This is a genomic window from Niallia sp. XMNu-256 (assembly GCF_036670015.1).
GTDB lineage: Bacteria > Bacillota > Bacilli > Bacillales > Cytobacillaceae > Bacillus_BD.
Window position 1 is genome coordinate 3,095,248 of record NZ_CP137636.1, and the last position, 230,686, is coordinate 3,325,933.

The 230,686-nt window shown below is 37.7% G+C and carries 214 protein-coding genes, 1 tRNA gene, 1 other RNA gene, 1 pseudogene, 1 riboswitch and 5 other annotated features (2 of these 223 running past the window's edge); of the genes and pseudogenes, 27 read left to right on the forward strand and 190 right to left on the reverse strand.

What is annotated here, in order from left to right:
- The 5 genes from R4Z10_RS15795 to R4Z10_RS15815 form a co-directional block, all read right to left on the reverse strand.
- Positions 1-1,241: the 5' portion of a rhomboid family intramembrane serine protease gene (locus R4Z10_RS15795; protein ID WP_338470249.1), read on the reverse strand. 319 nt of this gene lie to the left of the window's left edge; the window shows 1,241 of its 1,560 coding nt (coding positions 1-1,241); the start codon lies at positions 1,239-1,241; the stop codon falls past the left edge of the window.
- A gap of 117 nt (positions 1,242-1,358) precedes the next feature.
- Positions 1,359-1,553, reverse strand: coding sequence for a hypothetical protein (locus R4Z10_RS15800; RefSeq protein WP_338470250.1), 195 nt, complete (start codon positions 1,551-1,553; stop codon positions 1,359-1,361).
- A 59-nt stretch (positions 1,554-1,612) separates the two neighbouring features.
- On the reverse strand, positions 1,613-2,392 hold the full coding sequence (locus R4Z10_RS15805) for a DUF92 domain-containing protein (protein WP_338470251.1): 780 nt from the start codon (positions 2,390-2,392) through the stop codon (positions 1,613-1,615).
- A gap of 69 nt (positions 2,393-2,461) precedes the next feature.
- A complete protein-coding gene (rpmG, locus tag R4Z10_RS15810; RefSeq protein WP_338470252.1) occupies positions 2,462-2,611 on the reverse strand; it encodes a 50S ribosomal protein L33 in 150 nt (49 codons plus the stop codon).
- 240 nt (positions 2,612-2,851) lie between these two features.
- The gene (locus tag R4Z10_RS15815; protein WP_338470253.1) at positions 2,852-3,460 is read right to left on the reverse strand and encodes a hypothetical protein; all 609 of its coding nucleotides are present in this window, start codon (positions 3,458-3,460) and stop codon (positions 2,852-2,854) included.
- 502 nt (positions 3,461-3,962) lie between these two features.
- On the opposite strand from R4Z10_RS15815, the gene R4Z10_RS15820 reads away from it, so the two are divergent.
- A complete protein-coding gene (locus R4Z10_RS15820; protein ID WP_338470254.1) occupies positions 3,963-4,232 on the forward strand; it encodes a hypothetical protein in 270 nt (89 codons plus the stop codon).
- Between the two features lie 29 nt (positions 4,233-4,261).
- Here R4Z10_RS15820 and phoU read toward each other — a convergent pair whose 3' ends face one another.
- The 7 genes from phoU to R4Z10_RS15855 all read right to left on the reverse strand — a co-directional run bounded on the left by phoU (position 4,262) and on the right by R4Z10_RS15855 (position 12,893).
- Positions 4,262-4,921: a phosphate signaling complex protein PhoU gene (gene phoU / locus R4Z10_RS15825; protein WP_338470255.1), complete on the reverse strand. Its 660-nt coding sequence runs from the start codon at positions 4,919-4,921 to the stop codon at positions 4,262-4,264.
- A gap of 152 nt (positions 4,922-5,073) precedes the next feature.
- The gene (pstB, locus tag R4Z10_RS15830) at positions 5,074-5,898 is read right to left on the reverse strand and encodes a phosphate ABC transporter ATP-binding protein PstB (RefSeq protein ID WP_338470256.1); all 825 of its coding nucleotides are present in this window, start codon (positions 5,896-5,898) and stop codon (positions 5,074-5,076) included.
- 128 nt (positions 5,899-6,026) lie between these two features.
- Entirely contained in the window at positions 6,027-6,911 is an 885-nt protein-coding gene (gene pstA / locus R4Z10_RS15835) for a phosphate ABC transporter permease PstA (RefSeq protein ID WP_338470257.1), read from the reverse strand.
- A gap of 1 nt (position 6,912) precedes the next feature.
- Positions 6,913-7,887 carry a phosphate ABC transporter permease subunit PstC gene (gene pstC / locus R4Z10_RS15840; RefSeq protein ID WP_338473260.1) on the reverse strand — a complete coding sequence of 325 codons (975 nt, stop codon included), beginning with the start codon at positions 7,885-7,887 and terminating at the stop codon, positions 6,913-6,915.
- A gap of 134 nt (positions 7,888-8,021) precedes the next feature.
- On the reverse strand, positions 8,022-9,017 hold the full coding sequence (locus R4Z10_RS15845) for a PstS family phosphate ABC transporter substrate-binding protein (RefSeq protein ID WP_338470258.1): 996 nt from the start codon (positions 9,015-9,017) through the stop codon (positions 8,022-8,024).
- A gap of 364 nt (positions 9,018-9,381) precedes the next feature.
- On the reverse strand, positions 9,382-11,553 hold the full coding sequence (locus R4Z10_RS15850) for a penicillin-binding protein 2 (RefSeq protein WP_338470259.1): 2,172 nt from the start codon (positions 11,551-11,553) through the stop codon (positions 9,382-9,384).
- 107 nt (positions 11,554-11,660) lie between these two features.
- Complete coding sequence (locus R4Z10_RS15855) at positions 11,661-12,893, reverse strand: MFS transporter (protein WP_338470260.1); 1,233 nt, start codon at positions 12,891-12,893, stop codon at positions 11,661-11,663.
- A 396-nt stretch (positions 12,894-13,289) separates the two neighbouring features.
- Here R4Z10_RS15855 and R4Z10_RS15860 point away from each other — a divergent pair, with 396 nt between their 5' ends.
- The 4 genes from R4Z10_RS15860 (at position 13,290) to ispG (ending at position 16,754) form a co-directional block, all read left to right on the forward strand.
- Positions 13,290-13,994 (forward strand): Crp/Fnr family transcriptional regulator, encoded by a 705-nt coding sequence (locus R4Z10_RS15860; RefSeq protein ID WP_338470261.1) that lies wholly within the window; start codon positions 13,290-13,292, stop codon positions 13,992-13,994.
- A 148-nt stretch (positions 13,995-14,142) separates the two neighbouring features.
- Entirely contained in the window at positions 14,143-14,916 is a 774-nt protein-coding gene (locus tag R4Z10_RS15865) for a DUF1189 domain-containing protein (RefSeq protein ID WP_338470262.1), read from the forward strand.
- Positions 14,917-15,045: 129 nt separating this feature from the next.
- Positions 15,046-15,372 carry a hypothetical protein gene (locus R4Z10_RS15870; protein WP_338470263.1) on the forward strand — a complete coding sequence of 109 codons (327 nt, stop codon included), beginning with the start codon at positions 15,046-15,048 and terminating at the stop codon, positions 15,370-15,372.
- Between the two features lie 275 nt (positions 15,373-15,647).
- Positions 15,648-16,754 (forward strand): flavodoxin-dependent (E)-4-hydroxy-3-methylbut-2-enyl-diphosphate synthase, encoded by a 1,107-nt coding sequence (gene ispG, locus R4Z10_RS15875; protein ID WP_338470264.1) that lies wholly within the window; start codon positions 15,648-15,650, stop codon positions 16,752-16,754.
- Positions 16,755-16,807: 53 nt separating this feature from the next.
- Here the strand turns inward: ispG and R4Z10_RS15880 are convergent, their stop codons facing one another.
- From R4Z10_RS15880 to R4Z10_RS15895, 4 genes are all read right to left on the reverse strand, one after another.
- A complete protein-coding gene (locus R4Z10_RS15880; RefSeq protein WP_338470265.1) occupies positions 16,808-17,428 on the reverse strand; it encodes a DUF308 domain-containing protein in 621 nt (206 codons plus the stop codon).
- 132 nt (positions 17,429-17,560) lie between these two features.
- Complete coding sequence (locus R4Z10_RS15885) at positions 17,561-17,998, reverse strand: Fur family transcriptional regulator (RefSeq protein ID WP_338470266.1); 438 nt, start codon at positions 17,996-17,998, stop codon at positions 17,561-17,563.
- A 10-nt stretch (positions 17,999-18,008) separates the two neighbouring features.
- Positions 18,009-18,851 (reverse strand): metal ABC transporter permease, encoded by an 843-nt coding sequence (locus R4Z10_RS15890; RefSeq protein ID WP_338470267.1) that lies wholly within the window; start codon positions 18,849-18,851, stop codon positions 18,009-18,011.
- Entirely contained in the window at positions 18,848-19,639 is a 792-nt protein-coding gene (locus R4Z10_RS15895; protein ID WP_338470268.1) for a metal ABC transporter ATP-binding protein, read from the reverse strand. The genes R4Z10_RS15890 and R4Z10_RS15895 overlap by 4 nt, the downstream gene beginning before the upstream one ends.
- A 168-nt stretch (positions 19,640-19,807) precedes the next feature.
- Here R4Z10_RS15895 and R4Z10_RS15900 point away from each other — a divergent pair, with 168 nt between their 5' ends.
- Positions 19,808-20,062 (forward strand): DUF2624 domain-containing protein, encoded by a 255-nt coding sequence (locus tag R4Z10_RS15900; protein WP_338470269.1) that lies wholly within the window; start codon positions 19,808-19,810, stop codon positions 20,060-20,062.
- A 137-nt stretch (positions 20,063-20,199) separates the two neighbouring features.
- On the opposite strand, the gene R4Z10_RS15905 is transcribed toward R4Z10_RS15900, so the two are convergent.
- Complete coding sequence (locus tag R4Z10_RS15905; RefSeq protein ID WP_338470270.1) at positions 20,200-21,096, reverse strand: deoxyribonuclease IV; 897 nt, start codon at positions 21,094-21,096, stop codon at positions 20,200-20,202.
- Between the two features lie 21 nt (positions 21,097-21,117).
- Positions 21,118-22,425, reverse strand: a complete 1,308-nt coding sequence (locus R4Z10_RS15910) for a DEAD/DEAH box helicase (protein ID WP_338470271.1) — start codon at positions 22,423-22,425, stop codon at positions 21,118-21,120.
- 320 nt (positions 22,426-22,745) lie between these two features.
- Here R4Z10_RS15910 and vrrA point away from each other — a divergent pair, with 320 nt between their 5' ends.
- Both vrrA and R4Z10_RS15920 read left to right on the forward strand, forming a co-directional pair.
- On the forward strand, positions 22,746-23,327 hold the full coding sequence (gene vrrA / locus R4Z10_RS15915) for a VrrA/YqfQ family protein (protein WP_338470272.1): 582 nt from the start codon (positions 22,746-22,748) through the stop codon (positions 23,325-23,327).
- A 143-nt stretch (positions 23,328-23,470) separates the two neighbouring features.
- Entirely contained in the window at positions 23,471-24,412 is a 942-nt protein-coding gene (locus R4Z10_RS15920) for a 4-hydroxy-3-methylbut-2-enyl diphosphate reductase (RefSeq protein ID WP_338470273.1), read from the forward strand.
- A 229-nt stretch (positions 24,413-24,641) separates the two neighbouring features.
- On the opposite strand, the gene R4Z10_RS15925 is transcribed toward R4Z10_RS15920, so the two are convergent.
- The 39 genes and pseudogenes from R4Z10_RS15925 to gpr form a co-directional block, all read right to left on the reverse strand.
- Entirely contained in the window at positions 24,642-25,757 is a 1,116-nt protein-coding gene (locus R4Z10_RS15925) for a Nif3-like dinuclear metal center hexameric protein (protein WP_338470274.1), read from the reverse strand.
- Positions 25,754-26,464 (reverse strand): tRNA (adenine(22)-N(1))-methyltransferase TrmK, encoded by a 711-nt coding sequence (locus R4Z10_RS15930; protein ID WP_338470275.1) that lies wholly within the window; start codon positions 26,462-26,464, stop codon positions 25,754-25,756. Before R4Z10_RS15930 ends, R4Z10_RS15925 begins: the two co-directional genes overlap by 4 nt.
- 198 nt (positions 26,465-26,662) lie before the next feature.
- A complete protein-coding gene (gene cccA, locus R4Z10_RS15935; protein WP_338470276.1) occupies positions 26,663-27,025 on the reverse strand; it encodes a cytochrome c550 in 363 nt (120 codons plus the stop codon).
- A 168-nt stretch (positions 27,026-27,193) separates the two neighbouring features.
- Positions 27,194-28,330 (reverse strand): acyl-CoA dehydrogenase family protein, encoded by a 1,137-nt coding sequence (locus R4Z10_RS15940; RefSeq protein ID WP_338470277.1) that lies wholly within the window; start codon positions 28,328-28,330, stop codon positions 27,194-27,196.
- 46 nt (positions 28,331-28,376) lie between these two features.
- Positions 28,377-28,910, reverse strand: coding sequence for a hypothetical protein (locus R4Z10_RS15945; protein WP_338470278.1), 534 nt, complete (start codon positions 28,908-28,910; stop codon positions 28,377-28,379).
- Positions 28,911-28,999: 89 nt separating this feature from the next.
- Positions 29,000-30,124, reverse strand: coding sequence for an RNA polymerase sigma factor RpoD (rpoD, locus tag R4Z10_RS15950; RefSeq protein WP_338470279.1), 1,125 nt, complete (start codon positions 30,122-30,124; stop codon positions 29,000-29,002).
- A 32-nt stretch (positions 30,125-30,156) separates the two neighbouring features.
- Complete coding sequence (gene dnaG, locus R4Z10_RS15955) at positions 30,157-31,965, reverse strand: DNA primase (RefSeq protein ID WP_338470280.1); 1,809 nt, start codon at positions 31,963-31,965, stop codon at positions 30,157-30,159.
- Positions 31,966-32,383: 418 nt separating this feature from the next.
- On the reverse strand, positions 32,384-33,205 hold the full coding sequence (locus R4Z10_RS15960; protein ID WP_338470281.1) for a pyruvate, water dikinase regulatory protein: 822 nt from the start codon (positions 33,203-33,205) through the stop codon (positions 32,384-32,386).
- Positions 33,206-33,241: 36 nt separating this feature from the next.
- Positions 33,242-33,880 carry a helix-turn-helix transcriptional regulator gene (locus R4Z10_RS15965; RefSeq protein ID WP_338470282.1) on the reverse strand — a complete coding sequence of 213 codons (639 nt, stop codon included), beginning with the start codon at positions 33,878-33,880 and terminating at the stop codon, positions 33,242-33,244.
- A 436-nt stretch (positions 33,881-34,316) separates the two neighbouring features.
- Positions 34,317-36,389 (reverse strand): glycine--tRNA ligase subunit beta, encoded by a 2,073-nt coding sequence (glyS, locus tag R4Z10_RS15970; RefSeq protein ID WP_338470283.1) that lies wholly within the window; start codon positions 36,387-36,389, stop codon positions 34,317-34,319.
- Positions 36,389-37,273: a glycine--tRNA ligase subunit alpha gene (gene glyQ / locus R4Z10_RS15975; protein ID WP_338470284.1), complete on the reverse strand. Its 885-nt coding sequence runs from the start codon at positions 37,271-37,273 to the stop codon at positions 36,389-36,391. Before glyQ ends, glyS begins: the two co-directional genes overlap by 1 nt.
- A 63-nt stretch (positions 37,274-37,336) precedes the next feature.
- Positions 37,337-37,514: a binding site (T-box leader), on the reverse strand.
- A gap of 55 nt (positions 37,515-37,569) precedes the next feature.
- Entirely contained in the window at positions 37,570-38,313 is a 744-nt protein-coding gene (gene recO, locus R4Z10_RS15980; protein ID WP_338470285.1) for a DNA repair protein RecO, read from the reverse strand.
- 29 nt (positions 38,314-38,342) lie between these two features.
- Positions 38,343-38,486 (reverse strand): YqzL family protein, encoded by a 144-nt coding sequence (locus R4Z10_RS15985; RefSeq protein ID WP_338470286.1) that lies wholly within the window; start codon positions 38,484-38,486, stop codon positions 38,343-38,345.
- A 508-nt stretch (positions 38,487-38,994) separates the two neighbouring features.
- The gene (gene era / locus R4Z10_RS15990) at positions 38,995-39,921 is read right to left on the reverse strand and encodes a GTPase Era (RefSeq protein WP_338470287.1); all 927 of its coding nucleotides are present in this window, start codon (positions 39,919-39,921) and stop codon (positions 38,995-38,997) included.
- Positions 39,914-40,312: a cytidine deaminase gene (locus R4Z10_RS15995; RefSeq protein ID WP_338470288.1), complete on the reverse strand. Its 399-nt coding sequence runs from the start codon at positions 40,310-40,312 to the stop codon at positions 39,914-39,916. Before R4Z10_RS15995 ends, era begins: the two co-directional genes overlap by 8 nt.
- A gap of 395 nt (positions 40,313-40,707) precedes the next feature.
- Complete coding sequence (locus tag R4Z10_RS16000) at positions 40,708-41,085, reverse strand: diacylglycerol kinase family protein (RefSeq protein ID WP_338470289.1); 378 nt, start codon at positions 41,083-41,085, stop codon at positions 40,708-40,710.
- The gene (ybeY, locus tag R4Z10_RS16005; RefSeq protein ID WP_338470290.1) at positions 41,063-41,533 is read right to left on the reverse strand and encodes an rRNA maturation RNase YbeY; all 471 of its coding nucleotides are present in this window, start codon (positions 41,531-41,533) and stop codon (positions 41,063-41,065) included. Before ybeY ends, R4Z10_RS16000 begins: the two co-directional genes overlap by 23 nt.
- A complete protein-coding gene (locus tag R4Z10_RS16010) occupies positions 41,530-43,650 on the reverse strand; it encodes an HD family phosphohydrolase (protein WP_338470291.1) in 2,121 nt (706 codons plus the stop codon). Before R4Z10_RS16010 ends, ybeY begins: the two co-directional genes overlap by 4 nt.
- Positions 43,651-44,034: 384 nt before the next feature.
- The gene (locus R4Z10_RS16015; RefSeq protein WP_338470292.1) at positions 44,035-44,994 is read right to left on the reverse strand and encodes a PhoH family protein; all 960 of its coding nucleotides are present in this window, start codon (positions 44,992-44,994) and stop codon (positions 44,035-44,037) included.
- Positions 44,991-46,184, reverse strand: coding sequence for a sporulation protein YqfD (yqfD, locus tag R4Z10_RS16020; protein WP_338470293.1), 1,194 nt, complete (start codon positions 46,182-46,184; stop codon positions 44,991-44,993). The genes R4Z10_RS16015 and yqfD overlap by 4 nt, the downstream gene beginning before the upstream one ends.
- A gap of 115 nt (positions 46,185-46,299) precedes the next feature.
- A complete protein-coding gene (gene yqfC / locus R4Z10_RS16025; protein WP_338470294.1) occupies positions 46,300-46,584 on the reverse strand; it encodes a sporulation protein YqfC in 285 nt (94 codons plus the stop codon).
- A 58-nt stretch (positions 46,585-46,642) separates the two neighbouring features.
- Positions 46,643-47,110: a hypothetical protein gene (locus tag R4Z10_RS16030; protein WP_338470295.1), complete on the reverse strand. Its 468-nt coding sequence runs from the start codon at positions 47,108-47,110 to the stop codon at positions 46,643-46,645.
- A gap of 35 nt (positions 47,111-47,145) precedes the next feature.
- Positions 47,146-48,147 (reverse strand): flotillin-like protein FloA, encoded by a 1,002-nt coding sequence (floA, locus tag R4Z10_RS16035; protein ID WP_338470296.1) that lies wholly within the window; start codon positions 48,145-48,147, stop codon positions 47,146-47,148.
- Between the two features lie 14 nt (positions 48,148-48,161).
- Positions 48,162-48,803: pseudogene (locus R4Z10_RS16040) on the reverse strand (NfeD family protein); the annotation flags it as partial.
- Between the two features lie 330 nt (positions 48,804-49,133).
- A complete protein-coding gene (locus R4Z10_RS16045; RefSeq protein ID WP_338470297.1) occupies positions 49,134-49,577 on the reverse strand; it encodes a GatB/YqeY domain-containing protein in 444 nt (147 codons plus the stop codon).
- A gap of 15 nt (positions 49,578-49,592) precedes the next feature.
- Positions 49,593-49,769: a 30S ribosomal protein S21 gene (gene rpsU, locus R4Z10_RS16050; RefSeq protein ID WP_338470298.1), complete on the reverse strand. Its 177-nt coding sequence runs from the start codon at positions 49,767-49,769 to the stop codon at positions 49,593-49,595.
- Positions 49,770-49,924: 155 nt separating this feature from the next.
- Positions 49,925-50,578 carry a deoxyribose-phosphate aldolase gene (gene deoC, locus R4Z10_RS16055; RefSeq protein WP_338470299.1) on the reverse strand — a complete coding sequence of 218 codons (654 nt, stop codon included), beginning with the start codon at positions 50,576-50,578 and terminating at the stop codon, positions 49,925-49,927.
- A 93-nt stretch (positions 50,579-50,671) separates the two neighbouring features.
- Positions 50,672-52,009, reverse strand: a complete 1,338-nt coding sequence (gene mtaB / locus R4Z10_RS16060; protein ID WP_338470300.1) for a tRNA (N(6)-L-threonylcarbamoyladenosine(37)-C(2))-methylthiotransferase MtaB — start codon at positions 52,007-52,009, stop codon at positions 50,672-50,674.
- A gap of 5 nt (positions 52,010-52,014) precedes the next feature.
- Positions 52,015-52,764, reverse strand: coding sequence for a 16S rRNA (uracil(1498)-N(3))-methyltransferase (locus tag R4Z10_RS16065; protein WP_338470301.1), 750 nt, complete (start codon positions 52,762-52,764; stop codon positions 52,015-52,017).
- 63 nt (positions 52,765-52,827) lie between these two features.
- Positions 52,828-53,766, reverse strand: coding sequence for a 50S ribosomal protein L11 methyltransferase (gene prmA, locus R4Z10_RS16070; RefSeq protein ID WP_338470302.1), 939 nt, complete (start codon positions 53,764-53,766; stop codon positions 52,828-52,830).
- A 70-nt stretch (positions 53,767-53,836) separates the two neighbouring features.
- Complete coding sequence (gene dnaJ / locus R4Z10_RS16075; protein ID WP_338470303.1) at positions 53,837-54,964, reverse strand: molecular chaperone DnaJ; 1,128 nt, start codon at positions 54,962-54,964, stop codon at positions 53,837-53,839.
- A gap of 188 nt (positions 54,965-55,152) precedes the next feature.
- Positions 55,153-56,979, reverse strand: a complete 1,827-nt coding sequence (gene dnaK / locus R4Z10_RS16080; protein WP_338470304.1) for a molecular chaperone DnaK — start codon at positions 56,977-56,979, stop codon at positions 55,153-55,155.
- A gap of 27 nt (positions 56,980-57,006) precedes the next feature.
- Positions 57,007-57,585 carry a nucleotide exchange factor GrpE gene (grpE, locus tag R4Z10_RS16085; protein ID WP_338470305.1) on the reverse strand — a complete coding sequence of 193 codons (579 nt, stop codon included), beginning with the start codon at positions 57,583-57,585 and terminating at the stop codon, positions 57,007-57,009.
- Positions 57,586-57,762: 177 nt separating this feature from the next.
- Positions 57,763-58,794, reverse strand: coding sequence for a heat-inducible transcriptional repressor HrcA (gene hrcA, locus R4Z10_RS16090; protein WP_338470306.1), 1,032 nt, complete (start codon positions 58,792-58,794; stop codon positions 57,763-57,765).
- A 123-nt stretch (positions 58,795-58,917) separates the two neighbouring features.
- On the reverse strand, positions 58,918-60,054 hold the full coding sequence (hemW, locus tag R4Z10_RS16095) for a radical SAM family heme chaperone HemW (RefSeq protein ID WP_338470307.1): 1,137 nt from the start codon (positions 60,052-60,054) through the stop codon (positions 58,918-58,920).
- An 81-nt stretch (positions 60,055-60,135) separates the two neighbouring features.
- The gene (gene lepA, locus R4Z10_RS16100; protein WP_338470308.1) at positions 60,136-61,974 is read right to left on the reverse strand and encodes a translation elongation factor 4; all 1,839 of its coding nucleotides are present in this window, start codon (positions 61,972-61,974) and stop codon (positions 60,136-60,138) included.
- Between the two features lie 271 nt (positions 61,975-62,245).
- Complete coding sequence (locus R4Z10_RS16105) at positions 62,246-62,587, reverse strand: YqxA family protein (RefSeq protein WP_338473261.1); 342 nt, start codon at positions 62,585-62,587, stop codon at positions 62,246-62,248.
- A 17-nt stretch (positions 62,588-62,604) separates the two neighbouring features.
- Positions 62,605-63,810, reverse strand: coding sequence for a stage II sporulation protein P (locus tag R4Z10_RS16110; protein WP_338470309.1), 1,206 nt, complete (start codon positions 63,808-63,810; stop codon positions 62,605-62,607).
- A 139-nt stretch (positions 63,811-63,949) separates the two neighbouring features.
- A complete protein-coding gene (gene gpr / locus R4Z10_RS16115; protein WP_338470310.1) occupies positions 63,950-65,077 on the reverse strand; it encodes a GPR endopeptidase in 1,128 nt (375 codons plus the stop codon).
- Between the two features lie 247 nt (positions 65,078-65,324).
- Here gpr and rpsT point away from each other — a divergent pair, with 247 nt between their 5' ends.
- Positions 65,325-65,591 carry a 30S ribosomal protein S20 gene (gene rpsT, locus R4Z10_RS16120; protein ID WP_338470311.1) on the forward strand — a complete coding sequence of 89 codons (267 nt, stop codon included), beginning with the start codon at positions 65,325-65,327 and terminating at the stop codon, positions 65,589-65,591.
- Between the two features lie 36 nt (positions 65,592-65,627).
- Here the strand turns inward: rpsT and holA are convergent, their stop codons facing one another.
- On the reverse strand, positions 65,628-66,644 hold the full coding sequence (holA, locus tag R4Z10_RS16125; RefSeq protein WP_338470312.1) for a DNA polymerase III subunit delta: 1,017 nt from the start codon (positions 66,642-66,644) through the stop codon (positions 65,628-65,630).
- Between the two features lie 319 nt (positions 66,645-66,963).
- On the opposite strand from holA, the gene R4Z10_RS16130 reads away from it, so the two are divergent.
- A complete protein-coding gene (locus R4Z10_RS16130; RefSeq protein WP_338470313.1) occupies positions 66,964-67,098 on the forward strand; it encodes a YqzM family protein in 135 nt (44 codons plus the stop codon).
- Between the two features lie 59 nt (positions 67,099-67,157).
- Here R4Z10_RS16130 and R4Z10_RS16135 read toward each other — a convergent pair whose 3' ends face one another.
- The 3 genes from R4Z10_RS16135 to R4Z10_RS16145 form a co-directional block, all read right to left on the reverse strand.
- Positions 67,158-69,488, reverse strand: coding sequence for a DNA internalization-related competence protein ComEC/Rec2 (locus tag R4Z10_RS16135; protein ID WP_338470314.1), 2,331 nt, complete (start codon positions 69,486-69,488; stop codon positions 67,158-67,160).
- A gap of 58 nt (positions 69,489-69,546) precedes the next feature.
- Positions 69,547-69,957, reverse strand: a complete 411-nt coding sequence (locus R4Z10_RS16140) for a cytidine/deoxycytidylate deaminase family protein (protein ID WP_338470315.1) — start codon at positions 69,955-69,957, stop codon at positions 69,547-69,549.
- Between the two features lie 85 nt (positions 69,958-70,042).
- The gene (locus R4Z10_RS16145; RefSeq protein WP_338470316.1) at positions 70,043-70,660 is read right to left on the reverse strand and encodes a helix-hairpin-helix domain-containing protein; all 618 of its coding nucleotides are present in this window, start codon (positions 70,658-70,660) and stop codon (positions 70,043-70,045) included.
- A 114-nt stretch (positions 70,661-70,774) separates the two neighbouring features.
- Between R4Z10_RS16145 and comER the strand changes: the two genes are divergently transcribed.
- On the forward strand, positions 70,775-71,596 hold the full coding sequence (comER, locus tag R4Z10_RS16150) for a late competence protein ComER (RefSeq protein WP_338470317.1): 822 nt from the start codon (positions 70,775-70,777) through the stop codon (positions 71,594-71,596).
- Between the two features lie 101 nt (positions 71,597-71,697).
- Here comER and R4Z10_RS16155 read toward each other — a convergent pair whose 3' ends face one another.
- Genes R4Z10_RS16155 through R4Z10_RS16190 form a run of 8 tightly spaced genes read right to left on the reverse strand, consistent with a single transcriptional unit; the run spans position 71,698 to position 76,785 of the window.
- Positions 71,698-72,447: a class I SAM-dependent methyltransferase gene (locus R4Z10_RS16155; RefSeq protein ID WP_338470318.1), complete on the reverse strand. Its 750-nt coding sequence runs from the start codon at positions 72,445-72,447 to the stop codon at positions 71,698-71,700.
- The gene (rsfS, locus tag R4Z10_RS16160) at positions 72,444-72,800 is read right to left on the reverse strand and encodes a ribosome silencing factor (protein ID WP_338470319.1); all 357 of its coding nucleotides are present in this window, start codon (positions 72,798-72,800) and stop codon (positions 72,444-72,446) included. The genes R4Z10_RS16155 and rsfS overlap by 4 nt, the downstream gene beginning before the upstream one ends.
- Positions 72,800-73,366 carry a bis(5'-nucleosyl)-tetraphosphatase (symmetrical) YqeK gene (gene yqeK, locus R4Z10_RS16165; RefSeq protein WP_338470320.1) on the reverse strand — a complete coding sequence of 189 codons (567 nt, stop codon included), beginning with the start codon at positions 73,364-73,366 and terminating at the stop codon, positions 72,800-72,802. The genes rsfS and yqeK overlap by 1 nt, the downstream gene beginning before the upstream one ends.
- Entirely contained in the window at positions 73,356-73,922 is a 567-nt protein-coding gene (locus R4Z10_RS16170) for a nicotinate-nucleotide adenylyltransferase (RefSeq protein WP_338473262.1), read from the reverse strand. Before R4Z10_RS16170 ends, yqeK begins: the two co-directional genes overlap by 11 nt.
- 57 nt (positions 73,923-73,979) lie before the next feature.
- Complete coding sequence (yhbY, locus tag R4Z10_RS16175) at positions 73,980-74,270, reverse strand: ribosome assembly RNA-binding protein YhbY (protein ID WP_338470321.1); 291 nt, start codon at positions 74,268-74,270, stop codon at positions 73,980-73,982.
- The gene (gene aroE / locus R4Z10_RS16180; RefSeq protein WP_338470322.1) at positions 74,264-75,103 is read right to left on the reverse strand and encodes a shikimate dehydrogenase; all 840 of its coding nucleotides are present in this window, start codon (positions 75,101-75,103) and stop codon (positions 74,264-74,266) included. Before aroE ends, yhbY begins: the two co-directional genes overlap by 7 nt.
- A 57-nt stretch (positions 75,104-75,160) precedes the next feature.
- Positions 75,161-76,264, reverse strand: a complete 1,104-nt coding sequence (yqeH, locus tag R4Z10_RS16185; protein ID WP_338470323.1) for a ribosome biogenesis GTPase YqeH — start codon at positions 76,262-76,264, stop codon at positions 75,161-75,163.
- A 5-nt stretch (positions 76,265-76,269) separates the two neighbouring features.
- On the reverse strand, positions 76,270-76,785 hold the full coding sequence (locus R4Z10_RS16190; RefSeq protein WP_338470324.1) for a YqeG family HAD IIIA-type phosphatase: 516 nt from the start codon (positions 76,783-76,785) through the stop codon (positions 76,270-76,272).
- A gap of 714 nt (positions 76,786-77,499) precedes the next feature.
- On the opposite strand from R4Z10_RS16190, the gene R4Z10_RS16195 reads away from it, so the two are divergent.
- Positions 77,500-77,640 (forward strand): sporulation histidine kinase inhibitor Sda, encoded by a 141-nt coding sequence (locus tag R4Z10_RS16195; RefSeq protein ID WP_338470325.1) that lies wholly within the window; start codon positions 77,500-77,502, stop codon positions 77,638-77,640.
- Between the two features lie 34 nt (positions 77,641-77,674).
- Here the strand turns inward: R4Z10_RS16195 and R4Z10_RS16200 are convergent, their stop codons facing one another.
- Positions 77,675-78,478, reverse strand: a complete 804-nt coding sequence (locus tag R4Z10_RS16200) for a phosphatidylserine decarboxylase (protein WP_338470326.1) — start codon at positions 78,476-78,478, stop codon at positions 77,675-77,677.
- A gap of 121 nt (positions 78,479-78,599) precedes the next feature.
- Between R4Z10_RS16200 and pssA the strand changes: the two genes are divergently transcribed.
- The 3 genes from pssA to R4Z10_RS16215 all read left to right on the forward strand — a co-directional run bounded on the left by pssA (position 78,600) and on the right by R4Z10_RS16215 (position 81,411).
- Positions 78,600-79,139 carry a CDP-diacylglycerol--serine O-phosphatidyltransferase gene (gene pssA / locus R4Z10_RS16205; RefSeq protein ID WP_338470327.1) on the forward strand — a complete coding sequence of 180 codons (540 nt, stop codon included), beginning with the start codon at positions 78,600-78,602 and terminating at the stop codon, positions 79,137-79,139.
- Between the two features lie 144 nt (positions 79,140-79,283).
- Entirely contained in the window at positions 79,284-80,003 is a 720-nt protein-coding gene (gene sigK, locus R4Z10_RS16210; protein ID WP_338470328.1) for an RNA polymerase sporulation sigma factor SigK, read from the forward strand.
- A 148-nt stretch (positions 80,004-80,151) separates the two neighbouring features.
- On the forward strand, positions 80,152-81,411 hold the full coding sequence (locus R4Z10_RS16215; protein WP_338470329.1) for an adenosylhomocysteinase: 1,260 nt from the start codon (positions 80,152-80,154) through the stop codon (positions 81,409-81,411).
- A gap of 55 nt (positions 81,412-81,466) precedes the next feature.
- Here the strand turns inward: R4Z10_RS16215 and R4Z10_RS16220 are convergent, their stop codons facing one another.
- The 5 genes from R4Z10_RS16220 to R4Z10_RS16240 all read right to left on the reverse strand — a co-directional run bounded on the left by R4Z10_RS16220 (position 81,467) and on the right by R4Z10_RS16240 (position 86,324).
- Complete coding sequence (locus tag R4Z10_RS16220) at positions 81,467-82,174, reverse strand: 5'-methylthioadenosine/adenosylhomocysteine nucleosidase (protein ID WP_338470330.1); 708 nt, start codon at positions 82,172-82,174, stop codon at positions 81,467-81,469.
- A 15-nt stretch (positions 82,175-82,189) separates the two neighbouring features.
- Entirely contained in the window at positions 82,190-83,494 is a 1,305-nt protein-coding gene (locus R4Z10_RS16225) for an amidohydrolase (protein WP_338470331.1), read from the reverse strand.
- A gap of 108 nt (positions 83,495-83,602) precedes the next feature.
- Positions 83,603-84,745, reverse strand: coding sequence for a bifunctional cystathionine gamma-lyase/homocysteine desulfhydrase (locus tag R4Z10_RS16230; protein WP_338470332.1), 1,143 nt, complete (start codon positions 84,743-84,745; stop codon positions 83,603-83,605).
- A 2-nt stretch (positions 84,746-84,747) separates the two neighbouring features.
- Positions 84,748-85,671 carry a cysteine synthase family protein gene (locus tag R4Z10_RS16235; RefSeq protein WP_338470333.1) on the reverse strand — a complete coding sequence of 308 codons (924 nt, stop codon included), beginning with the start codon at positions 85,669-85,671 and terminating at the stop codon, positions 84,748-84,750.
- A 14-nt stretch (positions 85,672-85,685) separates the two neighbouring features.
- Positions 85,686-86,324, reverse strand: a complete 639-nt coding sequence (locus tag R4Z10_RS16240) for a class I SAM-dependent methyltransferase (protein ID WP_338470334.1) — start codon at positions 86,322-86,324, stop codon at positions 85,686-85,688.
- A 424-nt stretch (positions 86,325-86,748) separates the two neighbouring features.
- Between R4Z10_RS16240 and ald the strand changes: the two genes are divergently transcribed.
- Entirely contained in the window at positions 86,749-87,885 is a 1,137-nt protein-coding gene (ald, locus tag R4Z10_RS16245) for an alanine dehydrogenase (RefSeq protein ID WP_338470335.1), read from the forward strand.
- Positions 87,886-87,927: 42 nt separating this feature from the next.
- On the opposite strand, the gene R4Z10_RS16250 is transcribed toward ald, so the two are convergent.
- From R4Z10_RS16250 to R4Z10_RS16315, 14 genes are all read right to left on the reverse strand, one after another.
- Complete coding sequence (locus R4Z10_RS16250) at positions 87,928-88,593, reverse strand: YrrS family protein (RefSeq protein ID WP_338470336.1); 666 nt, start codon at positions 88,591-88,593, stop codon at positions 87,928-87,930.
- Between the two features lie 111 nt (positions 88,594-88,704).
- Positions 88,705-90,474, reverse strand: coding sequence for a penicillin-binding protein 2 (locus tag R4Z10_RS16255; RefSeq protein ID WP_338470337.1), 1,770 nt, complete (start codon positions 90,472-90,474; stop codon positions 88,705-88,707).
- Positions 90,475-90,533: 59 nt separating this feature from the next.
- The gene (gene greA, locus R4Z10_RS16260; RefSeq protein ID WP_338470338.1) at positions 90,534-91,010 is read right to left on the reverse strand and encodes a transcription elongation factor GreA; all 477 of its coding nucleotides are present in this window, start codon (positions 91,008-91,010) and stop codon (positions 90,534-90,536) included.
- Positions 91,011-91,219: 209 nt separating this feature from the next.
- Positions 91,220-92,488: a U32 family peptidase gene (locus R4Z10_RS16265; RefSeq protein ID WP_338470339.1), complete on the reverse strand. Its 1,269-nt coding sequence runs from the start codon at positions 92,486-92,488 to the stop codon at positions 91,220-91,222.
- A 96-nt stretch (positions 92,489-92,584) separates the two neighbouring features.
- Complete coding sequence (locus tag R4Z10_RS16270; protein ID WP_338470340.1) at positions 92,585-93,514, reverse strand: peptidase U32 family protein; 930 nt, start codon at positions 93,512-93,514, stop codon at positions 92,585-92,587.
- Between the two features lie 5 nt (positions 93,515-93,519).
- Positions 93,520-94,155, reverse strand: a complete 636-nt coding sequence (locus tag R4Z10_RS16275; protein ID WP_338470341.1) for an O-methyltransferase — start codon at positions 94,153-94,155, stop codon at positions 93,520-93,522.
- Positions 94,156-94,361: 206 nt separating this feature from the next.
- Complete coding sequence (gene mltG, locus R4Z10_RS16280; protein ID WP_338470342.1) at positions 94,362-95,495, reverse strand: endolytic transglycosylase MltG; 1,134 nt, start codon at positions 95,493-95,495, stop codon at positions 94,362-94,364.
- A gap of 131 nt (positions 95,496-95,626) precedes the next feature.
- On the reverse strand, positions 95,627-95,914 hold the full coding sequence (locus R4Z10_RS16285) for a DUF1292 domain-containing protein (protein ID WP_338470343.1): 288 nt from the start codon (positions 95,912-95,914) through the stop codon (positions 95,627-95,629).
- 7 nt (positions 95,915-95,921) lie between these two features.
- Complete coding sequence (gene ruvX, locus R4Z10_RS16290; RefSeq protein WP_338470344.1) at positions 95,922-96,341, reverse strand: Holliday junction resolvase RuvX; 420 nt, start codon at positions 96,339-96,341, stop codon at positions 95,922-95,924.
- A gap of 68 nt (positions 96,342-96,409) precedes the next feature.
- Positions 96,410-96,673: an IreB family regulatory phosphoprotein gene (locus tag R4Z10_RS16295; RefSeq protein ID WP_338470345.1), complete on the reverse strand. Its 264-nt coding sequence runs from the start codon at positions 96,671-96,673 to the stop codon at positions 96,410-96,412.
- A 103-nt stretch (positions 96,674-96,776) separates the two neighbouring features.
- Entirely contained in the window at positions 96,777-99,410 is a 2,634-nt protein-coding gene (gene alaS / locus R4Z10_RS16300) for an alanine--tRNA ligase (RefSeq protein WP_338470346.1), read from the reverse strand.
- Between the two features lie 378 nt (positions 99,411-99,788).
- Positions 99,789-100,871: an AI-2E family transporter gene (locus R4Z10_RS16305; RefSeq protein ID WP_338470347.1), complete on the reverse strand. Its 1,083-nt coding sequence runs from the start codon at positions 100,869-100,871 to the stop codon at positions 99,789-99,791.
- Between the two features lie 114 nt (positions 100,872-100,985).
- Entirely contained in the window at positions 100,986-101,177 is a 192-nt protein-coding gene (locus R4Z10_RS16310; protein ID WP_338470348.1) for a hypothetical protein, read from the reverse strand.
- A gap of 16 nt (positions 101,178-101,193) precedes the next feature.
- Complete coding sequence (locus R4Z10_RS16315) at positions 101,194-101,670, reverse strand: PRC-barrel domain-containing protein (RefSeq protein ID WP_338470349.1); 477 nt, start codon at positions 101,668-101,670, stop codon at positions 101,194-101,196.
- A gap of 300 nt (positions 101,671-101,970) precedes the next feature.
- Here R4Z10_RS16315 and R4Z10_RS16320 point away from each other — a divergent pair, with 300 nt between their 5' ends.
- A complete protein-coding gene (locus R4Z10_RS16320) occupies positions 101,971-102,618 on the forward strand; it encodes a tetratricopeptide repeat protein (protein WP_338470350.1) in 648 nt (215 codons plus the stop codon).
- A 42-nt stretch (positions 102,619-102,660) separates the two neighbouring features.
- The gene (locus R4Z10_RS16325; protein WP_338470351.1) at positions 102,661-105,075 is read left to right on the forward strand and encodes an ATP-dependent RecD-like DNA helicase; all 2,415 of its coding nucleotides are present in this window, start codon (positions 102,661-102,663) and stop codon (positions 105,073-105,075) included.
- Between the two features lie 154 nt (positions 105,076-105,229).
- Here R4Z10_RS16325 and mnmA read toward each other — a convergent pair whose 3' ends face one another.
- The 10 genes from mnmA to R4Z10_RS16375 form a co-directional block, all read right to left on the reverse strand.
- A complete protein-coding gene (mnmA, locus tag R4Z10_RS16330) occupies positions 105,230-106,345 on the reverse strand; it encodes a tRNA 2-thiouridine(34) synthase MnmA (RefSeq protein WP_338470352.1) in 1,116 nt (371 codons plus the stop codon).
- A 16-nt stretch (positions 106,346-106,361) separates the two neighbouring features.
- A complete protein-coding gene (locus R4Z10_RS16335; RefSeq protein WP_338470353.1) occupies positions 106,362-107,507 on the reverse strand; it encodes a cysteine desulfurase family protein in 1,146 nt (381 codons plus the stop codon).
- A gap of 45 nt (positions 107,508-107,552) precedes the next feature.
- Positions 107,553-107,972, reverse strand: coding sequence for an Rrf2 family transcriptional regulator (locus R4Z10_RS16340; protein ID WP_338470354.1), 420 nt, complete (start codon positions 107,970-107,972; stop codon positions 107,553-107,555).
- Position 107,973: 1 nt separating this feature from the next.
- Positions 107,974-108,654, reverse strand: coding sequence for a YitT family protein (locus R4Z10_RS16345; protein ID WP_338470355.1), 681 nt, complete (start codon positions 108,652-108,654; stop codon positions 107,974-107,976).
- 116 nt (positions 108,655-108,770) lie between these two features.
- Positions 108,771-110,054 (reverse strand): replication-associated recombination protein A, encoded by a 1,284-nt coding sequence (locus R4Z10_RS16350; RefSeq protein WP_338470356.1) that lies wholly within the window; start codon positions 110,052-110,054, stop codon positions 108,771-108,773.
- A gap of 106 nt (positions 110,055-110,160) precedes the next feature.
- Positions 110,161-110,937: a tRNA threonylcarbamoyladenosine dehydratase gene (locus R4Z10_RS16355; RefSeq protein WP_338470357.1), complete on the reverse strand. Its 777-nt coding sequence runs from the start codon at positions 110,935-110,937 to the stop codon at positions 110,161-110,163.
- 196 nt (positions 110,938-111,133) lie between these two features.
- Positions 111,134-111,317, reverse strand: a non-coding RNA gene (gene ssrS, locus R4Z10_RS16360) — 6S RNA.
- Between the two features lie 52 nt (positions 111,318-111,369).
- On the reverse strand, positions 111,370-113,139 hold the full coding sequence (gene aspS / locus R4Z10_RS16365; protein WP_338470358.1) for an aspartate--tRNA ligase: 1,770 nt from the start codon (positions 113,137-113,139) through the stop codon (positions 111,370-111,372).
- 11 nt (positions 113,140-113,150) lie between these two features.
- The gene (gene hisS, locus R4Z10_RS16370) at positions 113,151-114,422 is read right to left on the reverse strand and encodes a histidine--tRNA ligase (RefSeq protein WP_338470359.1); all 1,272 of its coding nucleotides are present in this window, start codon (positions 114,420-114,422) and stop codon (positions 113,151-113,153) included.
- Between the two features lie 290 nt (positions 114,423-114,712).
- Positions 114,713-114,951: a binding site (T-box leader), on the reverse strand.
- 87 nt (positions 114,952-115,038) lie between these two features.
- Positions 115,039-115,215 carry a hypothetical protein gene (locus R4Z10_RS16375; RefSeq protein ID WP_338470360.1) on the reverse strand — a complete coding sequence of 59 codons (177 nt, stop codon included), beginning with the start codon at positions 115,213-115,215 and terminating at the stop codon, positions 115,039-115,041.
- A gap of 226 nt (positions 115,216-115,441) precedes the next feature.
- Here R4Z10_RS16375 and R4Z10_RS16380 point away from each other — a divergent pair, with 226 nt between their 5' ends.
- Positions 115,442-116,608, forward strand: coding sequence for an N-acetylmuramoyl-L-alanine amidase (locus R4Z10_RS16380; RefSeq protein WP_338470361.1), 1,167 nt, complete (start codon positions 115,442-115,444; stop codon positions 116,606-116,608).
- A gap of 65 nt (positions 116,609-116,673) precedes the next feature.
- Here the strand turns inward: R4Z10_RS16380 and dtd are convergent, their stop codons facing one another.
- From dtd to R4Z10_RS16410, 6 genes are all read right to left on the reverse strand, one after another.
- Positions 116,674-117,114, reverse strand: a complete 441-nt coding sequence (gene dtd / locus R4Z10_RS16385; RefSeq protein WP_338470362.1) for a D-aminoacyl-tRNA deacylase — start codon at positions 117,112-117,114, stop codon at positions 116,674-116,676.
- A gap of 13 nt (positions 117,115-117,127) precedes the next feature.
- On the reverse strand, positions 117,128-119,320 hold the full coding sequence (locus R4Z10_RS16390) for a bifunctional (p)ppGpp synthetase/guanosine-3',5'-bis(diphosphate) 3'-pyrophosphohydrolase (RefSeq protein WP_338470363.1): 2,193 nt from the start codon (positions 119,318-119,320) through the stop codon (positions 117,128-117,130).
- A 590-nt stretch (positions 119,321-119,910) separates the two neighbouring features.
- Positions 119,911-120,423 (reverse strand): adenine phosphoribosyltransferase, encoded by a 513-nt coding sequence (locus R4Z10_RS16395; protein WP_338470364.1) that lies wholly within the window; start codon positions 120,421-120,423, stop codon positions 119,911-119,913.
- Positions 120,414-122,783 carry a single-stranded-DNA-specific exonuclease RecJ gene (gene recJ / locus R4Z10_RS16400; RefSeq protein ID WP_338470365.1) on the reverse strand — a complete coding sequence of 790 codons (2,370 nt, stop codon included), beginning with the start codon at positions 122,781-122,783 and terminating at the stop codon, positions 120,414-120,416. Before recJ ends, R4Z10_RS16395 begins: the two co-directional genes overlap by 10 nt.
- Before the next feature lie 510 nt (positions 122,784-123,293).
- A complete protein-coding gene (secDF, locus tag R4Z10_RS16405) occupies positions 123,294-125,558 on the reverse strand; it encodes a protein translocase subunit SecDF (RefSeq protein ID WP_338470366.1) in 2,265 nt (754 codons plus the stop codon).
- A gap of 284 nt (positions 125,559-125,842) precedes the next feature.
- The gene (locus R4Z10_RS16410) at positions 125,843-126,139 is read right to left on the reverse strand and encodes a post-transcriptional regulator (protein WP_338470367.1); all 297 of its coding nucleotides are present in this window, start codon (positions 126,137-126,139) and stop codon (positions 125,843-125,845) included.
- 152 nt (positions 126,140-126,291) lie between these two features.
- Between R4Z10_RS16410 and spoVB the strand changes: the two genes are divergently transcribed.
- Positions 126,292-127,881 carry a stage V sporulation protein B gene (spoVB, locus tag R4Z10_RS16415; protein WP_338470368.1) on the forward strand — a complete coding sequence of 530 codons (1,590 nt, stop codon included), beginning with the start codon at positions 126,292-126,294 and terminating at the stop codon, positions 127,879-127,881.
- A gap of 26 nt (positions 127,882-127,907) precedes the next feature.
- On the opposite strand, the gene R4Z10_RS16420 is transcribed toward spoVB, so the two are convergent.
- Positions 127,908-128,549, reverse strand: a complete 642-nt coding sequence (locus R4Z10_RS16420) for a DUF421 domain-containing protein (protein ID WP_338470369.1) — start codon at positions 128,547-128,549, stop codon at positions 127,908-127,910.
- Positions 128,550-128,688: 139 nt separating this feature from the next.
- Here R4Z10_RS16420 and R4Z10_RS16425 point away from each other — a divergent pair, with 139 nt between their 5' ends.
- Entirely contained in the window at positions 128,689-129,078 is a 390-nt protein-coding gene (locus R4Z10_RS16425) for a TIGR04086 family membrane protein (protein ID WP_338473263.1), read from the forward strand.
- A gap of 38 nt (positions 129,079-129,116) precedes the next feature.
- Here R4Z10_RS16425 and yajC read toward each other — a convergent pair whose 3' ends face one another.
- From yajC to nadB, 13 genes are all read right to left on the reverse strand, one after another.
- Positions 129,117-129,386, reverse strand: a complete 270-nt coding sequence (gene yajC / locus R4Z10_RS16430; RefSeq protein ID WP_338470370.1) for a preprotein translocase subunit YajC — start codon at positions 129,384-129,386, stop codon at positions 129,117-129,119.
- An 11-nt stretch (positions 129,387-129,397) separates the two neighbouring features.
- On the reverse strand, positions 129,398-130,537 hold the full coding sequence (gene tgt, locus R4Z10_RS16435; RefSeq protein WP_338470371.1) for a tRNA guanosine(34) transglycosylase Tgt: 1,140 nt from the start codon (positions 130,535-130,537) through the stop codon (positions 129,398-129,400).
- Positions 130,538-130,695: 158 nt separating this feature from the next.
- Positions 130,696-131,724 (reverse strand): tRNA preQ1(34) S-adenosylmethionine ribosyltransferase-isomerase QueA, encoded by a 1,029-nt coding sequence (queA, locus tag R4Z10_RS16440; RefSeq protein ID WP_338470372.1) that lies wholly within the window; start codon positions 131,722-131,724, stop codon positions 130,696-130,698.
- A gap of 24 nt (positions 131,725-131,748) precedes the next feature.
- On the reverse strand, positions 131,749-131,955 hold the full coding sequence (locus R4Z10_RS16445) for a DUF2905 domain-containing protein (RefSeq protein WP_338470373.1): 207 nt from the start codon (positions 131,953-131,955) through the stop codon (positions 131,749-131,751).
- Positions 131,952-132,953 (reverse strand): Holliday junction branch migration DNA helicase RuvB, encoded by a 1,002-nt coding sequence (gene ruvB / locus R4Z10_RS16450; RefSeq protein WP_338470374.1) that lies wholly within the window; start codon positions 132,951-132,953, stop codon positions 131,952-131,954. The genes R4Z10_RS16445 and ruvB overlap by 4 nt, the downstream gene beginning before the upstream one ends.
- Before the next feature lie 23 nt (positions 132,954-132,976).
- Positions 132,977-133,588: a Holliday junction branch migration protein RuvA gene (ruvA, locus tag R4Z10_RS16455; RefSeq protein WP_338470375.1), complete on the reverse strand. Its 612-nt coding sequence runs from the start codon at positions 133,586-133,588 to the stop codon at positions 132,977-132,979.
- 132 nt (positions 133,589-133,720) lie between these two features.
- Positions 133,721-134,266 carry a BofC C-terminal domain-containing protein gene (locus tag R4Z10_RS16460; protein WP_338470376.1) on the reverse strand — a complete coding sequence of 182 codons (546 nt, stop codon included), beginning with the start codon at positions 134,264-134,266 and terminating at the stop codon, positions 133,721-133,723.
- Between the two features lie 200 nt (positions 134,267-134,466).
- Positions 134,467-135,165, reverse strand: coding sequence for a YhcN/YlaJ family sporulation lipoprotein (locus R4Z10_RS16465; RefSeq protein ID WP_338470377.1), 699 nt, complete (start codon positions 135,163-135,165; stop codon positions 134,467-134,469).
- A 107-nt stretch (positions 135,166-135,272) separates the two neighbouring features.
- Positions 135,273-136,250 carry a phosphotransferase gene (locus R4Z10_RS16470; RefSeq protein WP_338470378.1) on the reverse strand — a complete coding sequence of 326 codons (978 nt, stop codon included), beginning with the start codon at positions 136,248-136,250 and terminating at the stop codon, positions 135,273-135,275.
- Complete coding sequence (gene safA / locus R4Z10_RS16475) at positions 136,234-138,213, reverse strand: SafA/ExsA family spore coat assembly protein (RefSeq protein ID WP_338470379.1); 1,980 nt, start codon at positions 138,211-138,213, stop codon at positions 136,234-136,236. Before safA ends, R4Z10_RS16470 begins: the two co-directional genes overlap by 17 nt.
- A gap of 197 nt (positions 138,214-138,410) precedes the next feature.
- Entirely contained in the window at positions 138,411-139,505 is a 1,095-nt protein-coding gene (gene nadA / locus R4Z10_RS16480; protein ID WP_338470380.1) for a quinolinate synthase NadA, read from the reverse strand.
- 34 nt (positions 139,506-139,539) lie between these two features.
- Positions 139,540-140,376 (reverse strand): carboxylating nicotinate-nucleotide diphosphorylase, encoded by an 837-nt coding sequence (nadC, locus tag R4Z10_RS16485; RefSeq protein WP_338470381.1) that lies wholly within the window; start codon positions 140,374-140,376, stop codon positions 139,540-139,542.
- Positions 140,345-141,907, reverse strand: a complete 1,563-nt coding sequence (gene nadB, locus R4Z10_RS16490; RefSeq protein WP_338470382.1) for an L-aspartate oxidase — start codon at positions 141,905-141,907, stop codon at positions 140,345-140,347. The genes nadC and nadB overlap by 32 nt, the downstream gene beginning before the upstream one ends.
- A gap of 388 nt (positions 141,908-142,295) precedes the next feature.
- Between nadB and R4Z10_RS16495 the strand changes: the two genes are divergently transcribed.
- Both R4Z10_RS16495 and R4Z10_RS16500 read left to right on the forward strand, forming a co-directional pair.
- On the forward strand, positions 142,296-143,429 hold the full coding sequence (locus R4Z10_RS16495) for an IscS subfamily cysteine desulfurase (RefSeq protein ID WP_338470383.1): 1,134 nt from the start codon (positions 142,296-142,298) through the stop codon (positions 143,427-143,429).
- A gap of 32 nt (positions 143,430-143,461) precedes the next feature.
- Positions 143,462-143,998, forward strand: coding sequence for a transcription repressor NadR (locus R4Z10_RS16500; RefSeq protein WP_338470384.1), 537 nt, complete (start codon positions 143,462-143,464; stop codon positions 143,996-143,998).
- Positions 143,999-144,303: 305 nt separating this feature from the next.
- On the opposite strand, the gene pheA is transcribed toward R4Z10_RS16500, so the two are convergent.
- The 32 genes from pheA to R4Z10_RS16660 all read right to left on the reverse strand — a co-directional run bounded on the left by pheA (position 144,304) and on the right by R4Z10_RS16660 (position 176,512).
- Positions 144,304-145,158: a prephenate dehydratase gene (gene pheA, locus R4Z10_RS16505; RefSeq protein WP_338470385.1), complete on the reverse strand. Its 855-nt coding sequence runs from the start codon at positions 145,156-145,158 to the stop codon at positions 144,304-144,306.
- A 237-nt stretch (positions 145,159-145,395) separates the two neighbouring features.
- Complete coding sequence (locus R4Z10_RS16510; protein ID WP_338470386.1) at positions 145,396-145,851, reverse strand: ACT domain-containing protein; 456 nt, start codon at positions 145,849-145,851, stop codon at positions 145,396-145,398.
- A gap of 71 nt (positions 145,852-145,922) precedes the next feature.
- Entirely contained in the window at positions 145,923-147,212 is a 1,290-nt protein-coding gene (obgE, locus tag R4Z10_RS16515) for a GTPase ObgE (RefSeq protein ID WP_338470387.1), read from the reverse strand.
- Between the two features lie 55 nt (positions 147,213-147,267).
- Entirely contained in the window at positions 147,268-147,810 is a 543-nt protein-coding gene (locus tag R4Z10_RS16520; RefSeq protein ID WP_338470388.1) for a Spo0B C-terminal domain-containing protein, read from the reverse strand.
- Between the two features lie 175 nt (positions 147,811-147,985).
- Entirely contained in the window at positions 147,986-148,279 is a 294-nt protein-coding gene (gene rpmA / locus R4Z10_RS16525) for a 50S ribosomal protein L27 (protein ID WP_338470389.1), read from the reverse strand.
- Between the two features lie 11 nt (positions 148,280-148,290).
- A complete protein-coding gene (locus R4Z10_RS16530) occupies positions 148,291-148,623 on the reverse strand; it encodes a ribosomal-processing cysteine protease Prp (RefSeq protein WP_338470390.1) in 333 nt (110 codons plus the stop codon).
- Positions 148,624-148,633: 10 nt separating this feature from the next.
- Positions 148,634-148,942 carry a 50S ribosomal protein L21 gene (gene rplU / locus R4Z10_RS16535; RefSeq protein ID WP_338470391.1) on the reverse strand — a complete coding sequence of 103 codons (309 nt, stop codon included), beginning with the start codon at positions 148,940-148,942 and terminating at the stop codon, positions 148,634-148,636.
- Positions 148,943-148,956: 14 nt separating this feature from the next.
- Positions 148,957-149,037: a sequence feature (ribosomal protein L21 leader region), on the reverse strand.
- 61 nt (positions 149,038-149,098) lie between these two features.
- Positions 149,099-150,535, reverse strand: coding sequence for an Rne/Rng family ribonuclease (locus R4Z10_RS16540; protein ID WP_338470392.1), 1,437 nt, complete (start codon positions 150,533-150,535; stop codon positions 149,099-149,101).
- Positions 150,536-150,617: 82 nt separating this feature from the next.
- Positions 150,618-151,424, reverse strand: a complete 807-nt coding sequence (locus R4Z10_RS16545; RefSeq protein ID WP_338470393.1) for a M50 family metallopeptidase — start codon at positions 151,422-151,424, stop codon at positions 150,618-150,620.
- A gap of 52 nt (positions 151,425-151,476) precedes the next feature.
- On the reverse strand, positions 151,477-152,310 hold the full coding sequence (locus R4Z10_RS16550) for a M23 family metallopeptidase (protein WP_338473264.1): 834 nt from the start codon (positions 152,308-152,310) through the stop codon (positions 151,477-151,479).
- A gap of 217 nt (positions 152,311-152,527) precedes the next feature.
- Positions 152,528-153,331 carry a septum site-determining protein MinD gene (gene minD / locus R4Z10_RS16555; RefSeq protein ID WP_338470394.1) on the reverse strand — a complete coding sequence of 268 codons (804 nt, stop codon included), beginning with the start codon at positions 153,329-153,331 and terminating at the stop codon, positions 152,528-152,530.
- A 1-nt stretch (position 153,332) separates the two neighbouring features.
- Entirely contained in the window at positions 153,333-154,013 is a 681-nt protein-coding gene (gene minC, locus R4Z10_RS16560) for a septum site-determining protein MinC (RefSeq protein ID WP_338470395.1), read from the reverse strand.
- 421 nt (positions 154,014-154,434) lie between these two features.
- Positions 154,435-154,947, reverse strand: coding sequence for a rod shape-determining protein MreD (gene mreD / locus R4Z10_RS16565; protein WP_338470396.1), 513 nt, complete (start codon positions 154,945-154,947; stop codon positions 154,435-154,437).
- Positions 154,947-155,828 (reverse strand): rod shape-determining protein MreC, encoded by an 882-nt coding sequence (gene mreC / locus R4Z10_RS16570; RefSeq protein WP_338470397.1) that lies wholly within the window; start codon positions 155,826-155,828, stop codon positions 154,947-154,949. Before mreC ends, mreD begins: the two co-directional genes overlap by 1 nt.
- A 22-nt stretch (positions 155,829-155,850) precedes the next feature.
- Positions 155,851-156,873, reverse strand: coding sequence for a rod shape-determining protein (locus tag R4Z10_RS16575; RefSeq protein WP_338470398.1), 1,023 nt, complete (start codon positions 156,871-156,873; stop codon positions 155,851-155,853).
- A 272-nt stretch (positions 156,874-157,145) separates the two neighbouring features.
- Positions 157,146-157,835, reverse strand: a complete 690-nt coding sequence (gene radC, locus R4Z10_RS16580) for a DNA repair protein RadC (protein ID WP_338470399.1) — start codon at positions 157,833-157,835, stop codon at positions 157,146-157,148.
- Positions 157,836-157,881: 46 nt separating this feature from the next.
- Positions 157,882-158,448: a Maf family protein gene (locus R4Z10_RS16585; protein WP_338470400.1), complete on the reverse strand. Its 567-nt coding sequence runs from the start codon at positions 158,446-158,448 to the stop codon at positions 157,882-157,884.
- A gap of 191 nt (positions 158,449-158,639) precedes the next feature.
- Positions 158,640-159,728 carry a hypothetical protein gene (locus tag R4Z10_RS16590; protein WP_338470401.1) on the reverse strand — a complete coding sequence of 363 codons (1,089 nt, stop codon included), beginning with the start codon at positions 159,726-159,728 and terminating at the stop codon, positions 158,640-158,642.
- A 156-nt stretch (positions 159,729-159,884) separates the two neighbouring features.
- A complete protein-coding gene (locus R4Z10_RS16595) occupies positions 159,885-161,096 on the reverse strand; it encodes a type II secretion system F family protein (protein ID WP_338470402.1) in 1,212 nt (403 codons plus the stop codon).
- A 29-nt stretch (positions 161,097-161,125) separates the two neighbouring features.
- A complete protein-coding gene (locus R4Z10_RS16600) occupies positions 161,126-162,202 on the reverse strand; it encodes a type IV pilus twitching motility protein PilT (RefSeq protein WP_338470403.1) in 1,077 nt (358 codons plus the stop codon).
- 50 nt (positions 162,203-162,252) lie between these two features.
- Entirely contained in the window at positions 162,253-163,917 is a 1,665-nt protein-coding gene (locus R4Z10_RS16605; RefSeq protein WP_338470404.1) for an ATPase, T2SS/T4P/T4SS family, read from the reverse strand.
- A 43-nt stretch (positions 163,918-163,960) separates the two neighbouring features.
- The gene (locus R4Z10_RS16610; protein ID WP_338470405.1) at positions 163,961-165,694 is read right to left on the reverse strand and encodes a hypothetical protein; all 1,734 of its coding nucleotides are present in this window, start codon (positions 165,692-165,694) and stop codon (positions 163,961-163,963) included.
- Entirely contained in the window at positions 165,691-166,251 is a 561-nt protein-coding gene (locus R4Z10_RS16615; RefSeq protein WP_338470406.1) for a hypothetical protein, read from the reverse strand. Before R4Z10_RS16615 ends, R4Z10_RS16610 begins: the two co-directional genes overlap by 4 nt.
- Positions 166,252-166,451: 200 nt before the next feature.
- Positions 166,452-167,597, reverse strand: coding sequence for a hypothetical protein (locus R4Z10_RS16620; RefSeq protein WP_338470407.1), 1,146 nt, complete (start codon positions 167,595-167,597; stop codon positions 166,452-166,454).
- 27 nt (positions 167,598-167,624) lie between these two features.
- Positions 167,625-168,710 carry a hypothetical protein gene (locus R4Z10_RS16625; protein ID WP_338470408.1) on the reverse strand — a complete coding sequence of 362 codons (1,086 nt, stop codon included), beginning with the start codon at positions 168,708-168,710 and terminating at the stop codon, positions 167,625-167,627.
- A 30-nt stretch (positions 168,711-168,740) separates the two neighbouring features.
- Positions 168,741-169,220, reverse strand: a complete 480-nt coding sequence (locus R4Z10_RS16630) for a type II secretion system protein (RefSeq protein ID WP_338470409.1) — start codon at positions 169,218-169,220, stop codon at positions 168,741-168,743.
- Positions 169,217-169,657 (reverse strand): type II secretion system protein, encoded by a 441-nt coding sequence (locus R4Z10_RS16635; protein ID WP_338470410.1) that lies wholly within the window; start codon positions 169,655-169,657, stop codon positions 169,217-169,219. Before R4Z10_RS16635 ends, R4Z10_RS16630 begins: the two co-directional genes overlap by 4 nt.
- Positions 169,658-169,669: 12 nt before the next feature.
- Positions 169,670-170,419, reverse strand: a complete 750-nt coding sequence (locus R4Z10_RS16640; protein WP_338470411.1) for a prepilin peptidase — start codon at positions 170,417-170,419, stop codon at positions 169,670-169,672.
- 90 nt (positions 170,420-170,509) lie between these two features.
- Positions 170,510-170,920, reverse strand: a complete 411-nt coding sequence (locus R4Z10_RS16645) for a prepilin-type N-terminal cleavage/methylation domain-containing protein (RefSeq protein ID WP_338470412.1) — start codon at positions 170,918-170,920, stop codon at positions 170,510-170,512.
- Positions 170,921-171,020: 100 nt separating this feature from the next.
- A riboswitch (cyclic di-GMP riboswitch) is annotated at positions 171,021-171,104 on the reverse strand.
- 405 nt (positions 171,105-171,509) lie between these two features.
- Positions 171,510-172,202: a thioredoxin domain-containing protein gene (locus tag R4Z10_RS16650; protein WP_338470413.1), complete on the reverse strand. Its 693-nt coding sequence runs from the start codon at positions 172,200-172,202 to the stop codon at positions 171,510-171,512.
- 288 nt (positions 172,203-172,490) lie between these two features.
- Entirely contained in the window at positions 172,491-173,798 is a 1,308-nt protein-coding gene (locus R4Z10_RS16655; RefSeq protein ID WP_338470414.1) for a folylpolyglutamate synthase/dihydrofolate synthase family protein, read from the reverse strand.
- A 68-nt stretch (positions 173,799-173,866) separates the two neighbouring features.
- Positions 173,867-176,512 (reverse strand): valine--tRNA ligase, encoded by a 2,646-nt coding sequence (locus tag R4Z10_RS16660; RefSeq protein ID WP_338470415.1) that lies wholly within the window; start codon positions 176,510-176,512, stop codon positions 173,867-173,869.
- 48 nt (positions 176,513-176,560) lie between these two features.
- Positions 176,561-176,815 (reverse strand) — a binding site (T-box leader).
- A gap of 183 nt (positions 176,816-176,998) precedes the next feature.
- Here R4Z10_RS16660 and R4Z10_RS16665 point away from each other — a divergent pair.
- On the forward strand, positions 176,999-177,187 hold the full coding sequence (locus tag R4Z10_RS16665; RefSeq protein ID WP_338470416.1) for a hypothetical protein: 189 nt from the start codon (positions 176,999-177,001) through the stop codon (positions 177,185-177,187).
- Between the two features lie 57 nt (positions 177,188-177,244).
- On the opposite strand, the gene ysxE is transcribed toward R4Z10_RS16665, so the two are convergent.
- The 8 genes from ysxE to hemA all read right to left on the reverse strand — a co-directional run bounded on the left by ysxE (position 177,245) and on the right by hemA (position 186,373).
- A complete protein-coding gene (ysxE, locus tag R4Z10_RS16670) occupies positions 177,245-178,294 on the reverse strand; it encodes a spore coat protein YsxE (protein WP_338470417.1) in 1,050 nt (349 codons plus the stop codon).
- Positions 178,295-178,321: 27 nt separating this feature from the next.
- Entirely contained in the window at positions 178,322-179,701 is a 1,380-nt protein-coding gene (locus R4Z10_RS16675; protein ID WP_338470418.1) for a LysM peptidoglycan-binding domain-containing protein, read from the reverse strand.
- Positions 179,702-180,045: 344 nt separating this feature from the next.
- Positions 180,046-181,335, reverse strand: a complete 1,290-nt coding sequence (hemL, locus tag R4Z10_RS16680; RefSeq protein WP_338470419.1) for a glutamate-1-semialdehyde 2,1-aminomutase — start codon at positions 181,333-181,335, stop codon at positions 180,046-180,048.
- Positions 181,336-181,372: 37 nt separating this feature from the next.
- Positions 181,373-182,350, reverse strand: coding sequence for a porphobilinogen synthase (hemB, locus tag R4Z10_RS16685; RefSeq protein ID WP_338470420.1), 978 nt, complete (start codon positions 182,348-182,350; stop codon positions 181,373-181,375).
- 60 nt (positions 182,351-182,410) lie between these two features.
- Positions 182,411-183,196: a uroporphyrinogen-III synthase gene (locus R4Z10_RS16690; protein WP_338470421.1), complete on the reverse strand. Its 786-nt coding sequence runs from the start codon at positions 183,194-183,196 to the stop codon at positions 182,411-182,413.
- The gene (gene hemC, locus R4Z10_RS16695) at positions 183,193-184,128 is read right to left on the reverse strand and encodes a hydroxymethylbilane synthase (RefSeq protein WP_338470422.1); all 936 of its coding nucleotides are present in this window, start codon (positions 184,126-184,128) and stop codon (positions 183,193-183,195) included. Before hemC ends, R4Z10_RS16690 begins: the two co-directional genes overlap by 4 nt.
- A gap of 53 nt (positions 184,129-184,181) precedes the next feature.
- Positions 184,182-185,012 carry a cytochrome c biogenesis protein gene (locus R4Z10_RS16700; protein ID WP_338470423.1) on the reverse strand — a complete coding sequence of 277 codons (831 nt, stop codon included), beginning with the start codon at positions 185,010-185,012 and terminating at the stop codon, positions 184,182-184,184.
- Between the two features lie 14 nt (positions 185,013-185,026).
- Positions 185,027-186,373, reverse strand: a complete 1,347-nt coding sequence (gene hemA / locus R4Z10_RS16705) for a glutamyl-tRNA reductase (RefSeq protein WP_338470424.1) — start codon at positions 186,371-186,373, stop codon at positions 185,027-185,029.
- Between the two features lie 457 nt (positions 186,374-186,830).
- On the opposite strand from hemA, the gene R4Z10_RS16710 reads away from it, so the two are divergent.
- Positions 186,831-187,316, forward strand: coding sequence for a DUF5668 domain-containing protein (locus R4Z10_RS16710; protein ID WP_338470425.1), 486 nt, complete (start codon positions 186,831-186,833; stop codon positions 187,314-187,316).
- 95 nt (positions 187,317-187,411) lie between these two features.
- Here R4Z10_RS16710 and yihA read toward each other — a convergent pair whose 3' ends face one another.
- From yihA to R4Z10_RS16805, 19 genes are all read right to left on the reverse strand, one after another.
- A complete protein-coding gene (gene yihA / locus R4Z10_RS16715) occupies positions 187,412-188,026 on the reverse strand; it encodes a ribosome biogenesis GTP-binding protein YihA/YsxC (RefSeq protein ID WP_338470426.1) in 615 nt (204 codons plus the stop codon).
- On the reverse strand, positions 188,026-190,350 hold the full coding sequence (gene lon / locus R4Z10_RS16720) for an endopeptidase La (protein ID WP_338470427.1): 2,325 nt from the start codon (positions 190,348-190,350) through the stop codon (positions 188,026-188,028). The genes yihA and lon overlap by 1 nt, the downstream gene beginning before the upstream one ends.
- Positions 190,351-190,808: 458 nt before the next feature.
- Positions 190,809-192,476 carry an ATP-dependent protease LonB gene (gene lonB / locus R4Z10_RS16725; RefSeq protein ID WP_338470428.1) on the reverse strand — a complete coding sequence of 556 codons (1,668 nt, stop codon included), beginning with the start codon at positions 192,474-192,476 and terminating at the stop codon, positions 190,809-190,811.
- Positions 192,477-192,626: 150 nt separating this feature from the next.
- Positions 192,627-193,892, reverse strand: a complete 1,266-nt coding sequence (clpX, locus tag R4Z10_RS16730; RefSeq protein ID WP_338470429.1) for an ATP-dependent protease ATP-binding subunit ClpX — start codon at positions 193,890-193,892, stop codon at positions 192,627-192,629.
- A 389-nt stretch (positions 193,893-194,281) separates the two neighbouring features.
- On the reverse strand, positions 194,282-195,577 hold the full coding sequence (tig, locus tag R4Z10_RS16735; RefSeq protein WP_338470430.1) for a trigger factor: 1,296 nt from the start codon (positions 195,575-195,577) through the stop codon (positions 194,282-194,284).
- Between the two features lie 329 nt (positions 195,578-195,906).
- Positions 195,907-196,917: a tetratricopeptide repeat protein gene (locus R4Z10_RS16740; protein WP_338470431.1), complete on the reverse strand. Its 1,011-nt coding sequence runs from the start codon at positions 196,915-196,917 to the stop codon at positions 195,907-195,909.
- Between the two features lie 119 nt (positions 196,918-197,036).
- On the reverse strand, positions 197,037-197,630 hold the full coding sequence (gene leuD, locus R4Z10_RS16745; RefSeq protein ID WP_338470432.1) for a 3-isopropylmalate dehydratase small subunit: 594 nt from the start codon (positions 197,628-197,630) through the stop codon (positions 197,037-197,039).
- A gap of 13 nt (positions 197,631-197,643) precedes the next feature.
- Entirely contained in the window at positions 197,644-199,044 is a 1,401-nt protein-coding gene (gene leuC, locus R4Z10_RS16750) for a 3-isopropylmalate dehydratase large subunit (protein WP_338470433.1), read from the reverse strand.
- A 334-nt stretch (positions 199,045-199,378) separates the two neighbouring features.
- Positions 199,379-200,452 carry a 3-isopropylmalate dehydrogenase gene (gene leuB / locus R4Z10_RS16755; protein ID WP_338473265.1) on the reverse strand — a complete coding sequence of 358 codons (1,074 nt, stop codon included), beginning with the start codon at positions 200,450-200,452 and terminating at the stop codon, positions 199,379-199,381.
- Between the two features lie 161 nt (positions 200,453-200,613).
- On the reverse strand, positions 200,614-202,146 hold the full coding sequence (locus tag R4Z10_RS16760; RefSeq protein ID WP_338470434.1) for a 2-isopropylmalate synthase: 1,533 nt from the start codon (positions 202,144-202,146) through the stop codon (positions 200,614-200,616).
- Positions 202,133-203,155 carry a ketol-acid reductoisomerase gene (gene ilvC / locus R4Z10_RS16765; protein ID WP_338470435.1) on the reverse strand — a complete coding sequence of 341 codons (1,023 nt, stop codon included), beginning with the start codon at positions 203,153-203,155 and terminating at the stop codon, positions 202,133-202,135. The genes R4Z10_RS16760 and ilvC overlap by 14 nt, the downstream gene beginning before the upstream one ends.
- A 125-nt stretch (positions 203,156-203,280) precedes the next feature.
- Positions 203,281-203,793, reverse strand: a complete 513-nt coding sequence (gene ilvN, locus R4Z10_RS16770; protein ID WP_338473266.1) for an acetolactate synthase small subunit — start codon at positions 203,791-203,793, stop codon at positions 203,281-203,283.
- On the reverse strand, positions 203,789-205,522 hold the full coding sequence (gene ilvB / locus R4Z10_RS16775; RefSeq protein WP_338470436.1) for an acetolactate synthase large subunit: 1,734 nt from the start codon (positions 205,520-205,522) through the stop codon (positions 203,789-203,791). Before ilvB ends, ilvN begins: the two co-directional genes overlap by 5 nt.
- Positions 205,523-205,766: 244 nt before the next feature.
- Positions 205,767-206,023: a binding site (T-box leader), on the reverse strand.
- Positions 206,024-206,360: 337 nt separating this feature from the next.
- A tRNA-Arg gene (locus R4Z10_RS16780) sits at positions 206,361-206,437 on the reverse strand.
- A gap of 101 nt (positions 206,438-206,538) precedes the next feature.
- Complete coding sequence (locus R4Z10_RS16785) at positions 206,539-207,054, reverse strand: metallophosphoesterase (protein ID WP_338470437.1); 516 nt, start codon at positions 207,052-207,054, stop codon at positions 206,539-206,541.
- A gap of 197 nt (positions 207,055-207,251) precedes the next feature.
- On the reverse strand, positions 207,252-207,854 hold the full coding sequence (locus R4Z10_RS16790) for an XTP/dITP diphosphatase (protein ID WP_338470438.1): 603 nt from the start codon (positions 207,852-207,854) through the stop codon (positions 207,252-207,254).
- A 164-nt stretch (positions 207,855-208,018) separates the two neighbouring features.
- Positions 208,019-209,098: a GerMN domain-containing protein gene (locus R4Z10_RS16795; RefSeq protein ID WP_338470439.1), complete on the reverse strand. Its 1,080-nt coding sequence runs from the start codon at positions 209,096-209,098 to the stop codon at positions 208,019-208,021.
- Between the two features lie 122 nt (positions 209,099-209,220).
- Complete coding sequence (gene racE, locus R4Z10_RS16800) at positions 209,221-210,024, reverse strand: glutamate racemase (RefSeq protein WP_338470440.1); 804 nt, start codon at positions 210,022-210,024, stop codon at positions 209,221-209,223.
- Positions 210,025-210,184: 160 nt separating this feature from the next.
- The gene (locus tag R4Z10_RS16805) at positions 210,185-210,409 is read right to left on the reverse strand and encodes a response regulator transcription factor (protein ID WP_338470441.1); all 225 of its coding nucleotides are present in this window, start codon (positions 210,407-210,409) and stop codon (positions 210,185-210,187) included.
- A gap of 403 nt (positions 210,410-210,812) precedes the next feature.
- Here R4Z10_RS16805 and recQ point away from each other — a divergent pair, with 403 nt between their 5' ends.
- A complete protein-coding gene (gene recQ, locus R4Z10_RS16810; protein ID WP_338470442.1) occupies positions 210,813-212,945 on the forward strand; it encodes a DNA helicase RecQ in 2,133 nt (710 codons plus the stop codon).
- A 232-nt stretch (positions 212,946-213,177) separates the two neighbouring features.
- Here recQ and sdhB read toward each other — a convergent pair whose 3' ends face one another.
- The 3 genes from sdhB to R4Z10_RS16825 form a co-directional block, all read right to left on the reverse strand.
- Positions 213,178-213,936, reverse strand: a complete 759-nt coding sequence (gene sdhB / locus R4Z10_RS16815; protein ID WP_338470443.1) for a succinate dehydrogenase iron-sulfur subunit — start codon at positions 213,934-213,936, stop codon at positions 213,178-213,180.
- A 76-nt stretch (positions 213,937-214,012) separates the two neighbouring features.
- Complete coding sequence (sdhA, locus tag R4Z10_RS16820) at positions 214,013-215,770, reverse strand: succinate dehydrogenase flavoprotein subunit (RefSeq protein ID WP_338470444.1); 1,758 nt, start codon at positions 215,768-215,770, stop codon at positions 214,013-214,015.
- A gap of 71 nt (positions 215,771-215,841) precedes the next feature.
- A complete protein-coding gene (locus tag R4Z10_RS16825) occupies positions 215,842-216,450 on the reverse strand; it encodes a succinate dehydrogenase cytochrome b558 subunit (protein ID WP_338470445.1) in 609 nt (202 codons plus the stop codon).
- Positions 216,451-216,792: 342 nt separating this feature from the next.
- On the opposite strand from R4Z10_RS16825, the gene R4Z10_RS16830 reads away from it, so the two are divergent.
- Positions 216,793-217,239 carry a YslB family protein gene (locus tag R4Z10_RS16830; RefSeq protein ID WP_338470446.1) on the forward strand — a complete coding sequence of 149 codons (447 nt, stop codon included), beginning with the start codon at positions 216,793-216,795 and terminating at the stop codon, positions 217,237-217,239.
- A 166-nt stretch (positions 217,240-217,405) separates the two neighbouring features.
- Here the strand turns inward: R4Z10_RS16830 and uvrC are convergent, their stop codons facing one another.
- The 9 genes from uvrC to pheS all read right to left on the reverse strand — a co-directional run.
- Positions 217,406-219,178 (reverse strand): excinuclease ABC subunit UvrC, encoded by a 1,773-nt coding sequence (uvrC, locus tag R4Z10_RS16835; RefSeq protein ID WP_338470447.1) that lies wholly within the window; start codon positions 219,176-219,178, stop codon positions 217,406-217,408.
- 226 nt (positions 219,179-219,404) lie between these two features.
- On the reverse strand, positions 219,405-219,719 hold the full coding sequence (gene trxA / locus R4Z10_RS16840) for a thioredoxin (protein WP_338470448.1): 315 nt from the start codon (positions 219,717-219,719) through the stop codon (positions 219,405-219,407).
- Between the two features lie 134 nt (positions 219,720-219,853).
- Positions 219,854-221,551, reverse strand: coding sequence for an AMP-binding protein (locus tag R4Z10_RS16845; protein WP_338470449.1), 1,698 nt, complete (start codon positions 221,549-221,551; stop codon positions 219,854-219,856).
- Positions 221,552-222,350: 799 nt separating this feature from the next.
- Positions 222,351-224,708, reverse strand: a complete 2,358-nt coding sequence (locus R4Z10_RS16850; protein WP_338470450.1) for an endonuclease MutS2 — start codon at positions 224,706-224,708, stop codon at positions 222,351-222,353.
- Between the two features lie 23 nt (positions 224,709-224,731).
- Entirely contained in the window at positions 224,732-226,456 is a 1,725-nt protein-coding gene (gene polX, locus R4Z10_RS16855) for a DNA polymerase/3'-5' exonuclease PolX (protein ID WP_338470451.1), read from the reverse strand.
- Positions 226,457-226,543: 87 nt separating this feature from the next.
- The gene (locus R4Z10_RS16860) at positions 226,544-227,074 is read right to left on the reverse strand and encodes a CvpA family protein (protein WP_338470452.1); all 531 of its coding nucleotides are present in this window, start codon (positions 227,072-227,074) and stop codon (positions 226,544-226,546) included.
- Between the two features lie 13 nt (positions 227,075-227,087).
- Positions 227,088-227,339: a cell division protein ZapA gene (zapA, locus tag R4Z10_RS16865; protein WP_338470453.1), complete on the reverse strand. Its 252-nt coding sequence runs from the start codon at positions 227,337-227,339 to the stop codon at positions 227,088-227,090.
- 304 nt (positions 227,340-227,643) lie between these two features.
- Complete coding sequence (gene pheT / locus R4Z10_RS16870) at positions 227,644-230,058, reverse strand: phenylalanine--tRNA ligase subunit beta (RefSeq protein WP_338470454.1); 2,415 nt, start codon at positions 230,056-230,058, stop codon at positions 227,644-227,646.
- Between the two features lie 41 nt (positions 230,059-230,099).
- A protein-coding gene (gene pheS / locus R4Z10_RS16875; RefSeq protein WP_338470455.1) for a phenylalanine--tRNA ligase subunit alpha crosses the window boundary here: on the reverse strand, positions 230,100-230,686 show its 3' portion. Its footprint extends 451 nt past the window's final position; only the last 587 of its 1,038 coding nucleotides appear in the window; its start codon lies off the right edge, out of view; its stop codon occupies positions 230,100-230,102.

The following is a 230,686-nucleotide window of genomic DNA, read 5'->3' on the forward strand; positions in this document are numbered from 1 at the left end:
GCATCAAACTGTTCCTTTTCAATATAGGATTGTGCCAAAACAAGGGCTGAGTGCTCATCAACAAATTTCCCAGGAGTAGCAAAGCTAAATTGAATAGCGCCCGTTACTAGGAAACCACTTAAGACCACTGCTGAAATTTGATATAAAAATTTTTTAGTGTTAGGGAAATGAACAATGGCCGATGCAAGAAAACCACCGATCAAACCACCAATATGGCCAGCATTATCAATTCCTGGTATTGAAAAGCCAAATATTAAGTTTACTGCAATTAGAATGATAATATTAAACCCCATCGTTCTTTTAAAAAGTTTTGGATAAATGAGACCAAAATATAATAAGGCCCCGAAACAGCCAAAAATAGCTCCACTGGCACCTGCTGAAATACTAGAACTAAACAAAAGACTAGCTAACGCTCCAGTAAATCCTGCAAACAAATAAATAAATAGGAAGCGAAGATTACCATAAATTTTTTCAACCATAATTCCAAGATAATATAGAGCCATCGTATTCATTAATAAATGCAATAAACCGATATGAATGACAATCGGGGTGAAGAGCCTCCACCATTCTCCATCATGAAGAATAAGCCAATTTACCTTTGCCCCGAACTGGATTAACACAGATGTATTCGTGCTGCCTCCAGCAAATTCCATTAATAAAAAAATGAGAACCTGAATCCCTATGAAAAGATAAGTAAATATAGGCTTTCCATTATTTAATAAAGCCTTTTCTGATTTTATTTTTTCCTCCACAGCTAATAAAAAGGCTTTTTTTTCTATTTCAATTTCACCTTGTTCATAGTCCTCTTGTAAATTAAAGTCAAAAGAGGAGGAAAAAAGCTCTTCTAGTTGTTGGGCACCGCTTTGTCTGTCACAAATAATAGTTGTGACCTTTGTCTTTCCACCTTTTGGGTGAACCAGAGGTTTCTCCAGACGGAATTCATAGTCATCTACAGGTGGATACGGTGTAACGTATATATTTAGTACATGTGCATGGCGTCTTCTTAATTGTTTTCGAACACTTTCACCATTTATCAATGTTAATTGAATATCACGTTGCATCCAATTACTCCAATCTAGATCATGTAAATGAATGCGAACGAATGATGAATCATTCTTCTCGGTATTTTCAAGCCATATTTCCTTTTGGCTTTTTGATAGTTGTAAAAACCGATATCCGTGTTCACGAATCAGTAAATGGGCCAGCCTCCAATAAAGATACTCTTCTCGAAAACTCAACATCTTTCCCACTTTCTATATAGCTTTTCATTTTTAGTTTTACTATAGGCAATTTTACCTCATTCGTAAAGAAATTGCCCTTAACATACAAAAAAGACCCAGTGATGGGCCTTTATCATGTTAAATGGGTTTTGGACCTTGTGGAAAGACAGATCCGATGACCTTATTTTTAACTCCCGGAATACTCATAAATGCTCTTACTGCAAATCTTCTCGCCATTGGATTTCCAAGAATTACATTTAGAACCCGAAAACGCCTTTTAAATAAAAAATAACCTCCAAAACCCATTAATAGGATTGATAGTATTCTTGACATTAATCATCCCTCCTATTAATAGTTTGATGAAATTCCAGAAAATTATCCTAAAAAGCTATCTACATTTTTATAATCCATAAACCAATCAAGAGCGAAAGAAAGCCCGCAAAAAAATTGACGAAATCATTATTAATAAATGAATATCCTTTAATAAGCCTAGTTTGATGTCCACAATGAAAAGTCTTCTCTGTTTTTAATCCACAGTTTGCACATAAATAACCAGCTTGTACATAAGCACCTAATAAGGTATCAATTACATTCCCTAAAAAGCCAAAAATGGTGATGAATATCATTTCAGAAAGGTTTAGTTCAAATAAAATATAGCCTGTCAAGGCAATAATAAAAGATCCTACAATTGATGCGAATGTACCTAGCGGGCTTACAGCACCTGATGTCCCTCTTTCAGCCTTTTTGAACGTTCTTATGTTGTAGGGTCTTCGTTTGCTCATAGACCCTATTTCAGATGCCCATGTATCTGAATTGCTGCAGGCAATTAAAATACAAAAACCAATGATCCAAATAGGATCAGCCGTTATATAATATAACGCACTCGTAAATGCTGCAACTCCACCATTTGCCAAGACTTGCTGCCAATCCCGCGTAGAGCCTTTCACAAGCATTTCCTCTGCCTGTTGTTTGTTTGTATTTTTAATTTTAGACCATAGACTTGAACTAATAAAAAACAACACAAGCAGAAACAAACCTTTTAAGCCAAAACCTAAATTTACAAATAAACCTGTAAAAAAGGCGGCAATCATGCCGGAAGTCGTTAATAACCTTGAGCGATTTGCCGCCATAACCGCAATCAATAAAAAAGCATATACAAACAATTGAGTCATGAAGTTAATGCCTCCCTCACCCTCAGATGTATAAAAATATAAAAAAAACAGCAGGAATATCCCTGCTGCTTATTTTGTTTCACGGTGTGCAGTTGTGCGGTTTTCTCTTGGGCAATATTTTTTAAGCTCAAGACGATCTGGATTATTTCGCTTATTCTTTTTAGAAATATAGTTACGGTCTCCACACTCTGTGCAAGCTAACGTAATATTAACACGCATGTTTATTTCCCTCCAAACTGTTTAATCAAATTCGCTCCGTCGAATTTGTGCCCGGAATTTTTATCATCCGAGGCATCCGCCAGAGGCTGATTTAACTTAATTTCAGCCATGTTTAATAAACCTACTATGTTAGTAAGGATATATATTATTCTCACCACAAACGGAAGTGAGACAACTGTTGAATTAAGTTAAAGTTCGTTCATACGACTTTTCTATAATATCACTTTTTTTTTCGAAATGCTAGTATGTTTTTAATAAGCGATTATTTAATTCGGTTATTTCTATTTTATTATTTCCCGAGATGGACCAAGTGCTACACTTCTGTATATCTCTAGCCCCTATTTTCAGATCAAAAACCTTAATACTTGCCGCTGAACCTTTGTACATCGGTCGATAGTTAAGTATGCCTTTTTCCTGACAATCCCAAAAGGAATTACTTGAAATATTTGACCTTGATTGGATCGTATAATGATTAAAACCGTTTCCGTTATGCATGCCATTAACGAGATAGATCAGACCTCCAGACACATGATAAATGACCTTATCAACAGGAGAGATAAACGAGATGTGTTCTTTCTTTTGATTAGGATGGTGATACATCATTAATAATTTGACATGTCTCTCTTTTTTTCCATGATTCGTAACAATCATATCAAAATAGTTAACCTTTGAAATAGTTGACCTCTGATTCATTTTAACAGAAATGCCATCTGATATAAGAAACATTTCATTTGTCTTCTTTAACCAATGCGTTTTCCCATTAATCCAAATACCTGGAGTAAAATTTAAATGATGAATGAACTTCCTCTTTTGCTGAAATGGAACAATATTCTCAATTATCTTTGTCATCTTATACACCTATTTGTAATTTATTTTCCTTATTTAATTTATGTTTCAGCCGTGTTCTTATTGGGAATCTTTAAAAATCTCAGTCTACGAAAACAAAACAACCTAAATATATATTTTAATCTGTAATATAATGGTAGCATGTATTGTTCTACCCTACAACGAACAGATTTTGTCGTATTCTGCTAAACCTATATAACTAAAAGAATCAAACAGCTATTTAAATTTTTTGTCCTACGAGTAAGAATTATTTTCGACAAAATTCAACCCAATCAACTCTTGTTTATTCGACATTAGACATCCATGATTGACATTCCATACAGTTTTACTAAAGTTAATGGTAAGATATATTTTATTAGAAGTTTAAATCGTTGTAGTTTAAATGAGGTGGTAGTATGGAGGTTCTTTTATTAATTTTATTTTTGTTTGCGATTGCCCTGTTTCTTCTTTCCTTTTTCATTAAAGACCCCATAAAGAGTTAAGAGAAGAGTTTGATCAGTTTTCCATGCAACAATTACAAGAAATATATCAAATGAAAAAGAAACTTAAAGTTTTAGAAGAAGAGTTGTTAGTAACGGAAATGGATGAACCTACATCCGTCACATCCTTCTCTCGTAAAGAAAATAAGGATGTACATGACATTATCAAAAACCAAGTTTGGTCGTTATCCAAGCAGGGAATTCCTGTTGAACAAATTGCCAAACAGTCTTCACTAAGCGTAACCGATGTTGAATCCATTCTTATGGAATTTGCATTTAAAGGCAAGCACGATTAATAGGAGCAGCGTGATGCTGCCCCTAACTTTTACTCGTTTAAATCATATTGCTTTCCTTTGACCAAGTAAAAAACATGTTCGGCAATATTCGTAATATGATCAGCAGCTCTTTCCAAATATCGGTTAATAAATAACATTTGTATAATTTGGTCGTAATTATCAGCATGTTGATTATTTAAATGGAATAAATCCTTGATCACTTCTCCATATAAAGCATCAACTTCGTTATCCAAATCAGCCACTTTTTTAGCAATTCCAAGGTCTTCTTCTTGATAAGCAATTAAAGCATCCTTAAGCATGTTCGAAGTGATCTCATACATTTTTTTCAATCTTTTAATTTCTTTAATATGAGGTTCTTGTCCGATTCTAATCGTAGATTTCGCAATGTTTACGGCAAAATCAGCAATCCTCTCAACATCCGTTGCAATTTTAATAGAAACAATAATACGTCGAAGGTCAATTGCAACAGGTTGTTGTTTAGCAATTAATAAAATCGCAAAGTCATTGATTTCTTCATAGAGAATATTTATTTTTGTGTCATCTTCCATTATTTTTATCGCCATTTCAACATCATGCGTATCTAACGCCTTCATTGCTGATTCTAATGCTTTAGCTGTCATCTGAACTAGATGAACAAGCCTACCTTCTAAGTTATTTAAATCATCTTCAAATTTACCACGTACAGGCACCCTTTGTTCCTCCTTCATCAAACCATTCACTTTCCTTCCTATTATTTTATGTAATAAACCATTTAATTATATAATTTATTTGCTGATAATCGAATACTAATTTTAACAATAAATACAGACGTTATGGATTTAGCGTCTGTATTTATTATCTATTAACCAAATCGTCCAGTTATATAATCTTCTGTACGTTTATCTGCCGGTGTAGAGAAGATTTTATTTGTATCATCAAATTCAACAACTTCACCATTTAAGAAGAAAGCTGTTTTATCGGAAATACGTGCTGCTTGCTGCATATTGTGGGTTACGATAATAATACTAAATTCTTTCTTTAATTCTTGCACTAATTCCTCAACCTTTAAAGTTGAAATAGGGTCAAGTGCTGAAGTTGGTTCATCCATTAAAATCACATCTGGTTCAACCGCTAGGCAACGTGCAATACATAGTCTTTGTTGTTGGCCACCAGATAAACCATATGCATTTTCTTTCAAACGATCCTTTACCTCATCCCAAAGCGCAGCTCCTCTTAAACTCTTTTCAACAATTTCATCAAGTATCTTTTTATTACGAATTCCATGTATTTTAGGGCCGTACACCACATTTTCATAAATGGATTTTGGAAACGGATTCGGCTTTTGAAATACCATTCCAACATTTGTCCTTAATTCCTCTACTTTATATGATTTATCTAATATATTTTTACCTTTATAGAGAATGTGGCCAGATGTACGTACAGTTGGGATTAATTCAATCATTCGATTTAATGTTTTAATATAAGTAGACTTTCCACATCCAGATGGACCAATAATGGCATTTACTTGGTTCTCTTGGAATTCTAAATTGATGTTTTTTAATGCTTGGTCTTCACCATACCATAAATTCAGTTCTTTTGTATTAAAAACAATGTTTTTTTCATTCAAAGTATTCCCCCTTGTATTGATTCCATTCTGATTCCCGTCCACTTTTGTCAAAGCTACCATTATAAATACCCCTCCATATTAAACATATTGTTTATGAGTTCTTAGAAAGATTTCACGCTTCATCCATTTTTTATCAAACATCTTGAGCAACCCGGTCTATATCTCAATATGAAATTTTTACTAAAAAGTTAAAATCTCTTTTGGAATTTATTTCTAATCAAAATCGCAATAGAATTCATTATGAATAATAACAACAATAATACAACAATCGTCGCAGAAGCTAAGCTAGCATATTCAGCAACAAGCGCAGAGTCGATCGTCCAATAATAAATTTGTAGTGGCAACACCGTAAATTTATCAAAAATGCCTTCTGGGATTGGCATTAATAATGCAGGTATTCCCAATACCGTAAGTGGAGCCGTCTCACCGATCGCACGGGATAAAGCTAATATAACCCCTGTTAAAATTCCTGGAAGAGCTGTCGGTAAAACGACATTTCTAATCGTCTGCCATTTTGTTGCACCCATTCCATAGGAGGCTTCTCTTAAAAAGCCAGGAACCGCCCGAATGGCTTCTTGTGCCGCAACAACGACAACTGGCAAAATCAAAAGAGACATGGTTAGTCCACCAGTTAATACGATGTTACCAAGATCCATTGTTCGAAGGAAAATGGTCATTCCTAACAATCCGAAAACAATAGAGGGAACACTAGCTAGATTCGAAATATTCATTTGGATAAATGCTTGTAATTTCCCTTTTTTTGCATATTCTTCTAAATAAATGGCTGTACCTACCCCTAATATTAGAGTTAGAGGAGCAACAACAATCATTAACCAAAAGGTACCCGATATTGCACCAAGTATTCCTGCTTTTTCCGGAAACGTTGATAACTTACTAGTCAAAAACTGCCAATCAAGCCATCCAAGGCTTCCAGATATGACACGATAAAATAAAATGACTAAGACAACTAAACCGACTAAAGTTGACAAGAAGAAAATGGACTTGGCTAGATTATTTTTTACTAATCGAGATCCCATTTTTTTCTCAACTTGAACTGGATCAACATATTTCATTTTAATATTCCTCCCTGAATTTACGGGATATATATTGTGCAACTAAATTCATTAATAGTGTAAATACAAATAAAGTCATCGCAACAGCATATAAGCTGAAGTATAAAGTAGAACCAGCAGGTGCGTCTCCTCCTGTTACCTCAACAATATAAGCGGTCATCGTCTGCATGGATTGAGTAATATCAAATGTGAAGTTCTTATTACTTCCGCTCGCTATTGTAACAATCATCGTCTCCCCAATGGCACGAGAAATACCTAATACAAAGGAAGCAATAATCCCTGAAATTGCAGCAGGAATAACGACTTTAAATGTAACTTCTAATTTTGTTGAACCTAAACCTAAGGCTCCCTCTCTCATTGAGTTCGGTACCGCACTCATTGCATCTTCAGAAAGAGAAGCAACCATAGGTATGATCATAATTCCCATGACGATCCCTGGACTAAGAATATTCGTTGGTTCTAAACCTGGCATAATTGAACGTAATAAAGGAGTAACAAATGTAAGGGCAAAGAAACCATATACAATCGTTGGGATACCTGCCAGTAATTCCAATATCGGTTTTATAATCTTTCTTACCTTATCAGAAGCATACTCACTTAAATAGATCGCAGTCATTAAACCAATTGGAATTGCTACTAACATTGCAATTATTGTACTTAATAACGTTCCGGTCATAAGTGGTAATAGTCCAAACTGAGCATTATTCCCTAACGGTTTTAACACAGTTCCTGTAAAAAACTCTACAAAAGGAACACGTTTAAAAAACTCAATCGTTTCTGCCAATAACGTAACAACAATCCCTACAGTTGTTAATATTGAGATGAGGGCAATGATAAGAAGTAATATAGGCATAATCTTTTCGATTAACACCGTTGTAGAAAAGCTTTGTTTATTTTTCCTAATTAACTCTCTAACGTTTGTACCATTTTCAATTCTTTTACTTGTTGTACTTTCCAATTTGAAATCCCCTTTCATCCTTAGCATTTGTATGTGATCTAAGGTGAAATAAATTCATCTATTCATCCAAGAAAAGCTTTTTTAAAAAACATGCAAGAAGATGAGAAGCAGTCCCCCTCATCTTCTACGTAATTATCAACATTTGTTAATAATTATTTTAAAGCGTTTAATGCATCAACAGCAGCCTGTACTTCTTCATCTGGTAGTGGCGCAAATCCTGTTTCCCCTGCAACCTCTTGTGCATTTTCCATTGTATAGATTGCATAATCTAATACTTGTGGTTGTTCTTTAGCAATATTTGTATTTAAATAAGTATATACTGGACGAGTAAACTCTGAATAAGCATGTTCTTCACTTTCACCAATTGTTTCTGTGCTTGGTTCAACAAAGGTACCATCACCAAAATCAACTTTAACCGCTTTTACCTTGTCTTTATTACTGTCATAGTATCCATAACCAAAGAATGCAATAGCGTTTTTATCTTTAGAAACTAAATCAACTAAAGTAGAGTATTCTTGTTGAAGATTTACATCATCTCTTAAATCTTGTTCTTCAAGGACATTTTCAAAAAAGAATTCATATGTTCCGTGGTTTTCGTTAGGTCCCATTGCTTTAATTTCTTCTTCAGGAAAGCTTGGATCCACATCAGACCATAATTTCTTTTCGCCGCTCGCTAAGAAAATTTCTTTAATTTGTTCTGCAGTTAATTCTTCCGCCCAATCATTTTCAGGGTGTACAACAAAAGTTAAACCGTCTAAAGCTACTTTTAATTCTTGAACTTCAATCCCTAACTCTTCAGCTTGTGTTAATTCTTCTTCTTTGATTTGACGGGAAGCGTTGTTTAATGCTTTACCATCTTCATCTAAAAACTTTTTAAATCCAGCAGATGTTCCAGAACGACCAACTTCAACTGATACATCTTCATTTTCATTCATATAATTTTCAGCCATTAAAGACATGAACGGGAAAACTGTACCAGAACCATCAATTTCAACACTTCCTTCTAATTCAGCCGTTTCTCCTGAAGCATTATCATTTCCTTCAGCACCTTCTCCTGAAGTGTTTTCATTACCTCCACCACATGCAGCAATTACCATCATGACAGCTGCTAAGAGTAACAATAGGCTAAGTTTTTTTAAACTCTTCATTCGCTTAATCCCCCATTAGTTTTTTATTTGTCCCACAAGTACAAGAATATAGCTATTCTATTAATCTCGTTTTAATCCGTTGTAAATAGTTTGTAAACCCAAGTGAATACTGTGTAAATTTGTCGATAGTTGATCATAAATAGGGTAAATAAAGTCCTGATTTCTCACTGACGTAAAGCTTTAAGTGATTGGATGCTGTTCACACAGACATAGCCTAAAACGGATTTAGTCTGTGTTCACTTTCGGAGCTTTACAGGCAGTTGATTCCCCACCTATTTTCTTTTATTGTACTCAGAATTAGGCAATCAGCTTAAGCACAAAAAATCCTGCCACATTTATCTGTGGCAGGACTTTACCTATCATTTTATTCTTCTGGTGTAGATTCTTCAATATTTGTTTCGGCCTCTGTCGTTGAGTTCGGTTCTTCTACCGGTGTGTTTGAAACGCGTTGCTTTTTTAACTCAAAGTACGTGTCAAATACCCTTTCAGCAATCGTTAAATTAGAGCCAGGGTTTCTTCCACCTTGGTATGCCCATGGTACCATTACTGCAATCGCGATTTCAGGATTATCTGATGGGGCATAACCAACAAAGCTAATCGACGTAACTTCACTCATTCGGTATTGCTTTAAGGGTCCATCATAGAAAGCCTCAGCTGTACCGGTCTTCCCAGCTGGTGAATAATCTTTGTTACGGAAGGTACTATAAGCCGTTCCTCCGCTTTCTTGTGTAACTTTTTCAAATCCTAATTGTACACGCTCAATCCAGCCTGGTTCTAAATCTAATCGATTTAAAACTTTAGGTTGAATTTCTTGTACAATCGGGCCAAGCGTGTTATCAAGTTGGGGCTCACGAATTTCTTTAACCATATGAGGCTCCATACGGTAGCCTCCATTTGCAATGGTAGATACATATTGAGCAAGCTGCATAGTTGAATACGTATCGTATTGTCCCACCGAATAGAACATTAGTTCTCCTGGCTGGGTTGCATTCCCTTTATACCCATTTTGTTCGTTCGGTAAGTCGATTCCTGTACGTACCCCTAACCCAAATTGGGAGAAATGTTGTCTCATCGTATCAAAGGCATCAAAGTTTATCTTCAGGGAAGCACCTGGAACGTAACGACCATCAGCAATTCTAATGGCTGTATGGGCCATATAAATATTAGAAGAAAATTTTAAAGCTGTTACATCATTAACAGATCCTAAGTTTTTCCATGATCTGAATTGCTGACCTCCAATTCGGATTGGTGTATCATAAATAACCGTTCCTGGAGAGATGGCACCTGTCTGAAATCCGGTTAAGATCGTTGCTCCTTTTACAACTGACCCTACGGTATAAGTAGTTGTAAAGGTTCCGAGTGCATCATCCACCATTTTTGTTTGACCCGTTTTATCGTCCCTTACAATTTTTTTACCGGCTAAAGATTTTATCTGACCTGTATTTGGATCCATTAATACCACATACGCTCGATCAAGTAGTTTCGTATTTCCTTGTGCTTTGGCAGCTCGTAGTTCTTCTTCAATAATGGTTTCTACTGCCCGTTGTAAATCCATATCAATCGATAAAACGAGATCTCTTCCTCTTTGCCCTTCTGAAATAATTTCTGAACTAACAATTTTCCCAGATTGGTCAGTAATGTTTTTCTTTTTGGCCTTTTGCCCTTGCAATACATCTTCATATTGCTTTTCTAAATAACTTGTTCCCACACGGTCATTTCGACTATATCCACGTGATAAGTAATAATCAATTTGTTCGGCAGGGAGACCTTTGTCAGAACTTGTTACACCACCCAAAACCGATTTTAGCGTATCTTCATATGCATAAGATCTAATCCAATCTGTAGTTGTATCAACCCCTGGAAGGAGTTGCAGATTTTCACTAACAATCGCAAATTCCTCTGCAGTGACATCTTTATTTTTAACAATTTGTGGAGTGAACTTATAACCGCTCGTGAATTCTCGATAGATCGCTAAAACCTCTAAGTCGTGATCTGATAATTTATTTAAATCTTCTTCTGTAATTCGGTCTAAAGTAAGCTTGTAGACTTGGGAGTTATACTCCTCTTCCTCTTCATATTTCTCTTTTAACTCTTTCAATTCTTTTTCTGATATCTTTTTCTCTGCCTTTTCCTTGTTTTTCAGGATCCAAAAATCCTTCTTATCTCTAAGCGTTACTTTGTCTGTTTTTTTATGAATTAATTTAGCAAGTCTCCCAGCAACTTCTAGCATTTCCTTTTGACTCGCACCATTATTTGTATAAGTAATTGCTTTTTCAGGAACGTTGTCAACAACAATATTGCCATTTGTATCATACATCTTCCCTCGAGGGACAGGATTATTAACTGTAACATCTTCAGTTCGTTCGATTTCACGTTTATAGTCTTCTCCATAAACAATTTGAACGACACCGAGACGAAGGATTAAAACCGAAAACAATAAAAAAACGACAAAAAAGAGCATATTTAAACGAAACGGGATATGTTTCTTCTTCTTTTTCTTCTTGTTCAAATAATCTTCACTTCCTTTACTACCCATTCCTTCTAATATTAAAAGAAATTTTTCAAGAATACCACTAAAATATATATTAAAGCACTTTTTCCATACCTGTATCTAAGTATTTTATCAACAGAAAAGAGAGGCTTTTAGACCTCTCTTGGTTTAACATTGAATTTTACACGTCTGATAAAATAATAGATAAACGTATGCCCTGCTCCAAGTACTAAAAATAAAATCGGAAGACTTCGTTCAATATCCATTGTGCTTACCATTACGATAAATAATAAGATAGATACTACTCTTCCAGCATTTAAATATACTTCTCTAACCACGATATATTCGATCCTCATTTCAGCAGCTTTCCACCCGGTCCCGATTACATCAAACGTAATAGACGAATAAGGAACAAGCAATAATGGATAGGCAATGGCAATAGTAACCGCATAAATGATTAGCCTCGTATATGTAACATCAAATGCAATTAGGAAAAGCGCCGCATATAACAAAACCCCACCTATTAATATCGACTTTAAGCGCTGATCCTTTTTGATTACGCGCGATACAGCAAAATAACTTATAAACGAGACACCTGAATTGACTAATCCATATTTTCCAAGAGCCATCTCAGTTCCAGTTGAGAGGAAAACTAAGACGGATATCATAAAGGCAAAAATCCCTTCTCTTAACCCTTGGCAGACATGAGCATTGGTGACCATTTTCCAATTATAGTTATTTTTCCGCTCTGCTAGAATTCGTTTAAATGCATATTTTCCATGTGCAGGTCGTCTTTTTATAAAAAAACTAAGAACAACCGCTAAGGCAAATAGTGTTAAAGAAATTCCGAAAACAATCGAATAACCAGTTGATTTCGATAGTCTTGAAATGATATACCCCGCTGCGATAGGACCAACCATTCCACCAGCAGATGCAAGAATTCCTAAAAATCCATTAAAAAAATCTCTTGTTTCTGGCTCTGTTATTTCAAATGTTAGCAGGTTGAAAGCTAACCAGTAAAAACCATAACCTACCCCTAAAACTGCTCCTAGTAGCAATAAAAATTTAGCTGCATCTGAACCAAATGCCAAAACACTCAAATAAAACATTGCCAAGAAGATGACACCGATTCTTAAAACGATGACCCTGTCTACTTTTTTTGCCATTCTTCCAGCAAAAATAAAAGTTAGTGGTTGAGCGATTACAGATGCTAAATTATAGAGTCCAATATCGATAAAGTCCCCCGTTTGTTTCCATAAATAAATATTCACGAACGTATTCGACAGGGCGACGCTAAGGGAATAGAGTCCCCCAATCAAAAGCAATAAAACTAGATCTTTCGTTAAATCAATTTCACCGAACAAGTGTTTTTTGAATTTACTCATTTAAAAACTCCCCTTTGTCTATAAGGGGTAGTTTTAACAAATTAAATACCATTATTCAATGAATCCTAAAGTTGCTCAATTTAGTCAAATTCCCCGTCGAATTTGCGTCCGGAGTCTCAGGCTTTTTCAGTTAGTGCTAGAACTCTAACCAAAATCAAAGATTAGCCCACCTATCTTCTTTTATTCTACTTAAAATCTTAAGTGGGGTTTTACCCCCGTTAAGCCTGATAAATTGTCACGATTGTAGAAAAAGAGTGTGATGGTAATGATATAAGTCATATAATGTTCCTTATTTGTCATAATTTCGTGCTAGACGATATTGCCTAGAAGTTTATTTTTTGATTAAATCATTTTAGGGAGACGATTTATTTTTGTTACATTAAAGGGGTGTAGAAAGTGCAAAACACAATGGAATTGAATATTTCCCTTTACAGTTTGTTAATCCAATATTTTTTTGATAAAGAACCTATACAAAAAATACCTATTGGTTCCTATTTATTTCAAGAAAAAGAAGAAGTTGAAAATATTTATTTATTATTAAACGGGACAGTTTCTATTGGTAGAGTTCATGTGAAAGGCAAGGAATTTACTTTAAAAATTTTAAGCGGAGAAGAAGTCATTATCGAATATGAACTATTTAAGCAACACCCTACTTATCACTTTTTTGCTAAAACACTTTCAAACTGTGATGTCTTAGTCATTAAAAGAACTCAATTTGAGGAATATGTCTTAAACGAGCCAAGTATCCTCGCAGCTTTATCCAATTATTTGTGCACGAGATATATTAAATCTCAAATTAAATGTCAAGATTTAATTATGAATGGAAAAAAAGGTGGACTATATTCGATCCTGATTCGATTATGTAATAGCTACGGAATCGTTACAGAAAATGGAATACTTATCGATTTGCCTATTACCCATCAGGAATTAGCGAATTTAACATTTGGCACAAGAGAGGTCATTCAAAGAATGCTAAAAGAGCTTAGAGAAAAAGACGTCATTTTCTATGACCACCAACGATTTACAGTAAAAAATCTAGCCTATTTAAAACGTGAAGTAGACTGCCAAAACTGCAGTAAACAAATTTGTGGATTAAACTAAATTTTTACGGTGATCAGGACTATTTTAATTAGAACTGACCACCTTTTTTATTTCATAAAATTGTACAATTAATTTCTAAAACGGTACAATGATGTATTATTACAACTAGATTTTTTCGATAAAGATCAATCTTCAAAGGATGTGTCAAATGAATATTTTTAAACAGCTAATTGTCAGTTTATACTCCCCCAAACAAATATCAACCTTTCGTAAGCAAGGGATTGGCAAAACAATCTTGTATGTATTTTTACTTATGTTCGTATCTCTATTACCTACATTCTATTTATTTAGTACAACGATTATAAATGAGATTGAAAACCTTCAAGATACGCTAAACAATGACTTACCGCCATTTACAATTGAAAATGGCGAACTCATATCCGAGGAATTGACCCCGATAACTATTAATAAAAACGATTTAACGATTTTATTTGATAGTACTGGGACAGTCACAAGTGAAGACGCTGGCAATACAACAAACTCGATTTATATCTTGAAAAATGAAATCATTTATACGTTTGCTGGTCAATCACAATCAATGCCTTATTCGACTTTTACTGGTATGACAATCACAAAAGATGACTTAATTGACTTAACTTCAACATTGGACAACATACTGCCCATTTTTATCCCAATCTTATGTTTAGTGATCTACTTATTTTCAACTGCCAGCAAATTAATCGGTATCTCTTTTTTAGCCCTAATCGGCCTCATGTTAAAAAACATGCTGGGAAAAGACTTGAAATATGGACAGTTATGGCGACTTTCAGCCTACAGCGTCACATTACCAACAATCTTCTTTATGATTATGGAAGCATTAAAAACCATTGTTCCAAGCGGTTTTCTCATCTATTGGTTTGTCGCAATCATTATGCTTGTCCTAGTCATGAAGGAAATTCAATCATCAACCTCTGAAAATTAATTATAAAGTGAAGATGTCTAGACCCACTAAGTGGATGCTAGACATCTTTTTTTGAACCCTCCTTACACCTGTTCTAGTTTCACTTGGACAAGCATAAGAATAAGTGATACTGGAAACAGGGGGATAACTATGAGGCGCCTAGTTGCATTTTTAGTCATAATAATGGTTCTTTATGTCATTTATTTCGATTTAAGTCATGGTACACTTCCTGCTGTTACAACAGAGCAAAAAACTGAGGTGAAGAATGATCGTGCTCAGTCATTGCCCTATTTTGAAAAGACCGTTCAAAATGGTGACACTGTCCTCTCTATCATCGAGAATCAATTAGAAGATTCAATACCTGTTCCAATTACCGAAGTCGTTTCCGATTTTAAAAAACTAAATGATAATCTGCCACCACAAGAAATCCAATCTGGCAAGAAGTATAAATTTCCTGACTATCACGGGGAAGACTAACATGGAAACATCTTTCTGGAAACAATCTTTTATAAGATCAAATTCGCCCGTAGAATTTGTAACCAGTAATTTTTTTCAGGGCTCAAAACACCACATCCTATAGCTTCGCCTGACTAGGATGTCTTGTCCGTCGTCGAGTTGACCGATAAACTACCCTTTTTATAGATATGGGGGACATCTGCTGAATAAAGTTATGCCTTGTCAATTTCCTAATATCATTGCTACAATAATATAGATACACATAGATATGATTTTTTAAAAGGAGCGAATCACCATTGAGTGAGATTATACATCGTACAAAAACAAGACCAGTGAAGGTTGGTAATTTAACAATTGGCGGAAGCAATGAACTTTTCATTCAAAGTATGACAATGACAAAAACACATGATGTTGAAGCAACCGTCAACGAAATCAACAGACTTGAAGAAGCAGGTTGTCAAATTGTTCGTGTTGCGTGCCCGGACGAGAGAGCAGCAAATGCGATTGCTGAAATTAAAAAAAGAATTAACATTCCACTTGTCGTAGATATTCATTTTGATTATAAATTAGCGTTAAAAGCTATTGAGGGCGGAGCAGATAAAATCCGAATTAACCCAGGTAATATTGGGAGACGTGAAAAAGTGGAAGCTGTAGTGAAAGCAGCTAAAGAACGAGGAATTCCAATTCGTATCGGTGTTAATGCAGGCTCCCTCGAAAAGCGGATTCTTGAGAAATATGGCTACCCTACTGCAGATGGTATGGTTGAAAGTGCCCTGCATCACATTAAAATTTTAGAGGACTTGGATTTTCACGATATCATTGTATCGATGAAGGCTTCTGATGTAAATTTAGCGATTGAAGCATACGAGAAAGCTGCACAAGCATTTGATTATCCACTTCACCTTGGAATTACTGAATCCGGAACACTGTTTTCTGGGACCATTAAAAGCGCGGCTGGTTTAGGTGCGATCTTAAGTAAAGGAATTGGAAATACCCTACGTATTTCACTTAGCGCTGATCCGGTTGAAGAAGTCAAAGTGGCCCGGGAGCTACTAAAATCATTTGGTCTTGCCTCGAATGCAGCAACTCTTATTTCTTGTCCAACTTGCGGTCGAATTGAAATTGATTTAATTAGCATTGCCAACGAAGTTGAAGAGTATATTTCAACAATTAAAGCACCTATTAAAGTGTCTGTTCTCGGCTGTGCTGTCAATGGCCCTGGTGAAGCAAAAGAAGCGGATATTGGAATTGCAGGCGCCAGAGGAGAAGGATTACTTTTCCGTAAAGGAAAGGTTGTTAGAAAAGTACCTGAGGAAACAATGGTTGAAGAATTGAAAAAGGAAATTGACATACTTGCCCAAGAATATTACGCAAAACAAGAAGAAGAAAAACAAAAAGCATAAAAAAAAAACGAAGGCAACATCGCCTTCGTTTTTTTATTTTATCTAGCCTACCATTAAAAAAATGGGAGGACAAATATCCCCAGCAGTAAGGAAATGGCACCAATCGTAATCGCCCAGCTTCCGGTTTTCGAACCTCTGCCACGAGCAATAAATCCTAAAACAATCCCCGTTATTCCAAACAGAACCGGAAAGACAAACAAGGATAAGATTGATAGGGCCAGTGCAGCCAGACCCATTCCAGTGCTTCCTTCTTTTGCTTCACCTTGATTACGTGTACCGCTACCTTGTTTCGCTCCTGTTAACGGCGGTGCTATTTCTGCCGCAGTTTCCTCCTGAAAGCCTTCTGTCCCATTAAAGCCTTCATTAGAAAACTGCCTTACATTCCTTTGTTCTAGGCTGGCATAAAGTTGTTCTCGGCTTGTATCTTTCTGATTTTGACTTACATTATTTTGAGTTTGATCATTTGTATAACTTTGCCCTGTATAACCATGTGTATGATCATTTGTATATCGCTGCTCTTTATAACTTTGAGTTTGACTTGTATTATCTTGAGCTTGGCTTGTATAACTTTGAATTTGACTTGTATTATTTTGAGCTTGGCTTGTATTATCTTGAGCTTGGCTTGTATTGCCTTGACTTTGATCAGTACGCTGTCGTTCGTCTAGATCTGCCACATGAATTCCCCCGCTCTCATAAGCTGATTCGTTCAATCATAATTGAACTGCCTTCGGATGTACGTGATGCCCAACCCGATAGGCCTTTCTATTTTGTGCGGAAGGTATCGCTTTTACAATAGCAAATTTTATCTATCGAGGAATATTTTTCAAATCCTTAACTGAGCACTCAGGACAGTTCCCATATATTTCAAATTTATGACCTGAAATATCAAACCCCTTTAAACTTTCTGTGAGATCGTCCATTGGACAGGTTTCGATTTCCTTTGTTTTTCCACATTGGAGGCAAATAAAGTGATGGTGATGCTGATCATGAGAACAAGTCAGACGAAAATGTTTTTCTCCTGATAGCTCTGTCATCTCGACAATTCCAAGGTCAGCGAATAAAGATAAATTTCGATAAATCGTATCAAAGCTTAACCCAGGATACTGATCTTTAAGAAGATCTAAAACCTCTTTTGCTGTTAAATATTTATTGTAATCAGCAAATAACTGGAGCATTTCTTCTCTTTTCCCTGTATGCTTATAGCCCTTCTCCTTTAGTAAGGTCATGGCTTCATTGACATTCATTGTATACACCTCAAACCTTTCTTTTTAACAACCATTTTTTGACTAAAATGGATATGATCAATTGAATAATCGAAATGATAACAATCGTACCACCTGGAGCTAAGTCCAAATAATATGAAATAATCAAACCGCCAAGAACCGAAGTTTCTCCAAAAATAATTGAATAGAGAATCGTCTGTTTAAATCCATTTGCAAGTCTAATTGCAGCTGCCACAGGTAAGGTCATTAGTGAAGAAACGAGTAAAACCCCTACAATTCTCATCGAGGAGGCAATCACAAGGGCAACCATAATAATAAATAGCAAATGAAGTCCTTTTACTGGAAGCCCAGAAGCCTTTGCATGTTCTTCATCAAACGAAATAATAAACAGTTCTTTATAGAGTAGAATAACAAGGGCGATTACAAAAAGACTAATGATTAAAATCGTCCATAAATCTTGCCTGCTTACAGCTGACACACTCCCAAATAAATAGCTAAAAAGATCCGTATTGAAGCCATCGGCTAATGAAATAAACAATACACTTAACCCGACTCCACCTGACATAATAATCGGAATCGCTAGTTCTTCATAATGCTTATAAACCGTTCTCAACTTTTCAATGAATAGAGCACCTGCAACCGAAAAAAACATTCCCATATAGATCGGATTTAACTTCACACCGGGTAGATATTTTTTTTCAAATAATAAGCTCGCCGCAATTCCAGCAAGTGTTACATGGCTAAGAGCATCTGCAATTAATGATAATCTCCTTACGACTACAAAGACACCAATTAGCGGGGCGATGATGCCAATAATGATCCCTGTAAAAAAAGCATTTTGTAAAAATTCATATTGAAGGAGTCCTGAAATCATGACTGATGTCCTCCGTGATGGTGTAAACTTTGTTCATGTGAAAAAATAGCTGGTTCAAGGTTGTAAAAGGAAGGCATTCCGCCTGAGCTTAATTCAGCAAACTCCTTTGCGTTGCCTCGAAACCAAATCTTTTTATTTAAATAAACAATTTCTGTAACTTTGTCTGCCATTGTACCAATATCGTGGGTAACCAATACTAATGTAATGCCAAGATCCTTGTTTAAATGCTCTAAAATATGATAAAAAGCCTCTACATTAACAGCATCTACCCCAACGGTTGGCTCATCTAAAATTAATAATTTCGGATCACTAACAAGCGCTCTTGCGATGAAAGCTCTTTGTTGCTGCCCTCCTGATAGCTCCCCAATATTCCGTTTGCTAAAAGGGGCTAAACCGACAGACTCTATAGCCTCAGCCACTTTTTTGTGCTGGTCTTTAGTCATTCGACGGAATAAACCGATCCTCTTTGTTAATCCACTTTGTACCACTTCAAAAACGGTAGCAGGGAAACCTGTATTGAAGGAATTTGCTTTTTGTGAGACAAACCCAACCTTTTGCCAATCTTTAAAACGGGATTGTTCTTCGCCAAAAAGAATGATTTCCCCTTGTTGAGTTTTTAGTAAACCAAGAATTAATTTTAATAACGTAGATTTTCCAGAGCCATTCGGACCCACAATTCCGAGAAATGCCCCTTCTTCAATGGAAAAATGAATATTTTCTAGCACAGCTTCTTTTTCATATCTATAAGTTAATTCTTTTATTTGGATAATGGACCCCATTTTGTTCATTTATTCACCTAATTTCCGAAATCATTACGATTTAGTATTTTACAGGAATTTAGCTCAAAAGTAAATAAAAAGGATAAAAACCTTGGAGATTCTTCCAATTGTGATTCTAGATGAATTTCATCACTTATTCGAGGGGACCTTCATACTCTATCGTGGAGGAGTGATAACATGAGTATATTTCAACATATTATCAATCATAAAATCAATAGTATTACAGCAGATGAATTACTAAAATATGCCAGTCAGTTTCAGATATCCATATCCAAAAAAGAAGCTTCACAAATCGCTAATTTTGTTAAAGGAAAAAAGGTAAATATTTTTAATGAACGTGAACGAACACACTTAATCGGGCAACTCGCAAAGATTACAAATGAGAAAACAGCTAATGAGGTTAATAAATTATTATCCTCCTTTACCAAATAGGTTAAGTCCTCTCAAAAATAAAGGAGTCTTGCATCACTACGCTAGATGCTAGACTCCTTTTATGGAAATAATGACTAACCTACTTTCACTGTGCTGGCTATTCTGAGGCGTGTTCAGGCAAGCCAATCCAATGAATATTAGGCTTGATTCATAATCTCTTCAAGAAGGCTTTCATTAAATTGTTGATTCCTCAACATATCAATCTCATGCTTGTATGGGGGTTTTTTATTGTTTTTGTCCTCCCCAACATATGGAGTTTCAAGTATCTTTGGTATTTCCATTAATTGAGGGTGATGAACAATATAATTTAAGGCCTTAAAGCCAATATGACCATAACCAATATTTTCGTGGCGATCCTTACTAGCCCCACGTATATTTTTACTATCATTGATATGAAGTACTTTGATTCGATCTACCCCAATGATCCGATCAAATTCTTCTAAAACCCCATCAAAATCCTCTACGATATTATAACCAGCATCATGTGTATGACAAGTATCAAAGCAAACACTAAGCTTCTCGTTATGTGTGACTCCGTCAATAATCATCGCTAATTCTTCGAAAGATCTTCCACATTCAGAACCTTTACCAGCCATCGTTTCAAGCGCAATTTGTACTTGGTCTTCTGCTGTTAACACTTCATTTAATCCTTCGATGATCTTCTTAATACCTACTTCGGCCCCTTCTTTTACATGAGAGCCTGGATGCAGAACAATTTGCCCCGCACCAATCGCTTCTGTCCGGTCAATTTCTGTTCGTAAAAAATCGACTCCAAGTTGGAAAGTTGCTGGGTTTGCAGCATTTCCAATATTAATAATATATGGAGCGTGGACGATAATATCACGAATTCCATTTTCCTCCATATGCTTTCTACCCGCTTCAATGTTCAAATCTTCTATTTTCTTTCTTCTAGTATTTTGCGGAGCACCTGTGTAGATCATAAAAGTATTAGAACCGTAAGAAACTGCTTCCTCACTGGCAGCTAATAGCATTTTTTTCCCGCTCATCGATACGTGAGAACCAATTTTCAACATTTTCTACTCTCCCTTTAAGTCTTACTTTTTCTTATTCATCCTTTTTTGTCTACGTTTCAAGGATTCTGTCTCTTGCTGTAATTTCTTTTTATAACCTGGTTTAACCTTTTTAGGCTTTTTAACCATCGTTTTAACCTTTAAGTCTATTTCATTCACTTGCTTTTGACGCTTATTTCGTTTATTTCGTTCACCTAAGTCGACCCATTCATTTCCCCTAAGATCAACATGATTAAACTGTATTCCCAGCTTTTCAAGCTTGTTTAGCGCATCTTCATCCTTGTCCTCATAAATAGTCAAGGCTATGCCCGAAAATCCAGCACGTGCCGTTCTTCCGACTCGATGGATATAAAAATCGAGGTCTGTCGGCAATTCATAATTAATAACATGACTTACCCCTTGAATATCAATCCCACGAGCAGCTAAATCCGTTGCAACGATGTATTGATATTCTAAGTCAAGGATTTGCCTCATCATTTTTTTTCTTTCTCTTGGCGATAAATCCCCATGGATTCTTCCAATCTTTAACCCCTTTTGAATTAAGGCGTCCGCCACTTCATCAGCCATTTTCTTTGTATTGGTAAAAACAATCGCAAGATATGGGTTATAGGTCGATAGCGCCTGATAAACTAGTTCATGTTTGTCTCTGTGCCTTGAAGGCAATAAATAATGCTCAATATTAGCAGCTGCCTTTTGCTCCGGTGCTACGCTGATGTATTTAGGATTTTCCATATATTTTTTTAAAAATGGTTTAAGCTTTTCAGGAATGGTCGCTGAAAAAACTAACATTTGTAAATCGGTTGCCATCCTCGAAGCAATTTGATCGACGTCTTCAAGAAAGCCCATTTCAAGCATTAAATCAGCCTCATCAATCACGAGAAACGAAGCTGTATAAACGGATAAAGCTTGTTCTTTAATAAGATCATTTATCCGGCCAGGTGTTCCAACAACAACTTGAGGCTGATGTTTTAATTTTTCAATTGTCCGTTGCTTATCTGTCCCACCAATAAACAAACGAACCGTAATTTCCTCATCTGCGTTTTTAGTAATCTTCAATATTTCATGATAAATCTGGGTCGCAAGTTCCCTAGTTGGCGCTGTTATTACTGCTTGTACAGCTTCTTTAGATGGATCAACCCTTTGTAAGATCGGCAATACATAAGCATGTGTTTTGCCAGTTCCTGTTTGTGATTGCCCAATTACACTATCCCCTTTTAATACAGTTGGGATTAATCTTTCTTGTATTTCTGTCGGCTCAAAAAAGCCTAGTTCCTTTACCGATTTTATAATAAATGGTTTTAAGTTAAAACGTTCAAATTTTGTTTCACTCATGAATTTAACTCCTTAAATGACTTTACTGTTATTGTTAGTATAGCCAAAGTATCCTTTCCAAAGCCCAAAGGTCATTATCATATTATAAAGAATTTCAACCACATTCACCAGCTTTAGCACTTAAATTATCAACTTTAACCCGCAATCGGCTCCGCGTTTAGGGATGAAGACGAAAAAATTTCCGATTCAAATGGAAGTTTCACTTTATAGTATTTTATCTAGTGGCTCAATATAGACACTCACACAAACAAAAAAAACAATCAATGCATATGATGAAATGAAGCTAATTGTGAAAAGTTAGATCCTGAGGAGGGAAAAAAATGTACCCTAGATATCATCAACGACCGATGCAATATCAAGTACCACCACAATCCTTTCATCCATACCAGCGGATGTCACCAACTATGGGCGGAATGATGCGCCCCCGACAACTCCAACAAAGAAGTGGTGGCTTACTATCCAGACTATTTGGCGGATTGAATCAATCCGGAGCGAGACAAGGCATAAGAGGACTTGGTGGATTTGGCCAACAATTTGCCGGTGGAGGTGGATTTGGCCAGCAAGCTGCCGGCGGAGGCGGACTATTAAGATCATTAACGAATCCAAATACCATTAATAACTTTTTAACAAACACACAAAAGGTGTTAAATACAGCCAATCAGGTTGGTCCATTGGTCCATCAATACGGACCGGTGGTCAAAAACCTACCAATGATGTGGAAGCTGTACCGCGGCCTAAAAGATGCGCCTGAATTTAACGGAGAACAAGATGAGTCAAGTTCATCAAAAGAGGAAGAACAAACTAACATAACTTTTTCCGAATCCAGCGATTCAGTGTCTACAGAGTCAAAAACAACCTCAAGATATCAAGCATCACCATCAAAACCAAAGTTATATATTTAAAGAATGTTGATAAGCATTCTTTTTTTATTTATGTGAAAATTAAACTTCCCTCTCTTTGCTACTTAAAATTGATTTTTGCTTATAAAGTGATTGTTTACTATAATGGTATAGTAGGAAAAGTAGAAACTTGGGAGGGTTTGAAGATGAAAGTAATCAAGATCTCTCCGCGCGGGTATTGCTATGGTGTTGTTGATGCAATGGTTATCGCCCGTAATGCGGCTTTAGATAAAACATTACCACGTCCAATTTATATATTAGGGATGATCGTTCATAATAAACACATTACTGATGCTTTTGAAGAAGAGGGTATTATTACTTTGGATGGGCAAAATCGTAAAGAAATCATTGAAAAAGTGGATAAAGGAACCGTTATTTTTACAGCACATGGTGTTTCACCTGAGGTAAGGAAGATTGCTGAAGAAAGAGGACTTATCTCCATTGATGCTACATGCCCAGATGTAACAAAAACCCATGACATCATTCGCAATAAGGAAAAAGAGGGCTACAAGATTATTTATATTGGTAAAAAAAATCACCCAGAACCTGAAGGAGCAGTCGGTGTTGCTCCACATGCCGTACACCTTGTGTCAAATGAACAAGAGGTAGAGGATTTGCAATTAAAAGCTGATAAAATCTTGGTAACCAATCAAACAACAATGAGCCAATGGGATGTTGCCAATATTATGGATCGAATTAAAGAGAAATATCCTCATGCTGAGTTTGAAAGAGAGATATGTATGGCAACACAAGTTCGTCAAGAAGCGGTTGCTGAACAAGCAGGTGAAGCCGACGTATTAATTGTGGTAGGAGATCCTAGAAGTAATAATTCTAACCGTCTTGCACAAGTATCCGAGGAGATTGCCGGTACGAAGGCTTATCGTATTGGGGATGTAACTGAACTTGATTTAGAATGGATTAAAGATGCGAAGACAGTAGCAGTAACAGCTGGTGCTTCCACACCTACACCGATTACAAAAGAAGTTATCTCTTTCCTTGAACAATATGATCCACTTGATGAAACGACATGGAAAACAGAAAACAAGGTTCCACTGAATAAAATATTGCCTAAAGTAAAGGCAAAATAAGAGCACCCTTTTCAAGGGTGCTTTTTTTTCTGTTAGAAGCGGGAGAGTTATGCTGAATGAAAATCAAATTCGTCCTGCCAAATTTGCGGCCGGATTTTTATCCCGCTTAGTACGAGACATCCGCCGGAGGCTTAACTTCATCCAGCCGGGGGTTAACCACCCCCCTTAACTAGAGAGCTTTCTGCATTAATCCCTTAAATTTAGAAGCGGTTAGCACTGCTGTATGAAGTTAAACAAATTTGAATGGCTCTGTATTTTGTTCTGATGGGAAAACTTCAACTTCATAACCTTCTTCAGAACAAATCTTGGTAAGTGAAGAGGCAAGTCCTTTTTTCATTATTTTTTCAACATTATGGCCTGGGTCGATCACATTCAATCCCATCATCATAGCATCATGAGCCACATGATAGTACAAATCACCTGTTACATATACATCCGCCCCTTTAAATTTGGCAGATGAGATGTATTTATTACCGTCTCCACCTAAGACTGCTACCTTTTTCACCTTTGAATTTAAATCTCCAACCACTCGAACAGTCGGTACATCAAGGGCGTCCTTCACTTTATTGGCAAATTCAGCCAATGTCATTTCTTTCACTCTTCCAATACGGCCTAACCCAAGTGTCTCCCCTTTATTATCAAGATGATAAATATCATGAGCTACTTCTTCATATGGATGCGCCTTTAACATAGCCTGAAGGACACTTTTCTCAAGATATTCAGGAAAAATGGTTTCGATTCGTTCTTCTTCTACCTGCTCCAATTGGCCGCTTTCGCCAATATACGGTTGGCTATCTTCATTCGGTAAAAATTGTCCTGTTCCTGTTACTGAAAAGAGACAATGGCTATAGTTGCCAATCGCTCCTGCGCCTGCATCGCCAATCGCCTCTTTCACACTCTCACTATCTTCAACCGGCACATAAACGACTAGTTTCTTTAGCTTTACCTCATGAGTAGGCACTAGAACCTCGGTATCAGTTAGTTCAAGAGCACTTGCTAATAAATCATTTACCCCGCCTTTGGCAACATCTAAGTTTGTATGGGCAGCATATACAGCTATACCATGTTTAATCAATTTTTCAATGATTCTCCCAGGAAGGCTGTCCGTTGTAATGTTTTTTAACGGGCGATAGATTAAAGGATGATGAGCAATGATGAGATCTACATTCTTTTGGATCGCTTCATCAACCACTTCTTCTAGAACGTCTAGAGCAATCATAACTTTATGTACTGGTTTATTTAAACGGCCGATTTGTAGCCCAATTTTATCGCCTTCCATCGCCAAGTATTTAGGAGCAAATCTTTCAAACACACCGATAAGTTCATGTCCATTTATTGTTTTCATTTACTTAAAATCTCCTCTACTAGTTGTATTTTTTTCAAGAGTTCATGCTTCTTTTTTTCATTTTCAGCAGAGGTTGAAGCCTGCTTTAATTGTGTTAAAATTTTATTCCATGTCGCTAATTCCATTGACCATTTCTTTTGAAAAGCAGAATTTTTTTCTTGCAGTAAATACGGTCCTAACAATAAACCTTTCTCAAGGTTATCCCCATAGGCTACTCTCTCATTTCCTTGTTCTGCAACAAGAATCTCATAGATTTTTCCATCTTCTTCTAATATTTCTTCCGCAATTAAACCCCATCCGTTGTCTAATAACCATTCACGTATAGAAATGGCACTAATATTCGGTTGCAGGATCAGTCTCTTTACTCCTGCTAGTTTCGATTTCCCTTGTTCCAATATACTTGCGATAAGGGAACCACCCATTCCCGCAATTGTAATTGCATCTACTTCACCTGGTTGAATAACTGCCAAGCCGTCTCCTTTTCTTACGGAGATTTTCTTAGTCAACCCTAATTCTTCGACATGACTTTTCGCAGAACGATACGGTCCCTCTACCACTTCTCCCGCTATCGCAAACGGGATTCCCCCCTTTTGTACCATATAACAGGGCAGGTATGCATGATCGGAGCCGATATCCGCAAGCCTAGCTCCTTCTGGAATATATTTGGTAACTGTCTCTAATCGTTTTGATAACTTATCACTATTCATTCTTTCACCACATAATCTATGTATTATTATTCTATATAAGTATAAGAAAAGTCCCTTGCATATGCAAAGGACTTACAAATCAAATTAATGGCGTCTCAATTTTTTTTATCAGGCCTTCAACCGCCACATCCGCTTTTTCAGCCTGATTGTCAATGACTGACGTCCTGTCCATCATCGATCTCTACTATAATCTTCCCTTTATAACCCTGATAACCATTCTGCCATTTCACCAGCTTGTTCAGGAGGAACTAACCCCCCAGGCATGGCATTTCGGCCATTTACAACAACATCTTCGATTTCTTCTGGTGACAATCTTTCACCAACACCAGTTAAACCTGGGGCACTTCCACTACCCTGATATTGATCCCCATGGCAGCCGATACAAGAACTTTGATAGATTTCCTCAGGGCTTGCGGCTACTTGTTCTGTTTGCTCTCCATCGCCCTCTGACTGTGCAGCTAGCTCTCTAGAATCACCTATCCCCTTGAAAGAAAGAAGCAACATCGTTAAGACTCCTAAAACCATAATAATTCCAAATGGTAATAATGGTCCTTTTTTCAAGCAAAAACCCCTCCCTTATTTTAGTAGAAACTTTTTAATTAGTTAGTATATTTAAACAATTTCTATTGTACTTCAAAAAAGGGAGAAGTTAAAGTATTATCGCATAACTTTGTCACTTTTAGTCCACAAAAAATACATAAATAGAACTTAATAAAAGAGGTTGACTCTTTATAGAATATTTCTAGCAATCACAAGTCTTTGAATCTCAGAAGTACCTTCACCAATTTCAGTTAATTTAGCATCACGCATAAAACGTTCAACATGATAGTCTTTCATATATCCATATCCACCATGAATTTGAACGGCTTGATTTGTAATCTCCGTACAAATTTCTGAGGCAAATAATTTTGCCATTGATGCTTCTTTGGTAAATGATCTGCCTTGGTCTTTCAACCATGCAGCTTTATAGACCATGTTTCGAGCTAATTCAATTTTCATCGCCATATCAGCTAACTTAAACTGTATTGCTTGAAATTGTGAGATCGTATGTCCAAACTGTTTTCTTGTTTTTGCGTATTTAAGGGCACTATCATAAGCAGCCTGGGCAATTCCAACAGCCATTGCACCAATTCCGATTCTACCCCCAGCCAGAGTCACTAAAAACTGCTTAAATCCAGCACCACGAGCCCCTAATAATTGCCCCACAGGTACTTTAACATCTTGGAGGATTAATTCAGTTGTATTGGAGGCATGTAGGCCCATTTTTTCATATTGATCAATAACCTGAAAACCCTTTGTATTTGTTGGTACAATAATGGCACTAATTTCTTTTTTATCTCCGCTTTTAGATGTGATGGCAGTGATTGGAATAAACTTAGCATAGCTAGCATTTGTAATAAAACATTTACTGCCATTAATGATAAAATATCCATCCTTTTCGATAGCTGTTGTTTCCGTGCCACCGGCATCTGAACCGGCATTAGGTTCCGTTAAGCCAAATGATCCGATCGTCTCTCCAGTACAAATTGGCACAAGATATTGTTTCTTCTGCTCTTCAGAACCAAATAAATAAATCGGTGCGCCACCAAGTGAAATGTGAGCGGAATAAGTAATCCCTGTTGAACCGCAGGCACGACTAAGCTCTTCCGTGACAATAGCAAAACCAATGGTATCAGCCCCTGCCCCGCCATATTCTTCTGGAAATGGCAAACCCATCATGCCTAATTGAGATAACTTTTGAAAGACATCAATTGGAAAGCGCTTTTGACGATCCCTTTCTAAGGCACTTGGAGCTACTTCTTCTTCGGCAAACTCTTTAATCGTTCTTTTAATCATTTGCTGCTCATCAGTAAGATCAAAGTTCATTAACCTCACCCCTCTATAAAAAAATAAAGCGTATTCAATTTTATGTTTATAATGAGAGGGTAATGCTTTGAAACACGGAAATCATCAATAATATTAAGCCGGCAATCCCAGATATAGTAAAATATAATTGCTTATATTTCAAACCAGTTATTAGCCAAAGCAAACCATTTGTTCCAATCACACTATATAGAACAATGAAACTAGATGTATGAGTTAAGGTTAATTGTAAAGATACAAACAATATAAGGAGCGCTGTCAAAATAAGTGGAATTTGATATAGAAGGTCCTTTTTAGCTAATATAAAAGTTACATAAATACCAATAATAACGGAAAATAGACTAAAGACGATTTGCAAAATGAGAGATAATTCAGTAAAATAAAATAAAAATACCCCAATTGGAATTAGCAAGAATAAAGAACCGTTAAACTTCTGAGGTTTTACTTTTTCCATTTGTTGGTATAAACCCTCTCCTTTCGTATATAAAGCAAGGAGAAAGTCACAATAATGTTCTGGAAGGAGCCGACTCTTTTTCCAATAAAAGATTTCATTAATAATCAGTTGTTTCCGATTTTCTTGCATATATTCACGACCTTACACTCATATGTAAACAATCACAAAAGAAAAAATAGTTCACTTCTATTAAGAAGCAAACTATTTCTTACAAGCGTTTATTCTAAAAAGTCTTTTAGTCTTTTGCTTCGACTTGGGTGTCTTAATTTTCTTAAGGCTTTTGCCTCAATTTGACGGATACGTTCACGAGTTACTCCAAAGACTTTACCTACTTCTTCTAGAGTGCGTGTTCTCCCATCGTCAAGTCCAAAGCGAAGTCGTAATACATTTTCTTCTCTGTCAGTAAGTGTATCTAGAACATCTTCTAGTTGTTCTTTTAATAACTCATATGCTGCATGTTCTGATGGGGATGTCGCTTCATGGTCTTCGATAAAGTCTCCGAGATGCGAATCATCCTCTTCACCGATTGGTGTTTCTAAAGAAACAGGTTCTTGAGCTATTTTTAAAATTTCTCTAACCTTCTCAGGCGATAAATCCATATCTTCACCGATTTCTTCTGGTGTTGGTTCACGACCTAAGTCTTGTAGCAGCTGTCTTTGAACACGAACAAGTTTATTAATCGTTTCAACCATATGAACAGGAATTCGAATGGTTCTCGCTTGGTCCGCAATTGCTCGAGTAATTGCTTGACGAATCCACCAAGTCGCATACGTACTAAATTTGAATCCTTTACGATAATCAAATTTCTCTACAGCCTTAATTAAGCCCATATTTCCTTCTTGGATGAGGTCTAAGAATAGCATTCCACGGCCTACATAACGTTTAGCAATACTAACAACTAATCTCAGGTTTGCTTCTGCTAACCGTCTTTTTGCTTCTTCATCTCCTTGCTCAATTCTTAAGGCAAGGTTTACTTCATCTTCTGCTGACAGAAGATTGACACGGCCGATTTCTTTTAAGTACATCCGAACAGGGTCGTTAATTTTAACACCAGGGGGAACACTTAAATCATTTAAGTCAAATTCTTCCTCATTTTTTTCCATATCTTTTGCAGGCGGATCATCTTCCTCTGATTCACCTACTAATTCTACTCCATGATCACCTAAATACTCATAGAACTCATCCATTTGGTGAGAGTCAAGCTCAAACGTTGCTAATTTTTCAGCAATATCATCATAAGCAAGGACGCCTGTCTTTTTTCCTAATAATGTTAACTGCTCTTTAACCTGTTCTAGGGTTAGTTCTGATTCAACCTCTTTTGAACGAGCCGATTTTTCAGCCATTTGTCCCCCTCCTTCAAAAAATCAAGAAACCATTACATTGTTTTACGAATTTGTTGAATTTCCTGCCAAAGGATTTTAGCCTTTTCAAAATCCTTTTGGCGGCCTGCTTCTTTTAGCTCAGCCTCTTTTTCCTTTATTTCTAATTCTTTTTTATATTTCAACACCTGGTTTATATAGTCCATTAATTCTTGGTGGGATATATCATCATTTATTTGCGTCATGTCTATTTCAACAATAATCCGCCGTAACCTTTCATCCTCAACATAATTAAGAAAACTATTCAAATCAGGTGCATCATTCATTTCATAAAATCCATATAAGTAAGTTATAATAGCTTGATGTTCATCAATATTAAATGTATTTCCTTGAAGTAATTCCTGTACTTTATAGGCTACATCCGGACTTTGTAGCATATGTGCAATTAGCGATCTCTCAGCATTTTGGTATGCTGGTTTGACCTTTTCTACATACTTTGGCACCATAACCAGCTTTGGTGACGGTTCAACAGTCTCTTTCCGACTTTTCGTAACCTGTTTTGAATGCTGTCTTTCCTGCTGCTTTAACGCTTCAAGGGAGAGACTAAACTCATCTGCCAGTTGTCTTAAGTAGAGATCCTTTTCTACAGCACTTTCTAGAAAACTAATTTCTTTTAGTACTTCTTCGATATAAAGTAACCGATCTCCTTCAACCTGTAAGTTTTTCCCCTTGCGGAAGTATCGCATTTTAAAGCCCATGAAGGTTAGACTTGAGCCAATACAATCGTTTCTGAATCGTTCTTCACCGTAAGTCTTGACATAATCATCAGGGTCCATTCCCTGTGGCATGATCGCCACTTTGACTTGACATTTGGCTTTTTGAAGCATGTTGCCAGCACGATATGCCGCCTCAATTCCCGCTGAGTCAGAATCATAACAAATGGTTACGGACTGAACATTTTTCTTTAATATAGATACATGCTCTTCGGTTAGAGATGTACCCATTGTGGCAACACCGTTGTCGATATCTGACCGATCAGCCGCAATGACGTCTGCAAACCCTTCAAATAATACAGCATGTTGCTGTTTCCTTATTGTCGGTCTAGCCAACTGATAATTATATAGAACTTTACTTTTATTAAAAATGGCTGTTTCAGGACTATTTAAATATTTGGGTTGCTCTGATCCTAATGTCCTTCCTGAAAAAGCAATCGTGTCATGATTTTCGTTAATAATCGGAAAAATGATTCGATCGCGAAACCGATCAAAATAACCACCATCTTGCTCGCGCTTAATAATGAGTCCTGCTTGTTCCAATAGCTCTGGTTGGAACTTTTTACTCATTAAAAATTTATAATCAAAGTCCCATGAATCTAAAGCATATCCAATTTGGAATTTCTCAATGGACTGTGTTGAAAAGCCCCTCTCAAGCAGGTATTCTAAAGCTTTCTGACCCTCTTTTGTGTTTACAAGCAAATGATGATAAAATTTACTCAATAGATTATGAGCATCGATCATCTGCTTTATATGATGAGGAACAGACTTTGCCTTACCCATATTAGGTATGTGATTACCAATTTCAACATTTGCTTTATCTGCAAGTTTAACTGTCGCTTCGAGAAAAGTTAGACCCTCAATATCCATAAGAAATGAGAATGCATTGCCACCTGCTCCACACCCAAAGCAATGATACACTTGTTTATCTGGAGAAACTGAAAATGACGGAGTGTTTTCATGGTGGAATGGACAGAGACCTGAATAATTGCGTCCTTGCTTCTTAAGCTGTACATATTCACTTATGATATCCACAATATCTGTTGCTTGCCGGATCTTATCTATTGTTTCTTCGGCAATTCGCTCTGACAAAGTGAACACCTCCATTTACTTTATGAGGTATTCGTCAAAAAAACTTAAAATCCTGCATTAATAGACAATTTTTTTATCAAACTCCTTATTCCTATTCAATTAGCTTTCATTAGATTGCCTAATGATCTAATAATTCTACATCACTCCACAAATTCCCTCTTTCAAAAATGACTTTTCTGCTGAATTTCTGTCGAATTTCTTTTTTACCCTTGACATCTCACAATAAATAGTTTATTCCTTGTAATGGAACTCTAAACCTAATATGAATAAATTTTTATCACAATTTTTTATTATAGTATAAAAAGCATGATTATGCACCTATTTTATCACTTAGTTTACACCAACCCTTTAAAATCCAAACGTACAATCGCATATCATTTGGCAATAAAAAAAGAAATAGCACATTTATTGCTATGTGCTATTTCTTGGAACTATTCTTTTGAACCATGTTGTAAATAATATTTGCTGTTTCCTCAACCGCTTTATTTGTTACATCAATGACCGGACACCCAATACGTTGTATCACCTTTTCAAAATAGATCAGTTCTTCTCTAATTCGTTCTAATTTAGCGTAATTTGCCTGGTCACTTAAACCTAATGAGCGTAAACGTTCCGTTCTAATTCCAATTAACATTTCAGGACTAATTTTTAACCCGATACATTTTGCTGGGTCTATAGTAAAGAGTTCTTCCGGTGGATCTACTTCCGGTACAATTGGTACATTTGCAACTTTGACTCTCCGATGAGCCAAATATTGAGAAAGTGGTGTTTTTGACGTTCTTGAAACACCGATTAGAACTAGATCTGCTTTAAGCACCCCACGCGGATCACGCCCATCGTCATATTTGACAGCAAATTCAATTGCCTCTACTTTTTTAAAGTAATCTTCATCTAATTTATGCATAAGACCTGGTTCATGCAATGGTTGTTTCCCTGATAGAGTTTGAATGTTACTAATTAACGGACCGATTACATCATATGCAATGATTCCAGCATTAAGTGCTGCTTCTTTTAAATACTCGCGAATTTCCGGCCTTACGAGTGTATATACGATCATGCCTTGATCTTGTTTCGTTAAATAAATGACTTCGTCAACATTTGACAAGTCCTCAACAAACGGAAACCGCTTAATTATAAATGGATTTAATTTATTAAATTGGCTTATAGCCGCTTTTGTGACGAGTTCTGCCGTTTCTCCTAACGAGTCAGACACAACATAGATGATCGGCATTTTGCTCATCTATTAAACATCCCCTTTACACAACGCCCTATACCATTATTTATCCTCTGCTAAGTTAACGAATGCCCTCGTAATATTCGTCTTCGTTAATCGACCGATAACCTCATAGCCGCCATTATTTGACTCTTTAACGACTGGAACGGAATCAATCTGCTTTTCAATTAAGTTCTTGGCAACATCAATTAACAGATCATCACGGAAACAAACAGTAATATTTGGCATTCTTGTCATAATGATATTAACCGGTAATGAAGTCAATTCTTGATTCCCAATACTGGCTCTTAATAAATCTTTTCTAGATAAGACTCCCACAAGCAAGGACTCACTATCAACTACAAATAACGTTCCTACATCCTCCAAAAACATCGTAACAATAGCATCGTATACAGAGACATTTTCATTAACCACTACTGGAATAGACTGGTAATCCTTCACATATAACTTCTGTAAATTATCTGTTAATAGTTGAACACCCGTCTTTCCTGTATAAAAATAACCTACTCTCGGCCTAGCATCAAGAAACCCCGCCATTGTTAATATAGCTAAATCCGGTCTAAGTGTAGCCCTTGTTAAATGCAGTCGATCCGCAATATGTTCACCTGTGATGGGACCATTTTCTTTTACGATTTCTAATATTTGTTCTTGCCGCTTATTTAGTTCTATTGTTAACACCACCTATCATGCCCATATCAAATTCGCCCGCCAAATTTGCACCCGGATTTTCATCACGCTTTAAAGCTCAACATGCTTAGCATGATTAGGACGTTCTATCCCTAGTCATGATCGCTTGATAAAATCCGAGGCATCCACCGCAGGTTTAACTTCATTTTGCTGGGTTTAAGCCCCACTAATCAGTAAACCCTCTGGCATTTATCCTTCACTTAAGAAGTGGAGGATTTTTGTACCGGTCACAATCTTTCGGTACTAAAAGCATTTGCTTAATGAAGTTAAATACTAATAATGTTATACTATTACATAAATTATTATATACTATTTTCCGAAAATGAAAAGATTAACTCTCATAATTCATGATGAGAAAACCTTTTAGGCATCCTTTAAGATTGGTGGTCTCCTAAAAAAAACGGTTTTGTTGGAAGTAATTAGTATACCCTTATTTGAAAATGATGTCATTTACATTGGCAAATCTTTTAATTAAAGTAGCTAATTGTGCCATAAAATTAAGACGGTTTTGTTTAATTTCAGGATCATTAGCCATAACCATCGTATGGTCGAAGTATCCATTGATTTCTTCCTTCATGGATAGAAGCAAATCAAAATAAGCCTCTTCTGTTACATGTTGATCTAATTGTTGATTGACCGATAAATATTTATCATATAACAGCTGTTCATATTGATTTTCAAATAAAGATACTTTAATTTCCCCTATTGTTTCTGCTTTATTAGCTATATTTAAAACCCTGCTCAATGCTTCAATATTTTCTTTGAAATCAGCTTCATTTTTCTTAACTTCCAATACTTCTGCACGATTAAATAATGAATGGATATCTCCTATATCATTTCCTAATACTGCATCAATTAAATCGTAGCGAACCTCACGCTCTTGTAATAAATGTTTAATCCGTAATTTAAAGAAGGCTACAAGTTCATCCGTCACATTTTCAATGCTTTGTTTTACTATCCCATCAGCTTGCAATAATGATAATGAATCATGGATCAAATCTTCAAAGTTCACTTCCCAGTCTTTGTGAAGCAGAATTTGTACAATTCCTGTTGCTTGGCGCCTTAAAGCATATGGATCTTGGGACCCACTAGGAATCATATTGATTGAAAAAAACGATGAAATGGTATCTAATTTATCCGCAATGGCTAAAATCGCACCTACATCTGAACTAGGCCTCTTGTCCTCAGCATTACGTGGCATGTAGTGTTCATTGATTGCAACTGCTACTGCTTCACTTTCCCCTTTTTGCCGTGCATATTTTTCCCCCATAACTCCTTGTAATTCAGGGAATTCGTTCACCATATTTGTGACTAAATCAAATTTACAAATTTGTGCTGCTCGATCTGTTGCTTTTTTATCCTCTGTTGAGAAAGCCAATTTATCAGAGAGGAGATTTGTTAATCGACGTACTCGATTCACTTTTTGAGCCAATGTCCCAATTTCCTCATGATAGACAATACTATTTAACTTCTCTAAATATTGATCGATTTCTGTTCTTTTGTCTTCGCGATAAAAGAAGTCCGCGTCTGAAAGTCTCGCTCTTAAAACCTTTTCATTGCCCTTAGCAACATTTGCTAAATAATCCGAACCGCCATTTCTAATGGTTACAAATTGTGGAAGAATTTTTCCATCCGCTGATTTAACTGGGAAATAGCGTTGATGCTCCTTCATCGAAGTAATCAATACCTCTGCTGGCAGTTCTAAGTACTCCTCTTCAAACCCACCGTACAGGGCAGTTGGGTATTCAACTAAATTATTAACCTCTTCTAACAAATCTTCATCAACTGGAATGACCCAGCTTTTAGCTTCTTCTAATTGTTTTAATTGATTTAAGATCATGTTTTTCCGTTTTACAGGATCCACAATTACGTACTGTGCAGACATTTGTTCTTCATAGTCTGACGGGTTTGTGATTTCTACTTTACCGCCAAGAAAACGATGTCCTAAACTCCAATTTGACGTACTAACATCTACAATTGAAAAAGGAATGATCTCTTCACCATACAGAGCCACAAGCCATTTAATAGGACGTATATATTTTAAATCATAATCAGCCCAACGCATGTTTTTCGGAAAATGAATACTTGTAATAATTTCCCTTAGTTCTGGAAGCAACTCAATGGTTTTCTTGCCTTGAATAAACCTTTTGACATGGACATATTCGACTCCACCAATTTCTTTAAAATAAATATCGTCCACTGTCACCCCTTGACCACGGGTAAAACCAATTGCGGCTTTTGTCCATTCTCCATTTGCATCTAGTGCTATTTTTCTCGCAGGCCCTTTTGCCTCTTCATGTACATCCTCTTGTGTCTCAGTCACATCCTGTATAAGTACCGCTAGGCGTCTTGGTGTTGAATAAGCCTGAACATCACGAAATTTAATTTTCTTATGTTTAAACCACTCTCTAACCTTATCAGCAAGTTGATTCATGGAATCTGTAACATATCTGGCTGGCAGCTCTTCTAAACCAATTTCTAGTAAAATATCTTTTGTCGCCATTAGTTATTTTCCTCCTTTGCTTTTAAAATTGGAAATCCTAGTTTTTCCCGTTCATCATAGAATGTTTTGGCAATTTTCCGTGCCAAATTACGGCAACGTGCTAAGTATCCTGTTCTTTCTGTTACAGAAATTGCTCCTCTTGCATCAAGCAAATTAAAGGTATGTGAGCATTTCAAGACATAATCGTAGGCTGGGTGTACAAGCCCTTCCTCCATTTGACGATGAGCCTCTTTTTCATACGTATTAAATAATCCAAACAACATATCTACATCAGACGTTTCAAACGTATATTTCGAGTGCTCATATTCCGGTTGAAGGAATATATCACGAACCGTAAAGCCGTCTGTCCACTCTAGATCAAATACATTTTCTTTATCTTGAATATAAGATGCCAACCTCTCAATTCCATATGTAATTTCCACAGAAACTGGCTTACATTCAAGTCCCCCAACTTGTTGGAAATACGTAAATTGAGTAATTTCCATTCCATCTAGCCATACTTCCCACCCTAAACCAGCACAGCCTAATGATGGATTTTCCCAGTTATCCTCAACAAAGCGGATATCATGCTTTAACGGATCAATTCCTAAGGCTTTAAGTGAATCAAGATAAAGGTCTTGAATATTATCAGGAGACGGCTTCATAATAACTTGAAATTGATGATGCTGGTACAGACGGTTTGGATTTTCTCCGTAACGACCATCTGCTGGTCGGCGCGATGGTTCAACATACGCTACATTCCATGGCTCTGGTCCAATGGCTCTAAGGAATGTATACGGACTCATCGTTCCTGCTCCTTTTTCTGTATCATATGCCTGCATTAAAATACACCCTTGTTCAGACCAATGCTGTTGCAACGTTAAAATCATATTTTGAATATTCATTGGACACTCCTCTAATCATTGTTTTTTTCAAAATAAAAAACTCTCATCTCTATGCTTTAACAGCATAGGGACGAGAGTTTACCCGCGGTTCCACCCTATTTGCTTAAAACAATGAGTTTTAAGCCACTTTACAAAAAGTGCTCCAGAATGCCCTTCCTTAACCCCCTATATCCGGCTTCCACCACCCCAGACTCGCTTTAAATAGTGTAAGTTAAGTACTCCTCTCTTTCATAGCACTAACTATTGATTATTTACTTAAAATGAATATAGCGAAAACCATTTCGATTGTCAACTTTTTACAGAATTTTACTTATTTGATCAAGAAATTTTTTTGACTTTAAAAACAAACCCGAATACTCGTCATAATAATGATCAATGACTGTTTTTAATTCTGTTTTGGTTTCTTCTTTTACCGAAATACTACCGAGGCGTTTCATATCAAGATAATAAAAAACCCGTAAAAGCTTAACGGTTGCTGGAGATATCTTTAAGTGGTAGGGATCAATATGTATACAGCGATGACAGAGAATTCCACCTTCTCGAATAGAAAACCCAAAGGTTCCTTCCCTACTGCCACATGAAGCGCACTGATCAAGTGTGGGATGCAAGCCAAGTACGCTTAGCATTTTAATCTCATAGATGTTTTTAATTATATCGGGATCATAACCCTCATTTAAATAGGTTAATGATTGCAGTAGCAGTTCAAATAAAAAAGGATTGCTTTTATTTTCTTCAAGACCTTTGTCTGTTAATTCTACTATAAAACTAGCATAGGCGGTTAAGAAAATATCCTCTTTAATTGAACGTAAAGAGGATATTATTTCACCTTGTTGCAAGCTTCCCATGCCTCTCGTTTTTTGTATTAAAAAAAGACCGTATGTGAAGGGCTGGGTGATGGCAGCTAACCGACTTTTCGGTTTTTTAGCACCATTTGCCATCACTCCATATTTACCCCATTCACGAGTAAATAAAGTTACTATTTTATTTGTTTCACCATAATCTGTTGATCGAAGAATAATTCCCTCGCACTTTTGAAGCATTCCTACACCATCCCTAAATTAGAGACAGACTACATAATAGGAAAATCGACTTCGTCTAGCTCATCGTCCTTTCCCTCGGGTGTTCCTGAGTTCTCCTTTTCTAACTCCTTAAAAAGAAGATATGTGTCAACATTACCTGTCTGAGAAAAAACCTTCCAAGTAAAATCTAACATTGAAAACCCACCTCTCTTTTGTTGGGACTAGCTATTGGATTTTTCCTTAAGTTTATAGTTGCCTGTCAATCAAAAAATCATGTGGTGAAATTTTTGCTAAATTAAATATGCCTGTTAAATTTGCTTAGGTTTTTCATCACACTTCACAGAACTACATCTAAAAATCTAGCCAGACTAGGACGTCCTGTCCGTCGCCTTAGCGGCTCGATAAATAACTTATAAAAATCGTGGTTTTACCGGAGTTAACTACATTCAGCAGGGGGCAAATCCATAAAGGATGATAAAGCCGCTTGACAATATCTAAACTTTTGAACTGAAAGGCTTATACTGAATGTAATAAATACGTATGCATATTAACCACGTTTTGTTAATACTTTAAAAGGGTCTGTATTTAGATTCGCCCACCGAATTTGAGCCAAAAACTTAACGTTATAGGGCATAATAGTTTAAATAAAGCTACTGATATAGTACATTGCTTCCTAATTTAGAGTAATACTGCTTAACAAGATTAATATTCGTCCTCACGGAAGCCATAATCACGAAGTTGCGTAGCTTTATTCCGCCAGTCTTTTTGTACCTTTACCCATAGCTCTAAAAATACTTTTGATCCTAATAAGTTTTCAATGTCGAGGCGTGCCCTTTTTCCAATTTCCTTTAACATTTTCCCTTGTTTACCAATGATAATTCCCTTTTGAGAATCGCGCTCTACAATGATTGTTGCCATCACATGTATGATGTCCTTTTGATCATCTTCTCTCCTCATTTGCTCAATGACTACTGCTAAAGAATGAGGAATTTCTTCTCTAGTCAAATGTAAAGCCTTTTCACGTATCAACTCAGAAACGATGAATCTTTCAGGGTGATCCGTTACTTGGTCTGCTGGATAATATTGTGGCCCTTCCGGAAGGTATTTCTTAATTTGTTGTAATAATCTTTCCACGTTATTACCTTGTAAAGCAGAAATAGGAATAATTTCACTAAAATGATATTTCTCTTGATAAGAATCAATGATCGTCAATAAACGGTCTGGATGCACTTTATCAATTTTATTAATAATTAAAAAGATTGGTGTTTTAATGGATTGAAAACTCTCGATAATAAACTCTTCTCCACGTCCATATCCTTCTTCAGCATTGACCATAAATAAAATTAAATCAACTTCTTTTAATGTGTTCTGTGCCACATTCATCATGAAATCGCCTAATTTATTCTTCGGCTTATGAATACCCGGTGTATCTATAAAAATAAATTGTGTATCATTTGTAGTTAGAACCCCTTGAACTTTATTCCTTGTTGTTTGGGGTTTATCACTCATAATCGCGATTTTCTGTCCGATCACACGATTAAGAAATGTGGACTTTCCTACGTTTGGTCTGCCAATAATAGAGATAAATCCTGATTTATATGCTGAATTTTGTGTTTGTTCGTTATTCATTTAAATCCTCCGCTGAAAATGCTCCTGGTAGTAATTCCTCTACTGTTACTTGATCTAAATTGCCATTAAGATTTGTCATGATGACTTTCATATCTTTCGGACAAAGCTCGCTGATTACTTGTCTGCAGGCACCACAAGGTGGTACAGGGCGTTTCGAATCTGCCACAACGACCAACATTGAGTAATCTCTTTCTCCTTCTGAATAAGCCTTAAATAGCGCTGTTCGTTCAGCACAATTACACATGCTGTAGGCAGCGTTTTCAATATTACACCCATGATAAACTTTTCCACTTTTAGTTAAAAGTGCTGCACCTACTGGGTATTTCGAGTAAGGAACATAGGCGTTATCCCTAGCTTTAATCGCTTCTTCGATCATTTCTTCAATGCTCACTTTGATCAACCTTTCTAAAAAGACCCTCTTGCTGACTTTTATCAGGCTTAACAGGCGGTGAGACCTCAACTAGAAATTCTTAGTGTAATTAAGAAAGAAAGGTGAAGAATCAACTGCCCGTAAAGTTCCGAAATTATGAACACAGACTAAATATGCCTACGGCAACGTCTGCGTGACCAGCAAGCTTGCTGGTCTTAACTAACCATCAGAGGGGATGGAAAAATAACCCACTGATAGAAGTTTCACTTTATTTTACCCTATTCTTATAAAAATTTCATCGCCTTAGAGGAATTTTTCTATAAAAATATTCAATTTTCTAAAAACATTAAGTTCTGAATATAAAAAAATAAGGTTCTGCTATAAAATTGTCACCATCTATATAACAGAACGCTTATTTAGTGATATATTTTTGGCAAAAAAATGATGCAGCCTATAATAACAGACATACAAGCAAAAACTAACACAGCGCCTGCTGCAACATCTTTCGCCTGCTTTGCCAATGGATGATATTGTGGTGAGATATAATCGACCATTCGTTCAATCGCCGTATTCAGTAATTCTAACGAAAACATTCCACCGATTGCCAAAATGACAAACATCCACTCATAACGATTAATGTCAAACAAGAACCCGAAAATGATAACGGTTAGGGCGATAACACTGTGAATTTTCAAATTGCGTTCATGGATAATCCCGTGTAGTATCCCTTCAATTGCATATATAAATGAATAGTGAATTCCTCTGCGTTTTTTACCGTTTAAGCCCGAACTCATCGAGTATGTCCTTTTGCCTTGCAAACATGATTTTCTCATCTTCTTCAATCTCATGATCATACCCTAGTAAATGTAAAAAGCCATGGACGGCTAAAAAGCCAAGTTCCCGTAAAAAACTATGACCGTATTCATCAGCTTGGGATCTCGCTTTTGCGATTGAAATAATGATGTCTCCCAATACTCTTGGCATATCGACCCCTGTTAAAGGAATTTCCCCTTCGCCCAGTTCTTCCATGGCAAATGAAATCACATCTGTTGGCATATCTTTATGACGATATTCCTTATTGATTTCCTGGATTCGCTCATTGCTAACAAAGGTTACCGATAATTCACTTTCATTTTCGATTTTTTCCTTTTCCGCAGCAAATTGCAGGATGTTTTCAATCGTGTTCATTTCCTCTTGGGAAAGTTCATTTGTTTCATCATTTAAATCAATTATCATACTCACGCATGCTTTACCTCCTGTTTGGACATTTCTGGATACTCAATTCTCGAATGGAAAATCCCTTTCAACGTTTCACATAATGTTTCAGCGACTTTTTCTAACTCTTTTAATGTGAGGTCACACTCATTAAACTGATCATCTTGTAAACGATCAGATATGATTTTCCGAACAAGATTTTCAATTTGCTCATGTGTTGGTTTTGACATCGATCTCACAGCCGCCTCAACACTATCTGCAATTCCGACAATCGCGGCTTCTTTTGTTTGTGCTTTTGGTCCAGGATAGCGATATTCTTCCTCAGTCGTTTCTGCATCATTTTGTTTCGCTTTAAAATAGAAATATTTTAATAAGGTTGTCCCGTGATGCTGCTGAGCAATATCAATAACCTCCTTAGGCATTTTATATTCTTTCAGCATATTTGCGCCATCGGTTGCATGAGAAATGATAATTTCTTTACTCGTCTCGGGAGGCAATTGATCATGAGGATTTTCCTTATTCATTTGATTCTCAATAAAAAAGCTTGGTCTTTTTGTCTTGCCAACATCGTGATAATAACAACCAACTCTCGCTAAAAGCCCATTTGCTCCAATCGCTTCACAAGCACTTTCCGCTAAATTTGCTACCATCACACTATGGTGATAAGTTCCGGGTGCTTCAATCAATATTTTTTTTAATAACGGGTGGTTTGGATTTGATAACTCAATTAACTTCATTGTTGATAAGATCCCAAAGCCCGCCTCAAAAAATGGCACTAATCCAATCGTAAGTATTGATGATAAGAGACCCGATATTAAAGCAATAGCTCCCACAGCGACATATTCCTGCATACTATACTGACCATTTCTCAAAAGAACAATTGATAAAATAAGCAGCACATTAACGAAGGCTACATATAAACCAACCTTTAAAATATTGGATCGATGATTATGATTACTTAGAAACATAATTCCTGCAATCCCGCTACATAATATATAGACACCAATAGTCATATGAAAGGTGCCTGTAACCCCTTCATTGAACATAATACTTCCACAGATCCCTGTAATGACTGCAGTGAATATTGCAAGCCTCTCATCAATCAAAACCTTTATTAACATTGGGGCCAAGGCCGCTGGAAAAATGAACGCAATATTCGCATAGTCAAATACATAAAAGAAACTAACAATTTTCATGATTAAAATTGAAAGCGAAAAAATAATACTAAAAATAATTAGATAATGATGCTTAGTTTCTGGTTTCTTATCTAATTTATAAAAATAATTGTATAAAGCGGCCAGAAAAATAATAATCAATAATGTTGAACCTATAAACGGCTGATAAGATCGTTCATTTTTTAACAGTCCAACTAGCTCTAACTGCCGATAAATATCACGGCTAATGAGTTGATTTTCCTCAACAATAATTTGACCTTGTAGAATCATTACAGGTTCAACACTCTCAACCGCTTGTTTGCGCATTTCTTCTGTTGCATTAGGATCATAAAATTCATTTTGAATCACGGCATATCGACCTAACTCAATTGCCGCATTTTTAAGTGAAGTTCCCAAACTAGAGTATTTCATTGCTTCTTCTAATTGTTTCTTTGCATTTTCAACTTCATTAGCAGAAATCCGATTGCTCATTACACTATTTATCGCAGTTACAGAAAGATCCCTTGCAATTTCAAGTTGGTCAGAGGGTACTGAAACTAAACTTAGAAAAACGGAGTCAGAAATATCTTTTGTTACATCTTCTGTTAATTGTTCTTTAAGTTTATTAACCTGCTCTGATTCAGTAATCACTGTTCCCGAATCATCTATTTTTTTGACATCAATAGCCGAGTCAAAAATAGACGTAATTAAATCAATTCGATTTTGTGTTAAGGCTTTATTAACAACATAAACATCCTCAACTTTATTTTCAGCCTCTTTTTTCTTTGCTTCTGTACTCTCCTTATCCTCAATCGTGATTGGCGAGCGTATTGTTTGTTCAGAAACTGTAAATAAACGAATATCTAACGTCTTAGGCTTTACATTGCTGTACATCGATATAAATAAAAGTAAGCCTAGCACGATAAACAAGAGAACTCGAAAAACAGTTATATTTAATAAGCTTTTTATTTTTGCTAAATGCAAATGCATTCTAACCCAATCCTTTCCTAATTACAAAACACAATATTCCATTTTACATTTTAACCAATAAATTCAATTCATAAGCTTGGAATTATGTTTTGTAATGGAAATAGCCGTTCGTTTGTGAACGGCATTTGCCCTGTATATAGTAAGGCATTAGTGAAGCAGGTACTTACACAAAGTGAAACTTCCATTCCATCAGGGGGGCTTTCGTCCCCACAGATGGAATGCCGGAAGCCAGCAGTCTGCTGGTTACGCAAACGTTGCCGAAAGGGTATTTTAGTCTTTGTTTAATTTTCGGAGCTTTACTGGCAATTGATCCCCCAACTACTTCTTTTATTATACTTAACAATCTATAGGTGAGGGGCTTACTGCCTGTTAAGACTGATAAAACTATTCTTTCGCCTCATAGGCTGCAATAATTTTTGCCACTAATGGGTGACGTACAACATCGCTTTGCTCCAAATAAATGAATTTAATCCCTGAAACATCTGATAAAACTTCCTCAGCAATCATTAAACCAGAAGTAACCCCTTTTGGTAGGTCAATTTGGGTTTTATCCCCAGTGATTACCATTTTCGAACTAAAACCAAGACGTGTTAGAAACATTTTCATTTGTGCCATTGTTGTGTTCTGTGCTTCATCTAGAATTACATAAGCTTCATCTAACGTTCTCCCCCTCATATATGCAAGAGGAGCAATTTCAATCACTCCACGTTCAATCAAACGTTGAGTTTGTTCTGTTCCTAATACATCGTGCAGAGCATCGTAAAGAGGTCGCAAATAAGGATCAACCTTCTCTTTCAAATCACCAGGTAAAAATCCCAAACTTTCCCCTGCCTCTACGGCAGGTCGCGTCAAAATAATTCTTTTGACTCCACCGCTTTTTAAAGCATTAACTGCCATTACAACTGCTAAATACGTTTTACCTGTTCCCGCGGGGCCAATCCCAAAAACAAGATCACTCTTCTTCATAGCAGAAATATAATAGCGTTGGCCAATCGTTTTGACGCGAATTGACTTTCCTTTTGCATTTTTCGAAATTTCTTCTTCAAATAAATCTTTAAAATAATCAAGTGTTCCTTTTTTTGACATTTGGATGGCATAAATGACATCTCTTTGACTAATATTGATCCCTTTTCTAATCACATATAATAAGGCATCGAGAATATTAGCTACTAATTCAACATGCTCAGGGCTCCCAGATACATAGACCGTCTCACCTCTTGTGATGATCGATACACCTAGTTCCTGTTCTATTGCCTTCAGATTAGAATCAGCATTACCAATTAAGGCGATGGCCTCATTCGAATTATTTAGCTGAAGATTCATGGTTTTTAACTCTTCTGTCATTCCGACTCTCCTTGGATTATTGGTTGACCAGAGGCTATATTTTCTATAACTTGGAAATGTATTGATACTGTTACTTTATCATTGTCTGATGTCTGGTGCAAAACTTTTTCACCAATAATTTTAGCCTCTTCTGGTAATTTATTTTTTATATCGATTTTAGCCATTTTTTTGGCTATTTCTATTGCTTCTTTCTGTTCATAGATTCTCGTTTCTGTTTCTTCTTCACGATGGGTTTCGCTTACAAGTGAAACCGGAAGTGTCCAATTGATAAAGTTAATCTTTTTCTCATTGCTTTCCGTTTCATATTCCTTAAACTCAATTTTCCCAAATCCCCATACTGGTATTTTGAGGTTACCGATTTTCAAAGTATGCTTTCTTACCTCTTCTCCATTATACACTTGGAAGGTACTCTTAATCGGCAATACTACCTTTGTTTTATACCATGTTTCTCCTAAAACTTCTCCTTTTGCAGGTACTTGTACATTTTGACCTTCTTTTCCGATTAACCCTGAAACGAGTAATTGGCCTGGTTCCACTCGATCATGGATATCAACTACTGCTTGACCTTCTTCAACAAACATATCCACAATTACTGCTTTTTTCTTGGCGACAAGATGCTGGGGACTTAAATATTTTGGCTTTTCTGGTTCATTTTTCTCTACCACTTGGAGATGATAGGTTGTCCCCTGTAATTCCACACCAACCCAAGTGATTTCCTCTATATTATTTGTTAATTGACGTTGAATTGATTCCACATTCTCCACAAAAAATTGCAATTTGCCAACTTTAACACCCATCTTATCCAATTCTTTATTAATTTTATACTCAGTAGCCGGCTCCGCTCCCTTTATTTGGATTCCCCAAATCATATTAGAAAGAATGGTTATAATAATTAGAAAAACAATGGCGCCCACTAAAAATCCGCTATTTAGAAGCAATCGTTTAAATAGAAACGGCAGTCCCTCTCGTTTCAAAAATTCAATACGGAGACCACTTCCCCTAGAGATAATTCTTAATTTGGCAATATCATTTAATCTCATTTTAAATTGAATGGATTCTATCCCGTTTCTCCTTACACTCCAAATATATAGTCCATTCCTTAATAACGTATTGATAAACCGTTCAATTCCTTTTCCCGTAACTTTGACTGTTATGATTCCGATAAAAAAAGTAATCCAGCGATTTTTCATTCCACCCTGCCTCTCTACCGAATTCGTAAAAGAGACTTTCACCTCCGTTTGTATACTTGTCCAGTTGGATAATAGCCGCTTAATAAAATTCTGGCGGCTATGCATTCCAATTTCTTTATTCTTCTAGATAAATCACTTGATCTATTTTTCCTTCTAAAATAATCTCTTCAGGCAATATCGCTTTAATCACAAAGGCCTTTCCTTTTACAAGCAACTGACCTTGCTTGAGAAGCAATCTGAGTTCTTTATCTGAAAAAGTTAAGAGACCTCTGTGATTTTCAATATAAATATGTAAGTGCCCAATCATAGTAATTCGGGGTAGATCCATCATGACATCCTGAGGAAGTTCCATGTTTTTTGTAATTAAGTTACGGAGGTATTGTCCCCACTTTTTCGCCATAAAAAAAGAACCCCCTTTCATCTCATGTATATGAGATAAATGAAGATTCTAGCACTTTTTATTTGGCTCGTGATCTATTGTGACTATAAGGTTTCTTTGCTCGTGGCGGTCCAAGGATTTCTGCCCAAATGACGGCTTCTGCTAATTTAGACTCATCCACTTTAAATTCTTTAAGTTGTTGTTGCTGAATGGTTTGTGGTGCATGTTGTTTATCTGGTTTTTCAGATAAAGATGGCAGTTCTTCTTCTAGAACAACCTTTACCTCGGCGATCTTTTTTTCCGATTGTTTTTCTGAAAATTGCCTTTCTGGCTTTATTTCTTCTTGAAAGGTGCGGCTCGTTTCTTTGAAAATTTCTCTCATTTCCTGGAATACATCACCGCTTTTTTGGGTTGGCTTATGTCTGTCTGCTTCTACACGTTTTGCAGGAGACTCCTGTTTTTCCGATTTGTCCCTATTTTTAAATAGGGAGGAAATCACACCAATTAAAATAATTACGATTAGCGGATTTTCAAAGAGAATCTCCATAAAAGAAACCCTCCTTTCCTAAATATAGGACCGGTTTAGCCTTTTTTGTTTTTATTTTCTTTCGGTCCTGTCATTTTGCCAATTGAATCTCTCATATCTGTATCGGCGTTAATGTTTTGGATATTCATATAATCCATGACTCCTAAATTCCCATCTTTTAGCGCTTCAGCCATTGCAAGTGGAACTTCTGCTTCTGCTTCAACAACTTTCGCTCTCATTTCTTCTACTCGAGCCTTCATTTCCTGTTCCTTCGCAACCGCCATCGCACGACGTTCTTCAGCTTTCGCTTGGGCGATGTTCTTATCGGCATCAGCTTGTTCCATCTGTAAATGAGCACCAATATTTTTACCAATATCCACGTCAGCAATATCAATCGATAGGATTTCAAATGCTGTTCCAGAATCTAACCCTTTAGCCAGAACCGTTTGTGAAATCATATCAGGGTTTTCTAGCACTTTCGTATGATGTTCTGATGAACCAATCGTTGAAATTACCCCTTCACCAACACGGGCAATAATGGTTTCTTCACCAGCACCACCAACAAGTCGATCAATGTTGGCACGCACAGTAATTCTCGCTTTCGCCTTTACTTCTATCCCATTCATCGCCATCCCTGCAATAAATGGAGTTTCAATCACTTTTGGATTAACACTCATCTGCACAGCTTCTAATACATCACGGCCAGCTAAATCAATCGCTGCACAACGTTCAAACATCAATTCAATATTCGCACGGTGCGCTGCAATTAAAGCATTCACCACACGGTCGACATTCCCGCCTGCTAAATAATGACTTTCTAATTGATTTGTCGTTACATTTAATCCTGCTTTATGAGCTTTAATTAGCGGATTAATGACCCGGCTTGGAATCACTCGTCTAAGTCTCATCCCAATTAATGTGAAAATACTTACTTTTACACCTGCAGCTAATGCAGAGATCCACAGCATGACAGGGACAAAGGTAAATAAAATTCCCAGTAACACAATAGCAACTACTACTGCTATTATGACAAATATTGTACCACCTGTTAAATCCATATTGTCTTCCTCCTTTATTCGTTATCTATTTCCTTCCACTCTCTAACCACAATTCTAGAACCTTCTACTTTAATAATCTTAACAGGTGTGTCCTTAACGATAAACCCACCTTCTGTTACAACATCGATCCGCTCATCACCAATTGTGACAGTCCCAGAAGGACGTAAATCAGTCATGGCATAAGCTTTCTTCCCAATTAATTCAGTTCTGTTTTGATTCGACACATATCCACTTTCTGTATTTGTTGAATCAGTTAATATAAACTTTTTGAAAAATTTCATTTTCTTATCAAACACCTTTATCATAACCATACAGGCTAAAATTGAAATAGTAAAAGCGATTAACAATGAAATACCAATATGAACAAAATCTACAGCAGACATAAAAAAGCTCGCTAACACTGCAGCAAAACCAAACAGGCCTAGAATTCCCCCTGGTAAGACCAATTCTAATAAAATAAGTACAATTCCTCCCGCAAATAAGAGAAACGTCCCAATTCCAGCTAGCCCTGCAACTATATGGCCATAAAAATACAAAAGAAATGCAATAATACCAACAATTCCAGCCAGTCCAAATCTTGGTGTAAATAGCTCAATCACCAATCCTAAAAAACCAATCGTTAAAAGAATGGGAATTACGAGCGGGTGAACGAGAAATGCAATAAAGGAATCAAAAAAGCTAGACCCTGCTTCTCCTTGAGCCTCCACAATTGAAGCACTAACATCGGTGGGTAACCAAATAAAAATAAGGGCAGGGGTCAGGATCAATCTCTGGGTGGGGATGGCTGAAGTTAATTTTCTGCACACGGGGGCAACCTCCCTTCTCACAAGTGTAATACAATTACGTTTGAAAGGAAAATTAGTTTCAAAAATTTAGTGACAAAAGAAGAATTGTTTTCAATCGCCCCGCTGAACGAAGTTAATTCATTTAAAAAGGCCGCAGACATAAACTGCGGCCCTTTAAATGAAGTTATTATCAAATGTTATTTATGAAAGGTGTTGTTGTACAAGTTTATTAACAAGTGACCCATCCGCTTTGCCTTTCACTTTAGGCATTAGAACAGACATCACTTTACCCATTTCAGTCTTAGTTGAAGCACCGACCTCAGCTATAGCTTGTTTTACTATTTCTGAAAGTTCTTCTTCTGATAACTGTTCAGGCATATATAACTCTACGTACTGTAATTCAGTACGTATTTTTTCAACAAGGTCATCACGACCTGCTTTTTCAAATTCATGGAGGGAATCCTTACGTTGTTTTACTTCACGTGAAAGCACCGTTAATTCTTCTTCTAGCGATAAGTCATGGCCAGCCCTAATGGATTCATTCTGGATAGCAGCTTTGATCATTCGGATGACACCGAGCTTATCTTTTTCTTTGGTTTTCATCGCTTGTTTCATATCAGAATTTAATCGTTCGAGAAGACTCACTACTTACACCCTCTCTTAGAACTTGCGTTTTCTTGCAGCCTCAGATTTCTTCTTACGTTTTACGCTAGGCTTTTCATAAAATTCGCGCTTTCTAGCTTCTTGAATAGTACCTGCTTTAGAAACAGTACGTTTGAAACGTCGAAGAGCATCTTCAAGCGATTCGTTTTTACGAACGACAGTTTTATTAGACATTCTCTCTTTCCCTCCCTCCAAGCACAACACCTTACAATCGACACGAGAAAATCCCATGTACTTTGTAAATTATAATATAACAAAGAAACAAGGTCAACTCAAATTTCACTGGACTTATGTTTGTTTTGCGTAAGAGATTTTAATTCAAGTTCACTTTAAGCTTCAGATATGATTTTAACTCCTGCGCTAGCTCCAATTCTAGTTGCACCCGCTTGTATCATTGTATTCATATCCTCAAGTGTTCTAATGCCCCCTGATGCTTTCACCCCAACATGAGGACCTACCGTTTTCCGCATTAGTTGAATATCTTCTCTAATAGCACCACCTGTTGAAAAGCCAGTCGACGTTTTAACGTAATGAGCCCCTGCTTTTACAGCAATCTCACAAGCAATGACTTTTTCCTCATCGGTTAATAAACACGTTTCAATGATGACTTTTACAATTGCTTTTCCTTTGGCAGCTTCTACGACAGCAGTAATATCTTTTTCAACTAAGTCAAGATCGCGGTCTTTTAACGCTCCGAGTGGAATAACCATATCCACTTCTGTTGCCCCATTCTGAATCGCTTCTTTTGTTTCAAATGCTTTTACTTCAGTAGTCGTAGCTCCTAATGGAAAACCAATGACCGTACACACTTTTACAGATGTTCCTTCTAACAATTGACTTGCAAAACTCACCCATACTGGATTAATACAAACAGAGGCAAAGCCATATCCTTTTGCTTCTTCACAAAGCTTACGAATTTGTTCCTTCGTGGCATCAGCTTTCAAGATCGTATGATCAATATATTTTGCGATAGGTTGTGACATTGTTTGACTCCCTTTCACTTGAATACGTTTATATTTAATGTTAGCATCCTGCTAAATAAAAATAAAGGAACTGCAAATACAGTTCCTAATCATTTAGACCGCTTCATCTGCTAGTTTTTCCTCTTCTAGTACTCGAACAAATTTACCTTCATTAAAAGGATAGCCAGCTTTTTCAATTTTCACTTTTACTAATTCTCCAACCATCTCTTCTGTACCAGGAAACACCACTTTTAAATAATTATCGGTGTAGCCAACATATAAACCATCTTCTTGTTTTTCTTCAGGAATCACTTCTAATACTTGGCCCTCAAATTTAGACGCATATTCTTTTGCAAGTTGGTCAGATAACGAAATTAACCGATGAACTCGCTCATTTTTAATCCCTTCATCAACTTGGTCTTCCATTCGTGCAGCAGGTGTCCCTGTTCGCTTAGAATAAGGGAATACATGGAGTTCAGAGAATCTATGATCTTTAACAAAGTTGTACGTTTCCATAAACTCTTCTTCCGTTTCACCTGGAAAACCCACAATCACGTCAGAAGTAACCGCGAGATCAGGCATAATTTCGCGTAACCTCATTAATCTTTCGGCAAAAGAATCCATTGTATATTTTCTTCTCATTCTCTTTAACACAGAATCTGAACCTGATTGAAGTGGAATATGCAAATGCCGAACAATTACTTTCGATTGTTTGATCACTTCAATGACTTCATCCGTAATTTGGCTTGCCTCGATTGATGAGATTCGCAGGCGTTTTAACCCTTTTACATTAGCCTCTAAGTCACTAAGAAGGTTTGCAAGGTTATATTCTTTAAAATCGGCACCATATCCACCTGTATGAATTCCTGTTAATACAATCTCTTTATAGCCAGCGTCAACTAGCTGTTGAGCTTGTCGGATAACTTCTTGTGGATCACGTGAACGCATCAATCCTCTAGCCCACGGAATAATACAAAATGTACAGAAGTTATTACATCCTTCTTGGATCTTTAACGAAGCCCTCGTCCGGTCCGTAAATGCAGGAACATCAAGCTCTTCATAGACGCGACTTTTCATAATATTACCAACCGCATTAATCGGCTGACGTTCTTTGCGATATTGGTCAATATACTCTAGCATTTTGACACGGTCTTGTGTACCGATGACAATATCAACTCCAGGAATATCCATAATTTCAGCAGGCGATGTTTGAGCATAGCAACCTGTAACACAAATAACAGCATCCGGATTTTTTCGAATCGCCCGGCGAATCACTTGACGACTCTTTTTGTCCCCTGTATTTGTCACCGTACATGTATTAATAACATAAACATCTGATGCTGCATCAAATTCTACTCTTTCATAGCCCTCTTGCTTAAATAATTGCCAAATGGCCTCTGTTTCATAATGGTTGACTTTACAACCTAATGTATGGAATGCAACTTTTTGCATGTATTTCACCTCAATAATTCTAATTGGTAGGATACGGCAGATAATAAGTATAAAGGTGCCGTTTCTGTCCTCAAAATCCTCGGTCCGAGGCTACAGCTAATAAACCCATGTTCTTGAAGCTTTTCGACTTCACCAGTCGTTAATCCACCTTCAGGCCCAAAAACAACTAATAAAGAATTCCCTATTGTTAAAGACTGTAGACATTCCACTAAATTCCTTTTTTCGCCTTGTTTTGATTCCTCTTCATAAGCGATTATTTTCACATCGTAGTGTTCACTCGCCATAATTAAAGTAGATAGGCTTTGCGGAGCTTCAACTGAAGGAACAACACTCCGATGGGATTGTTCCGCCGCTTCTTTAGCAATTTTTTGCCATCTGCCTATTTTTTTATCTGCTTTTTTCTCATCCCATTTTACGATAGAACGAGCTGCAATAAAAGGGATAAATTTTGTGGCACCTAACTCTGTCCCTTTTTGAATAATGAGATCTAACTTATCCCCTTTAGGCAAGCCGCTCACAATCGTGACCTCAATTGGAAGTTCTGCAGACTCCTCCAACCATTGTACTACTCTTACAGTCAATTGCTCATTGGAAATGTTTGTAATTTTACACAGTGCTGATTGACGGTCTTCAGTTACAAGGATGATTTCATCGTTTTCTTGCATTCGCATAACCTTAACGATATGGCGAAAATCATCACCAGTTATTTGAAATGCATTTTGGGCAGATGAATATGGGACAAAATAGCGCTGCATGAAAAATACCTCCTACCATGTGTAAAAAGGGCTGTGTCTTACACATAACCCTTGGCCGTACAATTATTGTTTTCTTGCTATAAAGGAAACCCAGTCTTCGATTTGTAAAGTGTCTACAATATCGAATCCTGCAGCCTCAAGCGACTCCTTAACCTCATCCTTTTTCTGCTGGATAATCCCCGCTGTAATAAAATATCCGTCTTGCTTTAAACATTTAGCAGCATCGTCCGTAAAACGTACAATTACTTCTGCCAAAATATTAGCCACAATCACGTCTACACTTTCCTCTATTCCCTCTAATAAATTGTTTTGGAAAATATTTACGACTGAATGTACTTTATTTAGCTTAATATTGCTTTTTGCAGATTGAACAGCTACTTCATCTAAATCTAATGCAGTAACCTTTTTTGCACCCAGCATGGCAGCCGCAATACTCAATACTCCCGAACCTGTTCCGACATCTATAACCATATCATCTTTTTTGACAATCCGTTCTAATGCTTGGATACTCATAACGGTTGTAGGATGTGTTCCCGTACCAAATGCCATACCAGGATCCAATTCAATGATTAACTCATCACGGCCTTTTGGTGTGTATTCCTCCCATGTAGGAACAACCGTGAAACGCTCTGAAATTTTTACAGGATGATAATATTTTTTCCAAGCAGTTGCCCATTCTTCCTCATTTACTTCTGATAAAGTTACACTGTTTATACCAATATCAATATTAAACAGTATCAGATTGTTAATTGCCTCTTTAATCGCATCAACCGTTTCACTTAAAAAACTAGTAACCGGTAAATAAGCCTTAACAATTACACCTTCATCAGGATAATCTTTCGGATTGAGTTGGTAGATTTCGCCGAATTGATCTTCCCTTTCTTTCACAAGTTCAAAAGGGTCCTCGATTACAACCCCACTTGCTCCAGCCTCATGTAAAATATTCGAAATCGGTTCTACTGCTTCATTTGTTGTATGAATACTTATTTCGGACCACTTCAACTCAATAACAACTCCTGTTTAATCAAATTCGTTCCTCGGATTCATCTCACTATAGATAAACCTGGGAGATTTAATCACCTTTAAAAGCCCTTTTCATTTTATCAAAGAACCCTTCTTCTTCTTTTGGCATTGGACCACTGACATCAGCAAATTCTTGAAGCAATTGCTTTTGTCGGTCAGTAAGTTTCGTAGGGGTAATAAGTTTCACAATAATATGCTGATCACCAATTCCACGACCTCTTACATTCGGAATTCCTTTTCCTCTTAATCGGAATTTGGTTCCGGTTTGTGTGCCTGCAGGAATTTTTAACTTGACTTTTCCGTGTAAGGTTGGAACTTCTATCTCATCGCCAAGTGCAGCTTGAACAAAGGTTAAAGGCATCTCACAGTAGACATCATCGCCATCCCGTTCAAAATATTCATGTGGGCGGATATGGAATACAACATATAGATCTCCAGCCGGACCACCGTTTATACCTGGTTCTCCTTGACCTGCCACACGTAGTTGTTGGCCATCATCAATGCCTGCAGGGATTTTGACCGCAATTTTTCGACGTTTTTTCACTCGGCCTGTGCCACCGCAAGTGGAGCATTTATGTTTAATTTCTTGTCCCGTACCATTACAGTAATTACATACACGTCTGTTAACAATTCTGCCAAACGGTGTATTTTGTTCGATGTTTAGTTGGCCAGATCCATGACAATGTGAACAGGTTTCTGCTTTCGTTCCCTTCTTCGCACCTGTTCCCTCACAAGTTTCACAGTTTTCTTCCCGTGGAATGTCAATTTCAGTTTCTTTTCCAGACACGGCATCTTCAAAATTCAGTGTCATCGTATATTGTAGATCGGCACCTTGTCTTGGTGCGTTTGGATCACGACGTCTTGTGCCACCGCCGCCAAAGAATGTACTGAAAATATCTTCGAAACCACCGAAACCACCAAAATCTCCATCTCCACCAAATCCACCAAATCCTTGATTTGGATCGGTATGGCCGAATTGGTCATAATGAGCCCGTTTTTGCTCGTCACTTAACACATCGTAAGCTTCTGTGAGTTCTTTAAATTTTTCATCCGCTCCTGGTTCTTTATTTATATCTGGATGGTATTTCTTAGAAAGCTTACGGTATGCCTTTTTAATTTCATCCTTTGATGCACTTTTACTAACGCCAAGTACCTCATAGTAATCCCTTTTATCCATGATGATTACCACTCCCCGAATCTTTTCACATAAATTTTATTCTAGCATCTTCTGATAGCTACTTGCAATCTTTTCTGTGATTTGTATTTAGTATTTATAAGTTAAAAAATAAAAGTCAAAGTCAAGGTTTACCTGACTTTGACTTTTCTATTTTCAAAAGAAAAAGTTCATATTCTTATTGTCTGGTATTATTTATCGTCTTTAACTTCCTCAAATTCGGCGTCAACTACATTATCGTCACCGTCTTTACTTTCTCCAGCACCTTCAGCACCTTGTGCTTGTTTAGCTGCCTCTTCGTAAAGTTTAACAGATAAGTTTTGCACGATTTCTTGAAGAGCATCTTTTTTGGCACGAATTTCTTCTAAATCATTTTTCTCGATCGCTGCTTTTAATGCCTCTTTTGCTTCTGTTGCTTTTGTAACTTCGGCTTCATCCACTTTTCCTTCTAAATCTTTCAATGTTTTATCAACAGTGAAGACTAGTTGGTCAGCTTCATTGCGAAGCTCTGCTTCTTCTTTACGCTTTTTATCTTCTTCAGCATTCATTTCTGCTTCTTTTACCATTCTTTCAATCTCTTCATCTGAAAGTCCTGTAGAAGATTTGATTGTAATGGCTTGTTCTTTGTTTGTACCAAGATCTTTTGCACGAACATTCACAATACCGTTCTTATCGATATCAAATGTCACTTCAATTTGCGGAATTCCTCTTGGTGCTGGTGGGATATCCGTTAATTGGAAACGACCAAGTGTTTTATTGTCTGCAGCCATTTGACGTTCGCCTTGTAAAACGTGAATGTCAACTGCTGTTTGATTGTCTGCAGCAGTAGAAAACACTTGTGATTTTGAAGTCGGGATCGTTGTATTACGGTCAATTAGTTTTGTAGATACGCCACCCATTGTTTCAATTCCAAGTGATAGTGGTGTTACGTCAAGTAGTACGACGTCTTTAACATCTCCAGAAATAACTCCACCTTGTACAGCAGCCCCCATCGCCACAACTTCATCTGGGTTTACCCCTTTGTGTGGTTCTTTACCTGTTGCCTTTTTGATTGCTTCTTGAACAGCTGGGATACGGGTTGATCCACCAACAAGAATTACTTTATCAAGTTCAGATGGAGATAGTCCAGCATCACTTAATGCTTGACGAGTTGGTCCCATTGTACGTTCAACAAGGTGTGCAGAAAGCTCTTCGAATTTTGCACGAGTTAATGTTACTTCTAAGTGTAATGGACCTGCTTCGCCAGCAGTAATGAATGGTAAAGAAATTTGTGTGCTAGTTACCCCTGATAAGTCTTTTTTCGCCTTTTCAGCCGCATCTTTTAAGCGCTGTACAGCCATTTTATCTTTTGAAAGGTCGATTCCATTTTCTTTACGGAATTCATCTACTAAATAATCAATGATTACTTGGTCAAAGTCGTCTCCACCAAGTTTATTATCTCCTGCCGTAGCTTTTACTTCAAATACGCCGTCACCAAGCTCAAGAATGGAAACGTCAAATGTACCGCCACCAAGGTCATATACTAGGATTGTTTGATCTTCATCTGTTTTATCGAGACCATATGCAAGTGCAGCAGCTGTTGGTTCGTTAATAATACGTTCCACTTCTAGACCAGCAATTTTACCAGCATCTTTTGTTGCTTGACGCTCTGCATCATTGAAGTAAGCTGGAACAGTGACAACAGCCTTTGTAACTTCCTCACCAAGATAAGCCTCAGCTGTAGCTTTTAAATTTTGTAGAATAATAGCTGAAATTTCTTGTGGGCTATACTCTTTTCCTTCAGCTTCTACTTTGTAGCTAGTTCCCATATGACGTTTAACTGACATGATTGTATTTGGGTTTGTAACAGCTTGACGTTTTGCAACTTCACCCACTTGACGTTCGCCATTTTTAAACGAAACAACTGAAGGTGTTGTACGGTTACCTTCTGGGTTAGGAATTACTTTAGGTTCCCCGCCTTCTAAAACAGATACACATGAGTTAGTCGTACCTAAGTCAATACCAATAATTTTACTCATATTCTTCCCTCCAAGATCATTATGTAATTACTGATTTACTTTTACCATTGATGGACGGATCACTCGGTCCTTCAAAATATAGCCTTTTTGTAGTTCTTCTACGACAACATTCGAATCAAAGTTTTCATCTTGAACTTGCATAACAGCTTGGTGCATATGGGGATCAAACTCTTTTCCAACCGCATCAATTTGCTCGGCACCTTCTGCTTTCAAAGCTTCTAAAACACTGCGGTAAACCATATCCATCCCTTGTAACAGTGATTTTGCTTGTTCGTTGTCTGCGTCTAATTTCAATGCTCTTTCAAAATTATCAATTGCTGGTAATAAACTAGTGATCAAGCTTTGAGCCTTATATTTTTCAGTCGCTTCCAAATCTAATCTTGCACGACGACGGGCATTTTCGAAGTCGGCTTGTAAACGAAGAATTCTATTTTCAGTCTCTTCAAGCTTTCCCTTTAACTCTTCATTTTCTTTCTTTAAAAGCTCGAGTTCACTTTCCTCTTGACTTTTGACTTCTTCATTCACGATTTCTTCAGCAGCTTCTAGATTTACTGTTTCTGTTTCTACAGTTGTTCCTTCTTGGTTCAGCTCTTTTTCAGCCACCATCGTCACCTCCTTAAAAATTTCTACCATGTGATCATGTTATTGGAAACATCTTATTTTTTATTGTCCCTGTAATGTTTAATAGCTAACGTTGGATTTACACGAATGTTTAACACATTAGATTGTACACATATTGAAAGGGGTGGAAAGGCAATCCCACCCTTAACAATATTTCCACGTCTATTTTATTCCATACAGTCTTGTTAAAACCGTTGATAAATCTTTTGCCATAAACTGCATAAGACTAATTACACGAGAGTATTCCATGCGAGTTGGCCCTAGAACTGCAATGGATCCAAGTTGTTCCTCTCCAATAGAGTACGTCGCTGTAATAAAGCTACAATCCTCCATTGCAGAAATAATATTTTCCCGTCCGATTTTCACATGGATTCCAGTTGGATTTTGACGAATAATATTATAAAAGTCATCCTCTTGCTCAATCAAATCAAGTAACTCTCGGATTTTACTAATATTATGAAACTCTGGCTGACTTAGCATATTCGTTTTTCCACCGAAAAATAATTTCTCGCTATGTGACACTTTTAATGTATCAGCAATTGAATTGAGCAGGAGATCATAGTTTTCGATATGCTCTTTTAAAAGCACAACTACTTCTTTATACAATTTATCGTTCAATTGTTCAAGTGGAACCCCTGTCAAACGCTCATTTAGAATATTAACAAGCTTTTCAATTTCATTTGCATTTACGGACTGTGGTAAATGAACGACTTTATTTTCGACATGTCCTGTATCAGTGACGATAATCGCAACAGCCGTTTCATTATTAAGTGGAATGATTTGAATTCGATTCATCTTGTTTTCCTTCACATCTGGACCAAGTACAATCGTAGTATAATTCGTAAGTTCCGATAAGATTTTAGCAGACCTTTGTACGATCTTTTCCATTTCATAAATTCGCTCTGCAAAAATGGACTTAATCGTGTAGATATCTTTCTTTCCCAATTTCTGTGGGGAAATCAAATGATCAACGTAATATCGATATCCCTTCTCAGAAGGAATTCTACCAGATGATGTATGTGTTTTTTCAATAAATCCAAGTTCTTCTAAATCCGCCATTTCATTACGGATTGTTGCTGAACTTAATGCTATCTCATCCTTTTTGGCCAAACTTCTTGAGCCAACGGGTTGGGCGAATTGAATAAAATCATCAACGATCACCTGTAAAATTAGTAACTGACGATCCGTTAACATGTTCATCACCTCTGTTAGCACTCAATGAACCCGAGTGCTAATTCTAATATTAAAATATCAAATATGAGGGGGAGATGTCAATAATAATTACTACTAAAACAGTTACATATGTGTTTAATGAAGTTAATCCAATAAAAATGCTTCAAATGCTTCATTTCCTAAAAATCGACCATGACGGGTTAAGAATATATGGTCGTTTTCAATTATGATTAAACCTTGTTTCTTTAGTAACTCGATTTTACTTTGAAAAATATCTAGCGGACTTTTACCGAACTTTTCAATAAAGCGCGAAATGCTTACCCCCTTCACTTTACGTAAACCAAGAAACATTTCTTCTTCCCACTTTTCTTTCTCGTATAATCGATGAGCATCCATTATCGGTCGATTCCCATTATCAAGTGGTTGCATATACTTTTTTATCGGTCCATAATTTGAACTTCGAACTCCATTTACATAACCATGGGAACCTGCGCCAAACCCATAGTAATCTTCATTATTCCAATACGTTAAATTATGTATACTTTCATAACCCGTTTTGGCAAAGTTACTAATTTCATATTGATGGTAGCCGTGCTTCTCCATTTCATTCATTAACAAATCATACATTTTTGCTTCAACATCTTCAGTTGGGATTGGCAATTTTCCTTTGTTCATCAGTTGATAAAAAACCGTTTTAGGTTCAATAATAAGAGAGTACGCAGAAAAATGGGTAATCTCCAAAGCAAATGCTTCATCAAGGGTTTGTTTAAATTGCCGAATCGTTTGGTCTGGCAGACTATACATCAAATCAATATTGATATTTTCAAAACCTACTTTTTTCGCCAATTCTATGGAGCGATAAACATCTTCTGGTTTATGGGTTCTACCTATTTTATGAAGTAGTTCTGGATCAAATGATTGAACACCAAAACTTAGTCGATTAACCCCGCCCTCAAATAATCTTTTTAATTTTTCTTCCGATAAATCGCCTGGATTTGCTTCAAAGGTATATTCGATCCCTTGAGAAAAAGGTAAATATTCCTTAATTAACGCACATAGTCTTTCTAACTGCCTCTCATTTAAAGACGTTGGGGTTCCACCACCAACAAAGATTGAATTTAGTGTATGAGCTGGGGTTTGAGCTAATGCCAATTTCATTTCAGTTCCTAGTGCCTCAATATACTCATCAACAGGCTGATTTTTCAAAAACACTTTATTAAAGTCACAATAATGACAGATATGTTCACAAAAAGGAATGTGAATATATGCGGCTTGGATCATTTTTAACGCCTCTTTCTAATACGAAAAAGAGGTGTATACGCCTCTTTCTGAATAGCGATACTAACCTCTTTTACAAATCAATTATTTTTTTGATTGATTGTTGTCGTCCATTTTTAATACCGCCATAAAAGCTTCTTGTGGAATTTCAACAGAACCAACCTGTTTCATCCGTTTTTTACCTTCTTTTTGTTTTTCTAATAGCTTCCGCTTCCGAGAAATATCCCCACCATAACATTTTGCTAATACATTTTTTCTGATGGCTTTTATTGTTGACCGAGCAACAATTTTTTGTCCAATTGCAGCCTGGACAGGAACTTCAAATTGCTGTCTGGGAATTAATTCTTTAAGCTTTTCAACAATCACTTTTCCACGATCATATGAAAAGTCTTTATGAACAATAAAGCTCAATGCGTCGACTTTCTCAGCATTTAAAAGAATATCCATTTTTACAAGCTTTGATGGTTTATAACCGATTAACTCGTAATCGAAGGATGCATATCCCTTTGTACTGGATTTTAATTGATCAAAGAAATCATAGACGATTTCTGATAGCGGCATTTCATATATAATGCTAACACGTGTTTCATCTAAGTATTCCATATTGATGAAATTACCACGTTTATGTTGGCAGAGTTCCATAATAGCACCAACGTAGTCATTCGGGGCCATCATCGTAGCCTTTACATATGGTTCCTCAATCGTTTCAATTTTTTGTGGTTCAGGCATATCGGCTGGATTATCAACTTTTAAAGATGTCCCATCCGTCATCTGCACCTCATAAATAACACTTGGTGCAGTCGTGATTAAATCAATATTAAATTCCCGTTCAATTCGCTCTTGAATAATCTCCATATGAAGAAGTCCTAAGAATCCACATCTAAATCCAAAGCCTAGGGCCTGTGAAGTTTCTGGTTCATATTGAAGCGATGAATCATTCAGCTCAAGTTTTTCTAATGCTTCTCTTAGGTCATTGTATTTAGCGGTATCAATTGGGTAAAGTCCACAAAACACCATTGGATTTAATTTACGATAACCAGGCAGCGGTTCGGTAGCCCCATTTTTTGCATTCGTAATCGTATCCCCAACACGCGTATCTCCAACATGTTTAATGGAGGCTGATAAAAATCCAACATCTCCCACTGTTAGTTCATCGACTGGCATTGGTTTAGGGCTAGTAACTCCTACTTCTGTTACCTCAAACTCTTTTCCAGTTGCCATCATCCTTATTCGATCTCCGGCTTTTACCGTACCATCCACTACCCGGATAGATGCAACAACCCCACGATAAGCATCATAATAAGAATCGAAAATTAAAGCTTTTAAAGGAGCATCCGGGTCGCCCGACGGTGCAGGGACCTTCTTAACAATCTCCTCTAAAATATCTTCAATGCCAATCCCGGCTTTTGCAGATGCAAGTACTGCCTCAGAGGCATCAAGACCAATTATGTCCTCAATTTCTTGTTTCACCCGTTCTGGCTCTGCACTTGGCAAATCAATTTTATTAATAACTGGAAGAATTTCTAAATCGTTATCTAATGCCAGATACACATTAGCCAACGTTTGAGCTTCAATCCCTTGTGCCGCATCGACTACTAAGATCGCTCCTTCACATGCTGCTAGGCTTCGTGAAACCTCATACGTAAAGTCGACGTGTCCAGGAGTATCAATTAAGTGGAAAGTATAAACCTCGCCATCCTTTGCTTGATACTTTAACTGGACGGCATTCAATTTAATTGTAATCCCTCTTTCACGCTCTAAATCCATAGAATCAAGTAATTGATCCTTCATTTCCCGTTTTGTTAATGTATTCGTTGTTTCTAAAATTCGATCAGCTAATGTTGATTTCCCATGATCAATATGTGCGATGATGGAAAAATTGCGAATCTTTTCTTGTCTATTTAATCTGTCTTCTCTATTCATAAGTTTGTCCACTCCTACTAGTCATCCACATATACACTATTTTTTGATTATAACAGTAGGATTGTATAAAGCGCAAGCGCCTGGTTCAGCCCCGAAAAGCACAAGTCGAGCCGACAAGAAGGTTGTTCTTCAACCTTCTAGCCGACTTGGCTTATCACTAGAGCCTGATTTTTCTAAGCCCTAAGAAAAACCTTATGACTCAATAGGCTCGGCGCTAAAGCCGGAGTAAGGAAAGCGCTAAAGCTTACGAAAAATCACTTGATTTCAATCATTATTTTGCCAAGAGATCGGCAATCAGTTGAATCATGCTGTCAGTAATGGTTGAAATCAAAGACGCTAAACTTTTCCCAATGGACGAGAAAAAATTATAGGCCTTCATTTCTTCCAATTTCGCTTTTTTCTTTTCGATATCATGACTAGAAATTTCGTTTCCTAGGATCGACGCCTCCATCTCTCCTGCTTCTTTTTGTTGAATTTTAAAGGCGCCTTGAAATTGTTCATGTCCATACCCCTTCATTCTTACAATTCCTTCATTCGCCTGCTGCATTCCAAATAAAACAGATACGAACATAAGGCATGCAAGGAGGAATGATTTTAACATAAACATTTTCATCACTAGTCACTCTCTTTCTAACTTTCATTTGCTGGATTCACATGCGGTTGATCCACACTTTCAGCTTGCCAGTAATAATTGCTAATTACTTCTGCTAATACTTCTGCCGAGTTGTACAATTCTTCGAACGTATTATCGACTCCACCGAATTCTACGAGAATGGCATTTTCAGAAAGGTCTTGGTTAAACTTTCCATTTGTACCTGCACCCTTCTTGGTAAAAACTCCGCGGCTTAGGCCCTTATAGGAGGAATCAAGCTGGCTTTGCAGTTCATTTGCAAAAGCAAGGTTTTTCTCATAATTAGCATGTTCCCCACCAATAACAAAAGCAAGCTTTGCATAAGGCTTCCCGTTCATTTCAATGGTCGTATCCTTTTTTCTTCTAGAATCACGATGAATATCGATTAAATAGGTTAAATCACGATTTTGCGTAACGGCCGCTTCAACAACCGTTCTAGATTCTTGATAGGATCTTGCAAATGTTAAACCTTTTTCTTTTAATCTGGCCTCAATATCGGTTTTATCGACAACGGTACCAATCCCGCGTACTTCTAATTCTTCCTTAAGCTTGTCCCCAATATGGGTTACATTCACTTTGGAATGATAGGCATGGTTTGGATTTGTCACCCCTTTTAAGTAAGGAAGAAATGATTCTCGATTATGAGAGAAATAAACATAAACAACTTCCTTTTCTCCCGTTGTATTCGGTGGTGTACCATTATTGCCACCTTCACCACTGCCTTGAATATCATCCATGTTTTGCAGAGCAGCTTCCTTTTCAGCTTGTAAAATTTCGAGTGGTGGAGCTGACTCGATCGGCATATTCGTATAATCAGTTCCTTCACCTGCAACAATTATTTCTGTATCAAATAATGAAAATGCAGGCAGTTCCCTACCTAGTAAACTACGTGGATCATCCAAATTAATATTCGTCGATAATTTAAATAAATACTGTGTTATGGCGGGTTCTTGTGTTGATTGTGGCAATCCAGCTAAAAAATAATGATTTTCACTTCCGATCAAATTATAGAGCATATCACCTGTAATATTGGTTGCCGCTGATTTAACTGATTCGGATGCTGGTCGATATTTAGGATCTAACGTGGTTAAAACCCCACTTATCGAAAAAATTAAAATTAAAAAGCAAACAAAGGTGATTATCCCCTTTAATAAGTGAGTTCCTTTAATAGTGACCATTAAATTGTTCGATTTAACAGATTTCATCTCTCCACCTCTCTAGAGCATAAGTCTACTAATTTATATGACTCTGCTAGAGAAGATAGAACCTGTCTTTTAATCCTATTCAGAACTCTATTATTTTCTGCGAATAATTGATTAACCTATTCTTATTGTTATAGCCGTCCTATCGAGTATAAAATCCGGCATTACCTTGATTGACATTGCTGTGAAGGCTGGCATTTAACCCATTTGCGATTAAATTGGCCATATCTTCAATAAACACATCTACTTCCTTTGGTGTAACCATTAAGTTATGACCTAACGGAGATAATACTTCATAAATTAACTTCCGTTTTTCCTCCTCTGACAATGTGCCAACCATTCCTAAAAAGGTTTGTCGTTGTTGTTCTTCAGGCAAATCTTCATCCGTTAGTTTTTTTCTCTTTCCAAAAGTCATTCCAGCTGGAGCAAGCGCACGAGATGGACGATTTCCTTCCCGTATTTCCTTCCCAAAATGCTTTAAAATAAAATCAATCGTATCACTAGTAATGGAAACGGCATCAACGACAGTTGGAACACCAATCGCAATGACAGGTACACCTAATGTTTCTTTACTTAACTCCTTACGTTTGTTTCCAACTCCAGAACCTGGATGAATCCCTGTATCAGATATTTGGATCGTCGCATTGACTCTCTCAATAGAACGGGATGCAAGCGCATCAATCGCAATGACAAAGTCTGGCTTTGTCTTTTCAACAACCCCGAAAATTATATCGCTCGTTTCAATTCCCGTCAGCCCCATTACACCCGGGGACAACGCACTCACGGGACGGAATCCTTCTTCAACATTTTCTGGCTGTAGCTGGAATAAATGTCTTGTTACAAGTAGATTTTCACACACTTGTGGTCCTAAGGCATCTGGAGTAACATTCCAATTTCCTAGTCCTACGACTAAACAGGAGGCATCTTCTTTTATCCCATTTTGTTTCAAGAAATGAGCGAACTCAGCTGCGAATACATCTCCTACCTTTTGCTGTAGTTCTGTATCACTTTGTCTGATTCCAAGCACTTCAATCGTTAAGTATTTTCCTTGTTTTTTTCCTATTACATTTTCTCCCTCTTTTGTCACTTCGACAAAAGATATTTTCACGTCATCAACTTCTCTTTCCTTTATAATGACCCCTTCAATTTGTGAAACATCTTCTTGTTCACCGACATGTTGACTCCCTTTTTCATGAATGACCATTTCACGAGCTTCAATTGCTAAGTCCGTTCGGACCGAATATCGACTTAAATCAATTTCCTCTGCCATTGTAGTCCTCCCAAATTATAGAAAAATTATTTTATTATCTATCTTCTCCGTAATAGAGATAAATCATTCAAAGGAAAATAAAGCTATTATTTAGGGAAAAGTTAATAAGTTTCTATTTTAAATTTTTGTGGAGTATTGCAATATTCACTTCCGTTTGATAAAATATCATTTGTTCTTACAAATGGTAATGGATGTGTAATCGAGTTCATATAATCTCGGTGCTTTTTATATTAGGAGGTGAACGTTAATGCCAAATATTAAATCTGCGATTAAACGTGTGCAAACAAATGAAAAGAAAAATGCTCACAACAATACGATTAAGTCTGATATGCGTACTGCTGTGAAAAAAGTTGAAGCAGCCGTTGTTCTAAACGACGCTCAAGCAGCAGCTAGCACATTTACTGAAGCTGTTCGTAAATTAGATAAAGCTGCAGCAAAAGGTCTTATTCATAAAAATGCTGTTGCTAGAAAAAAATCTCGTTTAGCGAAAAAATTAAACTCTTTAAATGCGTAATACGGAAAAGAGACTGTCAGTTGACAGTCTCTTTTGTTATTGTTGTAACTTTAATAGAATTAATTCAATTAATAATTCTTTGTTCATTGCCCCGGTTTTCATCTTATAATCAGCTTCTGCTAATTGCTTAATTAAACCAATGAGTTCATCTTCACTAAACTTTCGTGCTTGACCTGCAGCTAGTTTTACACGAAAGGGATGAACTTTAAGATGACTTGCAATTTGATTTTGCCCATATCCTCGCTTACCTAATTCCTTCACTTGGTAAATGAGACGGATTTGATTTGTAATAACGGCGAGGATTTTAATTGGCTCTTCATTTAATTTTAATAGGTCATAATAGATTCTTAATGCTTCTTCAATTTTTCGTCCGACAATTTTATCCACTAACGTGAAAATATTCTGTTCTAAAGACCTTGCTACTAGACTTTCAACAGTTTTGACATCAATGATATGTCCTCTGCCAACATATAAGGCCATTTTGTCAATTTCACTAGTTAACATGAAAAGGTTTGTACCCGCTAAAACAAGTAAAAGATCCATTGCTTTCGGATCAAAGGTTACCCCATTAAAATCGGCTCTGGCAACCATCCATTTTTTCAAATCCGCTTCTGTTAGTTTTTTTGCCTCAAATACAGCCGCCTTTTTCTTCAACTCTTTCGTCATTTTTTTCCGTTCATCCAATTTTTCATAAGGAGCCATAAACACAATAATAGAGTACGGTGCAGGTTCTTTTAAGTAAGTCTCTAATCTTGCCAGATTATGCTCCACCTTATCTTTTGTTTTTTCTGCTGTTAAAAAATGTGGATTATGTAAAAAAAGTAACTTTTTTTCTCCCATAAACGGCAATGTCTCTGCATCTTCTAAGGCCATTTCAATTGGAGTTTCTGCTAAATCAAAACTTGATAAATTGAACTCAATGTCCTCTTCATTTAAAATCGCATCTGTTAATAATTGTTTCGTTTCATTTATAAGAAAGGTCTCTGTTCCATATAATAAATAGACGGGACTAAGCTCTTTTCTTTTAATTTTCTTCCATAAGTCAAAAATCATACTTCCTCGCTCCGTTCGGTGCAACGATTCTTTTTGTTTCTCTTCTATCGTAAAGAAGAGAACGGAAATTTACAAGTATGATTTCTAAGAATGACCAAAAGGAACTGGCATCAGATGTAGATACCAATTCCTAATCTATGTGAACGCCACTCATTTAAGACCTAGGTAACAAAAATGGTGACGGGATTGCTGTAATACTATTTTGACCCGATCAAACCGGACTATGTCTGACAAGAGTTGACAAGCATATTTTCTGAATAGTGGATTTTTTCTTAATGATAATTTATACTATTAACATGATAGTAAGGGGGTATGTTCAGTGAATGAATTTGAACAAGATGTTCAATGCAAACGAAATGATGCAATTGACGCTGGGGTGGGGTTTATTGTTTCATTTGGGTTTTTCGCAACCTTATTTATTATTGCGACAGTCGTACAAGTGATTGGTTCATAATTGTTTTGGATAGAGGCTGATTTAGAGCCTCTTTTTTCTCTCTTATTTTGTTATATATCCTATGGACGATGAACCCAAAAGGTGCCTGTCTCTTTTTTAAATCGATAAGTTATAGCTCCAGAAATATCTGTTCTTACTATTTTTATATTTCGACTTTTTAATCTTTTAAGTACTTCCCCATTGGGATGATTAAAACGATTATCCTTCCCAACAGATATAATCGCTATTTTCGGCGACACCTTGTTTAACAATAGTTCTGTTGTCGATGTTTTACTGCCGTGATGTCCGATTTTCAACACATCGGTATTAATATCTTTATATTGTTCCATTAATTTTTTCTCTCCATCTTCTTCCAAATCACCTGTAAGTAACCAACGCAACCCACCCATTTCGCTATATAACACTATAGAAGTATTATTTATATTTTCAGTAGTCTCATGTTTAATTGGGGATAACACTGTAAAAACATAATTCCCACTATTCCATTGATCCCCTTGTTGGACAAACCGCACAGGTATTCCTTTTTGATGAGCTTGCTGCACTAATTTTGTTTCTAATTCGTTTTTCTTCAAGGTTAGGGGAAGAACTAACTCTTTAACTTTTAGCTCATTTAGTACTGCCTGGGCTCCCCCTGCATGATCAAAATCACCATGCGTAATAATCACCTTGTCAATGACAGCCGCACCCTTACTTTTTAAAAATGGAACAACTGTGTCTCTTCCAACTTCATAGGGGCGCTGCCTTTGTTGCCATTGTTCTTGATTAAATAGCATCGCTCCGCCTGTATCAATTAGATATGTCCCTTTTCCATAAGGAAGGCGAATAAAAATACTATCTCCTTGACCGACGTCAAGAAATGTAATTTCTCCTTCACTGCTATAGGTGGTAATTAACATTTGACTTAGAACCAAACATATGGGTATCAATAAGAGACCCATTTTATAGTAAAATTGCTTACGAAATTTTTCCCATACAACGAAATAACTAAAGAAACCCACAACATACAGGAAGAGAGAAAAATGATTAGGCTTTCCTACTAACAATTGATTAAAAGGGAAACGGGAAATAAATTCGGTTACTTTATTTGTCCAATCAATAATTTCTGTTAAAACAAAGATAAATGGATCTACCCATCCTTTAAACAGCAAGTGTAGAAGAAAGCAGGCCAGCACAAGTGGCAGAATAACAACATTAAATAATGGAATATAAAGCAGATTAACAACTAATGAAATGATTGAAAACTCGTAAAAGAAATGGAGAAGAATGGGGGCAGAAGAGATCATGGATATAAAGGAAGTAACGAAGAGAGCGGTTGTCGTAGTTTGATTTTCTCCCAAAAGATATGGAAGTGAAACCAATAAGGCAAAGGTGACCAAAAACGATAACTGAAAACCAACATTATAAATAACATAAGGACTAGCAAATGAATAAACTAAAAAGGTAACACAGAGCCCATCTAATGGGCTTATCTGATAGGAAGGGCCCCATCTCTTTGCAATTAATAAAATCATTGTCATGATGACAGACCGATTCACCGATGGCGAAGCCCCCGTAAGAACTCCATATACAGGTAATAAGGCTAACAAAAGAATAACAGTGTTTTCTCTCGTGATTCCTATCCGAAGAAGAAGCTGATAAAAAATAGCGACAACAATTGCAATATGAAGACCTGAAATTGCTAACAAATGAACAATACCTAATTCACGATAATGATCCATCGTTTCTGGTGAAATAAAATCATCACTACCAAACAATAGAGCAGCAGCAAGCGGAACCGCTTTTTCTGGAAAGTGGGTTTCTAAATAATGAAATCCTTTATATCGAATCATTTTAATTGAGGTCATGAGCGTTGGAGCTTCTTGGCATGCGTTAATTTGAAGGGTTTTCGGCTTTAGTATCCAATGAATTCGATTTTGAAGTAAATATTCGCGGTAATTAAAGGAGTTTGGATTTGAGGATTCTGAGGGCTTCTCTAATATTCCTTCCACTTGGCAAACTAGACCAGGGGAAAGGTTGCTTTTTAGAAGTTGTTTTTCTCTCTCAGATTGAATTTTATATCTTATCATCAACCTTTCTGATCGTGTTTGATCGTTTGCAGCAACAGTTAGGACGTCACCGTCGATATTCTCTATTTCATTAAATGATAATATAAACCGCTCTTCCTTACCAGATAGATGAGTTTGATTTTCTTGAACCACGATCCCTGCCCTTATAAAAAAAATACTAAAAATCAAAAAGGATAGAAGAATATACTTTCCTTCCACTCTTTTTTGTTTTAGTAAAAAAATAAACGAACAACCTAAAAGTCCGAGGATCAGGAATAAGTTTTCCATTACAGCTAAGATCCCTAGCAAGGCAGCTAATGTCAAAAATACAACTTTTGTTCTCATATTTATCCCCTCAAACTTTCAAGTTAAAAATTTAAGGCTGACTTAACGTCAACCTCTTCTATTTTGCTAGATGAACCACTTCAATGTCCTTTAAAAAATAGTCATTCCATTTATTCCGATAGGGCTCACGAAAAACAACTTTTGCGATCCCGGACTGAGCTAATGTTTTCGCACAATTTTCACAAGGCTCATGAGTAACAAAAGCAGTAGCCCCTTTTAATAAGCTTCGATCTGCATGTAGAACAGCGTTTAATTCTGCATGTAATGTTCGAATACATCTTCCTTCATCATTAATTAAACATCCTACATCTTCACAATGATCATGACCATGGATGGAGCCATTATACCCTGTTGAAATAATATGCTTGTCCTTTACAATGACACAACCGACATGTAATCTTGGACATGTCGAACGGGTTCCAACCTCATTAGCTATATCTAGAAAATAATGATCCCAACTTTTTCTCATCTTTAATATTCCTTTCAATTTTCTATAAAATAAATGTTATATTCTTAGCTTATTAAAAAATCATTCAATGTCAATATTCAATTCATCAAATCGAGATCTCATCTTTCAATTTTTCAAATGTTTTTTCACCAATCCCGCTAATCTTCTTAAGATCCTCAATGGCTTTAAATGGTCCATTTTGCTCCCGAAATTCGATGATCGCATCCGCTTTAGACGGTCCAATTCCAGTGAGTGTCTGTAATTCACTTTGAGACGCTTTATTAATATTAATTTTCCCATCACCTTTTTCTACTCCTATTCCTCTCCCATTGGTTACATCAATTATTTCTTCTCCCACAACAGGAAAGTATAAAACCATTTCATCCTCTAATTTCATCGCTAAATTAATGCTATTTTGATCAGCATGTTCAAGTAGTCCACCAGCCCTTTCAATTACATCCTTCACTCGATCGCCTGGTTGGCACTCATAAACTCCTGGGGAATGGACGGCCCCTTTAACATCAACTACAATTTTTTCCTCTACAGCTAATGGACTTTGATCGGTTTCATTTTCCTCTAAAGATTCTTGTTCCATCCAATCATTATTCAACATTGAACTTGTTTTATTGTGATCGACTCCCACTATGTAATAGACAACAATCGCACCAATTACCAGGAAACCAATAAACATGACTAACTTGTTTTGTTGGACAATCTTTTTCATAAATAATCTACCCTTTCTGTAGTATGACATCTTTAGGTTTTGTGTTTTTGGCATAATACCCCTTCATGATTCATAGCATGTAGGAGAGTCGGTCTGTAAGAGGAGGAATGGATAATGGAAATTGGGATTATTGGTACAGGAAACATGGGGAGGATATTAATAGAAGCACTGCTGGATGGAAAGGCCGTTTCCTCTTCCTCCATGATCATAACAAATAGAACTCTAATTAAAGCAATTGCCATTCAAGAAAATTACCCAGATCTATGCATTACTCAGCATATAGAGGAGATTGGAAAACGAGCAGATTTAATCTTTATTTGTGTAAAACCCCATGACGTGTATGATGTCACAAGAAGGCTTAAACCGTTTCTCACAAAAGATAAATGTGTGATTTCGATCACAAGTCCAATTAGCGTTAATCAACTGGAGTCGGTTCTCCCGTGCTCTGTTGCCAGAGTTATACCGAGTATTACAAACCGGGCTCTTACTGGGGTTAGTTTATTAACATATGGAAAGAACTGTGAGGAACAATGGAAAAGCAGGATAAAAGAGGTAATGGGGCATATTTCCAGACCACTCGAAATCAAAGATGAGATTACCAGAGTTGCATCTGATATTGTTAGCTGCGGGCCTGCCTTTTATAGCTATTTAACACAACGATTTATCCAAGCGGCTGTTCATGAGACACAAATTGATCAAGAGACAGCGACAATATTGGCAAGTGAAATGTTAATCGGCCTTGGGGAGTTACTTCGAAATGGGTTTTATACATTACCAACTTTACAGGAAAAGGTTTGCGTGAAGGGCGGTATAACAGGCGAAGGAATTAAAGTATTAGAAAATGAAATAGGAGATATGTTTGAACAATTATTTCAGGCTACACACTTAAAGTTCGAAGACGACTTGGCTATTGTAAGAGGACAATACATTAAGTAAATAGTTCTAGTTCTATTCGTTAAACCCTCTTTTTTTAAAAAAAATACAAAAAAATATTTCCCCCTGTAAGCGCAGTTCCTTTTACAGGGGGGCTTTATCGATTACGAAACTTTTCGTGCGGTAAATAAAATTCTTTCAGATTCGCTTTCAGGCTTAGTGTTATTAAAATCTGCTGTAATTGCAAGAACTTCAAAACCAGTGTTCTCTAACCATTGGGTATAACGCTCAACAGGAAATGTTCGTTGAAAATGAAGTTCGTCATAACGTTCGTATTGATTGGTAGAGTTGTCTCGTTGAAAGAAAGTTAACTCATGTTCAACACTATCGGAATGTTCCCCTGCAAAACATTGCCAGATATAGCTAATCTCTTCCCCATTATAAGCATAGGTTTGATTGATAAACAATTCGTTCATCTTATAAAGAGAGTGAACATCAAATAGGAATAATCCCCCTGGAATTAAATGTTGATGAACTCTTTCAAACGTCCGGATCACTTCTTCTTCACTTTGTAAGTAATTAAGCGAATCACAGAAAGTACCGATCAAATCAAATTCACCTATGGCTTCTATTTCTGACATATCCTGTTGAATTAAAAACAATGAAGATCCCGTTTTCTCGGCCTTTTCCCCTGCTACGGTTAACATTTCTGCGGAAAGATCCACACCTGTAACTGAAAAGCCAGCGCGAGCTAAACGAAGCGAAACCTCACCAGTACCGCATGCCAAATCAAGAAACCTATTTCCAGTTACACGGTATAACTCTTTTTGGTTTTTTACAAATTCAACCCACTTCTCATACGGAACATCTTGCATTAATTCATCATAAATCTGCGCGAAATTACCATACGTCATTCGTTTAACACACTTTGAATGTCTTCAAATGGGGCATCTCCCCATAAACGTTCTAAATTGTAGTAGCCTCTTTCATCCTTATGGAATATATGAACCACGATATCCCCAAGGTCCACAAGCACCCATTTTGCCTCATCAAATCCTTCAATTCGTTTTACCGTAACAGTTAATTCATCTGCTTTTTCTTTTATTTCACGAGAAATAGCTTGAACTTGTTTGTCAGAGTTTCCGTGACAAATTACAAAATAGTCCGCTACTAATGAGATCCCTTTCATATTTAAAACTACGATATCTTCTGCTCTTTTATCATCCGCAGCTTTCACGGTCACTTCTAATACATTACGTATATCCATTAATCTGCCTCCTTTTTAACTAGTGCGTTATAAGTATGAAATGTAAGAGGAAAAATTTGTTGATTCTTCTTCATTAAGAATCCAATTGAGTTTTTGATGGATTGGATCAATGCCGCATCCAAATTGGTGTTTGCCATTTCACGAACTTCCTCAACCCCCGGAAAATGCCTTCCAGGTTCTATATAATCAGCTAAATAGATGATTTTTTCTAAAAGAGTCATGTTAGGCCTGCCTGAAGTATGATAGCGTATGGCATTTAATACATCACTATCCATAATTCCTACTTCTCTTTCCACCAAAAATGCACCAACGGGAGCATGCCATAATTCAGTATTATAATGAAGTAAATCAAGGTCCATGCCCTGCTCTAAAATAATTTTTCTCATTTCCTCTTTATTACGAAATTTTGCGTAATCATGAAAAATTGCTGCTAACTCTGTCTTTTTTTCATCTGCTCCATACCTCTTTGCTAATGTAACAGCTGTTTCCATTACTCCAAGGGTATGTGTGTAACGATGCTCAGTTATTTGATTCTTTACAATAGATAATGCTTCATCACGTTTCATATAACCGCTTCTCCTCTATATACCCCAACACTGAATCAGGAACAAAGTAACGAATGGTTTTTCCTTCCCTTACTCTATTTCTAATCATTAAAGAAGAAATTTCAATGTTAGGAACATCCACGAAAAGGATTGGATAATTTGTTTCACTTTGATAGTGTGGACGATTTACCCCGACAAAGGTAACCAGCTCGACCAATTCATCAATTTTATACCAGTTTGGTAAATACTCAATCATATCCGCACCAATGATAAAATAAAACTGATGTTCATATTTTTCTTTAAGTAACTTGATGGTATCATACGTATAGGATTTTCCAGGTCTCTCCAACTCAATAGCTTGGGCTTCAAAGTGAGGGTGATCCGAAATCGCCTTATGCACCATTTCTAGCCGATGAGTCCCGGTTACCCCGCTATTATTTTCTTTATGTGGGGGCTCCTGATTAGGCATAAACCAAATTTTATCCAGACCTAATGCATGTTGTACTTCATTCGCAATCACAAGATGCCCTATATGTGGAGGGTTAAAGGTTCCCCCTAGAATGCCAATCTTTTTCAGCGGAATTGCACCTACTTTTTAAAATTATGTTTTCTCAAATAATTGACTTATGGATGATTATGGTAAAATCAATTGTTTATTTTCTTTGGATTCTTTATATAAAACAATTATATTTCCAATGATTTGAACAAGCTCAGCTTTAGTACCACCTGCTAGAGCTTTTGCTACATCATCTTTTTCGTCCTCACAATTTTGTAAGATACTAACTTTCAGCAGCTCGCGGGCTTCTAATGCTTCGCTTACTTGCTTAATCATATTTTCATTCACTCCACCTTTACCAACTTGAAAGATTGGGTTAAGATGATGAGCTTTTGAACGTAAAAACCGTTTTTGTTTTCCTGTTAACATGACTTTCCTCCCAATTGCTTAAGACAAACTGATTGCATTCGATCCATGTCAGGAAAAATCCCTGTCCACTTTTCAAATTGAAGTGCTCCTTGATAAGTAAACATTGGTATTCCATTTTGGATACGAGCGCCTTTTTGTTTTGCTTCACGCAATATTTTAGTTTCTAATGGACTGTAAATTATATCACTAACTAAAGAAGTTGATTTTAATTTCTCTACAGAAAGCGGTGATGCTTCAATATCTGGATGCATGCCAATTGAAGTGGTTTGCACGATTACATCATATTTAGCTAATTGTTCCTCCGCTTCTTTAAAACTGAGTACTTCAGAATTTTTTGGAAATGGACAGTTATTAACTAAATATTCTGCCTTTTCGACTGTCCTATTAGCAATATCAACTTTTTTCACACCTGCTTGTGCCAATGTATAATAGATGGCTCTTGCTGCACCACCTGCACCGATTAATAGCATATTCTTATCCATGAATGAAGGAACTTCCTTTTTAAGCCCTTCTAAATAACCACTTCCATCCGTATTATACCCAATTAAACGGCCATGATCATTCACGACAGTATTAACGGCACCTATTGCTTCTGCCAAAGGATCAATTTCATCTAATAATGGCATAATCATTTGTTTATGCGGAACCGTGACACTTAATCCAGCTAAATTAATCGCTCTAAAACCTTTTACTGCATCTTGCAAGTTTTCAGGTTTAACATGAAAAGCAACATATGTAGCGTCAACTGAATACAATTGAAATAAATCATTATGCATAATCGGTGACATTGAATGTGCAACCGGATCCCCGATTACCCCATATAACTTTTTCACTAGCTTCTCCCCTTCCTTTGGAAGTTAACAAATAAGTATCTCGTCTTTTATTTATCTCTAGATTAACGACTTTCTCAACAAAACATGAACACCTTTTGGAACATAGGCTGCAATAACCGCACCTGGTTCATTGACTGTGATCCAACCTAGTCCTGAAAAGACAATATCGGTTTTTGCTTCTTTAATTGTAAAGGTTTGTCTCACCAACTCTGGGAAAGATTCTACGTCTTCCTTTCTTGGTGGTGTTAACAATTCCCCTACATGATTCCGGTATAATTCATCTGCTTTATCTAATTTTGTCCGATGAATCGTTAGTTCATTTGAAAAATAACAAGAAAATGAACGCCTTCCACCTTTTATGTAATCGAATCTTGCTAATCCTCCAAAATACAAGGTCTGCTCTTCATTTAGTTGATAGACTTTTTGTTTGATTTCTTTTTTTGGTGTAATTACCTTTAGATCTCGTTTGTCCACAAAATGGGCCATTTGATGATGATTGATGATTCCAGGCGTATCCACTAATGCCTTCCCATCTGACAATGGAATTTCAATCGTATCTAAGGTTGTTCCAGGAAAATGAGAAGTTGTAATTACGTCCCCTTCCCCTGTTACTTCTTTTAGGATTCGATTAACAAATGTTGATTTTCCCACATTTGTACAACCAACAATAAAGACATCTTTTCCATTTCGATATTTCTCGATCGCCTCTGTTACTTCTTTCATAAAATACCCTTTTGCTGCACTTACTAAAAATACATCAATTGGCTTTAAACCAAGCTGTTTGGCCTCATGCTTCATCCAATTAATGACCTTATTCGGTTTTACCGACTTTGGTAAAAGGTCAACTTTATTTCCAATTAAAATTACATTATTTTTACCAACAAAACGGTGTAACCCAGGTAGCCAGCTGCCATTAAAATCAAAGATATCGACAACCTTAACAATTAACGCATCGTTTTTACCAATTCCATTTAGAATTCGTAAAAAATCATCGTCCGTTAAACTAACATCTTGGACTTCATTATAATGCTTCAGCCGAAAGCAGCGCTGACAAATAATTTCCTCTTTTTCTAATGCTGACATAGGTGCATAACCAATGTCACTTGCGTTTTCTGTTTGAATTTGGACTCCACATCCAAAACAAGAATACTGTTCACTCAAATGAATTAATCCTCCCATTGTAACAAGCCTTTTTTTCTAAACCAATTCATGATACGTCTTTCGACAAACCGATTAAATTTCGTAGCCATCCCATCATTTTGAGCGACAGGTAAGACAAGTATCGTATGAAAACCACTGCGATTCCCACCTAATATATCGGTTAACAGTTGATCACCAATGACAACTATCTCTTCTTTTTTCAAATTCATTCTCGAAGCCGCTTGGATAAATGCATGTGACATCGGCTTTCTCGCTCTAAAAATAAATGGCATCTCTAATGGATCTGAAAATGCCTTAACCCGTGCCTCATTATTATTTGAAACAATCGTCACTTGTATTTGATTTTGTTTCATTTTTTCAAACCATTCCATGACCAATGGTGTAGCTTCTGGTCGATCCCATTCAACTAACGTATTATCAAGGTCGGTAATAATTCCTTTAATGCCTTTTTCTTTTAATTCACTTGGATTGATATCCAAAATACTTTTTACATGTTGACTTGGTAAAAATTGTTTTAACAAACTTTGCACCCCATTAAAATCAAATTCGTGCCCTCGAATTTGTGCCCGGTTTTTTATCGAGCTTCAGAACGCCACATCCTGTGGCTTCGCCTGACTAGGACGTCCTGTCCGTCGTCGAGCTTGCTCGATAAAATACCTTTAAAAAAACCGAGGCATCCGCCGGAGGCCTAACTTATTCAGTAAGGATATAAACCTTATTGAAACAGAAAACTGTTTGCATACACCCCTAAACCTCCATAGTGAAGTCTTTTACTGAATAAAGTTAACCTCTTTTTCTAACTCTATATCTTGACAAATTTAGATCTTTTTCACCTTTACCATCATACCCAATTTTTGCTATTAGTTCAAAAAAATTTACGTCCTCGTCATTCACGATAAACCTATATTCATAAGGTTATTAAATCGTTTAATTACTCCATTTTAGAACCAAACTACTTAAAAATCGTTCGACATCTTTCAGCAAACTTTTTCTGTGGATAACTTTATACACAAAATAAACAGCTGATTTATTCATCCTAGTCTATTTATAAACAATTTAGTCACAAGTTATCCACGGGTATTTGTGGATAAGAGAACGATTGTTCTTAGAAAACAAATCTGATACAGTAAAAGTACAAGCTAATGAAGCATAACTTTTACTATACGCAGGAAAGATATAAATAGAACATTTTTATAGAATTAAAGTAGTACATTTTAATGGAGGTGAATTCTGGCATGTATAAACTATCCGATGAGCTACTAATCCAATCCTATCATAAAGCAATCCAATTAAATTTAAGCCCCGATTTCATCCGTTTAATTGAAGCAGAAATTCACCGTCGATCCTTGTCCCATAAAATTACAGTAACTTCTTAAAACATCCCCATATAAATGGGGTTTTTTTCTTTATTTATTTTACATTCTTATATTCGTTGTAGTTTAAATAACCAATACATTCACCAACTTTAATTTCGCTTGGAACAACTATGGATTCTTCCCTAATAAAGGCTCCCGCTTGAAATAGTAAAACAACGGAGGACCCGAATGAAAAATAGGCCATTTCACTTCCCTTTGTTAGTTTCTCTTCTGTCGTTAATTTCTCAATTGAATTAATAAACATCGCTCCAACTTTGACAATGGCAACCGTTCCATTTAAAGTCTCCACCTCTGTGATCATACGATAATTTTTTGCCAACGGCTTTTTTCCATATTTTAATCCCATTGAATTGACAGGATATGATTTTGCTCCCAAAGTCCATTGCTTGTTGATTCTACCTGTTACAGGGCTATGTATTCGATGATAATGACTTGGGCTTAAATAAAAAATCATATAAGTGCCATCAACATAATCTTGAACGTTATCCATCCCACCGAGCATTTCCGCAATTGAATACACTTTCCCTTTAACGGTAATACAATGTTCGGCATCAATTTTACCGCACTCTTGAAGAACCGCATCAACAGGACTGATAACAGCAAAAGGATTTGGGTCAATGATTCGGGCCCCTTTTTTCAACTTTCTAGTAAAAAAATCATGAATGCTCTCGTAATCTTGTATTGACTTTTCCATTTCATGCAGATTAATTTGATAGATTCTAGAATAAATAGGAATGAAGTACTTGCTCAGCGTTGACTTTGAAAACCTCGCCAACGTTAGTGCAACCCTTTCCCGATTTAACAAGTCTATAAAAAATCTATAAATATTTCCTAACAATGTTTTCCCCCCAAAAAAAGACCCCATTTGTCACTTTACTATTAGGCATAAAAACTTTAAAATTATATATTATTATATAGTATACTTTAGGAGTTATTCCCTTTCCATAAGGAGTGAGGAGATGTTTTTATCAGGCGTAATTGATCAGACGATCAAAAAATTTAAAGCACAAATTGCAAATGTATTGACTCTCGGTAATTTGACTTTAGGCGGCTTTGCCATCATTAGTAGTATAAAAGGGGATCTAAATTTAAGCTTGCTATTAATTTTTATTGCTGCGCTTTTGGATCGGTTTGACGGAATGACAGCTCGAAAATTAAATAGTGAATCAGAACTTGGTGAACAATTAGATTCCATGAGTGATATTATATCATTCGGTGTTGCACCTGCGCTTCTATTATATCAAGGAATCTTATCTGAGTTCGGTGCCCCTGGCTCATTCTTTACAATTTTTTATATTGCCTGTGGTGCTTTTAGGCTTGCACGATTTAATGTTTCAAATACGAAAGGCTACTTCACAGGTCTTCCCATTACTGCAGCAGGGTGTATTATGACCCTCAGCTTTTTAGCCATTTCATTTTTACCTCCACAATTTTTCCTTTTTCTCAATATTATTCTTTCATTCCTCATGATCAGCACGTTCCGGATGAAAAAAGTTTAATATTCGTATGATTACAAAGTCAAGCCTTCTTAATCTCGAATGGCTTGATTTTTTATTTTTCAATGGGACAGACAAAAAACTCTCCTTGCACACATAGATATTAGTTAAACATGTTTTAAATCTTTTGGCAGCGGAGGTGGCGTCATGTCTGGAATTATTACTGCACTTGGCTTTTTGATTAAAGAGATTGTCTTTCTTGTTTCTTATGTTAAAAACAACGCCTTTCCCCAACCGCTTTCTGCCTCTGACGAACGAAAATATTTACAACTGATGGCAGAAGGGGACTCACATGCACGGAATATGCTAATTGAACATAATTTACGGCTTGTCGCACATATTGTTAAAAAGTTTGAAAACACGGGTGAAGATTCGGAAGATCTCATTTCAATTGGAACCATTGGATTAATTAAGGCCATAGAAAGCTATTCCGATGGAAAAGGGACAAAACTGGCAACCTATGCGGCAAGATGTATTGAAAATGAAATCCTCATGCACTTAAGAGCATTGAAGAAAACAAAGAAAGATGTTTCTTTGCACGATCCAATTGGTCAAGATAAGGAAGGAAATGAAATCTCCCTCATCGATGTACTAAAATCGGAATCAGAAGATGTCATCGATACCATCCAACTCAATATGGAGCTTGAAAAAGTAAAAAAATATATCGATGTTCTAGATGAACGGGAAAAAGAAGTCATCATAGGCAGATTTGGACTTGATTTACAAAAGGAAAAAACACAGCGTGAAATTGCTAAAGAACTTGGCATTTCTCGTAGCTATGTATCTAGAATTGAAAAAAGAGCCTTAATGAAAATGTTCCATGAATTTTATCGGGATGAAAAAGAAAAACGACAAAGCTTAGATTGATAGAAATTTCACCAACCTACAGAATTTAAAACTGTGGGTTGTTTTTTCAATTAACATTAGACAAGATGTAAAAGATAACTTACAATACACATGATTATCAAAAATGAACAAAACCTATATTTATGAGATCAAACCGATTACCAGGAGGATGAGTATGGAAAATAAAAGTATTGTGAAAGATTTATCACTTGCGCCTGACGGCCATTTGAAAATTGATTGGGTTAAAAATCATATGCCTGTCTTGAATAGTGTTGAAAACTATTTTAAAGATACTCAACCATTTAAAGGACTTAACGTGACAATTTCTCTTCATTTAGAAGCCAAAACTGCTTATTTAGCTAAAGTCGTTCAATCAGGGGGAGCTAACGTAACTATTTGTGGCAGTAATCCACTTTCAACCCAAGATGATGTCGCAGCAGCACTAGTTGAAGACGGAGTAACGGTATATGCAAAATATAATCCTAGCCAAGAAGAATACAAAGATTTCCTTATTAAATCGTTAGAGACTAAGCCAGATTTAATTATTGATGATGGCGGTGATTTAGTTACTGCACTACATTCAGAAAGACCCGATTTACGAGTGAATGTTCGTGGTGGATGTGAAGAAACGACAACAGGCGTGATCCGCAACCGAGCTCTTGAAAAAACAGGTAACTTGGCCTTTTCAATGGTAGCCGTAAATGATGCACAATGTAAATATTTATTTGATAACCGTTATGGTACAGGTCAATCGGTTTTTGATGGAATTATGCGTACCACGAATTTAATTATGGCAGGAAAAACAGTTGTTGTTGTAGGTTACGGTTGGTGCGGTAAAGGCGTCGCCATGAGAGCCAAAGGTCTTGGCGCCAAAGTCGTCGTGACAGAAGTAGACAATATTAAAGCGATTGAAGCCCATATGGATGGTTTCACTGTGCTGCCTATGATTGAAGCAGCTAAAGTTGGGGATGTATTCATTACTGTGACAGGTAACTATAAGGTCATTAATAAAGATCATTTGCAAAACATGAAAGATGGGGCCCTCCTTGCAAACGCTGGACATTTCGATGTTGAAATAAGTAAAAGAGGTTTAGATGAAATATCTGTGTCTAAACGTACAGTACGGGCTAATATTGAAGAATACAAAACAAATGATGGCAGAAGATTATACTTACTAGGTGAAGGCAGACTTGTAAACTTGACTGCTGCAGACGGCCACCCTGCTGAAATTATGGATATGACCTTTGCCTTGCAAGCTCTTTCTCTTCAATACATTAACGAACATTATAAAGAGCTGAAACCACAAGTTTTAAATGTTCCACATGCAGTTGACGAAAGAGTTGCCGAGTTAAAGCTGCAAAGCGAAGGGATTGTCATTGATACATTAACAGAAGAACAAACTAAATATTTAAGCAGCTGGGAAGTCTAATTTCTGGTAATAAAAACAGCTCCTACTTGAATAAGTTGGAGCTGTTTTTTTGAGGTTATTGGAAAGACTGCCAGCTTTTCAACATGCCGTCAACGATTTTATAAGAATGAAAGGCAGCTTTTTCGGTGAATTCCAAGAAATTTACCTTTGCAGAACCGTCTGCTTCATCTGACATCGAACGAATAATAACAAATGGCACCTTATTCATGTCGCAAACTTGTGCAACAGCTGCCCCTTCCATTTCAGCACAAGAGCCAGATAAATTTTGATAAAGCTCGTTTACTTTTTCACGACTTGCGATAAACTGGTCCCCTGAGAGAATTCTTCCTGATCTAACTTTTTGTTCCGAGATCACCTCACCGCTAACGGTTAGAGCAAGGTTTTGTAAATGCGGATCAGCCTGAAAAATGTGGTGTTCACTATAAGGTATTTTCCCGACCTCAAATCCCAAAGCTGTCGCATCCATGTCATGGTGCATAGCTTCAGAAGAAACGACGATATCCCCAATATGGAGATCTGGCGCTAAAGCCCCCGCCACTCCTGTAAAAATAACATGCGAAACGGAAAATTGATCAATCAATATTTGTGTACAAACACTTGCATTGACTTTTCCAACCCCACATTTACATATAACGACTGAAAAACCATTTAAAGTTCCAGTATAAAACGTAATACCTGCTTTCTCTTCTTGGGAAACAAGCTTCATACTATTACGATAATGCAAGATTTCTGCATCCATTGCGCCAATTATACCTATATTCATTATTACCTCCGACCTTTATTCATTAAGTAGTGATTTCATTATTCGGTTGACTTCATAGTAAACTCTTTCTTCATCTACTGTTAATAATTGTTTATTTTTCATAATCGGCTTTCCTTGTACATACATATCCTTTACGTCTCTGCCAGATCCTGAATAAACAAGATGGGAAATCGGATTGTGAGTATGGGGTTGATAGAAAGGTGAATTTCGATCAATTATAATGAAATCTGCCTCTTTTCCAACTTCTAGGCTGCCGATTTTATCATCCAACCAGAGAGCTTCAGCACCATATTTAGTCGCCATTAAAAGCGCAGTCTCAGCATTAATTAAGGTAGCATCCAATTCTACCCCTTTATGCAGAATCGCCACTTGCTTTAATTCTTCAAATAAGTCCAAGTTATTGTTGGAAGCAGAACTATCTGTACCTAAAGACACAGTTACCCCCTTCTCCAGCATTTTACGAATGGGTGCGATTCCTGAGGCTAATTTAAGATTACTAATAATATTATGAGATACTTTCACGTCATATTTCGCTAGAATGTCAATTTCCTCGTCATTCACATGGACAGCATGAGCAACCAAAGTTGGTTGATTAAAAACCCCAATCTCTTCCAAGTGTTTGACAGGTCGGTTTCCGTATTGTTCTACATTTTGTTCTACCTCTTGAATCGTTTCAGACATATGTATATGGATCGGAACGTTAAGATCTACTGATTTATCAACAATTTTTGAAATAAATTCAGGATCACAAGTATACGGAGCGTGGGGTGACATCATCGTTGTAATTCTCCCATTTCCTTGTCCATTCCACTCCTTCGCAAAATTAGTGGCTTCCTCAAGTTTCATCTTTTTTTCTTCTTCTGAACCTAATGCAACGATCCCTCTGCAAAGTTTCCCACGAATTCCAGATGTGTCTACCACTTTTGCGACTTCGTCCATATGATCATACATATCGACGAAAGTAGTGGTTCCTGTTCGAATCATTTCAACAATTGATAAATAGGAACCCCATTTCGCGACTTCAGGATTAAATTTAGCTTCAATCGGCCAAATTTTCTCTTCCAACCACATCTTTAATGGTAAATCATCCCCATATCCACGTAATAAAGACATTTGCACATGACCATGAGTATTAATCAGACCTGGTAATAATAGATCGCCATTTAAATCGATTGTCTCTTGATAGTCATCTTTATCATTTGGTGTTTCTCCGACATAGGTAATGAGGCCATTCTCAATCGCAATCGCCCCATTTTTCACTATTTCATGTTGTTCATTACAAGTAATAATTGTTCCATTATAAAGCAACGTACGTGTCATTTTAAAGTCTCCTTATTGTACTAATGTTAAATAGCTTACTATATTTTTGTAGCCAATGGAAGTATAGAAAGAGAGGCTTAAATTTGTAAACGGCCTCTCTTTCTATGCTTATTCATCCTTTTTCAAGGAAAAATCCAAATCTTCAATTAAATCATCTGCATCTTCTAGCCCGATGGAAATGCGAATAAGGGAATCCGAAATTCCTAGTTCTTTACGTCTTTCTGGAGGAATTGAGGCATGAGTCATTTTGGCTGGAACCGAAATTAAGCTTTCTACAGCACCTAGACTTTCAGCAAGGGTAAAGTAGTTTAACTTTTTTAAGAACTCGTCTACGTTTATTTCATCACTAAGTTCAAATGAAACCATTGATCCGTAACCTCTCATTTGCTTCTGGACCCATTGGTATTGAGGATGAGAATCCAATCCTGGATAATAAACTTTCTTAACCTTCTCATGGTTATCCAAAAATGTAACAATTGTTCTTGCATTTTGTTCATGCTCTTCCATTCGAACCCCAAGGGTTTTAATCCCCCGGATTAATAACCAAGAATCATGCGGACCAAGAATACTACCAGTTGAGTTCTGGATAAAATGTAATTCCTGTGCTAATCCTTCACTTGCTGCAACAACAAGACCTGCTACTACATCGCTGTGACCACCCAGATATTTCGTACCACTGTGGAGAACTACATCAACACCTAACTCCAAAGGATTTTGCCAATAAGGAGTTGCAAAGGTATTATCGACAATGGTCATTAGTTGAAATCTCTGTGCAAGGTCAACAATTGATTTGATATCCGTTACTTTTAATAGTGGGTTCGTTGGAGTTTCTAGAAAAATAGCTTTCGTTTGAGTGCGGATTTCGTTCTTGATGACTTCAATATTACTCGTGTCAATAAAGCTTGATTGAATTCCAAAACGGTTGAGAACTTTATTAACCACTCGGAAGGTTCCCCCGTAAACATCATCAGTAAAAATAATGTGATCACCTGATTTGAACAACATTAGAACAGCTGTTATTGCGGCCATCCCTGAACTAAATGCAAATCCCGCTTTGCCGCTTTCTAATTCTGCGATTAAAGTTTCTAGCGCTTGACGAGTAGGGTTCCCTGTTCGAGAATATTCAAAGCCATTATGAACACCGACCGATTCTTGCTTAAAGGTGCTGGACTGATAGATTGGGATTGAAACAGCACCTGTTAAGGGATCTGTCCTAACACCACCATGGATGAGCTTCGTCTTTCTTTTCAACGTTACATCCCCCCATCATAAATTTTCTTACTTAAATATCGTTCACTTCCATCTGGGAAGACCACTACAATATTACTTCCCGCCTTAGCCTTTTTGGCCTCTTCAATAGATGCAGCAAAAGCGGCTCCAGAAGAACTTCCGACTAGTAGGCCTTCCTTTTCTGCCAATTCTTTCACATATCGAAACGCTATTTCATCTGTAATCGTGTATATTTCGTTAAAAAAACGACGATCCATGTATTCAGGTAAAAATTCCATGCCAATTCCTTCTGTTTTATGAGGTCCAGGTTCTCCCCCATTTAATATCGATCCTTGTGGCTCTACAATAACCGTTTTAATGGAAGGACATTTTTCTTTCAAAAACATTGCACTTCCCATGAAAGTCCCCCCTGTACCTGCGCCTGCAACAAATACATCGATTTTTCCATTAAGGGCATCCCAAACCTCAGGCCCTAATGTTTTATAATAGGTTGCAGGATTTGCAGGGTTAGAAAATTGACTGGGGATATAGGAACCTCGTATTTCTTTTTGTAGCTCTTTTGCCTTTTGGATGGCCCCAACCATGCCTGCACTTGTTGGTGTTAACACAATTTGCGCTCCTAGTGCTTTCATGATTGCTTGCTTCTCAACGCTAAATTTTTCAGGAACAACCAATATGACTTTAATCCCTCGATTTAAGGCCGCTAATGCCAACCCGATCCCCGTATTTCCAGCTGTCGGTTCAATCATTGTGCCGCCTTCTTTTATTGCTCCATTTATAATAGCGTCATTCATTAATTCCAATCCAAGCCGATCTTTTACACTACCACCTGGATTCATATACTCTAACTTTGCAAAGATACATACATCCTCCGGAAGTTGAAATCCATTGATCTTCACAAGAGGGGTGTTTCCAATCAACTCATGAATATGCCGATATACCTTCAAGGGTCTCCTCCCCTTTATCTTTTCGTTGCCTCCATAATCCACACAAAATCATTAAACCTTGTAAACGTCACATCAAGTTGGTTTTTTTCCATAATGGAAGATAATACTGGTATTGTTGTATAATATTCAGTTTGCAAGTCCTGTGCTAAATGGTGGTATTTATTATTTAATGCCTTCGTAATGGCCTCTTGATGCTTTTCCCTTGTTTCAAAAATCGTATCTGCAAAGATTATTTTTCCACCGACTGGTAGGATTTTGCTATATAAGGCAATTGCATCTGCTTTCTCTATATCTGTTAGATGGTGAAAAGCATAAGAGCTGGCAAAGGTTTGGATTGGGATGTTTTGCGGAAAGTCGAAGAAATCCCCCTCTATAAAATCTACCTTCTTTCCAAGCTTTCCTTTAGCAATTTTTCTCATCTCACTTGATGGTTCGACACCGATCACAAATAATTGTTTTGCTAATAACTTTTTCGTTAGATTTCCGGTACCTGGACCAAATTCAATCACGTTTCCAAAACAAAGATTAGCTACCTCTTCTAAAATTTCATCATAACGGAAAAATGCCTCTTGATATTCAAGATCAAACCCTGCTACTGTTCGATCGTAAGTTACAGCCCATTGATTAAACAAATCAACAAAATCTTTTCCCATTAACGTCCCATCCTTTATTATTCTTATCTATATAGTATGATTTGACTTGTGTTTCGTTCCTTTAGTAGCTCTTTAAATTACAATGGATGTAACCCATTTTACGTGCAGCGGGTGAAATGCGTAGAGATGTGGAGGAACACCAGTGGCGAAGGCGACTCTTTGGCACATAACCGACTCGAGGCGCGAAAGCGTGGCTAAATAATAACAAGTTACGTGACAAACTAATGTTTGATTTAATAAAAAAAGATAATAATAAACGATAACGTCTGATCTTGATCTTGTTAATGTGACATTTACTATAATATTGTGAAAATAGACAAAAATCTGTACGTCTTTTTTATAGGCTAAACAATGAAAAAATAAATGTGTTCATTTATTATTAAGTTAGGTAAAAACAACAAGGAATTTAAGGGAGGAATTCACAATGATAATTGGGGTACCTAAAGAAATTAAAAACAATGAAAACCGTGTTGCTTTAACTCCTGCTGGGGTTGTTTCATATGTGCACGCTGGACATAAAGTCATTGTTGAAACTGGGGCCGGAACAGGAAGTGCTTTTTCAGATGAAGAATATATTAGTGCTGGTGCAGAAATAATTGCTGATGCTGGGGATGTTTGGTCTCAAGCAGATATGATTATGAAAGTGAAAGAACCCCTTGAAAGCGAATATAAATACTTCCGTGAAGGACTAATCCTTTTCACATACCTACACTTAGCAGCCGAACCGGCTTTAACGAAAGCATTGGTTGAAAAGGGAGTAATTGCTGTTGCATATGAAACGGTTCAATTAGGACGTGCTTTGCCATTACTTGCTCCAATGAGTGAAGTTGCTGGACGAATGGCTACTCAAGTTGGGGCCCAATACTTACAAAAAACGTATGGTGGAAAAGGAATCTTACTTGCTGGTGTACCAGGTGTTGAACGGGGAAAAGTAACAATCGTTGGTGGTGGGAATGTTGGTACAAATGCTGCTAAAATGGCAATCGGCCTGGGCGCAGATGTAACCATCCTTGATATTAGTGCAGACCGTCTTCGCCAATTAGACGATATCTTCGGAAATTCAATCAAAACATTAATGTCTAACCCTTACAATCTTGCCAAATGTGTGGCTGAATCTGATTTAGTAATCGGTGCGGTATTAATTCCTGGTGCAAAAGCACCTAAATTAGTGACTGAAGAAATGGTTAAATCAATGAAACCAGGTTCAGTGATTGTTGACCCAGCCATTGACCAAGGTGGATCAGTAGCAACTACATATCCAACAACACATGACAATCCAACCTTTGTACTCCACGATGTTGTTCATTATGCTGTTACGAATATGCCCGGCGCAGTCGCAAGAACTTCCACAATGGCTTTGACAAACGTGACTGTTCCTTACGGTATAGAAATTGCGAACAAAGGCATTGTAAAAGCAATCGCTGAGAACCCTGCATTAAAACTTGGTGTTAACACTGTAAACGGTGAAGTAACGTATGAAACAGTAGCCAGAGATCTAGGCTATGAATATGTACCAGTTGAGCAAGCATTGGATAAAGAGTTATCTCAACTTATAAGTTGAATGAAAAACCCTTCAAATCGATTGAAGGGTTTTTTATTTTTTTTAGTTAGGCAGCTCCTCAACAAGTGCAGGTTTCCAACCGCCCCCATCTACCCATTCTAGATAGACCTGATATTTTTTATTGCTCTCTTTTATGATTATAGTTGCTTTAGATTTTTTGGGTCCATTATTTTGAAGCATTTTAAGGATATCTCCTTTGCTTTGATTAAAACCTGTTGCATCAGAGACGGCTTTAAGCTGCTCATTCCAATCCACACTGCCTATATTATAATCTTGGGCAGGCTCGACTTGTTTTGTACCAACTGGTTTCCAATTAGGATCCTTTATCGATTTTTCGTCATTTTCATTACTGTTGACTTGATCTTCTTCTATTTCCTCTGTTTCATCTACACTTTCTTGTTCGCCTTGTTCGGCTTCTTCACTTGCATTTTGGTCCTCTGTGTTATCTTTATCTACTGTGTCTTCATCCACATCAACTTCTTCTAATTGTTCCTCAGCCTCAAGTTCTTCGTTTGTATTTGCCACTGTTTGCTCAGTAGGATTGCCCGCTTCTGTCTTGGCATCTTTCCCAAAAATATTGAACGATACAATGACAATTAGTAATAGTACTATTAAAATCATCGAATTTAATATTAAATTAGTTTTTCTTCTTTTGGCTCTTTGTTCTGAACGTGATGCTTCTGTCATATTTTCCTTATTATTTTTCAAAGCAAATTCTCCTCTCTAGCAAAGAAAGTTTACTATTATTTTTCTATATCGTTTATTTCAAGCGATTAAAACTATAACATATCATGATACTTGATGGAAGGTCCAAAGGTTTCAATTGATATTTCTTAATTCATAATCATAGATGGATTGAACAAGATCCTTATAAACAGGGCTTATTGCCCCTTCATTTCCTTTAACATCCAAACTGACAACAACTAAAGCATATTTAGGATTTTGATAGGGGAAATAGCCAGCAAACCATTTGTTATATAATTGTTGATCATTAATAAACTTTCCCGTTTCCCCTGTTCCAGATTTACCAGCAATTTCATAAGGTAAATCTCTGTAGCCTTTCCCAGTCCCTTCTTCATGGGTGATAACCTCGCGCAAGACCTTTTGCAGCTTTGTTGCAGTATAAGGTGAAATTGTCTCCCCTTCAAGCTTTTTCTCTTTAAACGTTACTAATGAAGAACCATTTTTATACTCAATAGCCGATGCAAACCTTACCATCTCTTTTGTTCCGCTTCTAGCAATCGTGGCCATCATATTAGCAACAGAAAGGGGCGTTGCACGAACTTCATGCTGACCAATGCCAGTTAAAGCGATAAAATTTCGATCCTTTTTAGCCTCTTCTGTTAAAAATACTCTTCCCTTATCCTCTTCACCGATCTGTTTAAATTTATCATAATGATAAATATCCCCTTGCCAGCCTGAAGTTCCTGTGAAAGCAAGCTTTCCTGCAAACTCTTCAAGCATATTAGGATCCATTGCCTGTAATTCTTTAGCTAAAGTTGCAAATGTATTATTGCAACTTTTAGCAAAACTATCTGCAAAGTTTAAGTTACCATAATCAAAAGCCTCATCCCGTTCTCCATTAATTTTAACACTACAATTAAACAGTCGATTAGGATCATCTAATTGATTTTCGATTACTGCAGCAGCTACGACTGTTTTGAAGACAGATCCGGTAATTTGTTCTGTTACCATCAAATTATCAACATGCCCATTATGCTCATGAAAGGGATTTTTTTGGTTTATTTGAGGCCGGGAAACCATCGATAATACAGAATTAGTTTTGATATCCAACAGGACTAGTCCACCCTTTTTAACACCATGTTTATCAAGAATATTCTCAGCGATTTCTTGAAGCTCTAAATCAATCGTTGTTCGGATATTTATGGGATAAAATGGATTTGCTGGTTCTACATATTTAACGTTCGTACCGAATAATGGTCCACCACTCGCATCGACATGAAAAACTAGCTTTGCTTCTCCCTCAGGTAATATAAATTCGTCAAAACTCCTTTCTAGTCCTGTTAATCCGATCGATGTTTTTAAAGAAATTTCCTTATCAGGATAACGAGACTTTAAGACCTTTGCATTCTGACCAGTAATCCCAATTAAATGTTGAGCTGGATGTGTCGTCATTTCAAATTTTTTCTGAACTGCAAAAACACCAGGAATTTGTAATTGGTTTATTTCTTCCATTTGCTTTTTTGTAAGTGACAAGGGTTTTGGTTCCCCATAGGCAAATGGCTTTTGGGCTGACTCAACCGCATTTCTTAAGGAGGAAACAGGAACATTTATAATGTTTGCAATTCTATCGACATCCCAATCAGTATTTTTTAAAAATGGAAATAATATGAGGACTGGAATATTCTGGTGGGTTAAAGAATTTCCATTCCGATCAAGGAATCCACCTCTTCCGCTGTCAATCACAATTTCCTGTGCCCTTTGAGCCACACTTTCCTCTAGTAAATTAATTTTGTGTTTGGAAAAATGCTCGGCTTCAAAAAGTTGGATTTGCATCAATCTTCCAATTAACAGCAATAAACAACAGACAAATACACTTGTTATGAAAATAGCCCTTTTTCTCCACATAAATGATAACACCTCGTCAAAAGTGTTGACGAGGTGTTCGATTTATAAACGATTATCCCTTATTTAATTTCGATAATCTTAACATTCATCTCTCCGCCTGGAGTTTGAACGGTAACTTCATCTCCAACTTTTCGTCCCAGCATACTTCTAGCAATTGGTGAATCATTAGAAATTTTTCCTTCAAATGGATCTGCTTCCGCACTTCCAACAATTGTATATGTTTCCTCGTCTCCGTCTGGGAGTTCAACAAAAGTGACAGAACTACCTAATGAAACAGCATCTTTGCTTAGTTCATCTTCACTAATAATCTTTGCATTACGAATCATATTTTCAAGGGTTGTAATGCGTCCTTCCACAAATGCTTGTTCATCTTTTGCTGCATCATACTCAGAATTCTCAGATAAATCTCCAAAACTACGTGCAATTTTAATTCTTTCAACGACTTCTTTACGTTTAACCGTTTTCAAATTCTCCAATTCCTGTTCAAGCTTTTCTTTACCAGCTTGCGTCATTGGAAATACCTTTTCTTGAGCCAAAACATTCACTCCTTCTAGTGTTCACAACCCCCATAAGATTGTGTGTTGTTATCAAATATATACATGCGCGTTCCTAATAGAACGCGCATGGATTATAATCGTTACCCCGACTAAACGGGTTATAAGAATCTCCAATATATGGGAGATTCTTTGTATTTATGCTATTGTTGCATAAAATTGTTGTTTATGCAATAAAGAATTTATTGTTATTATAGTTCTTTTCGCATCATGTTGTTTGAATAAAGTGGTTTGTCTACCTTAAATTGGACAACCTGTAACGGATGACGAGCTGCGTCTAGTTCATTCCCATCCTCGTCCCATATCTTATCAATGACAATTTTGAAGTTTTCAATTTCCGGTCCAAAGAATTCAACTTCTTGACCTGGTTTAAAATGATTTCTTTGCTGTAAAGTAACCATTTCTGTTTCAGGATTGTAATCAAGAACAAGACCCGCAAAGTCGTAGCTAGTCTTCTTGCTATGATTACCAAACATCTGTTCTTTATAACCAGGAACCCCTTCAAAGAAAGCAGGTGCCGTATCACGATTTGCACACTTGTCTAATTCATCCAACCATTCCTGATGAATGACAAAATGATCTGGATCCGCACAGTAAGCATCAATGACTTTGCGATAAACACTTATAACGGTTGCAATATAATGGATGGATTTCATTCGACCTTCAACTTTAAGACTATCGATTCCTAATTCAATCATCTTTGGAATGGATTGAATCAAGTTCAAATCTTTCGGACTCATCGCAAAGGGTGCATCCTCTTCGGCAAATAAAGCATTTTCTTCGTTGTCATTTAATTGATATAAGTCATAATCCCAGCGGCAAGATTGGCAGCAACCGCCACGATTTGAATCTCGGGCTGTCATATGGTTACTTAATGTACAACGGCCAGAATAAGCAATACACATTGCACCATGAACAAAGGTCTCAATTTCAATGTCAACCTTTTCCTTCATTTCTCGAATTTCTTCAGCACTTGTTTCCCGTGCAAGCACCACTCGTTCACAACCTTCTTCTTTCCAAAATTGGACAGTTTGCCAGTTGGTTATTGACTGTTGTGTACTGATATGAACCTCAATTTCAGGTGCAACTCTTCTACATGTTTCAATAATTAGTGGATCAGCCACAATGATTCCATGTACACCCGCTTCTTTTAGTCCAAGCATATATTCTTCTAATCCATCTATATTCTCATTATGAGCAAAAATATTCGTTGTTACATAAACCTTTGCCCCATATTTACTTGCAAATTCAACGCCTTCTTTCATTTCCTTGAAAGTAAAATTATCAGCATTTGAACGCAATCCATACTCTTGTCCACCAATAAAAACAGCGTCAGCTCCGTAATGAACCGCTATTTTTAGCTTTTCAAGATTTCCAGCTGGTGCAAGTAATTCAGGCTTCTTCACAATTACGCGTTTCCCATTCACGATTTTTGAAATCGGTTCTTTTACGATAGCCATTCTTTATCTCCTTTCACTTTCCTAAGTTCGTTTTCGTTCGTTGTATAACAAGCCATATCCCTGTCATGTATAAATATGGCTGTTTGTTTGATCTGTTTAATAAACCGTTTCTTTAAAGAAGAAACCTGTGTCAAGAGGTCGAGAAGCTGGTTGAATTTCCTGTATACGTTCGAGTAGCTCTCCTTTAATATCTTCATATGCATCAGGGTCTTCACAGCAGATATCAATCGCTTTTCGATACAATTTCGTTACCTCAAGGATGTATTCGAAAGAATGCAGAACTCCATCTATTTTGAAAGAGTCAATTCCTACCTCAATAAGTTCCTGTAATTCATCAATCACGCACATATCATTCGGACTCATAATATGGGTTCCATTTTCATCTTCAAAAAGTGGGTATTTCGTTCCCCGCTCTTTATCGTGTAAAAACAGCCCGTTTCTATTACTTTCCTTTTCGATTTCCATGTCTTTTCCCTGATATCGAAAATAGTTACCTAGTAAAGAGCGTTTTGATTGGAACATATTTAACATGCCATGAACTTGCACTTCAATTTCGATTTCGGCATTCTCTTTTATCTCTAGAATGGCATCTAAATTAATTTCTTTGGCTAGTACCGCCCGTTTTGCCCCTTTTCTTCCCCAATAGTTGCACGTATACCAGTTTGTCCCCGTTGTTTCCGTACTCCAGTGCAGTTTCATGTCTGGGGCTGCCTCTCTAGCTGCAAGCAATACAGCTGGATCACCAAAGGTGACGCCATCAACATGAATGGATGTCAAAAACTGTAGATATCCTGGCAACTCAGGAAGTTTGTCATTATGGAATAAGGCATTCATCGCCACGTATACTTTTTTCCCATGTTCGTGAGCGATTTCAACCGCTTTTTTAATATCATCACGGGGAAATTCCCCTGCTAAACGTAAACCAAATTTTTGTTCTCCCACTAAAAAAGCATCTGCTCCCGCTTCAATTAATGGAAGAATGTCATGAATAGAAACTGGAGTTACAAGTAATTCCGGCTTATTCATCATCTTCACCCCTTTTTACTGATTGCAATTCCGTCTCCAACGGGTAAAATAACAGTATCATAATCAGGGTGACTCATGAGCCACTCATTATACTGTTTAATTTTCTTCACAAGTTGGGCTGTTCTTTTATGTTCAATTTTTTCTTCTGCAACAAGCCCTTTAAATAGCACATTATCGGTGATAACTATTCCTTTATCATCCAAATAACGGCTGTACATTTCAAAAAATCGCTTATACTGGCCTTTTGCTGCATCTATAAAGATAACATCAAAAGGTCCATAAGAAGACACGGTATTCTCTATTTCAAGTGCATCTCCTATTAATAAAAAGACTCGTTCTCCCATTTGAGATTCTTCTATATTCTGTTGTGCTAAGAGAGCTCTCTCTTCGTCTCTTTCAATCGTAATAATTTGAGTGGTTGGCAAAGCATCGGCCATTCTTAGTGCTGAGTAGCCAATTGCTGCCCCTATTTCCAGAATCCTTCTCGGCTCCTTAATGCGAAGGATCTGTAATAATGCCTCAATACCAACTGATTCCATAATCGGAACCCCATGGTCCAAAGCATACTTTTCCATTTTGCTAAAAAAATCAGACCGCTCACGTATTAAACCTTCAATATAATGATGAACAGAATCTTTCATCCTACCCACATCCCTTTTTACAACAAGAAAAAATAGCGTTTCACAGAAGGCGAAAACGGTAATTAGAGAAATCTATTTGCCGTAAAATGCCTTGTACACTGTGTTTACGCTACTTAACATGATTGGATCACAAAATAACTTTTTCTATAATAACATAAACCAAGAAGAATTACCAAATTTACAAAGGCCAATTCCCTTAGTTGGTATTAATTCCCAGTAATATATTTAGCTTTTTTCGCTGCATGCTCATCAAGTGTGACAGAGAAATAGACTTGACCATCAGGAGCAGCTAAGAAATATAGATAGTTGGTTTCTGCAGGAGAAAGTGCGGCTTCAATTGAAGATACCCCCGCATTTGCAATAGGTCCAGGTGTTAATCCTGAATTCTTATACGTATTATATGGATGATCTACTTCTAAATCTTTATAGTAAACTCTCTCTTGGTGTGCTCCTTTTGCATAGAGGACAGTTGGATCTGTCTGTAAGGGCATCCCTAGATCTAGTCGATTATAAAAAACACCCGAAATTTGGTCACGGTCAACTTGTTTCGTCGCTTCTTCTTCAATTAATGAGGCCATTGTCAGTAATTCATGAACGGTCATGTTCTTTTCTTTAATTTGAGTTTGATAATTCTCGATAACTGATTGGGTTTTATCAAGCATAACCGCGACAATCTCTTCGATCGATGGGTTTTCTACATAGAACGAATAGGTTGCCGGAAATAAATATCCCTCCAATGGATATCTGACCTTAGCATCATAAACCTCTTTTGTTATTAGATCAGGATATTGGTTCATTAGTGAATCAATAAATTCATGATCATTTAACATTTTCATGACTTCTTCAGAGGAGTAATTCGTATTGTCCGCAATAATGCCGGCAATTTCTTTGAGGTGAGTTCCCTCAGGAATTGCAATTTTAACAACCGCATCTTGAATCACTTTTCCGGTTTTTAGACTATTAATAATTTGTTCTAATGTCATAGAAGGCTTTAAAACATAATCTCCTGCCATAAAACCAGATTCATTTTTAAATTTAACATAATATTTAAACACACGGGCATCTTTAATGATCCCGCTTTCCTCTAAGATGTTTGAAATATTTGTTACTCCGGAACCGATCGGAATACTAACAGCAATTTCTTCTTTGCTATTCGAATCAACCGGCTTTAAGGCAGAACTAATATAAAAATAGCCTCCAACAACGACTACGGCTACAATAATAAAGATAGCAAGTGAGATCATTGCAACAACTTTGCGAACTACTTTTGCCTCATTTTGACGTTCGATTAATTTCTCTTTAAAGATTGCCTTTTTGTCATTCTTCTCTTCAGAGTTCATCCTTTCCCTCCATTCTACAGGATTCTACATATTTCTCGAATCATTATACTATAATTCCTTCAAAGCGTAAAAAAATATCAAGCCTAATAAGATCGGCTTGATATTTTCATAACTATTATAGTATTCCTTACTTATTCTTCCTCATCTTCAGCAAGGAAAGTGTTAAGCATTTCTTCGATTAAATCCCATTCTTTATCCGTTTCGATTGGCATTAACTCGCCATCTTCGCCATCAGCATTTGGAATAAAGGCAGAAGCATGAATCTCAATTTCTTCTTCATCTTCTTCATCTGAACTAATCGGATAATATAATACATAGGACTTGCCAAACTCTTCTGAGTCAAATGTGAATAGCACTTCACATAATTGTTCGTTACCTTCTTCGTCGACTACAGTTATATTTTTTTCATCTTGCATCATTTCCACCTCATTTGTTTTGACTATCTAAATATCCTTGCAGGATCATAGATGCCGCCATTTTATCAATAACCTTTTTTCGCTTTTTCCGACTCATATCTGCTTCAATGAGGAGCCTTTCTGCTGCAACAGTTGTTAATCTTTCATCCCACAAAACAACCGGAATACCGAATCTTGTATTCAACTCATCTGCATAAAACTGACTGGCTTCCCCACGCGGCCCAATCGTTCCATTCATATTTTTAGGCAATCCGACAACAATTTTACTAACGTCATGGTCTTTAATCAGATTCTCCATTTCCTCGAATCCGTATTCACCTTGTTCTTCATTTATTGCAATGGTCTTTAAGCCCTGTGCAGTCCAGCCGAGTTCATCACTTAGAGAAACTCCCACGGTCTTTGATCCAACATCCAAGCCCATAATTCGCATAATAATCCCTCATCCTTATCAATAAAGAAGGCACTTTTAGCAAACCAAAAGTGCCTTGCAAAGCATGTCTACAATTTGTACTCTTTTAAATAGGACTTCATCAATTCCTCCATAATTTCATCACGCTCTAGCTTTCGAATTAAATTGCGTGCATCTTTATGTCTAGGAATATAAGCTGGATCGCCGGATAATAGGTACCCAACAATTTGATTGATGGGATTGTACCCTTTTTCCTGAAGCGCCTCATAAACTTGGAGTAGTACTTCCTTTACATTATGTTCAACAGGTTCCTCAGAGAAATTGAACCTCATTGTTTGATCAAATGAGCTCACAATGTACACCTCACTTTTTTGAGGAAAAGATAGTCCGATTGAAAAGAAAGAAAACCTTTTCAACATTTCTTCAATATTTATTCTACACTAATTTTTAACAATATCAAACAGATTTAACCCATTCTTGTACGTATTCTAGTGCAGCATCTAATTTAGAAGGATCCTTTCCCCCTGCCTGTGCCATATCAGGACGGCCGCCACCGCCACCGCCACAACGGGTGGAGACTTCTTTAATTAACTTTCCAGCATGGTATCCTTTGTCAATTAAATCCTTTGTCACACCAGCAATTAAATTTACTTTTCCATCAACCGCACTGCCAAGTACAATTATGCCTGAACCCATTTTTTGTTTTAAGTCATCAGCCATATTACGAAGATTATTCATATCGACGTTTTGGACCTTTGCTGCCAATACAGGGACTCCATCGACTTCTTGTACTTTTGAAATTAGACTTCCCGCTTCAATATTACCCAATTTTGCCGCTAATGATTCATTTTCACGATGTAAATGTCTGATTTCATTTTGCAAACTATCAATTCTTGCCGGAACATCTTTCACACTTGATTTTAATTTTGCTGCGGCTTCTTTTAAAACACCAATTTGCTGGTTCATTAAGCTATATGCAGCTTCTCCTGTAACTGCTTCAATACGGCGTGTGCCAGCCCCAATCCCGCTTTCGGAAACAATTTTAAATAATCCAATTACTGAGCTATTCGGCACATGGCAGCCTCCACATAGTTCAAGGCTGTAGTCACCAATCTTTACGACGCGGACAATATCGCCATATTTTTCACCAAACAGTGCCATTGCACCCATTGCTTTTGCTTCATTGATTCCTTTATAATCAATCTCAACATTTAAGCTTTTCCAAATCTGCCCGTTTACAATTTCTTCAATTCTCTCTAATTCTTCAGGTTGAATCTGTCCAAAGTGAGAGAAGTCAAAACGTAAACGATCAGGTTCTACTAATGAACCGGCTTGGTTAACATGGTACCCAAGCACATCTTTTAAAGCCTGATGAAGAAGATGTGTTGCGGTATGATTTTTAATGACTTTTGCACGGTTTTCTTCATGAACAGTTGCGGTTACTGATTGATTAACTGTTAATTCCCCTTCAGCAACAAGAGCGCGGTGAAGACTCTGTCCGTTCGGTGCCTTTTGAACGTCTAAAACATCAACTTTTAACCCTGGGGCTGTTAATGTCCCTTTATCAGCTATTTGACCCCCACTTTCAGCGTAAAATGGGGTAGCATCAAGGATAAATTGAATTTCATCCCCCTGGGTCGCCTTTTCAACTAGCTCGCCATCCTTTAAGAGAACCACAACATTTCCTTGAACTTGGAGCTGATCATAACCAACAAACTTGCTCTCGTTATGGATATCTCTTAATACGCCACCTTGTACTTGCATCGAATCAACTTCTTGTCTTGCTGTTCGTGCCCGCTCACGCTGTTTCTCCATTTCAACCTCAAAACCGTCATGATCAATCGTCATGCCTTCTTCTTCTGCGTATTCTTCAGTAAGTTCAACTGGGAATCCGTACGTATCATATAATTTAAAAACATCTTCACCAGAAATTTGGCTGTTACCTTTTTCCTTTTCTTTCTTCATCACATCAAATAATATTGTTAAGCCTTCATGTAACGTTTCATGGAAACGCTCTTCTTCATTTTTTATCACTTTTTCAATGAAATCTTCTTTTTCCTTAACGGTTGGGTAAAAGTCAACCATAATTTCCCCAACAACCGGAACGAGTTCATACATGAATGGACGATTGATGTTGATGTTTTTGGCATAACGAACCGCTCTTCTAAGTAAGCGTCTTAAGACATAGCCACGGCCCTCATTCGAAGGGAGTGCTCCATCGCCAACTGCAAACGCAACCGTTCTTACATGGTCAGCAATTACTTTAAAGGCAACATCATCTTCATCATTCTTACCATATTCTGTATTCGCGATTTTTTCTGTTGCTTTAATAATTGGCATAAACAAGTCAGTATCAAAGTTGGTATTTACATTTTGGACAAGTGAGGTAATACGCTCAAGTCCCATTCCGGTATCAATGTTTTTATTCGGCAGCGGCGTATAGGTTCCATCAGGATTATGATTGAATTCAGAGAATACCAGATTCCATACTTCTAAATAGCGTTCGTTTTCTCCGCCAGGATATAGTTCTGGATCAGATAAGTCATTTCCAAACTCTGGCCCACGATCATAGAAGATCTCGGAGTTTGGACCACTTGGACCTTCTCCAATATCCCAAAAGTTCCCTTCAAGGCGGATGATTCTTTCCTCAGGAACGCCTACTTTGTTTTTCCAAACCTTATAAGCATCTTCATCTTCTGGGTGAATCGTAACAGACAGTTTTTCAGGATTAAATCCAATCCATTTTTCGTCTGTTAAAAATTCCCATGCCCAAATAATCGCATCTTCTTTAAAGTAGTCACCAATTGAAAAGCTCCCTAACATCTCAAAGAATGTATGATGTCTTGCCGTTTTTCCAACGTTTTCAATATCATTTGTACGAATCGATTTCTGAGCATTTGTGATCCGAGGATTTTGTGGAACGACACGACCGTCAAAATATTTTTTTAGTGTTGCTACTCCACTGTTAATCCATAATAACGATGGGTCATCATGAGGAACAAGGGATGCACTTGGTTCAACAGCATGCCCTTTTTCTTGGAAAAAGTCTAAGAACATTTGTCGGATTTGTGAACCCGTTAAATTTTTCATATTATAACCTCCAATATAGAATTTTTTGCACAAAAAAAGCCCTTCCTCCCTGGACAGGGACGAGGGACTCTACTCGCGGTACCACCCTGATTATGAATATCTAATATATCCATCTCTCAAATGCCTTAACGCGGCTCACGGCAGTGATTAGCTGCACTCAGGATTAGCTTTCAGTTATCCTTCATCTAGAGCTTCTTTCAGCTAGGGAAGCTCCTCTCTTACACGTAAATTAACGCTTAGATGGACTATAACTTACTTTTTCCTTCATCATGTTAACAATGATTTATTGTATGTATTCAATACAGATTATAGCGATTTTTACGGAAACTTGTCAATATTTACTGGCAAAGCAGCCATTAAAAGCCAACATTTACCCCTTTATGAATCAGGTGTTAATACCTCATGCTTTTTCTCCAAATATTTTCTTAAATGGACAAGACTTACTTTTATTATAGCTACAACGGGTACCGACAAGATCATTCCAAGGATTCCACCAATTTCTTCACCAGCAAATAAAGCAAACATGATCATTAATGGATGCATATGCAGACTTTTCCCGACAATAAGCGGCGATAGGATATTTCCTTCCAAAAACTGTAAAACCAAAACGATGACAACAACAATCATAATCATTTTTACAGAAATGGTCGCTGCAATTAATAAAGCAGGTATAGCTCCAATGAAAGGGCCAAAATACGGAATGATGTTCGTAATTCCAATGATTGCTCCTAATAAAAGTGGGTATTTCATATCAAAAATCCAAAACAGAAAGCTTGTTAAAGTGCCAATTAATCCACAAACTAAAATTTGACCTCTAATATAGCCGCCTAAAGATTTGTCAATATCACGAAGAAGAACGACCCCTTCACGTCTCCATTTCCTAGGTGTTAAATACCAGACTGCCTTTTTAATTGTGACATAGTCTTTTAACATATAAAATGAAATAAATGGAATAAGGGCAATTGTGAAGACATTGCCTAACATTTCTAAAATGGAATTAATGATATTTGTGATCCTTAATGCGATCCCTTGTTCAATTGAGGAAATCCCATCATATACTCTTTTCTGGATTCCATCAGGCCATGTAGAGGTTTTCTCCTGAATGGATTGGGTAAATTCCAAATACTGTTTAGAAAAAATCGGGATGCTTTCCGCCAAATCTTTCAATTGCCGAATGATTTCTGGCAAACCTTTATAAAAGGCATAGCCAATCCCACCAAAAAATAAAAAATAAATAAAAAAAATAGCTAGCCCGCGATGTAAACCAGCTTCATGAATTCTTTCAATAATCGGATGTAATAAATAAGTAATAAATCCTGCGATGAAAAATGGTAAAAGGATCGTAATTACTGTATCAACTAACGGGTGCCAAAAGGGTTTTAACTTAATGAAAACAAATATAACAATCATTAAAAGGAGTAGAAATCCAAGTCGATAATACCATTTTATACGGATGTTCATTTTGAACCTCCTTGTATGATATAAATATGAAAAAATGGGATAACCTTAAAAGGTTACCCCGAAATCTACGTTGTCATTCATTTAAACCCTTTTAAGCGTTGTTATATTATTTACTTACGATAATAATCGACGTTCATCTTCTCCAAATAGATCATCTAAGGAACTTAATGTCCCATCTTCTTCTACTTGATGGGTATGAATGACCCCTTGGGAAACCGATAGTTCAATGAAACAATTCCAACAATAGTATTGGTTGATTCCAATTTTACCAATGTCTTTACTTTGGCAATTCGGACAACTAAACATGGGGAACACCTCACAGTTATTTTACATTCACTATGATGGCGTCCTTCCCAATCGTTGGTGGTTTGTCCGTTTTTACAACACGTTTTCCTTCCATGATGTCTGAAAAGAAGCCATCTGAGCATTTATACCCTACAATGGTTCCCACTTTTTCCAAAAAATATACATCTTCAAGTAATCCTAATTGCTCGCCTTCTTTTGTCATCATGGCTTTTCCGAGTAAAGGAGGATGCCCACCCTCAAATGGATAGCTGTCCCATTTTTCATGCAATGGCTTTAATTGTTCACGAGTATTTATCATAACCCCATCAGGTCCAAATGAGGATACATTTTGAACATAGATGATATGTGTTTTTTTCAGCACTGCGCCTTTTTTTACCAACAAACCCTCTACTTTACCATTTTTACTAATTGCTAAATCACAGATTTCACCTATTTTTGATCCTGTGTTTAGCTCAAAAATAGGCATCCCTTTTAATAATGAAAATGTTCGCAAAGAATCCCCACCTTCCCGAACACTTTTAGTATCTCCGGAAAATGAGGAATAACCGAACAAGAAAACATTTACAAAAAAAAGAATGTAATGCTTTTACCCTTTTTTAGCTGGTGGACTCAGAGTTGGAACAAATCCAATGTTTTCATGCCCCTTTCCCCTTTCATTGGAATTAACAATCTTTCATTGAAGAGGCAATAAAGGCAATTCTACTTTCTTGTGAAAAATATGCTATACTTTTTCCATAACTAGCTTATAGTATCATGGATTTTTATTAGAATAATTTCAATTGGAGTTGAACAAATGGATAAGAATTTACAAGGAATTCAATATATGCAAGAAGGTAAATGGGAGGAAGCGGCTAAAGTATTTACAGAAATGATTGAAGCGACACCAAAAGATCCGATTGGTTATATTAATTTTGGTAACCTTTTGGCTGCGATGGGAGATTCCGATCGGGCCCTGCAATTTTTCCAAAAAGCCATCGAGTTAGATGAAAATACGGCTTCAGCTTATTACAGCATGGGCAATGTTTATTATGAACAGGAACAGTTCCAACAAGCAACAAACATGTTTGAAAAGGCGATGAAAAAAGGGTTAGAGTCAAGTGATAACTATTTTATGCTAGGCATGTCTTTTATCGCTTTGGAACAACCAAGACTCGCTCTCCCTTACTTGCAAAGATGTACAGAGTTAAATGATCAAGATGGAGAAGCTTTCTTTCAATATGGCCTTTGCTTAGCAAATGAACAATACATAGATGAAGCGATTTTGCAATTTAACAAAACGGTAGAGTTAGACCCTGAACATGCGGATGCTTACTATAATTTAGGTGTGGCTTATGGCTATAAAGAGAACGGTGAAAAAGCATTACAAATGTTTAATCAAGCATTAGAAGTTGATCCTGACCATATTCTTGCCAGTCATGGGAAAAAGTTATTGGAATCTTAGTCCAATTACTGGTGTTTATCCTTTGCAAAGGAGGTGTCATGTTTGGAAAAACAGGATTCATTAGACTTGTTTGGCGAACAAACGAAATTTATAAAAGGAAGACCCATTGTTACGATTTTTCATAATGAGCAGAACTTATATACGGTATTAAAGATACGAGTAGATGAAACAAACGAAGATTACGAAGACAAAGAAGCTGTAATAACTGGATATTTTCCGAGGATTCATGAGCACGAACATTATATTTTTTATGGAGAAATGAAAGACCATCCCAAGTTTGGCCTTCAATTTCACGCAACCCATTTTCGCAAAGATATTCCTCAAACAAAACAAGGGGTGGTTACCTATCTTTCAAGCGAGCTGTTCAAAGGTATCGGGAAGAAAACTGCCGAAAAAATTGTAGAAACCCTTGGAGAAAATGCAATTACGAGGATTCTGAATCAACCTTCTTTACTAGACACCGTGCCAAAGCTTCCACCAGAAAAAGCCAAAGATTTATATGACACGTTGATGGAGCACCAAGGACTTGAACAAGCAATGATTGCCCTAAATCAATATGGCTTCGGTCCCCAATTATCCATGAGAATTTTTCAAGCCTACAAAGAAACGACTCTCGACGTAATCCAATCAAATCCTTATAAACTTGTTGAAGATGTTGAAGGGATTGGATTTGCGCGTGCCGATGAGCTAGGGTTTCAATTAGGAATTTCCGGAAGTCATCCCGATCGAATCAAAGCCGGATGTCTCTTTATTTTAGAACAAGAGTGTATGCAAAATGGCCATGTTTATGTACAGGCTGAAACCTTATTGGTCAAGGTGCAAACTTTATTAGAGGAAAATAAACGAGATCAAATTGAATTTGATGATATTACACTGGAACTACTGAAACTAAATGAAGAGGGAAAAATCATTGTTGAGGATCAACGTTTTTACTTACCTTATCTTTATTATTCTGAGAAAGGTCTTGTCACAAGTATTGAGAAGCTATTACAGCAAACTCAATATGAGGAAGCTTTTCCTGAATCCGAGTTTTTATTAGCATTAGGGAATCTTGAGGAACGTTTAGGGGTTCAATATGCACCGACCCAAAAAGAGGCAATCCAAACCGCCTTAATGTCGCCATTGTTAATTTTAACAGGGGGGCCTGGGACGGGAAAAACGACAGTCATTAAAGGGATTGTGGAGCTTTATGCTGAGCTACACGGTTGTTCGTTAAACCCGAATGATTACAAAAAAGAAGAGCCCTTTCCATTTTTACTAACAGCACCTACTGGGAGAGCAGCGAAGCGAATGTCCGAATCCACAGGACTGCCTGCTGTCACCATTCACCGCTTATTAGGCTGGAATGGGTCAGAAGGTTTTGATCATCATGAAGACAATCCACTAGAGGGTAAAATCTTAATCGTTGATGAAAGTTCAATGGTCGATATTTGGTTGGCAAATAAACTTTTTAAAGCGTTGCCGGAAAATATCCAAGTCATTTTGGTTGGTGACGAAGATCAGCTTCCTTCTGTAGGCCCTGGTCAAGTATTAAAAGATTTATTACGTTCAGAACGAATTCCAACCATTCGCTTAACGGATATTTATCGTCAAGCAGAAGGTTCATCGATTATTGAGCTGGCGCACTGCATTAAAGATGGCGATTTACCTGCCAATGTTTCCGCTCCAACGAAAGACCGTTCTTTTATTAAGTGTCAGTCTGGTCATATTGCAGATGTTGTCCAAAAGGTTATTTTAAATGCGGTAAAGAAAGGTTACTCGCCTCGGGATATTCAAGTATTAGCCCCGATGTACAAAGGACCAGCAGGAATTGATCGTCTCAACAAAGTGCTACAGGAAGCGTTAAATGGCAACCCGGATGGGAAGCGAAAGGAAATTGTTTTTGGTGATACTACTTATCGTGTAGGTGATAAAGTACTTCAATTGGTCAACCAACCCGATCAGCATGTTTATAATGGAGATATGGGTGAAATTGTGTCTGTGTTTTATGCAAAGGAAAATGTTGAAAAACAAGATATGGTTGTTGTTTCCTTTGAAGGTACAGAAGTCACCTATACAAGGCAAGATTTGGGACAAATCACATTGGCTTATTGTTGTTCCGTGCATAAAGCACAAGGGAGCGAATTTCCAATTGTGATTTTGCCAATTGTAAAAAGCTATTACCGAATGCTGCGCAGAAACCTAATTTATACTGCGATTACAAGAAGTAAACAATTTTTAATTCTTTGTGGGGAAGAAGACGCTTTAATGAATGGGGTTAAGCGGGCTGACGAACAAATGCGTCAAACCACCTTAATGGAGAAATTATCTGGTTTAAGCGAAGGCGACAATCAGGTTGAAGATACGATTTTGGAAGTGGAAACTGACAACACCTCTGAGATTTCCTATGAAGAAATGCTAATGAATGTCGATCCTATGATTGGTATGGAAGGAATTACACCCTATCATTTTATGTAGAGTAAAAAGCTGATTGCGAATTTTCGTAATCAGCTTTTTTAACGCGTGAAAAACGGGAGCGTACTCTTATAACAAAAGTGAACTTGTCACAAAAGAATAACATCTAAAATCGGTTACCAAAAGAACACCTTGGTTCAAGCGAACCAAGGTGCCATTATCCAACATAGGTTAGTTTCAAATCTTCTTTATAGATTTCGTCAATCGTACCGCCGCCAAGGCACTCATCGTCTTGATAAAAAACAACAGCCTGTCCAGGTGTCACAGCACGGATTGGCTCATGAAAAATGACATTGGCCTTATTATCTTCTAAAAGTTCCACTGTTACATTATTATCCGGTTGACGGTATCTGAATTTCGCTGTGCATTCAAAACGAGTAGGCTTTTCACGGTTCGAAACCCAGCTAATATCTGTTGCCAAAATCGAAGTAGAGTAAAGCTTTTCGTTATGAAAACTTTGTCCTACATAAAGAACATTTCGTTTCAGATCTTTTCCAATTACAAACCATGGCTCACCTGCACCACCGATTCCAAGACCATGTCTCTGCCCAATTGTATAGTACATTAAGCCATCATGTTTGCCTACAACTTCGCCATCCAAAGTCTCCATTACACCAGGCTGCGCAGGTAAATATTGGCTTAAGAATGTCTTAAAATCTCTTTCTCCAATAAAGCAAATTCCGGTACTATCCTTTTTCTTAGCAGTTGCGAGCCCTGCTTCCAAAGCAATTTCTCTTACCTTTGATTTATTGATATCGCCAATCGGGAACATGACTTTAGAGATTTGATCTTGCGAAAGTTGATTTAAGAAATAGGTTTGATCTTTATTTTCATCAATCCCACGTAACATTTTATATTCGCCATCACGATACTGGACCCTTGCATAATGTCCAGTTGCTAAATAATCGGCCCCTAAATTCATGGCATGTTCTAAAAAGGCTTTAAATTTAATTTCCTTATTACACATTACATCTGGATTTGGGGTTCGACCTGCCTTGTATTCATCAAGAAAATACGTAAACACTTTATCCCAATATTGTTTTTCAAAATTAACGGCATAATACGGAATGCCAATTTGGTTACAAACACGAATAACATCTTCATAATCCTCTGTTGCCGTACAAACTCCATTTTCGTCTGTGTCATCCCAGTTTTTCATAAAGATTCCGATGACATCATAACCTTGCTGCTTTAAAAGGAGAGCAGCAACTGATGAATCCACTCCACCTGACATCCCAACAACAACACGGGTATCTTTTGGTTCTTTCATCAATAGAACCTCCCTTCGTTTATTTATTCGTTAATCGAGCAACGACTTTGGCTATTTCTTCTCCGACTCTTTCAATTTGTTCGACCGTATTATTACTGCCAAAACTAAATCGAATCGAATCGATTGTTCGAGGAGATCCTTTTCCAAACATGGCCACAAGGACGTGTGAAGGATCGACTGTCCCGGCAGTACATGCAGAACCACTAGAAACAGCAATTCCCGCTAAATCTAAATTGACAAGCATGGCCTCCACACTCGTTCCTGGAAAGCTAAGGTTTAAAATATGTGGCAGTGAATCCTTTAGCGATCCATTGATATGAAAAGCAACCCCATGCTTCTTTAATGTATGGATTAACACTTCTTTATATTTTTGATATTGTTCAATTCTTAAATCCTGTTCCTTATCGATAAGGGTTACAGCCTCTAAAAAACCTGCAATGGCAGGAACATTTTCTGTACCAGCCCGTCTTTTTCTTTCCTGTTCTCCACCGAAAAGTCTCGGTGATAACTTAACGCCATTTTTAGCATAGAGAAAGCCAATTCCTTTTGGACCATTAATTTTATGAGCTGAGACACTTAATAAGTCTACTTTCAATTCTCTTACACTTACTTTTTCAATCCCAAAGGCTTGAACAGCATCTGTATGAAAAACAGCTCCATGATCGACAAGGAGTTCACCAATTTCCTTAATGGGCTGAATGGAGCCTACTTCATTATTTCCATACATAATCGTAACAAGAATTGTATCATCTCGTAAAGCTTCTTGAAAGTCCTTTATGGAAATCTTCCCTTGATCATCGACAGGTAAGTAGGTAACTTGAAATCCTCTCTTTTCCAACTCCTGACAAGCATGGAGTACGGCGTGGTGTTCAATAACAGTCGTAATAATATGTGAACCTTTTTCCCGATAGGCTTCAGCTACACCAAATATCGCATAATTGTCTGCTTCCGTCCCACCACTTGTAAAAATGATTTCCGTTTCAGTACATTCAATCCTTTTAGCAATTCCCGCTCTTGCCTCATCAATAATTTTCCTGGCCTCTCGACCAAACGAGTGAATACTTGATGGATTTCCATAAATCCCTTCCATTACATAAGTCATTTTATCGATAACAGCAGGGTGGATCGGGGTTGTTGCTGCATGATCAACATAAATTCTATCCAAACTTTTCACCTCTTATGAAAAAACGGGATGAGCTTAAGCTCTCCCTTAAATGTAGAACATATATGAATCAACTTCACCGTCATCTTTATGGTTGGCTAAATCTTGAATGGTTGTGCTATCAAGAACATCTTTGACGGCATCTCTTATTCTTATCCATAATGCCCGTTTTACTGGTTCTTCATCCTCAATACCTTCTACAGGAGTGATCGGTCCTTCAAGAACACGAATAATATCTCCTGATGTAATTTCTGATGGTTCTTTCGCCAATATATAACCGCCGTATGCTCCACGGATACTTTTTACTAAGCCGGCGTTACGTAATGGAGAAATCAGTTGCTCTAAATAATGTTCAGATAAATCATTTGCCTGAGCAATTGACTTTAGTGATACAGGACCTTCCCCATATTTTTTGGCTAATTCAATCATAATTGTTAAGCCATAACGGCCTTTTGTTGATATTTTCATCTTAAACACCCCTGTTATATTCTTCAATAATTTGCTGAGACTGCTTGTGGCTATGCCACTTACTTAAAATAAAATCGGTCAATTTTTGGCATTGTGGCAAAGTAAAACTAGCTGTTACACCAATTAATACACTATAAACAATGGTACCCCAAAATAATGGTCCACCTAATTGCCAGCCAATCAAAACAGCTACGATTTCTAAAGTCGTCCGAACAGGCCCTACCTTCCAATTTGTTATGGATGTGATTGCAAGCATTAGACTATCCCGCGGTCCAGCCCCTAATTGAGCAGAAATATATAATCCCATCCCATAGCCATTAATGATTAAACCACAGAGAAACATTACTATTTTACCAATGTAGCTTTCTGGTGTTTGGAGAAATGGTAGTAATAAAAACATGTCAATAAAGATACCGACAAGTAACATATTTAAAAAGGTGCCAATTGGAGGAAATGATTTAAGAAGGATGGCGGATAGAATAACAATCGCTACCCCAACAAGAATACTCCATGTCCCAATGGTTAATCCGAAGCGATAATACAGACCTATATGCAAAACATCCCATGAAGAAGGCCCTATATTTGCAATAATAATAAGTACAACTCCAAATGTCATGACAAGTAAGCCAAGTAAAAAAATCATGAATCTCGGAACTAATTGACCCTTATATTTTTTTCTCATCTTTGACCTTCCTGTCTGCTTTAAAAGCATAGTATTAAGATAGACTTTGTTATTATAACATAATTTTATTCCTCTTTGGAGGGGTAACCTGTCATCAGCACATTCCCTGTAATTCATTATTTTTCCTTAAATTGCTGTAGTCTGTTATAAATAGCGGCCAATCTTTTTTCTTCACCCGCTTCTACTGGCTGGTAATATTGGGTTCCTTTTAGATTTTCAGGCAAATACTCTTGCTTCACCCAACCTCCAAAGGTTCCTAATGGATAATCATGTGGATATTGATATCCTACATGACCTAATACAGCTGCTCCTGCATAATGGGCATCCCGAAGGTGTTTCGGAATATCCCCTACTTTACCCTTTCGGATATCATCTATTGCATTATCTAGCGCCTTATATGCTGAATTCGATTTGGACGACAGACACATTTCAACTACAGCTGCAGCCAATGGAATTCGCGCTTCTGGCAACCCAAGCCGTTCACTTGCTTGAACTGCCGCTAACACATGACTACCTACGTTCGGGTTGGCTAGACCGATATCTTCATAGGCGATGACTAATAGCCTTCTATTGACAGAAATAAGATCTCCATTTTCAAGTAAATGAGCTAAATAATAGAGAGCTGCATTTACATCACTACCGCGAATACTCTTTTGCAGGGCCGATAACAAATTATAAAAGTGGGAACCTTTTTTATCGCCACCCACTCCAACTCGTGAAATCATTTTTTCAATGGTCTGATCCTCAATGATATAGGTGTTATCTTCAAGATCTGAAGCATACACAATAGACTCTAACATGGTTAAAGCCTTTCGCGCGTCTCCATTTACCCCTTCGGCTATCCGCTCAATCTGTGTATCATTTATCTTAATTACCAGGTCACCTAATCCTTTTTCTTTATTGGCAAGGGCACGGGTAATTAAATCTTTAATATCCTCTTGAGATAATCTCGTTAACTGCAAAATTTGACCACATCGACTTCGGATGGCTGGGTTCACATCATGAAAAGGATTTTCCGTTGTTGCCCCGATTAAAATGATACTCCCGTTCTCTACATGGGGAAGCAGATAATCCTGCTGTGCTTTATTAAATCGGTGGATCTCATCTAAGAACAAAATGAGTTTTCCTGTTAAATGTGATTCCTGAACAACCTCTTCTACATCCTTTTTTCCTGATGTTGTTGCATTAAGGGCAATAAAGGGAATTTTTGTCGTTCCAGCAATCGCAAAAGCGAGCGATGTTTTCCCAATTCCCGGTTCTCCATACAATAACATCGATGGGACATAGCCATTTTTAATCATTTTATATAAATTGGTCTCTTTCCCAATCACATCCTTTTGCCCCACAATCTCATCAATTGTGGCAGGACGCATTCGATAGGCAAGTGGTTCTCCGTTCAATTCGATCCCTCCATTACAGAGACTTCTTCGTACCCATTATACCACACCATTCTAATGAGTCTCCGCATCCACCTATCATCGTTTATTCAACCGAAAAAACGCCAAATTACTTGGCGTCTTTCACATCTTTTACGGTATTGATCTTTATTCCACTAAGGACTTGTCTTACTACATAACTAGCCATGATCAGGCCTGCTACAGAAGGGACAAACGCATTGGATGATGGTGGCATTTTTGCCTTGCGGATTTCTGCATCATCTTTACCAACGTATTTCCGAACATCCTCGCGAATGACAATTGGGCTTTCATCAGAAAATACAACAGGAACACCTTTCCGGATTCCTTCTTTTCTAAGTCTTGTACGAATGACTTTTGCAATTGGATCTGTATGGGTCTTTGATATATCAGCAATTTGAAAACGGGTTGGATCCATTTTATTTGCAGCACCCATACTTGAAATGATCGGAATATTTCTTTTTAAACATTCTTTAATAAGATGAATTTTATAAGAAATCGTATCGGATGCGTCAATGACAAAATCTAGATTATGTCCAAAGATTTCTTCATACGTCTCCTCTGTATAAAACATTTTTAAGGCGACAACTTCACAATCTGGATTGATATCAGCAATTCTTTCCTTCATTAAATCCACTTTAGGTTGGCCAATCGTTGACAATAAAGCGATGATTTGCCGATTCACATTTGTAATATCGACGTCATCCTTATCAATTAAAACAAGTTTTCCTACGCCTGAACGGGCAAGTGCCTCTGCAGAGAATGTACCTACACCGCCAACTCCTAAAACAGCGACCGTTTTATTTTTTAATGTTTCCAAACCTTCTTTTCCAAACGCAAGTTCATTGCGTGAAAATTGATGTAACATAGATAACCAACTCCATCATTCTTCTTATGCTTCATTTTTTCCTGTAAAAGAATATATCATACTTTGTTATAATTGTGCTATTAACAAAAATCAAATTCGTGTTGGCGAATTTGTGCCCTTTAAAATGAGAACCCCCTGCTAAATGAAGTTAAAAAACCATGTCGAAGTGACATGGTTTTTTCTCTTAATTATGTAGAAGAGTCCCAATTATGCCGTCGTTTTTTGTACCTTGTTTGAACCCGCACTCGGCAGGTGGGTGTTCTGCCTTAATGTTTGTACGTCCTAGTGAGTAGGCTTGTACGCTGATTAAGAACTCTGAACTCCCGAAGGTAAAGTGTTCGGTCAAACGAATGGTTTCACCACGAACACATCAGGACTCTTTAAAGCTTATCTTTATAATAACATATGATTTCTAAGTCATCAAGGATGTTCTTATTTAATCACAGTGGATGCAAGGTTTAATTCAATTAACTGCTCAGGGCTTACTTCACCTGGTGCATTTGTTAACAGATCACTTGCACTCGCTGTTTTAGGGAAGGCAATCGTATCACGAAGATTCGTTCTACCAGCTAATAGCATGATAAAACGGTCTAGTCCTAAGGCGATTCCACCATGTGGAGGTGTACCATAATCAAATGCATCTAATAGGAAACCAAATTGTTCATTTGCCTTTTCTTCTGTAAAGCCTAATGCTTTGAACATTTTGTTTTGGACGTCTCTCTCATAGATACGCAGGGATCCTCCACCAAGCTCATATCCATTTAAGACAATGTCGTAAGCTTGGGCACGGGCTTTTTCTGGTGCTGTTTCAAGTAGCTCGACATCTTCTCTTAAAGGCATTGTGAATGGGTGATGCGCTGCTGTAAATCGATTTGAATCTTCATCATACTCTAAAAGCGGCCAATCCGTTACCCAAAGGAAATTAAATTTACTTTCATCAATTAGGTTCATGTCTTTAGCAATTTTTAAACGTAAGTTTCCTAGAACATCGGCAACTACCTTTTTAGAGTCAGCACCGAATAGAATCAAGTCGTCTTTTTCTACTCCTAATAATTCATTTAAGGCTGCAAGCTCTTCTTCGCTAAAGAATTTAATAATCGGCCCTTTTAAGCCATCTTCTTCCGCTTTTAACCAAGCAAGACCTTTCGCTCCGTAACGAGCCGCATATTCAGTTAGACCGTCAATGTCTTTACGTGAATATTGGACAGCGCCACCTTTTACATTAATTGCTTTTACGACACCGCCGCTTGCAATGGCTCCAGCGAATACTTTGAAGCTAGAGTTTTTAAAGGCTTCAGTTAAATCAACTAATTTTAGTTCGAATCGAGTATCAGGTTTATCTGAACCATATTCTCCCATTGCCACGTCATATGGAATACGAGGGAATGGTGTTGCAACATCAATGCCTTTTACTTCTTTCATAATTCTAACAATCATGCGTTCCGTTAAATCTTGAATTTCCTCCGCACTTAAAAAGCTTGTTTCAATGTCGAGCTGCGTAAATTCAGGTTGACGATCCGCTCTTAAATCTTCATCACGGAAACAACGAGCAATTTGATAATAGCGTTCAATTCCACTAACCATCAATAGTTGTTTAAAAATCTGTGGAGATTGTGGCAGAGCATAAAATTCACCAGGGTGAACACGGCTTGGTACTAAGTAATCACGAGCCCCTTCTGGAGTGCTTTTTGTTAAAATTGGTGTTTCAATGTCAAGAAAACCTTCACCATCAAGGTAATCTCTCATTACTTTTGTCACTTGATGACGCATTTTTAATGTCTCAAACATGACCGGTCTTCTTAAATCAAGGTAACGATATTTTAAACGGATGTCTTCAGAAACTTCAACATCATCTTCGACCATAAATGGCGGTGTTTTCGATTCATTGATGATCGTCATCTTTTCGACTTGGACCTCAATTTTTCCTGTACTTAAATTTGGATTGAACGTTTCTTCATCCCTAGCAATAACCGTTCCTTCAACATCTACAACATATTCACTGCGCACTTTTTCTGCAACTTCTAGAGCTTCCTTATTAGCCTCTGGATTAAACACAATTTGGATAATTCCAGTCCGGTCACGCAAATGGATAAAGATAAGACCACCAAGATCACGACGTCTTTGCACCCATCCTTTTAATCTTACTTTTTCTCCGATTGCATTTTCTGGCACCTCGCCACAAAAATAACTTCTTTCAGTCATGGTATTTCCTCCTATTGATGTAATTCTTTAAATTTAGCTACAAAATTTTCTAATTCGATTTCCCACTGGTCACCAGTTTCCATCTGTTTGACATTAATTTTATTTGCCTCTAATTCATCTTCGCCTAGAATTGCTACATATTTAGCATTCAGCCGATCAGCCGCTTTCATTTGCGCTTTAATTTTTCGATTTAAATAATCCCTTTCAGCTGAAAATCCTGCTAAGCGTAGTTGATGCAGGAGCTTGACAGTATAATCTTGTGCTTTTTCACCTAAAGAAACAACATAACAATCTATATTTCGATTGATGGGCAAATCAACCTTTTCAGCCTTTAAGGCAGCAAGGAACCGTTCAATACTAAACGCAAACCCTATTCCCGGTGTTTCTGGACCTCCAATCTCCTGTGTTAGTCCGTTATAACGGCCGCCCCCACAAAGAGTTGTGATCGCCCCAAAGCCTTCCGCATCACTCATGATTTCAAAGGCTGTATGGTTATAATAATCAAGTCCACGAACAAGATTTGGGTCTACTTCAAAGGAAATCTCCAAATCAGTTAAATATTGTTGGACTTTTTCAAAGTAAAGTTTTGACTCTTCATTTAAATATTCAATAATCGATGGAGCTGTTTTCATCAATTCATGCTCTCGGTCTTGTTTACAATCAAGAATCCGCATTGGATTTTTTTCTAATCGACTTTGACAATCATGGCAGAATTCGCCAATCCTTGGCTGGAAATGTTGAATCAAAGCGCTGCGATGCGCCAAACGACTCTCTTTATCACCGAGGCTGTTGATCACAAGCTTTAATTTTTTCAAACCTAAACTAGAATAAATCGACATCGCCAGAGCAATTACTTCAGCATCAATCGCTGGGTCTTTACTTCCTAGTGCCTCTACGCCAAACTGAACAAATTGTCGAAAACGTCCTGCTTGTGGACGTTCATAGCGAAACATGGGTCCCATATAGTAAAGCTTTACCGGTTGATTCGGATCCCCATACAATTTATGTTGGACAAAAGAGCGTACTGTCGATGCTGTTCCCTCTGGACGCAATGTTATACTTCTTCCGCCTCGGTCTTCAAAGGTGTACATTTCTTTTTGCACGACATCGGTTGTTTCACCGACACTCCGTGTAAAGAGTTCAGTGTGTTCAAAAATCGGAGTGCGAATTTCATGGTACTGAAACTTTTCACAAAGCTCTCGCGCTTTTTGTTCAATGTATTGCCATTTCTCAACTTCACCCGGCAAAATATCCTGTGTTCCCCGTGGAATTTGAATAGACATCTATGTAAACCTCCTTGATAACTATCTTTAAATAAAGTGAAACCTCCATCAGTTGGAGTTTTCTTACATCTACTACTGATGGAAAGCCCGCGGCTACGGCTTGCTGATCACGCAGACGTTGCCGAAGGTGTGTTTAGTCTGTGTTCAACCTTCGGAGCTTTCCGGGCAGTTGATCCCCCACCTATCTTCTTTTGTTACTCAAAATCTTGAGGTGGGGGTGTACTGCCCGTTAAGCCTGAGAAATTTCAACAATTTTAAAAAGCCCTCGTCCCTTGTATGATTCTACCCATACAAGGGACGAGAGCTGTTATTCCCGTGGTGCCACCCTAATTGGAGTAAATGATCTTCACTCCCACTTTCCAGTTAACGCCTGACACGTCCTTCTCCTATTGATGAAAGTCTCTTCATGTTCAGAGAGAAGCCTCCGAAGTGTTCTTCATTTAGACATGATGGAGAAACACTTGCAGCCTACGATGTTTCCTCTCTATCCACCTGGAACTAAACTACTTTTCTTCTTCAACAGCTATAGTTATTTATGTACATTTTATATTTTAATAAATCTCACTTCATTTAAACATCATACGAATCCTAACGAATTTTGTCAATACCTGTACAATTAATTTCGCTCTAGTCGTCTCTTAAGCCTTTTTATATCTTGATTAGCAAAGCCAAATTCAGATGCTGCCTCTACCGATGTAGAGGACTGCTCTTTTTGAATGCTATCGCGAAAATCCAAACCAGACAATTGATTTTCTCCGAGAAATGCTGAATTCCCTTTATCTCCATGGCGCATATTTCTTCCTCCTATAACTATTCTATTCATCGTCTCTCTATTAGTTTGTCCTTATTTACAGAGTTCTCTTCATAAATTTTATTTTAAAAAGATGAAAAAACATAGAACAAGAAGGAATCCTCCTAATCAAAGTAGAATTAGTCTAAGGGATTTTTTTGTCCAGCGCAGCCGTTATCAGATTTTCTGATCAGAAAAGGAGGGAGAGAAACTGGAACCACTTAGAAACATGAAATACATAACAGCTTTGCTAATCATCCTTTCCATCCCATTCTTCTTTCCAGACCAAAAGGTTGAAGCAACTGGTGCAACGGTTACCGTTAATACGGAGAATTTAACGGTACGAAGTGGGCCAAGCTTGCAACATGACTATGTCACAACCATTTATAAGGGTGAACAATATCCTTCTGTAAAAAAAGAAGGTGAATGGATTCAAATCTTGTTACCTACTGGAAAAGAAGGTTGGGTTGCCGATTATCTCGTCTTTGTAAAAGAAGAAGTGGATAATAATAAAGTTGAGGATGAATACGAATCATTAAGTAATAATGATCATGGCCAAAGCCATTTCACTGGTAAAAGAGTGTTCATTACCCATAACGGGACCAACATCCGCAAAAACCCAAATACTCTATCTAATATTTTGGTAAGAGCAAACAAAGGGGATGCATTTGAGGTTACGGATGTGAAAAATGATTGGTACCAGGTTAAACTTGGAAACGGAAAAACCGGGTATGTGGCAGAATGGCTAGTAACAGAAAAGGAATCTGGAGTAAAAAAGGTTGATTCAGAAGAACGCGAATATGTTCATTCAGTAGAACACAAGTATACCGAGAAAACTGAACTTGAGGCTTATTTAAAGGATAAAAAGATTGTCATTGATCCCGGACACGGTGGAAAAGATCATGGTACAACAGGTTTTGGTGGTACATTAGAGAAGAATATTACGATCGAGACAGCGACTCGGTTATATAATAAACTTCGATCTGCTGGTGCTAAGGTCATTTTAACTCGTTATCGAGATCAATATATTTCTTTGCCTTCACGTGTATCTGCTTCCGCTCGTTTTGATGCGGATGCCTTTATCTCGATTCATTATGATAGTTTTCCTAACGAAGGTTCAGAAGGAGCAACAACCTTCTTTTATCATCCATGGCAAAGGGAGTTAGCCGTTAATATTCACTCCTCTGTTATTGATAAAACGAATATTCATAATCGGGGTGTTCGTAAAGGGGATTATTATGTGATTCGTGAGAACAGTCAAAATGCGGTTCTTGTTGAACTTGGTTTCTTAAGTAATCCGAGTGAAGAACTGCTTGTGACAAGTGAGCAATATCAAACGTTAGCAACGACTGGCATATACGAAGGGCTTGCACGGTATTTTAAAAATCAATACTAATTCATCCCTGTTAAATCCCTATTTTTAAAAAAACGAGCATGACCACAAACGGTCTGCTCGTTTTTTTATTTACTCTCTATAATTAAGGTAACAGGACCATCATTAATTAGGGAAACATCCATCATTGCCCCAAATTCACCTGTTTCTACATGTACATTCTTTTCTCTTAACAGTTTATTAAAGGTATCATAGAGATTTCGGGCTTGTTCCGGCTTTGCTGCCCCCATAAAATTGGGTCTTCTGCCTTTACGACAATCTCCATATAAAGTAAACTGCGAGACTGAAAGGATACTGCCTCCGACGTCAAGTAAGGAATGATTCATCTTCTCATTCTCATCCTCAAATATTCGTAAATTAACAATTTTATCCGCTAGAAAAGCAGCATCCTCTTCAGTGTCATCATGGGTAACCCCAACTAATAAAACAAGTCCCTTGTCGATCTCACCGACGACTTGATCATTTACAGTAACACTCGCTTTTTTACTCCTTTGAACAACAATACGCATTTATCTCATCACCTTAACTCATCACTCTTCGAACGGCATATAAATCAGGAATTTGTTTGATACGATCAACGACCTTCTGTAAATGACTAACATTTAATATCGAAATTGTCATCGTAATGGTCGTTATTTTATTGCGATCGGTTTTTCCTGACACAGCCGAAATATCTGTTTTTGATTCATTAACTGCTTGAAGTACTTCATTCAGCAATCCTCTACGGTCAAATCCTGTAATCTCAATTTCTACGTTATATTCTTTACGATCATTTAGACCTGTTTCCCACTCAACAGGGATTAATCTTTCTTTTGCATCATCTGTTACAATGTTTGGGCAGTCCTTTCGATGGACCGATACCCCTCTACCTTTTGTAATAAAACCAACAATATCATCACCCGGTACTGGATTACAACAACGGGAAAGTCGAATAAGTAGATTATCAATTCCTTCGACACGAACACCAGACTCACGTTTCCGCTTTTGTGGCATTGTTTTTAACTCTGCAACTGCATTGGTTATATTGGCAACTTGTTCTTGATCACGTTTCTTCCGCCACTTTTCCGTTAAACGGTTGGCGACTTGAAGGGCAGTTACACCGTTATAACCAACAGCTGCATACATGTCATCTTCATTAGCAAAATTAAACTTTTCAACTACACGCTTTATATTATCAGGAGTCAGGATTTCTTTTAAATCAAATTCCATTCCTTTAATTTCTTTTTCTACTTGTTCGCGGCCCTTTACTACGTTCTCTTCACGCATTTGTTTCTTGAAAAAGGCCCTGATTTTATTTTTTGCCTGGGATGTTTGTGCCAGCTTTAGCCAGTCTTGGCTTGGGCCATACGAATGCTTAGAAGTAAGTATTTCCAAGATATCCCCTGTTTTTAATTTATAATCAAGGGGAACCATTTTCCCGTTTACTTTGGCACCAATCGTTTTGTTTCCTATTTCAGAGTGAATTCGGTAAGCAAAATCAATGGGTACGGATCCAGCCGGAAGCTCGATCACATCCCCTTTTGGCGTAAAAACAAAAACCATATCGGAGAAGAGATCAACCTTTAATGACTCCATGAACTCTTCCGCATTCACAATGTCTTCTTCAAATTCAAGGATTTCACGAAACCATGAGAGCTTCTCCTCAAATGACCCTTCATGAACGGGCTTCCCCTCTTTGTATGCCCAGTGAGCAGCAACCCCATATTCTGCAATTCGATGCATTTCTTTTGTTCGGATTTGAACTTCAAGGGGATCACCTTTTGGACCGATCACTGTCGTATGAAGAGATTGATACATATTTGGTTTAGGCATGGCGATGTAATCTTTGAATCTACCTGGCATCGGCTTCCAGCATGTATGAATAATCCCTAAGACAGCATAGCAATCTTTAATTGAGTTAACAATTATTCTTACCGCAAGTAAATCATAGATTTCATTGAATTGCTTATTTTGTTGAACCATTTTTCGATAGATGCTATAAATGTGCTTAGGTCGACCGGATAATTCAGCCTGAATCCCAACATCATTCATTTGCTTCTTCAATTCTTGAATAACACCATCTAAATACTCTTCACGCTCTGCTCGCTTTCGTTTCATTAAATTCACAATTCGATAATACTGCTGTGGATTTAAATAACGTAAGGATGTATCTTCCAGTTCCCATTTAATTGCTGAAATCCCAAGGCGATTAGCAAGTGGTGCAAAAATTTCCAAAGTTTCATTTGCAATTCGACGTTGTTTTTCCGCTGGTAGATGCTTTAAGGTTCGCATATTATGAAGTCTATCAGCAAGCTTTATCATAATTACACGAATATCTTGGGCCATTGCTACAAACATTTTTCGATGATTTTCTGCCTGCTGTTCTTCATGAGACTTGTATTTAATTTTGCCGAGTTTTGTAACACCGTCCACGAGCATGGCCACTTCATCGTTAAAGATTTCTTTAATATCTTGTAATGTAGCTTCTGTATCTTCAACAACGTCATGTAAAAAACCAGCCGCAACCGTATAAGGATCCATTTCAAGATCTGCTAAAATACCTGCTACTTGAATCGGATGAATGATATACGGCTCACCGGATTTTCTATATTGAAAACGATGAGAATGTCTCGCATATTCGTAAGCTTTCTTAATAAAGTCGACATCCCCATCATTTAAATATTTACTCGTACGATCGATGACTTGTTCGGCGGTTAATACTTGATCATTCGCCATATAATCACCTTTTAATTAAATTTTTTAGGCTAATCCATTTTGCCTCCACGAAATTGCGTCAGATTATACCTGAGCTCGCTCAAATACTCTTTCCTTTAAAAGGCTGTGGCATCTGCTAGAGGCTTTAACTTCTATCATCCCCAGATGTGGAACCTGCACTGGATTGAAAAAAATGACGTACATCCCACCACTTATAGAAATGGGTGAGGTTTGCTGCAGAAAGTTAAACTATATTCCGCTTATAAAAAAACAAATGATTGTATTTATTATCATTAAAAACCGACAAGTTGTAAAGAAATTCATTCTATTTTTCGACATTATTATTAAAAGGAAAAGTTTATGATACAGTGCTCTTTTCCTCAGTGTTGGTTTTCTTTCATCCCTCCACTGAGGAAGCTTTAGGCCACAAAGTGCCCTTCACACAGACATTGCCATAGGCGTATTTAGTTTGTATTCAAATTTCGGAGCTTTACGAGGAGTTCTCATTATCTGATTGTTGTACTTAGAATCTTAGGTAAGACTTCCCGTTAAGTCCGATAACATTTCATGAAAGATACGAAAAGAGCGCTCTATTGTAAGCGCTCCCATCCCTAAAAGGTCATTAATGTCAACATATCATGTCCTTTTAATTTTTTTCTTCCCTCTAATTCGCTTAATTCGACTAGAAAAGCGATTCCAGCTACGACTCCACCTAAGCTTTCAACCAATTGAATGGTCGCATCGATTGTCCCGCCAGTAGCTAACAAATCATCCGTAATTAAAACTCTTTGGCCCGGCTTTATAGCGTCCTTATGAATCGTAAGGACATCTTTTCCATATTCAAGCCCGTAACTCACTTTAACGGTTTCACGAGGAAGTTTACCTTCTTTACGGACAGGGGCAAACCCTACTCCAAGTGAATAAGCAACAGGACATCCAATAATAAAACCACGGGCTTCTGGTCCAACAACCAATTCGATTTCTTTCTCCTTAGCATATTCAACAATTTGGTCAGTCGCATATTTATAAGCCTCTCCATTATTCATTAATGGAGTAATATCCTTAAAGCTTATGCCTGGCTTCGGATAATCCTTAACAATCTCAATATACTGAGTTAAATCCATTCCTTAACTTCCTCCTCATGATGAACCGTTGTGTGAAGCAGTGCATCAAACCAACTTTTTAATTGCTCATAAGATGAATATATTAATTCTTTCTCTAACATTAAGGCTTCCTGTTTCTGCTTATATGTGATTGAATCCGATAAATCATGCTTATTTGCATTTCTATTTAAGGTAATCAGTCCATTTTCCATTGTAACAAAATTTAGGTCTAAAAACACCTTTGCCATAAAGTCGACTGTTTCCTTCGTCCATCCACGTTGTTTAGCTAGCATACTACTATATTTTTGCAATTCAAATGGACCTTTTTTTGCTAAAAAGGCATAAAACCATTTAAAATGGTCTCTTGTTGGAATGGTTGAGAAGAAATCACTTTGTGCCTTATAAAAATGGGCGTAAATCCTCGCAACTTTTTTTCCAGACAACAATTGAATTAATAGATTTTTTGAAGGAGGAAAGTCAACTAAAATGACATGACAATGGTCTAGATCTATTTGTAATGCCTCCGCTTCAGAAGATACCCATATTACATCTGAATTCTGTAATGATCTTGCAAGTCTTGCATGCAAATTCGAATCAAAAACAATCCATTTTGTGCTTTCAATTGGTAATGTAGCAGCTAAAGGGGTAATTTTTTTCCCACCGCGATAATCAAATAACTGCCATGATAATACTGCTAAATCTTGCAAAAATATTTGTGGTTTTCGTTGATTATTCCACTCGTTAATCGACAATTCACCGATCACAGATAACTTGGACATCGGGGAAACCTGATCAAAGACATCTCCTAATCCAAATCCAACTCCGTCTAAGCTCATCCCCCCGTGATCCAATGTTAATTTTAAATGATTTTTCTCTGAGCCTATTTTTCTTATATTAGCTATTGGTGCATCTTTAATAAGAACCTTTGGCTTTGGATTTTCTGTCCCATAAGGGGCTAAACGATTCATTTCCTCAACTACGTCAATGCTAATATCTTCAATGCTTACTTCTGAATCAATATAACTAACCGGAGTTAATTCTTCTTCTAAAAGTTGTTCGTTAGCAAGTGTGTTCAATCGGTTTCTAAACTGATCAACATCGGCAATATTTAATGTCATTCCCGCAGCCATTGTATGTCCGCCGAAATGGGGTAAAATATCTCGACAGGTTGATAGATTTTTAAATAAATCAAAACCATCAATACTTCTTGCTGATCCTTTCGCAAGTCCCTTTTCTACATCATAGCTTAAAACAATCGTTGGACGATAATATCTTTCAACAAGCTTTGATGCAACAATTCCGATGACTCCAGCGTTCCAGTTTTCCTTCCCTACAACGATACATTTATTTTCGGTAAGTGGATAATGCTCTTCCACTAATCTGATCGCTTCTTCTGTAATTTGGTTCACGATCTCTTTCCGGTCAATATTTAGCTGCTCAATGTCTTCTGCCAATATTTCCGCTTGGAGAGCATCTTCTTCTAATAATAGATAAACAGCAGGGGATGCATCATCAAGCCTTCCGACTGCGTTAATTCGAGGCCCTAGTGTAAAGCCAATCGTTTCTTCGTTAATCTGTGCTTGATCTACTTTTGCTGCTTTTAGTAATGCCTTTATGCCAGGGTTTTGACTTTTCCTTAGTTGTATTATTCCCTTTTGAACAATTAATCGATTTTCAGCTTTAAGCGGAACTAGATCAGCTACCGTTCCAATGGCAGCAAACTGTAGTAAATCGTCTGTTACTCTGCCAAGCAACGCATGAGAGAATTTCAAAGCGACCCCGACTCCCGCCAGCTCTGTGAATGGATATGCGCTATTCTCTAATTTAGGGTGCAGAATCGCTAAAGCCTCTGGCAGTTCTGGTCCCGGTTCGTGGTGATCTGTTATGATTAAATCCATCCCAAGCTCTTTTGCCACTTGTGCTGGCTGTAGAGCGGCGATCCCGGTATCAACGGTAATAATCAGTTTGACTCCATTTTCATGCGCATACCTGAACGCCCCTTCGTTCGGACCATAGCCCTCAGTAAAACGATTCGGTATGTAAAAATCAACATTTGCCCCAAGTTCCTGTAATGTTTTCATCATAACCGTTGTGCTTGTAACCCCATCGGCATCATAATCTCCGAAAATCAGAATCGGTTCTCCAGCTGTAATTGCTTCCTGAACCCTTTGAACAGCTTTATCCATGTCTTTCAGTAAAAAGGGATCATGGAATTCTTGTTCTTCATTAAATAAAAAAGCCCTTGCCTGAGCAGGATTTTCTAATCCTCTATTAACAAGTAGCGAAGCAACTAATGGCGATATTCCTATTTGATCTGCTAATCCCATTATCTTTTCATTATTTGACGGTCGAACAATCCAACGTGTTCTTGACTGTAACATACGTTCACCCCTCAGTACTTTTATTATACAAAAGAGGTGAAGGCGATTCAATGAAGATATATGGAAAATAGTATTGAGTTTAATTTCTGATAACAGCAATTGTGTGATTTGCTGGTGTTTTACTGGTGAAGATGTTGGGATGGAGGCAACTTTGGGGATTTCTGGTGGGGTTTACTGCTATCGATAGGACGATAAAGGCAATTTTGGGAATTTCCACGGGGGCTTTGCTGTTATCGATAGGACGATATCAGCAATTTTGCGATTTTACCTGGAGGTTTGCTGCTATCAATGAACAGATAGAGGCAACTTTTGGAATTTCCACAGGGATTTGCTGCTATCGATAGACCATAAAAGCTATTTTGCGATTTTACTTGGAGGTTTGCTGCTATCAATGGGACGGATAGCAGCATTTTTCAAAACTTCCTCCTATTTTTGCTGTTATCATGCTCTATTTGCCCATCTTTATATCACCAAAAGGACTGCAGAAAAAATTCTGCAGTCCTCCATAACTTATACGACCGGTTCATCGGTCTTAACGGGCTTCTCTTTAAAGGTAATTAGAACGCCTTTCTTTTTCAGTTCTTTTTGTTTCATTACGACCCATAGCGGTGTCGCAATAAAGATAGAAGAAAGGGTACCAACAACTAATCCTACCGTTAGAGCAACCGAGAACGAGCGAATCGACTCGCTTCCAAAAATCATTAGTGCAACTACCGTTAATGTAACCATTAACACTGTATTTACTGATCTACCTAATGTTTGCCGAACACTTGTATTAGCTATATCGACAATTTCTTCAGCTTGTTTGATCTTCCTTCGTCGCTTCATATTTTCCCTAATTCGGTCAAAAGTTACGATCGTATCATTGATCGAATAACCCACAACCGTTAACAAAGCTGCAATAAAGGTTAAATCAACCTCTAAGCGAGTGATACTGAAAAATGGAATGATGATATAAGCTGCAAATAACAATGCAATAACCGCCGGAACAGCCATCCGCCATTCAAATCGGAACGAAACGAATACAATCAAACCAAGACATGTAATCAATAAGGCAACGACCGCATTTTTAGCGATCTCTTTTCCAACCATAGGCGTTACTGAACTAACATTTGGCTCAGAGCCATAGGCATCTTTAAGCTCGGCTTTTAAGTTAGAAATCTCTTCTTGTGAGAGTACATCAGATGTCCGGGCCACACCAATGTTTTGCCCATCTCCAGAAATCACAATATCATCCGTTGTAATATCCAGTTCCTCCAAATCCTGTGATACCATTTCAGACGTTATCGCCTGGTCTGCTAAAATCTCAATCCGCGTTCCTTGCGTAAAATCAATCGAGAGATTTAACTTAAACATCAGGAGGACAATAATCCCTACAACAAATAAAACACCAAAGATTCCAAAATACCTTTTTCGTTTTGTAACAAAATCAAAGCGATCAAATTTAGTAGTTAAATCTAATGTATCCACATTTTCTTTTAAATCATGAATCGCGGACTTTTTCACGCCAAACCAACCAGGTCGATGATCAAAGTAACCGCTGTTAACAAATAAGCTTAATAACCATCTAGATAAATAAACATTTGTGATAAAACTTCCTAATGTACCAATAATTAAACTCGTTGCAAACCCTTTTACCGAGCTTGTCCCGAAGTAAAATAGGACGGCTGCTGCTAAAAGAAGCGTAAGATTGGCGTCGGTCACCGTAGAAAACGAGTTTGTATTTCCTGCCTTAAAGGCAGATTTAATTGATTTCCCAACTCTAATTTCTTCTCTTATTCTCTCAGCGGTAATAATGTTTGCATCTACTGCTGTACCAACTCCAAGGATAAATGCCGCAATCCCTGGAAGTGTTAAAACAACATTCATCCAATCAAAAATCGTTAACGTTAAAAATAAATACACTGTTAAAGTGATCGTTGCAATAAAACCTGGTAAACGATAATAAAAAATCATAAAGAGGAAGACAGCAGCAATACCAAGTAATCCAGCAAAGACCGTTTCCTGCATCGCATGTTCCCCAAATTGGGCACCAACCGATGTTGAGTAAATTTCATCAAGCTGGACAGGCAATGCCCCTGCATTTAGAATATCTGCTAAACTTTTTGCCTCTTCAACTGTAAAATTCCCCACAATGCTAACACTATCTTGGTTAAAGATTTCATTAACCGTTGGTGCAGAGATAAATTTAGGATCTGGTTTCGTGATTTCGGATTGGAATGAGTCTGTTCCTTCCTCGAAATCTAACCAAATTACCAGATAATTATTTGGTGCCATCCCTACGATTTCCTCGGTCACCTTTTTAAATTTTTCAGCACTCTTTAATTTAAGTGAAACGATGGGCCGGCCATTCTCATCAAATGTTTGCTGGGCTCCGCCTTCTGCCAGGTCTGTACCGTCCATCATCATGCGATCATTAGCATCGCGGAAGGTCAGGTTGGCTTCTGTAGATAGGATTTCCCTCGCCTGATTTTGATCTTCAACGCCTGCTAACTGGACGCGAATCCGATCATTCCCTTCAATTTGAATGTTCGGCTCACTGACCCCGAGCACATTAATCCGGCGATCCAATGCTTCTGCTGTAGCAACCAGTGCCTTTTGATCAATCACTTGATCGTCTTTAGCTGGCTTCACCTCATACAGGACCTCAAAACCACCCTGTAAATCAAGGCCAAGCTTAATATTATTGACAATATCCTTTGTCGTTGTTCCCATCACAGCTCCCATGACGACAATAAAAATGACAAAGGCTATTATCCTGCTTCGTTTTACCATTATGTAAATTTCCTCCTTAGTGCTGAAAACAATCAAATTCGCTCCGAATTTGCGCCCCGGATTTTTATCACGCTTCAAAGCGCCCATTTCCAATTCAGTTACTTCTAAGTAACTAGTTGCAGTGAACTTACTGCCAGTTAGGACGCAGAAAATAACCCCTAGAAAATCAAAGGCACTGCCGGAGGCTTTAACTTAATTCATCCATCATTAAAATTCCAAATGTACTTTCGTAAATGCCTTTTCTCACCAATACGTAAGTGGAGGATTCTGATGAATTAAGTTAACTACTTAAGTAATTCTAATCGATCTTCTTCATTTTCCAAAGTAAAACTAGACTCTTTTAAAGCTTCTACTGTCGTGTAATTCATAAAATCGCCAATTTTTAGCGAAAAAATCTCTTGAACAACCTCAAATAACATCAGGTCAACCTTATCTTTTTTCCACTTTTTATTTACTAGGTAATCCCAGATATCCTGTTCAGTAACAGAATCATATCCTAATAAAATAAATTCCTCAACCTTGCTCTGCAACACCGGTCTGATCTTTTCATAAAAGTCAACATCATTACGGCTAATCTCCATATTAGCCCCTCCCCTTTAATCAAATTGTTGCAAGCTTTCGGTACAAAGATCATTGCTAAAGGAAGTTAAATTCATAGGCATGCTTTGTCCACCTGCAAGCATATAGATAATTGTATATTATTTTACCTTTTTTGAGAAGGCAGGGAATGCAGGTGTCTAAGTTTTTAAGAGGGACGATGATTTTATTAGCCGCAGGGCTGATCACAAGAGTACTAGGCTTTATCAACCGCATAGTTATCGCCCGTTTTATTGGTGAAGAAGGCGTTGGCCTCTATATGATGGCTGTCCCGACTTTTATTCTAGCCATTACAATCACCCAATTGGGACTGCCTGTTGCGATTTCGAAAAATGTCGCTGAAGCTGAGGCGGTTGGGGATAGAGGAAAGGTCAAGAAGATTTTAGTGGTATCGTTAGCAACAACACTAACACTTTCGGCCATTTTTACACCACTCTTATTCTTATTAGCCCCGCTTTTAGCAGAGACCCTTTTTACGGACAAAAGAACATTATACCCACTACTCGCAATTGCACCGGTCGTACCGATTATTGCCATTTCATCCGTTCTAAGGGGTTATTTCCAAGGGAAACAAAATATGAAACCGGCTGCTTTATCTCAATTAATTGAACAAGTCGTTCGAATTGCTTTAATTGCGTTTTTAACAAAGACCTTTTTACCTTATGGAATCGAATATGCAGCGGCAGCCGCCATGTTTTCAGCTGTAATTGGGGAATTAGCATCCCTTCTGTACTTAGTTACCACATTTAAACTAAAAAAGCGGTTTCGAATTAGAAAGCACTTTTTTACTTCTGTTAAGTCCGGTAAAAGTACGTTTCAGGAGCTAATGGGGATTGCTCTACCAACTACTGGCAGCAGGATGATTGGATCAATCTCTTGGTTTTTTGAACCGATTGTTGTGGCACACGCTCTGGCACTAGCTGGTGTTGCAACAACAGTTGCGACAAAACAGTATGGAGCACTAACAGGATTTGCCTTACCATTACTTATGCTCCCATCTTTTGTAACCCATTCATTATCAACCTCACTCGTTCCAGCGATTAGTGAGGCCAATTCACAAAATAATATGAGGTTAGTGGAGTATCGGCTTCAGCAAGCACTTAGATTTGTATTTATTTCTGGTGGACTAGCTATGATTGTTTTATACATTCTTGCAGAACCTCTTATGCAAGTGATGTATGGGTCAGCAAGCGGTTCTGGCTTTATTAAATTAATGGCCCCTTTCTTCCTTTTATATTATTGCCAAGCTCCACTGCAAGCAACGTTGCAAGCGCTAAATTTAGCAAGAGCAGCCATGATTAATAGTTTAATTGGTGCGGTTGTGAAAACGGCTGTCATTTTTCTTTTAGCAAGTCAACCAACCTTTGGAATTAATGGAGTAGCAATGGGATTATTAGTCGGGTTTATTTTAGTGACCTTCCTTCACTTTGCAACAATTATTAAATCCATATCCTTTTCCTTTTATGTTCGTGATTATATTAAAACGATTTTTGTAATCGTTGCTTCTAGCCTGTTCGGTCATTGGCTATTTGGAATCCTTCCCGCTAGTCAGTCTTTAGCCCTGAAAGTTATTAATGTATCCCTATCCGTTAGTATCGTCTATCTCATTCTTGTGCTCCTGTTAGGTTTGTTGAAACAAGACGAATTAAACCGGATTCCATGGATTGGTCCAACTCTAGCAAAACTTTCCCTCCTAGGGCAGCCCAATTCAACGATAAAGCGATGACGAAATGAGTCATCGCTTTATCGTTTCTATAAATTTTTTGTATCAATATAAAACTCTCTGTCCTGATAGCTGCAGAAAGAAATATCACTTATATTTTTATATCCTTTTTCCTTTAGTTTTTGTAACAGCCAATCCTCCGACTTTTGAATTCGGTTTAAATGATCATTTTGAATAACACCGTCAATAATAAGAGGCAGCGACAAACCTTTACCTTTTGCTTCCTTTTTCAAAACAGATAATTTTCCAGAGGGTTCTAGAATGGCAAATTCTACGTCAGCAATATTCCGTACACCCTTCTCACGTAGTTGCTGAAGGAGGTCATCAAAATTATAGCGCTGCTTCCGCATGGCATGTTCATCAATTTGACCATGATTAATAATAACGCTTGGAGATCCATCGATTAAATCTCTAAACTTCTTACTTTTTAAAGACATTCGTGCTGTTGAAATTTGAATGATCATTAATGCCAAAATTGCCACAATATATTGAATTGTCATTGTGTTCGTATCTTCAATCGCCATGACGGCTAATTCAGCAAGCATAATATTTACAACTAAATCAAATACACTCAATTCACCGATATCTCTTTTTCCCATAAGACGAAAAACAATAAGTATAATTAAATACATTAGAACAGTACGCCATAACATCGAAAAAAGACTATCCATTTTTAGTTTACTCCCTTCAGATAATCAACTTTATTGTGTGCAGAGTCATTAATTTTATGATGAAAAGAAAGTAATGCTTCTATCTTTGAGACTAGCCGAATAAGCATGTACAAAGACGATCTGAAGGGAGAGGTTTGCTATCGAAGAGTCAAAAAAACTAGGGAGTGCTGTTTTATATGGGACAATGACGATTTTTATTTTTGCAATCATCAGTAGTCTCATTTTTGCGTTTATTTTGAGGTTTACATCTTTGCAAGAATCATCTGTTCAATACGTTATTACAGCGATTTCGTTTGTTTCTTTATTTATTGGCGGTTTTATTGCCGGGGGAAAAGGAAAACAAAAGGGCTGGTTGTTAGGTGGATTAACAGGAGTCATTTATACAATCATTATTTTTTTATACCAATTCTTAGGTCTTGAAAGCCTTTTCTCCATTGAACAAATCATTTATTATATTTGTTATATTTTAATTTGTATGATGGGTGCAATTTTGGGCGTCAATATGAGTGATAAATCAAGAACAAACTAAAAAACAGGAGGCTGGTACTTCCGCCTCCTGTCCTTTGTTTAATTTTGAGAATCTACTACTTCACGTACCGCTGATTTATCATATGTAAGTCGGCTTCCATCGCCACATTTAATAACGATTTTCCCTTCATCAACAGCATCAACAATTCCATGCAGGCCACCAATTGTCACGACTTTATCTCCCTTTTGCAAATTGCTTTGCATGTTCGCAACAGCTTTTTGTCTTTTTTGCTGTGGACGAATTAATAGAAAATAAAACAATACAAACATTAAAAGAATGGGACCTACTGTTCCTAATAAACCTTCCATACTACTCCTCCTTAAAAGTTTTTAGCATTTGGCTCGTTAAAGCCATATTTTTCGAAGAACTCTTCTCTAAAGTCTCCCAAACGATCTTCGCGAATCGCCTGTCTGACTTGTTCCATTAATTTTATCAGAAAATGTAGGTTATGATAAGATGTTAATCGAATTCCAAAAGTTTCATCACAACGGATTAAATGTCGGATATAGGCACGACTGTAATTCCGGCAAGTATAGCAATCACAGTGCTCATCAATCGGCCCGAAATCTTTTGCATATTTTGCGTTTTTGACAACTAGTCTTCCGTTTGATGTCATTAGTGTTCCATTTCTGGCAATCCGGGTCGGTAAGACACAATCAAACATATCAATCCCCCGAATCGCTCCGTCAATCAAGGAATCTGGGGAACCTACTCCCATTAAGTAGCGTGGCTTATTCGCTGGAAGTAATGGTGAGGTAAACTCCAACACGCGATTCATAACGTCCTTTGGCTCACCAACAGATAAACCACCGATCGCATAACCTGGAAAATCAAGAGAAATTAAGTCCTCAGCACTCTGCTTCCGCAACGCCTCATACTCTCCGCCTTGAACAATTCCAAATAGTCCTTGATCCTCTGGTCTTCCGTGCGCCTTTAGGCAACGTTCTGCCCAACGTGAAGTTCTTTCGACTGATTTCTTCATATAGTCGTATTCTGCCGGATATGGTGGGCATTCATCAAAGGCCATCATAATATCTGATCCAAGGTCATTTTGGATTTCCATTGCTTTTTCAGGTGATAGGAATAGTTTGTCTCCGTTCAAATGATTCCGGAAATGAACCCCTTCCTCCTGAATTTTACGAAATTTGCTTAAACTGAATACTTGGAATCCTCCAGAATCAGTTAAAATGGGACGATCCCAGTTCATAAATTGATGTAAACCGCCAGCCTCTTTTACAATATCATGTCCTGGTCGTAACCACAAATGATATGTATTGCTTAAAATAATCTTTGCACCCATTTCCTTTAACTCTTCAGGTGACATTGTTTTGACTGTTGCTAATGTCCCTACAGGCATAAAAATAGGTGTTTCAAATGAGCCATGAGGAGTATGAACACGACCTAAGCGTGCGCCTGTTTGTTTACATGTTTTAATTAATTCATATGTAATTGCAGCCATAAGAGACTCCTTTCTAAAAGTAAAAGCACAAGCGCCTGATATGCCCCGACAAGTATAAGGCAAACCAGCAAGTAGATTATAGACTCACCTTCTTGACGGTTGGCTTATGACCTTGAGAGGGGCTAGGCACTGAAGCTAGATCCACTATTCATATTAAGTTAGATAATCAACATTGCATCTCCAAAACTAAAGAAGCGATATCGTTCTTGTACTGCTGTGTTATATGCATGCAATACATTCTCTCTTCCTGCCAGAGAACTTACAAGCATAATTAATGTGGACTTTGGAAGGTGAAAGTTTGTAATTAAACCATCGATCGCTTGAAACTCGTAGCCAGGATAAATAAAAATATTCGTCCAACCACTTGCCGCTCTGAACTTTCCCTCACCGGCTGTAGCGATGGTTTCTAATGTCCGTGTGGAGGTCGTTCCTACTGAAATAATGCGACCCCCTTCTTGGCGAACTTGGTTCAATACTTGTGCTGTTTCCTCTGTCATTTGATAGAATTCTGAATGCATATCATGCTCATCAATATTCTCAACACTAACCGGCCTAAAAGTACCAAGGCCGACATGAAGAGTAATAAAAGCAATATGAATTCCAGCTTGTTTGATTTCATCAAGCAAGCCCTCTGTAAAATGCAAGCCTGCGGTTGGAGCTGCAGCTGAGCCCCTCTCCCGTGCATATACGGTTTGATAGCGGTCATTTTCATCTAATTGCTCTTTAATATATGGAGGCAGAGGCATCTCACCGAGCTCTTCAAGAATTTCATAAAAAATCCCGTCATATTGGAATTCTAAAATACGGCCGCCATGATCAAGTTCCTCTATACAAACGGCTGTTAGCAACCCTTCCCCGAATACAATCTTCATACCCTTTTTAATTCGTTTTGCCGGCTTGACTAACGTTTCCCATGTATCGCCTTCTTTTCTCGTAAGCAACAGAACTTCAACTTTCGCTCCGGTTTCCTCTTTTATACCAAAAAGGCGAGCAGGCAAGACTTTCGTATCATTGAGAACAATACAATCTCCCTTTTTTAAATACGTTAAAATGTTTTTAAAAGAAGAGTGTTCAATGTCTCCTGTTTGTTTATTTAGCACCATTAGCCGACTGCTTGTTCGATCTTCTAATGGGGTTTGTGCAATTAGTTCTTCTGGTAAAACAAAATCAAATAAATCTACTTTCACACTTGTCACCTTTTTTCTGTCTGTTTAACGAAATTTCCCGATAAAATAAAAAAATAATGAAAGCACGACGCTTAATATAATCGAGGTCACAATCGGAAAATAAAAGGTTGTATTCCCCTTTTTAAATACAATGTCTCCTGGTAGTTTGCCAATTTGGATGAATTGCATGAGTAAGCCGATTATAAAGACTACAACACCTAGGAGCATCAACATTTTTCCGATTCCAGTCATACACCTGGCACCTCCAAACCTAAATGCTGATATGCGAGATGGGTTACAAGCCTGCCTCTTGGAGTGCGTTGCAGAAATCCAATTTGTAGTAGATAAGGCTCATATACATCTTCAATGGTGAGTGCTTCTTCACCAATGGATGCGGCAATCGCTTCAAGTCCAACTGGACCACCGCGAAATTTCTCGATCATCCCTCTTAATAATTTATGGTCAATATGGTCTAAGCCTAAACGGTCAACTTGAAGTTGTTCCAATGATTTCTGAGCCATTTCCTCTTCTATTTCCCCATTTCCAAGGACTTGTGCAAAATCACGGACTCGTTTTAACAAGCGATTGGCAATTCGCGGGGTTCCTCTGGAGCGACGGGCAATTTCAGCAGCAGCCCCTGGGGTAATTTCAGTTTGCAACACTTCAGCAGTCCGAATCACAATCTCCTGCAACTGATCGTTTGTGTAATACTCTAAGCGAGCATGTACACCAAAACGATCCCGCAATGGAGCTGATAAGGAACCTGCTCTTGTTGTTGCTCCAACTAACGTAAAAGGTGGTAAATCAAGCCTAACAGAACGTGCCTCTACCCCTTTGCCAATCACAATATCAAGGCAAAAATCCTCCATAGCAGGATAAAGTACCTCTTCAATGGCTCGAGGCAGGCGGTGGATTTCATCAATAAACAGGACATCCCCAGGCTCTAAGGCTGTTAATATCGCCGCTAAATCACCTGGCCGTTCAATGGCAGGGCCTGATGTGGTTCGAATGCTCACTCCCATTTCATTGGCAATAATCACCGCAAGCGTCGTTTTCCCAAGCCCTGGCGGCCCATACAAGAGGACATGATCAAGGGTTTCGCTGCGAAGTTTGGCTGCTTCAATAAAAACAGTCAGATTTTCCTTTACTTGATCTTGACCAATGTATTGTTTTAAATTGGTTGGACGAAGACTCGTTTCAAAAGAAAGATCCTCTTGACCCGCTTCACTTGAAATAATTCTTTCTTCCATATAATCACCCCCAGACGAACCAATTATGTTTTAAGAAGCAGCTGCAATCCTTTTCGAATATACTCATCTGTTGTTAAGTTTTCTACTTTTAATTTTGGCGATATCTTTTTAATTTCTCTTTCCGAGTAACCTAGAGCAAGCAAGGCGAGAATAGCCTCTTCAAATCCTTCATGTTTAGCCTCCACAGCTTCATGTTGATCGGAATTCAATAGATTTGGGAAATAATCAGGCAGGATATCAGGAAGCTTCCCTTTTAAATCAAGAATCATTTGTCTCGCTGTTTTCTTCCCAACCCCTGGAAATTTAATTAAAAATGCCTCATCTTCATTCTCGATTGCTTGTACAACTTGACTAGGTTCACCTGATGCCAAAATCGCTAGCGCACCTTTGGGCCCGATTCCTGTCACACTTAGTAGTTTCGTAAAGAGCAACTTTTCCTCTCGGGACCCAAAACCATATAAAGCAAGGATATCTTCACGTACATAAGTATATGTGTAAATCGTGGTTTCTTGCCCAAAATCCTTCGTATAAGAAAACGGATTTGGTGTGATAATTTGATAACCAATTCCATTATTTTCAATAACAATGTACTCAGGATGAATATATTGAACCTTTCCTTTAACAAACTCGTACAATATTTCTTCTCTCCTCTAAAAAAATCGCTGTCCAACATTTTATGATACATCATTTTATGATACATTAGTTTAGCTTTTATGAAAACTATTTGAATAAAATTGCACAAACAAAAAGAACCGAAATTCGGTTCTTTAATTTGCTTGTTTCTCTTTTGAGTAGTTTTTATATGTTTCTAATACTTCTACATAACGATCTTTTGTTTTAACCGGTATCCCATTCTTTAATTCTTCTCTTTTCGTGCTTTCTAGTTTACCTACATCGATTTGAAAGAAAGATTGAATGATATGAGATTTATAGGGTTTACCATTAAAGATCGATAAGATTCCATCATCTGTTACCCCAAAATATCCATTTGATTTTAATAAAGGGGAAATATCGTCAGCTCTTTTTTGAAATACCATTTTATTATTTTCCATCCCAATATATTGCCAATCATCATATTTAGCCCAAAAGTTCTCCATTGAGTAAATGGTTTCTGTGACCGTCTCTTCACTGATTTCTCCATCCATATATAGACATTTTAGGATCACTTCAACGGTAAACGGCTGACGCTTTTCCTCGTTAGACTCTGTTTCCGCAAACGCATGATTTTGAAGTCCAAACAGAAAACCCACTAAAACAAGGACCCATACTAGTAATAAACGGATATTGCTATAATAGAACTGTTTCGTTTGCATAGACGATCACCTCGCTCTTTAAGTAAAAGGACAAAATCTGTTATATTACATTTCTATTGTGACCATTTCTTTATTCGATTATCCTATTTTTAAATGAAAAACTAACTATATATTTAAAAATTTGAATACAAAAAATTTAAAAATTGATAATCATTTTTCCTCAAAAAACGGAGCTTGAAAGATCAGCTCCGCTAAAAAGGTTATTCATGATTTGTATTAACAATGTTATTTATTTCTTGTTGTAGGTCATCCCTTGGCCCACCGTTTTTTAAATCATTGTTAATCACTTTTATACGATTGAACTGACTCTCATTTGTAAGAACCGTCACTTGTTTTCCCTTTGAGTAAGGTTGAATAGTATCCTGTACGTTTTTCTTTGTTTCATCGGCCTTTTCTTTTTTTTCTAGAAGAACACCAATGACAATGGTTTCATCACTTATAATCGTTTGAGCTTCTTTCACGTTATTGACTTCATTGACTCTTTTTGTGATTTGAACACTTTGATTTCCTTGATTTTCTCGATTGTATGTTTTTTGTCCAGCAGGGATTTGCCGTGTCGATAAATGACCATGGTAATTGCGATCACTTGTACCCATTAATGGCTCGTTATAATTAGATGGGATATTCGCACCTTGACGAGGATCATTCCCTTTTGTATTGCGTTCTTCCCCTAATGAATGATCTAACATTTCAGTCATTGGACCATCATTATCATTGCCATCTAAAATCGTTACATTTCCACCATTTCGATCATGGCTCTCATTGGAATGATAACCGATTTTCATCGGATCGTTTTCTTGTCTCAATCCATTATTTGCCGCTTCATCGTTTGTACCACAACCTACAAGTCCAATACTAAGCAACGTACAAAGCATCCATGTTTTCTTATGTTGTTGCAACATAGTTCCACCTCTCTGTATCAATATCCCACGAGCATATCTACTATGCTCAAGTTTAGGGTATGGAGAGTGAAACTATTTCATCCTGACAGTTGCCTCCATTTTCATCAGCATTTAACTGTTCTCTGTATGTCACGAATAAAGTTACGTCTTTTTTCAAATTGGTTCATCGTTAATTGGAAAACCGAATGAACTTTATGGGAATCATGAAAGGTCTTATCCTTAATGAGTCGATTCCACTCCCGAAAAATATCGGTTGGAAAAACAAGTGCATACAAAAATAACCTTTCCTGGACATAACGATGCATTGGTTTGTATGTAGCTAAAGAATGAAGCGACCAGTTCAAAAAGGGGAGAATTCGATTGGCATATTGTAAATAATCGGAGACAAGCGGTCCAACACTAATGAGATCAAAATCAATTAGAAACAACTCCCCCTTTACTGTTTTAATAAAGTTATGATGGGCTACATCCCCATGTAAGATCACTAAGGGATGTTGGAACAAAGCATCCTTTTCCCTGTGAATTCCAGCAAGTGACCACTCGGCCCATGAAATGAGTTCAGTTGTAACTTCTTTTGGTATGAAACGTGAAAGGGCTTCTAAATTTTTAATAAAGAATTGAAAGCGATCAACCCACTTGTCTTGTAAATCGTAGGTAGGTAAAACTCGTCTGTAACTTTCTACTATTTTTTCTGATGAATGATGAAATTTCTCTAATAAGACGAGTCCCTCTTGTCGATTTTCTCGGTTCTGATAATCAAAGGACCGCTGACTCGGTTCAATGTATTCAAGACAGCCATAATATTTTTTTTGAAACTGAAAATTCGGCAAATCCCTGTACAACTCATACGTAAAAGGAAAAAGACTTCTTTTTAAAGAGGAGGTAAAAGCATCTTGAATTAAAAAACTCCTTCTTGAAGAAAAACCTTTTAAAATAAAAGGAGATCTATTTAGGAATTTTACATAATAAACATGCTTTCTTATATGTTTGAATTGCTCAACCGGAGTAGGTAAACATTTTTTTAAATAGGAAAGGAGACGATTAGCAAGTTCGTCTCCTCCAACATTATTCAATCGATTCATTGCTTTCATCCCGTTGTCCAGATGTTGTTGGATAGCCGAACCCTGGAGCGTAGCCTGGCTCTCCTCCGCCAGGAATAAATGGTTGAGCAGGTCCTGGTCCTCCTCTATACCCAAATTCTGGTGAAAATGGCTGTGTTGGGCCAAAACCTCCCTGATAACCTGGCGGTACTGTGCCATAGCCTTGTGGACCCGGTCCAAAACTTCCTTCAAAAGGATAGCCTTGTGGATTTGGAAGAAACCCTCCGTCAAAACCATAACCTTGTGTCGGCATCGGCATTGGCATCGGCATTCCGTATCCAGGTTGCATTCCATACCCTCCAAATTGCGGAGTCTTTGGACCGCCACAGCCGCAATCATTTTTCTTTTGCTGATATGGCGGAAAACCTACAGGTGCCCCCATATTCATTGGCGGTGGAAAAGATGGCTGTTTTCCTCCCATACTTGCACCTTGAACTTGTGGGTTTACTTGTTCTAGATGCTGTGGATATGGTGAATTAACAGGTGTCCCATAATAGGGCTCTGGAATGTCCTGTTCCCCTAAGACCGTTGGTTGAAACCCATAAAACGGTGATGATTCTTCTAAGTTCCCCTCACCTGCAACACCTGGCATTAAATTAGATGGTAAGTATGTGCCATCTGCTGATGAATAGGGCGCTGTTTGTGGAGGCATAAAGGCTCCTTGAACTTCTGGATATGGCGATCCTTGTAATGGCGGCATATTTGCCCCTTGGACTTCAGGAAATGGCATTCCTTGTGCTGGTGGCATAAATGAACCCTGAACTTCTGGGTATGGCGATCCTTGTAATGGCGGCATATTTGCCCCTTGAGCTTCAGGAAATGGCATTCCTTGTGCTGGTGGCATAAATGAACCCTGAACTTCTGGGTATGGCGATCCTTGTAATGGCGGCATATTTGCCCCTTGAACTTCAGGATATGGCATTCCCTGTGCCGGCGGCATAAATGCCCCCTGAACTTCTGGGTATGGCAATCCTTGACCAGGCCCATAGGCTCCTTGAACTTGTGGGTATGGGGCTTGCGGCATAAATGCACCATGTGGGTATGGCATTGCCTGTGGCCCTGGATAACATGGATCATGGCATGGATTGAACACGGGTGCACACGGGTTAAATATCGGACTTACCTGTGGCATTGGCATTTTCGGGTACATATGTTGACCTCCCACATCTGGTGTTTTTGTCATTGGTGCTTTTTGAAAGTCAAAATCCATTTTCAGCGGTTCCGGAATCTTTGTTTTTTCTACTTTAGGTATTTCTAACTTTGGTGCTTCCATCGGTGATTCTGCCTCAACAATCGGTTCTATATTTGGAAGTACATTTTCCGGTGTTGGCGGTAATGGCGGTGGAACTGCTGCTGGTTCTTGAATATTCATATTGGCCATATTCGTAATATAGTAGTTATTGATGTCAATTTCAGGAATAATTGGCTGTGGGACTTTAGGTATATATGGCTTTTTCGGTTTCTCTTTTGGCTTTTTCTCAACAATTGGAGCTATAGTTTTTGGAATCTCTTTGACTTTAGGTGATTCCTTAACAATTGGTGCTTCTTTCTTTGGTACCTCTTTTTTCGGTAATACCTTTTTTGGTACTTCTTTTATTGGTACTTCTTTTATTGGTGCTACGGTATTTGGTGGTATGTTGTTTGGTGCAACCTTATTTGGCATTTCTGTGGGCAATTCTACCATGGGCTTTTCTTTTGTAAATGGATGTTCTTTAATAGGCGCTTCTTTTTTTGAACCGATATTGATATTTGCTCCACCAGTCCCTGCTTGTGTTTCTTTCTTTATATTTCCACCAGATGTTGGGACTTTAATTTTCATACCGGGCATAATCATATCAGGATTACTGAGCTGTGAATTTAATTTTTTCAGCTCTTCAAAATTCACGCCGTACTTCTTGGCGATCTTCCAAAGAGTATCCCCTTTTTGTACGATATGGATTTTCACTCTGATTTCCCCTCCTGTGCATAAGTCCATACATTCTATGTCGTGATAGGCAAAATGCTATTCTTTTTACATAACAACTTATGCGTGGGTGGGATGAATTATGTTGAAGACAAGCTCCAAAAAATAAGCCAGCCCCATCACATGGCGCTGGCATTAAGGTTTATTAATCATTTTAAAAAAAGGAAAAACGAGTTTATTTATGATTGTAGCATCCGGTCTAAAGCAAGTTTTGCCTTTTGAGCAATTTCTTGATCCACTTTGATGATATTATGAGTTTCGCCCTTTTCTATAGACTCTAAGCTCCAAGCTAAATGTGGAAGATCAATCCGATTCATCGTTAAGCAAGAACACATATACGGATTTAAAGAAACAATATGTTTATCTGAATGCTCCCCAATAATTCGGTTCACCAAATTTTGCTCTGTTCCAATTGCCCACGAGGATCCTGGTTCGGCATTTTCAATCGCATTTATAATATAATTTGTCGATCCTGCCATATCACTTAACGAAACAACCTCATGAGAGCATTCTGGATGAACGATAATCGTCATTTCAGGATATTTCTCCCTTACCGACTGAACATTAGCAACCGTAAAGTTTTCATGAACGGAGCAATGTCCCTTCCATAAAATAACTTTAATGTCCTCAATTGATCCCTCATGAACCAATTTATTTTGAATTGGATCCCAAATGGCCATCTGATCGAGAGGTACACCTAAATTAAAGGCCGTGTTCCGACCTAAATGCTGATCTGGTAAAAATAAAATTCGCTCTTTTTGTTGGAAAGCCCAAGAAACCATTTTTTCTGCATTTGACGATGTAACTGTTGCCCCGCCATGCTCTCCAACAAAGGCTTTAATCGCTGCTGTTGAATTGACATAGGTTAAAGGCAAGATTGTGTCTCCAAATGTTTCCATTAATATTTCCCAAGCTCGCTCAGTCTGATGGATGTCAGCCATGTCGGCCATAGAACAACCGGCCCGCATATCTGGTAAATAGACACTCTGCTCTTCTGTTGTTAATATATCCGCTGTTTCCGCCATAAAATGAACGCCGCAAAAAGCAATGTATTCAGCGGATTTATTTTGAGCGGATAACTGCGCAAGTACCAATGAATCCCCTTTTGCATCCGCAAACTTAATGACTTCATCTTTTTGATAATGATGACCTGGAATAAATAAACGACTGCCTAGTCTTGCTTTTACATCTCTAACGCGTGTTTCTAGCTCTTCTGTAGACATTTGCTTATAAGTTTCTGGAATTCCATTTGTCATTGTTTGTAAAATACTCATGATTCCTACCCCTTTTATTCTTTTAATCTATCATCTAGCCAATTTGCACTTTTACACTTATATCAAGTGCTTTTACGGTATGTGTCAATGCTCCTAACGAAATTACATCAACCCCTGTATCGCTATAACTCGCTAAATTATTAAGAGAAATTCCTCCAGACGCTTCAGTCTTGATACTTTCTGGAACGAGTTCAATCCACGCCTTTATTTCATCGGGTGTTCGATTATCAAACATAATCACGTCCGCTTTTGCCGTTACTGCTTCCTTTACTTGTTCCTCTGTTTCCACTTCCACTTCGATTTTGACCATGTGACCTACTTGTGCATGAACTTTCTCAACCGCTTTTGTGATCGATCCTGCAAAGGAAATATGATTATCTTTTATCATGACCGCATCATATAAACCAAACCGATGATTAACACCTCCGCCACATGTCACGGCGTGTTTTTCAAACATTCTAAGGCCTGGGGTTGTTTTTCGTGTATCAGTAATTTTTGTATGTGAACTGTTTAGAATCGTAACTGCCTCTTGTGTTTGAGTCGCAATTCCACTCATTCTCTGGATTAAATTCAACACGACCCTTTCCCCTTGCAGAAGACTTGCCACCTTTCCTTTAACCGTTGCAAAAACTTGCCCTTTTTCAATCCGGTCCCCGTCTTTGACATTTAGTTCAACTACAGCCTCTTCATCTAGCAAAGAAAAACCGATGTTAATGACATCTTCACCGCAAAAAACCCCATTGTCTTTTGCGAAAAATATAATTTCGCCTTTTTCTTCTTTTCCGAAGATCGTTTCACTCGAAAGATCCCGATCTCCGATATCCTCTATGAAAAACTGCTCAAGTTGTGATTTTAACTTTAATCTGTTCAACTCGGTCACCCTTTTTTTGTAAAATGATTTTTCTTTTCGCCCATCCTTCATCTTCTACTGGGAAATCAGCTCGCAAGTGGCCGCCTCGACTTTCTGTTCTCTTTAAGGCAGCTTTCGTTACAAGCCAAGAGCATATCAACATAAAAACTTTATTTAAATCTTCTAGTGATAAATCATCTAGATCCGCATGTAACCAATAATCAATGTGATAACTTTCAAGGTATTTCAATTGTGTTTCTAGAGTTTCTCCATTACGTGAAATCCCTGTGCTATCCATCATTGTTTTTTTGATTGTCGCAATATCCGGCAATTCAAAATGAGCGAAGATTTGTTTTTTAGGTTTTCGAGCAATCGTTTCAATTTGATTTGTGACTGGTGCTTCATTAATCCATTGCGCTAACCTTTTCCCAAAATACAATCCTTCCAACAACGAATTACTGGCTAAGCGGTTGGCCCCATGGGCGCCTGTACAAGCCGCTTCTCCAATTGCATACAAACCTGGGACGGAGGTTTGTCCATGTAAATTTGTTAAAATTCCTCCCATTAAAAAATGAGAGCCTGGTACAACAGGGATTTTCCCTTTATTAATATCAATTCCATGATCCCGACAAAGAGACGCAACCGTTGGAAAATAAGATTGAAAGTTTTTGATTGAGGAGATATCTAGATAAACAGATTTCCCTTTGCTCATGGTTTGATAAATGGTTTGCGAAACTACATGTCTTGGCGCTAAATCTTTGTATGGATGAACCCCTTCCATAATATGAGTTCCATCTTCTGTTACTAAGCGAGCACCTTCACCTCTAACCGCTTCTGAAACTAGGCCAACCCCTTTTCCACCTGCATATAGAAGTGTCGGATGAAATTGAACAAATTCCATATCCGCAAGGTCGGCACCTGCACGATATGCAAGGGCGATCCCATCACCTGTGACCGTATCAGCATTCGAGGTAAAGCTATAAACTTGCCCAATCCCTCCTGTCGCAATTACGACATGATCAGCGTGAACAGTGTATGTTCGTTCATTGGAGTCTTTCGCTTTCACACCAATGCAGCGCTCATTTTCTATCATTAAGTCATAAACAGTCATGTTCTCAGCAATTTGGATATGCTGTGTTTGCGTAAGTAAAAAGTCAACGATGGTTTTACCAGTTGCATCTCCCCCACCATGGATAATTCGTTTTTCACCATGTGCACCTTCTAGCCCGAGTTTAATGTTCCCGGATGAATCTCGATCAAAGGGGGCTCCTTCCGAAAGAAGCTCCTTAATCAATCCTGGGGCTTCTTTTGTCATTTTTGCTACAATTTCTTCGTTATTATAGTAACGTCCGGCCTCTAATGTATCTTGATAATGTTTATATGGATCATCATTGTCAGATAAAGCAACTGCAATTCCACCTTGAGCTAAGTACGAGTTACTCGTTGTTTTGTTTGATTTAGTGAAAATAATCACATTTAAATCACGGCGTAACATTTTTGCCAGTTTTAACGCAGCTATGCCACTGCCGATGATGATAACATTTGCTTTCATCTTTAATTTCATCTGCCTCTCTAAGTATCAACTTCACCTCGGAAGAATATATGCCTGGATTATATTTAGATCACTTGATTTAATCCTTTTTGAAATTCGTGACATCCGCCGAGGCTTAACTTCATTCAGCCGGATTTGACGCACCGGAATAAGAGAGAAATTTTGCATGCATCCTCCCACATACAATAGTGAAAGAGTTTTCTGAATGGAGTTAACAGGTGTCTTGACACCTATATTTACATAGTTTTAAACTGTTGACAAGTACTTTTTTAGAATTTCCATAGATTTGCTGGTAATATTAATGGTAGCAATCGGTTTAACAGTAAAGGTTCTTTTCATGATGAAAACATAAATAGTACCTTAGTAAATAAAGAAGTTGGTGGATAGGATGAAATATTTTGATTATGCAGCAAGTACTCCGTTAGATGCAGAAGCAGCTAAAGTTTATGTGGAAGCAGCAACAAAGTATTACGGGAATACAGGGAGTCTTCATGATGTTGGTTCTCAAGCCAAAGATATTTTGGAAAATTGTCGTAGAGAGTTCGCCGGAATGCTGGGAGTAGAATCGAGCGGAATTTATTTTACAAGTGGAGGATCTGAAAGTAATTTTTTAGGAATTCATGCCTTACTGTCAGCTAAGAAAAAGAAAGGGCTTCATATTATTTCAGGCGTGGCGGAACATAACTCGATTCGCAGTACGTTGGAATCCTTATCAACACAAGATTATGAGGTCACTCTTTTGCCATTAAATAAAAATGGACAAATCGATATGGAAGCTTTAAAAGCAGCGACAAAGGATGATACGGTACTTGTAGCGATTCAACACGCTAACTCCGAAATTGGCACGGTTCAGCCGGTACAGGAAATTGCTTCGTGGTGTAAAGAGAACAACATTCTTTTTCATTGTGATACCGTTCACTCTTTCGCCAAAATTGACCTTAAACCGATCACAAAATGGGTTGACAGCTTTTCGATCTCGTCCCATAAATTTTACGGACCTAAAGGGATTGGTGTTGCGTATGTCAATCCAAAGCTAGCTTGGCAGCAGCATTATCCAGGGACTTCCCATGAAAATGGATTTCGACCAGGTACAGTAAATGTCCCAGCCATCGCGGCCATGACTGTAGCGGCTCAGACTTGTCATGAGAATTTGCCTCAAACGTTAGAAAAAGCCTATCAATTGCGGGAACGTTTTTTAAAGATTTTAGAAGAAAAACAGGATTTGATTACGGTATACGGAAGCAATGGAAGTGGGCAAATCCCCTATACAATTGGACTTCGATTGCATGGGCTTGAAGGTCAGTGGGTAATGTTGGAGTGTAACCGATTAGGCTTTGCCATTTCAACTGGCAGCGCTTGTGCAACTGGTCAAAAGTCCGCCTCAAAAACGATGGTAGCCATGGAAGTTCCCGAAAAAATCGGCAAGGAATTTATTCGAATTTCATTTGGACATCATACAACTGAACAGGATTTAACTCAATTAGCACAAGGACTGCTTGGTTTAATTCGGAATGAATCTTAAGGTTTGCGGGTTGTTTGAGAGGGGAATGGATAGTGAAAAAATTAACAGCGGATGAAAGACGTGAATTTATTTTACAATTATTAAAAGAGTCGAGTGAGCCTCTAACAGGTAGTGAGTTGGCATCCAAAACAAGTGTGAGCCGTCAAATTATTGTCGGAGACGTATCACTCTTAAAGGCGCGCGATGAACCGATTATCGCAACAAGTCAAGGTTATATTTATATGAAAACTCAGGCACCAACCAACTATGTGGAACGAACGGTCGCCTGCAATCATCCACCAGAGCGTACTAAAGAGGAATTAAATCTCCTTGTTGATTATGGTGTCACGGTTAAAGATGTAAAAATTGAGCATCCCGTTTATGGTGATTTAACCGCATCGATTCTAGTGTCTAACCGTAAAGAAGTGAAACAATTTATGGAGCGAATTAAAGAAACACAAGCTTCCTATTTATTGGAGTTAACAAACGGAATCCATCTTCATACGCTCCGCGGTGCATCTGAAAAAGTGCTGGAAGAAGCAGAGAATGCATTACGAGAAGCAGGTTTTCTGATTAATACGATGGATTAACGTGGGTAGTTATACTGAAAAGAGATTTAGCGGAAGGTCGAGAACTTTTGTTACTGCCTAAGATTTTTAGTTTTCATCGACGGTGGTGTGAAGACCTTTTTCGGGGTAATGCTCATGATTTTTGGTCTTCATCGTCGCCATGAAGACCATTTTTTGATTTACGTTCAAGCTTTTTGGTCTTCATCATTGCCATGAAGACCTTTTTCTGATTTACACTTATGATTTTTAGTCTTCATCGACAGCATAAAGACCAAAAGCTTTAACCAAAAATGAAGAAACTCACCCCATTAAGAGTGAGCCTATTTTTATTTCCCCTGTAATTGATAATAAGGATAACTTCCTAAGATTTTCACTTGACAACCAAGTGCTTCAATTTCAGCAATCGCACCTGGGATTAAAACGTCATCTAGTGATTTATCGATATCAATAATAAAGAAATAGTTCCCTAACCCTTTTTTCGTCGGTCTTGATTCAATTTTAATTAAATTGAGCTGACGCCAAGCAAACGCCGATAGGACTTGATGAAGAGCCCCTGAGCGGTCTTCTGGTAATGTAATCATTAATGTTGTTTTGTAACCAACAAAGTTAGGCTTAATTGGCAATTCTAATGGCTGTTTGCATAAAAAGATAAAGCGAGTCCGGTTATAATCAAAATCATGAATATCCGGTTTAACAATCACTAGACCATATTCTTCTGCTGCCAATTCATTGGCAATCGCACCAATTGGCTCGTCTGGATGTTCCATTACATACTGGGCAGCACCAGCTGTCGATGTAAAACCTTCCGCACGCACCCCTTTTAATTCTGTATGTAAAAACTTATGACATTGTGCGATCGCATGTGTATGACTATAAATACGTTTTATATCCGTCCAGTTATCTGCTTGACTTGGATGCACCATTAAATGTTGTCGAATGGGCGCTGAAAGTTCTCCCCTAACGGGTAAATCAACCTCATGAATCAAATAGTCCATCGTGATGTTAACAGACCCTTCAAGGGCATTTTCAAGCGGTACGACCGCAATATCTATTTCATCATTCACAACTGCATCAATGCAATCTGGAATCGTTGTAAAAGCAATTGACTCATAATCTGGAAACATTTCACGAACGGCTAAATCTGTAAACGTTGCTTTTGGACCTAAATAACCTGTTTTCACTTTGTTTTTCTCCCCATTTTTTATTTTACAAATACTTTACCATGTTAAAAAATAATTGTACAAGAAAATCTCCTATTCCACCCGTTATTAGATACGATTTTAATCCTTTGAAACTAGGACGGGCTTGAGAACCCCGATTAAGAACCTTTTCATTTTTTGAAAACGAGAAGCAACCTTCAGAGCACCGCTTACGATTTCTCTCAACTTATATAAAAAAAGGCCTTAGTTCAAGCACGATTATGCACCTGAACCAAGTACCTCTACTTTTTCTACAAACTCCAATTGTCTGACCCTCGTTAACAGTTCATCAATTTCAATTTCCATATTTTCAATGTTAATGGATAAGGTGACATTTGCTCTTCCTTGTAAGGGAATTGTTTGATGAATCGTCAACACATTACAGCCGGTTGAGGCTACAGTTGTTAATAGATGTGAGAGAGTCCCAGAACGATCCTCAAGATAGAAAAATAAGGTGATGAGACGCTCCTTTACAACGGTATGAAACGGAAAGACTGTGTCGCGATATTTATAAAAAGCACTTCTGCTTAAGTCAACACGTTGAACAGCTTCCCATACAGACTCTGCTCTTCCTCTATCGATCAACTCTTTGGCTTCAATTGTTTTTTTCATCGCCTCTGGTAACACATCTTCCCGCACCAAATAAAACTTTTTATCTGGCTTTTTTTCTCTCATTTCCTCTCCCTCCTAATGGAAAAGCGCAAGCGCCTTTGTTTTAGGCGCTGGAGCTAGAAAATCATAGAAGGCTATTCGATAAATTCAAACTCAAATTCTAATAGCTTCACGATATCGCCATCTTTCGCTCCTCTTTCACGCAGCGCATCATCAACTCCCATCCCACGAAGTTGACGAGCAAAGCGTCGAACTGATTCGTCTCTTGAGAAATCAGTCATTTGAAACAGCTTTTCAACGGCATCCCCAGATAAGATATAACTTCCATCATCTCCTCTAGAAATTTCAAACTCCTGCTGTTTCGCCTCATGTTTGTATAGAACATGGTGGGCCTCTTGCTCCTCAGGTTCTGCATGAAGTGGGAACTCAGGCGTATCCTCTATCTTATCAGCAATGGCAAATAATAGCTTTTTCAACCCATTCTGTGTTAATGCTGAGATTGGAAAGACCGGATGATCTTCGGTTAATTTATTTTTAAATTCAGCCAAGTTTTCTTCGGCATCAGGCATGTCCATTTTATTGGCAACAATGATTTGCGGCCTTTCAGTCAAACGCAAATTATATTGCTCTAATTCTTTATTGATGGTCAGATAGTCTTCATAAGGATCACGGCCTTCTGTTGCTGCCATATCAATGACATGGACAATTACCCTTGTTCTTTCAATATGCCTTAAAAATTGATGCCCTAAACCGACTCCTGAATGAGCGCCTTCAATAAGCCCAGGTAGATCAGCCATAACAAAGCTCCTGCCATCCTCTGTTTCAACCATTCCTAAATTTGGGACAAGTGTCGTGAAATGATATTCAGCAATTTTCGGTTTTGCTGAAGAAACAACGGATAATAATGTAGATTTACCAACACTTGGAAAACCAACAAGTCCTACATCTGCTAAGAGCTTTAATTCAAGGACGACATCCCTTTCTTGACCAGGCTCGCCATGCTCTGAAAGCTCAGGTGCCGGGTTAGCTGGAGTCGCAAAGCGAGAATTTCCACGACCGCCTCTTCCGCCTCTTGCAATAACGGAACGCTGGCCATGTTGAGTCAAGTCAGCGATCACCGCTCCTGTTTCCGCATCTGTTACAACCGTTCCAGGGGGGACTTTGACAACCATATCTTTAGCCCCACGGCCATGTTGATTTTTTGACATTCCATGTTCACCACGAGGCGCTTTAAAATGACGCTGATAACGAAAATCCATTAACGTGCGCAAACCTTCCTCGACTTCAAAGACCACATCTGCTCCCTTTCCGCCGTCACCGCCAGCAGGTCCGCCTTTTGGAACATATTTCTCACGACGAAAAGCGACCATTCCGTTTCCGCCATCTCCGCCTTTAACATATATTTTAACTTGATCGACAAACATATAGAATCCTCCCGACTCCATTTGTGTTGGCCTTGAGCCACACAATCTTCAAATATTATGTATCCTGTTGAAATAAGACTTCTAGTGAAAACTCCTCATCACCGATTTCACCCTGTTGAATGTACACACCTGGAGACTGTTTTTCAATAAAAGTCTGTATCATTTCTGTCTTCTCTATTGTTCCACAAAAATCAAAAAAGAAACGAATTCCTTGCTCTTGTGGCTCTAGAGTTAATGATAAATGATTTTCACCAAATGGTTTAAGTGCATCATCCAGTTGTAAAAAAAACTGACGAATCCACTCCGTTACCATTTGATCGTCCAATTCATTGCATTTCATGTGATTTAGTACTTCAAATTCAATTTGAAACGAATGTGGTTCCCAATTATGAGTGAGCAATAATAAAGTAAGATTTGGGAAATTTAAGTTCGATAGTTTCGTTTCATTTTGTGCTTGAATGACAATTTCTGAAATGATTTCCTTCGTTCGATCTATTTTATTCAAGTCCAGATTTCCTTTGATTAATTGCAATTTATTTAACCAGTCATGTCGAACATGGCGTAGTAAATCAACCTTAGTCCAATCCCTATTTATCATAATGTTTGATACCCCACACATTTACTTTACTATATAGACCGCTATTTGTTAGTATATCAAAAAAATGGAAAGAGAAGTATATTTGGAGGAAAAAGAAGTTGCATCATCGCTGATTCTGTGGATTTCATAAGTTAAAAAAACCCTAACCATAAGGCTAGAGTTTTTTATAACTAGATTATGCTTCTTGAGCAGCTGGATATACGCTAACTTGCTTTTTGTCACGACCTAAACGCTCAAATTTAACAACGCCGTCAACTTTTGCGAATAGAGTGTCGTCACCGCCGCGGCCAACGTTTACTCCAGGATAGATTTTTGTTCCACGTTGACGATAAAGAATGCTACCGCCAGTCACGAATTGACCATCTGCACGCTTCGCGCCAAGACGCTTTGCGATAGAGTCACGACCGTTCTTTGTAGAACCTACCCCTTTTTTAGATGCGAAAAACTGAAGATCTAATTTTAGTAACATGTATGTTCACCTCACTCTTTGAAGGTTATTTTTATATGTTCTCCATATTGTTCTTCAATCGTCTGCAAAGAAATCACCATTCCCTCAAGTAAAAGCTGAGCCTTTTCATGAATGTCTTTCGGAAGTTTTTCCGGAAGATGACAACTCAGAAAGCCATCATTTCCTTGATGGATCTCAGGTGTAATTCCCGTTAATGCATGAATGGCATTAATCGTACCAAAGGATACAGCCGATGCACCAGCGCAGACAATATCTTTTCCATGTTCCTCAAACAATGCATGTCCGTTCATGGTAAAAGATTCAATGAAACCTTTATGGTTACGTTTGATATGAATGTCTATCATCATTTACACCTTAAGCGTTGATTTTTTCAATTACAACTTTAGTGTATGGCTGACGATGACCTTGCTTTTTGCGGTAGTTTTTCTTCGCTTTATATTTGAAAACAATGATTTTTTTTGCTTTACCATTTTTTTCAACTTTAGCTGTAACCGTAGCGCCTTCAACAACTGGGCTTCCTACTTTTACATTTTCACCACCAACGAAAAGAACCTTATCAAAAGTAACTGTTTCGCCTGCTTCAGCGTTTAGCTTTTCGATGTAGATTGTTTGACCTTCTTCTACTTTTACTTGCTTACCGCCTGTTTCGATAATTGCGTACATTGACTTGCACCTCCTCATAAACTAAGACTCGCCATTCACAGGTGATTTACTGAACGTAAATGCTTAATACCTGATCTGAGCGGTTGTAGCACGGGTGCTACAAACTAACATAAAGAATCTTAACACACGGGCAGAACCCCTGTCAATATTGATTTTTTATGATTGCAACTGAACTATTTTATAAAAAGGTTGAATGTGTTCGATTTGTTTAAAGTGAAGCGAAAAACCGAGAATTTCCTCTAATCTTTTCTTATGTTCATCCTGTTCTCCACAGAAAACGGTTTGAACCTCTTCTGTACTTTCAATGATGATTTTTTCAATATCTCTATAACGATATTCGTATAATTCTCTTTCTAGCCGAAATGCAATCGTTTCAGGGCTTGGAATACTTCCTGTACCGCTACAAACCGGACATTTTTCCATCAGACTTTCCGAGAGTGAGACCTTAGTCTTTTTTCTCGTTAATTGCAGGATCCCTAGAGGAGTAAAGCCAACAACCCGAGTCTGACGGGAATCTTTCTGTAATTCTGCTGTGATTTTATCAAGAACAAGGCGTTTCTCTTTCTCCGTTTTCATATCGATAAAGTCAATCAAAATCATACCGGCTAAATCACGGAGTCGAATCTGCCTTGCTACTTCTTCTGCAGCCAATACATTCGTTTTCAAAACCGTATCTGCTAAATCCTGTTTTCCTGAAAATTTCCCTGTATTGACATCAATGATCGTTAAAGCCTCCACTTCATCAATCACCAAATAAGCTCCATTCGAGAGCCATATGATTCGTTTAAGTGCCTTTTCTACTTCGCCATGCAGGCCATACGTGATGAAAATATTTTCATTTCCTGAATGAAGACTAATAGTCAGAGTTGGATAAACCTGTTGTAGTTTATTCATGAACGATCGGTCATCAACAATGACTTCGAGATTTTCAAGGATTGGCTTGATGATCTCAACAATATCAAGAAAAAAATGGTCGTTTTCTAGAAGCAACCCAGGCCTTTTCAATAACCCAGCCTGTGACTTTATCGTTTGATAACGTTCCCGCAAAGTTTCAATTTCCGCTATTAAAGCCTGTTGAGAAATAGTCGCACTGCTTGTACGAAAAATAAACCCTTCTTCATCTGTTTTAATGTGATATCCAAACTTACGTAAGTCCTCAGATGTTTCAATTTTTTTAGATACCGCAACATATTTGCCTTTTGGCATATAAATGATATGTTCACCTTGTAATTCAATAATTGATGTAAGTCTTGGTCCTTTTGTTCCGGTTGCATCCTTTTCCACTTGAACGAGTATTTTTTCACCTTGGTGAATAAAGCTAGAAATACTCTTTTTTTCCTTTAGCTCTTTCGCCCCTTCAGCTAAGACAAATGCCGCTAGTTTATCGCGGTGAATATAGCCGTTTTTATCATCCCCAATATCTACGAAAGCTGCATTCATCCCTGGTAATACCTTTGTAACCGTTCCAATATATATATTTCCAACAAGGGACTCCTGTTTTGGTTGTTTAACTTGGAGGATCTCCACCTTTGACTCATCTAATAGAGCAAACCGCTTTTCCCTTGTTAATCCATTAACAATCAATTTTTTCAAGATTCTAGCCTCGCTTTTACATATAAAACAGAAAATAGAGTGAACATCAATTGTGTTCACTCTTCACTGTTATTATGACTTTTTAATAAGGATAAAGCAACTCGCTTATTTTGTCAGAGTGGCGTTTATCTACAAAATAGGCGTGAAGTAATTCATTTTCGTCGAGTTGCTCCGTTTCCTTGTCTTCTTTTTCAATAATAATTAAATGTTTGCAGCCGCGCTGGAATTGTTCGAGAACCGTTGAGATTGACTCATCTTCATGAACATGAATCGGTATGAGAGATTTAAAATCAACCTTATTTCCATAAAACCTTTCAAGTAAAAAGCGCACAAATACGTAATGCCTTTGTTTCCATTCATAGTAAAGGGAGAAGGTTAAAAAACTTGTGATTACCCATAAATTAATATTAATAGGTTGAATGATCAACAAACAGATGAAAAAGGCTACTAGGCTGACAATGGAGATAAAAATCGTCTTTTGATGGGCTATTGGGAAAGATTCCTTTTTGGATCTCCATAAATAAATAAGCTTTCCTCCATCAAGAGGCCATATTGGTAATAGATTAAAGACGAGGACCATTAAGTTAAATTCAATAAATTGTCGGTAAAAATCAGCTGAAATCCAATAAAATTCATGTAAAATAAGAGCAATTCCCATCATCCAAATATGTTGAAATGGACCTGCCAAGGTGACAATCAACTCTTCTTTCAATGGTCGATTCCCATGTTCATCCACCTCCGCTACCCCACCAAATGGGAGCATGGAAACGCGTTTGATCCGCCAGGAAAAATGGGCCGCTGCCAAAGCGTGTCCGAGTTCATGGATAAAAATAATAAGCAAAAAAAGAGACAGCTCAAGAAAATGACCTGTCATTATCGATAATGCCATCACAAGCCATAACAAAGGATGTATATGAATTTGTTTGAGAACACCTAATCGTCTAATCAAATTGAATCACCTGGATTGGATCGACAAAATCATCACCTTCTTTAATCGCAAAATAGAAGGAGCTATTTGTTCCATCCTCATAATCTGTTGCTTTTCCTACGACTGTACCCTTTTCAATATACTGGTAAAGAGTCACGTCCACTGAGCTTAAATTGCCATACCATGACTTTCTTTTATCTGGATGCTGAATGACAACGGTTTGTCCAAACCCTTCTTTTTCGCCAATTTCAAGGACGAGTCCACCATTCATTGCTTCAACATTCGCTCCTTTTCCCGTTTCAATTGTAATCCTTTGTCCATTTTCACCGAACTCTTCTAGAATTCTGCCTGAAGCTGGTAAAGCATAATGAGGCCGATTATCCCCTCCATCAACGACTTCTGTTTGATTATCTGTTTCGGTTTTTTCAGGAAAAAGAACAATCGGTTTTCCAAAGGTTGTTTCATACCAATCAGAAACAGCTGCAAATTGAAATTCTTCATTCATTGAATCTGTGACAAAGTTGCGTGCTGGTTCAAGGGCTGGAGTTTGATTGCGGAATACAATCGCTATGACTAGTACAAGAATGGCAGATGCTAATATTTTAAAGATAAAAGCCTCTTTACTAAATAATGGATGGTTGTCCTCTTCGATTGGGCCACTTTCATAAGAGGTCATTGAGTCAAATCCATATCGTTCCTCATCTTCCAACCATGGGATCTTTGCTTGTTGCGATTCCGACTTGCGGCGGAGATCGGGTTTCCGCGGTTCCACTTTTCTTGCCATTCTTTCCCGTTGCTTTTTCCTTTTTTCAATTCTTCTTCGAATCTCATCACTACTTGGACGCATAATTTCCACCATTCTCCTTATACGACATTTAGTAGTACAAGTTTATGAGACGGAAGGATAAAATATGACTGGGGGAAAATGGTTTGCCAAGAAGAACTATGTCTCACAATCCTAAAGTGGAAGCTTTACCGCCCATGAAGTTTCCATACATTGCTTTAAAACAAAAAAATGCATAAGCCACTCTATAAATAGAAGTACTCATGCACTGTTTTGGAATTTATTTTCCGCCAAAAAATCGTTTAATTTTTGAAAAGACACTGCTTTTTTCTGATTCCAATGATTGAAGGGGGATTGATTCACCAAGAATTCTTCTGGCGATATTTCGATAAGCGATGCTTGCTTTACTGTTTGGATTTAATACGATTGGCTCTCCGCTGTTAGACGCTTTAATTACTTCATCATCATCAGCTACGATTCCAATTAAATCAATCGACAAATGAGTGGTCACTTCATCGACATCAAGCATTTCTCCACTTTTCATCATATGACTGCGAATCCGGTTAATGACTAACTTTGGTGGTTCTACCCCTTCTTCTTTTTCAATCAACCCAATAATTCGGTCTGCATCTCTAACTGCGGAGACTTCAGGAGTGGTAACAACGATCGCCTTGTCCGCACCAGCAACCGCATTTTTATACCCCTGTTCAATTCCGGCTGGGCAATCAATAATAATATAATCATAGTCTATTTTTAATGCGTCAACTAATTTTTTCATTTGTTCTGGCGTTACTGAATTTTTATCACTTGTTTGAGCAGCAGGAAGAAGATAAAGGAGATCATCGAATCGTTTATCTTTTACTAGCGCTTGGTGGATTTTACATCTCTCCTCAATAACATCAACAAGATCATAGATGATTCTATTTTCCAGCCCCATGACGACATCAAGATTACGTAAGCCAATATCTGTATCTATTAAACAAACACGCTTACCTTGGATCGCTAAAGCTGTTCCAATGTTTGCTGAAGTTGTTGTTTTTCCAACTCCGCCTTTTCCTGATGTTATAACGATTGCTTCTCCCATCCTACAGTCCCCTTTCCAATCGGTTTAAATTCGGCCGAATATGCATTAAAACTTGTAACCTATCAATCATCATTTGATTATTAGAATCGATATAAGCACATTCCATTTCTCTTGGTTCTAAATCATCAACATGATCGGGAGCCCGATTAATATATTCACTAATTCGAAGCTGTGATGGTTTCATAATCGAGGCAGCAATAATTGCTTCTTGATTTCCATAACAACCTGCGTGGGCAATCCCTTTTAAGGTTCCCATGATAAAAATGTTCCCACCCGCCATCACGGTTCCACCTGGATTGACATCACCAATTAACAATAGGTCTCCCGGTACTTTTAACACCTGACCAGAACGAATAATTTTTGAAACAGAAACAATCTCTTGTTCCTGTTTCATTTGCTCGAGCTCATCTTTTGTAACTACATTTGAATGAATGGAATCTACAATCAAATTTTTATTATCGTCTATAATTTCTTTTAGTTCGACCATTTGTTCTTCTGTTAAATAGCGATTACCTAATTGGACCTTTACAGTGATTAGCTGGTGGTCTGCTTGTCCTCGAGAATTCTCCTTCAATTTCATCTCGAGCTCTTTCTTTAACTCTTCAAAGGAACAACTATCATTTAAATGAAGGCTGATTCCATCTTTGGTTCCTTTGATGGTTACATTTTGGAGTTTTTTCATTATAAAGAATTTCACCTCAACTAGAACACTGTCATACATGAAAGCATAGTAAAGACACTTTTGTTTTTCGTTAATTATATTCGCCAAGGCGAATTTGCGCCTATATTTTATCACGCTTTAGTGCACCACACCCTGTGGCTTTCGCCTGAATAGGACACCGTGCCCGCCGCCAAGCTTTCTCAATAAACTTCCTTTAGAAGCATATGGCATCCGCCAAAGGGTTTTTCTCATTCAGCTAGGCGTGAACCCGCACCTGAATGGAAAGAATATTACATTCATTCTTACTTATAAGATGAGAGAATTTTGCTAATAGAAGTTAAAACCGTTTTATATCTTCGACAACGATCTGTAAATTTCCTTTTAATCAATTGATTTTTATTAAATCAACTTTACTAAATCTATTTTATTAGAATAGTAAAACCTATTCATTTAATGATTGTGCATATGAATCCAAGAATCTTTTCATAGGGAAGGCTGTAATTACAATAAATATACTATTTAGAATCAAGGTTGGAAGTAAGCGAGCATTTAGAAAGTGAACAAAGGTCATATCTGTAATTCCAATGAGAAGGTTTATTTGATAGACTCCTAATTCTAATAAGGCAACACCGATTACGGTAACAACTGAAACAACAAAGATGTTCGTTTGAAGCAACTTCATTAGCCAAGCTGCTATATATGTAACTAAAGGAAGAAGAAATAAATGAATTCCAATAATTTCTGTATAAACAATATCAAATAACAATCCAAAAACTACCCCATAGATAAGTCCATGCCTACGATTTCCGTAAACCGCAGTAAATATAATCACTACGATTAGAAAATGTGGGACTAGAATGGTCTTACTTGAAGAAAAGGCTTCAGGTAAGAGTTCGACAAAAATACTTTCAAATATAAAACAGAGGCTGATAATAAGAGGAAGAAAAAACTTCATTACTCTTTCTCCTCCTCTTCACCCATCATATCACTTAATATAGGCTGAGTCATCGTTCTTTTCACTACCATCACATGTTCGATATCATAGAAATCAGCACTCGGTTTCACGTAAGCAGTTTGTGTTAACCCGTATTCATCTGGAACCACCTCTTCAACGGTGCCAATGATCAGACCTGAAGGAAAAAGACCGCCCAATCCAGATGTTTGAACCGTTTGACCTTCCTTAATTTTTGCCTCATAAGGGATTTTTCTTAAAAGGAGCATTTCACGTTCTTTATCAAAGCCTTCAATTTGACCGTAAAATTTTTCATCTCCAATAATTTCAGCTGACACTCGATTCGTTGAATCATTTGAACTTAGTAATTGCACAGTGGCCGTTAACTGACGACTGTTTTTTACTTTTCCTATTAATCCGGTTGAGGTAATGACCGACATATTGGCTTCGATTCCACTTGTTGAGCCTTTATTAATGATGACAAGTTCATTCCAACGCTCGGGATTACGACCGATAACTGTTGCTTGAATAGGCTCAAAATCACGTAATGATTCTTGTTTATCTAATACATCACGTAGTTTTGTATTTTCATCTTCCAAACTTTGCACATCTGCTTTTAACTGTGCTAAATCATTTAACTTCGATTTTAACTCTTTATTTTCCTCATATGTATTTTGCAAGTCTTTTACATTTTCAAAAAAACCGGCGATAGAATGAGCCGGCCTAGACACAAGGGTTTGAGCCCAGCCGACGGTATCTTTGACGAACTGCTCCGGCCAGGTCAACTCTTCACGTTGTTTTAATGAAAACCCAATTAATGCCACGAGAATGATAATGCTAACAAGCAAAATAATCAGGCGTTTGTTCAAAAAGAACTGTGGCATACGTACACACCTCTATCTGATGTTAGCGAGCGTCTTTCGCTTTATTTTTAAATAAATGGATATGATCAAGTGCTTTACCGGTACCAATCGCAACACAATCAAGCGGATTTTCGGCAATTAAGACAGGCATATTCGTTTCTTCACTAATCACCTTGTCTAAATTATGAAGAAGCGCTCCTCCTCCTGTTAAAACAATCCCACGATCCATAATATCGGCTGCAAGTTCTGGTGGGGTTCTTTCTAAAGTAACCTTTACCCCTTCAACAATCGCTAAAACCGTATCTTTAAGTGCATTAGCAATCTCTGCCGCTGTAATTTCAATGGTTTTCGGCAGACCTGTTAATAGATCACGACCACGTATCTCCATATTCTCGATTCCATCTGGATCACCTGCAGATCCAACTTCCATTTTAATGGCTTCTGAAGTACGTTCCCCAATCATTAGATTATACGTTTTACGAATATAATTCACGATGGACTCGTCCATTTCGTCTCCAGCAATTCGAATCGATTGGCTTGTAACAATTCCACCTAGTGAGATAATGGCGACTTCCGTTGTTCCCCCGCCAATATCCACGACCATGCTGCCAGTTGGTTCCCATACAGGTAAATTCGCACCAATTGCAGCTGCGAACGGTTCTTCAATGGTATAAGCATCTCTCGCTCCCGCTTGGCGAGTCGCGTCTATAACCGCTCTTTCCTCGACCGCAGTAATGCCAGACGGTACACAGACCATTACATATGGTTTACCAGAAAAAATGCTTTTTGATTTTGTTGCTTCCTTAATATAATACTTCATCATAACTGCGGTTGTATCATAATCAGCAATGACTCCATCTTTCATAGGACGTAATGCGACAACATTGCCTGGCGTTCGACCGATCATGTTTTTCGCATCATTTCCAACTGCAACAATACTTTTCGTATCCGTCTGCAGTGCTACAACAGATGGTTCTCTAACGACGACCCCTTTTCCTTTTACATACACTAATGTATTTGCCGTTCCGAGATCAATTCCAAGATCTCTTGTACCAAATCCAAACATGGTTGTATCTCCCCTTTTAACATAGTGCAAAAACAGTTCGACCTATTTTTACTCTTAAAACCAAAAAAAACTCTCTTCAAATTATGGCAATTGCTTGGCAGCTATGTTCAATCCGTATCATACTAAATTACTAGTGAAAACATACAGCCAAATTAGTATCTATTTCAAGTATATCGCATATCGTAGCTGTTCAGAAACTTTTAACAAAACCTTACATTTCGTCAAAAAATCACAAGTAATATTATATCGTAAGAAAGGTCAAAATCATAGTCTTATAAATAGCCTTTCTCCTTCAAACTGCAAAATTTATTTTCGCCAATGATCAAATGATCAAGCAAATCGATGCCTAGGATCTTTCCACATTCATTTAAGCGCCTTGTCACATCAATATCTTCGCGACTTGGTGCCGGATCTCCGGAGGGATGGTTATGGATACAGATGATTGAGGCTGCAGAGCGTCTTAATGCTTCTTTGAAAACCTCGCGGGGATGTACAATCGAGGCGTTCAAACTGCCAATAAAAACGGTTTTCTTGCACATGACTTGATTTTTTGTATTGAGATAAAGGGTAACGAAGTGTTCTTGTGTGAGGAAGCGCATGTCATTCATAACGTATTTTGCACCGTCTTCCGGAGAGCGGATGACATAGCGATCATCGTAGTTTAAATTGGAGACTCTTCTGCCTAATTCAAGGGCTGCAAGGACTAGGATGGCTTTCGCTGAACCAATCCCTTTAATGGCAGTCATTTCATCAAGCGTGGCATCTTTTAATAATCGTAACCCTTCAAATTCAGTTAACAGGCGGTTAGCTAATTGAAGGACAGATTCTTCTTTCGTACCTGTACGAAGTAAAAGGGCCAGTAATTCATGGTTGGATAAGCTTTCTGGCCCTGAATGGATAAATCGTTCTCTAGGTCGTTCATCTTTAGGAAAATCACGGATCATTAATGAATTAGTTGTCAATTTGAACTCCTCCCTATTCTTTAGTAGAGCGGGAGTATGAAGAATATTATAGTTGGAAGCCTGATTGTTTCAGCTCCCTAACCGTCCGGGCGACTGGAAGTCCAACAACCGCAAAGTAATCTCCTGTTATTTTTTTCACAAGGAGACTTCCAAAGCCTTGAATACCGTAGGCTCCAGCTTTATCGAATGGTTCACCCGTATCCAGGTATTGATTGATTTCCTCATGTGACAACTCCCAAAACTCTACATCAGTATTTTCGTAAAATTTTCGGACTTCTGTTGGGGTGATAATCGCTACTCCCGTAAAAACAGAGTGGCTTTTTCCTGATAATCTTTGTAGCATCGCATAGGCTTCTTCACGGTTTTGTGGTTTTCCTAACACATCATCGTCTTTTACTACAATGGTATCGGAACCAATAACAATAGAGGACGGATGACTTGTAGCGACTGCCTGCGCTTTTCGATAAGCTAATTCCATCACAATTTCATGTGGAGTCCAGTCTGGATTATATTGCTCATCCACATCACTACTTATGGCCTTAAATTCAATTTGAAGATTTTCTAGAAGTTCTTTTCGTCGTGGAGAAGATGAGGCTAAAATGAGGTCTTGCATGTTTTCACTCCTTTATTTTCTAGTAGGGGAGATACATATCCATCCTACCATTTCTTGTAAATACAAACAACAGTATGCAAATTTTTACGAAAAAGTAGAGAAACGATAAAACAGGTTTATCGTTTCTCTACTTTAAGTTATTTATTTCCCAGAAAATACTTTTCTCGACTTTATTTGCCTAACTCGTTCGATTATAAGCTTTGATAATTAGCCAAAAATGTCAATAAATGCTGTTGAACCGTATTCAATGTACTAGTTTGTGGCTTTTGATCATATATCTTTAATTGGGCAACTGCCGCTTCCAGTTGTGAATGAAGTTGGATAATGTTTTTATTTTGCAACTTTTCTTTACTAATCTTCTTCAAACTGGCATGTTGTTGATTCACTTCGTCCATTAATCCTTGTGGAACTTTATCGGTTCCATTAGTAGAGGCAACACTTGCTAGAATACTTTGAAAAATCTGTGGAGAAGCTTCTAGTAACTTTTTCTCTTCGTCATGTAAATTTGATAGATTTTTTTCACCCACACTCCATTGTTTTGCATACGTATCTACTCCACTTGCTTTTAATTCAGTTCCAATGGATTTGGCTCCCTCGACCTGATTGGATACCCCCACAAACAATGCGAATTGACCATCCGATGTAAAAACTTCTGCTGGGATTCCTTTATCATTCAAACCTTTTTTGATTTGAGCTGCAGACTCTTGAGTAGAATAAATTCCTTCTTGTACAACAGCAGCAGCAATGGCTGGGCGAGCAGCTGTTAACGTTCCATTACTTGTACTTTTTTCATCAGTAGGCGGAGCCTCCATCCCTTCGTTTACAACTGGCAGGTCATCTTCCACCACTTTTTCAGCCGGTACGATTTTAAGTAGCATGAGTCCAAAGAAAGTGCCGAGAAGTACCGCAAAAAAGATGGAGAAAAAGGTGGAGAGATTTATTTTTTTGAATGGCAATTTTTTTACTTTAAATGGATGATTTGTGGTCAAGTTTGGAATCTTCTTCTTTTTAGTAGAATCTGGGGTCGTTTTAATATCTTCTTTGATTGGGGTCGTTGTCGTTTTTGGTAAAACCCACTCAAAGCTATCACTTTCATCCGTTTGTTCCTTTGCCGCAGCCGTTTCACTATTGGTCGGATTGATAGGTTTGGAAGGTGTAGTCTTTTGTTGTTTAGAGTCAATCTTTTGTTTCTCTAGGAGATCTTTATCTTTTTCAACAAACGAATTTTCTTTTCCGTTTATTTTAATCGTAATCGTTTTCGGTTCTTTTGGCTTGTCCATTAGGTAAGTCCTCCCTGAAATGCTCATTGGTAACATCCTAACATATGGGTCAAAAAAAATAACAAGACTTTTGTCGTCTTGTTAGGGAATGCTTTCGTCAAATTTCGATTTATATTTTATAATGTTAATCAGATTCTATACCAAATTTTTAATCTATTAGATCCCTTCATAAATCGATAACATCGGCATCATGGCCGCCAGTACAATCAAACCAACGATTCCTCCTAAAATAGCAATCATTAACGGCTCTAATACTGTACTTAATCGCGAAGCCATCTGTTCTACCTCTTCTTCATAGAAGTCCGCTATTTTTTCCAACATGGTGTCCAATTGTCCGGTTTCTTCTCCAATTGCCACCATATGACTGACTAAGTTTGGAAAAACCCAGCTTTGAGCTAATGGCATCGACAAACTAGCACCCATACGTAAAGATTCTCGAGATTCATCTAAAACTTTTTCAAATACTTTATTTCCCGAAACTTCTCCACTCATTCTTAAAATTTGTAATACAGGTACAGAGCTGGCGAACAAGGAAGCCATCGTTCTTGAGATTCTCGCGATGATTTGCTTTTGCGCTAACATGCCGAATACAGGAATCTTCAATTTAACTAAATCAATCATATACTGTCCTTTTGGATTTCTCTTGACGGCTAGATAAGATGCAATGAGTAAAACAACAAATAAAACACAAATATACCAGTAATCAATCATAAAGTTTGAAATAGCAAGGACTATTTTTGTGGGTAATGGAATTTCTCCTCCTACTGATAATAAATTATCTAGTAAACTTGGGAGTACTTGTGTTAATAGAATCACGACAACTACAACTGCTACAATGGATACGACAATCGGATACATCATCGCAGATTTCACTTTTCCGTGGATTTTATGTTCCTTCTCATAGAAAATTGCTAATTGATCCATCACCTTTTCCAAATCTCCACTCGTTTCTCCGGCTAAGATCATATTAATAAAAACTTTATCAAAAATTTTAGGGAACTTTTTACAGGCTTCTGAAAAAGAGAGTCCTGAGCGGATATCTTGGTAAATAGCATTCAATGCTTTTTTCAAAGCTTTTGACGAAACTTGGTCCGTTAATAATCGAATCGAATCAGCAATCGGTGTACCAGCATTCAACAAAGTGGCAAGCTGACGACAAAACATCACAAAATCCTGACTTTTTACAGGCTTTCCAATTGTAATGTCTAAGTCTTTTGTTAAAAACGTCTCTTTCTTCTTTGTGATTTCAGATATATATAAACCCTTGCTTTTTAATACTTCCATTGCTTCAGCTTTGGATATAACATCTAATTTTCCTTTTACTTCCTTCCCTGTTCGCGAATCAATTCCTTTATATTGATAAACCACCTTTATTACCCCCCTTTCTCACCATCTGCTTATTGATGTTTATCCCAGTTTGGAACATACTCATCTGCGATCGCTTCGGTAACCATCCCTCTTTCGACTAATTGGGAAACAGCCATATTCATTGTCATCATGCCACTAGCTTTACCTGTTTCCAATACGGTTTGAATTTGGTGAATTTTATTTGAGCGAATTAAATTGGCGACTGCATAGTTTGAAACTAATATTTCAAAAGCCGCCACTCGCCCGCTTCCTTCCGCTGTCGGCAATAATCGTTGTGAAATGACTCCGACTAATGTGCTGGCTAATTGTGTACGTATTTGCTGTTGATGTTCAGCAGAAAATACATCAATGATCCGATCAACCGTTTGGGCAGCACCGGTCGTGTGAAGGGTTGCTAACACAAGATGGCCAGTTTCAGCCGCAGTAATCGCGGTTTGAATGGTATCTAGGTCCCGCATCTCTCCAACGAGAATCACATCAGGGTCTTGACGAAGGGCAGCCCGCAATCCAACTGAAAAAGATTGACTATCTTGACCAATTTCGCGTTGATTCACAATACTATTTTTATGACGATGAAGATATTCAATCGGATCTTCTAATGTCAAAATATGCTTACTTTGGGTCTCATTAATATAATCAATAATAGCAGCCAATGTCGTAGATTTACCACTCCCGGTTGGCCCTGTGACAAGTAAGATCCCTTGTGTGTTCTTAGCGAATTCCTTTGTAACAGAAGGTAGGTTTAACGACTCAATCGTAGGAATTTGGCTGTTAATTACACGACAGACAATTCCAACCGAGCCTCTTTGTCTGTATGTATTGACCCGAAAACGGCAAATCCCTTTTAACGAAAAGGAAAAGTCCAGCTCTCCAACTTCAAGAAAGCGTTCAAACTGATCCTTTGTTGTAATTTCTTGTGCCATTCGCAGTGTATCTTCAGGTGTCAAATTGTCTACACCAATTCTTTTTAATTTTCCATTGATCCGTACAATCGGTGTAACACCTGTTGTTATGTGTAAATCTGAAGCATTGTTTTTAAAAGCAAAATGAAGTAATTTTTCCATTGTCAAAACATTTGTTGTTATCATCGCTCTTATTCCCTTCATCTTTATCCCGAATGAACAGGTCGTAAAGCGTCTACTATGGTCGTTTCACCTTATACGATCACTCGATAAATTTCCTCCAGTGTTGTTAGTCCTTTCGATACTTTGTCTAGCCCATCCGCGAACATTCCCTTAAATCCAAGCTGTTCAACATATTGACGGTACATGGAATCAGGATGCTTTTTAGTGATCATTTCTCTTAAGTGATCATCTAACAAAACCGTTTCATGAATCGCCATTCTTCCTTTATACCCCGTACTGTTGCAGTTAGAACAACCTGTACCTCTTACTATTCCACTCGTTGGAAGTCCTTGTGTTTCAAAAAGAAGTTTTTCCTCATCTGTTAAGTGGTAAGTGGTCGCACAATGAGGACATACCTTTCGTACTAAGCGCTGGGCTAAAACACCAACTAAAGATGACGCAACTAAGAAAGGCTCAACCCCCATATCAATTAACCGACTGATCGCACTAACCGCATCATTTGTATGAAGTGTACTTAACACTAAGTGCCCTGTCATCGCTGAGCGTAAAGCGATCTCTGCTGTCTCTGAATCACGAATTTCCCCGACCATGATAATGTCTGGATCTTGACGTAAAATCGAGCGCAAACCAGCCGCAAAAGTCATACCAATATTGGCCCTTACTTGTACTTGATTAATCCCCTTGATTTGATACTCAACTGGGTCTTCTACCGTAATAATGTTTACAGTATCATCATTTAACTCTTGTAGAGCGGTATATAACGTTGTTGATTTCCCTGATCCTGTTGGACCTGTTACGAGAATAAGTCCATAGGCATGTGTAATTGCCTTACGGAAGTTTTTTTCATTAGCTTCTGAGAAGCCTAATAGATGGATTCCCAATGTTACACTTTGTGTATCTAATAAACGCATGACCACTTTCTCACCATAAACCGTTGGTAAAATTGAAACCCGAATATCAATCGTTTTTAATTCGAGATCCATCTTAAAGCGGCCATCCTGTGGCAACCGCTTTTCAGCAATGTTTAACCTGGACATGATTTTAATTCGTGACACAAGGACATTATTCATTTGGATAGGCAACGAACGTTCAGTTCGAAGGATCCCATCGACTCTTAGTCTGATGAGCATGTCTGTTTCTTGAGGATCAAAGTGAATATCACTTGCTCCAAGCCCAACCGCTTGACTGATTAACTGGTTTACCATTTTGGCAACAGCTGAATCATCATTTTGCTGTGCTTCTAATAAGGCTAGATCATCTTCATACAACGGAATTTCTTGAAGCATTTGATCAATTGATTTTTGCATCCCATAATAACGATTAATCGCAAGACGTAGCTCGTCTTTTTTAGCAATGGCTGGATCAATCTCAAAGCCTGTACTTAACCGAAGATCATCAAGAGCAAAATAGTCAAGGGGGTCAGACATCGCAACCATCAGGCGGTTATTGGATTTTTTCAAAGGCAATATTTGATATTTTCTCGCTAGTTCCTCCGAAATAATGTTGATTAATTTCCGATCTATTTTTTGTTTGTATAAGTCAACATGTGGGATTCCTAACTGAAATTCTAGTACTTCAATGATTTGTTGTTCACTTACTAGATTCATAGCGATTAACTGATCGCCAAGCCTGAGTCCAGTATTTTTTTGCTCGTGTAAGGCATCCATTAACTGTTGCTCAGTAATAATGGAGGCTTCAACTAGCAAATCTCCTAATCTTTTTCGCTTTTGAATCATTTGCTATCCCTTCTTTTCTTAAAAACTGGCCTAATGAACCCGATTAAGTTAAGTCAGCTGGAACATAGCGGTTTAAAATCAACATAAAATCTAGTAGTAACCCTTCAGCTTCCCATAAGGATTCAAGGCTTCCGTCATCATTTACACTATTTTGCAATCGTTGATCCAACCGGTGTAAAATCAACACGCTATCTTGAAGTTCCTTTTTTCGCTCTTCACTAACGTCCTTGACAATAGACTCTTGAACCTTACTTTCAAATGTTTTTATTTTGCTTTGAACTGTATTCAACTGCTCTTCGGTTATTGAACGATCATTTTTAGTAATATGATTCGTTAAAATTTCAGTCGTCGTACTTACAAGATTGTCAGCTTCTTTTAAGAACAATTCCTTTTCAGCTTCTGTTAATCGATAAGGTAATGTTTTAACATAAGAATCAAAGCCTTTGTTTTTTAACATCTCTACGATTTTTTGTGCCGAATCCATGCTGCTGTCTGTGGCTGTATAGATATAAAATAGTTCATCTCCAATAATTCTAGGGTAGATTCCAGCTTCTACTAGATCTTGAGCTACCAGATTTACCGAATTAGTTGTAGCATAGGCACCTGTTTGTACAACAAGAAACAAGGGCTCACCTTCACGTTTAGATTCCGGTGCACTGTATACTTTATTTTTCGGGTCGATTTCCGCTAGGTTCTTACCTTTATCTTCACTCGTATTATTTTCTTGTTCTTTTTCTTGTTCTTTCTTTTCAGAAGCTGATGATCTTTTCTCCTCAGCATTGCTGTTGTTTCCTCGATTAGGAAAGTCCAATCCATTCCCCTTCTCAGTAGAACTTTCATTTTCTTTCGGAGGAGAACTCTCACTGTCCTTCGATGTAAAATTTTCTTCATCCTCATGAGGAATGTCCTTTTCGGCTTCTACTTGAGGTAAGGGATTTTCGCCACCATTAATAACATCACTTTCAACTACTGAAACGATTGGTTCGATATAGCGATTAATTTTTGATGGGGCAAAATCGTAGTCTAATTCAAAAACGCTATCTTCATTAATAAACTGCTCGAACTCCTTGCTGTAAAAAGCACGAATAGTAATAACACCTTCTAAACGGCCATTTTCTTCATTAATAGAGTAATCAAAGCTTTGAATATGAATAATTCGTTTAAATGTTTCAATGGCTTCTAGATATTGGTGTACGTCTTCTACTTCCCCATTTACATCGATAGCAAATTCAACATAAGAAACACTTAGAGCTTTGACCTCTTCTAATTTCTCCTGCTCTTCTAACCGTTTAAGAGTTTCTTCCGGCAAAATATGTAACCACCCGTTTGTTTCTGGTTGTTGAACAGTTTCAGGATTACTTTCCGTACTCTCTTGAGTTTCCCCAATGGATTGGGAATCATTATTTTCTATAGGTTCAACCGCTATTGGAGCCAAACCATTCGGATGATCACTTATCGAAATATGATCGATGACCGCACCTGTTTCAATTTCTGATTTTTCAAGTTCTTTTATGACGTCTTCCACACTAGGATTTGCAGGAACTTTCCCTAATAAAACTTCTTTTTCTTGTGCTGTAAACGTTTGTGGGGTTAACTCATTTAGGTGCCCTTGATAAAATGACACATCAGATTGGATTCTATTAAGCTCTTGTTCTTTAGCTTCTTCCTCTGCAGCTAATGGACGAATAACAAAAAAGAAGAATAATGCCAATATCATAAATAAAAGTAAGACAATGATTAAAACGGTGTTTTTATTTTCCTCTAACCACCTTGTCATTGATCGACACCTACTAACGTTTTTACCTTTAATTCAAAGGTTGAATCATAGGTTAAACTTTCTCCATCTACCGTAATACTCGTCAGTTTTACTTCATTTACAAAAGGTGCATTCAACAATCGATCGAGATAAATGGCTGAGTCCCCTTTTGAATAAAAGTTAACCGTCATACTTAAGTCTCCATTGTTGTTATACGTATAGGCTGTTACATCCGACTTTTCTGGCAAAATGCTTTTTACTCTCTCGTGAAATTTACTACTGTCCACATAAATCGTACTTAATCCTACAGCGGTTGCCTTATACTGATCCGTGAAATTAAACGCTGTAACACCGGTCGTTTTTTCTTGGTATTCTTTTAATAAAGTATCTCTTGTTTGTGTTTGAGACTCTATATTTATTGATAAATTTTCAATCGAATTTTTCTTATCAAAATACGTGTAAGTTAATACAAAAGCAGTAATAACAACAGCTACAATTCCTAAAACTGGGACTAGAAAAACGGAACTTTTTTCTTTTGTACTATAGGTTTGAGGTAATAAATTAATTCGAAATTCCATAATTGTCCTCCATTGTACTGCCCTTCGATTATTTTTGTTTATTTTTGTTTTTTTATCAGGCATAACGGGCAGTAAGACCTCCACCTCAAGATTCTAAGTATAATAAAAGAAGTTGGGTGGGGGATCAACTGCCCGTAAAGCTCCGATTGGTTCAACTAACCATCAGTGGGGGATGAGAGAAAACCCCACTGATGGAAGTTTCACTTTATGTCATTAGCCCTCATTGCTAGACCTATAGCCACACTACATGAATCTAATAGATTTTCATTTGAAAAGTTATGATCGAGAATGGAACGATAGTCGATTCGCACCACTTCTTCTGTACCCATTCTTTCTTTCAATGTTCGAAGCATCTTATCTGTACTTTCTCCCGTAACAATAATTCTTTTAAACTCACTATCTCGTTCATTTAAGGAATAACGGAAGAAATTCTGTGCCTTCTCAATTTCAAGTGCGATTTGATTCACAAAATCATTCTGATTGCGATGTGTGACTTCGTCAATGGTTGCGGCAATTTCACCTTGCGTCTCTTTAAACGCAGGCAGGTCCTCCTCAAATAATAAAACATCATCATTATAGCTTCGCCCGGGTGTAACCAAGTTTGATAGGAAGTCACTCGTATTAATTGACATCATTCTTGAGAAAACAATCATATGATCTTTAAATATATGAATATCAAATGAATTCCCCGAAACATCAATGATCATCTCGGTTTCACTTAACCAGAGGGGATGAGCATAGGAAAGTAATCGTTGTAGAGCTAAACCGCGGATTTCAGCTGTTAATGGTTTCAGCCCAGCTTCCATACAAACATCCGCTAAATCCTGTGATAGTGATTGTGATGTAGCAAAAAGCAAGACCTCACTTTTCGGGCCTTCCATATTCTTTTGAATCCCTTGGGCAAGGTCATCTAGAGACAACTCTTCTTCATCTATATCATGTCTAACATCTATACGATTAGGAATAATTGAACCAATCTTAACAAAGTCATAAATGGGATTCTCAAATGGCAAATGAATGCTTTCCCCGATCTCAAACTGCAATATTTTACCTAACTCAGCCTCACCAATGTCTGGCAATGTAGTAATCTTTCGGATTAGGGTGTTTTGCGTTGGGATGGCTAGATGGACGTCTTTTGAGAGTGAGCCGCTTCTTACGGAATCTTCCAAAAGGATGGCTAAGTCTTCAAACTGGTTTACTCGACCTCCAGTAATAATAGAGGCATCAACATCTATTTTAGAAATGTCATGGACAACAGGCATTCCTCTTTCAAGTTTGACTGTTGCACATGTTATGTAATTTTCATGGAAATCGATTCCCGAGAATTTTTTTGGGCGGAAAAACATGGTGTTCACCTCAAGTTTCACATTATATTATTGTCTTTTTGTAGATAGGTTTAGGTTTCTATCAACATTTGATAATATTTCTACTCTCTCAATGGTTATGGAGTCATCTGGATCACTTGGATTATTTATTTCACTTTCATTACATATAGTTGAAATCAAACTACACGGTATTCCATTTGCTTCTCCTTTAATTGTTATTGCAGCCGATGCATTTCCGTCTAGATTCTTAACAATTATCCCTGTATCAATTTCCATATTTGAATTCCCATTAAAAGAAAAGTTTTCAACCACTAATACACCTTCAACCAATAAATTTGGTGTTCCATTAAAGGTCAAGTTCTTGATATAGTAAATTTGCCCCTTAGGTACATGAAGCGATCGATTTCCATTTACCTTCAAATTTTCTACATTCAGCGTAACAATTGAAGAAGGTTTTTGTTGTATTTCTTCTACTACAGCAAAAAAGTCAGAAGCAGAAATTTGATTTCTTTTTTCATCGGGTATTTTAATAATAGTTTCTTCTTTCATTTTATTACTCTTAATGTTAAAATTAAGCGCTTTTCCTGCAGTCGAAGGTGGAGTTGTTGTAATCGGTACAGTAGTTATTTGTGATATGGCATTTACTTTTATTTCAGCTATTCTCTTAATATTTGAAGCTTTGGTGTCAAGATAGGAGGCTTCCAAAGTAAGAGAAATAGGAACTACCTTTTCAGGGTTAAACTCTAGCTCCAAAGGATCATATAACTTTCCATTTATGGTTTCTTTTATAAGGACTGATGTTTCAGCAATTTTATACTGTTTTTCAATATAATTTTCTTCTATATATTCAGGGGTTTGTGTGAATTCTCTAAGCAGAAAAAAATAAGGTCCTTCTTCCCCGTCTGAATTTTTGTATTTATTCATTTCATCAATTAGACTATTAATTTCTATTTCAAGTGCACCCTCAGCTAAATAAAATTCTTTCTGAATTTCTTTATTCTTTTCAATTGATTCTAGGCTGTACGTAGTTGTATTTAATAAAACTGCCCCTGTTATTGAGAGGAATAATACTGCAAATAACACTAATATCAGGGCGGCACCAGATTGTGATTTGACATATTTACTTATTTGCATGGTATCACCCTCATTCTGCATAAAAATTTATTAAAATCGATAAATATCCGGATGAATAATATCACTTTGTAATTCAAATTCAAAATCTGATTTTTGTATTATTAGTTTAATATTGATTAAGTCATTCTCTAAATCTTCAATAACGGTAAATTCTTTAATGTTTGTGGATAGAATTACACCGTCCTTTACTATAATTCCTTTATCACCATTATTATTGTAATGTAGCAAATCTATTGGATCGTTTAAATTTGATTGATCAACTAACTTTTTTGAATTATTAGCTGAATCTAAACTATCATACGGTACCCACTCCACATTAGAATCTCTCATTTCTTCAGTAATAACCTCCATTACTAGACGTGCTTCGCGTTGTGCTTCATTTTTTATCGAAACATCTTTTTCAGATTTTAAGGATAAAATAACTAAATTAGAAATAGGTATAAAAATAATTCCCATTAAAAAAATAACGATTAGTAATTCTATTAACGTTACTCCGCTTTGATTTTTCATGGTTTTAACACCACTGTTACTAAACTAATGAATTCATCCTTCTCCCATACTCCTTCACTACCACTTTTTACTCCAGCCGAAGGCATCTTAACAATAATTTCCACTTCATTATAATCAGAATAGTAAGGAGATGGTTTTACAACAGCTTCAACATAGACATCTTTGGTTATACTTAAACCTATTTCTGACAATACACCACATTCATTAACTGTACTAATATTTGTCCAACAACCACTCTTTTGAAGAGCAGAAATATTATTTTGTCTAACTTTTTCCATCATTTCCTGTGCAACATAAGCTATTTCCGTTTCTTTCTCCTGCCTAATTGTTCGAGTAAAAGTTCCAGTCATAATCGTTAGTAACGGAACAATGATTAACCCCGCTATTACAACCGCTACTAGTAATTCTACTAATGTAATACCTTTCTCATTTGTCACTAGACATCACCTCTACCAAAAGCTTATATACCATTCTAATATTTCAACCCCATAGACATAAGCCACTAGAGTTCCAACTAAGATAGAGGGGCCAAAGGCAATCGGCTGGCCTCTTTTCACTTTTCCTGTCATCAAAAGAAAAACCCCGGCAATTGCACCAACAAAGGACGCAAGGACGAGACTCATGACAGTAAGGAGAGGGCCTAATGCCACACCAATGGCTGCATATAATTTTATATCTCCCCCGCCCATGCCTCCTTTACTGACAATTGCAAGGAATAGTAGTAATAAAAACCCTACGGCACCACCGAGAAGATAGTACCAAATTGGTTCTGTACCGATAAATAAACGAGAAATGATTAATAGTCCAAGCATAGGTAATGTGACAATATCTAAAATTAATTGTTCACGAATGTCTGTTAAGACTGAGATTACTAAAAGTATCGTTAATAGAAAAGCTGGGACTAGTTCAAGTGATAATCCAACATTTTTGTAAACGAAGAAAATAGAAGCTGCTGTTAATAACTCTCCAAATGGATATAGTGATGAAATTGAACTTTTACAATAACGGCATTGTCCTTTTAGAAATACATAACTAAGTACGGGAACTAAATCAAGTGCATGGAGTTGGTGGTTACAATTTACACAATGGGAAGGCGGGAAGGCAATTGACTCTTTTTTTAATAATCGAATGGCAACGACGTTAAGGAAACTACCTAAAACTATTCCAACTATGACTACAAAAATATCGATTATTAGCATAATATCTCCTCCCTTCAACTTAATAATTATGTAATTAAAAGGCTGTCGCCGCCATGAATGACGCGACAGCCTTTTAATTTATTTATAAATTTATTTAGTACAAGCGGTAGTAACAACACTTTCCCCTTCTACTATTGTCACTTTACCTCCAGATAAGGAAAAATCCGTAGCTTTACAATCACCAAATTTTTCAGGTTTAGGAACTTCAGCTATGAATGGACCACCTTTATTTGTTTCGCCACTTTCAGCACTTTTTAGCGTAGTTAAATCAGTTGGATTTTCACCATTCATAAAATTATAACGATTGACTGCATCTTGTAAAATAGATAAATTTTGTGTGTTTGTGTTTTTCGCAGCGTCAACCCTATTATTCATTACTGCTGGTATCGCAATAGCCGCAATTATCCCCAAAATAACAATTACAACAAGCAACTCAATTAGCGTTAAACCTTTCTGATTTTTAGTAAACTTCATTTTTGTGTTCAAAAGTTTCTTAATCATTTGAACATTCCCCCTTTATTTTTCTCTATATTTCTTTTTTAAGAGTATTTCAATCTCTTAAATATAAAAATAGCCCTTACAACATGTATACATATACACAATCTGTAAAGGCCGGTTGCACCAACTGCTCCAAATGACTCAGGTGCCCAAATACAAGTCATTCTTCATAACATCCAATAATTAATATTAGGTTAGAATTATTTTATATTAACACCGACAAAGTTAGCAAGCGTTTTTAATACTATTTTCCTATTTTTTGACAAACTTTCTAAATTTACTCATTTAATCTACTATCATTGTACCATGTGTTTTAACAGGAAGAAAGTATAATCTTTCAGTATCAGAACTTCTAAATATGTAGGCTTTTAGGCTCTAATCCTTGATAAAATGAGGGATTTACTTTAGATTTATGCATTTTATTACCTGTGATTAATCATCGAATCAGACAAACTTTTGTCACATTCAACAAATGACTTTATGCCCCTTTCGAGAACCTTTGACAAAAAAATAGCCTACGCAAGATATCATCCTTGAGTAAGCTTTTAAGTATTTTGAAATAGTTTATTAATAAGTTCCTAACTTCTACTTGTCATTTTTCACTAACAGGGACCTTAATCCGATCATCTTCTTTAATATCCCCATTTAGGATTTGCTCAATTTCGTCTAAGTTAAAAGCATCGTACACTTTAATGCCGTTAATATATAAGGTAGGGACAAATTCGACACCTAAATTTTTCGTGTATTTACGTGTGAGTGAAATGGGATCAGGATTGTTCTTCTCTAGTTCTTGCACACTAACCTCTACTCCGAAATCTTTCAGTGTCGTTTGAATGTATTCTTCCGTTCCCCAACCTTCGCTAACTGCTTCCTGGGCCATTAGAAGCTGAAGATCATATAGCTTTTGAGGGTGATTTTTTTCTATAAAGTAGTCGACATGGGACAATTGCAATGAGGTTTGGTCTAATACCACAATAGGTTGGCCGACATAATAGCCTTTACCTGTATCTAGATATTTTTCCTTAATCACTGGTAGGATTTCTGCCATCCATTTATGACACCATATGCATGAATAGTCAAAAGCTAATACAAACGAATTTTCAGCTTTTTCATCTCCTAGCTTGACCTTATCGTTTACATCGAGTTCATACTTTTTATAAATATACTCTTCATATTTCGTATCATCATTTAGTTGAGCAGTTTCTTTCTCTTTTGTGTCACTTTGCTGGCATCCTACTAGAAACAAAATCATCAGCATAGCTAGTGCGATTCCCACTCGTTTCATTAGACAACAATCCTTTCTAGTAATATATCAAACATCATTTTATTAAAAAAACATTTGGAGGTTTCTGTACTTGAAATAAAGCAATTAACCTTAAATTTTACTTAATAATTCATAGTATCATAGTTTACAAAGCTCCATTAAAAATTGTTTGAAAGTTCATGTAATGTTCATTTTCAAAGTTTATTTTTAATGACGACTGAAAGAAAAACTGCCATCCATAGGATTACGATCAATCCCATGAATGGCAGTCAATAAAATTTATGATTTTTCAGCAATATGGCCGCGCAGCTATTTAGCTAATTGACCCTTGATAAACGGCTTCACTTCCGAAATAAAATAAAGCGATCCCGTGACGACAAATATTTCATCAGAATTCAATGATTGAAGTTCTTCTGTAATTGCTTGTTTCCAATCGGCATTATGATGTTTATTTTTATTTTTGCTCAATTGGTATAAATCTTCTACTTTGGATGCGCGTGGGTATTCGAATGTAACAAACGTAAGCTTGTCTGCCACTTCATCTAGTTTATGAATCATTTTATCTAAACTTTTATCCGCTAGAGCTGAGAAGATGATGTTCTTTTTCTTTGAAGGATAGCGATGGTTAAGCTCATCTACTAAAGCATTGACCCCCTCTTCATTATGGGCGCCATCAATCACAACAAAAGGCTCCTGTGACAGGACTTCAAACCGTCCTGGCCAATAGGCACTTTTGAGTCCTTCTCGAATTTGACCTTCCTCCATGTTAAAATCATGTTTTTTCCCTAAAATATGTGCCGCTTTTACAGCAAGAGCTGCATTTTTCGTTTGATGTTTACCAAACATGGATATTTCAAGATTGGCTAAAGTGGTCTCAGCGTCCTTCCATGTAAAGGATTCCCCTGTAGGTACTGACACATGATCCTGAATGTGAATGTCCCGGTCTAATAAAAACGCAGGAACTTCTAGTTCACGAGCCCGACTCAGAATTACATCTTGAGCGTCAGGTTGATCAACCGCAGTAACTAAACTTGTCCCTTTCTTGATAATTCCTGCTTTTTCAAAGGCAATTTCCTTGTAGGTGTCTCCAAGAAATTGGACATGATCCAACCCGATGTTTGTAATAACCTCAAGTAAAGGTTTGATAACATTCGTAGAATCAAAGCGTCCACCTAAACCGACTTCAAAGATAGCGATATCTACTGGGTGAAGCTCAGCAAAGTAATAAATCGCCATTGCGGTAATGATTTCAAATTCTGATGGTCCACCTAGTTCTGTTTCCTCTAGTTCTAGTGATAACGGATAAATCACATTCACTAGTTTAATGATGTCCTCATCAGGGATTGGCTGACCATTTACACTGATTCGCTCATTAAATTGTTCAATATATGGGGAGGTAAACGTTCCTGTTTGATAGCCAGCACTTTCTAGAATCGAACGTAAATAAGTCACGGTTGAGCCTTTTCCGTTTGTTCCACCGATATGTACACATGTTAATTTATTTTCTGGATGGTTTAACTTTTCCAACATCCATTCCATTCGCTTTAAACCAGGTTTAATTCCAGCTCTTAACCTAGAATGGATCCAATGTAATGCCTCATCATATGTCTGAAACACAGTTGTTATCTCTCCTTAAATACAAAGTAGGTGAGGGCCCCGAGGTGGAGCCCCCACAGGGAATAAATTTATTCCCCTTTTAGTTCGTTTAAACGCTCTTGTACAGCTGCTCGTTTTTCCGTGTAATCTTTCTCTTTCGCTCGTTCTTCTTCGATCACTTTTTCCGGTGCCTTTTTCACGAAGCCTTCATTACTTAATTTCTTTTGAACGCGCTCTACTTCTTTATTCAGCTTGTCTAGCTCTTTTTCTAGACGGGCAATTTCCTCATCTAAGTTAATCAGCCCTTCTAACGGCAGGATAATTTCTGCACCTGTAACAATGGATGTCATTGCTTTGTCAGGGATTGCCACTTCTGTTGACAGAACTAATTCTTCTGGATTACAGAAGCGTTCTAAGTACGCTTTATTTTTCTCTAAAGTTGCTAGAACGTTTTGATCTTTCGCTTTTACAATCATTTTGATTTTCTTGCTTAACGGTGTATTTACTTCTGCACGGCTGTTTCGGACAGAGCGAATAATTTCAACGAGAAGCTTCATTTCTTCCGCAGCTTTAACATCTGTTAAAGAGTTGTCTACTACAGGCCATTTTGCTACTGTAATGGACTCCCCTTCGTGTGGCAAGTTTTGCCAAATTTCTTCCGTAATAAATGGCATGAATGGGTGCATTAAGCGCATAATGTTATCTAACACATACGCTAAAATGGAACGAGTTGTTTTCTTCGCTGCCTCATCTTCCCCATATAGCGGAAGTTTCGCCATTTCAATATACCAATCACAGAAATCATCCCAAATGAAGTTATAAAGAACACGGCCCACTTCACCGAATTCATAACGGTCTGAAAGTCTTGTAACATGCTCAATCGTTTCATTTAAACGAGTTAAAATCCATTTATCAGCAACAGATTTTTCACCTGTTAAGTCGATTTCTTCATATTTCAAGCCATTCATGTTCATTAATGCAAAACGAGAGGCATTCCAAATCTTATTCGCAAAGTTCCAAGTCGATTCAATTTTTTCCATGCTAAAACGTAAGTCTTGACCTGGTGATGAGCCTGTTGATAGGAAGTAACGTAGGGAATCAGCGCCATATTGGTCAATTACATCCATTGGATCGATTCCATTTCCTAACGATTTACTCATTTTTTTGCCTTCTGCATCACGAATTAAACCATGGATAAGAACGTCTTTGAATGGACGCTCGCCAGTAAATTCAATTCCTTGGAAAATCATGCGAGATACCCAGAAGAAAATAATATCATAACCAGTTACTAACGCATCTGTAGGGTAGTAACGTTTAAAATCAGCTGCATTTTCATCTGGCCAGCCTAAAGTTGAAAATGGCCAAAGCGCAGAACTGAACCATGTATCTAACACATCATTATCTTGTTCCCAGTTTTCAAGATCAGCAGGTGCTTCCGTGCCTACATAGACTTCACCTGTTTCTTTATGATACCAGGCCGGAATTCGATGGCCCCACCATAACTGACGAGAGATACACCAGTCACGAATGTTTTCCATCCAGTGTAAATACGTTTTTTCAAAACGGTCTGGAACAAAGTTTACTTTACCTTCCTGCTTTTGTAGCTCTATCGCTGCATCCGCAAGTGGCTGCATTTTGACGAACCATTGTGTAGAAAGGTATGGTTCAACAACTGCCCCACTTCGTTCGGAATGTCCCACCGAGTGCAAGTGATCTTCAATTTCGAAGAGTACGTCTAGATCTTGTAAATCTTTAACGATCTGCTTGCGGCATTCGAAACGGTCCATGCCTTGATATTTGCCAGCATTCCCATTCATTGTTCCGTCTTCGTTCATGACTAGTACTCGTTCTAAATTGTGACGATTACCGATTTCAAAGTCATTCGGATCATGAGCTGGTGTAATTTTAACTGCTCCTGAACCAAATTCCATATCAACATAATCATCTGCCACGATCGGGATTTCACGGCCAACAATTGGAAGCTTAACGGTTTTACCGATTAGATGTTTGTAGCGCTCATCCTCAGGGTGAACGGCAACTGCTGTATCTCCAAGCATCGTTTCAGGACGTGTTGTTGCAATTTCAATCGATCCAGAACCATCTGTTAAAGGATAGTTCATATGATAGAACGCACCTTGAACATCTTTATAAATCACTTCAATATCAGAAAGTGCTGTTTTTGTTGCAGGGTCCCAGTTAATAATATATTCTCCACGGTAAATCAGACCTTTTTCATAAAGCTTTACAAACACTTCGTTTACGGCTTTTGAAAGGCCTTCATCCATCGTAAAGCGTTCACGCGTATAATCTAATCCAAGACCAAGTTTTGCCCATTGTTGACGAATAAAACCAGCATATTCCTCTTTCCAAGCCCATGTTTGTTCTAGGAATTTTTCACGGCCTAGGTCATAACGGCTTTTGCCTTCTTCACGTAGCTTGGCTTCTACCTTTGCTTGAGTCGCAATCCCCGCGTGGTCCATTCCTGGTAACCAAAGAACATCATAGCCTTGCATCCGCTTCATTCTTGTTAAAATATCTTGCAGGGTTGTATCCCAAGCATGTCCTAAGTGAAGCTTTCCTGTTACGTTTGGCGGTGGAATTACGATGGTGTATGGTTGTTTATTTTCATCATCTTTTGCTTCGAAAAACTTCCCGTCTAACCACCATTTATAACGACCTTGTTCAATTGCCTTCGGGTCATATTTTGTTGGCATTGTTAATTCATTTTGTTCCATTCTTTCTGTCCTCCTCGTATTTTAAGCAATAAAAAAACTCCCTCGTCATAAAAGGACGAATGGAGCTTGAGTTCGCGGTACCACCTTTTTTCCAGCAAAAAATAAACCTTGCTGGCACTTAAATCGATAACGGCTGTTCCGTCTTTTACTACTAAAAATCATTCACCTTGTTGGATGAAGGTTCATTTGTTCGCAAAAGAAGCTCCAGGGCGACTTCCAATGGTTCTGCCTAGAAACCTTCCAGCACTGGTCTCCTCTCTTTGAAGCAAAAGTCACTGTACTCTTCCCTATCAACGCTATTATGTAATGGATTCTACACTAATACTTATACTACCGAAAAAATGGCTATGTCGTCAATAAGGATAACCTTATTTTTTGTCGATTATACTTATACTCGGCCATTAATTTAAGGTGAAAATCATCAAGCACCCATCACCCAAATGTTTCATAACATAATGATAAGCGAAATGGAAGGAGTTGAGGTCCTTGAAACGATATAATCCTTATACGCTCCCACCTTGGTTAAGAAAGACGAGAAGTGTCTGCCAGCAATTTATTATTCCTTTTAGTGTTTTTCAAGGAATACGAGCACTTCTCCTGCCTACGACTTTTGATATTCTCTTGTTAGCGATTTTTATTATTATTGCCATTGCTTTTCATCTTGAGATGATTTAATGATTGTTGAGAATGGTTAATGTAGAATCTAAAAGCTTACGTAAATGGCCCGGAATGCTAATCATTCCGGGCTTCTTCTTGTTGCTGTTCTTGTTGCTGTTGTATTTTTTTATGCCTTTCAATTTCATCAATTCGGGAAACGACATATTCAATATTTTTTAATAGCCAGAATTCCCTTTGCAGTTTTTTGACAGCCCTTCGTTCATGCCTTTGTCTCTTGTTTCCTTCGCGAAACAGTCTCTCAGAAGTCTTGATGATAAAAGAAGGTTGTGCTAAATAGCTAAGAAACAACCCCATTTCCTCATCTTGAAACGGAAAGTATTTAAAATACGTGTAAAGCCATTCGACTAACTCTTCCGATTCCTTTGGAAATCCCCTCAATGTTTTTACCATGAAAGGCAGTAAGTCATGAATCGGAGAGCCTATTGATGTTTTTTCGAAGTTACTAAAATAGCCGTAGCCTTTTTCATCAAAAAGGAAATGGTCATTAGATAACTTCCCATGGATAATGACAATTCGAGCTTTGTCCTTCTCTTTTGTCGCTTCATACCATTCATTCAATTTTCGTTTTGAAAAAGTCAATGCATGCTTAATCGTCGGATAATAAGTACAAAACAATAATTCAAATGGAGACATGTAGATTTTTCTTTCATATTCTCCCAGCAGTTCATTGATAAGTGCTTCTTCTCTCTCCAATTCCTCGATGGACTTATCAAAATGTGCCTTTCGATGCTCTTTATTCACCTTCACTTCACGTGCAGACAGAGTATGAAGCCTTGCCAGCTCACGAAATAATTTCGAATGATCCCCTTTTTCCGCATTAGCGAGCCATGGCATTAAATAATACAATTGATGGTTATAGAGGATCCCGTATCGACCATCTAAAGTGGGATAAATGGGAACAATCCGGTTGTATCCAGACTGATAAAGCGATTGAACATACCGGATAAAATCGATTCCCTGATTCGCATCAATTTTTTTTAACGCATAGACCCCTTGATTTGTATAGACCTTCGTAACCTTACCAAGGGATTCGATAAATGTGGGGGTAAGCCCGTAATTTTGTAAAATAGCTGTTACCGTTTGGTTACTAGTAGAGTCTCTCATTTGATCCCTCTGTCCTGATTGGGGATTTTACCTTTGTGATTGTGGAACAGGAATGTATAGGACTTGCCCCTCATAAATATCTTGATTCAACTCCATTTGATTCACTCTTTGAATCTGTGTTACTGGAACCTCATAGCGTTCAGAGAGAACCTCGAGGGTATCCCCGTTCTGCACGATACACATTCTTAGTTTAGTAAGCTCCTCCTCATCTTTACGGGCAAAGAATTCTGAGAGTGTGATGGACTGCTTATTTTTTAACTTTTTGCCAGGTTTCTTTTTCCCTTTTGTTGGAGCCGGCTCTTCTTCATGCTCGAGCATTTCCTCATTTTCCTCTGGAGACTCTGCTTCTACTACGGGTTGTTCTTCCACATTTTGTTGAGGAGTAAAAGTGATTTCAGGAACAGCCTCCTTTTTAACCTCCTCTTGAAGGATAGGTGCCTCTACAATCGGCGTTTCCTTTCTTGGTTCCTCATAAACTGTCTCTTCAAGAACTGGAGATTCTTCAACAGATGGACCTTGATCAGGTATTTCTAGCTCAGGTGTTTTAGCTTCTGCCTTTATTGATTCTTCTCGGTTATTTTCATCCTGAATGAGGGAAATTTCCGGGTATTTTTCCTCAAAGGATTGGAATCCCGTAAATTCTTCGACTTTCTCTTCCTCTGGAGGTGTTTTTCTAGCCTCTACTTCAAATGGTTCATATTCTTCGTCTATCTCATCAGGAATTTCTGGCTTGGAAAAAGCCTCTACTTCCTCATTTAAATCTTCCGTAATTCTTTCCTCTTCATATGGCTTGTAAACTTGATTAATATCAATCTCAGGAATTTCTGATTCAGGTCTTTCATATGGTGCAAACCCTTGTAGATCATCTCTGAACACTGGTTCATGATCCTCGACTTCCTCGATCTCTTCAATTCCATCGATTTCAACTTCAACGGGTTCCTCTTCTTCATGAAATTGCTGTTGTTCCCCATAAAGGCCAATAATCATCAAATCGGCGGTCAATCGTAAACAACTTTTTTCTGGAAAAGCATAATCAAACGTTTCGACCGTGACATCAATGGCGTCTAAATTTCGAATCCGATTTTTCGGGATTGTTACCTCAACGGGAAATTGATGGGTAAAGGCATAAATTCCCTCATCTTCTCTTAACTCTACTAGTTGAACAGACCTTGGATTTTTATTAAAAAAGTCAAAGTCTTCATCTTCTTCTATAACCGAAATTTCCTCACGATTATATTCACCTGTTAACTCCAGAGATCCTTTTATCGTTATATATTGATCGCTCTCTTGAATGGTAATATCGGGATCAAGTGAGATCGAGAGTAAATCATCTACTTCCTGTCCTTTTTGAAACCAAACGGATTCCTCTAATGAAAATCGTAAATAAGATTGATTACCATGTGACAAAGCGACTCCTCCCTTCTATTACATCACGTTAATCACCATGTCAATTACACTTTATGAATAGAAAGAAGGATTTATGATTTATCACTAAAAAAAACGGATGTTTTAGGAGGGATGGAATTTGAGTGGGATTGGGGCTTTTTACCAAGATACGAGTAAAGAGTGGGAAAATACGAGTAACCTGCAGAAAAATACGAGTAAACCCTCAAAATATACGAGTAAGGTCTCTTATTAGAGAAAATATCGCTCATTTTGTTAACTCAGAAGCTTTATTTTTAATTTTTAGACGCCAAAAAAGCCAGTCCTTCCCCTAATAAAGGGAATACTGGCTTCATTAAAGACGATATTTACTTTTTATACTTAGAAAACGCGATTTCAACGGCATGAATCGTCTTGTCTAGATCTTCATCACTATGCTCTGTTGATAAGAATAATCCTTCAAATTGAGAAGGCGGTAGGAATACACCGTTATCAGCCATTTCTTTATAATACTGAGCAAAGAAGTTCAGGTCAGATGTTTTTGCACGGTCGTAATCGATCACCTCTTCATTTGTAAAGAAGAAGCCAATCATTGAGCCCGCACGGTTAAATGTAACCGGTACACCGTACTTTTCGGCTGCGGCTGTAATTCCTGCCTGCAACTTGTCACCTTTTCGTTCAAATTCTGTATAGTCTTCCGGTTTTAATTGGCTGATCGTTTCATAGCCAGCCGTCATTGCAAGCGGGTTACCTGATAAAGTGCCAGCTTGATAAATCGAACCGCTTGGTGCTACTTTTTCCATGATTTCAGCTTTACCACCGTAAGCACCAACTGGCAGGCCCCCACCAAGTACTTTTCCAAGACAGGTTAAGTCAGGAGTAATTCCAAAGTAACCTTGTGCACAGTTATATCCAACACGGAAGCCAGTCATGACTTCATCAAAAATTAATAGGGCGCCATGCTCACTTGTTAATTCACGTAAACCAGCTAAAAATCCAGGCTGTGGCGGAACAACCCCCATATTTCCTGCAACAGGTTCAACAATCACAGCTGCAATATCTTTTCCATATTGTTCAAAAGCATATTTCACTCCGTCTAGATCATTATAGGCTACTGTTAACGTATTTCTAGCCACTCCCTCAGGAACGCCTGGGCTGTCTGGCAAGCCTAATGTAGCAACACCCGAACCCGCCTTAATGAGTAAAGAATCTGAGGCGCCATGATAACAGCCTTCAAATTTTAAAATTAAATTTCTTCCCGTATAGCCTCTTGCTAAGCGAAGGGCACTCATTGTTGCCTCTGTCCCTGAGGATACCATGCGGATCATTTCAATCGATGGCACACGTTCTTTTACTAAGTTGGCCAGTTTGTTTTCCATCAGAGTTGGCGCCCCAAAGCTAGCACCCATCTCTGCCACTTTTTTGAGCCCTTCGACGACACGATCATTCGCATGTCCTAAAATAAGCGGTCCCCATGATAAAACATAGTCGATATATTCATTGCCATCAATATCGTAAATCTTTGAGCCTTTTCCTCTTTCCATAAAAATCGGATCCATGTTAACGGATTTAAAAGCTCGTACTGGACTATTTACTCCACCTGGCATTAATGTTTTCGCTTCTTGAAAGGCTTCGATTGAACGATCATAAGAACGCATACAATCCCTCTTCTCTATGTATTATATTTTGGTATTCTTATTTTTCATTTAACCAACGTGCAGCATCTTTTGCATGATAGGTAATAATTAAATCAGCACCCGCACGCTTCATTCCCGTCAACATTTCCATGACAACAGATTTCTCATCCACCCAGCCGTTGGCACTTGCTGCTTTAACCATCGAATATTCACCGCTCACATTATAGGTAACAACCGGAACATTAAACTCGTTTCGGACATCACGGACAATATCAAGATAAGGCATCCCTGGTTTCACAATGAGGAAGTCAGCCCCTTCTTCAACATCAGACTCTGCTTCACGGAACGCTTCCAGACGGTTGGCCGGATCCATTTGATATGTTTTACGGTCACCAAATTGCGGGGTACTTTCGGCTGCATCACGGAATGGACCATAGAAAGCAGAAGCATATTTGACAGAATAAGACATAATTGGAATATGAGCAAACCCTGCTTCATCCAATCCTTGACGAATCGCTGCAACAAACCCATCCATCATATTAGATGGTGCAATAATATCTGCCCCTGCCTTTGCTTGACTAATCGCCGTATCCGTTAATAATTTAAGGGATGGATCGTTTAACACTTGGTCCCCTTCAATCATGCCACAATGCCCATGACTTGTGTATTCACAAAGACATGTATCAGCCACAACAAGTATATTAGGATACTTTTCTTTGATTAAGCGTGTAGCTTCTTGGACAATGCCATGATCGTGAAAAGCACCTGTTCCACATTCATCCTTTTCAACAGGAATTCCAAATAGAAGAACAGATTGAATTCCGAGTGATGCCACTTCATCCATTTCCTCTGTTAGTCGGTCTAATGAGTATTGATAAATACCTGGCATCGAGGAAATTTCATTTTTAATGTTTTCGCCTTCAATAACAAAAATCGGGTAGATGAAATCTTCGACTCTAACATGGTTTTCTCGTACTAATGATCGCATTGCTGCATTACGACGTAACCGACGATGGCGTTTAAACTCTAAACCCATTTGTATCCCTCCAAAGATTGTTTTTTTAAAATAGTCTTCCCCTGCATTAATCTTCTCCTTTTATAAATCGGGAGACGTCTGCTGTATGTAGTTTGCTACTTCCTTTAGCATTTCCTCAACTGTATAGACAGCCGGAACGATCGAAACGGGTAGAGCATAACTCTCCGCCCTTTTTTTCGCTATAGGGCCGATACAAGCAAAAAGCAGGCGATTCAGTTCATCCGCTAGATCATTTTTTTGAATGACCTCCATAAAATGATCCACTGTAGATGGGCTTGTAAAACAAACGATATCTAATTCATGCTGCTGAATGGTTTTAGCTAAAAGGGCTTTGCTTTCAGGTGGAAAATAGGTTCCATAAACAATGATTTCATCTACAATCGCACCTTTTTCTGTTAACTTATTACCAATATACGTTCGGGCCAAATTTCCTTTGGGAATCAATACTTTCATCCCTTTTTGAATCATAGAGTCAAATTCGACAACAAACGCCTCGGCCACATATTCCGTAGGAACGAAATCCACTTGAAGTCGTTTTTCAGTCAAGGCCCTTGCTGTTTTTTCACCAATTGCAGCGATTCTGTTAAATTGAGAGAGAGAAACTCCTGGATAAGACAGGAAGGTTTCCACTGTCACATTACTTGTAAAAATTACCCAATCATACGATTGTAAATTATGTATCACATTCTCTATCTCAGTTGTCATTTTAACTGGTTGGAATGCTAGTAATGGGATTTCAACAGGTTCCCCACCCAACCTTTTGACAAACTTAGAAAAAGATTTAGCTAATTCTTTTTCGCGTGGAACTAAAACGCTTTTATTTTCTAAGGGATGAGAGGAGCTCATTCACTCTCAAGCTCCTCTTTCACCTGATCCATTAAGTCTTTCGCACCTAATTCGATTAAGTTTTCTGCTAGTTTTTCCCCAAGTTCTTCCGGATTTTGTCCAACAGCCTGATCTCTTAGGATCGTTTTTCCATCAGGTGATGCAACAAGACCAGTTAAAACGACTTCATTATTAGAATTAATCTCGGCAAAGCCAGCAATTGGAACTTGGCACCCGCCTTCCATTTTATCTAAGAAGGATCTTTCAGCCCTAACCGTTTGACTTGTCTCAACACTATTAAATTTACGAAGTAGTTCTAGTAGTTCTTCATCACTGCCTCGACATTCAATAGCAAGTGCACCTTGGCCTACTGCTGGTAGACATAAATCTGGATCAAAGAACTCTGTAACTGTCTCCGAAGTCCAGCCCATTCTAGCCAACCCTGCTGCAGCTAAAATAATCGCATCATAGTCTTCTGTTTTTAATTTTTCAAGTCTTGTATCAATATTTCCCCTAATCCATTTAATCTCAATATCAGGACGTTTTGCAAGGAGCTGTGCACTTCTTCTTAACGAACTAGTTCCGACAACTGCACCTGGTTTTAAGTCTTGAAATTTAATATGTTCTTTAGAAATAAAGGCATCACGATAATCTTCCCGTTCAGGAATACAACCAATGACAAGTCCTTCCGGGAGAACAGCTGGCATATCTTTCATACTATGAACAGCCATGTCGATCTCTTTATCAAGCATAGCTTGTTCAATCTCTTTCACAAATAATCCTTTTCCTCCCACCTTTGAAAGGGTGACATCTAAAATGCGGTCACCTTTTGTAACAATTTCTCTGATTTCAAATTCATAGGAAGGATCTAGTTTTTTCAACTGTTCGATCACCCATTTTGTTTGGGTCATTGCTAACTTACTACGTCTAGAACCAACAATAATTTTTCTCATGCTAGGCCTCCAAGGTGTTTTTAATAGGTTGAAAAGAAAGCGCCTCCGCTTTTCTATAACCAAATATGAAATGATGATAGATTTCCAATTAGGAAAAAGTTAATTAATAAGATGAGAAAGGCAGCGACATTCCACATCGCTAGCGCTTTTCCAGCCATTCCTTTGCGGATGCGGAAATAAATATAAATACAATAGACAACTACGACTAAGATAGAGCCTATTACCTTTGGGTCAAACCAGGGAACGAAAGGCAACTTTATATGAGCCCATTGTACACCAAGAATGACTCCAATCATTAGAATCGGAACCCCAATGATATTCAATACATAGGAAAATTGTTCAAGTTTCGATAAATCTGCAATTCTCCATAAGCGCTTTCCCCACTTTTTTTGTTTGAGTAAATTATATTGGATTAAATATAGAATAGACGAAACAAACGAAAGAGAAAAGGCGCCGTATGACAAAATAGCGGCTGTAATATGTATAAGAAGAAGCTCAGATACTAGTTGTTCGGCCAGAACAGTAGAACCAATTTGTTCTGGTGCAAATGTATGTATGACAATTACAATAAATCCAATGATGTTCGTAAAAAAGACGATAAAGTCAACCTGTCTTATAGAATTAATAATAAGCGAGAAAGTAATCAAGACCCATACATAGAAATAAAGCCCTTCAAAAATGGTTAAAATCGGAAATCGTCCTTTCTCAACCATATAATAATACAATGAGAAAGACTGGAGGAGCCATACAAATAAAAGTAACCAGAAGGCAGTGCGATTTGCCTTCCGGTTGTGGTGTAGAAAATCAATAAAATATAGCAATACACTTGTTGCGTATAAAATAACCGTTAGCTCTTGCAGCCGAGGTATTAACGTATCCAGCATATAATAACCTCATTCTATGATTGAAAAACCGGCTTAGAGGTATGAATAATAGCAGTTTTTTCTTTTGCCGTTTCCGCAAATTTTTGTTTTTCAACTTGCTCTTCAATATTAAAGATACTCATAAAGAATTTTAAGTTTTTATCCCGATCTTTTGAGCCAGCTAATTCCTTCACTTGTAAGATTGGATCTTTCAGCATTTGATTAATGATACTTTTTGTATGTTTATTAAGCACTTTCATTTCCCGTTCCGATAAATCGGGTAATTTGCGTTCTAGGCTTTTCATCGTTTCGGCTTGAATACCTAAAGCCTTCTCACGGAGTGCGGAAATCACCGGAACGACTCCTAGCATATTCAACCATTGCTTATATTCAACAATTTCCTCTTCGATCATCAGCATGATTGCTTCTGCCGCTTTTTTACGTTCTTGTAGGTTCGCTTGTACAATTCCTTCTAAATCGTCAATATCATAAAGGAATACACTGTCAAGCTCAGCAATGGCTGGATCCAAATCACGAGGAACAGCAATATCTACCATAAATAATGGTTTGCCTTTACGCTGTTTCGCTGCTGCCTCAACCACTTCTTTTGTTAGGATAAAATCCTGTGCACCAGTCGAACTAATTAAAATATCAGCATCAATAAGTGCGGATTCAAGCTCATTTAATGATTTCGCTTGTCCATTAAAACGAGAGGCAACCTTTTCTGCTTTTTCATAAGTACGGTTTAAAACCGTAATTTTCGTTGCACCACTGCCTTGAAGATTTTGGATTGCCAATTCGCCCATTTTACCTGCGCCTAAAATTAACGTATGTTTGTTCTCAATCGATCCGAAAACCTTCTTAGCTAATTCTACCGCCGCATAGCTTACAGATACTGCATTTGCGCCAATATCTGTGTTTGAATGTGCCTTTTTTGCTAAGGTAATAGCTTGTTTAAATAATTGATTAAATACCGTACCAATTGTTCCTTCTTCCTGTGCTAGTAAAAAGCTTGAACGAACCTGTCCCAAAATTTGAGTTTCTCCGAGAACAAGTGAGTTTAACCCACAAGTAACCTTAAAGAGATGTTCCATCGCACCGTCCACTTCATATATAAACAGAAAAGGCGTAAATTCCTCCTTTTCTATTTGAAACCATTCTGAAAGAAAATCCTTAATATAATATCTGCCCGTATGAATTTGATCAACCACTGCATAAATTTCCGTCCGATTACAGGTTGATAGGATTACATTTTCAAGAATACTTTTCTTTTCTTTTAACTTCTTCATTGCATCCCCTAATTGTGACGGCTCAAATGTTAACCGTTCCCGAATTTCTACTGGGGCTGTCTTGTGATTAATTCCAACAACAATAATATGCATATTACTTATTAACCCCCTTAAAAGATGCATAAAGTCAAACTTCCATCAGTGAGTGTTCTTTCACACTGATGGTTAGTCACGCAGAGCCTGATTGATTTATCTAAGGGCTAAAGCCCAAAGATAAATCTTATTTCACCAATCGGAGCTTTACGGGGAGTTGATCCCCCAATCTTAAAGTGGGGGCTTACTGCCCGTTAAGCCTGATAAATACCTATATACATTGTATCATGTAAGCTCGTTATTATTTTTAGTAATTGTGAACATATATTGAAAACATTTCTAACGTGCTTAAGTTAAGAAAAGAAAAAATTTCCTAATAAGTAAATCGTTTATATTTAGTAGTATGGTAATATAGTTAAGAAAGTATGATTATTTATGTCTTTTTTTAGTTCTTCCTCTGTACAATATCAAAAAAACTTTGATTATTCAAGAAATCAACACTGGAAGGATGGAGAGGTTGAATCATTATCGTTATTTCTCAGGGATTATTTTATTAGGCTTTGGTATCTACTTTTTTGGGCAGCAAACAAATATCACTCTATTAAATGAATATCGAACATGGCCGACTCTTCTAATCATTGTTGGTCTTGCTTTACTTGCACAAGGGTATAAAGGACAAGAATATGAGGTGATCCTGCCTGGGGTGATTGTAGCGGGATTTGGGTTTCATTTTCATGTTGTTGAACGCTTTTCAATTTGGCCTGATGCTAGTGGAGCATTAGTTTTATTCATTGCTCTTGGATTAGTTCTACGCTATCAAAAGACAGGAAATGGCCTCATACAAGGGATTATATTTTTAGCGATCGCAGGATTAATCATTTTCTATGACAACCTCTTAAGCTGGTTGGGATCATTAGGAAACAATGTTGATGCGATTATCCAATATTGGCCGCTTCTCCTCATGATCCTAGGAATTTATTTATTATTTATTAAAAAGAAGTAGATGGAGAGATGGTTTGAACTTGTCCTAAGTTCCTATGAATCCAAAAAAGCACGATCTTAGAAAGGAAAGTTATCTAAGATCGTGCTTTTTATTTTTTAATTCTCGGACAAGAGATCTGATTCATCAGTTCCCATATAGCTTTTAAATACAGACCAAGCTTCATCTTTACCATAGCCTGTTTCGGAAGAGAAAAGGATAATCTTGTCATTTGGGTCTAGGTTTAATGTTTCTTTTGTAATCTTAATATGCTTTTGCCATTTTGATTTCGGTATTTTGTCTGCTTTTGTATTTATGATGATGCATGGAATTTCATAATGCTTTAAAAAGTCGTACATCATTACGTCATCAGCTGTAGGGGGATGACGTAAGTCCACAATTAACACAACTGCTTTCAACTGTTCCCGACTTGTCAGATATGTCTCAATCATCTTCCCCCATGCGGCTCGTTCTGACTTAGAAACTTTCGCATACCCATACCCAGGTACATCGACAAAATAAAAATTTTCATTAATCAAGAAAAAGTTTAATGTCTGTGTCTTTCCAGGTTTGGAGGACGTTCGGGCAAGACTCTTCCGGTTAAGCATCTTATTAATAAAAGAAGATTTTCCTACATTGGAACGGCCAGCTAAGGCAAATTCCGGCAAACCACCTTCAGGATATTGCTCAGGCTTTACAGCACTTATTACAATATCAGCACTTGTTACTTTCATTATTGCTCCCCACTTCTTAACGCTTCTGATAATACTTGGTCCACATGAGAAACAAAAACAAACTCCAAATCCTGTCTTACACTTTCCGGAATATCGTCTAAATCTTTTTCATTTTCCTTCGGACAGATAATTTTCGTAAGTCCCGCTCTATGAGCACTTAGCGTTTTCTCTTTTAATCCACCAATTGGCAATACCCGGCCACGCAGCGTAATTTCACCCGTCATCCCAATTTCTCTGCGGATAGGTCTTCCTGTTAATGCAGAGGCCAATGCGGTTGCCATCGTAATTCCTGCAGATGGACCATCTTTTGGAACGGCTCCTTCTGGAACGTGGATGTGGACATCATTTTTCTCATGAAAATCTGGGTCAATGCCAAGCTCTTCAGCTTTGGAACGGATATAACTGAATGCCGCTTGCGCAGATTCCTTCATGACATCGCCTAATTTACCGGTTAAAACTAATTTGCCTTTTCCAGGTGATAGAGACACTTCGATTTGCAATGTATCTCCGCCAACTGTTGTATAGGCAAGGCCTGTTGCAACGCCCACTTGATCTTCCTGTTCTGCTTGACCATAGCGGAAAAGGGTTTTTCCTAAATATTCTTCAACGTTTTGCTCCGTGATCACTACTCGTTTTTTCTCACCAGCAACAATGATTTTCGCTGTTTTGCGGCAAATGCTCGCTAATTTCCGTTCAAGGCCACGGACTCCCGCCTCACGAGTATAATAACGGACAATTTTTTGAATGCCATCATCACGAATTTGAAGCTGTGCTTTTGTTAAGCCATGTTCTTTAATTTGCTTAGGTAGTAAATGATCTTTAGCAATATGAATTTTTTCCAATTCTGTGTATCCAGCAATTGTAATAATTTCCATACGGTCACGTAAAGGCCCCGGAATGGTTGCTAAATCATTAGCGGTTGCAATAAACATAACCTTAGATAGATTATACGTTTCTTCAATGTAGTGGTCGCTGAAGTTATGATTTTGCTCTGGATCTAACACTTCTAATAAAGCAGCAGATGGATCGCCACGAAAATCCCCAGACATTTTATCAATTTCATCTAATAAAAAGACAGGGTTGATCGTGCCCGCTTTTTTCATTCCTTGAATAATTCGTCCTGGCATTGCTCCAACATAAGTTCGTCTATGACCGCGAATCTCTGATTCATCGCGCACCCCGCCAAGTGAAATACGAACAAAATTACGGTTTAGCGATGTGGCAATCGAGCGAGCAAGACTTGTTTTTCCTACTCCCGGAGGCCCTGCGAGACAAAGGATCGGTCCCTTTAAGGAGTTCGTAAGCTTTTGAACAGCTAAATATTCCAGCACTCGCTCTTTTACTTTTTCTAACCCGAAATGGTCACGGTTTAGGATCTTTTCTGCTTTTTCAATATTAATTTCATCAGCCGTAGCCTTTGACCAAGGCAATGCAATTAACCAATCAAGATAATTGCGAATGACAGCACTTTCTGCAGAGCTTGAAGGAACTTTTTCGTAACGATCTAATTCTTTTAACGCGGCATTTTTGGCATGTTCAGGCATTCCTGCTTGTTCAATTTTCTCAGTTAGCTCCGCAACTTCACCCGTTTTGCCGTCTTTATCGCCTAATTCTTTTTGAATCGCTTTCATCTGTTCACGCAAATAGTATTCTTTTTGCGTTCTTTCCATTGATTTTTTCACGCGTTGACCGATTTTCTTTTCTAGATTTAAGACTTCTTTTTCATTATGAATGATCTCAATCACGCGATTCATGCGATCCTTGATATTGATTAATTCTAAAATGTCTTGTTTTTCATTTAGCTTTAACGGTAAGTGAGAAGCTATGATATCAGCCATTCGGCCTGGTTCTTCTATATCACTTACAGATGAAAAAGTCTCAGCAGAGATTTTTTTCGAAATTTTTATGTATTGTTCAAAGTATTCTAGCATCGTTCTCATTAATGCTTGATCTTCCGGATCTACCGACGGATCATCTTCATGAGTTTGTAGTTTTACTAGAAAATAATCGGGTTCGTCTAAGAATTCAACAATTTCGCCCCGTTGCAAGCCTTCAATTAATACCCTTATCGTCCCATTCGGAAGCTTGAGCATTTGTTTGACCTTTGTTAAAGTACCAACCTGATATAAATCCTCTTCTATCGGTACATCAACAGATAGGTCCTTTTGTGTCGTTAGAAAAATTAGATGATTATCAACCATCGCTTTTTCCAGAGCTTGAACGGATTTGTCACGCCCAACATCTAAATGAAGAACCATTGTTGGGTAAACTAACAAGCCTCGCAAGGGTAACAAAGGAACGATGATTTCCTCATTGTTTGCCATAACCTCACACCTCCATATACATTAAAAATCAAATTCGCTCCGTCGAATTTGCGCCCGGATTTTATCACGCTTTAGAATGCCACATCCTGTGGCTTTCTCCTGACTAGGACGTCCTGTCCGTCGTCGAGCTTGCTCGATAAATTTCTCTTAAAAAATCCGTGGCATCCGCCGGAGGCTTAACTTCATTCAGAGAACCCCATGCTGAATTAGAAAACCTTTTGCATTCATCTCCACTTATAGAAGTAGAGGACTTCTGACTTCTGTACCTGTCGCAAGCTATCGGTTGCTGAATAAAGTTAAATTAGTTTATTAAACAATTTTATCGTATTTAAGTTACCATGTCTAATAAGGTGGCTGCTCATTTTACATCTTGAAATACTATATGATGATAATATTTATACAAAAAGAAACTTCACTTTGCCTGCAAAGCTACAAAGCGAAGTTTATATGGAAAATAATTATATACTTTCTCTTTCTCCTACATCAATGGAGGCAGAACGGGATTGATTGCCTGTAAATTCTTTGTTTAGCGAGATTTCAAAGACTTCATTGATATGGGTAACAGGAATAATCTCAATCCCTTCAATTTCATTTAAAACGGATTGCATGTTTTCCTTTGGGATAATGACCTTATTGACACCAGCATCTCTCGCCGCCTTGACTTTCGGGTATACCCCGCCAATTGGCTTAACATTCCCATGGATACTAATCTCACCCGTCATAGCCACTTTATTATTAACTGGGAATTTGTAAATAGCTGAATAGATCCCCGTTGCCATAGCAATTCCCGCTGACGGCCCATCAATCGGAACTCCGCCTGGGAAATTAACATGAATATCATAATCATGTGCCGGCACACCGAGTGTACGTAATACAGTGATTACATTCTCTATCGATCCTTTTGCCATACTTTTGCGGCGAATCGATTTACTTCGATCCCCCATACTTTCTTCTTCTACAATTCCTGTAATATTGATGGTTCCTTTATCTTTTGCAGGAATCACGGTTACTTCAATTTCTAGTAGTGAGCCTGTGTTTGGTCCATGGACTGCAAGACCATTGACCAATCCCACTTGCGAAAAGCCGGTCACCTTTCGTTCTAATCTTGGTGTTAATTGACTTGAATGAACTAACCACTCAATATCTTCTTCTTTTATGTATGAGCGTTCTTCAGTAATAGCAAGACCTGCGGCTAATTGAATCATATTAACCGCTTCACGTCCATTTCGAGCATAGGACGATAAGATTTCAAGTCCTTTTTCACTGATTTCTAAGTTAACTTTATCAGCCGCTTTTTTTGCAACAATGGATATTTCTTCTTGAGATAATTCTCTAAAAAACACCTCCATACAACGGGAACGTATTGCAGGTGGAATTTCACTTGGCGTTCTAGTCGTAGCTCCAATTAAGCGGAAATCGGCTGGTAAACCATTTTTAAAAATATCATGAATATGATTAGGGATTTGTGTATTTTCCTCGCTATAATAAGCACTTTCCAAAAAGACTTTACGATCTTCCAATACCTTTAATAGTTTATTCATTTGGATGGGATGTAATTCTCCAATTTCATCAATAAATAATACTCCGCCATGTGCATTTGTCACTGCTCCTTGTTTGGGTTGTGGAATTCCTGCTTGTCCCATTGCACCAGCACCTTGATAAATAGGGTCATGAACCGATCCGATTAAAGGGTCCGCGATTCCCCTTTCATCAAATCTTGCTGTTGTTGCATCTAACTCAACAAAAACAGATTCAGATTTAAAGGGAGACTTTTGATTTTTCTTTGCTTCTTCTAACACAAGACGAGCGGCTGCCGTTTTCCCTACTCCCGGAGGGCCATATATAATGACATGTTGTGGGTTCGGTCCACATAACGCTGCTTTTAATGATTTGATTCCATCTTTTTGCCCGACAATATCATCGAAAGTAGATGGCCGAACCTTTTCAGATAAGGGTTCACTTAAGGAAATATCGCGCATTTTCCGTAATTGGTCCATTTCCTTTTTTGATTCACGATCTATGGTCACTTTTTGCGTGCGTTGATTCTTAAGTAAGTTCCAGAAGTATAAACCAATAACTACACCAAAAAATAACTGGATAAAGATTACTATCCCGGTCCAACTCATATTTTTCCCTCCTGCATATTAGTACTTGATGATATATGCTAGTATCTCCCTGTACAGGTAGGATTAAACCAATTTTCTAGTCGGATTGACAACAAAAAAGGCACAGGAGATCATCTTTTGACCTCTTGTGCCTTTTATTAAAATCGTGCATTAAGCAGAAGTTTTACGTTTTTCTTCAATAACCGTACCATCTTTTAGCACTAACTTTGGCTCGCTATTATTAATGACCGTCTCAGCCGTGATAATACATTTTTGGATATCATCCCTTGATGGAAGATCATACATAAGATCTAACATGATCCCTTCAATAATGGAACGCAATCCACGAGCACCGGTTTTTCTCTCGATCGCTTGCTTTGAGATTTCACGCAATGCGCCTTCTTCAAACTCTAGTTCTACATTATCAATTTCTAACATTTTTTGATATTGCTTCACTAACGCATTTTTCGGCTTTGTTAAGATTTCAATTAAAGCTTCTTCATCTAATTGATTCAGACTAGCAATAATTGGTAAACGTCCAATGAATTCAGGGATTAAACCAAAGCGTAATAAATCTTCTGGTAAAACCTTTGTTAATAGATCTTTCGTATCAATTTCTTGTTCTTTCACATCTGAACCAAATCCGATGACCTTTTGACCTAGACGACGTTTAATAATTGTTTCAATTCCGTCGAATGCACCACCACAAATGAATAAAATATTGGTTGTGTCGATTTGAATGAATTCTTGATGTGGGTGCTTTCTTCCACCTTGAGGAGGAACACTCGCTACCGTTCCTTCAAGGATTTTTAACAATGCTTGCTGTACACCTTCACCTGAAACATCTCTTGTAATTGAAGGATTCTCAGATTTACGAGCAATCTTGTCAATCTCATCAATATAAATGATTCCTTTTTCAGCTTTTTCTACATCATAATCAGCCGATTGGATTAGTTTAAGCAAGATATTTTCAACATCTTCTCCAACATATCCAGCTTCTGTTAATGAAGTCGCATCAGCAATTGCAAATGGTACATTTAAAATACGAGCAAGCGTTTGAGCAAGTAACGTTTTCCCGCTACCAGTCGGCCCAATCATGGCAATATTACTTTTTGCCAATTCCACTTCATCAATTTTGCTATTAGAATTAATTCGTTTGTAATGGTTATATACGGCTACAGATAATGATTTCTTTGCTTGATCTTGTCCAATAACGTAATCATCTAGAATTTCACGAATTTCCGCAGGCTTTGGTACATCCTTGAATTCGATTTCTTCTTCAGTACCTAGTTCTTCTTCAACAATTTCAGTACATAATTCTATACATTCATCACAAATATAAACTCCTGGTCCTGCAACTAGTTTTCGAACTTGTTCTTGTGTTTTGCCACAGAATGAACATTTTAATTGTCCTTTTTCGTCGTTAAATTTAAACAATCTTTTCACCCCTTGAATGACTTTTGGAAGTATCTATAAATCAATCGGATAAACGCTTTAAGAGAATTACCACCTATTTACTGAATTGTAACACATTTTGTGAATATACAGGAAATAATATAGCTTGCTTGAATGCCCTTTTTAAAGGGGGTCTCGGTTCACATTCTTTTATTATGTATGTATATGTAATTGTTATTTACCCTGATTTTTAATCAGTTACTACCAATATGTAATTTTTATTTTATAAGTTATTTCCTGTTACACAAAACATTTAGGTGATTGCCCTTATTATATGTGTTTTTCCTATTATATAAAACAAGGCACGATGAAAATCGTACCTTGTTTTAATTTTACTTATTATACCCTTTTTAAAGAGAAAAAACAAAAAATTAATCTTGCTTTTCAACAGTTTTACTGTTCTCAACAAGGAATTGAACGGTTTTTCTAGCTTGAACGTCACCTTTTACTGCCTCAAGATTTCCAAGTGCAGCACGGATGTTTTCAACTGTCATGTTGTACATTTTTGACATTTTTTCCAATTCTTCATTGATTTCTTCTTCTGATGCTTCAATGTTCTCAGCTTTCGCAATCGCTTCAAGTGTTAAGCTGCCACGAACACGTTGCTGTGCTTCTTCTTTCATTTGACCACGTAAGTCTTCTTCGCTTTGACCTGAGAATTGGAAGTATAACTCAAGGTTTAAGCCTTGCATTTGAATACGTTGTTCAAACTCTTGAAGCATACGATTTACTTCATTTTCAATCATTACTTCTGGAACATCAACTTCAGCATTTGCAGTAGCTTGTTCAACTACAGAATCTTGAATATGGTGTTCTTCTTCATGTTTCTTGTCATGCTCTAAACGGTTTTTAATTTTTTCTTTTAATGCATCTAATGTTTCAACTTCGTCATCCACATCTTTTGCAAACTCGTCATCAAGTTCAGGAAGTTCTTTTCCTTTAATTTCATGAACCGTTACTTTAAATACAGCAGGCTTACCAGCTAATTCAGCTGCATGATATTCTTCTGGGAAAGTAACTTCAACATCTTTAGATTCACCTGAACCAACCCCAACTAACTGCTCTTCGAAACCTGGGATAAATGAATTAGAACCTAATTCTAATGAATAGTTTTCTGCTTTGCCGCCTTCAAATGCTTCGCCGTCTACAAAGCCTTCAAAGTCGATAACTACTGTATCGCCTAGCTCAGCTTTTCCATCTTCTTTAACAACAAGTTCAGCTTGTCTTTCTTGAAGAGTTTTAATTTCGTTATCAACATCTTCATCAGTAACAGTTGTATCGAACTTCTCTACTTCAAGTCCTTTATATTCACCTAATTTAACTTCAGGTTTAACAGTTACTTTTGCTGTAAAAATAAAGGATTTACCTTTTTCAATTTGCTCAACATCGATTTCTGGTTGATCAACAGGCTCAATTCCAGTTTCATCGATAGCATTTGTATATGCTTCTGGAAGCATAATATCAATCGCATCTTGGTATAATGACTCAACACCAAAACGTTTTTCAAATAATGCACGAGGCATTTTCCCTTTACGGAATCCTGGTACGTTTACTTGTTTTACTACTTTTTTGAATGCAGCGTCAAGGCTTTCATTCACCTTTTCTACATCTACTTCTACTGTTAGAACCCCTTGGTTCCCTTCTAGTTTTTCGAATTTAGCCGACATACTTACTTTTCCCTCCAACAAACAATTTCATTTGCTATCACTAGTAAAATTACATATATATGCAAAGATCTAGTCATAATCTATTTTAGATGAATATTTTCACACAAAGCAACCACTACATTATACCATATGTTCGCTCTGTTTCAACAGTCTAATTAATCAAATTCGCCTACCGAATTTTTAGCGTGACTGCTCGGATAAATACAATAATATTATCGTGGCATCCGCAAGTGATTAAGCTTCTCTGTCAGGTTTGTCCCCGACTTATAGGACTGAAAACTTCTGTACCTGTCGTAAGCTCACGGTACAAATGCCTTTGCTAAATGAACTTAAAGATATTTTTCAACTCTCTTAATAAATTCAAGAGCTTTTTCTACCTCTCTATCGTCTGCATCATAAGTGTCTATCACTTTATCGATTGATTGACGACTTCCATAATACTCGTTCCCTATATAATGAAAGGCAGCTCCCCATGCTTGGATAGATAGTTCCTCAAGTACAAAGGGATAGATGAGAAAAAAATGTCTCTCTATTAATGTTTTTATATTATCGTAAAGAATCGGGTCTTCGTCCTCCAGTACATCACTTATGACCACTAGTAACTCGGTCACTCTTTCATTTTCTGTTAGATGCACCATACGGTCAGGGACAATTGTAATAAGCTTTCCGAATTTCTCAATGTCTACAGGATGGTCATAATTCTGTTCTTTTAATACATTGAGAATTAAAGTTTTTAAAAAAGGGTCTCCCTCATATGACTTTAAATACTGTTTGATCTCCTCTTCATAACGCTTAATTGGCTGATGGCTTAACTGGGATGCAATCAGCACCTGCTCTTGCGGATCGTGATATTGATAGAGATCCAGAGAACCTAATGGTGACTCATCCTCAAAATCAATTTTCTCCACTTCGGTTTTATTCTCGATCATTTTTTCACTTAAATGTAATAATCGTTCGAAATGTTCTTGTTTATGGTAGGGAATACGACTTTCTTTCAAAAGTAGATTAATTTCTTCTACCACTTGCTCATGTTGACTTTTTTGGACGAGAAGCATTAGATAAATATCTAATGTTTCCATTTCGTCGCCAATGCCCTCTTGAAGCATGTGATGGGCTAAGTCGACGGCCTGTTCCACTCTACCAGAATCGAAATAGGCTAGTAATAAACCAATATAACTATCATGATTTTCAGAGTCAAGTTCGATACTCTGTTGGAATAAATCAATTGCCTCATGATAGTTTTGGGATTGTAAATTCTCTAATCCTCTCTCCAATAATCTTTTTTCAAGCCCTGGAAACTGAATTACTTTGCTCTGCTTGATTTCATGTCCCTTACTCATAGATATACACCCTTTATTTCCCACCATTAATATCTTTGTAAGTGTAGCATAATGGAAAAAATAAAGTAAACTGAAATTAGAAAAACCCATTTGCAATAAATGGGTTTTTCAAGTCTCTATTATTTTAGCACTGGATGTGCTTCTTCATAGTTTGAAATTTTGTCATCCAATTGAAGAGTAATTTCGATTTCATCCCAACCGTTCACAAGCATCTTTTTCCAGTAATCAGAAAGAGGGAAAGATGCTTTAAAGCCTTTATCATCAGAAACTGTCGCTTCTTCCACGTCAACAGTTAATTGATATGGTTGATTTTTAGCAGCTTCTAGTAAGTATTCGACTTTGTCTTTATCTAATTGGATTGGTATCATCCCATTTTTTAAGCAGTTTTGATTAAATATATCTGCGAAAGACGGGGCAATTACAGCTTTGAATCCGTAATCTTGTAACGCCCATGGAGCATGTTCACGTGATGACCCGCACCCAAAGTTGTCATTAGCAACTAAAATGGAAGCTCCTTGGTTTTCTGGTTGGTTTAACTCAAATTCTGGGTTTGGTGAACCGTCTGCAAGATAACGCCAATCATTAAATAAGAAACGGCCAAAACCTGTTTTTTCGACTCGTTTTAAAAATTGCTTTGGAATGATTTGGTCAGTGTCTACATTAACCCGGTCTAAGGCTACCGCCTTACCTGTATGTGCTTTAATTCCGCTCATGAACCTTTCCCCCTTACCCTACTACTGATGTTTTACGGATATCTACAAATTTTCCATGAATCGCTGCATTTGCCGCCATAGCTGGACTTACTAAGTGAGTTCTTGCTCCTGATCCTTGTCTGCCCTCAAAGTTACGATTTGAAGTAGATGCACAGTGTTCACCAGCAGGAACAATGTCATTGTTCATACTTAAACACATACTACATCCAGCATCGCGCCATTCAAAACCAGCTGTAACAAAAATTTGATCTAATCCTTCTTGTTCAGCTTGCTTTTTCACTTGTTGTGAACCTGGTACAACTAAAGCGCGAACAGATGGGTGAACTTTTTTGTCTTTTGCTACTTCTGCCGCTGCTCGTAAGTCCTCGATACGAGAGTTTGTGCAGGAACCGATAAAGACATGTTGAATTTCAATATCTTCAATTTTCTGGCCTTCTTTTAAGCCCATATATTGAAGGGCACTTTCTAAAGCTCTACGCTCAGTTTCATCTTTACACTCGGCTAAAGTAGGAATGCTTTCGCTGACTTTTGAAGTCATCGATGGATTTGTACCCCAGCTAACCATTGGTTCAATGTCATTCGCATCAATGACAATTGTTTTGTCATAAACAGCATTTTCATCTGAGGCAAGTTCTTTCCATGCAGCCACGGCTTCATCAAAGTTTTTCGGCGCGTACTTTCTTCCTTTTATATAGGAGAAAGTCGTTTCGTCTGGAGAAACTAGACCCGCTCTTGCTCCACCCTCAATTGACATGTTGCAGATCGTCATGCGTTCTTCCATACTCATGTTGCGAATCGCTTCACCGCAATATTCAATGACATGACCGGTTCCAAAACCAATTCCATGTTTTGCAATAACATAAAGAATGACATCCTTTGAAGTCACACCTTCTTGTAAGCTTCCATTGATTTCAAGTTTTAATGTTTTTGGTTTTGATTGCCAAATCGTTTGCGTTGCTAGTACGTGTTCTACTTCACTTGTTCCGATTCCAAATGCTAAGGCACCAAAGGCACCATGTGTAGATGTATGGCTGTCCCCACAAACGATCGTTTTTCCCGGTTGGGTTAAACCAAGTTCAGGGCCAATGACATGGACAATCCCTTGTTCTGGGCTGTCAATTCCAGCTAATGGAACTCCAAATTCCTTACAGTTTTTCTCTAGTGTTGTCATCTGGTTTTTAGCAACCTCATCATCAATGATATGACGATTTATCGTTGGAACATTATGATCCATTGTCGCAAAGGTTTTATCTGGGCGTCTAACTTTACGGTTTTTCATTCTTAGTCCCGAGAATGCTTGTGGTGATGTCACTTCATGAACTAAATGCAAATCAACATATAGTAAATCTGGTTTACCTTCTTCTTGATGAACGATATGCTTTTCCCAAACTTTATCAATAACTGATTTTCCCATCATAATCCCCCCTAAATTGAAAAGCGGAAGCGCCTTGTCCAGCGACGTATGGACTGACTTGCACAGGATGTGCTGACATCGACGTTTGCAACAGGACGTTGCAGCTTTTTAGTCGATGTTCCTCCCTCTGAGATAAAGGAAAACACGATGAACACGTAGTGTGAATCGATGTTGACGCAATCGTTGCGGAAGGATGGGAAGTCCACTAGTCGCTAGGCGTTGGAGCTAGACTGTTCTCTTTTATATCGTCAATAAAGCCTCAAGCTTTAGATTATTCACATTAATATAATGATAGATTCAAAGATTCAAAATAACAATGTATGATCATTTCCAATTATGCTAAAGCAGCTTTAACCTGTTGGACCATTTCAGTTGTAGACACCTTTGTCTTACCTTCTGACATTAAGTCTCCCGTTCTATAGCCTGCATCTAGCACGGCATTAACGGCTTTTTCAATTGCATCGGCCTCTTCTTGTAAGCCAAATGAAACTCGCAGCATCATGGCTGCTGATAGAATCGTAGCTAATGGATTTGCGATGTTTTTACCTGCAATATCTGGGGCTGAACCATGAATCGGCTCGAATAAATAAGGGCCATTTTCTGAAATACTTGCGGATGGCAGCATGCCAAGTGATCCAGTTAGAACGGAAGCTTCATCACTTAAAATATCTCCAAACATATTTTCCGTTACGACCACATCAAATTGTTTAGGATTCCGAACTAATTGCATCGCTGCATTATCAACCAACATATGTTCAAGTGTTACATCCGGATAATCTTTGCTGATTTCGATGGCAACTTCTCTCCACATCCGGCTTGACTCTAAAACATTTGCCTTATCAACAGAAGTCACTCTTTTGCTTCTCGTTTTTGCTAATTCGAACGCTTGTTTAATCACTCGTTCAATTTCATAACGTTCATAATATAATGTATCGACAACTACTTCTTTGCCTTCTACCTCTCTACGTTCGCTCGGTTTTCCAAAGTAAATTCCTCCAGTTAATTCCCGAACCATTAGCATATCCACACCTTCGATAACCTCTTTACGAAGCGGTGATGAATCTGCTAGACTAGCAAAGTAAGCAGTTGGGCGTAAGTTAGCGAATAAATTTAATTCTTTACGAATTTTTAATAACCCTTGTTCAGGACGAAGATGAACCGGTAGTGTTTCCCATTTAGGACCACCTACAGCTCCTAGAAGAATCGCATCGCTTTCTTTGCATAGGCTGATGGTTTCGTCTGGTAATGGTACTCCTGCAGAATCAACGGCAGATCCTCCGATTTCCCCATATGTAAATGAAAATTGGTGATTGTAGCGTTCACCTATTGCTTGTAAAATTTCAATCGCACCCTGAATGACTTCTTTACCAATTCCATCCCCTGGCAATACTGCGATTCGCTTCTCCATTGTCAATCCCTCCGTCATATCTCTTACTAATGTCGTTGTTTTCATTAGAACATTTTTTATATTCGATTTTTTAAACAGGGCTGACATTATTTAGAAAAACTGACAATAGCCTTTAAGCTACTACTGTCTCAACTTTTCTATATAAGTCAGCCCGATGTATTTTAATTTACTAACTCAGATTCGTTGTTTTCCTTTAAATAAAGGACTCTGTTGATTGCATTTAAGTATGCCTTTGCAGACGCCTCAATAACATCCTGTGCGAGACCGCGGCCGCTTGTGTCCATATCCGCACAACGCATTTTTACAAATACTTGGGCAAGGGCATCTCTGCCGCCGCCAACAGATTGAATTCGATAATCTAATAAGTTGACTGATTCATCAACCATTTTCTCTAAAGTGTTGTATACGGCTTCTACACTGCCTTTAGCAGAACCTGTTTCCGTAATATTTTCATTATTATTAGTTAGGGTAATGGTTGCCGTATGTTCATTTTCATTACTTTGAACAGAAACATTCACTAACTGATAATATTGATCATCTTTAGAGATTTTGTTTTCTAAAACAAGTGCAACTAAATCGTCATCTGTCATTTCTTTTTTGCGATCCGCCAAGTCTTTAAAGGCAGCAAATAATTCATTTACTTCGTCTTCTTCGATAACAAAGCCTAGTTCTTCTAAGCGATTTGTAAAAGCATGACGTCCTGAATGTTTACCAAGAACTAAGTTATTTGAGGAGAATCCAACTAATTCAGGTGAAATAATCTCATAGGTTGATTTTTCCTTTAATACTCCATCTTGGTGAATTCCAGATTCATGAGCAAAGGCGTTCGCACCAACAACAGCTTTGTTTGCTGGAACAACCATCCCCGTTAATTTGCTGACAATCGTACTTGTACGGCTGATTTCCTGTAACACAAGACGTGTATCCGCTTTGTAATAATCATTTCTGATTCGAAGCGCTAAAGCTACTTCTTCTAAAGCTGTATTTCCGGCACGCTCACCAATTCCGTTGATTGTACCTTCGACTTGTGTTGCCCCATTTTCTACCGCAGCCAATGAGTTGGCAACAGCCATTCCTAAATCATCATGACAGTGAGTAGATAAATCTACTTTATCAATAGAAGGAACATTTTGTTTTAAGTATTTAAAAATTTGACCATAATCATAAGGTGTGCCATATCCAACGGTATCAGGAATGTTTATAACATTTGCACCAGCTTGGATCACTTTCTCAACAATCTCTGCTAAAAAGTCTAACTCTGTTCTGCTTGCATCTTCAGCAGACCATTGAACAACCGGAAACTTTGCTGCTGCATATTTCACAGCCGCTACAGACTGTTCAACCACTTGTTCTTTAGACATTTTTAACTTATATTCACGGTGAATGGGCGAAGTTGCTAAGAAGATATGAAGTCTTGGGTTTACCCCATCCTTTAACGCTTCCCATGCAATGTCCATATCTTTTTGTGTACAACGGGCTAAGCCTGTTACTGTACTATTTTTGACACTTTGGGCGATCTTTTGAACAGCTGCTGCATCACCTTTTGAGGCGGCTGGAAAGCCCGCCTCAATAACATCTACATTTAAACGTTCTAATTGTTTAGCGATTTCTAGTTTTTCGGAAAAATTAAGATTAACCCCTGGTGTCTGTTCCCCATCTCGAAGTGTCGTGTCATAAATCTTAATTCTTTGCACTACCCACCACTTCTTTCTGTTTAGCGTCGTTGACGAATGGCATCATTTTTCTTAACTCACGGCCAACCACTTCAATTTGGTGTTCATTTTCACGATTTTTAATTGCCGTGTACATTGGACGATTTGCTTGGTTTTCTGAGATCCAACCTTTTGCAAATTTACCATCTTGAATGTCTTTAAGAACTTCTTTCATTGTTTCTTTAACTCTTGCATCTACAACGCGTGGTCCACTTACAAAGTCTCCCCATTCTGCTGTATCAGAAATAGAGTAGCGCATGTTTTCCATTCCGCCTTCATAAATTAGGTCAACGATTAATTTCATTTCATGTAAACATTCGAAGTAAGCAACTTCTGGTTGGTAGCCAGCTTCAACAAGTGTTTCAAAACCAGCTTTAATTAAAGATGTTAATCCACCGCAAAGAACTGCTTGCTCACCGAATAGATCTGTTTCAGTTTCTTCTTTAAATGTTGTTTCAATTGCTCCAGCACGTAAAGAACCGATTGCCTTTGCGTAAGCTAATGCTAATTCTTGTGCTTTTCCAGTAACATCTTGATAGATAGCGAAAATAGCTGGTACTCCAGCACCTTCAGTGTAAGTTCTTCTTACTAAGTGTCCTGGTCCTTTAGGAGCTACTAATAGAACATCACTGTCTGCTGGTGGTACGATTTGGTTAAAGTGAACGTTGAATCCATGAGCAAACATTAACGCTTGACCTTTAAGATTTGGTTCAATTTCTTCCTTATAAACTTTAGCTTGTTGTTCGTCTGGTAAAAGGATCATAACTACATCCGCTTTTGCTGTTGCTTCACCAACTGATAATACTTCAAAACCAGCTTCTACTGCACGATCCCATGAACGACCTTTACGAAGACCGATAATAACATTAACTCCGCTTTCCTTCATATTTAAAGAGTGTGCATGACCTTGTGAGCCATATCCAATCACTGCTACTGTTTTCCCATTTAAAAATTCTGCGTTTGCATCTCCGTTATAGTACATTTTTGCCATTGTTAAAAACCCCTTCTCTTATCATAGTTTTATATATTTTTAGAATTATTTATACAATCATTTCTTAGATTACCTATTTGGAGATATTATTAATACTTTGCCAAGTAGGAATAGGAAACGATGTGTTATACAATATTAAGTTTCTGAGTGCCATGGATTTGCATTCCTCTTGGAAATGCAGTTGTACCAGTTCTTGCCATTTCTTTAATTCCAAATGGTTTAATCAATTCAATAAAGGCTTCAATTTTATCAGTTTCACCTGTAATTTGGATCACAATGCTATCTTTACTTACATCAACAATTGATGCCCGAAACGGTTCAATCAATGAATAAATTTCATTCCGTGTATTCGGTAAAGTTTGAACTTTAATGAGTGCCAACTCACGGGATACAATCGATTGATCGGTGATATCAATCACCTTTAAGACATCGACTTGTTTGTTTAATTGCTTTGTAATTTGCTCAATAATGTTCTCATTTTCTACTTGAACAACACAGGTAATTCTAGAAACACCTTCATGTTCTGTAGGCCCTACCGAAATACTGTCAATATTATAATTTCTTTTTGAAAATAAATTGGTAATTCGGTTCAGCACGCCTGGTTGATTAAGAACGGTTAAACTAATAATTCTTTTAATCATTTGGCTTAACACCTTCCATCTCATGTAGTCCTTTTCCTGGTGCGATCATTGGATATACACATTCTTTAGGTTCAACTCTAAAATCTAGTAAAACAGGCTCATCGTTGTGTAGTACTTCGTTTAAAATCGTATCTGCCTCTTCATTCGTGTTGATTTGATAGCCTTTAATTCCATATGCCTCCGCTAATTTCACGAAATCCGGCTGACTAGGAATCAAGCTATGTGAGTAGCGTTCTTCATAGAATAACTCCTGCCACTGTCTAACCATTCCAAGTGATTGGTTATTAATGATTACCATTTTGATTGGCAATTTGTGTTCACTAATTACTTGTAGTTCTTGTAAACACATTTGGAACCCGCCATCACCTGAGAACATAACAACTGTCTCATCCGGAGCCGCAAGCTGAGCTCCAATACTTGCTGGGAGCCCAAAGCCCATTGTACCAAGACCACCAGATGTTACCCATTTATCCGCTTTGTTGAAACGGTAATATTGTGCAGCCCACATTTGGTGCTGACCGACATCTGTTACAACAATCGCTTCACCGTTCGTTTTTTCATAAATCATTTCAAAAACTTTTTGCGGCTTGATATATCCTAAATCTGAATTTTCATTATAGAAGTAAGGATACTCTTTATTCCATTGATTGATTTGTTCCACCCACTCTTGATGTACAGGAGGTTTTCCGTCTTGACTAATTAATTGTTTCAACGCTTCTTTTGCATCTGCTACAACTGGAATGGTCGTTGGGATATTTTTCCCAATTTCAGCTGGGTCAATATCAATGTGAGCCACCGTTGCATTTGGTGCAAAGTGTTTTAGATTTCCTGTTAATCGGTCATCAAATCGAGCACCGATATTAATTAGAAGATCTGCTTCATACATCGCCATGTTTGCGGCGTAACAACCGTGCATTCCACCTAGACCGATAAATAATTCGTGATCCGCTGGGAAACCGCCTAAGCCAAGCAATGTGTGAACAACCGGAATTTGTTGTTGTTCTACATAATTTTTCAATTCTTCTGTCGCTTTTGAGTGAAGAACACCTGCACCTGCTAAGATAACAGGCTTTTTCGCCGAGCTTACCGCTTCAGTTAACTTACGGATTTGTAAATAATTAGGAACAGTCTTTGGTTGATAACCTGGAAGATTCACTTCTTGATCATCTTCCTTATAATTAACCTTACCGGTTGCAATATCTTTCGGAAAATCAATTAATACCGGACCCGGACGACCTGATGAAGCAATATAAAATGCCTCTTTAATAATTCGAGGGATATCTTCAATGTTACGCACCTGATAATTATGCTTCGTAATCGGTGTTGTAATTCCTAGAACATCCGCTTCTTGGAATGCATCTGATCCGATTAAACTAGTAGCAACCTGGCCTGTGAAGATTACCATTGGTAGTGAATCCATCATTGCATCCGCAATTCCCGTTACCAAATTAGTTGCTCCTGGTCCAGATGTCGCAATCACCACTCCTGGTTTACCAGTAATTCGTGCATAACCCTCTGCCGCATGAATTCCACCTTGTTCATGACGTGGTAAAATATGGCGAATCTTCGTATCATAGATTGAATCATATATAGGTAAAACAGCACCACCTGGGTAACCAAAAATAACTTCTACATTTTCTCTTTCCAACGCCTTAATAAATAGTTCAGCCCCACTAACCACTTGTTGCTGGTTTTCAGTGTTGGTCAAGGCAGTTTTCTGCAACATGGATTATACCTCCTCTTTAATAGAAATGCGCAAGCGCCTTCGGAACAAAAACCCTTTTGTTCCTGCGAAGCACCTCAAGGAAACTTTCCTTGATGCTAGCTCCGTCAGCATAAGACGAGTAGGCTAGAAGTTTGTTTCTCACCTTCTAGACCGATTGACTTATGACCCAAGAAGAGTCAGGCGCTGAGCAAAACTTTTGAAAAATATAAAAAGCCCTTTCATCCCTAATCAGCCAGTTTAATAGCTAAGGGATGAAAAGGCTTTGAGAACCTGTTCCACGGTACCACCCTCGTTTACGCAAAAAGCGTACACTCAAGAACAACTTAGTTGTTCGTTTTGGTAACGAGTGTCGTACACTCGGCTTATCTTAATAAACAAATTGTTGTTCAGATAAGCATTCAGAGGTGAGTTCATTTAATACGCGATTCACCGGTTCCCAGCTACCCCGGCTCTCTTGGCAATCAAACGTAAGAAATTACTTGTCCTCTTCATCACTTTTTCTTAATAGTAAGTATATGTCCAGAAAGAATAATAATGTTTTAAATTTTCAAGCGAATTTGTTTGAAGGTCGCTTTGAAATTTGGATTAACTTGTTTGTTGAAATCATCTTACGCTTAATTTTCAAAGTAGTCAAGGCCAAACAAAAAAATTATTTAAAATAGACAGAAATCACAAACTGTTGTATCCGTTTACATTCTGGTAGTATCAATGTTTGGATAACTATAAATTTTTTATTATTTTTTAAAAAAGTTTGGATGTTATGGATACAATCATGATTTTTAGACAAAAAAATAACTCACCCAAAAAGTTAGGTGAGTTTATATACTGATATGTATGATGGCGTCCCAGGAGAGATTCGAACTCCCGACCGTACGCTTAGAAGGCGTATGCTCTATCCAGCTGAGCTACTGGGACATTTTTTCAAGAACCAAGAACAATAATTATTATATTTCCTTTAGATTAGATTGTCAACTGTTATTGAAATATTTTAATCCAATAGGTCCTTTCTCTACCGTTTATTCTTGGTAGAGAAAGGTTTGTGTTAATCCTGGTAGTTCACCTTTTTCAAGGTCAAAAATATGAAGTTGGTATTCTTTTTCACCCATATCCAGGATTACATAAGTTTTTTCTATTCTTCCACGCGGCAACCGAATACTTCCTGGATTGATAAAGAGGATTCCTCGATCCATTTCAGCACCTAAATAATGAGAATGACCAAAGCAAACAATGTTAGCTCCGACTTCTTTCGCTTTGTAGGCAATGTTCATGAGGTTCGACTTTACAGAATACTTGTGTCCATGAGTAATAAAAATCGTCTTATTACCGACATTTTCCAAAATTTCCTCTAAAAGTCTTTCATCAAAATCACAATTTCCTCCCACAACGACATAATTTTTCATTGCAGGATGATCAGGTTCTAATTCGGAATCCCCACAATGAATGAATAATTGAACTTCATTCTGGTGTTTTTCGTATATTTTTTCCAGTTCACTCGTTAAGCCATGACTATCACTAACAATTAGGACCTTCATTTTTGATATCCTTTCTAGAAATCATTTCTTAAGGCTCTTTTCTCAGACATTGTTGCTTATAGTATAAAAACTTAGTTTTTTACTGTGTATCAAGGTTTATCAGAAGAGAAAAGAGCTGCAAACTGAATTCAAAGCCAGGCAAAAGCTATGTCCACGTTAAAATTGGCCTTTAAATTTTAACAACAAACTTTACGAAATCAGCTTTTCTTAAAAAGTTCAGTTAGCTGTGTTTCCAATTTTTTCATCGCAACTGCCCGATGACTGATTTGATTTTTCTCTTCCGGGGTTAGCTCAGCCATTGATTTTTCCATAGATGACACATAAAAGATCGGATCGTATCCGAAACCGTTTGTCCCTCTTCTTTCAAAGAGGATCACCCCTTCACAAGTTCCATTGACGATTATTGTAGGCTTTCCTGGTTGAGCTACTGCAATCGCACAATAAAACCTGGCACCACGGTCTTTTTCTGGAACTTCCGCCATTTCCTTTAGTACTTTATCATTATTGGCCTCATCGTTCTTATCTTCTCCTGCATAACGCGCAGAATAAACACCAGGCCTGCCATCAAGTGCATCAATCACCACACCTGAATCATCTGCGATTACGACTTCATTAAACTTTTTACAAATGGCCTCCGCTTTTAAAATTGCATTTTCTTCAAATGTTTCACCTGTTTCCTCGACATCATCAATCGCCGGGAAATCCAACAGTGTTTTAACTTCTACACCATATGGTCCCAATATCTTTTGAAAGTCTTTTGCCTTTCCGGCATTTTTAGTTGCGATGATCACGCTTTTCATGTTGAATCTCCTTTAATAGTGGTTGGTTAGTTGGCTAGTTAGTTAGGCTTTAACTTTTCTAACCAACTAAAAGCTACCAACTAGCAGTTAATACAAAAAGAACAAGAGTCGGCATCCCTGCCCACCCTTTCGAATTGATCTTTTTATATTATATCAAAAAACTGTTAATAACTACCAGTGTTTACTTTTTCCGGACGTGAGACTGGTTCCGTTATTTTTTTGCCCTCTTCATCCATTAGTTCCGCTTTACCATTTACTGTCACTGCTACACTTTCAATACCAGGTTGTTCTGTTAAAGATAGGACAAGTGTATTTAATACATGTTCAGAAATCTTCTTTTCCTCAAAACTACTATAAATGGATTCATCGAAATTAAGTGTTACTTGGCCATCTTCTACCTTTGCCTCGTCTATTAATTTAGCCTCTGATCTAAATTCATTTAATAGATTTGAGGAAACGCCAGGACCATCAATAAGCTCGTTCACAGCAGCTGTAATATTGTCGTCGATGGAATTACTCACACGTTTTGTAACAGGAACATAATAATAACTATCCTTCTCTCCGCCAATAAAATAAACCGTAACTGGTTTTGTATTGGTTAAGTCTGCAACATGTGATGTATCCAAGTTAATCCCATCTTTTCTAGATAACTCGGTATTAATCGGTGTTCCATTTACGGGCATTTCTTCAAGCGGATGCCCGTTCAGTTGCAATTTAACCTTATCTATTGAATCAAACTGAGTTAACGTCCATGTGATGGATTGAAGAATTTTCTCCTCATCCTCTGCTTGATACTCTTTAAATTCATTTGAAAAATCAACCGTCGCTACCTTATCCTTCACATTGACACTTAACTTTGTATCCGCAGGGATCACGGCTTGGAATCCATTTGGAAGCATTTCCGTTATAGGTCCATTTTTCACCAGATATTCCAGTGCAAGTGTAGCAATCGATTCTGTTTTTGGCAAATCAATTGTTTGCGGCACAACATAGCCATTTTTATCAATCAAATAAAGTTCTGTTTTAATTGTTTCCTCAACGGCTTTTTCATCTGTTTCCTTTGTCACTTCTTCTTCAGCCTCTTGTTCTGTCACTTCCACGTCTTCGTCCGTATAAGTTACATCTTGAGGCGGATCAATTTTTACCGCTTTATCATCTCCACCTATAAGCCCACAACCGGATAAAAATAAAGCTGTACCTACAACACATAATGCTAATGTAATCTTATATTTTGACTTAGGCATAATAAATCCCTCCAAAGACAGTTTGTACTTCATATATACGAGCTGTTTATAAAAATTAGACCGTCTTTGGACAAAAATATGTAATAGCCAAAAAATAGAACCTCACTACCATCCTGAGATTCTTAAGATAATTTAATAGATACCACTTTTTCCGTTGGTTCTTCTAGCCAGTCTGAAGCAATTTTTGAGAACATTTTTTTCGATCCTGTTGTATAAAAAATATGTTCTGCATCTGATTCTCTATCCTCTATGTTTAATAAGCCACTATGGAAAAGAATTGTACTAACCTCTCTTGCTGTTTCTTCCCCTGAGCTTATCACTTTCACACTATTGCCCATCACATTTTGGATGACGGGTTCTAATAACGGGTAATGCGTGCAACCTAGAATTAATGTATCAAGTCCTTTATCCTTGAGGGGATGTAAGGTTTCCGCTACAATTTTTTCCGCCACATGGCCCGCATACTCCCCACTTTCTACAAGGGGAACAAATTTAGGGCAAGCCAACGATGCCACTTTTGCTCTTTTATTGATTTGTTTCAATGCTTTTTCATAGGCAGCACTTTTGACTGTACCTACCGTGCCAATAACACCAATTTGGCGATTTCGCGTAGCCTTAATCGCAGCCCTTGCCCCAGGATGAATCACTCCAAGAACGGGAATAGATAGTTCATGTCTGATTTCATCAAGTACAACGGCGGTTGCGGTGTTACAGGCAATGACTAACATTTTAATATTCTTTTCTAGCAAAAACTTCGTCATCTGCCATGTAAAAGCTTTTACTTCTTCCACAGGCCGCGGCCCATATGGACAGCGGGCTGTATCACCTAAATAGATAATTTGTTCGTTTGGCAGCTGGCGCATAATTTCCTTAGCGACCGTTAAACCACCTACGCCCGAATCAATAACTCCAATTGGTCTTTTCAAGCTTACCTTCTCCTACTACTATAAGATACAAAATTGCCCTTCCTATTTTCTATCTTTTTTATATATAATTCAAGAACAATTATATTACATATACATTTCTAATTGTAGTAAGCCCGAAAAGTATTTAACTGGTATCCTGTAAACAGGATACCAGTTAATTCTAAAGCTTTAGCTCTCCCATACGAAGGAGCTCAATAACTGCTTGAGAACGCCCCTTTACGCCTAATTTTTGCATGGCATTTGAAATGTGGTTTCGAACTGTTTTCTCGCTGATAAATAATTCTCCCGCGATTTCTTTTGTTGTTTTATCTTGTACTAACAGTTCAAAGACTTCTCTCTCCCGTTTGGTGAGTAATGGCTTGTGAGTATAATCATTCTCCTTCAAGTATTGTAACCCTCCTTGCCTCTGCCAGCTATAAACTGCGGGATGGGTATATATTTAGTCACGATATCTTATGTGAGAATCGCTGTTATAGTGACTATCTTTATCAAGGTTTGAGTAAAATGGGTATTTGTCATTAATTATAAGGCTTAACAGGCTGTAAGACCCTACCTCAAGACTCTAAGTATTATTAAAAGATAGGTGGGAGATCAACTGCTGAAATAAAATTTATCTTTGGGCTTTAGCCATTAGATAAATCAATCAGGCATTGCGTGACTCCCCCTCAGTAGGTGATGTTAGAAAATCCACTGATGGAAGTTTCCCTTTATAGGTATATCAAAAACAGTCTTATCAAAGAGGCATGTTCAATGGTAAACTAGTATTAATTACAGAGAGGTGAATTCAATTGATAACTGAAGCTAAAACCGTCTTACAGGAATATTTTGGGTACAGCGATTTTAGAAAAGGACAGGAGGAGATCATCGGAAACATTTTTAATCGAAAAAACACACTTGGTATTTTGCCAACAGGTGGTGGAAAATCGCTCTGTTTTCAAATCCCAGCTCTTCAATTCCCAGGAACTACAATCGTTATTTCCCCGCTCATTTCACTTATGAAAGACCAAGTGGATGCTTTAACCGCTTCTGATATTCCAGCTACTTTTATTAATAGCTCCATCAATCAAGCAGAACTCAATGATCGAATTACCCGTATTCGACAAGGTGCTTTCAAACTTGTATATGTAGCTCCCGAACGTTTTGATTCTGATTATTTTGTTGATGTGTTAAATTCAATCGACATCCCTTTAATCGCCTTTGATGAGGCGCATTGTATCTCACAATGGGGACATGATTTTAGACCAAGCTACCGCTCGATTGTCACTTCCTTACAGAAAATAAATCAAAACCCTGTGATTGTTGCATTAACCGCCACAGCCACTGCCAATGTGGCACAAGATATCCAGACATTATTGCAAATCCATTCTGACGATACATTTCAAACAGGATTTGCCCGTGAAAATTTATCCTTTCACGTGATGAAAGGCGTAAATAAGCGGGACTTTATTGTGAACTATCTTCGTCAGCATCCGAAACAATCTGGAATTATATATACTTCTAGTCGAAAAGAAACAGATGGATTGTATAACTTTTTATCACTCCAAGGCTTTTCAGCCGCAAAATATCATGCCGGCCTTCGGGAAGAAGAGCGTAAAGATGCCCAAGATCAATTTGTCTATGATGAAAAGGAAATCATGATTGCGACAAATGCCTTTGGGATGGGGATTGATAAATCCAATGTTCGATTTGTTATTCATTATAATTTACCGAAAAATATTGAAGCCTATTACCAGGAAGCAGGACGGGCAGGACGGGATGGAGAAGAAAGTGAATGCTATTTGTTATTCTCCAAACAGGATATTCAATTACAAAAGTTTTTGATCGAAGAAAGTCATCTTAATTATGAAAAGCGAGAACAAGAATATCATAAACTGAATCAAATGGTCAGATACTGCCATACAGAGGAGTGTCTTCAATCATATATTATTCATTACTTTGATGAAAACAGCCCTGAAATGACTTGTCGTAAATGCAGTAATTGTCTCGATCATCGGGAAAAAGTGGACATCACCCGTGAAGCGCAAATGATTTTTTCTTGCTGTAAACGGATGGGAGAACGATTTGGCGCTACATTAATTGCACAAGTGTTAAAAGGTTCAAATCAAAAAAGAATCCGCGAACTAGGATTTCAAGAACTATCAACCTATGGCTTATTACGAACGTATAGAGAAAAAGATATTGTAGATATGATTAATTATCTGCTTTCAGAAGATTATCTGCTTTTAACAGACGGAAAATATCCAGTTATTAAAATTGCCCCAAAAGCCGTCGCTGTTCTTAAAGGAGAAGAAACCGTCTCGATGAAAAAGTCTGTTACACCTGTTATCGAGTCAAATGCACAGGAGGAAAATCAAGACTTATTTGAAACTCTTCGCCTTCTTCGAAAACAAATTGCAGCTGAGGAAGGGGTACCACCTTTTATCATTTTCTCTGATACAACCCTTAAAGAAATGAGTCGATATTTTCCAGTTGATGAAGCTTCGATGCTCGGCATAAAGGGTGTTGGTCAAGCGAAGTTTTCTAAATACGGGCAAGCCTTTATTGATAAAATAAAGGAATTTGTTGAAACACATCAAATTCAAGTTGCTCCTATCCAAATTTCAAGAGACGATGATAGAGACAATAGCCAGCCAAGTCACCTCATTTCCTACGAGTGGTATATTAACGGAAAAACGATAGAGGAAATCGCCAAGGAACGAAAGTTATCAAAAATAACGATTCAAAAACATATTCTACGAAGTGCTGAAGAAGGTCATGAATTAAATTGGGACGAAATTTTTAATAAAGATACAGAGATTAAAGTTTTAGAAATCCTCAGTGAAATGGAAACCGACAAACTTAAACCGATTTGGGAAGCTTTAAATGGAGAAGTCGACTATTTTGTTATTCAAGCGGTTATTTGTAAGAGTCAAATGACTTAACATCAATGGAAAAGCCTGCACTCAATTGTGCAGGCTTTTTCGATTGAATCAAATTCGTCCCACCGAATTTGCGCCCGGGTTTTTATCGATCTCGCTCGATAAAATACCTTTAAAACTCCGGGGCATCCGCCGGAGGCTTCCTTCATTCAGCTAGGTTGAACCCCCATTGAATCAGAAATCCCTTTTCTACACTCATCTCTCACTTACAGAGGGAGACTTGTGCTGAATGAAGTTATTGGTCACTTCCAAAGAAGTTTTTAAAGGATTGGAATGTTGCATCCCGATTTAATGCAGCAATTGACGTTGTTAATGGAATTCCTTTTGGACATGCTTGAACACAGTTTTGTGAATTCCCACAGTTTGCTAGTCCACCATCTCCCATAATCTCTTCAAGACGCTCTTCTTTATTCATTGCACCAGTTGGGTGGGCGTTAAAGAGACGAACTTGGGATAATGGGGCAGGTCCAATAAAGTTTGACTTGCTATTTACATTTGGACAAGCCTCTAAACAAACGCCACATGTCATACATTTTGAGAGTTCATATGCCCATTGACGCTTTCTTTCTGGCATACGTGGTCCAGGGCCTAAATCATAGGATCCATCAATTGGAATCCATGCTTTTACTTTCTTCAATGAATCAAACATTCGGCTTCTATCGACTAATAAATCACGTACTACCGGGAATGTTCTCATTGGTTCTAAGCGAATGGGTTGTTCAAGCTGGTCTACGATTGCGGAACACGATTGTCTTGGTTTCCCATTAATAATCATTGAACATGCACCACAAACTTCCTCTAGACAGTTCATCTCCCATATAACAGGTGTTGTTTTTTCCCCTTTTTTATTCACTGGATTACGACGAATTTCCATAAGTGCTGCAATGACATTTAGGTTTGGACGATATGGGACTTCAAACTCCTCTTGATAAGGTGCTGAGTTCATATCATCTTGCCGGGTAATAATAAATGTTACGGTCTTTTGATCAGCCATCCCTATTTCCCCTCTTTTTACTTTTGTTTTTTTCTTAACGGTTTATGACCTTGTTAAGTTTCTCCCTATTGCCTTATTAATTAGCCTTACTCTTCGTATAGTCACGTTTCCGTGGTTTAATTAATGATACATCTACATCTTCATAGTGGAATTCTGGTGCTTTATCACTACCAACAAATTTAGCCATTGTTGTTTTCATGAATTCCTCATCGTTACGATCTGGGAAATCTGGTTTGTAGTGTGCTCCACGACTTTCATTACGATTGTATGCACCAATTGTAATAACACGAGCTAATTGAATCATATGTTCAAGTTGACGAGTGAATGTTGCCCCTTGGTTGCTCCATTTAGCTGTATCATTGATATTAATATTTTTATAACGTTCTAGTAGCTCTTGTAATTTTTCATCTGTTTTTAATAGTTTGTCATTGTATCGTACAACAGTCACATTGTCAGTCATCCATTCGCCTAGCTCTTTATGTAGAACATATGCATTTTCGGTACCATCCATTGACATGATGTTATTCCATTTTTCCTGTTCATGTTGAACTTGTCTATCAAAAATAGTAGATGAAATTGCATCTGAGCTCTTCTCTAATCCATTAATATACCGTACCGCACTTGGTCCAGCAACCATGCCGCCATAAATAGCAGACAATAAAGAGTTCGCTCCTAGACGATTCGCTCCATGCATTGAATAATCACATTCACCTGCTGCAAACAAACCTGGTATATTCGTCATTTGATCGTAATCTACCCATATTCCACCCATTGAGTAGTGAACCGCTGGGAAAATTTTCATTGGAACTTTCCGTGGGTCATCACCCATGAACTTTTCATAAATTTCAATAATTCCACCGAGTTTAATATCTAATTCATGCGGATCTTTATGGGAAAGATCCAAGTAAACCATGTTTTCGCCGTTAATACCAAGCTTTTGGTTTACACAAACATCAAAAATTTCCCTTGTTGCAATATCCCTTGGAACGAGGTTTCCATAGGCAGGATATTTTTCCTCTAAGAAATACCATGGTTTTCCATCCTTGTAAGTCCAAACACGTCCACCTTCACCACGAGCTGATTCACTCATTAAGCGCAGCTTGTCATCACCAGGAATTGCGGTTGGGTGAATTTGAATAAATTCCCCATTTGCATAATAAGCACCTTGTTGGTAAACAATCGATGCAGCAGAGCCTGTATTAATGACTGAGTTTGTTGACTTACCAAAGATAATTCCCGGACCGCCTGAAGCAATGATGACCGCATCTGATAGAAATGATTGTATTTGCATTGTTTGTAGGTTTTGCGCGACAATCCCACGGCAAACTCCATCATCATCTTTAACGATTCCGAGAAATTCCCAACCTTCATATTTTGTCACTAATCCATCTACTTCATATCTTCTTACTTGCTCATCTAATGCATAGAGCAATTGTTGACCTGTTGTTGCCCCTGCGAAAGCGGTCCGATGGTGTTGAGTTCCGCCAAAACGACGGAAATCGAGTAAACCTTCAGGTGTTCTGTTAAACATAACTCCCATCCGGTCAAACAAGTGTATAATTCCCGGTGCCGCTTCACACATTGCTTTAACTGGTGGTTGGTTAGCTAAGAAATCTCCCCCATAGACCGTGTCATCAAAGTGCTCCATCGGGGAGTCCCCTTCACCTTTTGTATTTACGGCTCCATTTATACCACCCTGTGCACAAACAGAGTGAGAACGTTTAACTGGTACAAGTGAAAAAAGATCAACTGATGTACCTGATTCTGCCATTTTCATTGTTGCAGCTAGCCCCGCAAGGCCTCCTCCAACCACTATTACTTTTCCTTTTGCCATTTGTGACTCACTCCTTAAGTCTTCAATCCATCGTACATCTATTATTCTATTAAAATATATTTACTTTTCTATTATACGAAAGCTAAAATAGCACGAACACCAATAATTGATAAAACAACAAAGAATCCCATCGTTGCATAAGTGGAGATTTGTTGTGATCTAGGTGTTACAGTGATCCCCCAACTAACAAAGAAAGACCATAGACCATTTGCAAAGTGAAACACCGCACTTACAATACAAATGATATAAAACCAAAGCATCGCTGGATTAGAAACGATATCTGCCATCATATCAAAACCAACTTCAGCCCCAAACGCAGCGGCAATTCTTGTTTCCCATACATGCCACACTATAAAGATCAATGTAATAACCCCTGTGATCCGTTGAAGGACAAACATCCAATTTCGGAAAGTCCCATATCTGCTTACATTGTTTTTTGCCGTAAATGCAATATAAAGTCCATAAATCGCATGATATAAGATTGGCAAATAAATAACAAAGATCTCCAAAAAGATTAGGAATGGAAGATTTGTCATAAATCCAACTGCTTGGTTGTAGGCCTCCTCTCCTTGTGTTGCAAAGTGATTCACGACTAGATGCATGGTAAGGTATATACCTACCGGAATAACACCTAGTAATGAATGCAGTCGGCGGTTAAAAAATTCTCGATTCGCTGACATTACCAAAATACCCCCTTAGTTTTTTAAAGTGAAACCGGCAATAAATTTCATACTGCCTTAAATTGAACAACCGCTCACTTTCAGAAAATAAAACTTTTCACTTTTCTTAAAATAATGTGACAATTCCATTTTACCCTCATCTATTTAGAGCGTCAAGATAACGGAATCAATAAATATCAATATTTATTGAATTTTTCCAAAATAATGTCATCCGTTTCCTTTTTATATTCTTATTACGGCTCGTAAAATGTTACCACTATTTTTTCTATTTCTTTTTTAAACTAAAACCACTTAATGTATCTAAATTTGTATATAATAGACTTATTGAAAGTGGGGAATACGATGAGTGAAATGTTAGAAGTTAAAGAACAAGAAACCTTATCTGAAACGGTTCCAGTATTTGGGTATGAATTGATAAGAGAGGTACTACTTCCCGATATTTTAGGAGAGGAAACTCCTAAAATATTATATTGGGCAGGTAAGAACCTAGCCCGTAAATATCCATTGAAGTCGGCGTCTGAGATCATCACTTTTTTTAAACAAGCTGGTTGGGGAGACTTAAGAGTAGTTAAAGAGTCGAAAAATGAACAAATATTAGAGCTTTCAAGTGAAATGATTGTTAACCGGATGAAAACGAATGGGAAGACGACTTTTCAATTAGAGGCAGGGTTTTTAGCCCAGCAATATGAAGGGCAAAAACAAGTGATTACCGAAGCATTCGAACATCCAAAAAAACGTTCGGCTAAAGTGCAATTTACAATTAAATGGGACATGAAGGATTTCGCATAATAGAAAAAGCTCTAGATAAGGGGGACCCTTGTCTCTAGAGCTTTTTTTTCGTTTCGTCTCAATATTTGTTCCTTGCTAGACTAAAAGAGGAACGATTCTTGCTTTCGTTCCCTTTTGCTATATGTGCCTTGCATTATGAGAACAAATCCCTTGCGAATTGAGTTCATTATTCCTTCAACTTATCGATTAATTCTTCTGCAACCTTTTTTGGCAAGCCTGCCGCATGTAGTTCTTCCGCATTGGCTTCTTTTAGCTTTTTCACGGAACCGAAATGCTTTAACAACATTTTCTTTCGCTTTTCACCAATTCCCGGAACTTCATCAAGAATCGATTGAAAAGCTGATTTTCCTCTTAACTGTCGGTGGAAAGTAATGGCAAAGCGGTGAACTTCGTCTTGGATTCTTTGCAATAAATAAAATTCTTGGCTATTACGTGCGAGTGGCACAGTTTCGAGCGGATCGCCAAATAATAATTGCGAAGTTCTGTGTTTTTCATCTTTAGCAAGCCCTGCAATTGGGACTTCAAGCCCTAATTCATTTTCAAGCACATCTCTAACCGCTTCAATATGACCTTTCCCGCCATCAACAATAATTAAATCTGCCAATGGCAGACCCTCTTTTAGTACACGACTATATCTTCTCCTGACCACTTCACGCATTGATTCGTAATCGTCCGGGCCTTGAACCGTTTTAATTTTATACTTACGGTACTCTCGCTTCTCTGGTTTACCGTCAATAAAAACAATCATGGCTGATACAGGATCTGTTCCTTGAATGTTGGAGTTGTCGAAAGCTTCAATTCGGTGTGGCGTATAAATTCCCATTTCTTCACCTAGTCGTTCAACAGCTTTAATCGTCCGTTCTTCATCCCGTTCAATGAGAGAGAATTTTTCCTGTAAAGCAATGCTAGCATTTTTCCCTGCTAGTTTGACAAGGTCCTTTTTTTGTCCTCGCTGTGGCTTCAGAACCTTTACTTGCAAAAGTTGTTCAGCCAAATCAACAGAAATCGTATCAGGAACTAGCACTTCTTTAGGTTTAAAATGGTTCTCTTTTGCATAAAATTGACCGAGAAACGTCAACATTTCCTCCTCTGGCTCTTTGTAAAGAGGGAACATCGAAACATCCCGTTCAATGAGCTTTCCTTGCCGTATGAAGAAGACTTGGACACACATCCAGCCTTTGTCATAGGCGTAGCCAAATACGTCCCGATCCGTAAAGTCATTTGCGGTCATTTTTTGTTTTTCCATTGTTGCTTCAATATGAGCAATTCGATCCCGATATTCTTTTGCCCGCTCAAAGTCAAGCTCTTCAGCCGCAGCGGTCATTCTTTCGGACAATTCGTTTTTGATTTCTTTATATCCACCGTTTAAAAAACGGGTAATTTCGTCAACAATTTTTTGATATTCTTCTTGTTTCACTACATTGACACAAGGGGCTAAACATTGATCGAGGTGATAATACAAACAAACGCGATCAGGAAGGGTTGAACATTTTCTAAGTGGATAAATTCGATCTAATAATTTTTTCGTTTCATTTGCAGAATGAACGTTTGGATAAGGTCCAAAATATTTGCCTTTATCCTTTTTAACCTTCCGTGTTGTAATCAATCTTGGGTGTTTTTCTGATGTTAATTTAATAAAGGGGTAGCTTTTATCATCCTTTAACATCACATTATATTTTGGATCATACTTTTTGATCAAATTCATTTCTAAGATAAGGGCTTCAATTTCAGATGAGGTAACAATATATTCAAAGTTCTCTATCTCATTAACAAGTCTAAGTGTTTTTCCATCATGGGAGCCTGTAAAATAAGATCGGACTCGGTTCTTAAGTATTTTGGCTTTTCCTACATAAATGATCGTGCCCTGCCTATCCTTCATTAAGTAACACCCAGGCTGGTCTGGCAAAAGGATTAGTTTATTCTTAATAATATCGTTCATTGGGTGCCCTCCTTATCTCTATCTATTTTAGGGGCTGTAGCGGGGTGTTCGCAAGCATTTTATATGAAAAACCCATAGCCAAATTTAGCTATGGGTGTCATTTGTTAGGAACGAACATAATCAAGTGTGCCTTGGCATCCTTGCGTCTCAGATTTTATTACGTTCGATAAAATCTGACATTCGCCTTGGCATTTCCTTTATTCAGCCGTACTTTAGCTGAATGAAATTAGATATGTTGTTGTAAACGTTCTGCAAGAGCTTCTTTTGGTTGGAAGCCAATTACTTTATCTACTACTTCACCGTTTTTAAGGATTAGTAATGTTGGAATACTCATAACTCCAAATTTACCCGCAGATTCAGGATTTTCATCTACGTCCACTTTTACAATTTTTACTTTATCGCCGATTTCTCCATCTAATTCTTCTAGAACTGGAGCAATCATTTTACAAGGTCCGCACCATGGTGCCCAGAAATCTACTAATACTGTGCCAGAACCAGTTTCATTTGAAAAAGTCTGGTCTGTTGCATTTACAATGGCCATTCACATTTCCTCCTCGTGATACATAAGAATTCAAAAAAAGTATATCATCGTTTTCTTTAAAGTGCTAATAATAAGCTCGAATCTAATATACCCATTTAGTGTAACTTTATTCCTCCATTTTAACAAGGAGAGCCTTATTCGCCTTTATTGTCCTCGTCTAATTTTGCTATTTCTTCGTCAATTAAAACTCTCCGCAGTATTTTTCCAATGACTGTTTTTGGTAACTCACTGCGAAATTCATATACTCTTGGAACTTTATAGGATGCTAAATGCCTTCTAGAAAATTCATCTAACTCTTCCTCGGTTACATGATGGCCTTCTTTTAACACAATATAGGCTTTAACGGTTTCACCACGATAAGGATCTGGAATTCCAGCGACAACCACTTCTTGAATGGCTTGATGTTCGTATAGAACTTCTTCAACCTCACGAGGATATATATTAAATCCACCTGCAATAATCATATCTTTTTTCCGATCAACGACATAAAAATAACCTTTTTCATCCATATATCCTAAATCCCCAGTTAACAGCCAATCATCCCGAAAAATTCGGTTTGTTTCCTGTGGGTGATTCCAATAACCTTTCATAATTTGCGGCCCTTTCACTGCAATTTCTCCAATTTCACCTGCAGGCAAGATCTCTTCATTATGGAGTGAAAATATAACAGCATCTGTATCTGGCCACGGGACACCAATACTCCCTTTCACTCTTTGCCCCCACAAAAAATTAGCATGGGTGACAGGAGATGCTTCTGTTAACCCATAACCTTCAACCAGTTTTCCACCGGTAGTATCTTCAAATTTTTGCTGAACTTCAATGGGTAGGGCTGCTGAGCCGCTTAGACATGAATCAATGGATGATAAATCATATTTGCTTAACTTGGGATGATTAAGAAGTGCAATATAAATGGTTGGGGCACCTGGAAATAGGGTAGGTTTTTGTTTGTGAATGGTTTTCAATGTGGTTTCTGCATCAAACTTGGGCATTAATACCATCTTATTAGCTTGCATAATCGCATAGACCATTAAGGTCGTTAATCCATATACATGAAAAAATGGGATGACACCAAGAATAATTTCCTCCCCTTTTTTACATTTGTAAAGCCATGCCGAACACATCGTTCCATTAGTTACTAAATTCTTATGAGTTAACATAGCTCCTTTCGGCCAGCCAGTTGTTCCACCTGTATATTGGATGAGGGCAATATCTTCGTCAAATTTTATCTCATATTCCAATAATGCTCGTTTTTTTCTTTTTAAAATTTCGTTTAACAAATGGTTTTGACCTTCATGTTTTACATTAACAACGATTCCATATTGTTTTTTCTGGATAAATGGATAGATGAGATTTTTTGGGAAGGGGAGAAAATCCTTAATAGCGGTTACAATGACATGCTGCAAACTTGTTTGGGATTTAATCTTTGAAACTCTTGGAAATAGAATGTCCAATGTAATAATGATTTTAGCCTCAGAGTCTTTCATTTGATATTGCAGTTCTCGTTCGGTATAAAGCGGATTCGTTTGTACGACGATTCCACCAGCCATCAAAACTCCATAAAAACAAATAACGGCTTGAGGTACATTTGGTAACATGATTGCGACTCGATCGCCTTTAACAAGTCCAATATCTTGCAGATAGACTGCTAGCCGCTCGGCCGCTTGATAAAGATACTGAAAGGTATATTCTTTTCCTAAAAAGTGAACCGCTACTTTATTAGGGAATTCGCTCGCGGATTCTTTCAAAAAAGCATGTAATGGTTGTTCGCAATATTGTAAGTGTGGCGGAATCTCTTCCGGGTATAGTTGTAGCCATGGTTTCTCACTTTCCATAAGGTGACCCTCCCTTAACATCGCAAAGCATTTCACTATTATTATATGGGCATGCTTTGTTCAAGTAGAACTGAATTAGATAGGATGGAGCGATCCCCTTCGATAGGGTCGACTGTTTTGTTTTTTTGATCTCATCTCTCTTTTATGAAGACCTTTCTTGGCTTTCGCTTACTCCGTTTTAGTCTTCATTCACTTGATGAAGACCGTTTTTCAACTTCGAGCCTGCTGTTTTGGGCTTCATCCCCTTGATGAAGACCGTTTTTCACCTTTGGCCCTGCTGTTTTGGGCTTCATCCCCTTGATGAAGACCGTTTATTAACTTTGACCCTGCTATTTTGGTCTTCATCCCCTTGATGAAGACCGTTTTTCACCTTTGACCCTGCTGTTTTGGGCTTCATCCCCTTGATGAAGACCGTTTATTAACTTTGACCCTGCTATTTTGGGCTTCATCCCTTTGATGAAGACCGTTTTTCACCTTTGACCCTGCTGTTTTGGGCTTCATCCCCTTGATGAAGACCGTTTTTCACCTTTGGACCCTGCTATTTTGGTTCTTCATCCCCTTGATGAAGAACCATGTACACTTTTTTCTTCTTCCATTTTGGTCCTCATCTATATATACAAAAAATCCTTCATCTCTACCGATGAAGGATTTGACCACCACTGCTTTACAATCCAATTATAAAATCATATATATAATTCCTACGGCCAGAAAGACAATACAACAAACGATTAATATCTTTGCCAGTTTCTCCATTCCGTTCTCCCCTTATTTCAGTCGGGTGCCTGATTTAGCTTCTCATTTACTTAAACTCTGCAATGGTGACACCGCTACCGCCTTCTGCTTGTCCCCCAAAGCGGATATGTTTGACAGACCGATGATTTCGTAAATATTCTTGAACCCCTTGTCTTAAAGCCCCTGTTCCTTTTCCATGAATAATCGATACATGAGGATAGCCTGCAAGAAGGGCATCATCAATATATTTCTCGACCCGTAACAAGGCATTTTCATATCTTTCTCCGCGTAAGTCCAATTCAGGACTAACATGAAAGTCCTTGCCTTTTACACTTGCGATCACTTTTGTCTCAGCAAGCTTTGGTGTTTTAATAAACTCTAAATCTTTTTCCTCAACCTTCATTTTTAAAATTCCCATTTGAACTTGCCAAGAATCTTCCCCTATTTTATCTATAAGCGTTCCTTTTTGATCAAAGCTTAATACCTTCACTTCGTCTCCAGGATGGAACACATGCTTTTCCTTTTTCTTTACGACTCGTTGTTTATTTTTAAGCTCTTTTGGTGCTGCTTCGGTTAAACGTTTTTGTGCTTCAATCAATTCATGCTCTTTAATTTCTGCATGTTTCTCTTGCTGCATTTTTCTTAAATCATGGATTACCCATTCGGATTCCTTTTTAGCCTTTTCAATAATGGCATTAGCTTCTTTCGTTGCCTTTTCGTATAAAGAATCCTTCTTTTCATAGTATTGGATCATTTGTTGCTGCATATCCTTATGCAGTTTTTCCGCATTTCGCAACAGATCGTGGGCTTCTTCCAGCTCTTTCTCAGCTTGGCGTTTACTTTCTTCTAATGCTGCAATCATATTTTCAACTTGATGAGTGTCCGTACCAACAAATGAGCGCGCTGTATTGATCACACTCTCATCCAAACCAAGACGCTTAGAGATTTCAAAAGCATTGCTTCGACCTGGAACACCAATTAACAAGCGGTACGTTGGACTCAATGTTTCTACATCAAATTCAACGCTGGCATTGACCACACCTTCCCGATTATAGCCATATGCCTTTAACTCAGGATAATGAGTTGTTGCAATCACTCTTGCACCACGGCGATTGACTTCATCTAATATTGAGATTGCCAAAGCTGCTCCTTCTTGAGGGTCTGTTCCCGCACCTAGTTCATCAAATAAAACGAGGCTGTCAAAGCTGACATTTTTTAAAATATCAACAATATTTACCATATGGGAGGAAAAGGTACTCAAGCTTTGCTCGATGGATTGCTCATCCCCAATATCCGCATGAACAGCGCCAAATACAGCCATCTCTGATCCATCTAATGCAGGTATTTGTAGCCCTGATTGAGCCATGATTGTACAGAGACCGACTGTTTTAATCGTAACTGTTTTTCCACCTGTGTTAGGACCAGTTATAACAATTGCTGTAAAATCTTTTCCTAATGTAATATCGTTTGCAACGACCTCATCAATCGGAATTAAAGGATGTCTCGCTTTCACTAAAGAAATTCGACCTTCTCTATTCATCAATGGTTTAGAGGCCTTAATTTTGCTCCCATATCGGGCCTTAGCAAACATAAAGTCGATGTTTCCTAACACACGAACAATGATTTCCAACTCAGAGCTGTATTCGGCTGTTTGCGCAGAAAGCATCATTAAAATCCGTTCAATTTCTTGCTGCTCTTTAATCCGAATGCTTTGTAGTTCATTGTTTAATTCAACAATTGCTTGTGGTTCAATAAATAAGGTTTGCCCTGATGAACTTTGGTCATGAATAATTCCACCATAGTGGGCTCGGTATTCTTGTTTAACGGGAATAACGAATCGATCATTTCGAATCGTCACAATCGCATCAGATAGCATTTTCTGAGCGCTTGACGAACGAATCATACTTTCTAACCGCTCCCGGACCCGACCTTCTTTTGCACGATGCTGATTGCGTAAATGTCGCAATGTTTCACTGGCACTGTCTAAAACCTCGCCGTTATCATCAATGGCCTTTTTAATGCTCTCTTCCAATTCAGCCAGTACAATAATTTGTTCCACATAGGAAAGTAAGTATGGAATTGCTGAATTTTCCTCCGCAAAATCCTCAACAAACCGTTTAATTTGTCGGCTCACATGAACAGTGCTCGCTACTTGCATAAGTTCGTGTGAGCTTAACATCCCACCAATGACCGAACGTTTAATATGAGGACGAATATCAAATATTCCACCTAATGGAATATTTGATTTGATACGTAATATTTTAGCCGCTTCGTCAGTTTCTTCCTGTCTTTTAACGACTTCGTCAAAATCAGTAGATGGAAGTAGGTTTTCTGCTAGTTCTCTCCCTAATGAAGATGAGACGTGGTCTAGCAACTGTTCCTTTACTTTATTAAATTCCAATACTTTTAAAACACGATTTTGCACGGAGTTAATTCCTCCCTTTGCTGTTAATCATTTCCTTTATCTCGCTCATGTAAAAAAGCAAGAAGATCATTTTTGTTCCTTGTATTTAATACAGTTGATTTTTTTAGCCAGCCTTTTTTTGCGGTTGAGACACCAATTTTCATATGATCCAATGTTTCCCTTTTATGTGCATCTGTATTAATCATAATTTTGACTCCTGCTTCTTGCGCTTTGCGAAGATTTTCCGCTGAGAGGTCAAGTCGATTTGGATTGGCGTTAAGTTCCAATGCAGTATTTGTTTCTTTAGCTAGTTGGATTAATAAATCCATATCCACATCATAGCCATCACGTCTACCAATCTTTCTACCTGTTGGATGGGCAATTAAATCTACATTTGCATTATACAAGGCTGTTTTTAAACGTTCCATTATTTTCTCTTTTGGCTGAGAAAAAGCGGAATGGATCGATGCAATGACAAAATCCATTGAGGATAACAGTTCATCATCATAATCAAGCGTGCCATCTGGAAGAATATCCATTTCAACTCCAGCTAAAATTGTAAAATCATCATACTGCTCATTAAGTCTACGAATTTCTTCTCTTTGTTTCTGTAGTCTTTCAGGGGTTAGGCCATTGGCGACTTTCAAGTATTGAGAATGGTCTGTGATGGCCATGTACTGATATCCTTTGGCTCGGCAAGCTTCGGCCATTTCCTCAATCGTATGGGCCCCGTCACTCCAAGTAGTATGCATATGGAGATCACCTTTAATATCTTCTAACTTTATGATGTCAAGTTCTTCATTATATTCCTCGACTTCCGTCCCATCCTCTCTCATTTCTGGGGGGATTAGTGGAAGGTCGAAATAGGCATAGAACTCCTTTTCCGATTGAAAGGTTGTTACTTCTCCTGTTTCAACATTTTCAACTCCATATTCACTAATTTTCTCGCCTCGCTTTTTGGCTAGCTGTCTCATCCGAACATTATGGTCCTTTGAACCTGTAAAATGGTGAAGCGTTGTTGCAAATTCTTCAGGCTTTACTAGACGAAAATCAACCGAAACTTCATATTCAAACGAGAGGACGATAGAAACCTTTGTATCACCAGATGAAATAATCTCCTGAATTCCCTCTATTTTCAGCAATTGTTCCTTAACGGACTGGGGATTGTCAGTTGCAATAATAAAATCCAAGTCCCTTATTGTCTCTCTAAGTCGTCTTATACTCCCAGCTCTCGAATATTGATTCACATGCTCCATTTCTACTAAAACCGCTTCAATTTTATCTGCGATTGGCAGCATATATGCTAGTGGCAGCCGATCTGGTTTGCCGCCAGCTTTTGCTAAAGCTTCAAGAATTTTTTCCTCTGTTTTTTTGCCAAATCCGGCTAACGTTTGGACTTTATGCTCTCGGCAAGCTAATTCTAGGTCTGCTGCATTCTCAATTTGTAATTCTTTGTAGAGCTTAGCAATCCTTTTACCACCCAATCCTTGTATTTGTAAAAGTGGAATCAGACCTTTTGGCACTTCCTCTTTTAATTCGTTTAAAACAGTGGATTGGCCTTCATTCATGTATTCTTCAATCACTGAGGCGGTGCCTTTACCAATTCCAGGTAAACTAGTAAAGTCCGTTATTTCCTCTAGTGTATATCCGCTAGTTTCAAGTGATTGTGCAGCTTTACGAAACGCAGATACTTTAAAGGTATTTTCCCCTTTAATCTCCATATAGATTGCGATCGTCTCTAATAACCGAACCACATCTTTAATATTCATTGCTACTATTTCCACCTACCCGCTTTTATAACTTTTATCATTATTCCCTTTAAAAACAAAACTTCTCTAATGAAAGAGAAGTTATTTTCACATAATCCACCAATCTCGAATGAGATTAGAAAAAACCGGTGTATGTTGTACGATTACATCCGCAAGAATTGAATTCGTCAATGGGACTTGGATACTTTCAACTGGTAGTAGAGCTCCAATAAATAATACAATAAGCAGAATTAAATAGACTTCAACAAATCCTAGAATTCCTCCAGCCCAAATATTTAGTTGTTTCAAAACCGGAATTTGCGCAATGAAGTCTAGCATACTACCAATGATTTGCCAGACGATTTTTACAGCAAAAAAGATCACGACAAAGGCAATGGCGCGATAGTAGGCATCTTCCAAATTAACTTGATCCAATAAGAGAGATAAAGCCGATTCCCCACTAAAGTTTGGAAATGGTACCCATAGAGTAAGCTTCGGTGCCAAGTTGTCATAATATAGATACGCTACAATAAAAGCGATGATAAAACCGGTGAGGTGAAAAAACTGAAGGATAAAGCCTCTTTTTAAACCGATTAGAAACCCAAAAATTAAAATGATAAGGATAATCAGATCTAACATTTATTTCAATCCCTTACTCTTTTATTTCCTTTTCAAGCTGTTCGACTCTTTCTTGTAATTTAATTAAATCGTTTACAGCATTAATCGCTGTTAAGACAGCTAATTTACTTGTATCGAGTGAAGGATTCATAGCGTTTATTTCTCGCATTTTCTCATCAACTATTGACGCAACTTGTCGAATGTGACGAGTGCTTTCGGTCCCGATAATTGTATATTGAACACCATATATGTCAACCGTAATCCGGCTTTTGCTAGGCTGTGACAAATTTTTCTGCCTCCATTCGAGAGAATCCTACAAATAATAATACCATGAAATTCGAAAAGCTAAAAGATTAACCTATATGATGTAACAACGGGGTCAGGCTATTTTAAGTTAATATGCATGATTAGCGTTATAACAGGGCGTGACTATAGTCGAATTTGGAAGTATTTTGGCATACTACTAAAATTTATGTAATGGGGCTAAATCTGATGGAATTCCTTACTTTCCATTATAATACTTAAGTTTATATTTCTTCCCCCAGTAAAAAAAACAGATGCAAGAGTTTTAACCTTGCATCTGCTTACTATTAACCGCGTAATACCGCTCCAGCTTTTTCTTTAACCGCTTCTAACACTTTATCATGTGCTTTTGTAATATCTTCATCCGTTAAGGTACGAGCAGGATCGAAGTATTTTAATGAGAATGCTAATGATTTCTTGCCTTCTTCCATATGTTCGCCTTCATAAAGATCAAATAGGTGGATTTCTTTTAACAAGTCTCCGCCAGCTTCAATGATAATTTGTTGTAATTGTCCTGCCTCTTTGTCCTTATCCACGACAAGGGCAATGTCACGTGTTACAGACGGGAATCGTGGAATCATTTGGTAAGCAATCGGAGCCACATTGGCCTCTGCTAACGCTTTGAATGATAACTCAAACACATACGTTTCTTTAATATCATAGTCTTTTTGAGTAGAAGGATGAACTTGACCTATGAATCCAATCACTTCTCCATGTAATAACACCTCTGCAGTACGTCCTGGGTGCATGTTTGGAATCATTGCTTGTCGATACTCCACTCCATCTAGAACGCCAATCGCTTCAAAAACTGCTTCGATAATCCCTTTTGCTACATAGAAGTCAACTGGTTTTTTCTCTCCTTGCCATGGGTTTGCTTCCCAAAGTCCAGTGATCGCTCCAGCAACATATTCTATTTCTTCTGGAAGTTCATTGTCATCTTTTTTAAGGAATGTAGAGCCAATTTCATATAGAGCAACTGAATCCATTTGGCGGGCATTATTGTATTTAACAACCTCTAACAGTTGCGGAATAATGCTTAATCGTAACTGACTGCGTTCTTCACTCATCGGCATGGCAAGTGTGATTGAATCACGCTTTTCTGTTGTAAATTGCGCTGCTTTTTCAGGACTTGTCAAAGAATAGGTCGTTGCTTGATAAAGTCCAGCACCTTCTAATGTATGGCGGACAACACGACGTTTTTGTTGATAGTCAGTTAAAGCACCTGCAGTCGGTGTTCCAACTGGCAATGTAGAAGGAATATTATCGTATCCGTAAAGCCTTGCCACTTCTTCAACTAGGTCTGCTTCAATCGTAATATCACCACGACGAGTTGGTATAGTTACGATAAAGGTTTCTCCTTCTACTTTTACATCAAATTGTAAAGCATTGAAAATATCAACAATTTCTTGACTGCTAATGGTTGTACCAATTGAAGTATTGATTTTATCAAGGGTAATTGAGATAACAGCTGGTTCCATACGAATTTCATTGAATTCTACAGATCCTTCTAGAACCATTCCACCTGCATATTCCGCCATTAATTCAGCAGCTCGTTCTCCCGCTAGGCGAACTCTTTCTGGATCGACCCCTTTTTCAAAGCGAGCACTTGATTCACTGCGTAAGCCATGATCTTTTGAAGCCTTTCTCACAACAGCTCCGTTAAAATAAGCCGCTTCAATAATAACGGTTGTGGTGTCTTCAACCACTTCTGAGTTTGCTCCCCCCATGACACCAGCTAGTGCTACAGGGTCTTTCCCATTTGTAATGACTAGATGATCGGAAGAAAGCGTACGCTCCGTTTCATCAAGCGTCTTCATTTTCTCACCATCGTTTGCACGGCGAATGACAAGATCTTTAGAGCCAAGACGGTCATAATCAAAGGCATGTAATGGTTGACCATATTCGAGTAAAATGTAGTTCGTAATATCAACCACATTGTTATGCGGGCGAATTCCTGCATTCATTAGACGGGTTTGCATCCAAAGTGGGGATGGACCAATTTTTACCCCTTTTACGACTTTGGCGATATACAATGGATTGTCTTTCGGTGCCTCCACTTTTACGCTAATATAATCAGATGCTTTTTCAGTTGATTCACTCACGTTCACTTGAGGCCATTTTACCTCACGACCAAGAATTGCCGCGACTTCATAAGCTACCCCAATCATACTCATCGCATCTGAGCGGTTTGGTGTTAAATCTAACTCAAGAATTTCATCATCCAAGCCAAGTGCTGCTAGAGCATCCTCACCAACTACGGCATCTTCTGGAAAATTAAAAATTCCTGTTGCATATTCTTTTGCTACTAATTTTGATTCAATTCCAAGCTCTTGTAGAGAGCAAATCATCCCATGGGATTCTTCTCCGCGAAGTTTCGCTCTTTTTATTTTAAAATTACCAGGCAGTACGGCCCCAACTGTTGCAACTGCAACTTTTTGATCCTTTCCAACATTTGGTGCTCCACAAATAATTTGCACTGGAGCTTCTTGACCGATATCAACTAAACATTTATTCAGTTTGTCAGCATTCGGATGCTGTTCACATTCTAGAACATGGCCGATAACGACCCCTTTTAAGCCTTCACTTTTCTTTTCAACACTATCCACTTCAATTCCACTTAATGTAATCTTATCTGCAAGTTCTGCCGCACTGATCCCAGAAAGATCTACATACTCTTGTAGCCATTTATAGGAAACAAACATTCAATGGTCCTCCTTCAATATTTATTTAAACTTCAATTTGCTTATTCAAAATGATCAAATTGTTTTAAGAAACGAAGGTCATTTGTATAGAAATGACGAATATCATCTACTCCGTACTTCAACATTGCAATTCGCTCGACCCCAATACCAAAGGCAAAACCGGAGTATTTTTTAGAGTCAAAACCTGACATTTCTAAGACGCGAGGGTGTACAATTCCACCGCCAAGAATTTCGATCCAACCTGTTTGTTTACAAACATGACAGCCTTCTCCGTGACAAATTTTACAAGATAAATCGACTTCAACGGACGGCTCTGTGAATGGGAAGAAACTTGGACGAAGACGAATTTCACGATCTTGACCAAAGATTTCCTTTACAAATACTTCAAGCGTTCCTTTTAGATCGCTCATTGAAATGTTTTCATCAACCACTAAGCCTTCTATTTGCATAAATTGGTGAGAGTGAGTCGCATCGTCATTGTCACGTCGGTAGACTTTTCCCGGACAAATAATTTTCACTGGACCTTTGCCTTCATGCTTCTCCATCGTTCTTGCTTGAACTGGAGAAGTATGGGTACGAAGCAGGATTTCTTCTGTTATGTAAAAAGAATCTTGCATATCACGAGCTG

What these genes read in the sequence shown, in the direction of transcription:
- R4Z10_RS15800 (WP_338470250.1), bottom strand. Translation starts at nt 1,553, where the DNA reads ATGTCAAGAATACTATCAATCCTATTAATGGGTTTTGGAGGTTATTTT.
- R4Z10_RS15805 (WP_338470251.1), bottom strand. Translation starts at nt 2,392, where the DNA reads ATGACTCAATTGTTTGTATATGCTTTTTTATTGATTGCGGTTATGGCG.
- rpmG (WP_338470252.1), bottom strand. Translation starts at nt 2,611, where the DNA reads ATGCGTGTTAATATTACGTTAGCTTGCACAGAGTGTGGAGACCGTAAC.
- R4Z10_RS15815 (WP_338470253.1), bottom strand. Translation starts at nt 3,460, where the DNA reads ATGACAAAGATAATTGAGAATATTGTTCCATTTCAGCAAAAGAGGAAG.
- R4Z10_RS15820 (WP_338470254.1), top strand. Translation starts at nt 3,963, where the DNA reads ATGCAACAATTACAAGAAATATATCAAATGAAAAAGAAACTTAAAGTT.
- pstB (WP_338470256.1), bottom strand. Translation starts at nt 5,898, where the DNA reads ATGGTAGCTTTGACAAAAGTGGACGGGAATCAGAATGGAATCAATACA.
- pstA (WP_338470257.1), bottom strand. Translation starts at nt 6,911, where the DNA reads ATGAAATATGTTGATCCAGTTCAAGTTGAGAAAAAAATGGGATCTCGA.
- pstC (WP_338473260.1), bottom strand. Translation starts at nt 7,887, where the DNA reads ATGAAAGGGGATTTCAAATTGGAAAGTACAACAAGTAAAAGAATTGAA.
- R4Z10_RS15845 (WP_338470258.1), bottom strand. Translation starts at nt 9,017, where the DNA reads ATGAAGAGTTTAAAAAAACTTAGCCTATTGTTACTCTTAGCAGCTGTC.
- R4Z10_RS15850 (WP_338470259.1), bottom strand. Translation starts at nt 11,553, where the DNA reads ATGGGTAGTAAAGGAAGTGAAGATTATTTGAACAAGAAGAAAAAGAAG.
- R4Z10_RS15855 (WP_338470260.1), bottom strand. Translation starts at nt 12,893, where the DNA reads ATGAGTAAATTCAAAAAACACTTGTTCGGTGAAATTGATTTAACGAAA.
- R4Z10_RS15865 (WP_338470262.1), top strand. Translation starts at nt 14,143, where the DNA reads ATGAATATTTTTAAACAGCTAATTGTCAGTTTATACTCCCCCAAACAA.
- R4Z10_RS15870 (WP_338470263.1), top strand. Translation starts at nt 15,046, where the DNA reads ATGAGGCGCCTAGTTGCATTTTTAGTCATAATAATGGTTCTTTATGTC.
- R4Z10_RS15885 (WP_338470266.1), bottom strand. Translation starts at nt 17,998, where the DNA reads ATGAATGTCAATGAAGCCATGACCTTACTAAAGGAGAAGGGCTATAAG.
- R4Z10_RS15890 (WP_338470267.1), bottom strand. Translation starts at nt 18,851, where the DNA reads ATGATTTCAGGACTCCTTCAATATGAATTTTTACAAAATGCTTTTTTT.
- R4Z10_RS15895 (WP_338470268.1), bottom strand. Translation starts at nt 19,639, where the DNA reads ATGAACAAAATGGGGTCCATTATCCAAATAAAAGAATTAACTTATAGA.
- R4Z10_RS15900 (WP_338470269.1), top strand. Translation starts at nt 19,808, where the DNA reads ATGAGTATATTTCAACATATTATCAATCATAAAATCAATAGTATTACA.
- R4Z10_RS15905 (WP_338470270.1), bottom strand. Translation starts at nt 21,096, where the DNA reads ATGTTGAAAATTGGTTCTCACGTATCGATGAGCGGGAAAAAAATGCTA.
- R4Z10_RS15910 (WP_338470271.1), bottom strand. Translation starts at nt 22,425, where the DNA reads ATGAGTGAAACAAAATTTGAACGTTTTAACTTAAAACCATTTATTATA.
- vrrA (WP_338470272.1), top strand. Translation starts at nt 22,746, where the DNA reads ATGTACCCTAGATATCATCAACGACCGATGCAATATCAAGTACCACCA.
- R4Z10_RS15920 (WP_338470273.1), top strand. Translation starts at nt 23,471, where the DNA reads ATGAAAGTAATCAAGATCTCTCCGCGCGGGTATTGCTATGGTGTTGTT.
- R4Z10_RS15925 (WP_338470274.1), bottom strand. Translation starts at nt 25,757, where the DNA reads ATGAAAACAATAAATGGACATGAACTTATCGGTGTGTTTGAAAGATTT.
- R4Z10_RS15930 (WP_338470275.1), bottom strand. Translation starts at nt 26,464, where the DNA reads ATGAATAGTGATAAGTTATCAAAACGATTAGAGACAGTTACCAAATAT.
- R4Z10_RS15940 (WP_338470277.1), bottom strand. Translation starts at nt 28,330, where the DNA reads ATGAACTTTGATCTTACTGATGAGCAGCAAATGATTAAAAGAACGATT.
- R4Z10_RS15945 (WP_338470278.1), bottom strand. Translation starts at nt 28,910, where the DNA reads ATGCAAGAAAATCGGAAACAACTGATTATTAATGAAATCTTTTATTGG.
- rpoD (WP_338470279.1), bottom strand. Translation starts at nt 30,124, where the DNA reads ATGGCTGAAAAATCGGCTCGTTCAAAAGAGGTTGAATCAGAACTAACC.
- R4Z10_RS15960 (WP_338470281.1), bottom strand. Translation starts at nt 33,205, where the DNA reads ATGAGCAAAATGCCGATCATCTATGTTGTGTCTGACTCGTTAGGAGAA.
- glyS (WP_338470283.1), bottom strand. Translation starts at nt 36,389, where the DNA reads ATGGCGACAAAAGATATTTTACTAGAAATTGGTTTAGAAGAGCTGCCA.
- glyQ (WP_338470284.1), bottom strand. Translation starts at nt 37,273, where the DNA reads ATGAATATTCAAAATATGATTTTAACGTTGCAACAGCATTGGTCTGAA.
- recO (WP_338470285.1), bottom strand. Translation starts at nt 38,313, where the DNA reads ATGCTTCAAAAGTGCGAGGGAATTATTCTTCGATCAACAGATTATGGT.
- R4Z10_RS15985 (WP_338470286.1), bottom strand. Translation starts at nt 38,486, where the DNA reads ATGTTAGATTTTACTTGGAAGGTTTTTTCTCAGACAGGTAATGTTGAC.
- era (WP_338470287.1), bottom strand. Translation starts at nt 39,921, where the DNA reads ATGAATAACGAACAAACACAAAATTCAGCATATAAATCAGGATTTATC.
- R4Z10_RS16000 (WP_338470289.1), bottom strand. Translation starts at nt 41,085, where the DNA reads ATGAGTTCGGGCTTAAACGGTAAAAAACGCAGAGGAATTCACTATTCA.
- R4Z10_RS16010 (WP_338470291.1), bottom strand. Translation starts at nt 43,650, where the DNA reads ATGCATTTGCATTTAGCAAAAATAAAAAGCTTATTAAATATAACTGTT.
- R4Z10_RS16015 (WP_338470292.1), bottom strand. Translation starts at nt 44,994, where the DNA reads ATGACAGAAGAGTTAAAAACCATGAATCTTCAGCTAAATAATTCGAAT.
- yqfD (WP_338470293.1), bottom strand. Translation starts at nt 46,184, where the DNA reads ATGAAAAATCGCTGGATTACTTTTTTTATCGGAATCATAACAGTCAAA.
- yqfC (WP_338470294.1), bottom strand. Translation starts at nt 46,584, where the DNA reads ATGGCGAAAAAGTGGGGACAATACCTCCGTAACTTAATTACAAAAAAC.
- R4Z10_RS16030 (WP_338470295.1), bottom strand. Translation starts at nt 47,110, where the DNA reads ATGGAGATTCTCTTTGAAAATCCGCTAATCGTAATTATTTTAATTGGT.
- floA (WP_338470296.1), bottom strand. Translation starts at nt 48,147, where the DNA reads ATGGATTTAACAGGTGGTACAATATTTGTCATAATAGCAGTAGTAGTT.
- rpsU (WP_338470298.1), bottom strand. Translation starts at nt 49,769, where the DNA reads ATGTCTAATAAAACTGTCGTTCGTAAAAACGAATCGCTTGAAGATGCT.
- deoC (WP_338470299.1), bottom strand. Translation starts at nt 50,578, where the DNA reads ATGTCACAACCTATCGCAAAATATATTGATCATACGATCTTGAAAGCT.
- mtaB (WP_338470300.1), bottom strand. Translation starts at nt 52,009, where the DNA reads ATGCAAAAAGTTGCATTCCATACATTAGGTTGTAAAGTCAACCATTAT.
- R4Z10_RS16065 (WP_338470301.1), bottom strand. Translation starts at nt 52,764, where the DNA reads ATGCAGCGCTATTTTGTCCCATATTCATCTGCCCAAAATGCATTTCAA.
- dnaJ (WP_338470303.1), bottom strand. Translation starts at nt 54,964, where the DNA reads ATGGATAAAAGGGATTACTATGAGGTACTTGGCGTTAGTAAAAGTGCA.
- dnaK (WP_338470304.1), bottom strand. Translation starts at nt 56,979, where the DNA reads ATGAGTAAAATTATTGGTATTGACTTAGGTACGACTAACTCATGTGTA.
- grpE (WP_338470305.1), bottom strand. Translation starts at nt 57,585, where the DNA reads ATGGTGGCTGAAAAAGAGCTGAACCAAGAAGGAACAACTGTAGAAACA.
- hrcA (WP_338470306.1), bottom strand. Translation starts at nt 58,794, where the DNA reads ATGTTAACGGATCGTCAGTTACTAATTTTACAGGTGATCGTTGATGAT.
- hemW (WP_338470307.1), bottom strand. Translation starts at nt 60,054, where the DNA reads ATGATCCAAGCCGCATATATTCACATTCCTTTTTGTGAACATATCTGT.
- lepA (WP_338470308.1), bottom strand. Translation starts at nt 61,974, where the DNA reads ATGAATAGAGAAGACAGATTAAATAGACAAGAAAAGATTCGCAATTTT.
- R4Z10_RS16105 (WP_338473261.1), bottom strand. Translation starts at nt 62,587, where the DNA reads ATGAAAATGTTTATGTTAAAATCATTCCTCCTTGCATGCCTTATGTTC.
- R4Z10_RS16110 (WP_338470309.1), bottom strand. Translation starts at nt 63,810, where the DNA reads ATGAAATCTGTTAAATCGAACAATTTAATGGTCACTATTAAAGGAACT.
- gpr (WP_338470310.1), bottom strand. Translation starts at nt 65,077, where the DNA reads ATGGCAGAGGAAATTGATTTAAGTCGATATTCGGTCCGAACGGACTTA.
- rpsT (WP_338470311.1), top strand. Translation starts at nt 65,325, where the DNA reads ATGCCAAATATTAAATCTGCGATTAAACGTGTGCAAACAAATGAAAAG.
- holA (WP_338470312.1), bottom strand. Translation starts at nt 66,644, where the DNA reads ATGATTTTTGACTTATGGAAGAAAATTAAAAGAAAAGAGCTTAGTCCC.
- R4Z10_RS16135 (WP_338470314.1), bottom strand. Translation starts at nt 69,488, where the DNA reads ATGAGAACAAAAGTTGTATTTTTGACATTAGCTGCCTTGCTAGGGATC.
- R4Z10_RS16140 (WP_338470315.1), bottom strand. Translation starts at nt 69,957, where the DNA reads ATGAGAAAAAGTTGGGATCATTATTTTCTAGATATAGCTAATGAGGTT.
- R4Z10_RS16145 (WP_338470316.1), bottom strand. Translation starts at nt 70,660, where the DNA reads ATGAAAAAGATTGTCCAACAAAACAAGTTAGTCATGTTTATTGGTTTC.
- comER (WP_338470317.1), top strand. Translation starts at nt 70,775, where the DNA reads ATGGAAATTGGGATTATTGGTACAGGAAACATGGGGAGGATATTAATA.
- R4Z10_RS16155 (WP_338470318.1), bottom strand. Translation starts at nt 72,447, where the DNA reads ATGACGTATGGTAATTTCGCGCAGATTTATGATGAATTAATGCAAGAT.
- rsfS (WP_338470319.1), bottom strand. Translation starts at nt 72,800, where the DNA reads ATGGATATACGTAATGTATTAGAAGTGACCGTGAAAGCTGCGGATGAT.
- yqeK (WP_338470320.1), bottom strand. Translation starts at nt 73,366, where the DNA reads ATGAAACGTGATGAAGCATTATCTATTGTAAAGAATCAAATAACTGAG.
- yhbY (WP_338470321.1), bottom strand. Translation starts at nt 74,270, where the DNA reads ATGTTAACAGGAAAACAAAAACGGTTTTTACGTTCAAAAGCTCATCAT.
- R4Z10_RS16195 (WP_338470325.1), top strand. Translation starts at nt 77,500, where the DNA reads ATGTATAAACTATCCGATGAGCTACTAATCCAATCCTATCATAAAGCA.
- pssA (WP_338470327.1), top strand. Translation starts at nt 78,600, where the DNA reads ATGTTTTTATCAGGCGTAATTGATCAGACGATCAAAAAATTTAAAGCA.
- sigK (WP_338470328.1), top strand. Translation starts at nt 79,284, where the DNA reads ATGTCTGGAATTATTACTGCACTTGGCTTTTTGATTAAAGAGATTGTC.
- R4Z10_RS16215 (WP_338470329.1), top strand. Translation starts at nt 80,152, where the DNA reads ATGAGTATGGAAAATAAAAGTATTGTGAAAGATTTATCACTTGCGCCT.
- R4Z10_RS16220 (WP_338470330.1), bottom strand. Translation starts at nt 82,174, where the DNA reads ATGAATATAGGTATAATTGGCGCAATGGATGCAGAAATCTTGCATTAT.
- R4Z10_RS16225 (WP_338470331.1), bottom strand. Translation starts at nt 83,494, where the DNA reads ATGACACGTACGTTGCTTTATAATGGAACAATTATTACTTGTAATGAA.
- R4Z10_RS16240 (WP_338470334.1), bottom strand. Translation starts at nt 86,324, where the DNA reads ATGGGAAAAGATTTTGTTGATTTGTTTAATCAATGGGCTGTAACTTAC.
- ald (WP_338470335.1), top strand. Translation starts at nt 86,749, where the DNA reads ATGATAATTGGGGTACCTAAAGAAATTAAAAACAATGAAAACCGTGTT.
- R4Z10_RS16255 (WP_338470337.1), bottom strand. Translation starts at nt 90,474, where the DNA reads ATGTGGAGAAAAAGGGCTATTTTCATAACAAGTGTATTTGTCTGTTGT.
- R4Z10_RS16265 (WP_338470339.1), bottom strand. Translation starts at nt 92,488, where the DNA reads ATGGCTATCGTAAAAGAACCGATTTCAAAAATCGTGAATGGGAAACGC.
- R4Z10_RS16270 (WP_338470340.1), bottom strand. Translation starts at nt 93,514, where the DNA reads ATGAATAAGCCGGAATTACTTGTAACTCCAGTTTCTATTCATGACATT.
- R4Z10_RS16275 (WP_338470341.1), bottom strand. Translation starts at nt 94,155, where the DNA reads ATGAAAGATTCTGTTCATCATTATATTGAAGGTTTAATACGTGAGCGG.
- mltG (WP_338470342.1), bottom strand. Translation starts at nt 95,495, where the DNA reads ATGAACTCTGAAGAGAAGAATGACAAAAAGGCAATCTTTAAAGAGAAA.
- R4Z10_RS16285 (WP_338470343.1), bottom strand. Translation starts at nt 95,914, where the DNA reads ATGATGCAAGATGAAAAAAATATAACTGTAGTCGACGAAGAAGGTAAC.
- ruvX (WP_338470344.1), bottom strand. Translation starts at nt 96,341, where the DNA reads ATGCGAATTATGGGCTTGGATGTTGGATCAAAGACCGTGGGAGTTTCT.
- alaS (WP_338470346.1), bottom strand. Translation starts at nt 99,410, where the DNA reads ATGAAAAATTTAACGGGTTCACAAATCCGACAAATGTTCTTAGACTTT.
- R4Z10_RS16305 (WP_338470347.1), bottom strand. Translation starts at nt 100,871, where the DNA reads ATGAACATCCGTATAAAATGGTATTATCGACTTGGATTTCTACTCCTT.
- R4Z10_RS16310 (WP_338470348.1), bottom strand. Translation starts at nt 101,177, where the DNA reads ATGTTTAGTTGTCCGAATTGCCAAAGTAAAGACATTGGTAAAATTGGA.
- R4Z10_RS16320 (WP_338470350.1), top strand. Translation starts at nt 101,971, where the DNA reads ATGGATAAGAATTTACAAGGAATTCAATATATGCAAGAAGGTAAATGG.
- R4Z10_RS16340 (WP_338470354.1), bottom strand. Translation starts at nt 107,972, where the DNA reads ATGAAAATATCAACAAAAGGCCGTTATGGCTTAACAATTATGATTGAA.
- R4Z10_RS16345 (WP_338470355.1), bottom strand. Translation starts at nt 108,654, where the DNA reads ATGAGAAAAAAATATAAGGGTCAATTAGTTCCGAGATTCATGATTTTT.
- R4Z10_RS16355 (WP_338470357.1), bottom strand. Translation starts at nt 110,937, where the DNA reads ATGTTACATCAATTTTCACGCAATGAACTTGCGTTTGGAAAAGAAGGT.
- aspS (WP_338470358.1), bottom strand. Translation starts at nt 113,139, where the DNA reads ATGACTGAAAGAAGTTATTTTTGTGGCGAGGTGCCAGAAAATGCAATC.
- hisS (WP_338470359.1), bottom strand. Translation starts at nt 114,422, where the DNA reads ATGTCTATTCAAATTCCACGGGGAACACAGGATATTTTGCCGGGTGAA.
- R4Z10_RS16375 (WP_338470360.1), bottom strand. Translation starts at nt 115,215, where the DNA reads ATGCGCCATGGAGATAAAGGGAATTCAGCATTTCTCGGAGAAAATCAA.
- R4Z10_RS16380 (WP_338470361.1), top strand. Translation starts at nt 115,442, where the DNA reads ATGAAATACATAACAGCTTTGCTAATCATCCTTTCCATCCCATTCTTC.
- dtd (WP_338470362.1), bottom strand. Translation starts at nt 117,114, where the DNA reads ATGCGTATTGTTGTTCAAAGGAGTAAAAAAGCGAGTGTTACTGTAAAT.
- R4Z10_RS16390 (WP_338470363.1), bottom strand. Translation starts at nt 119,320, where the DNA reads ATGGCGAATGATCAAGTATTAACCGCCGAACAAGTCATCGATCGTACG.
- R4Z10_RS16395 (WP_338470364.1), bottom strand. Translation starts at nt 120,423, where the DNA reads ATGGATTTAACTCAGTATATTGAGATTGTTAAGGATTATCCGAAGCCA.
- recJ (WP_338470365.1), bottom strand. Translation starts at nt 122,783, where the DNA reads ATGTTACAGTCAAGAACACGTTGGATTGTTCGACCGTCAAATAATGAA.
- secDF (WP_338470366.1), bottom strand. Translation starts at nt 125,558, where the DNA reads ATGGTAAAACGAAGCAGGATAATAGCCTTTGTCATTTTTATTGTCGTC.
- R4Z10_RS16410 (WP_338470367.1), bottom strand. Translation starts at nt 126,139, where the DNA reads ATGGAGATTAGCCGTAATGATGTTGACTTTTATGAAAAGATCAGACCG.
- R4Z10_RS16420 (WP_338470369.1), bottom strand. Translation starts at nt 128,549, where the DNA reads ATGGATAGTCTTTTTTCGATGTTATGGCGTACTGTTCTAATGTATTTA.
- yajC (WP_338470370.1), bottom strand. Translation starts at nt 129,386, where the DNA reads ATGGAAGGTTTATTAGGAACAGTAGGTCCCATTCTTTTAATGTTTGTA.
- tgt (WP_338470371.1), bottom strand. Translation starts at nt 130,537, where the DNA reads ATGGCTGCAATTACATATGAATTAATTAAAACATGTAAACAAACAGGC.
- R4Z10_RS16445 (WP_338470373.1), bottom strand. Translation starts at nt 131,955, where the DNA reads ATGACTGGAATCGGAAAAATGTTGATGCTCCTAGGTGTTGTAGTCTTT.
- ruvB (WP_338470374.1), bottom strand. Translation starts at nt 132,953, where the DNA reads ATGGAAGAAAGAATTATTTCAAGTGAAGCGGGTCAAGAGGATCTTTCT.
- R4Z10_RS16460 (WP_338470376.1), bottom strand. Translation starts at nt 134,266, where the DNA reads ATGCAAACGAAACAGTTCTATTATAGCAATATCCGTTTATTACTAGTA.
- R4Z10_RS16470 (WP_338470378.1), bottom strand. Translation starts at nt 136,250, where the DNA reads ATGAATCGATTGAATAATGTTGGAGGAGACGAACTTGCTAATCGTCTC.
- nadA (WP_338470380.1), bottom strand. Translation starts at nt 139,505, where the DNA reads ATGAGTATTTTACAAACAATGACAAATGGAATTCCAGAAACTTATAAG.
- nadB (WP_338470382.1), bottom strand. Translation starts at nt 141,907, where the DNA reads ATGAAAGCAAATGTTATCATCATCGGCAGTGGCATAGCTGCGTTAAAA.
- R4Z10_RS16495 (WP_338470383.1), top strand. Translation starts at nt 142,296, where the DNA reads ATGAAATATTTTGATTATGCAGCAAGTACTCCGTTAGATGCAGAAGCA.
- R4Z10_RS16510 (WP_338470386.1), bottom strand. Translation starts at nt 145,851, where the DNA reads ATGAGAGAAAAAAAGCCAGATAAAAAGTTTTATTTGGTGCGGGAAGAT.
- obgE (WP_338470387.1), bottom strand. Translation starts at nt 147,212, where the DNA reads ATGTTTGTCGATCAAGTTAAAATATATGTTAAAGGCGGAGATGGCGGA.
- R4Z10_RS16520 (WP_338470388.1), bottom strand. Translation starts at nt 147,810, where the DNA reads ATGATAAATAGGGATTGGACTAAGGTTGATTTACTACGCCATGTTCGA.
- rpmA (WP_338470389.1), bottom strand. Translation starts at nt 148,279, where the DNA reads ATGTTACTAAAATTAGATCTTCAGTTTTTCGCATCTAAAAAAGGGGTA.
- R4Z10_RS16530 (WP_338470390.1), bottom strand. Translation starts at nt 148,623, where the DNA reads ATGATAGACATTCATATCAAACGTAACCATAAAGGTTTCATTGAATCT.
- rplU (WP_338470391.1), bottom strand. Translation starts at nt 148,942, where the DNA reads ATGTACGCAATTATCGAAACAGGCGGTAAGCAAGTAAAAGTAGAAGAA.
- R4Z10_RS16545 (WP_338470393.1), bottom strand. Translation starts at nt 151,424, where the DNA reads ATGGCATTATCGATAATGACAGGTCATTTTCTTGAGCTGTCTCTTTTT.
- R4Z10_RS16550 (WP_338473264.1), bottom strand. Translation starts at nt 152,310, where the DNA reads ATGCGTCCAAGTAGTGATGAGATTCGAAGAAGAATTGAAAAAAGGAAA.
- minD (WP_338470394.1), bottom strand. Translation starts at nt 153,331, where the DNA reads ATGGGAGAAGCAATCGTTATAACATCAGGAAAAGGCGGAGTTGGAAAA.
- minC (WP_338470395.1), bottom strand. Translation starts at nt 154,013, where the DNA reads ATGAAAAAACTCCAAAATGTAACCATCAAAGGAACCAAAGATGGAATC.
- mreD (WP_338470396.1), bottom strand. Translation starts at nt 154,947, where the DNA reads ATGAAGTTTTTTCTTCCTCTTATTATCAGCCTCTGTTTTATATTTGAA.
- mreC (WP_338470397.1), bottom strand. Translation starts at nt 155,828, where the DNA reads ATGCCACAGTTCTTTTTGAACAAACGCCTGATTATTTTGCTTGTTAGC.
- R4Z10_RS16575 (WP_338470398.1), bottom strand. Translation starts at nt 156,873, where the DNA reads ATGTTTGGATTTGGTACAAGAGATCTTGGAATTGATCTCGGAACGGCA.
- R4Z10_RS16585 (WP_338470400.1), bottom strand. Translation starts at nt 158,448, where the DNA reads ATGCAAGACCTCATTTTAGCCTCATCTTCTCCACGACGAAAAGAACTT.
- R4Z10_RS16590 (WP_338470401.1), bottom strand. Translation starts at nt 159,728, where the DNA reads ATGGACAAGCCAAAAGAACCGAAAACGATTACGATTAAAATAAACGGA.
- R4Z10_RS16600 (WP_338470403.1), bottom strand. Translation starts at nt 162,202, where the DNA reads ATGAAGGGAATAAGAGCGATGATAACAACAAATGTTTTGACAATGGAA.
- R4Z10_RS16605 (WP_338470404.1), bottom strand. Translation starts at nt 163,917, where the DNA reads ATGATTCAAAAGCGAAAAAGATTAGGAGATTTGCTAGTTGAAGCCTCC.
- R4Z10_RS16610 (WP_338470405.1), bottom strand. Translation starts at nt 165,694, where the DNA reads ATGACAAGGTGGTTAGAGGAAAATAAAAACACCGTTTTAATCATTGTC.
- R4Z10_RS16615 (WP_338470406.1), bottom strand. Translation starts at nt 166,251, where the DNA reads ATGGAATTTCGAATTAATTTATTACCTCAAACCTATAGTACAAAAGAA.
- R4Z10_RS16620 (WP_338470407.1), bottom strand. Translation starts at nt 167,597, where the DNA reads ATGTTTTTCCGCCCAAAAAAATTCTCGGGAATCGATTTCCATGAAAAT.
- R4Z10_RS16625 (WP_338470408.1), bottom strand. Translation starts at nt 168,710, where the DNA reads ATGCAAATAAGTAAATATGTCAAATCACAATCTGGTGCCGCCCTGATA.
- R4Z10_RS16630 (WP_338470409.1), bottom strand. Translation starts at nt 169,220, where the DNA reads ATGAAAAATCAAAGCGGAGTAACGTTAATAGAATTACTAATCGTTATT.
- R4Z10_RS16640 (WP_338470411.1), bottom strand. Translation starts at nt 170,419, where the DNA reads ATGCTAATAATCGATATTTTTGTAGTCATAGTTGGAATAGTTTTAGGT.
- R4Z10_RS16645 (WP_338470412.1), bottom strand. Translation starts at nt 170,920, where the DNA reads ATGATTAAGAAACTTTTGAACACAAAAATGAAGTTTACTAAAAATCAG.
- R4Z10_RS16650 (WP_338470413.1), bottom strand. Translation starts at nt 172,202, where the DNA reads ATGAAACGAGTGGGAATCGCACTAGCTATGCTGATGATTTTGTTTCTA.
- R4Z10_RS16660 (WP_338470415.1), bottom strand. Translation starts at nt 176,512, where the DNA reads ATGGAACAAAATGAATTAACAATGCCAACAAAATATGACCCGAAGGCA.
- ysxE (WP_338470417.1), bottom strand. Translation starts at nt 178,294, where the DNA reads ATGAGAGACTCTACTAGTAACCAAACGGTAACAGCTATTTTACAAAAT.
- hemL (WP_338470419.1), bottom strand. Translation starts at nt 181,335, where the DNA reads ATGCGTTCTTATGATCGTTCAATCGAAGCCTTTCAAGAAGCGAAAACA.
- hemB (WP_338470420.1), bottom strand. Translation starts at nt 182,350, where the DNA reads ATGGGTTTAGAGTTTAAACGCCATCGTCGGTTACGTCGTAATGCAGCA.
- R4Z10_RS16690 (WP_338470421.1), bottom strand. Translation starts at nt 183,196, where the DNA reads ATGAGCTCCTCTCATCCCTTAGAAAATAAAAGCGTTTTAGTTCCACGC.
- hemC (WP_338470422.1), bottom strand. Translation starts at nt 184,128, where the DNA reads ATGAGAAAAATTATTGTTGGTTCTAGACGTAGTAAGTTAGCAATGACC.
- R4Z10_RS16700 (WP_338470423.1), bottom strand. Translation starts at nt 185,012, where the DNA reads ATGCTGGATACGTTAATACCTCGGCTGCAAGAGCTAACGGTTATTTTA.
- hemA (WP_338470424.1), bottom strand. Translation starts at nt 186,373, where the DNA reads ATGCATATTATTGTTGTTGGAATTAATCACAAGACAGCCCCAGTAGAA.
- yihA (WP_338470426.1), bottom strand. Translation starts at nt 188,026, where the DNA reads ATGAAAGTAACAAGTGCTGATATTGTAATAAGTGCTGTAAAGCCTGAG.
- lon (WP_338470427.1), bottom strand. Translation starts at nt 190,350, where the DNA reads ATGGCAAACAATGAGGAAATCATCGTTCCTTTGTTACCCTTGCGAGGC.
- lonB (WP_338470428.1), bottom strand. Translation starts at nt 192,476, where the DNA reads ATGAGTTGGACCGGGATAGTAATCTTTATCCAGTTATTTTTTGGTGTA.
- tig (WP_338470430.1), bottom strand. Translation starts at nt 195,577, where the DNA reads ATGTCGGCTAAATTCGAAAAACTAGAAGGGAACCAAGGGGTTCTAACA.
- R4Z10_RS16740 (WP_338470431.1), bottom strand. Translation starts at nt 196,917, where the DNA reads ATGAGTAAGGGACATGAAATCAAGCAGAGCAAAGTAATTCAGTTTCCA.
- leuD (WP_338470432.1), bottom strand. Translation starts at nt 197,630, where the DNA reads ATGAGCGGAATTAAAGCACATACAGGTAAGGCGGTAGCCTTAGACCGG.
- leuC (WP_338470433.1), bottom strand. Translation starts at nt 199,044, where the DNA reads ATGGGAAAATCAGTTATTGATAAAGTTTGGGAAAAGCATATCGTTCAT.
- leuB (WP_338473265.1), bottom strand. Translation starts at nt 200,452, where the DNA reads ATGGAGAAGCGAATCGCAGTATTGCCAGGGGATGGAATTGGTAAAGAA.
- ilvC (WP_338470435.1), bottom strand. Translation starts at nt 203,155, where the DNA reads ATGGCAAAAATGTACTATAACGGAGATGCAAACGCAGAATTTTTAAAT.
- ilvB (WP_338470436.1), bottom strand. Translation starts at nt 205,522, where the DNA reads ATGTTGCAGAAAACTGCCTTGACCAACACTGAAAACCAGCAACAAGTG.
- R4Z10_RS16785 (WP_338470437.1), bottom strand. Translation starts at nt 207,054, where the DNA reads ATGAAGGTCCTAATTGTTAGTGATAGTCATGGCTTAACGAGTGAACTG.
- R4Z10_RS16790 (WP_338470438.1), bottom strand. Translation starts at nt 207,854, where the DNA reads ATGAAAAGCGTGATCATCGCAACTAAAAATGCCGGAAAGGCAAAAGAC.
- R4Z10_RS16795 (WP_338470439.1), bottom strand. Translation starts at nt 209,098, where the DNA reads ATGCCTAAGTCAAAATATAAGATTACATTAGCATTATGTGTTGTAGGT.
- sdhB (WP_338470443.1), bottom strand. Translation starts at nt 213,936, where the DNA reads ATGGCTGATCAAAAGACCGTAACATTTATTATTACCCGGCAAGATGAT.
- sdhA (WP_338470444.1), bottom strand. Translation starts at nt 215,770, where the DNA reads ATGGCAAAAGGAAAAGTAATAGTGGTTGGAGGAGGCCTTGCGGGGCTA.
- R4Z10_RS16825 (WP_338470445.1), bottom strand. Translation starts at nt 216,450, where the DNA reads ATGTCAGCGAATCGAGAATTTTTTAACCGCCGACTGCATTCATTACTA.
- R4Z10_RS16830 (WP_338470446.1), top strand. Translation starts at nt 216,793, where the DNA reads ATGAGTGAAATGTTAGAAGTTAAAGAACAAGAAACCTTATCTGAAACG.
- uvrC (WP_338470447.1), bottom strand. Translation starts at nt 219,178, where the DNA reads ATGAACGATATTATTAAGAATAAACTAATCCTTTTGCCAGACCAGCCT.
- trxA (WP_338470448.1), bottom strand. Translation starts at nt 219,719, where the DNA reads ATGGCCATTGTAAATGCAACAGACCAGACTTTTTCAAATGAAACTGGT.
- R4Z10_RS16845 (WP_338470449.1), bottom strand. Translation starts at nt 221,551, where the DNA reads ATGGAAAGTGAGAAACCATGGCTACAACTATACCCGGAAGAGATTCCG.
- polX (WP_338470451.1), bottom strand. Translation starts at nt 226,456, where the DNA reads ATGAATATTAAAGATGTGGTTCGGTTATTAGAGACGATCGCAATCTAT.
- R4Z10_RS16860 (WP_338470452.1), bottom strand. Translation starts at nt 227,074, where the DNA reads ATGTTAGATCTGATTATCCTTATCATTTTAATTTTTGGGTTTCTAATC.
- pheT (WP_338470454.1), bottom strand. Translation starts at nt 230,058, where the DNA reads ATGTTTGTTTCCTATAAATGGCTACAAGAGTATGTAGATCTTTCTGGG.